This window comes from Bacillus sp. AR4-2, from assembly GCF_008274865.1.
Lineage (GTDB): Bacteria > Bacillota > Bacilli > Bacillales > Bacillaceae_G > Bacillus_A > Bacillus_A cereus.
In genome coordinates, this window is sequence record NZ_CP031062.1 from 727501 (window position 1) to 958186 (window position 230686).

Below are 230686 nucleotides of genomic sequence, written 5' to 3' on the forward strand. Positions count from 1 at the left end.
TATCGTGAAGGCTGAGCTGTGATGGGGAAGCTCCTTATGGAGCGAAGTCTTTGATTCCCCGCTGCCAAGAAAAGCTTCTAGCGAGATAAAAGGTGCCTGTACCGCAAACCGACACAGGTAGGCGAGGAGAGAATCCTAAGGTGTGCGAGAGAACTCTGGTTAAGGAACTCGGCAAAATGACCCCGTAACTTCGGGAGAAGGGGTGCTTTCTTAACGGAAAGCCGCAGTGAATAGGCCCAAGCGACTGTTTAGCAAAAACACAGCTCTCTGCGAAGCCGTAAGGCGAAGTATAGGGGGTGACACCTGCCCGGTGCTGGAAGGTTAAGGAGAGGGGTTAGCGTAAGCGAAGCTCTGAACTGAAGCCCCAGTAAACGGCGGCCGTAACTATAACGGTCCTAAGGTAGCGAAATTCCTTGTCGGGTAAGTTCCGACCCGCACGAAAGGTGTAACGATTTGGGCACTGTCTCAACCAGAGACTCGGTGAAATTATAGTACCTGTGAAGATGCAGGTTACCCGCGACAGGACGGAAAGACCCCGTGGAGCTTTACTGTAGCCTGATATTGAATTTTGGTACAGTTTGTACAGGATAGGCGGGAGCCATTGAAACCGGAGCGCTAGCTTCGGTGGAGGCGCTGGTGGGATACCGCCCTGACTGTATTGAAATTCTAACCTACGGGTCTTATCGACCCGGGAGACAGTGTCAGGTGGGCAGTTTGACTGGGGCGGTCGCCTCCTAAAGTGTAACGGAGGCGCCCAAAGGTTCCCTCAGAATGGTTGGAAATCATTCGTAGAGTGCAAAGGCATAAGGGAGCTTGACTGCGAGACCTACAAGTCGAGCAGGGACGAAAGTCGGGCTTAGTGATCCGGTGGTTCCGCATGGAAGGGCCATCGCTCAACGGATAAAAGCTACCCCGGGGATAACAGGCTTATCTCCCCCAAGAGTCCACATCGACGGGGAGGTTTGGCACCTCGATGTCGGCTCATCGCATCCTGGGGCTGTAGTCGGTCCCAAGGGTTGGGCTGTTCGCCCATTAAAGCGGTACGCGAGCTGGGTTCAGAACGTCGTGAGACAGTTCGGTCCCTATCCGTCGTGGGCGTAGGAAATTTGAGAGGAGCTGTCCTTAGTACGAGAGGACCGGGATGGACGCACCGCTGGTGTACCAGTTGTTCTGCCAAGGGCATAGCTGGGTAGCTATGTGCGGAAGGGATAAGTGCTGAAAGCATCTAAGCATGAAGCCCCCCTCAAGATGAGATTTCCCATAGCGTAAGCTAGTAAGATCCCTGAAAGATGATCAGGTTGATAGGTTCGAGGTGGAAGCATGGTGACATGTGGAGCTGACGAATACTAATAGATCGAGGACTTAACCATATAATATGTAGCAAATGTTATCTAGTTTTGAAAGAATATAAAAAACTTATTGACTTTCGAGGTCAAATGAGTTAAAATGATTCTTGTCTTAAATGAATATAGTCTGGTAATGATGGCAGAGAGGTCACACCCGTTCCCATACCGAACACGGAAGTTAAGCTCTCTAGCGCCGATGGTAGTTGGGACCTTGTCCCTGTGAGAGTAGGACGTTGCCAGGCAAAATGGAGGATTAGCTCAGCTGGGAGAGCACCTGCCTTACAAGCAGGGGGTCGGCGGTTCGATCCCGTCATCCTCCACCATATATGTCGGAGGGGTAGCGAAGTGGCTAAACGCGGCGGACTGTAAATCCGCTCCTTCGGGTTCGGCAGTTCGAATCTGCCCCCCTCCACCATTCTTAATTAATGGGCTATAGCCAAGCGGTAAGGCAACGGACTTTGACTCCGTCATGCGCTGGTTCGAATCCAGCTAGCCCAGCCATTAAGAGCCATTAGCTCAGTTGGTAGAGCATCTGACTTTTAATCAGAGGGTCGAAGGTTCGAGTCCTTCATGGCTCACCATTTTAATGAAATATGCGGGTGTGGCGGAATTGGCAGACGCACTAGACTTAGGATCTAGCGCCTTTGGCGTGGGGGTTCGACTCCCTTCACCCGCACTTTTAATAAAATAACTCATACATGTCTTGCGGAAGTAGTTCAGTGGTAGAATACAACCTTGCCAAGGTTGGGGTCGCGGGTTCGAATCCCGTCTTCCGCTCCAATTTTCAATATGACATGCCGGGGTGGCGGAACAGGCAGACGCACAGGACTTAAAATCCTGCGGTGGGTGACCACCGTGCGGGTTCGACCCCCGCCCTCGGCACCATATGCGCCCGTAGCTCAATTGGATAGAGCGTTTGACTACGGATCAAGAGGTTAGGGGTTCGACTCCTCTCGGGCGCGCTTTTATTAACGGGAAGTGGCTCAGCTTGGTAGAGCACCTGGTTTGGGACCAGGGGGTCGCAGGTTCAAATCCTGTCTTCCCGATATTCCCAAAAAACATGGGGCCTTAGCTCAGCTGGGAGAGCGCCTGCCTTGCACGCAGGAGGTCAGCGGTTCGATCCCGCTAGGCTCCACTTTATTTAATATATGTCTCGGAGGTATACCCAAGTTCGGCTGAAGGGATCGGTCTTGAAAACCGACAGGCGGTGAGAATCGCGCGGGGGTTCGAATCCCTCTACCTCCTCCATTTTTTCTTTAATGGTTTAGACATATAATAATAAAATATTTATTTTTTTCCTTCATGGAGGTATACCCAAGTTCGGCTGAAGGGATCGGTCTTGAAAACCGACAGGCGGCGAGAGTCGCGCGGGGGTTCGAATCCCTCTACCTCCTCCATTTTTTAAAACTTTATATTGTCGCGGGGTGGAGCAGCACGGTAGCTCGTCGGGCTCATAACCCGAAGGTCGCAGGTTCAAATCCTGTCCCCGCAACCAAATGGTCCCGTGGTGTAGTGGTTAACATGCCTGCCTGTCACGCAGGAGATCGCCGGTTCGACCCCGGTCGGGACCGCCATTTATGTTGGCTCGGTAGCTCAGTCGGTAGAGCAGAGGACTGAAAATCCTCGTGTCGGCGGTTCGATTCCGTCCCGAGCCACCATTTTTTTATGCCGGCTTAGCTCAATTGGTAGAGCAACTGACTTGTAATCAGTAGGTTGGGGGTTCAAGTCCTCTAGCCGGCATCATTTAGGGGCATAGTTTAAAGGTAGAACTGAGGTCTCCAAAACCTCCAGTGTGGGTTCGATTCCTACTGCCCCTGTAAAGTATATGGGCCTATAGCTCAGCTGGTTAGAGCGCACGCCTGATAAGCGTGAGGTCGATGGTTCGAGTCCATTTAGGCCCACCATATATTATTCCGCAGTAGCTCAGTGGTAGAGCTATCGGCTGTTAACCGATCGGTCGTAGGTTCGAGTCCTACCTGCGGAGCCATGGCCCGTTGGTCAAGTGGTTAAGACACCGCCCTTTCACGGCGGTAACACGGGTTCGAATCCCGTACGGGTCATACAAAAAGAGTCAGCATTATGCTGGCTCTTTTTTATTTTGTTAATCCTTTTTATTACGTTACTTTCCAGAAATAAATAAAGGAATTTTGGAAAAGCTATGGTATGTATAAAAAGGAGGAAATCATAATGACACGAGTGAGAGACTTAATGAGTACCCATATTGTACATTGTACACCGCTAGACAATGTATATGAGGCAGCTGTAAAAATGAAGGAAGAATCGGTTGGATTAATTCCTGTTGTTGAAAATGAGCAAGTTGTTGGGCTTGTTACTGATCGTGATTTAGTCGTTCGAGGGATTGCTGAAAAACATCCTGGATCTAATAAGATTACAAATGTAATGACAACAAATATTATCTCAGTTTCTCCAAATGATTCTATTGAAAAAGCTACAGAGCTAATGGCACAGCATCAAATTAGACGATTACCAGTAGTTGATAGTGGTCAACTTATTGGCATGTTAGCACTAGGAGATTTAGCTATAAGGGAATCAGCAGATGATCAAGCTGGATTTGCCTTGAGCGAAATCTCAGAGCGTACAGAGTAAATTGAAACTTTCATTAACCGAGAGTTTAATGGTCACTCATAAAGAGCTAAATTATATATAAATTTCAGATACATTATTCTAGTATATATGGATTAAACTAATATGTTAGCGTGATGTATCTGAGACATTATATAATAAGTATGTGGTTAATAATTTCGACATTTTTTTAAAATTTGTTATTCTTAATTTTTAATAAGAGAAAAGATGATATACTGATAGATATAAGTATTATGAGAGATTTTGAATATAACAATATTAATTTTTAGTGGTGCGATAATAAATTAATATTTCCTACATAGATGAAAAGGGAAGGGGAATTATATGAAGGCTGTACAGGGCGATCCAAATTGGAATTTGGTTACAGATACATATATAGAACCAAATAATTTCGCTGAATTATTTTCTTTGCTTGTACCTTGTCACCCAAAAGGTGAGGGGAAAGAACGAACTATATTAGTATGGAAAGAGAAAGAATTTTATAAAGAAGAAAATTTAGCGGCATTTATCGTATATGGCATGAATAAAGCAAAGAAATTACCGCAGTTTCATAAAGATGAAATTCCAACTTTAGTGCGTATTCTTCGCTTATGCCAAGAGATTGGTTGGTATGAAGAGGCAAATGATTTTATGATAGCGCAAGGATTAGCTGAGTTTGTTCATACTTCATTGGAATATGAAACATGGGATCTTTTGACGCAATCAGTTGCTTTAAATTATTTAATTATTAAATATCGTATAGGTGAATTGACAGATAGGGATATTGAAATTTGGGATAGAGTTAAATTTAATGAGAAGTGTATAACCGATTGTAAACATTTATTATCTCATAAAGAAGTATTGGAATTTACATTCTTTTATATGTGCAAGAGAGCGAAATCATTATCAAAAGAGCAATTAAATAGTGATATGATGAGTTTAGCAATGTATTGTAATACTTTTGTATATGATTTGTATACACATGATTTATTACGGAAATATCGTAAGTGTACAGATTTCCTATCATATTATGGACCTAGTCAGGCAGTTTTAGCATGTCAAAGAGCTGTATTATCTCAAATTTCCGATCGCTTAGACCCATTAAAGACAACGCATGTAGATGATTATTTATATGTGATGAAAGAAATGATGGAGCATATGACGATAGGAGTAATGGATCGATATGGTCATTTTATTGGAAAGCTACTATCTTATGTGCCATTTTTCGAAATGATACAAGTTCCACAGCATGCATATTATTGTGAAGAATTACTGTATATTTGTAAGGGCATTGAATATAAAGAAGAAACACTACGCAATTATATATTTATACAATTACATGATTGTTTACCATCATTCTTTAGGCTATTTCTTAAAAATAAGCGTTACGCAACGATTCATGATATTCTTTTCTATTGGTGCGATGACGAACAACGAATGAGCTTAGAGAAAAAATATAATTTGAGCTTTATTTATGAAAAATATGCTTGTGGATAAACAATATTTTCGATATGAAAAATTAATATAAATTAAAAAGGATCTCCAGTTTATGTGAGATCCTTTTTGTTAGTAAAACAAGGAGAAAGTGATTAAGACAAGAAACAACATTCCATATAGGAGAAGTTGTGCAGTATAACTTCCTTGTATACCAAAAAAAGTATTGGCTTTCTTATACAAATTCAATATGTATTTTATTGGAGTATCTTTGAAAGATTGGTACACAGTGTCTCCTCTTTCTAAGCTTCTTGTTTTTGTTTTTGGTTATAAGGGACATTAATATATCTAGCTACAAATAATAAAACAGCCATAAAGAATACTGGAAATACAGTAGATAAATAAAAGCCATTACTAATTATATTTGTTATGAGAGCACTCAAAAGAAAAATAGCATTATAAATATGGGCAATTTTTTGTTTTAGTTGCACTTGAAATGATTCCATCATAATTTCTAATGCAACAAAAGCAATAATAATAGATAAAAATACAATATTTGTATTGTAAATGATTAAACAACAGATTAAACCTAAAAAGGCTACGTATTCAATTATAAGAGGTATATTGCGTGGCATACAATTTACCTAACTAAATATGGCAGTGGATTTACTGCATTTGTTTTTTCAAAATTCCATTCTCCATTATGTAATTCAAAATGAAGATGTTGCCCGTATGAATGACCTGTGTTTCCCATATGACCTATTAATTGTCCAGTTTGTACTTGATCACCAGCTTGTACAGTGCGATCCTTCATATGAGCATAAACAGTTGTATATAATTTCCCATTGATTTGATGCGCAATGAAAACAACATTGCCATAGCTAGCTGAATAATAAGATTTCACAACTTTACCTGCAGCAGCAGCTTGGATAGAGACGTTTCCTGGAGCGGCAATATCTATACCATAATGCATTTGTTCCCAGCGTATATCAAAGGTTGAGCTAATTCTTCCTTGAGCGGGGAATTTGAAAGCAGCTGGAATTGATGAAGGCTGATCTGTTTTAGCTTGTGGTTGATTTTGTACTACATAGTGTTTTGCTACATATCCGTATCCTGTGCCAAAACGAATTTTATACCAAGTACCTACAGTTTCTACTACTTGTACTTGTGTACCGTTTTGTAATGAACCGAGTAGAGCGCTACTTGTACTAGCGGTGCTACGTACATTTAGATTAGGTGTTGCAACAGTATATTTTGTATTATTTTGAACGGTGATTCCTTTTACTAAGGGTTGTGAACCATTAGATATGAATGCTTTTTGTACGTAACCTGTTTGGCCATTATGTGATATTTTATACCATTCGCCTTGATCTTCTTGAACGGTAATAAACTTACCATTTGGTAATACATCTAAAATGGAAGATTCTAAATTAGGTTCAGAGCGAACGTTTAATGCATTAGCATTAACGATGTATTGATCATTAGATTGAAGTTTGTTTTTTAGTAAAATAGCATCTTTTTGTACATAACCTACTTTATTATGAACAGATACTTTATACCAACCATTAGTTGTTTCAAGGATGTTCACTTTTGTATTAAAGCGAATTGTATCAATTGATGTGCTTTTTACGTTATCTTCTGTATGTAATGCTACTTGATCGACTTTGACATACCCAGTTTTAATATTAGATAATTGTTCAGCGTTTGCTTTTTGTACATTTGTTTCACCCATAGAAGGAAGTAAAGAAGCAATCGCTACAGTAGTTGCTGTTAAAGCAGTAGCTTTCATATTCATGGAATAGAGACCTCCTCTAGTTGTATAGTTGTAATTTTATTATAGTATAAAGATATAATATAGTGGGGGTATTCACATAAATGTAATATGAAATCAATATAAAAATAAATTTTTTGAAGATAATGATTCCTTTTTATACAATTAATCAGGGTTTTATTTTCTAAAATAGAATGTATGTATTGTATAATTTTGATATTATGTTGATAATTAAGAAAATTAAAAAAGTTGATGATGTCTTATTAGGGTGTTATACTGACAGTGATAATTTTATAGTTTGCTAGGAGAGCTGGTGTTGCCAGCTGAGAGTAGGCCGTAAGCCTTTGATCCTTTTTATTACCTGATCTAGATTATGCTAGCGTAGGGAAGCAATTCGGACACTAACAATGAGTCCCCGTTTCTTTGCGTATAGAAACGGGGCTTTTTTATTTGAAAATTTCATATTGAAACCACTAGGGGTGCTTGACTTGCTGAGAGAGGAATAATCCTTAACCCTTACAACACCTGATCTAGGTAATACTAGCGAAGGGAAGTGGAACATCGAATAAATGTATAACTTTATTTGCTGTAACCACTTCTTATATATAGAAGTGGTTTTTTATTTAGATACATATATTGAAAGGGGATAGAGAAATGAAATTTTGCAATAGATTATTAGAAACTGTGCAACCGGTATGGGAGATGAGTCATAATCATCCGTTTGTAGTGGGTATGGGAGATGGCACGTTAGAAAAAGATAAATTCCAGTATTATATTATTCAAGATTATTTATATCTGCTAGATTATGCAAAGTTATATGCGATTGGTGTTGTAAAAGCAACGAATCCACAAGTAATGGGAAAGTTCGCTGAACAAATTGATGGAATATTAAATGGCGAAATGACAATCCATAAACAATATGCAAAAAGACTTGGAATTTCTATAGAGGAGATAGAGTCTGCGAAACCATCTGCTAAAAATTTAGCTTATACAAATTACATGATGTCTGTATCTCAAAATGGCACACTTGCGGAATTAATAGCAGCGCTTCTTCCATGTATGTGGAGCTATTGGGAAATTGGGAAGCGTTTAAATGATATTCCTGGAGCAAGAGATCATGAGTTTTTTGGTGAGTGGATTCAAGGATATAGTTCGGAAGAATACGGTAATCTTTGTATTTGGTTAATAGATTTATTAAATGAAATGGCAGTTGGAAAGTCTGAGAAAGAACTAGAAAGATTAGAGGAGATTTTCTTAAATTCCAGTCGATTTGAATATTTATTCTGGGATATGTCCTATCGTAAGGAGATGTGGGGATTTGAGGAGCAAGAACATACTACAGTTTCATAATGTTTCTTTTCATTACGATGAGAAACCAATCACCCATGAATTAAATGCTTCTATACATGAGAAAGAGTTTGTCAGTATTATCGGACCGAGTGGATGTGGGAAAAGTACTTTATTTCGCCTTATTACAGGTCTAGAAAAGGTAAGTACTGGACAGATAGAACTGACAGAAACAAAGCACCATCCTGTAGGATATATGCCGCAAAAAGATATGCTTTTGCCGTGGAGAACAATTATTGAGAATGCTGCCCTGCCGCTAGAGTGCCAAGGTGTACAGAAGAAAGAAGCAGAAGTAAAGGCAAAGGAACTGTTACATAAATTTGGTTTGCAAGGGTATGAGAAAAAATATCCGAAAGATTTATCTGGTGGTATGAGACAACGTGTATCTTTTATTCGAACTTTATTAACAGGCGGGGAGATATTGCTGTTAGATGAACCATTTAGTGCGTTGGATGCTTTAACGAAGACCTCTTTGCAAGAATGGTTGTTTGAACAATGGCAAGAGTGGGAAAAAACAATTTTATTCATTACTCATGATGTTGAAGAAGCGTTATTTCTTTCAAACCGAGTTTTAGTAGTGGAACAGCAGCCGATAACGACTTTGACTGAACGGACTGTACCGCTTGATCATAACAGAACACGAAAAGATTTATATAAACCGGAAGTATTAGCGCTGAAAGATGAGCTTCTTAGTATGTTACAAAGGCAGGTACTTGTGTGATGAACCGATTGAAAGAATTAGTTCCTGCTATTACACTTTCTAGTATTTTACTAGCTGTGTGGGAAATAGGAGCAAGAATTGTAGATGAGATGTACATTTTACCGTCACCTTCTGCGATTTTAATGAAGATATGGAAACTAAAAGACATATTATTTACAGTTCATTTACCTGCAACGTTATACGTCGTTTTAATAGGTGTTGTTATCTCTATCGTATTAGGTGTAGGGCTAGCGATGTTAATGAATGCGAGTACATGGATGGAGAGAGCATTTTATCCATTATTAGTTGCTTCACAAACGATTCCGATTACTGCGCTTGCTCCGCTATTTGTTTTATGGTTTGGATATACAATTTGGAGTAAGGTTGTTGTCACAGTTTTAATTACGTTTTTCCCAATTGCGGTCAATACGTATGATGGACTGCGTAGTACGAAAAAAGAATGGGAGGAGCTCTTAGTTACATATGGAGCAACAAAAAGAGATATTTTTCTTAAATTAAAGTTGCCGTCTGCTCTTCCTTATTTTTTCTCAGCTTTAAAAATTGCAGTTCCGCTTAGTGTTATCGGAGCAGCAATTGGAGAATGGCTCGGTGCACAAGCTGGGCTTGGATATTTCAGTAAGAGAATGATGACGCAGTTAGATGGAGCTGGCGTATTTGCACCTATTGTATTGTTATCATTATTAGCTATTTTCTTCGTCGTAATTATTTCCATATTAGAAAAGAAATTCATTAGTTGGAGGAAGCATTCATGAAATTTTTAAAGCGCATCTTTGTGTTTACATTATTAATTGCAATAATTGCAGGATGTTCGAGTAATTCAGCATCAGACAAAAGTAAAAAAGAGAAAGAAATAACAGTCATGTTAGATTGGTATCCAAATGCGGTACATAGCTTTATCTATGCAGCAATTGAAAAAGGATACTTTAAAGAAGAAGGTGTAAAGGTAAATATTAAATTCCCTTCTAATCCGACTGATCCATTAACGCTGGCAGCAGCAGGGAAGGTGACAGTGGGCTTGTATTATCAGCCAGATGTTGTTATGGCGAGAGCGAATGAGCAAATTCCAGTGAAATCAATTGGGGCTGTCGTACGTTCACCATTAAATCATGTTGTATCACTGAAATCAGCGGGCATTCAATCACCGAAAGATTTAGAAGGAAAAACAGTAGGATACTCTGGAACACCATTAAGTGAGATGTATTTAAAAACGATGGTAAAAGAAGCTGGTGGTAATCCTGATACAGTGAAAGTAGTAGATGTTGGCTTTGATTTAGTACCAGCATTAATTACGAAGAAAGTAGATGCGGTAACAGGGGCATACATTAACCATGAAGTACCTGTTATGCGTCATGAAGGCCATGAACCAGCGTACTTTAATCCAGCTGATTACGGAGTACCAAACTATCATGAGCTTGTGTTTGTAACAGGTGATAAAACGTTGAAAAAAGATAAAGAGGCGTTGCAAGCTTTCTTACGTGGTACGAAAAAAGGCTATGATTTCATGAAGAAAAACCCAGATGAAGCATTGAATATTTTATTAAATCATCAAGAAAAAGAAAACTTCCCACTTGTGCCAGAAGTTGAAAAGGAAAGTATGAAAATTTTATTAGAGAAGATGGAAACGAAAGATGAGCCATTCTTATCAGATTCAAAAGAATCTTGGGAGAAACAAAATAAGTGGCTGAAGGACAAAGGAATGACGAAAGAAACCGTCCCAGCCGATGAATTATTCGAAAATATTTTAAAGTAGGCGAATGAATATGAAAAATGAGCTCCACGTAATCTCAAATGGCCATATGCCATTCGAAGAGTTAGTGAATGTAGCGATGCAAATTGAGAGTGAGATTGATTATTTGCATATTCGTGAGCGTGAGAAGAGTACGAAGGAATTATATGAAGGTGTGGAAAGTCTATTAATGGAGGGCTTTCCGGCTTCTAAAATTGTCATAAACGATCGAATTGATATTGCAATTTTATTAAATATTCCTCGTGTTCAACTAGGATATCGAAGTACAGATGTAAAGTCAGTGAAAGAAAAGTTTTCGTATTTGCATGTCGGTTATTCTGTGCATTCGCTAGATGAAGCAATAGTAGCTTTTAAAAATGGAGCGGATTCACTCGTTTATGGCCATGTATTTCCGACAGATTGTAAAAAAGGTGTGCCAGCGAGAGGGCTTGAAGAAATTTCAGACATTGCAAGGTGTTTATCTATACCGATTACAGCAATTGGAGGAATTACCCCAGAAAACACAGTGGATGTTCTTACTAACGGTGTAAGCGGTATAGCAGTTATGTCTGGAATTGTAAGTAGTAGTAACCCGTATAGCAAAGCGAAATCTTATAAGGAATCAATAAGAAAGTGGGCGGAAAAACATGTGTGAGAAGTATGATGTAGCGATTATTGGTGGTGGTGTAATTGGTAGTTCAATTGCACATTTTCTAGCAGAAAGAGGACATAAAGTAGCGATTGTGGAGAAGCAAAGTATTGCATCGGAAGCTTCAAAAGCAGCTGCTGGTTTACTTGGTGTTCAGGCAGAATGGGATGCGTATGATCCGCTATTTGAACTTGCTAGAGAAAGCCGAGCTATATTTCCACAACTTGCAGCAGTTTTACGTGAAAAGACGGGTGTTGATATTGGATATGAAGAAAAAGGAATTTATCGTATTGCTCAAAATGAAGATGAGAAGGAAAGAATTCTTCACATTATGGATTGGCAGCAGAAAACAGGTGAAGATTCTTATTTTCTAACGGGAGACCATGTGCGGGAAAAAGAGCCATATCTATCCGAATCTATTATAGGAGCAGTATATTATCCGAAAGACGGTCATGTTATTGCACCAGAGCTTACGAAAGCATTCGCACATTCTGCAGCGATTTCCGGTGCTGATATATATGAACAGACAGAAGTATTTGATATCCGTATTGAAAATAATAAAGTGACTGGAGTTATTACAAGTGAAGGTATTGTCACATGTGAGAAAGTCGTTATTGCAGGAGGTTCATGGAGCACGAAGTTACTCAGTTATTTTCACCGCGATTGGGGTACATATCCAGTTAAAGGAGAAGTGGTTGCGGTAAGAAGTAGAAAACAACTTTTAAAAGCACCTATTTTTCAAGAAAGATTTTACATTACTCCAAAGCGCGGTGGACGTTACGTAATTGGGGCAACAATGAAGCCACATACGTTCAATAAAACTGTGCAGCCAGAAAGTATAACTTCTATATTAGAGCGTGCTTATACAATATTGCCAGCTTTAAAAGAAGCAGAATGGGAAAGCACGTGGGCAGGATTAAGACCACAATCGAATCATGAAGCTCCTTATATGGGAGAGCATGAAGAAATAAAAGGTTTATATGCTTGCACGGGCCATTATCGAAACGGTATTTTATTAAGTCCTATTTCTGGCCAATATATGGCTGATTTAATAGAAGGAAAGCAAGAGAATCATTTGCTAGATTCATTGCTTTCTAGAAGAGTTTAGAAAGGGGATGGAAGTTTGAATTTAAAAATTAATGGTAACCAAATTGAAGTGCCAGCGAGTGTAAAAACAGTAGCTGAGCTACTTACACATTTAGAGCTAGATAACAGAATTGTTGTAGTAGAGCGTAATAAAGATATTTTACAAAAAGATGATCATACAGATACATCTGTTTTTGATGGAGACCAAATTGAGATTGTAACTTTCGTAGGAGGCGGTTGATTATGTTAAACATTGGACCATTTTCATTTCATTCTAGACTTTTATTAGGAACAGGTAAATTCCCTGATTTTGACGTACAGCAAAAGGCAATTGACGTTTCTGAAGCTGAAATTTTAACGTTTGCAGTACGTCGTATGGATATCTTTGATGCAAAGCAACCTAATTTATTAGAGAAACTTGATGTGAAAAAATATACGTTATTACCAAATACAGCAGGAGCAAAAAACGCTGAAGAGGCTGTTCGTATTGCAAAATTAGCAAAAGCTTCTGGGCTTTGTGACATGATAAAGGTAGAAGTTATTGGTGATGATAGAACGTTATTACCTGATCCGGTAGAAACATTAAAGGCATCTGAAATGTTACTGGAAGAAGGATTTATCGTACTTCCGTATACATCTGATGATGTTGTATTAGCACGTAAATTACAAGAGCTTGGCGTGCATGCGATTATGCCAGGAGCATCTCCAATCGGATCAGGACTTGGTATTGTAAATCCATTAAATTTGAGCTTCATTATTGAACAAGCGACAGTACCAGTTATCGTTGATGCCGGTATTGGTAGCCCAGCTGATGCGGCATTTGCAATGGAATTAGGAGCAGATGGCGTGTTATTAAATACAGCTGTATCAGGAGCAAAAGATCCTATTAAAATGGCACAAGCAATGAAATTAAGTATTGAAGCAGGCCGTTTAGGATTTGAAGCAGGTCGCATTGCACGTAAGCGTTGTGCAACTGCAAGTAGTCCTTTAGAAGGAATGAGCGTAGTTGAATAATCGATATTCTCGCCAAGAACTATTTTCTCCAATTGGAGAAGAAGGACAGCAAAAGATAAGAGAAAAGCATGTGCTTATTATCGGTGCAGGTGCATTAGGTAGTGCAAATGCAGAGATGTTTGTAAGAGCAGGTGTTGGCAAGATAACAATTGTTGACCGTGATTATGTAGATTGGAGTAATTTACAAAGACAACAATTGTATGCAGAGAGCGACGTAAAGAATAATCTTCCAAAAGCTATAGCGGCTAAAAAACGTTTAGAAGAGATTAATAGTGATGTAACAATAGAAGCTCTCGTTCAAGATGTAACAGCTGAAGAGCTAGAAGAACTTGTTATAAATGTTGATGTAATTATTGATGCGACTGATAATTTCGAAACGCGCTTTATTGTAAATGATATATCACAAAAATATTCTATTCCATGGATTTACGGTGCATGTGTAGGTAGTTACGGTCTTTCTTACACAATCCTTCCTAGTAAAACACCATGTTTATCATGTTTATTACAGTCGATTCCGCTTGGCGGGGCAACATGTGATACAGCGGGTATTATATCACCTGCTGTATCTCTTGTCGTTTCTCATCAAGTAACAGAAGCTCTTAAACTGTTAGTAGAAGATTACGAATCACTTCGAGATGGGCTTGTATCGTTTGATATGTGGAAGAATGAGTATTCATGTATGAATGTGCAAAAACTTCGCCAGCATAATTGTCCTTCATGCGGAGAGAATGCATTATATCCGTATTTAAATAAAGAAAACACATCAAAAACAGCAGTTTTATGCGGGCGAAATACAGTTCAAATTAGACCACCTCATAAAGATGAAATGAATTTTGAACAATATAAAGAGTTGTTGGAAGGTCGTGTAAATGATTTAAATATAAATCCATATTTACTATCATTTTCTGTTGAAGACAAGAGGTTAGTAGCCTTTAAAGATGGCCGTGTGCTCGTACATGGAACGAAAGATATAAGCGAAGCAAAAACGATTTATCATCGCTATTTTGGATAGAAAAGGATGAGTGGGATGAAAGTGAATAAAGCTTTAACAATTGCAGGGTCTGATAGCGGCGGCGGTGCTGGAATTCAGGCAGATTTAAAAACATTCCAAGAGCTTGGTGTATACGGAATGACGGCTATTACGGCAATTACTGCTCAAAACACGCTTGGCGTTCAAGGGGTATATCCTGTTCCATTAGAAGGTATTACAGAACAGCTGAATTCAATTGGTACGGATGTAACACCAGATGCAGTGAAACTAGGAATGTTATTTAGTAGTGAAATAATTCAAATTGTTGCAGAACAAATTAAAAAGTTTGGCTGGAATAATATTGTGCTAGATCCCGTTATGATTGCAAAAGGCGGTGCATCATTATTACAGCAAGAAGCAGTTCAAGCATTAAAAGAATATTTATTACCAGTAGCAACTGTTATAACACCGAATGTCCCAGAAGCAGAAGTGTTAACTGGGATGGAGATTCATAATGTTGAAGATAGTAAGGAAGCTGCAAAAATATTGCATGAATTAGGTGCTAAATATGTGCTTATGAAGGGCGGACATGCAGAATATCAAGGGAATGAAGTAATTGATTTCCTCTTTGATGGAGAAAAATTTATTGAGTTTAGAAGCGAGCGAATTCCTTCAAAGCAAACGCATGGAAGTGGGTGTACATTTGCTTCAGCGGTTACAGCAGGACTTGCGAAAGGATACTCAATTGAAGATGCTGTTCAAGAAGCAAAACGATTTATTAGTATAGCAATTGAAGAGCCATTGAATATTGGTAGTGGTCATGGACCGACGAATCATTTTGCGTATAAAGTGAATAGAACGCGTGTATAGATAAGTGAAAAGCCAGTTTTATAACTGGCTTTTTTTCTGTTTACTTTTTCAAAATACAGGAGTAATATATCAGCCAGAATACATTTTTTTGTAAACGCTGAGTCCAATTATATGGAGCGGAGGAACCAATTTGTGCAGTGTCACTAGGGGTGAATCTTTCAAGTTTGAAAGTAGGGCTACTCTCAAAGTCCGAATCCGACAGCTAACTTCGTAAGCGTCTTGAGAGAGGACGGTGCCATGATGGATACATCACTTCATCGATCTGATTAGTATAGGGGAATATCAATCTATGTTTGATTTCTTTTATACTAAGGAGGATGAGGTACATGGAACTAACACTTATTTGTGTTGGAGAAGAAAGTAAGGTAAATAGTTTAAGAGATTTAGTATCATTTCAACATGAGTTAATTATTTTTACAGCAAATGAAGAGATAGCGGCTGAAGTTAGGAATTGTGGGTTTGATTGGACTTATAGCTGCAGTAAGGAGCAGGACTTTACTAGTATTTGTGAGTGTATTAAGAAGGTGATTTTACTAGGGGATGAGCTTCCAATCGTTAGTTTTTTCACAGAACACATTCGCTTTTCTTTTCAAGCACCTATTACTGTTGTTACAAGGAATAAACGATATCCAGCGAGGCTCTATGAAACAATTGGAGCTAAGTTTGTCGTGTTTACAAATTGTGATAATATTTCTTTTTTATTTTTTGAATAGGGCGGGGGAAGAAATGATGAAGGTACTATTACTTGGAGATATAGCAAATCGTTGGGCAGTATCGGTAGAGCGAGTTCAAGAATTGGTTCAGATCGATCCCCTTTTTCCAGGGCCGTATATTATATTACCATCAAAAGATGCTTTGTATTTAGAGGTAGATATTACCGAGTATGAGCAGCTACATGCAGAATTGACACAAGTTTATATTCGCGGGAGAAATTTACGTGCATTTTTACGAGGAGAATAAAGGTTGAATAAAAAAGAGCGAATGCTGAGTGCAACAAGCTATGCACTTCATGTCATTCGCTCTTTTTATTTCATATTTAAAAGGTCATTTTTAAGAAAAGAGAAGAGAAATAAAGAAAATAGATGAAATAATAGTAATAATCTTCAATGTAAGCGTTTAAATGAATGTAAATATTATTATTTTCAGTAATTTACTCCTTTACAAGTGAAATATAGAGGAGTATATTTACTCTCATAAATCATTCATAAAATTTCCAAAAAAACCTAAAATCGCTGAGTTCCAGAAATGGAGCGGGGGAACCAATTTTGTGCATCGTCACTTGGGGTGAATCTTTCAGTTTTGAAAGTAGGGCTACTCTTTAGGCCCGAATCCGACAGCTAACCTCGTAAGCGTTTAGAGAGGAGGTTTACTTTTTGTTGTTCATTTTTTGAACACTGAGTAGAGCTCAGTGTTCTTTTTTAATATTTAAATGGTAAATTTTAACAAAAATCAAAGCGAGGGATAGCTATGTTAGATGTTGTAATGGTCGGGATTTTTATTTTATTAGTTGCATCAATGGCAAGTCTTGCAAGTTGGTCAGATAAAGTTGTGAAAGAAGGAAAGCAATCATGATGATTGTCTTATCGGTTATTGTCGCAGCAATTACAGTGTATTTAGTGTATGCATTATTAAATCCAGAGAAGTTTTAATTAGGGGGAATCATTCATTATGATTTGGGTTGCAGTCATTATTACAATGCTCTTGTTTATTTTAGTAGCAAAGCCAACGGGGGTTTATTTAGAAAAAGCTTTTCAAGGTAGCAAAACGCTAGATAAAGTATTTGGGCCTTTTGAAAAACTTATTTTTAAAATTACGGGTGTAAAAGAATACAATCAAACGTGGAAACAGTACGCATTATCATTAGTTTTACTCAACGGATTTATGATTGTTGTTGTATATTTCATTTTCAGATTACAAGGTGTGCTGCCGTTAAATCCAGCGCATATTGAAGGGATGGAGCCTACGCTCGCTTTTAATACAGCGATTAGTTTTATGGCTGATACAAATTTACAGCATTATAGCGGTGAAAATGGTTTATCCTATTTATCACAATTAATCGGGATTACATTTTTAATGTTTGCGGCACCAGCAACGACATTAGCGCTCGTTATGGCTTTTATAAGAGGACTTGCTGGAAAAGAACTTGGTAACTTTTTCGTTGATTTTACGAGAGCGTTAACGAGAGTGTTTCTTCCTATTGCATTTATTGCGGCACTAGTTTTTGTCGCACTTGGCGTACCGCAAACGTTAGATGGGGCGGTTACAGCACAAACGATTGATGGGGCAAAGCAAAGTATATTACGTGGACCTGTTGCATCATTCGTTTCCATAAAGGAACTTGGAAATAACGGCGGTGGATTTTTCGGAGCGAACTCTACGCATCCTTTTGAAAATCCAGGACAAATGAGTAATATTTTGCAAATGATGCTTATGATGTTATTACCAACAGCACTTCCATTTACGTACGGACGAATGGTAGGAAATAAAAAACAAGGTCGCATCCTTTTCGTATCACTTTTTATGGTGTTTTTACTAGGATTTATAACGATTACGACATCTGAACTAAATGGGAATCCGGCATTAAATGGAATGGGTATCGAACATGTACAAGGAAGTACAGAAGGGAAAGAAGTACGATTTGGAACAGTATTTTCTTCACTATACGCAACGGTAACGACAGCTGCTGAAACAGGCGCTGTTAATACGATGCATGATACGTTAACACCAATTGGCGGTTTAGTTCCGCTTGTAAATATGATGTTAAATACTGTGTATGGCGGCGTTGGAGCAGGTTTTGTAAACATTATTATGTATGCAATTATCGCGGTGTTTATATCTGGGTTAATGGTTGGACGGACACCAGAGTTTTTAGGTAAAAAGATTGAAGGTAAGGAAATGAAATTAATCGCGGTCACGATTTTATTTCATCCATTGCTCATTTTAGGATTTTCGGCATTAGCTCTTTCAACAAATTTAGGGACGGATGCTATTTCTCATTCCGGTTTCCACGGTTTGACGCAAGTGGTATATGAATATACATCGTCAGCTGCGAATAACGGATCTGGATTTGAAGGATTAGGAGATAATACACCGTTTTGGAATATTACGACTGGTTTAGTTATGTTTTTAGGACGTTACTTCAGTTTAATTACGATGCTAGCTGTGGCAGCTTCATTGAAAGAAAAAACGGTAGTGCCAGAAACAGTCGGAACGTTCCGTACAGATAATAGTTTATTTGGTGGCATCTTCATCGGAACAATTGTAATTGTCGGTGCATTAACATTCTTCCCAATGTTAGTACTCGGTCCAATTGCAGAATTTCTTACATTGAAGTAATGGAGGGTAAATGATGAGACCGGTAGTAGTAAAAGAAAAACAATTAAATGAGTCCCAAATACATGCTGTAGAAGATGAAGTTAGACAAGCGAAAACGATGGATCGTGATATCGTAACACATGCGATGAAGCAATCCGTTGCGAAATTGAATCCGAAGGTCATGATAAAGAATCCGATTATGTTCGTTGTGGAAATTGGATTTATCATTACGTTCATTTTATCTTTTCTTCCAAGCAGTTCTAGTAGTATACCAGGATGGTTTAATATAACAGTTTCTCTCATTCTATTATTTACAGTTTTATTTGCGAATTTTGCAGAAGCATTAGCAGAAGGTCGTGGTAAAGCGCAAGCCGATTCTTTAAAGCAGTCGAAGAAAGATGTGTTTGCAAATGTAGTAAAAGAAAATGGAGACATTGTCCAAGTTTCAGCAACTGATCTTAGAAAAGGTGACGTTGTTATCGTAAAACAAGGAGAAATGATTCCAAGTGATGGCGAAGTAATCAAAGGATTAGCATCTGTAGATGAATCTGCAATTACAGGTGAATCAGCTCCTGTTATAAAAGAAGCAGGCGGTGATTTTTGTTCCGTAACAGGTGGAACGATGGTCGTAAGTGATGAAATTACAATTGTCATTACGAGTAATCCTGGTGAATCATTTATCGATAAAATGATTTCTTTAGTAGAAGGAGCTGCTCGTCAAAAAACGCCGAATGAGATTGCTTTAAATACAGTATTAACGAGCTTAACTCTTATTTTCTTGATCGTCGTTGTGACGTTGCCGATTTTTACAAATTATTTAGGTTTTCAAATTGATACTGCTGTACTTGTAGCGTTGTTAGTATGTTTAATTCCAACGACAATTGGTGGTTTGCTATCAGCGATTGGTATTGCTGGGATGGACCGGGTAACAAAATTTAACGTGTTAGCGATGTCAGGGAAAGCAGTAGAAGCTGCTGGCGATATTAATACAATTATTTTAGATAAAACAGGTACAATTACTTTTGGGAACCGAATGGCTCATACATTATTACCTGTAGGAAATGAAACGATTGAGCAAGTTGGAAAGTGGGCCGCTATTAGTTCTGTTTTAGATGAAACACCAGAAGGTCGATCTGTTATCGAGTATGTGCAGGGAAAATCTATATCATATAATAGAGAACTTGCAGAACAAGGTGAGTTTGTTCCGTTTAAAGCAGAAACGAGAATGAGTGGTGTTGATTTACAAGACGGAACGAAAGTGAGAAAAGGTGCTGTAGGTGCCGTTATTGAATGGGTTGAGTCACAAGGCGGAACAATTCCGAAAGATGTAAATCAAAAAGCAGACTTAATTTCAAAAGAGGGCGGAACACCACTTGTAGTTGCAGTAGATAATCGTATTTATGGCTTAATTTATTTAAAGGATACAGTAAAACCGGGTATGCGTGATCGTTTTGAACAGTTGCGCCAAATGGGGATTAAAACGGTTATGTGTACAGGTGATAATCCGTTAACAGCAGCAACGATTGCAAAAGAAGCTGGAGTAGATGAATTCGTTGCCGAGTGTAAACCGGAAGATAAAATTGCTGTTATTAAAGCAGAGCAAGATAAAGGGAAACTTGTAGCGATGACAGGTGATGGTACAAATGATGCTCCAGCATTAGCACAGGCGGACGTTGGATTAGCGATGAACAGTGGTACGACAGCAGCGAAAGAAGCGGCGAACATGATTGATCTAGACTCAAATCCAACGAAAATTATTGAGGTTGTAGGAATCGGTAAGCAATTGTTAATGACGCGAGGTGCTTTAACGACGTTTAGTATTGCGAATGATATAGCGAAATATTTTGCAATCATTCCAGCAATGTTTACACTTGCGATTCCGCAAATGGAAGCATTAAACATTATGAAACTAACATCACCACTGTCAGCAATTTTATCAGCATTAATATTTAACGCTGTTATTATTCCATTACTCATTCCGTTAGCGATGAAAGGTATTGCATATAAACCGATGAGTTCTAATGCATTGCTTAGCCGAAACTTACTTATTTATGGGCTTGGCGGAATTATCGTTCCGTTCATTGGAATTAAGGTAATTGATATGATTGTCGGCTTGTTTATATAAGGAAGAGGGGAAAAAGATGGAGAAGAAACAAAGTATACTATCACCAATTATCCGTATTACTTTTACATTTCTAGTGTTGTGTGGACTTGTATACCCACTTATTGTTACTGGTATTGCACAAGCAGTAATGAAGGATAACGCGGATGGAAGTCTAATATATAATGATAAAAATGAAGTGATTGGTTCTAAATTAATTGGTCAAAACTTCACGGATCCACGTTATTTTCAAGGGCGTGTTTCTAGTATTGAATATAAGGCTGAAGCATCTGGTTCAAATAACTATGCACCATCTAATCCAGATTTAGCAAAGCGAGTAGAGAAAAGTATTGCGGACTGGAAGGAAAAAAATCCAGCTGTTCCGGTTACAGAAATACCAATAGATTTAGTGACAAATTCAGGTTCAGGGCTTGATCCTGATATTAGTCCAAAGGCGGCCTCGGTGCAGGTGGATCGCATCTCGAAATTAACAAATATTCCGAAAGAAAAACTTAATCAATTGATTAAAGATCAAACAGAAGGTGCTGCGCTTGGTTTATTTGGAGAGACCCGCGTAAACGTCTTAAAGCTAAATTTGGCATTACAGAAATTAATGAAATAGTAACAGTGCTACCTCAATCTAATGGATTGAGGTAGCGTTGTTTCGAATGAAAGGTAGTGTTTATTTTGTATGCAGATGATTATGAACCGAAGTTTCAAAGGCGAACGCCAGAGGAATATTTAGAATATATTCGTCAGCAAAATCGCGGAAAGTTAAAGCTATATGTAGGAGCAGCTCCAGGCGTAGGAAAAAGTTATAAAATGCTCTTTGATGCAAGGGAAATGAAAAAAGATGGAATTGATATTGTAATTGGTTTAATTGAAACGCATGGAAGAAAAGAGACGGAAGAAGCAATTGCTGATTTAGAAAAAGTTCCTTTGAAAGAAATACAGTATAAAGGAAAGGTATTTTATGAGCTTGATGTGGAAGGAATAAAAAAACGCGCGCCGCAAGTAGTTGTAGTGGATGAACTTGCGCATAGTAATGTTCCTGGTTCTAAACATAAGAAACGTTATATGGATGTGCAGGAATTGTTAGAGGCTGGTATATCGGTATTATCAGCTTTTAATATTCAACATTTAGAAAGTGTTCATGATATTGTAGCTCAAATTACGAATGTAAAAGTAAGAGAACGAATTCCAGATTTTATTTTACAAAAAGCAAATGAAATTCAGCTCGTTGATGCAACGCCCGAGGTATTAAGGAAGAGACTAATAGACGGAAAGATATATAAAGAAGAAAAAATTCAGCAAAGCTTACAAAACTTCTTTACACTTAATAATTTAGGAGCACTTAGGGAATTATCACTTCGAGAAGTTGCGGATGATATGGACGAGAAAATTAGCCAAACAGTAATAGAACCGATTGGCGTAAAAGAAAAAATTCTCGTTTGTGTACAATACAGTTCAACAGCGGAGAAATTAATACGACGGGGATGGCGCATGGCTGATCGGTTAAATGCTGAATTGTACGTATTAAACGTTGAGAGGGAAAATATAGATTCTATTTCAGCTGGAAAAAAGCAGACGATCGAAGAGTGGAAGGCGCTCACGAATCAATTTGATGCAAGTTTTGTATTAGAAGAAGCAAAGGGAAGAAAGCCAGCGGATGTTATTATTGAAGTCGCGAAAAGATTGCAAGTAACACAAATTTTACTTGGACAATCGGCTAGAACAAGGTGGGAAGAAATACGAAAAGGCTCTATTGTAAATGAAATTATGAGACAAACAAAGTATATTGATATTCATATTGTTGCGGATCAAAGAGGATAAATAGAGCCGACCTTTTTGGGGGCTCTATTTTGCTTTTTGTACAGAATGAAAACTTAGCATTTTCATTGTATATAAGATTACAAGTAAAAACATAATTGCGCCTAGGAAGAAAATCCAAAAGTAATTTTGGTTAAATAAAAGAAATCCACCTATAAGTGGCCCTGTGCCCATACCAAGATAGCGGATGAAGTTGTACATACCAATAGCTGTTGCGCGTTCTTGTACGAATTCTTCTGTTAATAAAGTAGTGTGAGTTGGCATAGAAAGTCCCATACTAAAACCGTACAAAGATGTAACGATAATGATGAATGGGATATTGATGTTATATGTGAAAGAGAATAAAACGACACATATAATATTGAAGAAACTCGTAATAAATAAAGCTTGCTTTGTTGTGAGGCGTTTTTGCAAAAATTTGTAGCAAAAACTTCCTAGCATGATAGAAAGAGACATTGGTACAAACATAAGACCAATTTTATTTACAGTTAAATGAAATGAATTTGTTAAAATACTCGGTAAAAAAACGAGAAAGCAAAAGTAAATACAAAATTGAATGAAGCCAATAAGAGTAATAGAAAATCCAGTTTTATTTTTTAAGATAAGAGAGTAATTCTTTTGTGCTTTAGATTGTTTAATTATATTTGGCTTTGTTTCTGGGAGTAGTGAAATGTTTATAATTAATAAGATAATGCCAAGTGTAGATAAAAAGAGAAATACAGATAAGTGACCATTTATACTGCCAAGATAACCACCTATGAGAGGAGCCATTGCAGGTGCGAGGGCAAGTAACATTTGGTATAGGCTCATCGCTTCTCCGCGTTCTTTTCCTTCAAATAAATCGCCGATAATCGTTGCTGAAACTACAGGTATAGCCGCTATTCCTATAGCTTGAACAGCTCTAAAAAAGAGAAATAAATAAATGTTTGCCGAAAAGGCACATCCGATTGAACCAATTGTACTAATGACTAAACTAGGGATAAGGACAGATTTTCTCCCTTTTGTATCAATTAAAGGTCCATATACGAGCTGCATAATTGCAAGAACGAATGTGAAAAGTGAAACTGTTACATTTACAAGATAAAGAGAAGTGTGAAAAGAATTTTGAATCATCGGTAAGATAGGTGTGTAAATATTTTGAGTGAAGGAACCGAGTAAGGCACTAATACAGACAACATATAAAATAAAAGTTAGTTTAGAGTTTTTCATCATGTTAACCTCCTTGTGATTTAGTTTCCTCGGAAACTAAATTTATTTTAACATGATTTTCTTACTTGTAAAGATGAAAAAATGGTTTTAAAATGGTATATAGTTAAATTGTTTCTTTGGAAACTTAGGAGGCGAACGGATTGAAGCATGCAACGAAGCAAATGGAAATACTTTCGGACATTCGTACACTTTTGCATAAAAAAGAAGAACATTTAAAACGACAAAATGAGAAGTTTCTTCGTGAGACAGGCGTAAGTAGTATGTCTTTATCTGAGTTACATGTAATCGAATGTATCGGAAAAAATGGTTTGATGAATGTAACGGCAATTACGACAGAAATGGGCCTGACGAAGGGAGCAATCTCTAAAATTTGTACAAAGTTGTTTCAAAAGCAATTCGTTGAGAAGATGCAAATGTTAGATAATCAAAAAGAAATCTTCTTCAGCTTAACGGAGAGTGGGAATGAAATATATAAAGCTCATGAAAAATTGCATAAGCAAGCTGAAGAAAAGTGGTTGTTACTTTTAGATGGATATACGAAAGAAGAGCAAGACTTTATTCAAAGGTTTATAAAGGATGTCTCCGGTCATTTGGAAATATAATTGGAAGAAAAAACTCCTTTTTCTCAAGGCTTTTAAATATAATTTCTGAAAGAACTCATATATAATAGAAAAAGATACTTAACATGGTGAATAATTAAAGAGTCAATATATATAGAGGAGAGAGTAACATGCTTGAAAATACGGGGTTAGTATTAGAAGGCGGCGGTATGCGTGGTGTATACACGGGCGGGATATTAGAATACTTTATGGAACAAGATTTATATTTTCCATATGTAATCGGTGTATCAGCTGGTGCTTGTCATGCAGCGTCGTATCTTTCCAGACAAAGAAATAGAAATAAAACGGTCAATATTGATTATGCATCACATCCGAAATATTTATCGTATAAAAATTTATGGAGAAAACGTCAGCTATTTGATATGGATTTCATTTTTCATGAAATTCCAGAAAAGCATGTGCCGTTTGATTTTGAAACATACTTTAATAGTCCAGAACGTTTCCTTGTAGGAACGACGGATTGTGAAACAGGACAGTCTGTTTATTTTGAAAAAGAAGGAACGAATGATGATGCACTAAATTTATTACAAGCGTCTAGTTCATTGCCTTTCATTGCACCAGTCGTAAATTATCGTGGTAAGCAACTGTTAGATGGCGGGATTTCTGATCCAATTCCAGTTCGTAAAGCACAGGAAGATGGATTTAAAAAATCAGTCGTAATTTTAACGAGAAATCATGGTTACGCAAAGAAAAAATCAAGATTTGGGTGGATTGCTGCGAAAGCTTATAAAAAATATCCGAACCTTGTGAACACGATGCTAAATCGTTATGAAGTGTATAATGAAACACTTCACTATATTGAAAAAGAAGAACAAGCTGGGAATTTATTTGTTATTCGTCCAGAAGTACCGCTTCAAGTAGATCGTATGGAAAAAGATACAGCAAAACTACAAAATCTATACGAGCAAGGCTATGAAGATGCAAAGAGACAGTTTGCAGATTTGCAGGCGTTCTTGCAAAAATAAATATTAGGCTGCGGAGAAGAATTTCTCTGTAGCCTTTTTATATTGCTTTTAAAAAAGGAAAATAGAGCATCGAATTTCGATGCTCTACTTTTTATGTATAAAAAAATCCCTCTTTATGAGGGATTTTAATGTGGTAAGAATATCAATTGATAAGCAAACAAAATTCCAAATACATATACAAGTGGGTGAACAGCACGGAATTTACCTTTTGCCACTTTCATAAGTGGATATGAAATAAATCCAAGTGCGATACCTGTTGCGATACTTGATGTAAGTGGCATGCTTAAGATTACTAAAAATGCTGGGAATGCTTCATCAAATGCGTCCCAATCGATGTGGCGAACTGAACCCATCATAAGACTACCAACGATAATTAATGATGGAGCAGTAATAGCTGATACACCAGAAACAGCACTTACTAATGGTCCGAAGAATGCTGCTAATGCGAATAGAACAGCTACTGTAACAGTTGTTAAACCAGTACGACCACCAGCTGCAACACCAGCAGATGATTCAATGTAAGCTGTTGATGGTGTCGTTCCGAACATAGAACCAATAGTTGCTGAGAATGAGTCAGATAGAAGAGCTCGTCCTGCTTTTGGAAGCTTTCCGTCCTTCATAAATCCACCTTGTTGTGCAACGCCAAGTAATGTACCTGTTGTATCGAATAGTGTAACAAGGAAGAATGAGAATACAACGCCGTATAATCCGTAGTTAATTACGTCAGATACAGCAGTAATTGGATTTGAAACGATAATTCCTTCTGGTAATCCAGGCATTGATGTAACACCGTTTGAGAATGTTAATTGTCCTGTGAAGAAAGCGATAATACCAGTTAATAACATCCCGATAAATAGTGCGCCATTTACATTTAAAGACATAAGGACAATTGTAATTCCAAGTCCAGCTAATGCTAGTAGTACTGGAGCAGAGTGAAGATCACCAAGTCCAACTAAGTTTGCATCATTTTTTGTAACGATACCTGTTAAACGTAAACCGATAAAGGCGATAAATAGCCCGATACCAGCAGTAATTGCATGTTTTAAGTTTTCAGGAATTGCTTCCATTAATTTTGTACGGAAAGATGTAAATGATAGCAAAATTAAAATCATACCTGCTACGAATACAGCAGAGAATGCAATTGCGAAAGTCATGCCTTCATGCGCTTTTACAACAGAGTAAGAGAAGTAAGCATTTAATCCCATACCTGGCGCGATTGCGATTGGTAAGTTTGTAAAGATTGCCATAAATAATGTTCCGACAACAGCAGCAATAATTGTTGCTGTAAATGCTTGTTCAAATGGAACACCTGCATCTCCAAGGATAACAGGGTTTACGACAATGATATATGCCATTGTTAAGAAGGTAATAATACCTGCCATAATTTCAGTTTTAATAGAAGTTTTATGTTTTGAAAGGTTAAACATATAAACATCCTTTCTGTTTACGAATAATTTTCACAACAGTTATATATAATATTCGTTTTTTATCTATTTTGCAATAGTTTTGCATAAAAAGTTTATAACAATTCATATTTTGTGTCTTAAATTCGAATATTAATCGTAAAACGATGTGTGAATTTCAGCTTTTTATTGTGCACATGCTAAGGAAAAGGAGTTGAAAGAAGCTATGCCACAACAAAAAAACTTTATAACAATGCCTGCGCAACATCAAAATAAGCAGCCAGGTATTGAATCATTAATGAGCCCCCTTCCGCAGTTTGAAGATGCAAACTATAAAGGAAGTGAAAAGTTAAAAGGGAAGAATGTGTTAATTACGGGAGGGGATAGCGGAATTGGACGAGCAGTTTCCATCGCTTTTGCAAAAGAGGGAGCAAATGTTGCGATTGCTTATTTAGATGAGGAAGAAGATGCAAATGAGACGAAACAACGTGTTGAAAAAGAAGGTGTAAAGTGTGTATTGTTGCCGGGGGATTTGAGTAATGAACAGCATTGTAAAGATATTGTGGAAGAGACCGCCCGGCAGTTAGGTAGTTTAAATATTTTAGTTAATAACGTTGCACAGCAATATCCGCAGCAAGGGCTAGAGTATATTACAGCAGAACAGCTAGAAAAAACATTTCGTATTAATATTTTTTCTTATTTTCACGTTACGAAAGCAGCCCTTTCTCATTTGAAGAAAGGGGATGTCATTATAAATACGGCATCTATCGTTGCATATGAAGGAAATGAAACGTTAATTGATTATTCCGCAACGAAAGGAGCAATCGTAGCTTTTACAAGATCACTTTCTCAATCGTTAGTGCAAAAAGGGATTCGGGTAAATGGTGTTGCACCAGGCCCGATTTGGACACCGCTTATTCCATCGAGCTTTGATGAGAAGAAAGTCTCTCAGTTTGGGAGCAATGTTCCGATGCAAAGACCTGGTCAACCATATGAATTAGCGCCGGCATATGTATACTTGGCATCTGGTGATTCATCCTATGTTACTGGGCAAATGATACATGTAAATGGGGGCGTTATTGTAAATGGATAGTTTTCATTTATAAGAGCAAAGTAATGTTAATTCCACTTATTATAGGGAGCGCTAGGGGGGATATAGCTGAAAAAGTTATGTTTCATCATACTATTATTTTTCATCCTACCGGTTAGTGCTTTTGCTAATACAGATCATTTAATATTAGTAAATCTTACGACGAACCAGTTGTCTTTTTTTGAAAATGGAAATTACACAAAAACATTTCCAGTAACGACTGGAAGAGATCGTACACCTACGCCTGAAGGTAATTTTTGTATTATAACTAAATTTAAAAATAAAGAATACCATCGAAAAAAAATACCTGGGGGTGCACCGAATAACCCTCTTGGTACGAGGTGGCTTGGACTAGATAAGAATGAATATGCAATTCACGGGACGAACCGGGAATGGACGATTGGAAGTAGGGAATCAAATGGCTGCATTCGTATGCATGACAGGGATATACAATGGTTATATGACCGAGTACAATTACAAACAAAAGTAATCATTTCTCGTTTTCATACGAGCCCCGAATATGAAGCGAATAAGCTTGGTTATCGCGTTGTGAGCTGGAATGGTCGAAAAATAGAAGAAGAACAAATTGGAGTACTTACGCTAGTAGACCGCGCGGATATATATTGGCAAGAACCAAATGGACAGTTAACGAAAGTGAAAACGGTATTGCCAAATGAAAGATATCCAGTGTACTCAAAACGAAAAGATGGAATATATTATATAGGAAACAATTCGTATATTATAGATGAAACAGGAGAGAAAGTTCGTTACGAGCAAATTCCTTCTTCGATTTTAAGTAATATATATAAACGGAAATACAATGTTCCGTAATGGCTACCGTATTATAGACGGTAGCTTATTTATACTTGGAGTTTAACTGCAACTATTGTATTTTGCTGAATATAATACAGTACAGATAGGGGGCGGTTATATTATGAAAAGTGAATTTGCGTTTAAAGTTTTCTTAGTAACGACCTGTTTATTTATCGTGTATTTATATGCGTTTCTCGTCTTTTCTTTTTATGTTCCATATGTTGATTTAATATTGTTCTTCGGATTTATTTGGGCGTTTGTGAAAGCGAGGGAAGGAGAGAAGAGTATATATCGGCGCATTACCCTATGCGGGACGGCCGTTCTCGTTATTTTGTACTTTTTTATTATGCATGATTTTTGGAGAGGAATGTAAAAAAAGCATACGATTAATCGTATGCTTTTATATCTGTTAATGATGGAAGAGAGGCAATTGCACCGTAATTTGTACATGTGATAGCGCCTACTTTATTGGCAAAGGAGATAAATGCTGTTAAGTCTTTGAAATGATACGAAAGTGTATGTTCACTTTGGGCAATCTGATATAACATTGCTCCAACGAAAGCATCACCAGCACCAGTTGTATCGACTTGTTGAATGGAAATAGAAGAGACAATAGTTTGACCTTCATTTGTCGCAAGAAGGGTACCGTCTTTTCCAAGTGTAATAGCTACTACTTTTGCGCCATAATTTAATAATTTGAGTGCAGCTTGTTGTAAATCACTCTCTTTAGAGAGCATAGTAGCTTCCTCTTGACTTACTTTTACGAAGTGTGCATGTTTTATAAAGGTTAGACAATCTTGAGAGAATTGTTCTGTATTTGTAATGAGTGCACTTCGATAATTTGGATCAAAAGAAATAAAATGGCCTTTATCTTTCGCATATTGTAACAACTGAAAATACGTTTCTTTTAATGGGCTTGATAGTAAAGCTGTCGCTGAACCGAAATGTATTAAATCACTCGTTTGTATTTTTGATAAATCAATGCTATTGAATTGATATTCACCATCTGCACCACGCATAAAAGTAAAATCACGTTCGCCATCTTGATCGATGGATACGAATGCAAGTGTTGTTTGTTTATCTTTTATGAGCATGGATGTATCGACTTGCGCACGCTGTAAAGTTTGTTCAAGAAACTCACCAAATGGGTCGTTTCCTACTTGCCCCATAAATGTAGCGTGTCCACCTAATTTTGTAATCGCAGCAGCAACGTTAGCGGGTGCTCCACCAGCTTTTTTTTCGAAATCTGAACCGTTTACTAAAGAAACGTTAGTATTTCGGCACACAAAATCAATTAATAGTTCACCTATACAAAAGACATTTCTCATACAATCCCTCTTTTCAGCTTATATTGTGTGATGGTAAAGCTTAGTTTTGCATCTGAAAAGATTGCGATATGATGTTTCATGTCTTTTCGGGGAAAAACTCGGGACGTAAAGACTGTTGAACCATCGTATAAGAAAATTTCCACGATGCTTTTATCTACAAATATTTGTAGTTCTATCGTATCTTGAATATTGATTTTTTTACAGCGTTCAAATCCATATTCTCCGCCAAATTGATGGTAGAAGTTGCCCCTGTCTATAGAAATAGTACCTTGTTCCCGATTAAATGTAATGGGGAAACATTCCTCCTCATTGTGGAAGAGAGAAAGACCAAAACGCTTTGCATCTTCTGTTTTAAGTGTAACAATTAATTCATAGGAGTCTTCATCATCAAGCGTTGATAATACATTTAATCCAGCTGTTATATCTCCTGAAATGTCTTTTTTTGTTGTTCGTAGTTTTGTTAATTCTGAAACTGGTTTTTGTTTTAAGATGTTATCTTCTAATGTTAATTCACGTGGAAGTGTTAGGCAATGAGCCCACATATAATCATCAGAAGGATATGTGATTTCACTTGATCCTGCCCAAGCAAACAATAGGCGACGACTAGTAGAGTCTTCTAAAGTTTGAGGGGCATAAAAATCGAATCCTTTATCAGCTTCGTAATAGGAATCAACATGGAAATATAAATTTTTAATATCGAAATGGCCTATAGCATAAACGACATTGTATACATTGTGAAAGTTTTCTCCGTCTTTTTCAATTCCTTGCGGTGAAAAGAGAAGTACATCTTTCCCTGATAATTGGAAGTAATCGGGGCATTCCCACATAAATCCGAATTCTTTTAAGTTTGTTGTAATTTCGCCTTGGAAATGCCAATTGTATAGGTCTTGTGATTTGTATAGTAATAGAGTTCCTGTTTTATTTTCACGTTGGGCACCGAGTAACATATAGTACATATCATTATGTTTCCAGACTTTTGGATCACGTACATGTTTTGTATATCCGTCAGGAATTATATCAATAACAGGATTATTACTATATTTCGTCATCGTATATTGTGAATCCATTGTTGCCATACATTGTTTTGCATCACGGGAATCATCAGGCTTTTTTATATTCCCTGTATAAAGTAGATGAAGAAGGCCATCTTTTACGATAGCACTACCAGAATATGCACCGTGTGATTCATAGCTTTCAGTAGGGATGATGGCTACAGGCATACGCTCCCAGTTAATAAGGTCTTTTGACCTCACATGCCCCCAATGCTTCATTCCATGAATGGGACCAAATGGATACCACTGATAAAAAACGTGATATTCATCATTGTAGTATGATACACCGTTAGGATCATTCATTAATCCAAATGGTGGGTGGATATGATAAATTGGTTTCCATGAATCTTGGTTTGCAATTTCATATAAAGAATGTAATTCGTCTTTATTAGATTGCAGTATTGTTTTATATTTTGACATAGGTTTTCACCCCGTTATTATTTACTTTCTTTATATAAAATGAATGTGGCAACAAAAGCAGTGATAACTGCAATAGCGAAACCAATTATATAGTGAATCATGTTCATCATGCCAAGAGGTGCAACAATTGTAAGCATCGGAATACCTGTTAAACCGTATGCATTAGCCGCTACTTGCATCCAAACAACGTAAGCGCCTCCAATTGCGCCGCCAATAGCTGCTGCAATAAATGGTTTACCAAGTTTTAAATTGACACCAAAGATAGCTGGTTCTGTAATTCCTAAAAATGCTGAAGCTGCTGCTGGAATTGCAATTTCTTTCGTTTTTTTGTTTTTTGTTTTGAAATAGACAGCTAAAGTAGCACCGCCCTGTGCAACGTTCGCCATTGACCAAATAGGGAGTAAGAAATTGACACCGATATCTTTATTTGCGAGTAAGCCCGCTTCAATAGCGTGGAAGCTATGATGTAAGCCAGTAAGAACGATTGTTGAATACAATCCACCGAATATAAGTCCAGCTACTGGTCCTGCAAATTGATAAATTGTATTTAAAAGGTACGTAATGCCGTCACCGATTTTATATCCAATTGGTCCGATAATAATAAGTGATAAAAAGCCAGTTATAATAATTGTTAAGAATGGTGTAACTAATAAATCTAAAGAGTTCGGAACACGTTTTCGAAGTTCTTTTTCAATTGTACTCATAACATATACACATAATAAAATAGGTAAAACAGTACCTTGATAGCCAATCATATCAATATCCATACCAAGGAAATGTAAAACAGTGGGTTTTGCATTTGAAAGAGTCCAAGGATTTGTTAAGTTTGGGTGAGTTAATATACCACCAACAACTGCACCTAAGAAAATGTTTCCACCAAATTCTTTAGCGGCACTAACTCCAATTAAAATAGGTAAAATGATGAAAGCTGCACTTGAGAACATATCAAGTAATTGGATAAGTGAGTGATCTCCAGGAACTAATTTAAACGCTTTCAACATTCCGAGTAGACCCATAAGTAAACCGCTTGCGACGATAGCTGGAATAATTGGAACAAAAATATTAGATAGTGTCTTTGCTAGGCGGGCGATAGGATTCATTTTTTTCTTAGGTATATCGTTTGATGTTGTAGAATCTAGTTCGGCTATTCCAATTAGTTTTGAGAATTCACCATATACTTTGTTTACTATGCCAGTTCCAAAAATAATTTGATATTGCTCGGTCGTTGCAAAAGCACCTTTTACTCCATCGATGTTTTCGATTTCTGCAGCGTTTATTTTCGTATCATCCTTTAATATAAGACGAAGGCGAGTCGCGCAATGTGTGGCACGAACAATGTTTTCCTTTCCACCAATATTCTGTATTACTTGAGTTGCAATTTGTTTCATATCCATAAAAATTCCCCCTTACTATAAATTTCCTTTTGTGGAACCGGTTCCGCAAAAAGTTAAAATAAAAAACAGGGAAATGATGTTGAAAATCCTGTTTTTAAAATGTGGAACCGGTTTTAATTTTATTATAGAGCGCCTTTATATTTTGTCAACGCTTTCTTGGATTTTTAATGTATAACGAGAGTGTAATATTTTTGGTATAGTTTTGTTTTCAACAAGCTGTGAAAGAGAAGTGGCAGCAAGCTTTCCAGCATACTCATAGTCAAACGCAATTGTCGTTAAACTAGGGTGTACCATTTCTGAAATATCATATCCACCGAATCCTGTTACAGAAATATCACCTGGTACAGAAAGAGAGTGGGAGTGAATGACTTTCATTGCGCCAAGAGCGATGTTATCTGTAGCACATACGATAAGAGTTGGGCGATTATTATCTAAAATATGTTGTACTTGTTTCATGGCATCTTCTATGCGGAAAGTTGTTTCGTAATATGAAACGTTGCAAGTCGGTTCTAAATTTTCAATTGCTTTTTGAAAACCATTTTTTCGATTTATTCCAACAGAAATATCATCTTTTTCTATCCCTAAATAGGCAATATGTCGATGGCCTTGCGATAAAACGTATGCCCCTAACTCATAAGCTGCATCATAATCATCGTGAACGAGGCAATATTGATCTTTATATTCTTGCCCGACGAATAAAATAGGGATGTTTGAATTAGCCATAATTTTTTGATGTTCATTCGTTAATGTTTTTGTTAATAAAATAATGCCAGCTACCTTTTGTTTTATAAAGTTTTCAATTGCTTGTATTTCAGTTCCGGTTGTTTGATTTGCATTTGCTACAAGCATTTGATAGTTATTTTCCTGTAATGTTTTATCGATCCCGATAAGTGTTTTCATTGTAGCGAAGGAGTCTAATCGGGGGATGATGACACCAATTAAATTTGTTGTTTTTGCTTTTAAACTTTGAGCAAATGTATTGGGAGAGAAATTTGTTTCCTGAATAATACCTTCGATTTTAAGTTTTGTTTTATCACTTACATATCCGCCGTTTAAGTAACGAGAGACTGTGCTTTTTGCAACTCCAGCCAATTTGGCGATATCTGCAATTGTTTTAGCCATAGTATTCCACCTTCGTATTCATAAAAATGTTAACTTTATTATAGGGAGAATTAGAGATGACGTAAACCAGAAGAGAGAAAGAAAAAACCACCTCACGTATATGAGGTGGAATAATTGTTAATATCTAGGCTTAAATGTATGACAACAAGTCTCTACACTCGTTGCTACAGAACTTTCTAGCGTTTCGTTTGTTAAAACAGCAGCTGTATATGAATCATTTTCAGTTTGACCAGTTTCATCTGCATCAGGCTGAACGATGATCGCACTTGCTTGACAAAAGTTACCTTGTCCCCAAAAAGAACAGTTGGAAACAGAACATCTTACTTCTGGCATAAAACCCCCTCCTTATACATTAGTGTGGGATTTTACGCCCATTTCATGTGTAGAAGGAGTTTCCTTTTCTCGTTACTTTTTCGTTTGCTCAAGCCATTCTTTTAATTTGTCTTTCGGCTGTTCACCGCTAATACGGCTCACTTCTTTGCCATCTTTAAAATGAATGATTGTTGGTGTACCTTGAATTTTATATTCATCCCAAGGAGCATCTAATTTTTCAATATCCATAACTTTCATATCAACGTTTAAGTCTTTAGCCATTGGCACTAGGACAGGAGATAATTTTTGGCAATGAACGCAAGATGTTTGATAAAAGTATACTGTTTCTTCTTTTTTCTCTTTTAAGTTCTTTTGAAGATCTGAAAGAGAAATTTTATTTGTGTAGTAGTCAGGACCGTTTGTCTTACTTTCAGTAGGATTATCAATCTTTTGACTAGTAGCATTTTTTTCTTCCATTTGTGTTACAGCAAAAATTGCCACGAACAAGGCGATAATAATACCACCAAATATAAGCATTTTTTTCATTCTTTCATCTCCTTATTTGTTTTTGATGACAATAAAGCTACAAACAGCGATTGTAATAAAGCCGATAAGTGCTAAAAACGGGATTGTCACAAAGCCGAACCAGTTTATGTATTCTCCCGTACATGGTACACGTCCACAAGCTGCCCCAGCAGCTGAAAATGCTGCGACTTTTTGAATTGCATAGTGATATAAAGAAATACAAGCACCAATACTTGCAATTGGTAAAGAATAACTTGCAATGCGATAATCTTTCTTTGCTACAGCGATACCAAGCCATAAAACGAATGGATACATAAAAATACGTTGATACCAACAAAGAACACAAGGCTCAAATTTCATGATTTCGGAAAAGTACAGACTTCCTAGTGTAGCGATAAAAGAAGCTCCCCATGCGGTAAGTAAAGCATATTCTTGCTTTTTTTCTCGTCCCATATTTTATACCTCTCTTATAATAGTTACATACTAAATTATAGTATGAAGTGGTATGGAAAAGAAAGAAAAAATATGTTTATCAATAAAAGTTTTATAAGGAGAAACTTTTATTGATATAAACATTTTAAAAAAGCGCCATTCTCCGGAAGAGAATAGCGCTATATTTTACATTTGAATTTGTTCTACTTCTTCTACATGCGACTTTTGGGATGCATGGTCAATATATTGAAATAGGAGCTGCAATTGTTTATCAACTTCTGGTAGTTCCTTGCTGTATTGATAAGCGTGTAAAAAATGCTCAATACGCTTAGAAAATAATTGATCGTTCGTTTGAACCATGAGAACGAGTAATTTATCCCAATTACAGCAATACGTGTAATAGAGAGCTTTATCATAGTCGTTATATGTTTGCACTGTGTACCCTCCTTACCGAGAGTTATATATAGTGTGTGATAAGTAAGGAGAAATACACTTGAAAGAATTTGTTAAGAAAAAAAGTGAATGAAAAGAAAAAACGAGGAGTTTCCTCGTTTTTTAAGCTTTTGGCATTGGCGTAGGTGTTGGTTTGCCATAGCCTTCTTTATATTTATTATCGATATAGTTACGAATTTCTAGCGTTGATTTTCCTTTTTGTTTCATGGAAGTAGATTCAACTGCGATTTCTAGGCAATTGACGCAAGTCGTTGCGTGGGAATCCCAAACAACTTCACCATTCTTTTTAATTTCACGGATAAAGCAGTTTTTATTATTTTTATGTCCTACACTTTCGCCGCAACCACAATAGCATGGAATCCAATCTAATAGCTCTACATTTTGTCCAGCCACGGTGTAGATATCTTTCATTTGTGGATCAAGCTTATCTAGGAAGGTCGGAAGTGTGTCGACTCCTTTTGTTTTCTCTTGAATGTCAGCTTGCTGAGTGTGCGATGCGTGGTCATGTTCTTCTTTTTTTGATTCAGAAGATTTTTGGTCATTTGTACCAGTACTTCCGCATCCAGCAAGAATTAAGCTTAGTACTGCAAGTAAAGAAAATACATACTTTTTCATTCGCTTGTCCCCTTTACAAATGTATTAATCAAATTGTATCAGAGATTACGGTGTATCGGTTGAAGATTTTTTTGACTGATTTTTGAAGCGCCACCTTAGCGAATGAACTAGAAATAAAATTGGGATATAAGCGTATACAATATACAATCCCGCTTGAGATAGTACAGTATTTAATGCGTTGATACTTTCCCGATTTTTAAAAAATAAAGAAGCTGTAAAAACGATGAAAATAAAAAATGGTAGTGTAAATTTAAATGAAATATGAAAGGAACGCTTCATCGTTTGACATGATGACCAAATAGTTAAACAAAGATTCGGCAAAATTATTAAAAACCAAACAAAAATAATAATATATTCGAACCGTTGAATAAAAGGAACTTTAATTATTTTTAACATCGTTAAAGTAGGCCAAATAGTGTGATTCAATTGTCCTTCACTATAATACATAAATGATACAATAGCTAAAACTACATAAATTAGAGTGCTAAAAACAATCCCTGCGTGAGCCCATCTTTTTAAAGATTTTCCTTTTTCAATAAAGGGATAGAAGATAAGAATTGTTTCAAATCCGAGAAATTCTAATGCAGATTGTTTTGCTGACACAAGTATGTCGAAAGGGGAATGCGTAAAAATAGGTAAAATATTACGAAAATGTGCATACTTCATCGGATAGACTAAAAAGAATACAACGAACATAGGAAGAACAATACCCCAAAAACATATCCCTGTCACAGAACGGAAGCCACCTTTTATAATGTAGTAAGTGACTAATAAAAACATAAGCGTAAGTTTCCATAACTTAATGGTAGGAAAGATCCAAACTTGTATTACTTCCATATATGTACGAAGAACAGTAAGGCAAAATAATAAGCAATAGAGAGTGAAAATTACAGAAAATATAGAGCCAATCCATTTTCCAAAGGTTGTTGTATGAATGCTAATTAAATCTCCGTCTTTTTCAAGCATTTTTAACATACAAAACAGTACAATATGAGTTGCAATACCTGCAATAATAAGAGAAATCCAAGCATCATAACCTGCATTTTTCAAAATTACACGTTGATATCCGAGAATTCCTATTCCGATTTGGAGAGAATGCAATAAAATAAATGCAAAATATGGAGAGACAGTTTTTGTTTTATTCATTGTATTCATTGCTCATTTCACCTCACTATTCCCCGATTCCAGATTGTACAATATTAAGATCTAAATTTATATCCACCGCTACATTTTGATACATATTTCGAATTTGTTTTATATTCCATTTTCTCGTATGGCTTCTAATTTCATCTCGTATTCCTAAAGGATCAATTTTCTTTTCTTGAAATTGTTTTATTAAATCTTCACAGTCTTTTTCAACATTTCTTTCAATTTGTTTTTTTATATAGTTGATATTTGTTTTTTTTCTTAGATCAATCCAATTTGGAGAGTTTTTAATTAATCCATTTAATTTTAAATGGATTTTTACTTTTGGTATGTCGCCAGTTTGATCTATATCATACTTATTTTCCCCAGCTAAGTTTTGTATAACAACCATACCTTTATGTTTATCCTTTGTTATCGCTGCTTCGTAACGTCCATTTTTCGTAGGGTTAATAAGTAATTTTGCTAAAACAGAATGTCTTTTATCCGTATACATAACGACTTTATCGCCTTTTAAAAAAGCAAGTCCTTTGACAGCGACGGAATGATTATCGTCCATTTTAAGATAAGGGACATAGGCATCACATACAGAAGAGTAGTAATTATATAAAAAAATGTCTAATGCGGTTTGTGGAATGTTCTCATTTCGGATATTTTGTTCAAGTAAATCAGCAATGTATAAAGATCCATTTTTTTTTCCGTAATTTAAAAGTTCCTCAGCTGATCCATCTACAATTGCTAGTTGTACATCGCGCCCGATATTTGGGTCACGTTGTAAGTTAGTAATAATCTCTCCCATTCCGCGTTCTCCTAGAGCCTTTCCAAATAGGACGACACGCATTTGACCTACAACGACATTGTGAGGTGATTTTGCATTTAATCGTGAAGCGATTGTCTCAAGTGAACGGGCAGATGTTGATTGAGTTTCTGGTTTAGACTTTACACCATGTGTGTACTCTGGGAAGAGAATAGTTCCTTGGAATCTTTTGTTTTTAGTGATGTCAAATCCAGCGACATGAATAATACGCTGCGTATCCACTATATACGTTTGTGTACAGCCAGTTTGTAAAATGAAGAAGATAATGATAATAAGGTGCAATAAAATTTTCTTCATTCATTCTCACCATCACGTTTTTGCTTCGATTTGTTTGGATTGTAGCGCCATTTTGATTTTGGTCTAAGAAAAGAAGGTCTTTGTGCCGTTTGACTAAATGGTAATCGAAGAAAACCTTCTGCTGTACCTAAACCACGAAATGGATATAAAGGTAACAAATAAGGTGATCCAAGCGATTTTAATTTAATTAAATGAGCTAAAATAAATACAAATCCGACAGCGAGGCCTAATCCTCCGAATGCACCGGCTAAAAGAATAAGCGGAAAGCGTAACAACCGGATAGTAGAAGACATCTTTACTGTTGGTGTTGTGAAAGATGCAAGAGCGGATAAAGCAACTGCAATTAATAAAATTGTACTTGTCAAAGCTGCCTCCACGGATGCTTGGCCAATTACAATCCCCCCAACAATCCCGATCGTTTGTCCGACTTTTGTCGGTAAACGCGCTCCCGCTTCACGAAGCAATTCAATTGTAATTTCTAAAAAGAGTGCTTCTAGAATAGGAGGAAAAGGTACGTTAGCTCTCGAGAAAATAATAGGACCTAGTAAATCGGCAGGAATCATTTGATAATGATATGTTAAAGCCGCTGTATAAATAGCGGAGGAAAAAAGAGAAAATATAGCTCCGAAAAAACGAATAATACGAAAGAACGATCCAATCATCCACGGTAAATAATAATCTTCTGGTGAAATGAAAAAATCCAGTAACGTTGTTGGTCCTGATAAAGCATATGGAGAGCCATCTGTTAAAATTAAAACTTCCCCGTTAATTAATGCAAATACAGCTCGATCTAATCGTTCTGTAGGCAATAGAACAGGAAAAGGTGAATTGCTATTATCACTAATAAATTGCTCAATCATAGTTGAATCAAATGGGACATCAAAGTCAATGTCTTCTAGCCGTTGAATTGCGGTGTTGACAAATTGTTCATTTGTAATTCCTTCTATATAAGCAACTGCTACTTTCGTTTTTGATATAGATCCGACGGTAACTTCTTTAAAAATGAGTTGCTCCGTTACGATATTTCGGCGTAATAAGTGGATATTTGTATCAAGGTTTTCAACGAAACCGATTTTAGGCCCGATTACGCTATACTCATTTTCTGTATCGTTATATAATCGTTTTCCTAAAACAGTACTTTCGGCACGAATTAAAGCATATTGATCAGGATTCGAATTGTTTTTTAAGCGTATTAAAATATATCCACCTAATAATTTTTCACGAATATCATCAATAGAAGGGGAGGTAATGATGTCTTCAATAGAGATGATATTACATAAATCAGAGATGTTTTGAATTTGTTCCGATTCCTTTTTTATAGGAGTTAAAATGAATTGTTTAATAATAAGTGCTTCCACGACAGATTTATAATAAAACAAGCACAACGTTTCATCTTTAAGTATGTTATAAGAGACAAAATCGCTTGATTCTTTCATGGTTTGTATAAATTCTGGAATAGAACAAAGTGTTTTTGTACTAGTCTTTTTTGATTTCTTAGATGATAAACCGAACATTTTCTCACCCCTAACTTACATCATTTACTTGTGTTAGTTTTTGGGAAAGACGGGAATTTATACTTGAAAATTGAAAGTTCATAAAGAAAAGGAAGAGTATTGAAAATCTCTTCCTTTTTGGTATATTAATTTGTTTTCTTTTCTTTAATCGACTTCACTAATTTCATCATTTCCGCTCGTATATCTTCTCTTTTTACATTTAATTTTTCGGCAATTTGTTTAATGTCCATTCCATCTTTTTTCATCTTTAATACATCATCAAGAGGAGTATTGCTTTTTTGAGAGATGATTGTTAACACAGTAAGATGACGCAATTTGATGTTATATTCTTTCATTTTTTGCTTTAGCTGATCCGGTGTGGATTTTTGCATAGTTGCTAACTGTTGTAGCAGTGCTTGCTTTGTTTCTTTATTCATATGATGCTTTTTCAGCTTACTTGGATCTATACCGAAATGCTCGGCTGTTTTCTCCCAAGATTTATTTTGCTTATAGTAAGCTAAAACATCTTTTATTTCTTTATTACTAATTCTTGCAATATGAGCAGCTTTCCAAATTTCATGTTTGTTATAGCCGAGTTTTTCTAGCGATTGCATTTCTTCTTCTGAAATTGGGTTATGGTGATGCAGTGTTACTTCTTTTGGCGTGGCAGCGGATATAGGGAAGGTGGATATCCCGCATAATAATGCTGCCATAGTCATACAAACAGCGATTTTTTTGTACATGTAAACTCCTCCTAGATGGATAATGTAGAAAACTGTACACATATCATTTCCATAAAATGTGAAATACTTGTGAACAAGTTAAGTTTTTTTATTCACAGCATGGAATGACGTTTTTAGAAGTTTTCCAACATAAAACATTGATTAATAGTAAAAAACTAAGGTATAATCGAAATTGAAAATCAATATCAATACTAACGATAAACTTATACATATAGATAAAAATAAGGGAGAGATAAATATGACTACATATACTTCCATCGCAAATGTGATTAAAGAAAGACGTTCTGTACGTACATTTACAGATAAAGCAGTAGAAAAAGATTTATTAATTGAACTATTAAACGACGCAACATGGGCACCTAATCATAAGCACCGTGAACCATGGAATTGTAAACTATACATTGGAGAAGGCCGCAAGAAATTAGTAGACGCAGTATTAAACTCTTTCACAGAAGAAGAAAGAGCGAAACGCGGTAAAATTTTATCAGATCGTTTTTTAAGCACACCTGCACAAATCGTTGTATATATGAATGAAGATCCACGTCAAATTCAGCGTGACGAAGATTACGCTGCAACATGTGCATTTATGCAAAACTTCCAACTTCTTGCTTGGGAACGTGGATTAGGTTGTGTTTGGAAATCAGGCGGATTAAACTACAATCCATTATTTATAGAAGGAATCGGTTTAACAAGAGGCCAACGTATCGTTGGAATTCTTCATATCGGCTATTTCGATAAAGCACCAGAAGGAAAAGCTCGTACTCCGATTACGGAGAAGATGGAGATTATTGAAGGTTAATAGATGAGACATTCTCGTTTTTGCGGGGGTGTCTTTTTATTATGCAATCAATCCTCATGAAAGCTTGTTCTTCATCATACACTTTCTTAAGGGAAAGTGTAAGGAGGGAAAATAATGAGAGCAAGTGACGATAAAGCACTGCAATATGCGATTGCGGAAATTACGGAAATTGCGACTGGATTTGGGCTTGATTTTTATCCGATGCGTTATGAAATATGTCCAGCGGAAATTATTTATACATTTGGTGCATATGGGATGCCGACAAGGTTTTCACATTGGAGTTTTGGAAAACAATTTTTCAGAATGAAATTACAATACGATTTAGGACTTAGTAAAATATACGAACTCGTTATTAACTCTGATCCATGTTACGCCTTTTTATTAGATACGAACTCTTTAATTCAAAACAAATTAATTGTAGCGCACGTTTTAGCACACTGTGATTTCTTCAAAAATAATATTCGTTTTTCAAATACGAAGCGAGATATGGTAGAGAGTATGTCAGCGACAGCTGAACGGGTGAAAGCATATGAGCATAAGTACGGAAAAGAAGAAGTAGAAACATTTTTAGATGCCGTACTTGCCATTCAAGAGCACATTGACCCGTCGCTCATGCGTCCCAAACTTGCGTGGAGTATTGATGATTTAGAAGAAGTAGAAAAGAAAAAGGTATCACAATACGATGATCTATGGAATTTAGATGATCGAAACAAAAAGAGAGAACGATCCAATATACGCAAAAAGAAGAAGATCCCACCGCAACCAGAGAAAGACTTGCTCCTCTTTATTGAAGAATATAGCCGTGAGCTAGAAGATTGGCAGCGTGATATATTAACGATGATGCGTGAAGAAATGTTATATTTTTGGCCACAGCTTGAAACGAAAATCATGAACGAAGGCTGGGCATCCTACTGGCATCAACGCATACTTCGTGAAATGGACTTAACCTCTGATGAAGCTATTGAATTTGCGAAATTAAATGCAGGTGTTGTACAGCCATCAAAAACAAGTATTAATCCATACTACCTAGGTATTAAAATCTTTGAAGATATTGAAGAACGGTACAACAATCCAACAGAAGAAATGAAGCGACGAGGCGTAAAACCAGGATCTGGCCGTGACAAAATGTTTGAAGTACGCGAAATTGAATGGGACGTATCGTTCCTAAGAAACTACTTAAATAAAGATCTTGTTATGCGAGAAGATATGTACTTATTCCAGCGCCAAGGAAAAGAATATAAAGTAATAGATAAAGAATGGGAAAATGTGCGTGATCAACTCGTAAATATGCGGACAAATGGTGGGTTCCCGTACTTAGTAGTAGAAGATGGAGACTACTTAAAGAACGGAGAATTATACATTAAACATAGTTACGAAGGAATCGAGCTCGATTTAAAATACTTAGAAAAGGTATTACCATATCTTCATCAGCTATGGGGAAGAACGGTGCATATGGAGTCTATTGTGGAGAGTAAGGGCGTTGTGTTTTCTTATGATGGGAAGATGGTGCATCGGAAGTATGTGTGAGGGGAAGAACGGACATAGGATACTGTGTCCGTTCTTTTTATTTGGAACTAAGTTAAATATGTTATTCTTGAAAAAAGGGAGTTACATAGAGAAATGGAGAGGTTCAAATGGGCAAAGTAGGGGTAGGTAAGGTGGATATTACGCCGCCTATAGGTATTGATTTTGTCGGATACCATAGAGAGACAGGAATAAATAATATTGAAGAACGTATTTATGGAACGGTTTTTGTATTTGAAAAAGATGAAATGAAAACTGTGTTTATAAGCATTGATAATATTGGAATGTTAATAGAAGATACGAATATGATTCGTGAGCGAGTAGCAAGAGAACTTCATGTTCCATTTGAGCAAATAACAGTTGTTTATACACATACCCACTCTGGTCCAGAAACGGTCGGTGATAATCCGCTCGTACAGTCGTATAAAACGATTTTAGTAAATAATGTAGTACACGGTGCTGTTACTGCGAATAAAAACTTGAAGCGATGCGAAGTAGGCTGGGGTGTTACGACAGGTGATATTGGGGTCAACCGAAGAGAGCGAACATCTGATGGAAGAGCAAAGATGGGCACAAATATAGGTGGTGTTGTAGATAAACGAATTGGCATGTTAGCAATAAGAGATGCTGAAACGAAGGAGTTATCTGGGATTGTAGTATTTTGTACGGCGCATCCGAATGTTTTAAAAGGTGATAGTGATGTATTATCAGCAGACTATCCGGGGATGACAAGAGAGATTCTTGAGAAGACCGTAAATTGTCCTGTTATGATTGTTCAAGGTGCTGCTGGTAATGTGAATGCGAAGTATCGAGGTTCAAGGAAAGCATTAAAACAAATGGCTCACATACTTAGTGGACATATATTAACGATGCTTCCAACAGTTATTTATAGCCCGATTGTAAATGTAAGAACAGTTTCGAGTACGATGCAAATGAAGTTGAAGGATATTCCTGAAATTGATGAGATACGAAGCATGGCCCAGTTAGCTGAAGAGCAGTGGGGTGTGAATACGGATGAATGGCTTACTATCGTTTTAGAGAAATATAAGCAAGGTATTCGGCAGTTAAGTATCAATTTAGAAGTGCAACTGTTTCAAGTTAATGATGGTATGTTTTCAGGTGTACCGATGGAACCTTTTTCGGAAACGGCATTAGAAGTGAAAGAGAATCTTCAAAATGAATTAGCTTTCTTTGGTGGATATACGAATGGATATATTGGTTACTTACCAACGAAGGAAGAATTCTCATATGGTGGGTATGAAGTGGAATTAAACCCTGTTGTGTATGGACCGGTTACGAATTTATTGATGACACCGGAGGAGAATACTGCGGAGTTGGTTGTGGAGAAGGTTACGGGTTTATGTAATAAAGTGAACCTTTAATGAGACAGATTTTTGAACGCAGAGTAAAGAATATAATAATTGTGTGATTTTGTTAAGTCAATGTAATTAATAATGATTATCATTATTAATTACATTGACTTCTGAAAAAAGAAAACCTAGAATTTATAAAGGGATCTTCAATTGTTCGCTATCATTTGTATAGGAGGTAAGTTATGTTGGATAGCTTTATTTCTATAAGATGTAGGTTGGCTCTTTATAGTTTTGGTGTTCTTTTTATCTTTTTTTGTACAGTATTTTTGGTGAATCAGAAGGTGTATGCAGAAGATGTACCGTGGACATCAGTTTCAAATGAGGGAGAACGTGTACTTTTTCAAGAACAATCTTTGTATAGTAATAATCGAAGGGGAGAAGATCTTGTTTCACCTTCATTTGAAGGGCGTAAACATGGTGGGGAAGATTGGGGATACTTATTAAGAGACAGTAATTTTAATTATCCATCTAATATTCTTACACATTCTATAATAGGAAGAGATGATCGAATTAGAGTTACTGATACACCTTTGTATCCTTATAGGGCTATAGTACACTTAGTAATGCAATTTAATGGACAAGAAGTTTATGGATGTACAGGAGCGCTAATTAGTAAAGATACAGTATTTACAGCTGGGCACTGTGTTTATAATAAAAAGCTTGGTGGATGGGCAAAAAATGTTATTGTGACTCCTGGTAGAAATGGAAACCAAGCACCGTATTTGCCTTATAGTTGGACAAAGCTTTATTCAGTAAGTGGATGGACTGATGATGGAGATTCGGAATTTGATTATGGAGCCATTAAATTAAATGGATCTCCTGGAGATTATACAGGTTGGTTAGGATATAGAACTACTAACGTAGAGTCTCCAAAGGGGTTACTCGCAGTAGTTCCAGGGTATCCGTGTGATAAAGTAGGAAATGAAAAATATACTATGTGGACAGATTATGGACCAATTGAAGGCACTAGTCCTAGAATGTTAACATATAGGATGGACACTTATGGATGTCAAAGTGGAGCACCTGTATATCATGACTATTCTCGTACGGGTGTAACAATAATAGCTACCCATACAGTAGGAAGTAGTTCTTGGAATTCTGGAAACCGGGTGACAGACGATGTTTTTAATAATCTTAAAAAATGGTCTGAATAAATATAATAACCTTATATGGATTTTATGTTGTATATTGGTCATTATCATAATGTCTAGTTCTATAGCAAATAATGAAAAGAAGTTTAGTAAGGTTGTTAATTATGTAACTTTTCACGTGAAAAATAAAGAAAAACAGCCAATAAAAGGTTTTGAAATTATACTTATGAAAGACGAATCACCTGAGCCGAGTAAAGAAATTGGGATTTCAATAGGGAAAACGGATGAAGAAGGGAAAGTTATTTGGAAGAATGTGAGGAAGGGAAATTATATCATATTTTTACCAAATAGTGAGACGCAAATAGTTAGGGTTAATGATAGAGATGAAACGAGAGTAATAAATATATTATTGTAGAAAACGAATCCATTTTGAAAAAAAATAATCAAAATGGATTCGTTTTTATATGGAGTTTTTGTTTACCAGACAGGTCGTATATTTGATGATAATTTCTCTGTATTTTCTTTAGTAACGAATGTTGTTAAATCCTCTTTCAGTATTTGCATTCGTTCTATACCTATGTTTTCAATCCAGCGCTGTTCTATTTCAGCTACTATTTCTTCTTTTGCTTTCATTACTGACAAACCACGTTCGGTTAAAACGATGATTTTACCTCTTTTATCAGTAGGATGTGTTTTGCGTGTAACGTAGCCATTACTCTCAAGAGAATCCACCATTTTACTTATAGCTTGTTTGGAAATCCCTAAATACTCAGCTAGCTCTATACCAGTTGCCCCATTAGGAAGGATGCGTTTGAACATAAAACCATGTGCTGGCCTAATATCCTCAAATCCTAATTCACTTAATTTGTCATGTAGCTCAGTAATTAATGTGCTAAATGATAATGATAAAAGCGATGTAAGATCTAACTCGTTAAATGTTTGATCCATATATATAACCTCCGCACTTGTAGTCAATTAAGTTGACTATGTGTAATACCTATTGTACTATACATAATATAGTCAATCAAATTGACTATATTATGTCGGTAGAACAAATAATGATTTATATAATATAAAATCAATGGAGGTTTCACATGGTTAATATCGTGAAAATTAGAGGGAGTGTATTTGCACCGTATGCATCGCTGGAACCTATTAAGGACCCTGCAACAGGAAGAGTGTTTGAATATGCTGGAGATGCACGTGAGTTTACACCACAAGCTGTGAACACAAAGCGTTCAAGGTTAGAACAAGAAGTGAATATTGATTTTTATAAAAGAGAAATTTTCACATATGCAGATGCTTGTATCGTCACCGTGAAGATTACAAATTCAGATGGCTCAATTGAGTATCAAAAGGGAGAAACAAGTACAGAAAACATTGTATGTACAAATATTGTATGGAGTGAAGATGAAGTTTCATTTGAAATGAGAGCAAGTGCAAGTAATCCTTTAAACGCAGCAGCACCTGCAGCTGATTATTTTTTGACTATACGAGCTAATGAAAGTGGTACTGTGAATATTGAAGGTGTACATGATGGTTTCCCTTGCTATGAATTTTATAAACAAGTAGATTTTGGTTCGTTTGAATTGATATACACACATGATTTCAGAAAAACGGATGATACCCCAGCAGCACTAGCTGGAGAGATGGAATATAGCTTTAAAACGACAGTCTAAACATAAATATAGCGTTATTTTTTAGAAGGAAATAGAAAAGTAAAAGAGAAATCTAGTGGTTTTAGGATTGAAATTATGGTCTGTTTTATTTAATAAGCATTCAGCATCTAAAATAAAATTATAGAGGTGTTTCTTATGACTAATATCGTGAAAATTAGAGCCAGTGTATTTATTCCAATGTCTTGGACTGAGGCTAAGAAGAATATGGAAACAGGAAAAGTAATTCAATTCGAAGGTGATTCACGTGAATTCACACCGTATGCGGTAAATGCGATGCGCTCTAGAGTTGAGCAAGAGGTAGTAGTTGATTTCTATAAAGAAGAAGTGTTTTCATATGCGAACACGGGTATTACGACCGAGAAGATTACAAGTCCAGATGGTTCTGTGAGTAAAAGAACAGGGAAAGCAAGTACAGAAAATATTGTGTGCACTGATATCACATGGAATTCTGAAGGTGTGCAATTCAAAATGAGTGCGAGTGCAAGTAATCCATTAAATGTATATGCACCTCCTGTGGATTATGTATTAAATGTATGTGTGAAACAGGATGGTAGTATTGATATTCAAGGGGAGCATGATGGATTCCCTTGTTTTGAATTTTATAAGCAAGTAGATTTCGGTTCATTTGAAAAAATATATACACATGATTTTAGAGAAACTGGTGATACAGCGGCAGCCCTAGGCGGGAATATGGAGTATAGTTTTACAAAGAGATTATAGGAAGTATGACGATAGAACGATGGATTGCTTCATTCGTAAAGAACTTGGAAATATCTAAGTTCTTTTTTTGTTTCAAATTTGTGAAAGAAAGACATATTGATTGAAAATAAATTTTTTATACTCTATCATATACCCATACAGGTATATGTTTTTCTGTGTGATGCATGAGAAAATTAAATAATATGGAGGTTCGAAATATGTCTAGAAAAATTGTTGTAGTAGGCGGAGTTGCTGGCGGGGCATCAGTAGCTGCAAGGCTTCGTCGTTTAAGTGAGGAAGATGAAATTATTATGGTTGAACGCGGTGAATACATTTCGTTCGCAAACTGTGGATTGCCATATTATATTGGCGGTGTCATTACAGAAAGACAAAAGTTATTAGTACAAACTGTTGAAAGGATGTCAAAACGTTTTAATTTAGATATACGTGTATTGAGTGAAGTTGTAAAGATTAATAAAGAAGAGAAAACAATTACGATAAAGAATGTAACTACAGATGAAACATATAACGAGGAATATGATGTTTTGATTCTTTCACCAGGGGCGAAACCAATTGTTCCACCTATTCCGGGCATTGAAGAAGCGAAGGCGTTGTTTACGTTACGAAATGTACCTGATACAGATCGTATAAAAGCGTATATTGATGAGAAGAAACCACGTCATGCGACGGTTATTGGTGGAGGATTTATTGGAGTGGAAATGGTTGAGAATTTAAGAGAACGCGGGATTGAGGTTACTCTTGTAGAGATGGCAAATCAAGTGATGCCACCAATTGATTACGAAATGGCGGCATATGTACATGAGCATATGAAGGTGCACAATGTTGAGCTTGTTTTTGAAGATGGTGTAGATGCGTTAGAAGAGAATGGGACTGTTGTACGTTTAAAAAGTGGCTCAGTTATAAAAACAGATATGATTATTTTAGCAATTGGTGTACAACCAGAGAGTAGTTTAGCGAAAGATGCAGGATTATCATTAGGAGTTAAAGGAACGATAAAGGTAAATGAGAAATTTCAAACATCTGACCCATATGTATATGCAATTGGTGATGCGATTGAAGTGAAAGATTTTGTTACAGAAACAGAAACGATGATTCCTTTAGCGTGGCCCGCTAATCGTCAAGGTCGTATGTTAGCAGATATTATTCATGGCCATACGGAGTCTTTATATAAAGGTACGATGGGAACTTCTGTGGCTAAAGTTTTTGATTTAACAGTTGCTTCGACTGGAGTAAATGAGAAAATATTAAAACGATTAAATATACCCTATGAGGTAGTACATGTACAGGCAAATTCTCATGCAGGATACTATCCAAATGCTACGCCATTGCTAATAAAATTAATTTTTAATAAAGATAGCGGAAAAATTTACGGAGCACAGGCTTTAGGGCGTGATGGAGTAGATAAGCGTATCGATGTTATTGCAACGGCAATGAAGGCAAATTTAACTGTAATCGATTTACCAGATTTAGAATTATCATATGCCCCGCCGTATTCTTCTGCAAAAGATCCAGTAAACATGGTGGGGTATGTTGCAAGTAATATAGTAGATGGCTTTGTGGACACAGTGCAATGGCATGAAATAGATCACATTGTTGAAAATAGTGGGTACCTTATTGATGTTCGAGAGCCTAATGAACTAAAACAAGGAATGATTAAAGGCTCTATTAATATTCCGTTAGATGAATTACGTGATCGATTGGATGAAGTGCCAATGGACAAAGAAATATATATCACTTGTCAACTTGGTATGAGAGGGTATGTTGCAGCGCGTATGTTAATGGAAAAAGGATATAAGGTAAAGAATGTAGATGGTGGTTTTAAATTGTATGGGACAGTATTGCCAGAACGTGTTGTATATTGATATTTTTCATTTTCTATTTCAAAATTTAGTGGAAGATGAAAACTTATAGATTAAGGTTTTACTTTTTGTTTTGCGAACATATAAGGCGAAAAATAAAAATAGGGGTTTACAATATACCCTGCAGGGTATATTATGTTGTCATAGGTTATAAATAGTGACATAATGGTAATGAGGTGATTATAGGATGGAGTATAATCAAGATATGAAAAATAGATTGAAACGTATTGAAGGTCAAGTTCGTGGTGTGCTTCGTATGATGGAAGAAGGAAAGGATTGCCGAGAAGTTATTACACAGTTAACAGCATCTCGTTCTGCCCTTGATCGTACGATTGGACTCGTTGTTGGAACAAATTTAGAGCATTGTTTACGTGAACAGTTTGAAAGTGGCAATGGTTCAAATGAAGAGTTAATTAAAGAAGCTGTTCAATTACTTGTAAAAAGCCGATAATCTGTCAAACGTAAGTGTTGACAGATTTTCAAAAACATTTTAATATACCCCTACAGGTATATGTATATGAATTGTGGAGGAATCGATTATGAGTATAAAAGTGGATATGAGTTTAGATTGTAAAGGGTTGGCTTGTCCGATGCCGATTGTGAAAACGAAGAAGGCGATAGAAGGATTAGCACCAGGGCAAGTGATTGAAGTTAAGGCGACAGATAAAGGATCTACGGTAGATATAAAAAGTTGGGCGGGTAAAGTAGGACATCAATATATAGGGACGAAACACGAGGGTGATGTATTGGTGCATTATGTTAGGAAAGCAAACGAGCATGAAGTGAATGAAGTTGTGAAATATCCACATACAATTACGAATGCAGAATTACAGTCTATATTGTCTCATGGAGAAGAGAGCATTGTATTAGATGTTCGCGAAGCAGCGGAATTTGCTTTTGGTCATATTCCATCCGCCATTTCGGTACCATTAGGTGAATTAGACAGCGCAGTATTAGATAAGACGAAGCAAATTTATGTTATTTGCCGAACTGGTAATCGCAGTGATATAGCTTGCCAAATGTTGAAAGAAAAAGGTTATTCAAATGTGAAAAATGTCATTCCAGGTATGTTAGAGTGGCAAGGGAATATAGAGAAATAAATTTTTTTGAATAAAAATATACCTATGGGGGTAATAGAATGAGTGTTAAACCGTTACAAGCAAAAGATGTGGCAGAGAAAGTGTTATTCGGAGAGTTATTCATTTTAGATGTTCGTAATGAGGCGGATTATGAAGATTGGAAAATTGAAGGGAAACAAGTTTCTTCTATTAATAGACCTTACTTTGACTTGTTAGATGGTGTAGATCATATTGTAAGTGAATTACCTAAAGATAAAGATGTTTTAGTAGTATGTGCAAAAGAAGGGTCTTCTATATTTGTGGCAGAGCAATTAACAGAGGCTGGATTAGAAAATATTTATTATTTAGCTGGTGGCATGAAGGCTTGGAGTGAATATGTAAAGCCTATAAAAGTTGGAGATTTAAAAAATGGTGGAAGTATGTATCAGTTTAACCGCCTTGGAAAAGGCTGTTTATCTTATATGGTCGTTTCAAATGGTGAAGCAGCAGTTATTGATGCAGTAAGAACAGCCGAGGCATATGAAGAATTTGCGAAAGAGCATGGCGTTACGATTACGAATGTAATGGATACACATTTACATGCAGACCATATTTCCGGAGGACGTAAGTTAGCGGAAAAGGTAGGTGGTACGTATTGGTTACCACCAAAAGATGCAGAGGAAGTTGTTTTTTCATACGAACCGCTTGTTGAAGGATCTGTTATTACGGTGGGGGGGACTAAAATTGTAATTGACGCATTATACTCACCAGGACATACGATTGGAAGTACGTCATTCATTGTAGATGATTCTTATTTATTATCAGGCGATATTTTATTTGTAGATTCAATTGGGCGTCCTGATCTTGCTGGTAAGGCTGAAGATTGGGTGAGTGATTTACGTAATACTTTGTATAGCCGATATAAAGAGCTATCTCAAAATTTAGTTGTGTTACCGGCTCATTATTCAAAAATAAGTGAAATGAACGAAAGTGGTATTGTTAGCGCAAAATTAAAAGATTTGTTTGCGAATAATGCGGGGTTAAATATTGAGGATGAGGTAGAGTTCCGTAAAACTGTAACAGAAAACTTACCACCTCAGCCAAATGCATATGAAGAAATTCGTCAAACCAATATGGGTAAAATTCACCCAAGTGTGGATAAAGAGCGTGAAATGGAGATTGGTCCAAATCGTTGTGCAGTGCACGAATAATGAAATAAATAAAAAATGGAGGAATTGATGATGAATATAAAACAAGTGTTAGATGCGAAAGGTTTAGCATGTCCAATGCCGATTGTAAGAACAAAGAGAGCAATGGATGCTCTACAAACTGGAGAAGTGTTAGAAATACATGTAACGGATAAAGGGTCAGTTAAGGATATTCCAGCGTGGGCAAATAAATGTGGCCATGACATCGTAAAGCTTGAAGAAGAAGGCGATGTGCTGAAGTTTTGGATTAGGAAGGCGTAGTGAAGCAATAGTTTTGTAAATATAGAGAGGTTGGTTATATGAACACAATATTAAGTATGCTTTTTATTGTACTTGCTGCAGGGTTTGTTATTTCACGATTTTTACCAGTGAAAGGTGTGCAAAATATAAATGGCAAAGAATTGAAAAGTATAGTGGGGAAAAAGGGGAAGTATTTTATTGATGTCCGTACAGTAGGTGAGTATAGAGGGAATCATATGAAAGGCTTTCAAAATATCCCCCTAAATGATCTAGCAAGTAAGGCGAATCAATTAGATAAGAATAAGGAAGTAATCGTTATTTGCCAAAGTGGAATGAGAAGTAAGCAAGCAGCAAAGGTATTGAAAAAACTAGGGTTTCAGCAAGTAATAAACGTTTCAGGTGGTATGAATGGTTTGTGAGGAGGAAATTTAAAATGAAAGAAATGACTACAAAAGAATTAGAAGAAAAATTGTTGCGTAAAGAAGCGGTAAATATTGTGGATGTACGTGAAGTAGAAGAAGTAGCTGAAGGGAAAATTCCAGAAGCATGTAATATTCCACTAGGACTATTAGAGTTTCGTATGCATGAATTAAATAAAAATCAGGAATATATTATCGTTTGTCGTTCAGGCGGGAGAAGTGCAAGAGCTGTTCAATTTTTAGAAAGTTACGGTTTTCAAGTAATCAATGTGGTAGGTGGTATGTTAGCTTGGGAAGGAAAAGTAGAATAGGGAGAAACAATTTTTATAAATAAAAATACCCCTATAGGTAATTGGAGGGAGAACAATATGGAACAACAGAAGAAAACAACAATCGTTTTATTTAGCGGAGATTACGATAAAGCAATGGCTGCTTATATTATTGCAAATGGTGCAGCGGCGTATGATCAAGAGGTTACTATTTTTCATACTTTCTGGGGATTAAATGCTTTAAGGAAAGATGAACATGTGAATGTAAAGAAAACATTTATAGAAAAAGTATTTGGAAGAATGATGCCACGCGGTGCTGATAAGATGGGGTTATCCAAAATGAATTTTGCTGGTATGGGACCAAAGATGATTAAAGGCATTATGAAAAAACATAATGCAATGCCTTTGCCAGATTTAATTGATTTGGCAAAAGAACAGGGGATTAAACTTGTAGCTTGTCAAATGACAGTAGATTTATTAGGGTTAAAAGAGGAAGAGATTATGGAAGGCGTAGAGTTTGCAGGTGTAGGGGCATATTTAGCAGATGCTTCGGATGGGAATGTAAACTTATTCATTTAATCACCTTCTTTTTAGAAGGAGAGGGATGTAAGGTGAGTGGAGTATTATTACTTTTTATAATTGGGTTTATAGGATCGTTTATATCAGGAATGGTTGGAATTGGCGGTGCAATTATTAATTATCCGATGATCTTATATATTCCGGTATTGTTAGGATTTACTGGCTATACGTCACATGAAGTGAGCGGTATTACAGCAGTACAAGTATTCTTTGCAACTTTTGCAGGTGCCTGGGCATATCGGAAAAGTACTGATATGAATAAAATGTTAGTTGTGTATATGGGAGCTAGTATATTAATAGGAAGTTTTATAGGAAGTTTTAGTGCAAATCTATTAGATGAACACGCTGTAAATGTTGTTTATACAGTATTGGCGACCATTGCAGCTATGATGATGTTTGTACCGAAGAAAAATAATAGTGGAGCAGTTAAGTATAATAAATGGTTAGCAAGTGTGTTAGCGTTTATTGTAGGAGGTGTTTCGGGCATTATTGGAGCTGGAGGTGCGTTTCTTTTAGTTCCTATTATGCTAGTTATTTTAAAATTACCATTGCGCATGACGATAGCGACATCTATCGCTATTACGTTTATTTCCTCAGTAGGGATTACGACTGGAAAAGTGATTACTGGACAAGTAGTTATCATTCCAGCTCTAATTATTGCGGTTGCAAGTATATTTGCTGCGCCACTTGGAGCGCGAGTCGGGAAGAGGATCAATCAAAAAGTACTACAATATATGTTATCGATTTTAATTGTCGGCACTGCTGTTAAGATGTGGATTGATATGATATCGAAATAAAAGGATGGCGCTGCTTGCAGCCCATCCTTTTATTTATGCCCAAATAACTTTCATTAAGTTTTTATATTCGTCATTCGCTAATTTATATAGCATTCTCGTATGTTCAAAGACAAGTGCTGGATTAAAGTTTGGTTCTGAGAATGCAAGAGATGTTGAAATATCAATTGCATTTTGCTTATTTAATGTGAATTTTGCAAAGCGATAAGATGTATTTAATTCATTGATGACATGTAAAATATCATTTGTTGATGTTGCATCAGGTACGTGAGCAACATTGAAGCAGTATATATCCACCGTAGGATGTTCGTTTTGGAAAGCAGCGATAAGTTGAATCTTTGCGCCAGCTTCAGTCTCTAATCCTACTGAAAAATGAACAGAGCCATCATTTTCATCTATATTTTCTTCCATGTATATATCGTTGGATTTTAAGTAGTCTTTAAAATCTGAGATGTTATGTTTTACTGCAGCTTTCATATGTATGAGCCCCCTGATAATTGGAATAGATTGCTACTATTTATTATAATTTAAAAATATTAAAAAAGATAGTTAGAAAGTTCTGATTTTTAATCCTGAAGAAATAAAAAGAAGCCGTACTCTACCTCCATAGAGTGCGGCTTCTTTACTATTCATTGTCGTTAGACGATGTTTCTGTATCTTCACTGCTATTTTTTTTCTTATTTTTCACTTCATTGTTACTTGATTCGCGTTCACTTGAATTTTCAGACTTAGATTCTTTTGTCTTTTTCGAATCAGAGTCTGAGTCAAACTTTGTATATGCAGGTAGCCCAAGATGAGTACGAAGTTCATTTGTAACATTAGCTAATTCTTTTTTATCTGGATTGTAGTAGTAAGTTCGACCACCACCAGCAGATTTGCTACAAGTATCGTCACCTTTTGCCATATAGCAATCATCACCTTGGATTTGTAATTTCTCAATTTCCGAATCCGATCCATATTTATAGAATGAAAGCATATCATCAAATGTTAAGTTTGTAACGAATTGTCCGTTAATATCATCAATGATGTTGCCAACTTTTGTTACAGAACCAACACTTGTTAGCTTCTTTAAAATAGCCTCGATAACGAGTTGTTGACGTTGTCCACGCATTGCATCACTATCGATGTGTCTTGTTCTAGCAAGAGCAAGAGCTTCTTCGCCATTTAGCTTTTGAACACCTTTTTCTAGGTGAATAGCCTCAGCATTATCATTGCTATCTTGCTCAGTAAATTCAACTGGTACATCAACTTCAACACCGCCCAAGTCATCGACGATTTTTATAAATGATTTAAAGTTGAATTTTACAAAATAATCGACAGGAACATTCATTAATTTTTCAACTGCATCAATGCTTGCTTGTGGTCCACCATTTTTTCCGTTTTTAGCAGAACCGAATGCATGAGCGTGTGTAATTTTATCTTTTTTCTTTTCTATTGGAATATAAGTATATGTGTCACGTGGGATACTTAATAGTTTAACAGTTTTGCTATCTTTATTAAATGTTGCAAGTAAAAGCGCGTCTGTTCTTATAGCTTCACCATATTCTTTTCCACGGACATCGCTTTCATCAACACCCATTATTAAAACAGAGACATTGTTTGTAATAGGTTTTACAGCCTTATCACGTAAATCAGATTTATCACCGCGTGCTAAATCGTGTGCGGCATTTCGAACAGCAGAAGATGCTTTATTTACTAAAAACCAAGTATAACCGCCGCCTATTAATAAAACGAATAGTATAGCGCTTATAATAATTTTTATTTTTTTCTTATTTTTTTTCGGTTTATTGCGTGTATTTTCTTGCAAAGATGGGTTTTGCTCCATTTCCTGTACTCCTTCATTTGGATTGAAATACGACACTCATATCCACTTATTATAATGAAATTTAGCGAAAAAAAACATTACAAAACATTTACATTTCGTAAAAATTCAATATATTTATAAAAAGTCAGATTTTCTATATTATATTTTTGAGATGTAGAATAAGTATAAGTTGTTTTAGTAGAAATGAAAATATATATTGTGAGAAAGTGATAGAGAAGTAAGATTTGTTGAAATATAGCCAAGAAGAAACGAGTAGGTTTACTAAGTTTTTCTATATAATAAAGAAGAACTTTACGGATAAAGGAGAGAGCATAATGAATCATACATCATTCCGAGCAATCGTTGTGAACGAAAAGGAAAATCATCAGTTTGTAAGAAAAGTTGTTGAGAGAGAAGTAAGTAGTTTACCTGAAGGAGACGTGTTAATACAGGTTCATTATTCTTCATTAAATTATAAAGATGCTCTTTCAGCTACTGGTAATAAGGGTGTTACGAGAACATATCCTCATACGCCAGGAATTGATGCTGCAGGAGTGGTTGTGAGTAGTGAAGATGCTACCATTAAAGCAGGAGATCAAGTTATTGTAACGGGATATGACTTAGGTATGAATACCTCTGGTGGTTTCGGAGAATATATTCGCGTGCCATCATCTTGGGTCGTGCCTTTACCGGAAGGAATGTCATTAAAGGAAAGTATGATGTATGGGACAGCAGGTTTTACTGCGGCTTTGTCGGTATATAAGCTTATTGGAGCAGGAATCAAGCCTAGTATGGGAGATGTTTTAGTAACGGGTGCTACAGGCGGCGTAGGGAGTGTAGCTGTTAGTATATTAAGTAAGTTAGGGTTTAACGTAGTAGGAGCGACAGGAAAAATGGAAGAGGAAGATATGCTACTACGTCTAGGAGCGAAAAAAGTGATTCATCGCGCGGAATTGAATGATGAATCAGGAAGACCGATGTTAAAAGGGATATACGCGGGAGTTATCGATACTGTAGGTGGACATATGCTAGAAACAGCTTTAAAAACAGTAAAGTATGGTGGTTGTGTAACGACATGCGGTAATGTGGCAGGCCAGGAACTACAAACAACGGTATATCCGTTTATTTTACGAGGTATAAGCCTTTTAGGGATAGATTCCGTGCAATGCCCAGTAGATGTGAGAAGAGATGTTTGGACGCTTTTAGCGAAAGAATGGGGAAATAAAGAGTTACTATCTTATACAGAAGAATGTACATTAGAAGAATTAGAGAAGAAGTTTGCACTTATATTGCAAGGAAAGTTAAAAGGAAGAACAGTTGTTAAAATATAATGAAAAAAGAGACGCTTAAGTTAGCGTCTCTTTTTTATTATAATGATTGTTTTAGATTGATTTTTCCTTGTTCACCTAAAACACCGTCAGCGATATTTACAGCGTGATCGCCAATGCGCTCTAAGTTACTTACCATATCGACGAAGATGATACTTGCATCACCTGAACAGCTGCGTTCGTTTAGACGTAATACGTGACGTTTACGAAGAACACGTTCCATTTGGTCGATTTTGCGTTCTTTGGCAATAACAGTTTGAGCTAGTTCAGTATCGAAGTTTGTTAAAGCTTCAACTGAGTCTTGCAGTGTTGAAATTGTTAACTCAAGCATTTCGTTTAATTCAGCTAATGCTTCATCTGATAGTGAAACACGGTTTGAAATTTGGAAATCTACAAGTTCTACAAGGTTTTCTACATGGTCACCGACACGTTCAATATCTCCAACAACACCTGCTAAAACAGAATGTTTTTCAGAATCCGTAGGTGAAAGTGGCTTTTCTGATAGTAAAACTAAATACTCGGTAATTTTTTTATCTAAATTGTTAATAGCTCCTTCTAATTGAGTAGCCATGTTTGCGTGTTTTTTGTCTTGTGTATTTAAAAATTGATTTGCTTCTTTTAATCCATGTAATGAGAACTCAGCCATACGGATAATCTCTTTTTGAGCTTCAGTTAAAGCGATGGCTGGAGATTGTTCAATAAAGATTGGATTTAAATGTTGTGGTTTGAAGTCAATCGCTGCATCTTCACCACGAATAATTTTTGTTACGATCCATGCTAACACTGCAATGAACGGGAATTGAATGATTGTATTTGTTACGTTAAATGTTCCGTGTGCAAATGCAATAGTCATTTCTGGATTCAAGTTTAATGATGTTTGGAAATATTGAATTAAACTTGTAAATGGTATTAATAAAATTGTAAAGATAATTGTACCGATAATATTAAAGATAACGTGAACTAATGCTGCACGTCTTGCTGCAATTGAAGTACCGATTGCTGCTAATACAGCTGTAATTGTTGTACCGATGTTATCACCGAATAATACTGGAAGAGCTGCTTGTAAATCGATTGCCCCTTGACCGAATAGTTCTTGTAAAATACCGATAGTTGCACTTGAGCTTTGTACAATTAAAGTAAAGACTGTACCGACAACAATTCCTAAAATTGGATTATCACTCATGCTAACTGTTAATTCTTGGAATGATTCTAAAGAACGAAGAGGTTTCATACCTGCACTCATTAATTCTAAACCGAAGAATAACATACCAAAACCGAATACAACTTGACCTACAGAATGTACTTTTTTATTTTTAAAGAAGAATAGTAAGATTGCTCCAATTGCCATAACTGGGAGAGCATATTCTCCGATTTTAATTCCGATAATAAATGCAGTAACTGTCGTACCGATGTTTGCACCCATAATAACACCGATTGCTTGTCTTAATGTCATAAATCCGGCACTTACAAGTCCGACTGTTAAAGCGGTTGTTCCTGAACTGGATTGGATTAATACAGTAACTAACATACCTGCTAGTACACCCATAAGTGGGTTTGTTGTAAAACGATCTAGAATATCGCGAAGACGATCTCCAGCTGCTTGTTGCAGTCCATCGCCCATGTATTTAATCCCGAATAAGAAAATACCTAATCCACCAATGAACTGGAAGATCATATCTTGAACATTATATTCCACGCATTCCACTCCTTAAATTTCATGTACGATGTAATTATTAACTGAACCTTGAGTCACTGTAAACGGTTTGCTAGTAAAATTTACACTAAATTTACAAAGGAAAGAAAAGTTTACAATCCCTTAAAGAAACAACTGCATTTCATTGGTTTTTACCTTGTATAAATCTTAATCTTGTAAAGAAATCACACTTTTTAGAATAATATTGTTCAGTCGAATATCAAGGAAAGTATCTGCGAGTTCATCGTATATTTTTTGATGAAAGTTAAGAAAATATGTAGGGAAATGCATGTAGTTTTAGAACAGCAAAATGAGGAAAAACAATTCTTTTAACATGATAAAAAAGCCACTGAATTATCCAGCAGCTTTTTCCGTGTTTTTATCGCCATGCTTTTGTTTTCTTATGCTTGTAATGTAAATGAAGAGAAAAGCAATAAGTAATAGAGAGGAGTAACGATATACAGTTGCATAGTTTGTAAAGTGAGCAATAAATCCAAAGATAATCGCTCCAGCGCCGATTCCAAGGTCAAATGCGGAGAAGAATGTAGCAGTTGCTACGCCGCGTCGATGCGGTGCTACGCGGTCAATCATCCATGCTTGTAGTGCAGGTTGGATTGCTCCAAAACCACTTCCGTAACATGCTGCAGCAATAATTAAGCTCGGAATTGTCGTCGTATACGACAATAAAATAATACCTGTAAACGTTATAATAACTCCCGGAATGATGACGAATGTATGGCCTTTCGCATCATATAGCTTTCCAGAGAATGGACGAGTCACAGCGATTGCTAGTGCGTTACATAAAAAGAAGAGACTAATATCAGCTATGCCGACTTCTGTAGCAAATAGTGTGATAAAACTTCCGATTCCTCCGTACATTAATGTAATACATAATATTAATAATGAAGGAAGTAAAGCTTTACGCTCAATAAATCCATCGAGAAAAGTACTAGATGATTGTTGTGAAGGCTGTTTCGTTTTTTGGATTTGAAGTAGTTTCGTTAATATTAATGAAACAATTGTGCACGATAATGCACATAAAAAAAGAATTGTGAAGTTATATGTTTGCATAAGCCATAGTCCGATAAGTGGACCGAGGGCCATTGCAATTGTTCCAGAAAGGCCAAAATATCCCATGCCTTCTCCGCGGCGAGCTGAGGGAATTAAATCAGAAACGACAGTTCCATATGTAGTCGTTGTAATACCGAAACCAGCTCCGTGCAAAATACGAACAGCAAGCAAGAGAAAAATAGTTGAGGCGAAAAGGTAACTGCCCATAGCGAGTAAACAGATAGCAGTACCGATCATTAAAATGATTTTTTTATTGAATTTTTGCAAGGCGTTCCCAGTTAGCGGTCTAACAAAAAGTGCCGCAACGGTAAACATACCGACAACAAATCCGATATTTGAACTTGTGCCACCAATTTCTTTCACATAAACAGGTAAGGTTGGAATTAACATTTGAAACCCTAAAAACATACATAAGTTTGCAAAAATTAAAGCAACAAACTCTTTTGTCCATAACGGTTCTCGTTTTACGAGTATTGCTTCTCCCATATATTCATCCCCTATATAAAATTTTCTCTTTTCTTTCGAGTATATGTATTGGCCAATGCAACAGTCAAGGAAGGTGTCTTGAAAACGGATAACAATTTTTAAGGTGAAAAACTGACAAATTTGTGTAAAAGCTACACAACTATGAAAAAAAGATGTAAAGTATAGATGTATAGACTTGTAGGTGTTAAGAATGATAGAAATTGTTTTTTCTTTAAAGAAAGCGGATTCAAAAGAGTAGTGAACAAGAAGGGGGATATATACTTTTTCACTACATATATTTGAAAAGGTTTACAATATGATGAAGAAAGAGGCGTGTACATATGAGACGATTAGGTATTTCTATTTATCCAGAACATTCAACAGTAGAGAAAGATAAGGAGTATTTAACATTAGCAAGTAAATATGGATTTACACGTGTGTTCACATGTTTATTATCTGTGGATGGAGAAAAAGAGAAAATTATTGAAGAGTTTAAAGAAACGATTTCTCATGCGAATGCATTAGGGTTCCAAGTATTAGTGGATATTAGTCCATCTGTTTTTGAACAATTAGGTATTTCGTATAATGATTTATCATTTTTCCATGAATTAGGTGCGTACGGTATTCGTTTAGATGTTGGTTTCTCAGGATTAGAAGAATCAATTATGACTTATAATCCGTATGGTTTGAAAATTGAGATTAATATGAGCAATGGTACGAAGTATGTAGATAACATTATGAGTCATAGACCAAATCGTGAAAATTTAATTGGTTGTCATAATTTTTATCCGCATCGTTATTCAGGGTTATCATACGATCATTTCATTAAATGCTCGAAACAATTTAAAGATTACGGTATGAGAACGGCTGCTTTTATTTCATCATTTGATGCAACATACGGACCTTGGCCAGTAACAGAAGGGTTATGTACATTAGAGCAGCATCGTGAATTACCGATGACAACACAGGCGAAACATTTATTCGCGACGGAATTAATTGATGATGTTATTATTGCAAACGCATATGCGTCAGAAAAAGAATTACAAGCACTAGGTGCATTAAATAAAGAGAAACAAACATTTGATATAGAAATATATGATACAACGACAGAACTAGAAAGAATTATCGTATTAGACGAACCACATTTTTATCGCGGAGATGTATCTGAATATATGATTCGTTCTACACAAAGTCGTGTGAAATATAAAAAAGAAGAGTTTAAACCTCATAATACGCGTGAAATTAAGCGTGGAGATTTATTAATTGATAATGAACAATATGGTCAGTATAAAGGCGAATTACAAATTGCATTAAAAGATATGGTGAATACAGGAAAAACAAATGTAGTTGGTCGAATTGTAGAAGAAGAGATTTTCTTACTAGACTATTTACAAGCATGGGATAAATTCGGATTTACATTAAAGAAATAGAGAGAATATAAAGGGGAAAAACTACTGATTTCAGCAGCTTTTCCCCCTTTATATATAAAGAGCGAGAGGAAGAGCTATGACAAAGGTGCATCAGCGATTAATTTCTATTTTAGAGGAATTTTTAGAAGAGAAATCGATGTTAAATCGAGCTTTTTTAGCAGGCCGTTTACATGTATCAACGAAGACGATTCAAAAGGATATAAAATTATTAAATGATATATTGGAAGAAAACGGAGCGAAAATCGAATCGCAAAGAGGGAATGGGTACGAATTAGAAATTATAAAAAAGAAGAAATTTGAAGACTTTTGTGTGAGTCTATTTCAAAAACAGACGGAAAAGATCCCAACTTCTTATGAAGAAAGAATAGCGTACATTCTGCAGCGTGTTTTAATGACAGAGGGATATGTGAAGCTTTCAGAATTAGCGGAAGAGATGTATGTGAGCAAATCAACGGTCAATTTAATTATGAAAGATGTTACAGATATATGTGGTCGCTATGAATTACAAATTGAGAAGAGACCGTATTATGGTATACGTATTGTTGGAGAGGAATTTAATATTCGTTCTTGTTTATCACAATATGGTTTACCGCGTTATGATCATACTCCGTTTCATGAGCAATTTGAGCAGACGGAGACATATTTATCGCTACCGCATATATCACTCATTCGTTCAATTATATTAAAGTATATTGAAGGTGGAACAATATATTTATCTGATATAGAAATTGATAATTTAGTCATTCATATTGCAATCGCATTAAAGCGTTGTCAAAGTCAACATTATATGAAAGGACTGCATGTGGAGCAATCAGAACTTATAATAAAGAAAGAATATACAATTGCGAAGCAAATTTTAGGAGATTTAGAGAAAGAGTTAAAATTTTCATTTCCAGAAGAAGAAGTATTATATGTGACGATGCATTTATTAAGTACTGCTGTTACAACGAGAAATCGCTATGAAAATGTAGAAGAGCTATTAGGAAAAGATATATATGCATTTATGCAACATATTCTTTTTAAAGTAGCGGAAGAACGGAATCTTATTTTTTATTATGATGAGGAATTATTATTTGGATTTGGTATTCATTTAAAAACGTTATTAAATCGTTTGAAGTATAAGTTAAATACGAGAAATCCTCTTTTGGCAGAAGTGAAAAAGAATTATCCGTATGCTTTTGAAATTGCGGTTCTCGTTGGAGATATCATTGGTGAATATACGGGTGAATCGATCCCTGAAAGTGAAATTGGTTATATTGCAATTCACTTCGGCGGAGCTATGAGCCGTTTGCAGGAGCAAAATCAAAAGAAAAGATGCTTATTAGTTTGTGCGACTGGTCAAGGAAGTGCACAACTATTAAAATATAAAATTTTATCACAGTTCCGAGATAAATTAGAGATTGTAGGTATTACAGGCTATTATCAATTGAAAGTAGAAGATCTTTATAAAGAAAAAATAGATTGTATTATTAGTACGATTCATATACCGAGTGGCTTGCCTGTTCCAGTTATAAAAGTGAATTCAATATTTGATGATAAAGAGATTAAATCGATTGGTCAGCGGTTGTTTACGCATGTGAATACTAGTGTGCAGCCTTATATTAAGGAAGATTTAATCTTTTTAAATCATAGTGCTTCTACGAAAGAGGATGTTATTCAGTTTTTATGTGAGAAAGCTGCTGAGAAACGCTATGTACCAGAAAACTTTTATGCTTCTGTTATGGAAAGAGAAAATACGTCTCCGACAGCGGTTGGGAATTCAGTTGCAATCCCGCATCCGATGCAGTTATTAAGTGAGGAAACTTTTTTGATGTTTTGCACACTTGAAAAGGCTGTTGATTGGGGAGATAAAAAAGTACAAGTAATTATTTTATTTAGTGTAAAGCGCAATAATAATGAAGATTTGCAAAGGCTTTATGATTTTTTATATGATATTATGTCTAGTCAAACTACGATAGAGAAACTTACTCAGACCGAGGTAATTGAAGATTTTCAAGAGATTTTATTATCATTTTGAAAAAGTATATAAAAACTTCCGTTACATAACGGAAGTTTTTTATGTTTAATTGTATGCGTTTTCATAATAAGATGAAAATATAGAAAACATATAGCTTGGGGGAATTTAAAATGTCTGATATGCAAACTCCATTTGCGTTAATTTTACATGGTGGCAATGCGAGAAGTGCGGCGCTTGAAGCAATTGCTTTTGCAAGACAAGGAGATTTCGGGAATGCCGGTGAAAAGATGAAACTTGCTAGTGAGGAAATTTCAGCAGCGCATCGTATTCAAACGGATTTAATTCAAGAAGAGGCAAGAGGAAATCATGCAGAAATCAGTTTACTGTTAGTGCACGCACAAGATCATTTAATGAATGCAATTACAGTGAAAGAACTGGCTGAAGAATTTATTGCTCTTCATAAACGAGTAGAAGAGAAAGTGACCGTATAAGATGTACATTTTATTATGTTGTGCAGCAGGTATGTCAACGAGTATGGTCGTAAGAAAAATGCAAGAAGAGGCAAAAAAACAGGGGAAGAATTATAAAATTAAGGCGGTTGATTCAGAACTAGTGAAGCTTGAAATTAAGGAAGCCGATGTCGTTTTAATTGGCCCACAGGTGAAATACTTATTTCCAGCTGTAGAGTTTCTTGCAAATTCATACAATATACCAGTTGCGATTATAGACCAACGAGATTATGGCATGTGTGATGGTTTGAAGGTGCTTAAGCAAGCAGAACAATTAGTTTTAGCATAATTATATCTTTTTAAATATAAACATTATAATGTTATAAAGTTTATTTCATTCTTTTATAGTAGAGAGAAAGAGGAGGGCTATTGATGAATGGGTTTATGAGTTTTATGGAACAAAAGATTATGCCAACAACGCAAAAGATTGCAGGACAACGACATTTATTAGCAATTCGAAACGGGGTTATTTCTACATTGCCGTTAACGATCGTCGGATCATTTTTCGTTATCTTTTTAAATTTACCAATTGATGCATATATGGAATGGATTGCACCGTTTCGCCATATTTTAGATATTCCATTCCGATTTACAGTAGGACTAATGGCATTATACGCGGCGTTTGGTGTAGGGGCTTCGCTCGCGAACTTTTATCAGCTCAATCAGTTAAGTGCAGGGTTATTATCTGTACTCGCCTTTTTACTAGCATCAGTGGAACCAATTCAAATTACGAAAGCTGTACCAGGTGTTATTGATGCAGGTAGATATATTTCAGTAGGAACATTAAGTGCAACGTCTTTATTTGGCGCAATTGTTACAGCATTAATTGCAGTAGAAATTTATCATTTTATGATTAAGCATAATATCTCGATTAAATTACCAGATAGTGTACCACCCGCAGTTTCAAATTCGTTTGCAGCATTAATTCCAACGCTAGCAGTTATTCTTTTATTCTGGGGTATTCGCTACGGTTTGAAATTTGATGTGAATACAACGATCACATATTTAATCGCACCATTAAAATCAGTATTAGTAGGAAATAATTTATTCGGTGGTTTATTAACAGTATTCTTAATCGTGTTTTTCTGGTCATTCGGTATACATGGACCAGCGATTTTAGGACCAATTATTCGTCCGATGTGGGATTCAGCAATTCTTGAAAATATGGAAGTATTCACGGCTACAGGAAATGCACATCAGTTACCAAACTTATTTACAGAGCAATTCATTCAATGGTTCGTATGGATTGGCGGATCAGGTTCAACGTTAGCTTTAGTAATTATGTTTATGTTCTCTAAATCTAAGTTCCTAAAAGAGTTAGGTAGATTATCATTCGTACCAGGTTTATTCAATATTAACGAACCAATTATTTTCGGTGCACCAATTGTAATGAACCCAATCTTAATTATTCCGTTCGTTATTACACCGTTAGTGACAACGACAGTATCATATTTCGCAGTTGTTTCAGGTATGATTCCACTTATGATGGCGAAACTGCCATTTACGATGTTAGCACCAATTGCAGCGGTGATTAGTACGGACTGGACAATTATGGCTGGTGTACTTGTACTTGTTAACTTTGTTATCTCGTTCGTTATTTACTATCCATTCTTCAAAATGTATGAGAAACAACAATTAGCAGGAGAGGAGAAAACAGAATGCTCGGAGCAATTATCATCTTAATTACATTCGTGGTCGGACAGTGTATTGCCCATTATTCGAAATGGGTACAAAGTAAATCTTTATTAGTGTTACTACTAGTATCAGTTTTATTTATCGGTTGTTCAATGGGTGCATATGTAATGTTAGGATTGCAATCACCGTACGTAATTATTGTACCGACAATTTTATGTGCAACGTGTTTATCTGCAAAATATAGATTTACGAGCATGGCATTAATACAACGTGTGAAGGAGATGCAAAAGCATGGAGCGTAAATTAGGAATTTCACTTTATCCAGAACATTCAACGAAAGAAAAAGATATGGCTTATATTTCCGCAGCGGCACGACACGGTTTTTCAAGAATATTTACTTGTTTGTTATCTGTGAATCGTCCGAAAGAAGAAATTGTAGCTGAATTTAAAGAGATTATCAATCACGCAAAAGATAACAATATGGAAGTTATTTTAGATGTAGCTCCGGCTGTTTTTGATCAGCTTGGTATTAGTTATAGCGATTTATCATTCTTCGCGGAGTTAGGTGCAGACGGTATTCGTTTAGATGTAGGCTTCGACGGGTTAACTGAAGCGAAAATGACGAATAATCCGTACGGTTTAAAAATTGAGTTAAATGTAAGTAACGATATTGCGTACTTAGAAAATATTCTTTCGCATCAAGCGAATAAATCAGCTTTAATTGGTTGCCATAATTTTTATCCGCAAAAATTCACTGGTCTTCCGTACGATTATTTCATTCGCTGCAGTGAACGCTTTAAAAAGCATGGTATTCGCAGTGCAGCCTTTATTACATCACATGTCGCAAACATCGGTCCATGGGATATTAACGATGGATTATGTACATTAGAAGAGCATCGTAATTTACCAATTGAAGTACAAGCGAAGCATTTATGGGCAACAGGGTTAATTGATGATGTCATTATCGGAAATGCTTATGCGAGTGAGGAAGAGTTAGAGAAACTAGGAAACTTAAATCGCTACATGTTACAGCTAAAAGTGCACTTTGTAGACGAAGCGACTGAAGTAGAGAAGAGAGCTACGCTGCAAGAATTACACGTAAGGCGCGGCGACATAACAGAGTATATGGTACGTTCTACAGAAGTGCGTAAAAAATATAAAGATTATGACTTCCCAGTGCGTGAAAGCGTGCTACAGGAAAGAGGGCAAGTTGTAATTGGTAATAACTCATTCGGAAAGTATAAAGGTGAACTGCAAATCATCTTGAAAGAAATGCCGATAGATGAACGGAAAAATATCGTCGGTACAATTGCGGAAGAAGAGTTATTCTTACTAGATTATGTAGGAGCTTGGACGCAGTTTACTTGTGTGGAATAGGGAAGAGAAGGAGAGGATGCTGTGGCATCCTCTTTTTTCTGTTGAAATAGTAATCTATCGTATATAGAATGCAAAGAGATAGACTTAATTTGGACGGGAGAGAAGGAGATGGAAGAGTATATAGATGATTTATTAAGGCGGATGGATGATGAGGAAACAAAGATTTGGCATCGTGCGTATGATGAAGCAAAAGCGTTAAATGACTTATTAACTTTTCCTTATTTACAGCAGAAGGTAATCAAAGCAAAAAAGGTATCTATGAAGAAAGACATTTATTATTTAATGACGAAACTCGCTATTAATACGAAAGAGATCAGTATTGCTGATTATCTTATAGATTGTTTGGAATGTGAACAAAACCCGACTTTGTTAAGTGAACTGCTTAGTAATATTTATACATTGCCAGAAGTAAGTGATACAAATAAAATTATTCCGTATATTTACCATAAAAACGATAGTGTTCGTTTTTGGGCAGTTTCTTCCTTAAAGTTATGTAAATCATTAGAAGCGGAGAGTGCTTTACTAAAGTTGCTGGATACTCAAGAAAATAAAGATGAGATTACAAATATTTGTTATACATTGTTTGAGATTGGAACAAATCAATCGATTCTGCCGTTAACAAAGCTTTTATATAGTAATAGTGCCTATGTTCGTTCAACTGTTATTGAGGTGTTAGCAAAAATAGGGGGATCGGACTTACAAATAGTTTATATTGAAGCTTTACAGGATAGAAATGTGATGGTGAAATATGAAGCTGTTCGAGCTATTTATACGTATGGCGACGAAATGGCAATGAGAGCAATTTGCGAACGTGTGAATAAAATTGTTGCTAGAAGACGTAAAAATGAAGTAGAGCCTACGGATGAAGCAGAGATTATCATTGCTCTTCGTTTCTTACATAAGTTTGCTAATCATGAAGAAGTTTTAAAGATATTTGATAAAGTATATAAAAAACGAGGGAACTTATTTATATCGGAGAGGGAATGGCTTCGAGACAATATTGCTTACTTTCAAGAGAAAGAAAGAATGTAATAATTATAGAAAAGGAGTCAGTCTCAACGATAAGACTGACTCCTTTTTTTACTAACTAGTTTAATACTTTAACTGTAACTGTTTTACGTCCCCAGCTACTTGATGAACCTTTATCTGGCATTAAAACGTCGATTTTATTACCTTTAATAGCTCCACCAGTATCACCAGCGATTGCTACTCCGTAACCTTCAACCCATACTTTTGAACCTAATGGAATGACACTTGGATCAACTGCAATTAGTTTCATGTTTGGATTAGCTGTTAAGTTGTGGCCTAAAGCTGATTTTACTTGGTCGCCTGCTTTATAACCATTTTCAAGTGGATCTGCTGTGTAAGCTGTTGCTACAACACGTAACTCACGAGAAGATGATGGTGCACTTGTTTCAGTTTCTTTTGCAACAGGTTGTTGTGTAGCTGTTTTTTGAGCTTTAGCCGCTTCTTGAGCCTTAGCCGCTTCACGAGCTTCAGCTGCTTCTTGAGCCTTAGCTGCTTCACGAGCTTCAGCTGCCTCTTGAGCTTTAGCCGCTTCACGAGCTTTAGCTGCTTCTTGAGCCTTAGCCGCTGCTTGAGCTTCAGCATCTGCTTGAGCTTTAGCAGCTTCACGAGCTTTAGCAGCCTCTTGAGCTTTAACTTCTGCTTGAGCTTCAGCATCTGCCTGAGCTTTAGCCGCTTCTTGAGCCTTAGCCGCTTCACGAGCTTTAGCCGCTTCTTGAGCTTTAACTTCTGCTTGGGCTTCAGCTGCTTCGCGAGCTTTAGTTGCTTCCACTGCTTTAGCTTTTGCTTGAGTTTCAGCTACTTCCTGAGCTTTAGCAGCTTCACGAACTTTAGCTGTATCTTGAACTGTAGTCGTTTTTTCAACTTTAGCTACTGGTTGAACTTTAACTGGTGCTTTACCTGTTAAGTAAGGAACATGAACATAAGCTGTTTTTCCGTTATATTCAAATTGAATCCAATCATTTTGTACTTGGTGTGTTGTTTCAATTACATCATCTTTTTTCAACTTACCAAGAATCTCTGAGTCTGTGTTTGCCCCAGCACGTACGTTTAATACGTTTGCTGTTACGTAGTAAGTGTCTTTTGTGTAGTCAGCGCTTATGAAAGCTTCTTTACCGCTATTCAATTGAACTTTTGACCAACCATTTTCTGTATGTAAAACATTTACTTTATATCCATCTAATAATTTTCCTACAACTTTTGATTCAGTAGTTGGGTTTTCTCGTACGTTTAGTACGTCAGTCGTTACGATTGTTTCTGCTTTAGCAGATGTTGTGAAAATCCCAAGACCAAAAACCGCTGCTGTTGCTATACCCATAAATTTTTTCATAATAGCCTCCATTGCATTTGTTTTCGTTGACCTCATTATAGCAACCATTATTTTCTTATTTGCGAAAAACATAAAATTACAAAGCTTTCGTAACGGGGCATTAATATTCTGTAACAATTCCATAAATATCCTGATAGCGCTTCCTTGTTGTTTTTTGGCGTATTAGGGCATATGAAACACAAAATGAGTAGTATTTCAATTGCTGTAACGTTAATAATGTTACGGTAATATTTCTTGATGATATCTATAGTGTTACAAAAATAGCTTATTTTACTGTTTGAATGGGAATTTAGTTATGAAACGATAATCTTTTTAGGCGTGAAAATATATAAATGAGGTGAAATTTAATGGAATATCGATATAATTGTTACAAAATCAGTCGAAGTATGGAAAAAATTACGCCTTGATTTTCGTCTGTTACATAGTATTTTTGCAATAATAGAATTAGATAATAGCCTTAGTACCTATAAATAATGAAGAGTATTAGAATGATAGTTGTAACGTGAAACATATATAATAGAAGAAACTCAATTTAGTAGATAAATAAAAAACGCAGGAGTGTAAACTCCTACGTTTTTGTTTATTCATATCGTAAACATTCAATTGGATCCAGTTTGGCAGCTTTGTTAGCTGGCAGTAAACCGAATATAATACCGATTAACATTGAGATACCTACTGCAAGAAGTCCAAGTTCTTTTGAGACAACGAGTGGCCATCCAGCAAAGATTGAGACGATCCAAGCGAAGAAAATACCGAGCATGAATCCGATGAAACCACCAAGTCCTGTTAATATACAAGATTCGATTAAGAATTGTGTTAATACTTTACCACGTGTTGCACCAAGTGCTTTACGAATACCAATCTCACGTGTACGTTCTGTTACAGATACGAGCATGATGTTCATTACACCGATACCACCAACAAGTAAGGAGATAGCGGCAATACCACCGAATACCATTTTCATCATACCAATTGATTCGTCTAGTTGTTTCGTAAATTCACCTAAATCTTGTGCTTCGAATTTGTGCTCAAATTTAGGAGCTTTCATTTCGTTTAAGACAGAAACAGCTTGTTTTTCTACACTTTTACGTTCTGTCGGAGAGGTCATTGTTAATCTTACAGAGTCATACTCATTTACTCCTGAAATGACAGGCGCATTTTCAAGTGATGTATAACCTTCAGGCATAGGCATTCCAAAGTCATTTTTCGTTTCGTACACACCAACTATTTTATACGGCTTTCCTTTTATATCTGTGTATTGATTTGATTCCCAACCACTACTAAATAATTTGTTGAAAGCTTCTTCATTTAATATAACAGCAGGGATTGCTTGATTTAGTTCACTGTCATTTAATTCACGACCGTGAACTAATTTTATTTTCGAATCTGTCATAAAGGCGCCTGTTCCACCTTTTAAATCAAGATTTACATCTTTTGAACCAGCAGATGCTTTTACTTTCATACTTACGTCTGGATACACATCTTTAACGCCTGGTACAGTTTGCAGACGGTTTAGCATATCAGGTGTGATTTTGGCACTATCTGTTCCGTAATCAGGATTGTTGTAGTAAATCGTTACTTCGTTATCTTTTCCTTGGCCTAATTCTTTTTTAAACTTTGCGTTTGTACCATCACCCATTGAAATGATAGTAATAATGGCACTAATACCGATAATAATACCTAACATCGTTAAGATAGAACGCATTTTATGAGCAAAGATAGAGGAAAGGGCCATGCGTATATTTTCACTCGTATTCAAAATTAACCTCTCCAATCTTGGACGATATTTCCGTCACGAATTACAATTTGACGTGCTGCAGCTTCCCCGATTTCACGGTCATGGGTAATCATAATGATTGTTGAGCCTTGTTTATTTAATTCGTAAAAGAGGTCCATAATTTGTGTGCTTGTTTTCGTATCAAGTGCTCCCGTCGGTTCATCGGCTAAAATGAATTTTGGGTTATTTACGATTGCACGTGCAACGGCGACACGCTGCTTTTGTCCACCTGATAATTCGTTTGGTAAGTGAGTAGCGCGATCAGCTAAACCGACTTTTGTTAAAGCAGCTAATGAGCGCTCGCGTCTTTCTTTTTTATCGACTCCAGCGTAAATAAGAGGTAGTTCTACATTTTGAAGCGCTGTAAGTCTCGGTAATAACATGAAGTTTTGGAATACGAATCCAATCTCTTTATTACGTACGTGTGCAAGTTCTGTTTCAGACATGTTTGAAATATTTTGACCGGCTAGTTCGTACGTACCTGTCGTCGGTTTATCTAAGCAACCGATAATGTTCATTAATGTTGATTTACCAGAACCAGAAGGTCCCATAATTGAAGTGAATTCTCCTTGGTTCAATGTTACGTCAATTCCGTGTAATATTTGAACGGACTCTGCACCATTTTGGAAGGATTTCGTGATGCCTTTTAAGTTAATCACTGGGCGACAACCTCCATACCATCTTTTAAGTCTTTTTCAGGTTTAGAGATAATTTCCTCTCCTTTTTTCACTCCAGAAACTTTTGCTTCGCTATCAGTCTCGAATTCAACAGTAACTGCTTGTTCTTTCGCCTTACCGTCTTTTACAACGAAGACAACATTTTTGTCACCTTTTTTCACGATACTGCTTTTCGGAACAATTGTACCAGTTGCTTCGCCAGATTTACTTGTTACGTAAACGTGGAAGCCGTTTTGTAATTCGTCACTATTATCTAATGTGACAGTGAATTGATAGTTAGAAACAGTTTTATTTTCATCCATGCTCTTTAATGGTGTAGAACCGATTTCTGTTACTTTTCCTGTCCAAGTCTTACCAGCGACAGTTTTTGATGAAACAGTTACTTCTTGCCCAACTTTCATACTAGCAAGCTCATATTCAGAAAGTTGACCTTTTACCTTAAATTGACCAGCGTGACGAAGAGTAACGCCGCTCATACCTGTTTTTTCGTCAGCAGTTTTCACGATATCATCAATTACGCCATCAGCAGGACTTGTTACAGAAAGATTGTTTACTTTCTCTTTTGCTGTTTTAATCATTTCATCAAATTTTTCAACATCAAACTTTTTCATTTCAAGTTGTGATTCTAATTGCCCAACTTCAGCTTCTGATGCTTTTAATGCTTCAGCGGGAAGGCCTGCATTTTTATCTTTTTGTAACTTTTGTTTCGCTGCATCAAGTTGTTTTTGGAACAACGTTACTTCTTTTTGTGCGATTTTCTTTTGCATTTCTGCTTCTGTTACACCTTGTTTAGCAGTCGGGTCATTGTATTTAAATAGAAGCTGACCTTTTTTCACTTCATCGCCTTTTTTTACAGCTAATTCATATGTTCCTTTTGTTGGATCGAATGAAATAGTTTCAATTCCGTTTGGAATAACTTCGCCACCAAATTTTTGCGCGTTTTGGATTTGTTTTTCAGTTACTTTATATCCGCTATATGCCATTGCTACTTCTGAACCGCCTCCAGCAAATGCAAAGTATGATCCAGCTGCAATTCCGATTGCTACTACACTAGTAATTAACACTTTATTTTTCTTTTTCATCTATTTATCACCTTTTCGTTCGTTTTAGTATCTACATTAAGTATAGAAGAGGTGAAGAATCTGACAAATCGTTTTAGCTTACAATAACCTTACAGTTTTGTAAGGTATGAATATGTAAATGTAAGGTAGAGGTTGTCCTAGTGTAAGCAAATGAATTGACTCGTCGTTTCTTTCTTACAATAATATTGTATGGAGGAAAGGAGGAAGGAAGATGGAAGCTTATTTTAGCGCACACCCATTAAAACCATTTATTCCATACTCAAGGCAACATGCCCTTATATTATTTATTATGTTGGTGGGGATATTTTTTCTGTATCAATACCAAGATGTATTACGTCAAAATGAGTGGAATATAACGGTTCGATATGCAATTGCATTTTTATTTATAGGTAGTGAAATTGGGCTTCATATGTGGGAGTGGAAAGCGGGGATTTTTGAGCTAGCTACTTCATTACCGTTTGAATTATGTACGATTAGTTTATTATTAGCGTCGATTATGATCGTAACGAAAAGTTACCGCATATATGAGATTGTATTTTTCACGGGAATTATTGGTGCATCACAAGCTATTTTAACGCCAAACTTGCAGTATGCTTTTCCGCATTTTCGTTTCATTGAATATTTTATCGCGCATATATTGCTCATTTGGGCACCACTCTTTATGACTTGGGTGGAAGGCTATAGACCGACCTTGCAATCTATTAAGCGTACGATGATATTTTTAAACATATTGATTCCGCTTGTTTCGTTTGTGAATTATAAAACAGGCGGTAATTATATGTTTTTAGCTCATAAGCCAGAAACAGCTTCACTACTCGATATGTTAGGACCGCATCCTTACTATATTATTTCATTAGAACTCGCAGCACTTATTGGGTGTTTTATTTTGTATATGGCGTTTGCAAAAAGAGAAAGGCATGCGCATAAAGAATCACTAGGATCATAACCTAGTGATTTTTTATGTTTGAATATTTACAATTCAGAAAATTAAGAATAAAATTAGAGAGTAAAATATAAAGAGAGAGAAGGGAAAACGTGGTCAAAAAAGTTTTTCTGAATGGGATGGAAGTGACAATTCAATTTATTATTTCGATTTTGGGGATTATTATGTTAGGGGCTCTGCCGAAATTGTTCTATGGATTTAAGCTGGATGTATCAAAGTACATACAGAGTTTAAAAGAAGTGTTTGTGAACTTAATGGATATTTCCAATTTGCAATATGTAAAAGGTAAATTTTTATTTCCGCAGCTGTTCGTCCATTATAAAGAAACGATTATTATTTTTTTAGCTGCTTTTTTTATTTCATTATTTGTAGCATTTTGTATTGTTTATGTAATTATGAGTAGTTCACCGCGTATACAACATCGAATTAAATCATTTCTTATCTTCCTAGAATCTATTCCAGATATCCTTCTTATTTTAGTATCACAAATTTTAGTTATATGGTTTTTTAAACAAACAGGTTTTTTACCTTTTCAAATTGCTTCAATTGGAGGCGAGTCAATTAGAGGATTGCCGATACTTTGTTTGAGCATCCCGACTACGATTATGTTTGTAAAAATGGTCGTGCTTCGTTTTGAAAATGAACTAGAAAAAGATTATGTACTATTTGCTAAGGCGAAAGGGCTGGGGCGCTTTCATATTTTAAATCGTCATATTTTACGAAATGTGTTGCTTAGTACATTATTCTTTGCGAAAACGAATATCTTTTTTATGTTATCTAATTTATATATTATAGAATGGATTTTTAATACGGGTGGTATTTTTATGTTTTTGAAATCGTATTTTGGTATTAGAGTTGAGGTTTTCATCGTTAGTGTGCTTCTTATATATATTCCGATTTTTATTTTATTTAAATTATTTCATTATCTCATTCCGGCTGCGATGAAGGAGAGATTATAATATGTGGACGTATATAAAACGTGATAAAAGATTTTGGATAAGCATTGGGTTTCTTCTCCTATTAGTTCTTTTGAGCATCGGAAATACGTTATGGAATGATGGACATATTAGACAAGTTACATTGCAATATGATGCGGATGAAAATCCACAAGTGCCACCGTTTCCACCTTCATTACAATTTTTACTCGGGACAGACCGGAAAGGGTATGACCTGTTACATTTAGTCATTGAGGGCGCGAAGTGGACGATTGGTATATCTATTTTAATTGCGGCACTTAGAATGGTAATAGGTGTGTTTTTCGGTGTCGTACTCGGAACGTATATAAAAAGAGGATTTTCAAAAATTGAGGCTTTCTTTGATAGTTTTACAGTTATTCCGACAGTTATGATTGCGTATTTTTTTCTTCAATCTGCAAATGCATTTGGAAGCGGAGAGGAGACAACAACCTTTTTTGAAAGGGCTTCGTTTCAAGTTGTCTTACTTGTAATGCTTGTAATGCCAGTTATTGCACTGTATGTTGCGAAGGAAGTTCGTAAATTGCGAACGGAGGAATTTGTTGATGCCGCACGCATATTAGGTGGATCGAGAAGACATATTGTTATAAAGCATCTTTTCCCGCACCTTTATATGACGTTTATACTTGTATTTTTTCAGCAGTTTACGCAGACTCTTACTATTTTACTGCACTTAGGATTACTTGAAGTGTTCTTTGGTGGGACTGTAATGTTTGGTGGACCTATAAAAGAGGTGGAATCTTATACGCATGAATGGTCAGGTTTAATTGGAGTATACTTTAGGTCATTAACAGTGAATCCGTGGATCCCTCTCGTTCCGATTACATTTTTTGGACTTACTATTTTTTCAGGAAATATGATTGTAAAAAGTCTAGAAGAGGCGATGTTGAAAGTTCGATTAGGGGGAGAGATAAAGAAGGAAGTTGTAGAAGAGGAACAATCTGCTGTACAGTCAAAGGAAGAGTTGTTTACGTTTAAACATACGATGTGAAGAGAAAAAGAAGCAAGCATGGATTTCATGCTTGCTTCTTTTTACTTTGCAGAAACTTCACCTTCAGCTTCTGTTTGCGGAATAAAGTATCCGATTATACCACCAATTATTGCTGGAACGATCCAGCCGATTCCTAAGTTATAAAAAGGAATCGTGTGTACGATATTAGCGATAAAACTTGGTATCATTCCCACATTATCAAGTGCATGAATACAGCTAATAATGAATGCTGCGATCATTGCTCCGATGTAGACAGAAGGTTTACGTTTCGTATATTTATCGATAAATGATACGAAAATTAAAATGATTGTAATTGGGTACAAAATAATTAATACAGGTAGTGTGATTTTAATTAATAAGCTTAATCCTAAGTTTGAAATAACGAAACTAAAGATACAAACGTATAGTACGAGCTTTTTGTAAGAAACATTTGTTAATACTGTTGCGAAATAGTTGGCGAATGCACTTACAACACCAATTGCTGTTGTTAAACAAGCGAAGATAATGGCGATACTTAATAAAACATTACCGCTTGTCCCAAAGAATTGGTACATAACAGTTGCTAATAGTTGACCACCGTTCTCGAATTGTCCCAAGTTTCCGTTTGAAGCTCCGATATAACCGAGTAAGAAGTAAACAATTGTTAAGAATAGAGCAGCGATACTTCCGCAAATGATTGTATATTTCGCGATAGATTTCTTCTCTTGTATACCGTTTTGACGAATTGCATTTACAACAATTGTTGATAGTACGAGAGCGCCAATTGCATCTAACGTTAAAAATCCTTCAAGAAATCCTTTGAAAAACGGGATGTCTTTATAGTCACCGATAGGCTCTGCAAACGTTCCTGGTGAAAGAATCGCTTTTGTTGCCATAATTGCAATAATTACAAGTAAAATTGGCGTTAATATTTTACCGATATGATCTACTAGCTTGGATGGATTTAATGATAAGAAGTAAACGACTGTAAAGAAAATCGCACTAAAAACTAACATAGAATACCATTGATCTGGGAAAAGTGGTGCAATCCCAATTTCATAAGATACAGATCCAGTTCGTGGAATAACAAATAGTGGGCCGATTGAAAGATAAATAATGATAGCGAATACTGCTGCGAATTTTGGATGAACACGGCTCGCTAAAGTGTTAAAACTACCACCAGCAAGGGCAACAGCAACGATAGCAAGTAAAGATAAACCGACGTCTGTAATAATAAACCCTGTAATGGAAACCCACATATTTTCTCCGGAAGAAAGACCAAGAAGGGGCGGGAAAATCATATTACCAGCACCGAAGAAAACTGCGAATAGTAATAAACTAATCGAAAGTATTTGCGCTGGTTTCAAAGTTGTACGCATATAAAGAAAATCCTCCTAATGAGTATTTTTGTCGAAAATTCAAATAATTTGTCGAGTAACTGTTATTATTTTAAAGGTCTGATGACTAGAAAGCAATAGGGAATTTTGAAAAAATTAAAAAATAATGCATTAAATCGAATAAATATACTATTTGTATGTTTAATAGGGAAGATTTAACTTTTAACGCAAAAAAACACATATCGCTAGGATATGTGTATTAAAAATATATTTTTCTATCGCGTTCTTCTTTTAAAATTTCAACGGCTTCTCGGAAGCGTTGTGAATGGACAATTTCTCGTTCGCGTAAAAAGCGTAAGCTGTCATTTATGTCGGGATCGTCAGATTGGTTGATAAGCCATTGATATGTGGCACGCGCTTTTTCTTCAGCCGCAATATCTTCGTATAGGTCGGCAATTGGATCACCTTTAGCTTGTATATAGGTTGCAGTAAATGGAACACCAGCTGCGTTATGGTAATGAAGTGCGCTGTCATGATCGACGTAATGAGGGTCGAGACCAGCTGCCTTCATCTGTTCAGGAGTCGCATCTTTTGTCAGCTTATAAACCATCGTAGCAATCATTTCAAGATGCGCAAATTCTTCTGTACCAATATCGGTAAGGAGGCCAATGACTTTATCCGGGATTGTATAACGCTGATTTAAGTAACGTAGTGCAGCAGCTAATTCTCCATCTGCACCACCATATTGCTCAATTAATAATTTTGCAAGTGCTGGATTACAAGTTCCTACTTTAACAGGGTATTGTAATTTTTTTTCATAAATCCACATAGTTTCTCTCCTTTATATTTGCCATGGCCAAGGACCTTTACTCCATTCCCAAGGGGCATTAGAATAACTGTTCCCAAACTGTTGGAGTGGTCCGTATTTTTCTTCCATCTTTTGTTTTAATACTCTTCGTTTATAGGAGAAATCATTAAATTGATTAATAGCAGCGGTGTCATCTGGATGTGTATCTAAATAAAGAGTTAGTTCAACTAGTACAAAGTCTAGTTCTTGAAGCTCCAGTAACAGCTGATAATATTCTTCTGGTAGCGATTGAGTCACGTCAGTAGTCACCGCCCTTTTTTATAAGGATTTTCATAATAGTCATAAAAAACTGGCCATAAAGTCCCTTTTTGTAGCGCTTCTTTTGGTGTGAATTGTGGTAAGTTTGGCGGTTGAAAACCTAAAAATAAATTAGGAGGAGTAGAATAATATTTCTTTCCAATAGGAGGACAAGGATCGAGAGGACTATGATAGGGCACGAATGATCGCATATATTTATTCATGGATAAACCTCCTTAAATGTTCATTACTACGTATTGTATTCAGACATAATAGGCCTTTATGACACATATAAAAAAGTAATAGGTACGGGGGGAATGAATGTGGAGAATGTGAAACAATTCATTGTATTGGAAGTGAAAAACTTAAAGGAAACTTTGTATTTTTATGAAGGGATTTTAGGAATCAAGCCTAGTTTAGAAAGACCCCAATTAGATGTAACAGGGGTTTGGTATGATGCTGATTCAATGAGAGTTAGTTTTGTAATGAATCGTAGTTTGGGTGGGCGTGAGAAGAGTGTTACGGATTCGGTTGATGTACTAATGTTTTCAATTTCTAACATAGAGAACTTAAAGAAGAGGTTAGTGTTTTATAAAATTGCATATACAGAAAACAAAAGTGAGAAGAGTATTGTAGTACAAGACCCAGATGGATATAAAATTCAAGTGATAGAGAAGGACGAATAAACGGAGGGGATTTAGTGGAGAGGAATTATGAAGAAAGTGCATTGTTTGAGCATCAATTTTGGCTAAAGGTGCTTACTGATCATTCGCAATTTTTACTTGATGCATTAGCTCCAAAGGAAAAAGAGGATATAAAAAAGGCCACTTATTTTGTTGAAACATTTACGAATCTGTTAAATAAAGTTCGTAATGTGAATCTCATTGCGTTTTCAAAAGAGGCAGAACGAGCAGCAAAGGAAATACGAACGTTTAAATTAAGTATTATACAGAAACAACTCGAGGGAAAAATCACTATTCATTTTACACCAACTTTCATCAATCATATGGTAAACGAAGTAGAAGAGTATATAACAGTGTTAGAATTTTTAAAGAAAGGAGAAGTTCCGCCTGTTTTTCATGAATTACATTATCATCTCGTTTGGTTAACGGATGCGGCTGGCCATGCAGGGTCTATTTCTGGTGGATTAGATCTTGTTGAAAAAAGATTAAAAGAGAAAAGCGAAGAATTTACGAAGCACTTTGAACAATTTTACTTAAAGGCAGTTGAAATGACGGGGTATTTACGGACAGAGCTTCATCATTTTCCTGCATTAAAGAAGTTTACAAAAGATGTTTCACTTGAGTTAAACTTATTTTCGCATTTTCTCCATGAGGTTGAAGAGCTGGAGTTATCGAATGAAATATTAAGTGCATTATCTGCTAGAATGGCGGATCATATGGCAAGAGAAGAATGTTATTACTTATTAAAATTAGCACAATCGTCTGGACTTGAGATGCCAAAATGTAATCCGCTTTAAAGAAAAAAGAGGTCAATTTTATTTGGCCTCTTTTTCTGCTTTATTTTCTCTTTTTATTTTTGCTTGTTCAATACTTGCCTGTAATGTCTCCATAATATTGATGATGTTTGGAGTTGGAGAGATTGTTTCGGTTTTTTCCTGTTGTTCAATTTTGTTTTCGATTAGTTCGGTAAGGGCTTCTTTATACTCATCTGTATACATCTCTTGTTCAAAAGGATTTGTAAGATGGTGGATTAAATTGATTGCTGCTGTGAGTTCTTGTTTTTGAATCGGATAATTTTCGTTACTTGGTAAGTTAGGTGTATTTGTTATATCGCGAATTTCATTAGGGTAGTGAATAGTTTGTAATATAAGCCCATCTTTAAAGTTACGGATAATAGCTAAATGTTGTTTTTTTCTAATGGAAATATGGATAAGACCAAGTTTATTCGTACGTTCAAGTGCTTCTTTTAATAATAAATATGATTTTTCATGTCCTGAGGTAGGGCCTATAAAATAAGAACGATCGTAGAGAACAGAATCAATTTCGTTATTTTGGATAAAAGATATAATACGAATAGATCTTGGTTCGTGAGCTTTTTGCAACTCAGCTAATTCTTTTTCATCCATAATAATGTACTTATGAGGTGCGTATTCATAGGCTTTTACAATATCTTTATCATCAATTTCTTCATCCGTACAATCAGGAGCAAATTTTTTATATTTAATAGGTGTTAAGCATTCTTTATGAAGACTTAAAAATTTTATATCGTTTTCTTCTACGGCACTGTATAGTTTGATTCCTATATTTAATAGTCCAAGTGAAAGGGCACCTTTCCATACGGTATGCAAATGAAGCCTCTCCTTTCATTCAAAAATGATTATGTATATTATGAGATAGTAAGAAATTTCCTATACGTTTTTTGTTTTTACGGAATGTTAAGCAGGAGGATGTGGGATATAAAATATATTGACAAGCCCTCCAAAATATTTTAATGTGATTGTATAAAATTGTGTATATAAAGGGGAGTAACTTATTACAGTAAAGTCGTCATTACAGGGAGAAACCCTCGGCTTTATTGGCAACGTTTCGTTGTTAGTGAGACCTTTACCAGCAATGGTAAAGGCCCCTTATTGTCTTTTTTAGGACCCTTACCATGTTTGGTAGGGGCCTTTTTGTATACAAAGAGAGGAGATATAAAAATGAAAAAACTTATTAGTAGATTAAGAGTTGTATTTCATGTTCGCCGATTTGTTCCATTCCTATTTGACTTTTTCACTTCAAAAGAGGTTTCAATAAAGAAGAAAATTTTATCTATTGCGTTTTTAGTTGGTTATGTTGCGATGCCGCTCGATTTAATTCCAGACTTCTTACCGTTTATCGGTATTTTAGATGATATTGGAATTGTATTATTTATTTTGAACCGAATTGTAAAAATGGCGCCAGTTCAATTACAAGAAAAGCATAACGTAAACGTAGGATAGGAGTTGGGGTAGAAAATATGGAGCAAATTATTTTAGATATAATCGAGTTTTTAAAGCAATTTTCTTATTTTGGAGTTGTGTTAGCATTAACGTTTGAATTTATTCCAGCAGAAGTAGTTTTGCCCATGGTTGGTTATTGGGTGTACGAGGGAGATATGAATTTTTGGCTTGCTGTATTAGCCGGAACCCTCGGCGGAACGACAGGACCTTTAACGTTATATGCACTCGGTTATTACGGTGGTCGTCCTCTATTAATAAAATACGGGAAATACTTCTTCATTAAAGAAGAACAAATTCAAAAAGCAGATGATTTCTTTGAGAAATATGGACCGGTTGTAGCATTTGTTGGACGCTTTGTGCCAGGAGTTCGAACGCTTATTTCTGTTCCATGTGGTATGGCGAAAATGAACATATGGAAATTTAGCATATATACATTTGTAGCAATGTTCCCGTTAACGACTTTGTATGTTTATTTTGGAATGAAATTAGGTCCACATTGGGAAAAAGCAGCGGATATTGTTGGGCAATATATGCTACCAATATTAGGAGGCGTTATTCTTATCGTTGCTAGTATCTTTGTCTATAAATATATGAAGAAAAGAAATAAAACGGAATCTATTTAGTCATTTGAATATTTTTTGAAAATAGATGAATAGTACAGGCAAAAGACTCTAAAGGACATACACATATAGGGAATATAAAAGAGAGAGGGGAAACAACTATGTCTTGTGAGTGCTCAGGGTCAGCATTAACTTGTTGTCCAGATAAAAATTATGTGCAAGATAAAGTGTGTAGTCCGTGGTCTGCTACTGTAGTTGCAACAGCAATTGATAATGTTCTCTATACAAATAATATCAACCAAAACGTAGTTGGTACTGGTTTTGTTAAATATGATGTTGGACCGGGCCCAATTACTGTAGAAGCGCTTGATTCTGCTGGGGGTACAATTGATACACAAACATTAAACCCAGGAACGAGTATTGCTTTTACGTATCGTCGCTTTGATAGTATACAAGTTGTGTTACCTGCAACACCTGCTGGAACGTATCAGGGAGAATTTTGTATTACAACACGTTATCCACTTTCATAGCAGAATAGGAGAGGATCGAAATGGGAATGAGAAGTTCCAGTTTGTCTTGTTGTTCTAATAAAACACTTGTGCAAGACCAAGTATGTACAGACTGGTCTATTACAGGTGCTGGTACTCAAATTGTATATACAAATAATATCACGCAAGAAGTATATGGTTCAGGTTACGTGAAATATGATGTAGGTGCCAACCCGATTACAGTTGATTTTTTAGTAGGTGCAACAGTAGTTGATACAATTACTGTACAACCACAAAGTAGTGGTACTTTCACTGTCCGATATTTTACTACTGTCCGAATTACTACGACAGGAACGACTGTTAATCAAGGTGAGTTTTGTATTACAGTACGTTATCCAATCTCATAAAAAGCATACCGTAAACGGTATGCTTTTTATATTAAGGAAATAATGAAATTGGTATTCTATAAGCAACATGTAAATTCACAACAGTACTTGCCTTCTAAATATAGTGAAGGATTACTTGTTATATTGATAATATTGACCGACTGTAGGTCTTTTCCTGTGTACGATATTGTATTACCAGGAAACACAGTGAAAATATTGGTTACTGTTCCAACGATTTGAATTGTAATTGCTTCGGTGCTGCTAGTACTATTGTAAACCGAGACAGTACCTGATATAAGTAGTATCCCATCACTTTGCCATAGTATCATTGATTGTGATGCATCTTTGGCAGATGGGATGGTGTTATTAGTTATGAGGAAGTTCCCTGCAAATTCATTTGTTACTCGCTCGCAATTTGGATTTGGAGGAGGGGGCGGTGGACAAGGGTCTGGACAAATAATAGATAAAGGAGCGAAACAGCCGATATTTTTTTTATTCTTCAATATACCCCCTCCTTTTAAGTTGTCTTTTATTACTATTAAATGTAAAAGCATGGCCGATGTGTTAAAAAAAGAAGGAAATATTAAAAATTAAGATTGTCTAATAGGCTTAAACCTTAACTTATCATTAGTGTTATAGAAAAGATTATATGTGAATAGTCATAGGAAAAGAATGATCAGACTCTTTTAGAAAAAAGGTGGTTGTATACAATAGTACGAGGAATGTTGGACTTAATTTCTAATTAACTGTATATTTACAAAAATCTAATAAAGTTCATTTGTTATTTAAACGACATTAACATGTATTAGATAAAATAGCCCTTGTAATGAATCAATTATTATGAGGAGGATTCAAGTGGACAGAAATGCTTTAAGAAAAGTAAAAGGCCTTATTGGATTATTAATGGTTTTTGTATTAGCATTCGTATCATTTCCGTGGAGTACATCAGTCAAGGCGGAAGAGAAAAAGCAAGAAAGGGCATCAAGTGAGAAGAAGATAGTTTTTCCAGTTGTAAGTGATGTGCATATTAAAAACAGTGGAACAGATGATACATTTCGCTGGAAAAGAGCGATTGAACAATTTAATACACTAGCACCAAAGCAAGATGCATTTGTTATTGTAGGTGATTTCACGGATACAGGGTCAGTGCAGCAATATGATCGTTTCATGCAAGTGTATAATGAAAATGCAAATAAAGATGCCGTGAGAATGAATTCTCTTGGTAACCATGATTATTGGAACGGTTTATCTGTAGAGGGCGCACAGAAGCGTTTCTTAGAAAAAACAGGTATGGAATCAATTTATTATCATAAAGTGGTAAAAGGTTATCACTTCCTTGTTATGTCTCCCGAGAATGGAACAACTCATGGCTATTATTCGGACAAGCAAATTAATTGGTTAAAAGAAGAAATGGTAAAAGCACAAAAAGATGATCCAGAAAAACCGATTTTTGTATTTTTACATCAGCACATTAAAGATACAGTATACGGTAGCCAAGAATGGGGAACGCAAGATAGCGCAAAAATTAATGCAGTATTAAAAGAATATCCACAAGTTATTACGTTTTCAGGTCATTCACATTATCCGTTAGATGATCCGAGATCGATACATCAAAAAGACTTTACATCAGTTGGTACATCTTCAGTAAGTTATATGGAAGTTGAAGGTGGTAAAGTACAAGGGACGATCCCGCCAGGAGCTAGTACGTTAAGCCAAGGCTTATTAGTAGAAGTAGACGATAAAGAAGTAACGATCAATCGCCGTGATTTCCATACAAACTCTTGGACAGGCGAGCCTTGGAAAATTAAATTACCAGCAAAGAAAGACACATTTACACATGTAGAAGATCGTGATAAAGAAAAGCCATACTTTGCTAAGGATGCAAAGCTTGCTGTATCAAATGTAACAGAAAATGCAGCAACAGTAACATTCCCACAAGCGTTGGACAACCTTCTTGTTCATTCTTACCGTGTACAAGCTAGAGATAAGCAAACGGCAGAAATAAAGAATAAATTGTTAGCATTCTCAGAGTTTTATCGTGATCCAGTGCCGAAAGATCTTACGTTTACGCTTGCAGGGTTAGATGGCGGGAAAACATATACACTTGAAGTCGTTGCAATTGATTCGTTTGGTAATGAAAGTGCGCAACCGTTAACGGCAGAAATTACTACGAAAAAAGATGATATTGATCCGAATGTAAAAGTGCCAAAGGCTGATGTTTTTGATGTGAATTTTGCAGATGGTACATTTAAAGACAATTCACCATTTGGAACAAAAGGTGATGTGAAGGGCAATGTGACTATTGAATATGATAAAGCATTGAAAAAGAATGTTATGAAGTTAAACGGACAATCTAATACATTTGGATACCTTCCATTTTCAGCAGCACAAAAAGAGAAAGTAGCAAATACATTTACGTTAGAAACGGTATTTTCAATGAATCAAATCCGTGGACAAGGTATTTTGCAAAATACAGAGAGCGGTGGAATTGGATTTGAGTCTACAGGAAGCGGCTATGTTGAATTATGGGCTCACATTGGCGGCGGTTATAAACGTGTTGGAGTTCAATTAGAAGCAAACAAAACATATCACTTAACAGGAACGTATAACGGAAGTGAAGTAGCTATTTATGTCGATGGTAAAAAAGTAAATAGCCAACCAGCTACAGGAAAAGTGTATCATCCAAATGTACCATTTGCACTTGGAGCTGATCCTGGTAGTAACGGCAATGGTGGTATTCCGTTAAACGGTAAAATCGCGCTTGCGAAATTATATAGTAAAGCGTTAAGTTCTTCAGAAGTATTAGCAGCGTACAATGAGTTTTCTAACCGTACGAAGTTAGAGCAAGTAAATGCGTTATTTGAAGAACTTGGAAAAGTAAAAGAAGTGTTAGCTGGTACGTATGAATTTGGTGATAAGCCAGGTCAATATTCAAAGGAAGCATTTCAAGAACTAGAGAAAAGCTATAATAATGCAAAACAAGTGTTTGAAAATGTAGCAAGTAATGGAGAGCAAATTGTTCAAGCGTATAATGAATTAAAAACTGCAAATCAAACATTTATACAATCTAAAGTAGTAGAACAACCGAAAACATTGAAAGAAAAATTACAAATTCATATTGAATCTGCAAAAGTAGTAGTGAAAAAGGCGCAAGCTGCAAACGTAACGGACGGTTCAGTGAAAGCACTGAGTCAAAAAATTACAGTGGCAGAAGCTGTAGTGAAAGATGTAAAAGTAAAAGATACACAGGTAGAAACAATGAATCGTACAATGGAATATGCAATTTCACTCGTTGAAAAAAGCATAAACAAGTAAGAGAGAAGAAAAGAAGCTTATCATGATAGGCTTCTTTTTTGTTATACTAAAAACAGCATAGAAAAAAGGAGCGAATAATTTGGAACAGAAAAAGCTAAAAAGAATTCTTGAATATGTATGGATCGCGGTTGTGCTCCTTGTAGGATATTATCTCTTAAAAGAGAAAAGTATTTGGGTTTTATTTTTAATGACTTTCTTATTAGCAGGACTAGGAACGTTATTTATTAACTTTTTCTTTGATAGTTTGAATGCCTGGAAGAATAAAAAGAAGGGAACGAAGTAAAGGAGGGAATATATGCAAAAGTGGAAGCTCATATATCAGGTGATTATTTTTCTATTGCTTGTAGGTATTGGAATGGTTAAATACTCGACATCAATAGGAAATTGGGCATGGTTTACAGCTTGCATCGGCATATTTTTCATTTTACAATCGTTGACGAAAAAATATAATAGTACAGAAAGATAGCTCGCCGCTAAAATGGCGAGCTATTTTGTTATGCTTTTTTCTTTTCATCATTTGTTTTTTCAATAGCTAAATGACTATGTTTCCTAGAGTAGAAGAAATAGAAGCATAAGCCGACTATAAGCCAAACTGCAAAGCTAATCCATGTTGTTTTAGACAAATTGATCATTAAATATAAGCAGCAAAGAATCGCGACAACTGGTAGTACAGGTACGAAAGGTGTGCGGAATCCGCGTTTTAAGTTAGGGTGTGTTTTTCGTAAAATAAGTACTGCGCAGCAAACGAATGTAAAGGCTGTTAATGTACCGATGTTTACTAAATTCGCTAGCAAATGTAGATCTAAAAGTCCTGCTAATAAAGCAGCAACAACGCCAGTAATCCACGTATTTAATAAAGGGATTTTTACTCTTTTATTTACACGTGCTAACGCTTTTGGAAGTAGACCGTCACGGCTCATCGCATACGAAACGCGAACTTGTCCATACATAACGACTAAGAGAACGGTTGTCATTCCAGTCATCGCTCCGACAGCGAGTAGTCCTGCAATTGTATCCTCACCAACGAAATGCAATGCAAATGCAACTGGATCAGAGACGTCTAATTGCGTATAAGGAACCATACCTGTTAAAACGAAAGATACAATCATATATAAAACAGTACAAATAAGAAGAGAACCGATAATACCAATTGGTAAGTCACGCTGCGGTTTTTTCGTTTCTTCTGCAGCGGTTGCGATTGCATCAAAACCTAAAAAGGCGAAGAACACAGTGGCAGCCCCAGTAATAATACCGTCGTATCCGAATGGGATGAACGGTGTCCAATTTTCAGGTTTTACATATTTTGCACCTGCTACGATAAAGGCGATAATAACGGCTAACTTAATAAGAACCATAATATTATTAATGCGTGCGCTTTCGCGTATACCAAAACTTAAAAGGCCAGTAATAAGAAGTAAAATACAGACAGCAGGTAAATCGATGAGACCACCTTTTCCTACGCCGGGGGCCGAGGCGATTATGGCGGGCAGGTGTATATTGAACCCTTGTAGTAATGATTGCAAATAACCAGACCAACCGACAGCTACTGCTGCAACGGCAAGTAAATATTCGAGCATTAAACACCATCCGACGATGAAGGCGACGACTTCTCCGACTGTCATGTATGCGTAAGTATACACACTTCCTGAGACAGGAATAGAAGAAGCAAATTCAGCGTAACAAAAGGCTACACAAGCACAAGTAAATGCAGCAATAAGGAATGATAGCATAATACCAGGACCAGAATGTTTTGCTGCAACAATACCTGTTAATACAAAGATCCCTGTCCCAATTACGGCGCCGATTCCTAAAAATGTTAAATCGAGTGCGGTTAATGTTCTAGCTAGCTGCTTTGGTGATTCAGTACTAAGCGCTTTTTTTCGTAATAATGACTTCACTTTGGACTCTCCCCCCGTTTTTTCATTTCCATAACTGCGACTATAGTATGAGTCCATTAAAAAAGAGTAAGTAAGGAAGTGGAGGTGCAGTTATGGTATGGAGTTTTTTAAAATTGCTGGATTAATCTTAATATAATTCAGAATATTTTGTCAAATAAAAATATGACAAATAAAATGCGGATCAATAGGGGAAACTACTTGCAGAAATGGACGGGGGTTAACGACCCACTGATTAAAGTTAAAGTAGGAGCAGATGCTATGTTATTTTATTTTGAACTTGTCGTCATTTTACTTTGTACGAAATTAGCTGGTGACATTAGTGTAAGACTTGGTCAGCCTTCTGTACTTGGTAAGTTAATTGTCGGTATTATTATCGGTCCGGCTGTACTTGGTATTATTAATAGTTCTGAACTGATTGATGAATTGAGTGAGATTGGTGTTTTGTTACTTATGTTTATGGCGGGACTTGAAACAGATTTAGAAGAGTTAAATCGGAATTTGAAATCGTCGTTTGCAGTAGCGGCCGGTGGAATTATTTTTCCTTTCATCGGTGGTTATGTAACAGGATTGCTGTTTGGATTAATACAATCCCATGCCATTTTTTTAGGCTTATTACTTTGCGCAACATCGGTTAGTATTACGGTGCAGACGCTACGTGATCTAGGAAAAATGAATACGAGAGAAAGTACAACAATTTTAGGTGCTGCCGTATTTGATGATGTCATTGTCGTTATTTTATTAGCATTTGTAATGAGTTTTTTAGGAACACAAGATGTGAATATAACACTGGTCATTGTAAAGAAAATTATTTTCTTTGTAAGTATTGTTTTTATTGCTTGGAAAGTCGTTCCTTGGATTATGAAAATGCTTGTCCCGCTTCGTGTAACAGAAGCGTTAATTAGCGCGGCTCTTATTATTTGTTTCTCTTTTTCTTATTACAGTGAAATGATGGGAATTGCAGGCATTATTGGAGCATTTGCAGCAGGAATTGCTATTTCTCAAACAGAGTATAAGCATGAAGTGGAACATAAAATTGAACCGATTGCTTATGCAATATTTGTTCCAGTATTCTTCGTAAGTATCGGAATGGAAATTACATTTCAAGGCATTGGAAGTCAGCTTTGGTTCATTATTATTATGACTCTCGTTGCGATTTTCACAAAGTTAATCGGATCCGGCTTAGGCGCAAGACTGACAGGATTTAATCGCCAATCTTCTATCAGTATTGGTGCGGGGATGGTATCACGTGGTGAAGTAGCGCTTATCATCGCAGCAAATGGACTTACGGCGAATTTATTAGCGAAAGAAAATTTCACAGCGATTGTTATTGTTGTTATATTGACGACGATTATTACACCGCCACTTTTGAAGAAATATTTTGTATAAACAGGAAGGGCTTATCTGATGTAGGTAAGCTCTTTTTTTATTCCCAAAAGCAATGATCATATAGCATGAAGGGTTTGTAATTATGGTAAAATCTATGTATGTGATATGACAAGGAGAGGGAAGTGTGAAGATTACGAAGGACAAGGTTATCGGTGTAATCGTACTTATTGCAGTATGTATACCATTTACTGCATGGAAAGAATCTAAAGTGAAAGATTTTCCGGTTTCTATTTTTTCGGAAGAAGCAGATGGTGAGTACGGTCAGAAGCTGAAATATACTGCTTTTTTACCTGATGTTGCGATTTGGATGAACGGTTGGGAAAAGAAGTGGACAGAAGGGGAAAGAACTGTTTATCAAAAAGGGAATCGCATTGTAAATGTGTTTCATCCTCCTGGCGATGATGGTTATTACCTTCTTGAAGCAAGAGAAAATAAGTGAACGCAACCGTAAGAAGTGGAGGTTAAATAGTGAAAGCTTCAACATTACTATTTAAAATTGAAAGTAATATGGATCAATTTTCACCAGCTGAGAAGAAGGTTGCCATGTACATAATGGAGAATGCAGAGATTGTACCGAATTTAACGACGAAAGAAGTGTCAACGAATGCAGGCGCAAGTGAAGCGAGTGTCGTTCGCTTTTGTAAATCGATTGGAATCGGAAGTTTTAAAGCATTTAAGATAGCACTCGTTCGTGAATTAACGATTGCTGATTATAATATAAATGATTTTTCAGTGATGAATACGGAAGATGGACCGTATGATTTATTTAATAAAGTTACTTATGTGAATAAAGCTGCGATTGAGGCGAGTGTTACTGCGATAGATAAGAAGGAACTTGAGAAAGCTGCAGATCGTATTGTCAAAGCAGATAAAATTATATTTTACGGAGTAGGCGGATCAGCTACGCCAGCAATGGACGGGGCTTATAAATTTACGCGGCTTGGATTTACAGCGATGATGCTATCTGATTTTCATATGATGTTGCCGCTTGTGACAAATTTAAAAGAAGGCGATATATTTGTTGCGATTTCAACATCTGGTCGAACGAGAGATGTGCTTGAAATGGCGCAGTATGCAAAGAGACAAGGTGCAACTGTTATTGGAATTACGAAGCTAGATCAATCATCCCCCCTATATAAAGAAGCGGACATTCGTCTTTGTATGCCAGATGTAGAACAAGATCATCGTATTGCAAGTATTGCGTCGAGAATGACGCAACTGAATATGATTGATGCTTTATATGTGATTACTTTCAACCGAATTGGCAATAAAGTATTGGATCAATTTATGGAGACGCGAGAAGAAGCGTTGCGGTTACGGAAGTTAAAGTAGAAGAAAAGATGAGGAGACTCATCTTTTTTTTATCCCGTTAACGGGCAGTAAGCCCCCCACTTCAAAATTCAGCGGAAGCAAAGAAAGTTAGATGGGGGATCAACTGCCCGTAAAAGCCCGAGTGGTGCGGGCTAATAATCAGTGGGGATGAACAAAACCCCCACTGATTAAAGTTTCACTTTATTATCTTTGACAAAAATATGTCATGTCTTGAAATTTTATTTCATAAAATAAGAAAGAGTTATTGATTTTTAGTTTCTTAAAGTTATAATAAAAGTGTGAAATATAATTTCAAAGAGGGTGGCAATATGTTAGAAAATTTATCGACAGAACATCGTAATGAGAAAACAATGAATCTGGATGAAATGAGCATAAAAGAAGTGTTGCAAAGTATGAATGAAGAAGATCGAACTGTTGCGTTAGCAGTTGAAAAAGAGATAGAACAAATTGAAAAGGTTGTACAGACTGTTATTAAATCCTTTGAAGAAGAGGGACGCTTAATTTACATTGGTGCTGGTACGAGTGGTCGTTTAGGTATTCTAGATGCAGTGGAATGTCCGCCGACATTTGGCACGGATGATAAAATGGTGCAAGGGTTTATAGCAGGTGGATTGAAAGCGTTTACTAAAGCGGTGGAAGGTGCCGAAGATCGCGAAGAGTTAGCGGAAGAAGATTTAAAAAGTATTGGATTAAATGAGAAAGATACAGTGATTGGAATTGCTGCAAGTGGCAGAACTCCTTACGTAATCGGCGGCTTGAAATACGCACAGAGCGTAGGAGCGAGTACAGCGAGTATTTCTTGTAATAAAAATGCTGAAATAAGTAAATATGCAAAGTTAAATGTGGAAGTAGAGACAGGTGCAGAAATATTAACAGGATCAACGCGTTTAAAAGCTGGTACAGCACAAAAATTAGTGCTGAATATGATTTCAACAGCTTCGATGATTGGTGTAGGAAAAGTATATAAAAACTTAATGGTAGATGTTCAATCCACAAATGAAAAGTTAGTAGAACGGTCAAAACGAATTATTGTGGAAGCAACAGGCGCTAGTTATGAAGTAGCGACAGAGTATTATGAAAAGGCAGAACGTAACGTAAAAGCTGCAATTGTTATGGTGTTGTTGCAGTGTGAATATGGGGAAGCACTGGAGAAACTAAAATACGCTAAAGGGTTTGTGAAGAAAGCACTATAAAATAATAGGGAGGGGGATTCTATTATGAAGAAAGAAGAGAGAATGGCCAAGGAAATTTCGGAGCAACTTGGAGGAATAAAAAATATTCGTAGTATTGCTCATTGTATGACGAGACTGCGATTAACGCTTCATGATGAAAGTAAAGTAAACATGGACCTTTTGAAAAAAGTTGAAGGCGTTATGGGTGTTATAGAAGATGAGACGCTTCAAGTTGTCGTTGGTCCGGGAACAGTAAATAAAGTGGCAGCTGAAATGGAAGGTTTGACAGGACTACGAATTGGTGAGGTAGCAGATCATCACCTTGAAGATATTGGGCAAGAGATGAAGTCAGAGATTAAGAAGAAAAATAATACACCGGTGAAAAACTTTTTACGAAAAATAGGAAGTATTTTCATCCCATTAATTCCAGGTCTTGTTGCGTCAGGAATTATAAACGGGGTTGCTAACTTTGCGAAAAACGCTGGTGCTGATCCAAATGCAACGTGGTTACAAATGTTACTACTCATCGGCGGCGGTATCTTTACATTCTTAGGAATTTTAGTCGGCTGGAATACAGCGAAAGAGTTCGGCGGGACACCGGTTCTTGGGGCAATTGCTGGTATTCTAATTTTCAATCCGGCGATGGCAAACGTAAAATTGTTTGGTGAAGCATTAGTGCCTGGAAGAGGCGGATTGTTTGCAGTTATTTTTGCAGCATGGCTTATGGTTGTAGTGGAAAGACAAGTTCGAAAAGCAGTGCCGAATGCAGTTGATATAATCGTGACGCCACTCATTACTGTATTAGTTGTAAGTATCGTAACGATGTTAGCCATTCAGCCATTAGCAGGTTTCTTATCAGATGGTATTACGAGCGGAATTAATGCTATTTTAAATATTGGCGGAGCATTTGCTGGCGCAGTACTTGCGGGAACATTTTTACCTCTCGTTATGGTCGGATTGCATCACGGTTTAACACCAATTCATATGGAATTTATTAATCAAACACAGGTAACACCTTTATTACCAGTACTGGCAATGGCTGGTGCTGGCCAAGTGGGCGCAGCAATTGCGATTTATGTGAAAACAAAAAACAAGCGACTTCGAAATGTAATTAAAGGTGGATTGCCAGTTGGCTTTTTAGGAATTGGTGAGCCGTTATTATACGGGGTGACATTACCACTTGGGAAACCGTTTATTACTGCTTGTTTAGGAGCGGCTGTCGGTGGTGCATTCCAAGCAGTTATGCAAACAGCTTCTCTTGGAATTGGCGTATCAGGGCTATCTTTAATTCCATTAATTGCTGACAATAAATATTTACTATATTTCTTAGGTTTAGTAATTGCATATGCTTTCGGATTTATCTTTACGTACTTCTTCGGATTTAAAGAAGAAATGGCAGAAAACATATAGAGAAAGGGATTCCTTTCTCTTTTTCTATTAATAGAAAGGGAGATTTATATGATCGGAGTTTCCATTTATCTTTCAAAAGAACGAGTAGAGAAACAAGAAGAGTGGCTAAAAGTAGCGAAGGAAAATGGGTTTACATCTATTTTTACATCACTGCACATTCCAGAAGATGATCCAAATACGTATAAAGAGTTAATTCAAATATTGGGGAAACAAGCTCTTGCACATGAAATGGAGCTAATGGTTGATGTTTCTCCAAAATCGTTACACCATTTAGGGCTAACATATGAAAATGTGGAAGAGCTATTGGACTGGGGCATTACCGGTTTAAGAATGGATTACGGCATTGCGCCAAAAGAAATTGCAAGCGTATCTCATAAGATGAAAGTAGCTTTAAATGCGAGTACGATTACAAATTCATTTTGGAAAGAATTACTTGCAGAACATATAAGAGTAGAGAATGTAGAAGCATGGCATAATTTTTACCCACGTCCAGAGACAGGACTAGCAAAGTCCTTCTTACAAAAACAAAATCAATATTTACAGAAGTGCGGAATAAAGACGATGGCATTTATTCCAGGAGATGCGGAAAAACGAGGTCCGTTATATGAAGGGCTACCAACGTTAGAAAAACATCGCAATATGCGCCCGCTTGAAGCTTACTTAGAACTTGTTCAAGATTGTGGTGTTGATAAAGTATTGATTGGAGATATAAGCGCAAGTTTGGAAAGTATGCAAGAAGTAGCTAGTGCAAGTAGAGGGATTATTCCATTGCGTTACAAATCATTTATAACTGATAAAGAAGTATTAAAAGTGGTAGAGCAAGTGCATACAAATAGACTAGATCCAGCTCGTGATGTTATTCGATCTGTAGAATCAAGGGAAGGAAATAGAGTGGTGTTACAGCCGATGCATACAATTGTAAGAAAGAAAGGCAGTATTACAATTGATAATGAATTGTATGGTAGATATGCAGGGGGGATGCAAGTTGCTATAAATGATTTATCTGTAGATGAGAAAGTGAATGTTGTTGGAATGGTTGTGGAAGAGGACGTTTCTTTACTGCCTTATATTGGCGCTGGAAAAATGTTTCAACTTTTTCTATGCGATAGAATAAAAGCTTGAATTAGCGCTATTTTGTAAGAAAACATTATCCGTAAAACGGATAATGTTTTTTGTTTTCTTTAAAAAAGTATTTGACGAATGAAATAAAATACCGTATTGTTTTGACTTGTAAATAAAAGTTCACCATAACAAAACAAAAAGGAGAGTTCAAAATGAATCAATATATTGGGAATTTAATTATTCGTATCGTGTTAGGGGTTACGTTCTTTGCACACGGTTTAGCTAAGTTTCAATCAGGTATCGATAATGTAGCAGGATGGTTTACAAGCATCGGTTTACCAGGTGGTCTTGCATACGGCGTAGCAACAGTTGAATTAGTTGGTGGTATATTATTAATTATCGGTTTAGGTGTACGATATGTAGGATTGTTATTCGCTCTTATTTTAGCTGGAGCTATCGTAAAGGTAAATGGAGCAGCAGGTTTATTAGGAGATGGAAAGAATCCAGGATATGAATTAGATCTTGCATTATTATCAATGGGTGCGTATTTATTCGTAGTAAAAGCAGAAGGATATGTAGATCGTTTCTTAAAAGAGAAAGTAATGAAAACGAAGTAAATTTTATTTATAATTGTTGACTTGAAGAAGTATTGTAACTATAATGGTTACAACAAATAGATTAAGAGTAAAACAATTTAAATATTTTTTTACACAAGATGTAACTATGTCAGTTACGTCTTGTGTAAAAATAAATAAACGGGAGGAAGTAATATGCCTAAATCAAATTTAGAAATTATTCAAAGCACGTATGAAGGATCAGCGTCTTCGAATGCAAAGCATTTAGCAGAAGCCTTCTCTGAAAAAGTGGAATGGACAGAGGCAGAAGGTTTCCCGTACGGCGGAACATATAAAGGCGTAGAAGCTATAATGGAAAATGTATTTAGCCGTTTAGGATCAGACTGGGATGATTATAAAGCAAGTGTAAATACATATCATGAAGTAAACGGAAAAGATGTAATTATTGCTGAAGGTATGTATTCTGGAGTTTATAAAGAAACAGGAAAATCATTTGAAGCAGAATTTGTTCATGTATGGCAGCTTGAAAATGGAAAAATCGTGAAGTTTAAGCAATATGTAGATAGTCATATTGTTAGGGAAGCGATGAAGAGCTAATGCTTTTTAAATGGATTGTAGGTATATGTATTACCATTATGGTAATCATCTCTTCTATAGTTGGCGGAAAGAAATTGCTTGCATATGTGGAAAAAGAAAATAAAAATATTCAAACCGAGCGAGCGGCAAACGAAAAAGAGAAAAAAGCTGCAGAAGAAGCCCCGCAAATTAGTGAAGGTGAAATTATTTTTACTATGCATAAAATGGTGCACCAAAAGGTAAAATCCTCTGAAAAATGGGGATTTGTAGAAATGACAAAAAAGGAAATTTCTAATGTAAAAAGGGATATTGAAAATAGTACAGGTTTTCAATATAAAATGAAGTTACTTTCTATTATAAATAGATGGGAAAAAGGAGATTTTTCTCAAACTGTTGAGGAACATAACTTTTTATGGAGCCTTCAAGGTGGAGATACTGGTAAGGCGACGGAACGTTTATCGCCAGAAGAGGAAAAGCAGTATATAAAAGAAATGAAGAATAAATAAAAACATCGCCAACCCAGATGACGATGTTTTTTCATTAAGAATGTTTTCGTATTAAAGGTCTAGTTGGCTGAACGGCAACAGTTTTGAAATGAGAAAATAAATAACATCCTGTTACAACAACAATTGTCCCTAAAATTTGTATCCACGTTAATTCTTCTCCGAGAAATATGAATGCTAAAATGGCTGTGAAAATTGGATTGAAGTTTAGAAAAATACCTGATGTAGTTGCACCTAATTTTTGTACACCAATATTCCAAAATACCATACAAAGAACTGTCGAAATAAGCCCAGTATATAAAAGTGATGTGATGAAAGAAGTATTTATATTTGAAACAGTGAAGCTACCTATGTTAAACGGTAGTAATAAAATAACGCCGAAAATACCAGAGTACAACGTTGCCATAAGTGGTGTAGTTGTTTTTGTTGCCCATTTACTACAAACAGAATAGATTCCCCAAATACAGACTGCTGCAATCATCCATAAATCACCGCTATTAAAATGTAGTGAAAATAAAAGCGAGAAATCACCTTTTAATAGGACGAGGATAACCCCGAAGAATGAAAGAATCATGGATAGGATTTGAAGTGTATTTACTTTTTCTTTTAGAAATAATACTGAAAATAATGCGATTGAAATTGCATTCAAAGTAGAGATAAGACCTACATTCGTAGCGGATGTTTTTTCTAATGCTAAAAATTGAAAGATGTTAAAAAGAGCGACCCCTGAAATTCCCATCAATATTAAAGGAAGTATTGCGGTACGTGGTGGAAGGATTTTCTTTTCTTTAAACCATACCATCGGTAATAAACAAACAATCGCAATCATCCATCTTAAATTTGTCAGTGTCATCGGTGATGCATGATCGACGAGTGATTTTCCAACGACAAAATTTCCTCCCCATAATAAGCTCGTTAGTAATAGTAAAAAGACGTAAAAATAAGGCATGCTAAAATCCCCTTTTTTATAATTAATACGAATTGTAAATAATTTTAGCATTTTTCTTTATTGTGTAATATATTCTTTTGTATAATGGTAAAAACTCGATAAAATATTTATCTGTGAATGATATTTACAGAATGATATTCAGTTTTGGATAAATTATAAGGTGTTTTTTCGAATAATCATCGGTAAGAAAAAAGGGGGAATTGTAATGGAGTCGTCTGTTATTAAAGTGTTGGATGATTTGGATGTACAAATTTTAGATATATTGCAGAAGGAGTCACAAGTAAGTAATGCAGAGCTGGCACGTCGCGTTAATTTATCACCGGCTGCGATGCATGCAAGAATAAAAAGGTTAGATGGGGAAGGGTTCATCGATAAGCAAGTTGCGATTTTAAATCAAGAAAAGCTTGGGTTTGATTTATTATGCTTTATTTTTATGAGTACGAATATTCATCAATTTGACAAGTTGGAAGTGTTGGAGAAAGAATTAGAATCGATGCCGGAAGTGTTAGAATGTCACTGTTTAACAGGGGAGTACGATTATTTATTAAAGGTTGCAAATCGTGATCGTAAAGAACTAGAGCAGTTTATTAGAAAGCTGAATAAGCTTGGTATTACACGTATACAGACGAGTTTGGCACTTCGTGAAATTAAATATTCAACAGTATTGCCGATACGAGATGAGGAACCGAGCATCGATTAGATTGCTTGGTTTTTTGTTTGTATAAATTGATTGACGAGGAGAAAAGAGAGATGTATTATTATATAAAATTATGAATTAAAATTCATTTTAAGTTATAAATATTAATATTGAGGGGCAAGGGGATGTAATATGAAAATCTGTAATGCGGTGACGAGTGATGTGAAAGAAATTTATAGTCTTATTGAGGTTTATGCAAAAGAGGGAGTTGTTTTACCACGTTCTCTTTTGTCTCTTTATCAATATTTGCAATGTTTATATGTTATGAAAGAAGACGAGAGAATTGTTGGAGTTGCTGGATTGCATGTATTAGGAGAAGATCTTGCAGAAATACGATCGTTAGTAGTTTTGCATACATATGCAGGGAAAGGGATAGGGCGTATGCTCGTAAATCATGTAATGGAGGAAGCTACGAAAATAAATGTAAGAAGAGTAATTTCCTTAACATATGAAACAGTATTTTTTCAAAAGTGTGGATTTGATTTTATAAATAAAGAAGCGTTGCCAGAGAAAGTATGGATTGATTGTAGACATTGTCCAAAGGTGGATTATTGTGATGAAGTAGCGATGGTGCGGTATGTTGGATGAAAAATTTATAGAGAAAAAGTTCCCACTATTATTTACAGATATAGTGGGAACATGTATTTCCATAAGAAATGGAGATGTGATTAAGAATTTGAATTCGTTTGTCTTACGGCAAAATTATAAAGTGGATCTTTAAGTTCATAGTTATACGTTAAACCGTCAACAATTCCTACAACTTTATCATTATCATAAAGATCAAGCATAAATTGTGCCATTTGTTTTGCAGTGTGGAATTTTGGTACAACATTATCGTATTGGAATTCATCAATATCAAATGAACGCTTCGCAAATTCTGTTTCAGTTGCAGCAGGAGCTAAAACTTTTGCTTGCAGTTTTGCGCCTTGTTCTTTCAGTTCGTGAGACAGCCCTTCTGTAAATGCACTTACATAGAATTTCGTAGCGCAATACGTAACAGCATCAGCAACAATCGTGTATCCGCCGCCCGATGAAACGTTAATAAGCTGTGTTCCGTCAACCTTTGAATAATCTCGAACGAAAAGAGAAGAGAGTATTGTTAGTGCTTCTATATTGACATGCAACATCGTCTCGATTTTATTTAAATTTTGTTCAGCAATTGAGGCGAAATTACCAAAACCTGCGTTGTTAATCCACGTTTCAATTTGAAAAGATTGTAGGCTTTCATAAAGTTTATAAACATCTTCAGTAACAGATAAATCAGTTCTTCGAATGACAACATCCAATTCTGGATGCATTTCGTTAATTTTCAATTTTAATTCGTTTAATTCTTCTTGTCTTCGAGCTACAAGTACTAAATTTTTTCCGCGAGATGCAAATGCTAAAGCTGCTTCATAACCAATTCCGGAACTTGCGCCAGTAATAACAGTGTATTTCATATAAAATCCCCCTAAGTTCAAATGAATTTATTATGGTTAGATTGTATTTGTTAGAGTATACTCTAAGTCAAATGTTTTTTATAAATTTGATAAGGTCATAAAATATATGAGGGTAAGCATGTGGAGGGAGTTTTAGTATGTACACAATTAGCGAGGTAGCAAAATTATTAGGCGTGAGCACACATACACTACGTTATTATGAAAAGGAAAATATATTAATTGCAAATCGAGATACAAATGGAAATCGACTTTACGAAGAGTCACATATAAAGTGGTTGCAGTTTGTAATGAAATTAAAACAAACGCAAATGCCAATAGCGAAAATAAGAGAATACGCTAGATTATATACAGAAGGGGAGCATACAACAGAAGCTCGTTTACAGCTCCTAGAAGATCATAGGAAATCTATTCAGATTCAAAGAGAAAACTTAGAAGTTACAGAGAAGATGCTCGAGAATAAAATTCGTGCTTACAAAAGCTCATTGGAAAAATAAATAGAAAACAAAATTCGCTCCTTAGTTATAGGATAAACATGGATTTGATCTCATAGTGTGTTGGTAAATAAAGAAGAGCAGCTAGCAAAAGCTAACTGCTCCATTCAAGGGATCTCTCCAAGGGGGAGTGGAGAAAATATTATGTTACTAGCAGTATTGACAGATTATTGAGAAATATACAGTGGACGATAGAATTTTTTCTAACTACATGTGGAATCAGAAATAAATTGTCTGGTAGGACAGTTTATTCGACTATTTACAGACTGATTGAATCTTCATTTTATGTTTAATTTATCTGCTTATCGTTGATAATTAGCTATTTTTTTACTGAAAAATAATAGCTTTAACAATAAAGTTTATAAATAAAATAAACATAGTTATATATCGCATTATATTTATAATATAATGTTAATTATGAAGTAAATCTATTATGAATAATAACAAAGAATATGTAAGCAGACTAGGTTATTCTTATCCTGATATTACTTATAAATAAACTAACAATGATAGATGGTGATTTAACAATAGAACAGGGGATAAAAAATAAAAGATGCATTCAAGAATAAATTTGAAAATAAATAAGAGTTGAAAAAACTAATTATTATTTCATTCCACAATAACTAGTAGGGAGATTTCTAACTCAAAATTAGGCTGAAGCAAAGAAGTTAGTGGGCAGTCGTGCTGTCCGTTAATGTCCGATTGGTTCAATTAATAATCAGTGTATAATGAACAAAATTCCTACTGATTAAGTTTTACTTTATATATTATTTAAGGAGTTACGTTAAAATGGCGACATATTTTACAAGAACTTTTTCCGAGATGATTCAATTTAGTCCCCCGTATGTTTCACCTATTATTGGAACAATATTTTTAATAATAGCGATAATACTTATATGGAAATACAAAAAAAACGACCTCTCTTTAAAGTTTTTGATCTTACGATTATTGCTAGTAAGTGTATCTTTTATTTATACAATGGGAGTATTAATAATTACAAGAATCGAGGCGATACCGTGGTCTATTTATGAAAGAGTGCTTGAGAATAAATCTATTTTTAAATTTTCTACACCACAATTAATTCCTTTTGATTCTATAATTCACATATTAAATATATATGGAATCGGAACTATTATTTTAGGTAATATATTACTTTTATTACCACTAGGATTTTTTCTGCCGTTATGGTTTCGAAATCTATTCAATTCTTATGTAGTAATATTCTTAATCATATTAACGTCAACAACAATCGAATTTTTACAATATCTTTTTGGGGTGGGAATACCTAATGTTGATGATGTGTTATTAAATACGATAGGAGGAGGAATTGGATAGGGTTTACTAAAAGTAATCGTATGTTTTAAAAGTACATACAAATAAATAATCCACATGAATAATAAGGGGATGCTTGTATATCGATTCGTATCGTATTCCCTTATTCTATATTTCTGCGCATATTTATTATGAAAATCGATTCTTGACACAGTATGATTTATTCATATACAATGTGTATGAATGACATTCAGTCATTTTCTGTGGCAGGATGTAGTTAGTTTGAAAACGGAACAAATATAAATGGTAAATGAGGATGATAGTTGTTTATATATAGTAGTGATGAAAGAGCATATTTTTTTTAAAACAAAAATGACTGATAGTCAGTCATAAGAGGTGAGAGGTATGAAAAATAGAGCTTGGTTATATGTCATATTAACATGTATCTTTGAAATTTTTTGGGTGTTTGGTTTTAATACGGCTAATACTTGGTGGCATTGGATTATTATTTTAGGAGTTATCGCTGTTGATTTTCACTTCCTTTCTAAAGCGTGTGAACATCTTGCAACCGGGACTGTATATGCTGTTTTCGCCGGAGCTGGTACGGTAGGTACTTTCTTGATGGATGTATTTCTTTTCGGCGGAAGTTTCAGTGTAGGGAAGTTATTCTTTATCGTGATGGTTGTAGCTGGCGTTATCGGTTTAAAGCTAGCTGATAATAAAGAAGAAACTGTGGAAGGAGCTGCTTAAAGATGGGTTGGTTTTTCGTATTTTGTGCTGCAATTAGTGAAATAGTCGGTGTGATAGGACTTAAAATGTATAGTAAAGATAAAACATTAGCCAATGGTGCGATTTATATAGGCGGGTTTGCTACATCCTTCGCATTCTTGTATACATCTTTCTTATTTTTACAAGTCAGTGTCGCGTATGCGGTTTGGATCGGTATTGGAACAGCAGGTGCCGTTTTATTAAACATGTTCTTGTTTGGGGAGTCGAAAAGTAAAGCGCGTATTATTAGTGTGTTTCTTATTGTATGTGGAGTGACAGGATTAAAGGCACTTTCTTAAAGATATATTGTATTTCTATCTCCTAATTGTTTATTAGGAGATTTTATTATAAAAAAAATGATTTCCTCTTAGAGTTCACTATCATTGACAGTACAATCAATTATCTTATAAAATGAGTGACAGTCATTCAATATGCGTGTGAAAGGGTTTAGATGATGAATAAAAAAGAGAAAATTGTCTATGCAGCTATTGAAGTGTTTCAGGAAAAGGGCGTCGAAAAAACGAAGATTTCTGATATCGTGAAATTAGCTGGCATTGCGCAAGGAACTTTCTATTTATATTTTCCTTCTAAGCTATCTGTTATGCCTGCAATAGCAGAAGTGATGGTTGAAAAGATGATACTTGCAGTGAAAGAGAAAGTACAAAAAGATGTACCTTTTTCAAATAAAGTGGCACAAGTAATCGATGCGGTGTTTCAATTTATAGAGGAATATCGTGAAATACAAGCTTTAATGTATGCAGGTCTTGCATCTACAGAACATATAAAAGAGTGGGAAGCTGTGTATGAGCCTCTTTATATGTGGTTAAGCGAATTTTTAAGTGAGGCGAAAGAAGCTGGTGAAATTCGTGATTCGGTTCACGCAGAGCGAACAGCGAAGTTATTTATCGCTCTAGTTGAATCAGCAGCGGAACAAGTTTATTTATATGATCATAAAGATGATGAGCAAGTGGATTTGCAAAAGGCAGAAGTACTAGATTTTTTAACACATGCACTACATATAAAGAAGTAGTAAGATGAACCTGTCTGAAAAGGTAGGTTCATTTTTGAGGAAAACTGAATGATAGTCATTCACCTAATGCTTATGTATGTGTGGAAGGATAGAGTGAAATTCTAATGAGTGGAGGCATCCTCACTCATTACTAGCCCGCAAAGAGCAGGATAAAGAAAAAGCTTCTTGGGCATTATTTTTTGAGAGGAACTTACGGGAAGAGGTGTTAGAAAGTGAAGAAACCGATAAAAGAACAAAAGATGGTATTGGTCATTCTTTTGAGTAATATATTTATCGCTTTTTTAGGGATTGGATTAATCATTCCGGTTATGCCGTCCTTTATGAATGATATGCATTTAACAGGGAAGACGATGGGATATCTCGTTGCAGTGTTTGCAATGGCACAGCTCATTACTTCACCTATTACAGGCCGGTGGGTTGATCTTTACGGTAGAAAGAAAATGATAATCATTGGATTATTTATTTTTGGTGTTTCAGAGCTTCTTTTTGGATTAGGAAAAGATGTATGGATGCTTTATGTAGCAAGGGTATTAGGCGGAATTAGTGCTGCTTTTATTATGCCTGGTGTTACGGCATATGTTGCGGATATTACATCTATTCAGGAACGTCCAAAGGCGATGGGATACTTATCTGCGGCTATTAGTACTGGATTCATTATAGGGCCTGGAATCGGCGGATTTATTGCAGAATACGGTATACGTGTGCCATTTTTCGTTGCAGCAGCAATTGCTTTTATAGCATGTGTGATTTCAATCTTTATTTTAAAAGAACCGTTAACGAAAGAAGAACTTGCAGAGATTTCTTCTAATACGAAAGAATCAAGTTTTATTGGTGATTTAAAGAAATCATTACATCCAATGTATGCAATTGCATTTATTATCGTATTTGTACTCGCATTCGGATTATCGGCGTATGAAACTGTGTTTAGCTTATTCTCAGATCATAAATTTGGTTTCTCGCCGAAAGATATTGCAGCAATTATTACAATCAGTTCAATCTTTGGGGTAGTTGTGCAAGTATTTATGTTTGGCAAATTGGTAGACATGTTCGGTGAGAAAGTATTAATCCAAATATGTTTAATTGTAGGTGCAGTATTAGCATTCGTCTCAACTGTAGTCTTTAATTATTGGATTGTACTTCTCGTTACTTGCTTCATTTTCTTAGCATTTGATTTACTTCGTCCAGCTTTAACGACGTTTTTATCAAAAGCAGCTGGAAAAGAGCAAGGATTCGTTGCTGGGATGAACTCGACTTATACGAGTTTAGGAAATATCGCAGGACCAGCGATGGGCGGAATATTATTTGATATGAACATTCATTACCCATATGCATTTTCAGGAGTTGTTTTAATAGTTGGTCTCGCTATTACATTTATGTGGAGAGAGAAACAGTTGGTTGAAAGTTTTGCGAAGTAATGAAGCCCCTTACGACTGTAAGGGGTTTTTGTTTTATAAACTTAACCCAAACCGTTTTAATTCAATAAAAATCCCCTCTAATTGCTTTCCTTTATCCGTTAATGTGTACTCTACACGAGGCGGAACTTCTGGATATACTTTTCTCGTTATAATGCCTTGAGACTCTAATTCTTTTAGTCGAAGCGATAATGTTTTTGGACTAATCCCATTCATTGATTTTTGTAAATCACTAAAGCGTAATGTTCCTTCGATAAGAAGATCACGAATGATTAAAAACGTCCATTTTGTACTAATTACATCAAGCGTTTTAGCGATAGGACAAGGTATGCCAGGTAAACCTTTCGTTAATTCAACTGGATCTATATTGTTCATGGAACTAGCCTCCATAAAATTTTTTTTGATGAATTTGCTTTATAGTATCACAAAACTATACTTTTGGTAACTATATGAAAAAAATATCACTACTTCCATAAAGGAAGTTAGTGCATATACAATAGCAATACGGAACAAAAAGGATTTATATAAGGAGGTGGTGATTTCCATGGGGATAAAAAAGTTACTTGGATTTCTTAGTTTGTTTGTTATTTGTATTGTGCTTGTAGCATGCGGCGCGGAACAAAAAGGTGAAGTTCAGTTATTAAAAGAAATGCCAAGGCCAAAAGCAATGACAATTGATCCCTCACTAAGTAAAAAAGAAGCGACAGAAATGGTTCATGCGGCGCAGCGTTTTTATGCATTTTGGGATACAGGTAAGGAGGAACTTATTCCGCAGACTGTTACTGAAAATTTTTTCGATAATACATTGCCGAAAGGGCGACCACAAGGCATTGAAGGATTAAAGTTTGCAGCGCAAAATTTTCGTAAAGTTGTGCCTGATATACATTGTGAGATTGAAGACTTATTAGTTGTTGGTGATAAAGTAACAGCCCGTCTTTTTTTTACAGGAATGCATAATGGTAAGAAAATTAATTTTTTTGCAATTGATATTTTACATGTGAAAGACGGAAAGATAACGGAAGATTGGCATTTAGAAGATAATCTTACACTACAGCAGCAACTCGGCTTAATAGCCGAAGAGTAGATCATATAGGGGAGAGAAAAACGATGAAAAATATATTTATTATAAATGGACATGAAAAATACGGTACAAAGGAAGGACGATTAAATAGAACGTTAGTAGATTATATGGTTACTGTATTAGGCGAGAATCATCATGTGAAAACAACAACGATTCAAGATGGTTACAATATTAAAGAAGAACAAGATAAGTTTTTATGGGCCGATGTTGTTATTTATCAAACACCGATTTATTGGTTTAGTGTACCGGGCTTATTTAAAACGTATATGGATGAAGTATATGAATACGGTTTGTTCTTTAAAGGTGCAGATGAATATGGAACAGGTGGTTTATTAAAAGAGAAAGAGTATATGTTCTCTACAACTTGGAATGCACCTGAAAAAGCATTTGGAGATAAGACGAAGTTCTTTGAAGGAGAAAGTTTAGAATCAGCGCTTAGTCATTTACACCGCGTGCAAAAGTTTCTCGGTATGAGTCCGTTAAAGAGTTTTGCTTGTTATGATGTGGTGAAGAATCCGGATATAGAGAAGTTTTTAGTGAACTTGAAAGATCATTTAGATGGAGTAATTAAATAATAGTATGTGAAGAAGGTACTACTAAGGATGTAGTACCTTCTCCTTTTATAAAAACTCACACTTTAATACGTAGATGGCTGTATCCATAACTTCGCAAAATTTGCCCAACCAAATGAATCAATTGTTACGTTTTTTAAAGAAGAAGGGTATGTTTTTCTTTTTAAAACGTGATAGTTAAATAAAATGATGTGTTCTGCTTGTAAAAACTCTTCAATCTCATACATGAGTTCATAACGCTTTTCTTTATTTTCTTCTAGTAAAAATGTATCTAGTAAACAGTTAATTTGTTTTTCGTAGTGCGGGTCCATGAACCGATTTACGAAGCAACTTTTATTTTTAAATACATTTAAGAATGCAATTTCATGATTGGCAGCAAAGACTTCTCCCATGAAAATAATATCAGCATGTTTATCAATAGAGCGATCTATATAATCTGAAACGGGAAATGGGTGAAGCTCTACTTGTATACCTAAACTTTCACATCGTTCTTTTAAGAAATATGCATCATTTGCACTATCTTTAAATGCGAAGAAGTAAATATGTATCGTTTCTCCATTATATGTACTCTTTTTCAAATACTCTTTTGCTTTTTCTAAAGAGTAGGATCTTCTTATTGCAAGGCGGCTTCTATCAGGGAAGAAGCTTGATGCAGCAATTGTTCGTCTACCCTCTATGCTACGAAGTATCGTTTCAACATCATATAGTTCTCTCCAAGCCTTTCGAAAGTAAATATCGTGATGAGGACCAGGTTTTGTAAAGTTGAAGCTAGCATAAATACAACCTATTTCTTCTATTTGTATATCATGCCTTTCATTTTCCTCTTCGTTTGGTAGTTCATAATCAGCATCTATTTGCACATGGTCAGGAATACCCCAAAATTCAATACGGTCTAATAATGCGCGCTCTTTAAAATAATGAGTGAACGCTTCGAGTACGATATTATCTTCAGAGTAATGAGCAAGTTTGAAAGGTCCAGTACCTATATAATGATGATTTTGAATACTCGTATCACGCGGTAAAATTGCGAGCTGCATGGAACTTACATAGTGTAAGAAAAATAAATTTGGTTTTGCTAAATGAAATCGAATTTGCAGTGGTGATGGCGTTTCAATTTGAACAATTTCTTCTGTTAACCATTCGAAAGGAGAGTGAACCTCTTTTAGTCTTTCAAATGAAAATTGTACATCTTTAGAAGTTAAAACTGTTTCGTTATGAAAATATACATCCTTTCGTAAATAAAAAGTCCACGTAAGCCCATCTTCACTTAATTCCCACGTATGCGCAATGTGTGGTTCCATTTTTTCAGTAACATCGTTATAGACGACTAACGTATCAAAAATTTGACTCGTAAGATGGCTCTCTGTAGTTACAGCCACAAAAGCCGGATCTAATGGGAATATCTTTCTCGATATAGGAATCTTTAATATGTCGTACATACCATTTGAAGGTTCGTATCCAAAATGATGATGTAGTTTGTTTTCTATCTTTTTTTGAAGTGCAGGGGGGAGGGGTTCTTTTAAAAGAAGAAAAACATCCTTTAATTTTTCTTGCGCTAACAGGTCATCTGTATAGGACTCAATCGCTTCTACGAAATTATGTATAAATAGAATTTCCGTTTTATTTCCGCGGCCTCGCCCTGGAGTCCAGCTAATTAATTGCTCCTCGCTCATTTTCTTTAATAAAATCTTTACGTTTTTCGTACTGCAATATAAAACATCCGCTAATTCTTGTAAGCTATTTCGCATATGTTGTTGATCTTGTGCATGTAGTCTTAGTCTAATGTAATAGTCCATAATTTTCATATATACACTTCCTTCTATCATAAAAGGGGAAACTCTTTAGAATATTCTAACCTTTTTCTTCCTTTTTTTCAAAGTAAAATAAGTAAGCATAAGGAGGGGGAAACAATGGGATTTTGGAGTATGCATCGAAATATAAAAATTAGAATTATAACTTCGTTTTTAACACGTACTGTGTCCACGATGATTTTTCCATTTATGGCGATTTATTTTTCAATAAAGTTAGGTAGTGCGGTTGCTGGTGCGTTACTACTCATTAATGTCATAGCTTCATTAGTAATTGGTTTATACGGTGGATATGTTGGAGACCGGCTTGGGCGTAAAAAGGTTATGATTATCGGTCAAAGTATACAAGTCATTTCTATTGCTTGTATGGGAGTTGCGAATTCGGATTATGTAGATTCACCGTGGTTAACATTTATCTTTATGCTAGTGAATAGTTTAGGATCTGGACTTATGAATCCTGCGACAGAGGCGATGTTAATTGATGTGAGTACACCTGAAAATCGAAAAGTAATGTACAGCATTAATTATTGGGCTATTAATTTATCCATTGCGATTGGAGCAATATTTGGTGGGTTACTATTTGAAAACTATAGATTGCAATTGTTTATCGTATTAACGCTTGTTGCAATTATTACTTTATATGTGATGGCTGTGTATATGGAAGAAGTGTATGTAGCACGAAAAACGGTGGAGAAGAAAAATGTATTAAAAGATATGGCAGATAGTTATAAAGTCGTGATGAAAGATAAAGCATTTTTAATTTTTTGTGCAGCGAGTATATGTACATTGTCTTTAGAGTTTCAAATTAATAATTATTTAGGTGTTCGCTTGCAGAAGGAATTTGAAACGGTGCACTTTTTATTCGGGAATGGTGTTACGTTTGATTTAACAGGGATTCGCATGCTGAGCTGGATTTCTGCAGAGAATACAATTTTAGTTGTGTTATGTTCAGCACTTCTTATTAAAATGCTGAAAAGCTTCAACGATTTGAAAATCTTATATGTAGGTTTATTCATTTATACAATTGGATTTACAATACTCGGAACGAGCAATAGCTTATGGATTTTATTAATTGCAGGGCTTTTCCAAACGGTAGGTGAGATGATGTATGTGCCAGTGCGTCAATCTATTATGGCAGATATGGTGCCAAATGAGGCAAGAGGTTCTTATATGGCGATTAACGGAATGGTCTTTCAAGTGGCAAAAATGAACGGGGCATTAGGTGTTATGCTAGGTTCATTTATTGCATCTTGGGGCATGAGTGCTCTGTACTTTATCGTTGGTATGAGCAGTATTTTACTATTTATGAAAGCGATAGGGAAAGAGAAGTATGAGGATGAGAGAAATGTTTCTCAAATTGGATGAAACTATATAAAAGCGAACCAGTTATACTGGGATTCGCTTTTTATATAATTTTTAGAACGGATCAACTTCAGCTAAATTTGGAGTAGTACTAGGCTGTAGCAAAAGATTTTTTAATGTGCCTACTTCAGAAAGCGTTACTAATATGTAGCCACTAATCAGTACAATTAGCCCAATAACGCGTAACGTTTGTAAGCTCACTTCATTATTATTCGTTTCCGTTGGATTTGGGGGCGTTGAAGGTGGATTGTTATTCATAAATAAGGCTCCCATCTTTTGTATTTATATATGTGCGAAATCATTATTTAACTTATGGATAGGAATTATATAGTCATTTTCACTATATGAGAACTGCCTATGAAAAGTGATAAGGAATTTTTGGGCGAGAAAAGGGGGAATCCAAAAGATTATTAAAACTGAACTTTTGGATTCCCCTCTTTTTATTTATCTTGCTATTTGTGGTGGTCGGATTGCCTGTAAACGACCAGTTGGTGAGGGCTAATTAATCAGTAGGGGATGAATAAAACCCCAATGATTAACTATTTTCATGTAAATAAAAGGAGGGTAGTTATCCTAATATACGCAACGATTCTTCAATAAACGCTGGGATGTCCTCTGGCTGTCTACTTGTTACTAGCTGATTTTGACATACGACGACCTCTTTGTCATGAAAGTTCCCGCCGGCATTTTTCAAATCGACTTCAATAGATTTATATCCAGTGACATCACGTCCTTCAAGTGTTTGTGCAGTGATGAGTAGCTGAGGTCCGTGACAAATAGCGAAAACAGGTTTTTCCGCATCCATAAATGCTTTACTAAAGCGAACAAAACGTTCATCTGCACGAAGTATATCTGGAGAAAATCCACCCGGTATGAAGAGGGCATCAAAGTTCTCTGGAGAAACACCATCAATACTTTTATCAATCACGACTTCACTTTTTCCTTGCTTACCGTGTACTGTTTTCCCTTTTTCCATTTCAATAGTTGTTAATTCATATCCCTTTTGTTTAAAAGCTTCTACTGGCTCTGTGTATTCTGTATCCTCGAAATAATCCGTTATTACAATAGCAATTTTTTTACTCATTCTAATCCGCTCCTTATATTGTCGGTTCCAGAATCTTCCTTGGGCAATGCCTTCTATAAATGATTCAATTGAAGTGTTTGTTAAGTTATAAACTCCTGCTCCATCCAGTTTAATCTTACTATGGTCCAAAGCATGAGGATTACTAAGGACATGAGCTATCGGTTTAAAATGTTTAAAAGTAGTTTCTGCAAATTCTAAAACAGGGGGTTGAATGACAGACTCACTACTAAACACTAATACTGCATCAAAAAGGGAGGAGTCTGTTGTTGTATAAGTATCAGTTACTTTAATAGAATCATTGAACTGATAAATTTTATTATCTATGATGCTATAGTTAATTCGGTGTTGTACAAAAGCTTGAATCCATTCGGACAGAAGTGAGACGCTTGGGTCACCATTTAATAGAATTGCAACATTTTTGGAATCAGATTTAAAAATAGTATTGGACATACTTAGTGCAGGTGATTTTGCATCTGAATTTACTTCGTGATTTTCCTTAGGTAAAGGAGCTCCAATAATGTTAGCGACTTCTTGTGCTAATTGACGATCGACGTGGTTTAGGAGAGCAATTACATTTGCCTTCACCATGTCTGATTTACACTTCCCAACTTCAAAGCAAAAAGCTTCTTTTATGTGCTGCTTTTCAATAGGGCTCATACTATTGTAGAAAAGTTTAGCCTGAGAATAAAAGTTAAGAAAGCTTTTACTGCGACCTCTAATTTTATGCCCATCAATCTTTTCTTGATAATGTTCATATCCTCCTTGTTCGGCTTGGACGGTTGCAGGTTGATTGTTATTTAATCCATTAGGATGATAGCTTGTTTGACCGCGATGAATCTGCATTTGATGCATACCATCACGTTGATTATTATGAAAAGGACATACGGGCTGATTGATAGGGATTTGATGGAAATTAGGGCCCCCTAAACGAGATAATTGTGTATCTGTATAGGAGAATAATCTTCCTTGCAGAAGAGGGTCATTTGAAAAATCAATACCTGGTACGACATGACCAGGGTGAAAAGCTACCTGCTCTGTTTCAGCAAAGAAGTTATCAACATTTTTGTTCAATGTCATTTTACCAACTAATTTTACGGGAACTTCTTCTTCTGGCCATAATTTCGTTGGATCTAAAATATCAAAATCAAATTTATGTTCATCTTCTTCTGGAATTAATTGTAATCCAAGCTCCCATTCAGGATAATCCCCTTTTTCAATTGCTTCATATAAATCTTGACGATGAAAATCAGGATTTTTCCCAGCAATCCTTTGAGCTTCATCCCATACTAATGAATGAACCCCGAGGGTAGGTTTCCAGTGAAACTTTACGAAATGGGCTTTTCCTGCTGCGTTAATGAGTCGAAATGTGTGAACTCCAAAACCTTCCATCATTCGTAAACTACGCGGAATAGCTCGGTCGCTCATTTGCCACATGACCATATGAGTGGACTCAGGATTATGCGCAACAAAGTCCCAAAAGGTATCATGAGCGCTAGCTCCTTGAGGAATATCATTATGTGGTTCTGGTTTAACTGCATGGACAAAATCAGGAAATTTAATAGCATCTTGGATAAAGAATACTGGCATATTATTACCCACTAAATCATAGTTTCCTTCATCTGTATAAAATTTTGTGGCGAATCCGCGTACATCTCTTACTGTGTCGTTGGATCCTTTAGAACCTTGAACGGTTGAGAACCGTACAAATACAGGTGTTTTCTTTGAAGGATTAGTAAGAAAATCTGCTTTCGTATATGTTTCTAAAGATTTATAAAGCTGAAAATAACCATGAGCGCCAACCCCGCGTGCATGAACAATCCTTTCGGGAATTCGTTCGTGATCAAAATGGGTCATTTTCTCGCGAAAGTGGAAATCCTCCATTAAGGTTGGGCCTCTTAAGCCCATCTTTAAAGAAAATTCATCTTCAGCTATTTTTACCCCTTGATTTGTTGTTAAAGCATGTTTGCATTGATTGTCAGTAACGTGATGCTTCAATTGTTCCATTTTTTTATTCACAATATAGGCCCCTCCTTTACTCTGTTAATTTAATAGATACCCTTTTTATTAGTATGTAAACATGTATTATGATTTTTGTATGTAAAAATCATAATTAAACCCTAAAACATCAAGGGGAAGAAAGGGGGGTTGTATAGCACTCTATGCTTAAGAAAAACAGGAGTAACATACCTAAAGTTTTTAATTAAGTATGAACGATAGGTTTAACATTAAAAAATAAAAAAGCCAAGGAGAAAATTTATTTGCTCCTTGGCTTTTAAGATAATTCTTTTCGTTAAAATGCGGAAATTCTTTGCTTCGTTTTTGGTACAATAATAAATTTGATCCAGATTAATCCGATAATCATAATGATAAGACTATGTAAAAATTGTCCTGTAGCAATGAGTATAACAATTGAAAATACAATGAGTTGAATACTTAGCAATATAAAGATTAAGCTAAGAAATTGCTTCATCCTTTCTTCAGTATGGGTTGGATATAATGCTACAATAATATTTCCCGAAAAATATTTCCATAGTGAACGAAGCTGCATAGAGATCATATATAAAACGATGTAAGCGATAGCGCCTTTTACGTATATATTTGGTATGAAATATAAGGCGAAAGCACCGATCAATCCTAAGCGAATATATATACCGAAATAATCATTTCCACGTAAAAATGCTAGTGTATGTAAGTAGAAGAAAGTGGCTCGTTTTTTATGTAATAAAGGTTCAATCCAATTTGTAAGCCATTTTCTTTTATTTACTTGTTTATTCAGTTGCGGAACATCTGTGAAAATGCTAGCAAATTGATAAAAACGAACGTTCATTTTTTCTTCTTGCTCGATTATGTAATCCCACGGTATTCGTTTTGTAGGCTGTTTTTTCGTATATAGAAGTAGGAAAGCAAGTAGTAAGAGTAGTCCGCCCAATATGAGAACATTTGCGGAATAAAACAGCATGTAAATGATTAGGGCGTTACAAGTAATACAAATGATTAGCCATATATTTTTTTCGTGACTATCACGCCACATCCAATGTATGTACATGTTCCAGGCTTTCGTAATCATTAACACGATAAAGATTGTACATAAAAAAGGTACCGTTAATTGTAATGATTGCATAGCAAGTGGAACGAGAATAAGGAACGTAAATAACAATGGGAAAAGCTGAATGATGTAATTGTATAGAAGAGATTTTTTGAAATAAGATGTTAATTTCTCTTCTAGTGCTAGTAAATAGACAGCATCAGGTTTTTGAATAAATGTACGGATAGGGCATCTCGTTATAATGAATGTAAGTACAATCGTTATAATTATTAAAGATATTCCTTTAGAAGGAGATGCTTTTAGAAACTGAGCATAATAATATGCACCAACGCATGAAATAAAGATAAAGCTATATAGTAAACCGTTAATCATACGTGCAAAGTATGTAATGATATTTTGAATATGTTGTTGGAAGCGACTGCTCCATAGCGATTCGATTGACATGTTTTTCACCTCTTTGTTCTATTATATATGTTTTACAAAAGAAAAAACGAGCAAATTGCGTTATGCAACTTGCCCGTTTTTCTTTTCGTTATTTTTTTTCTGATCACGATTCATTAATGGATAGAAAGCAAATCCAATTACGAATAAACCAATTCCGAGAAGGAACGTTTTTATATCGGATGCGCCGGTTTTAATAACCCATAGTGCGTAGCAAAGTGCGATAACTGCGACTATGCCATCTGTAATTCTTGCCCGCATTTCATTTTTATATGTTTCACCAGTTGCGACTAGTTTTAACTGGAAGATTGGTGAAACGAGATATGGAATGAGGTAGGCCAGTGTTGATACGGTAATAACGAATGTATAAGCTTCCGCAATGGTTCCTGATAATGTTGAGAATAGGAATACTTGCGACATAATGTTTGTTAATCGTAATGAGTAAATTGGACTTCCTTTTTTATTTGTTTTCGTGAAGAAGGAAGGGAAGAAACCTTCTTTTGCTGCTTGGTATGGTACTTCTGAGCTTAATAAAATCCAGCCTAAGATGGAACCGAATAGGGAAGTAAGAGCAAGTAATGCCATTAGTTTCCCGCCGCCATGACCCATTGCAGCGTTTAGTGCATCTGCTAATGGACGTTCAGAAGCTTGTAATTTATCAACGTGAAGTACACCCATTGTTAAAATTGTAATTCCTAAGTAAATCGCAACTGTAATAAGTAATCCCGCAACTGTTGCACGTTTTACCGTTTTTGGAGAAACAGCACGGTTTGATAAAAGAACGGCTGATTCAATTCCGATAAACGCCCAAAGCGTTGTAAGAGCAGCTAAATTTACTTGTGAAAGAAGACCGTGTGATGCACCTGATTTATCAATCATCGGTGTGTACCATTGTCCAAACTTAGAAGCTTCGAATGCAAATAACGTAACGACGATGAATAAAAGGAATCCAGTTACTTTCGTTGTTGTTGCTAAGAAGTTTAGTTTTCCAGCTCCGCTTACACCGTTTGTTAATATAATATGAGTTCCCCAAAGTAAGATGGAACAAATCGTAAATGTAATTAGTTTTCCGACTTCTACGTTAAACGAGCCGATTGAAAATAGTAGTTGCGTATCTTTCATAATTGGGAAGAAGAGTGATAAATATCCCGCAAATGATGTAATGATGGCAACGTTACTTGCCCAGTTTGCAACCCAATATCCCCATACCATACTGAAGCCAGCCATTTTTTTCTTTTTTGGTGTTGAGAATAAAGCATATGCATGACTTTGTGGCCCTGTCGTTAAATCAGGACGACGAATTGCTAAATTACCGAAAACAAGAGCTAGCATTAAAACACCAAACCCTGTAGTTAACCAAGCTAAAGTGACACCGAGTGGGCTTGCTGTTTGTGCCAACGTACTTGGCACCATGAAAATACCAGCGCCAACCATGTTACCGACAACGAAAGCTGTTAGTACCCAAAAGCCCCATTTTTTTTGTTGCATAGAAAATACCTCCAAAGTTAGTATAACCAAGTCAAGCGAGGAGATATGTATGTCTTCCTGAGTCAGGAAGAGAAGTCCCAAACAAAACAAAAAAAGCACGTAATTTGCCGCTACATGCTTTCTATCTTATAAGAAACCCACGACATACCTCTCGATAGCTCTCCACAAACGAAACGTTTGTGACAGTTCTGCACTTATTAAATGCAGACCCAGCAAGCGTGCATGGTGGACACGACTTACTTCGGCAACCATTCCTTTCTCATTCCTTCATCAATGCCACTACATCTCCTGAAATGATACTCTTAATGATTGCAACCTCTACCTCACCGAGATACGAATGAGGATTTAAATATTAAATTAACGTCTTTAAGAGTAACAAATGAATTTTTATACGTCAATGGATATAGTAATAATCAGATTATAGAGAAGAGTTTGTGATTAAAAGTAAGAGGGATTGTTATGTGATATTTGAATTTTCGTAATATAATACATGTTATTAGCGCTAGATGATTGAAAAGGGGATGAAGTAAATGTCTGTATGTCATAAACATTCAGTAATAGGTGTGCTAGATTCGGGAGTTGGAGGATTAACAGTTGCGAGCGAAATTATAAGACAATTGCCTAAAGAAAGCATTTATTATATTGGTGATAATAAGCGTTGTCCGTATGGGCCAAGAAGTGTAGAGGAGGTGCAATCTTTCGTATTTGAAATGGTTGAGTTCCTCAAACAGTTTCCATTAAAAGCGCTAGTCGTAGCATGTAATACTGCTGCAGCTGCTGCATTGAATGCGCTGCAAGAAGCACTTTCCATTCCAGTTATTGGCGTTATACATCCAGGAGCAAGAGCGGCAATTAAAGTTACAAAGAAAGGGGAAATCGGGGTAATTGGAACTGTAGGTACGATAAAATCTAATATGTATGAAAAAGCATTACACGAGCTGGATACATATTTGGAAGTGCATAGCTATGCTTGCCCGACTTTAGCCACAGTTGTAGAAAATCAATTAGAAGATACAGCATATGTCACGCAGCAAGTGAAACAAGCTTTACTTCCATTAACGAAAGAAGATATAGATACGTTAATTCTTGGATGTACGCATTATCCACTTTTAGAGTCCTATATAAAAAAGGAACTAGGAGAAGACATAACGATTATTAGTTCTGCAGAAGAAACGGCGATAGCTAGGGTATCAAATTTCTGTAGAATGTGTACATTTACCCATGAAAAATGCGTGTATACATAATTAAGATTTAGTAAATTACTTTTTTAATAAATCAGGTTCGTTTCATAAGAAGGAAAGAATAAGCTTTTAATTGAAGTGTTTAAGGGCAGTTCAATTAAAGGGGAGATTGGATTATGGAATTATTAAGATCTCAATTATTTGCTTTAGAGTATATTTCAAAATATGCAGAGAACGAAAAACGTGAGGCTAAAGCAACGATTAATCATATACTTAAAATGTCTAATATTACAGATGAAATATTTGAAGAAGCTGTCGCTAATTTAAAATCTCATGCAAGGATTGCTTTACACTTTCATCCAGACAGACTTGATTCGAATATGAAAAGTGTTGCTGAAGCACTATTTGAGCAAGGAGTATATAAAAGTCAGTTTGAAACATTACTATCTAATGGAAGCGTATCTGCTTATCCTGGTGGTGAACGTGACCTTTGGGAAAAAAGAATATTTGGAGGGGCATATCAATTAGAAGGCGTAACGAATGAGCAACGGCCAAAATACGGAGCGCTAAATTTAATGTTACATCCAGATGGGCCGGCTCCGCGTTTTGGTTCCTGTTATTTTCTCTTATCTCCAAAAGTTTCTTCGCGCTCTACATATACGTATTTAGATTCGCATCAAGATCCGAAAGAAAAGGGGACTTATGAGGAGTTTGATATGATTTTAGCTGCTCTTTTGGAAGAGACATTCGTAAGAGATTTTGCAATTGGTGAAGGAAATTTGACGCCAACAATATTAATTAATCATTTACTGGCTAATCTGAAAAGGCCGTTTATAGATGTAGTAAGCAAAGAGCCAGCCCGTAATCTTAATCATTATATTGAAGCGCAGATTCATGGAGAGATTTCTCTAAAAGAAGACGTGGAAGCGCTTGTTGCAGATCCTTCATTTAAGGGTACGGATGTAGGAAACGTTTTAGAAGAAATTTGCCTGAAGTATGCTATTGATTTGTATTGGCACATCGGTTTTGTACTTGCGGTAGACGAAGTTCCGATGGATTTTAGAGGTTCAAAAATGCCATCTTTAGCAAGGCGTATTGCACGGAATCATTGTATTGATGCAAATATAATTGGCTCTGCTGTAGTGGATTTGAAGTGCAATCCATTATCTTGGAGTGATCGTGGAACTTATGAAGAAGTGCTTCAGGAATTAAAATTATTATGGCATGTTTTAGTTCGATTAGGAAAACCAAATCAGAAGTAGAATGAAATACTCCGTTTTTCGGAAGTATTTATATAGAAAAGAAGCTGATCTATAAATAGATCAGCTTCTTTTTATAAGATTAAACTAAGTTTAATACAGTTACTTTTTCACGTGTCATAGACTCAAGGCTCTTACGAATACCTTGTGCGCCCATACCTGAACCTTTTACACCGATGAATGGGAAGTGGTCAGGGCCGCGCTCTGTGCGTCCGTTAATTTGAACAGAACCAGTTTCGATTTTGTTAGCAATTGCAAATGCTTTGTTAATGTCTTTAGTGAAGACACTTGCTTGCAGACCGAATTCTGATTTGTTAGCAATTTCAATTGCTTGTTCATCTGAAGAAACACGGATGATTGGAAGGATTGGACCGAATGGCTCTTCCCAAGCAACTTTCATCTCTTCTGTTACGTGATCGATTAATGTTGGGTAAATTAAGTTACGCTCACGTTTGTTACCGATAACGATTGTAGCACCTTTTTCTACAGCGTCGTCAACTAAACCTTGAACGAAGTCAGCAGACTTGTCGTCGATTAATGGAACGATTGTGCTGTCTTGTTCTGGAGATCCAACTGATAGTTCAGCTACTTGTGCTTTTAATAAGCTAACAAGCTCGTCCGCTACGTTTTCGTGTACAAGTACACGTTTAATAGCTGTACAACGTTGACCAGAGTAAGAGAATGCACCGCTTACGATATGGTTTGCAGCATCTTGTAAGTCAGCATCTTCACGAACGATACCAGGATCTTTACCACCAAGTTCTAATACAAGTGGAATCATTGAAGCTTTTTTCGCTAAATGTTTACCTGTGTTTGTACCACCTGTGAACGATACCATATTGATGCCTTCGTGCTCTACTAAGTAGTCACCAATTACAGAACCGCGTCCTGTAGCTACGTTTACAAGACCTTTTGGAAGGCCAGCTTTATGAAGTGCTTCAACCATTTTAATACCACTAATTGCACCTTGAGTTGCTGGTTTGAAAATAACAGCGTTACCCATAATTAATGCTGGTGCAAGTTTTGCAGCAGATAAGTTTACTGGGTAGTTAAATGGTGCGATTGCTAATACAACACCAAGTGGTGCGCGTTGGATAATCGCAAGCTTAGATTTTGTACCGCCCGGGAAGCTATCGCCCATCATGCTTTCTCCGTGCATATGTAAAGCTTCTTCGATCGTGTAACGAATAAAGTCAGCTGTACGAACAACTTCTTTCTTCGCATCTTTATATCCTTTACCGACTTCTTTCATAATGATATCGGCAATTTCATCTTGCATATTTACGAGCTCATCAGCCCATTTATATAAGTATTTTGCGCGATCTTGTAGAGAAGCTTCTGCCCATGATTTTTGAGCTTCTTTTGCAGATGCAATTGCTTCATCTACTTCTCCGCGAGTAATTGCTTGTACTTGTCCAATTACTTCGTGTAAGTATGGAGATGGAATTTCGATTGTTTCTCCTGAAGAGCTTTCTCTCCATTCTCCGTTTAAATAAAATTTGTACGTATTGCTAGTTGTCATGATTAGTCCTCCTAAAATAGCAACTTGTAAGAGTGAGTATAAGGTGATTGTAGGGGGTTTGATAACATTTTTCAAATGAAATGTTTGTGAAAACGATTTCTTATTCTTTTTTTATTTTGTATGCCCTTTCTTATGGAATATTCCCTTATTTCAAAATGGTGTATCATATATTTTTATTTAAAGTGTGAAAAAATAATTGACAGAATACTCAATAAAGTTGTAAGATTATAAATGGAAAATAAATGAAAGGGGTGTGCGTAATGATTGTAATCGTAAATGTAATGGGCTTAGCTCTGTTAAATGGCAGAAAACATTCATATCATTACGCAACCCGTACGGATATATAGGGCATCTTTGTCTTATAAGAAGCGTACGTTGCGTATATCGTAACGTACGCTTTTTATGCATTCCTGTGCATATCGTCAAGCGGCGGTATGCTTTTTTTTGTTTATTTTCCCTTGTTTAGTTCCGAAAAAAAACTTTGGAAGGTGGAAAAATGTGATGAGATTGTATGGGTTACGAAATGTAAATGTGATAGGTCTGGATAGTGGATAAAGAAATGAGAGGTAAACGAGAACGAGAAGGGAGAGGTTACATTGTTATCAGTATTACTAAAGCTAAAATGGTTTTTTAGGGAGCACTGGAAGAGATATAGTATTGCCATTGGAGCTCTTTTAATTGTGAATATAGTTGAAGTGATTCCCCCGAAAGTGTTAGGGGTTACGATAGATAACATAAAAACAGGAACGTTATCGAACGAAGCTATTATACAGTCTATTCTTATTTTAATAGGGGTTACGATCGTTGGATATGGCCTCACTTTCGTATGGCAACATCAATTGTTTGGCGGTGCATTCGTGCTTGAGAAAACGATGCGCTCTAAATTTATGGGGCATTTACTTAAGATGACGCCGACTTTTTATCAAAAAAATCGTACTGGTGATTTAATGGCGAGAGCGACAAATGATTTGAAAGCAATCGCTATGACAGCTGGTTTTGGTATATTAACGCTTGTGGATTCTAGTTTATATATGCTTACGATTGTCTTTATGATGGGATTTACAATTAGTTGGGAGCTTACATTTGCAGCGCTTATTCCGCTTCCAATTATGGCGTATGCGATGAATATATATGGAAAGAAATTGCATGAAAGATTTACCGTTGCGCAAGATGCGTTTGGTGATATGAACGATAAAGTGCTTGAATCAATCGCTGGTGTGCGTGTTATTCGTGCATACGTACAAGAGAATGCAGACGAGGAAAGATTTCATCATTTAGGAGATGACGTCTACGAAAAAAATATGAAGGTAGCAAAGATTGATGCATTATTCCAACCAACTGTGAAAATGCTTGTCGGTCTTAGTTATTTAATCGGCTTAGTGTACGGTGCATACCTTGTGTTCCAGTCAAAGGTGACGCTTGGTGAACTCGTTTCTTTTAACGTGTATTTAGGGAGGATGATTTGGCCGATGTTTGCAATTGGTGAATTAATTAATGTTATGCAAAGAGGAAATGCTTCGCTTGACCGTGTGAATGAAACGTTAGCGTATGAGCCAGATGTAAAGAATCCGAAACATCCAAAGCTTGTGCAAGAGCCGGATTATATTCAGTTTGATGATGTGTCTTTCTCATATCCTTCATCAACTGAAGAAAATTTAAAAAAGGTTTCTTTCACATTAAAGCAAGGAGAAACGCTAGGGGTTGTCGGAAAAACAGGAAGCGGGAAAACGACGCTTGTACGTCAGCTTCTTCGCCAATATCCGCTTGGAGATGGAGATATTGCAGTTTCTGATGTGACATTAGATAAAATGACGAATGAAAATGTACTCGGCTGGATTGGTTATGTACCGCAGGAGCATATTTTGTTCTCAAAAACAGCGCGAGAAAATATTTTATTCGGAAATAGGGAAGCGACTGAAGAAGAATTAGAGAAAGCAATTGAAATTGCTGCGTTTAAAAAGGATTTAGAGTTTTTACCAGAAGGGTTAGAAACGCTCGTTGGAGAGAAAGGTGTTTCTTTATCAGGAGGGCAAAAACAAAGGATCTCGATTGCACGAGCTGTTATTCAAAATCCAGAAATTTTAATTTTGGATGATTCTTTATCAGCTGTAGATGCTCGTACGGAAGCAGCGATCATTGAAAATATAAGAACGGAAAGAAGTGGAAAGACGACGATTATTACGACGCATCGTTTATCTGCAGTGCAACATGCGGATTGGATTCTCGTTATGGATGAAGGCGCAGTTATAGAAGAAGGTACGCATGCTCAGCTTATCCAGAGCGGAGGCTGGTATGCTGAACAGTTTGAAAGACAACAAGGTGAAAGTGAAAGTGCGGATAGTGGGGTGAAAATATGAGCGTTTCAAAACGGTTGTTTCAATACGCGATGAAAGTGAAAGGGACGATTTTTGCTGCGATGTTAATGTTATTTATTTTCGTCATCGCAGAGCTTGCTGGTCCTTTCGTTGCTAAAACGATGATTGATGATCATATCGTCGGGATAGAGAAACCTTGGTATGAAACAGAAAAGAGTGAAGAAGCTGTTTCGTATAATGGCGCTTTTTATAAGCGAAGTGATCGCTTTGAACAAGGCGAGACAAAAGGTAAAGAAGTACGTGTGATGCAAGTCGGTTTTCAATATTATTTTGTACCGAATAAAGTAAATGCGGAAGGGGCACGGACTGTAAAAGGGGATATGATTACCGTTCAAAATGGTAAGGCGGTGCAAGTTTATAAAGCGAAAGCATTAACAAAGGAAGAAGTATTTGCATTTTATAAGCCAGAAATAAACCGTCTATTATTACTTGGTGGTGGCTATTTCGCTTTATTAGTAGTCGTGTCATTATTTGCATACGGAAAGCAGTTCTTCTTGCAGAAGGCAGCGAACAAAATTATTCAAATTATGAGGGAAGATGTTTTTTCTCATATTCAAACGTTGCCAATTCGGTACTTTGATCATTTACCGGCGGGGAAAATTGTTTCGCGTGTGACGAATGATACAGAGGCCATTCGTGATTTATATGTAACGGTGCTGGCAACATTCGTTTCTAGTATCATCTATATTATTGGGATATTCGCTGCGTTATTTTTATTAGATGTGAAGCTCGCTTCATTATGTTTATTAATTATCCCAATTTTAATTGTTTGGGCGATTCTTTATAGAAAATACGCGTCTGTATACAATCATAAAATGCGCTCTCGTTTATCTGATATTAACGGAACAGTGAATGAATCCATTCAAGGGATGCCAATTATTCAAGCGTTCCGTCAAGAGCGTGAAACGAAAAAAGAATTTGAAGAATTAAATGGCGATTATTTTAAGTATCAAAATAAAATTTTAAATTTAAATGCAGCAACTTCGCATAACTTAGTAGCCGTATTAAGAAATATCGCTTTCACAGGAGTAATTTGGTATTTCGGCGGTGCGTCATTAAGTGCTACAGGTATTATTTCACTTGGGGTACTGTATGCGTTCGTCGATTATTTAACACGATTATTCTCGCCAATTACGAATATGGTGAACCAGCTTGCAAACTTAGAGCAAGCGCGCGTTGCATCAGAACGTGTCTTTGAATTGTTAGAGGAAAAAGGGGAACCGGTAGAAGAAGAACGTATGCCTCGTTTAAAAGGAAATGTAAAATTTGATAATGTATCATTTTCTTATAATGGAAAAGATGAAGTGTTAAAAAATATTTCTTTTGAAGCGAAACAAGGCGAGACAGTGGCACTTGTCGGTCATACTGGATCAGGAAAAAGTTCTATCATGAATGTACTCTTTCAATTTTATGAGTTTGAAAAAGGAAAGCTTACGATTGATGGTCACGATGTAAAAGAGATGCCGAAACAAGCAACCCGTGAACATATGGGAATCGTACTGCAAGACCCGTTTCTTTTTAGTGGGACGGTCGCTTCCAATGTAAGCTTAGAAAATGAAAAAATTTCAAAAGAGCGCATTGTAAAGGCGTTACGTGATGTTGGTGCTGAAAGATTTGCGAACAATATAAATGAAGAAATTACAGAAAAGGGAAGTACGCTTTCCACTGGAGAACGTCAGCTTATTTCGTTTGCTAGGGCGCTCGCTTTTGATCCGGCTATTTTAATTTTAGATGAAGCAACGTCTAGTATTGATACAGAAACAGAGGCGATGATTCAACAAGCACTAGAAGTTGTAAAAAAAGGAAGAACGACATTTATTATCGCTCACCGCCTTTCAACGATTAAAAGCGCAGATCAAATTATTGTGCTCGATAGAGGAACCATTTTAGAAAAAGGCTCTCATGATGAACTCATGAAAAAGCGCGGGCGTTATTACGATATGTATAAAACGCAAATGGAAGGCAATCAGAGTGCTTAATATGCATGGAGGAGAACTTGTGATTTTCACAAGTTCTTTTTTATTGATGAACGTGTCGACTCTTTAGCGAATTACGACAGTTAAATAAGAAGTATTGTTTTACCTTTTTCTCCATAAATGCTATATTAAAAAATGTTACTTATTTTTTGTATGTAGCGTTATTTTTCCCTTTTGTTTGATTATGAAGAAAAAGGATAAACTAAATAAGAACATTTTCATTGAAAAATTGTTCAAGATTGCATACAATCAATATAGTTTTTAAATTCCTATCAGAATACTTGGAGGATTACTATCATGAAGAAATTATTTTCAGTGCTTGCAGTAACTACATTAGCGATCGGGATTGTAGCCGGCTGCGGTAAAGAAGAGAAAAAAGATACAGCTAGTCAAGACGCGTTACAAAAGATTAAACAAAGCGGTGAACTTGTAATTGGTACAGAAGGTACATATCCACCATTTACGTTCCACGATTCAAGCAATAAATTAACTGGATTCGATGTTGAATTAGCAGAAGAAGTTGCAAAACGTTTAGGTGTAAAACCTGTATTTAAAGAAACACAATGGGATAGCTTACTTGCTGGCCTAGATGCAAAACGTTTCGATATGGTTGCAAACGAAGTTGGTATTCGTGAAGATCGTCAAAAGAAATACGATTTCTCTAAACCATATATTTCATCTTCAGCGGCATTAGTTATCGCAAAAGATAAAGATAAGCCTGCTACATTTGCTGATGTAAAAGGGTTAAAAGGAGCACAATCTTTAACGAGTAACTATGCAGATATTGCTAAGAAAAACGGTGCGGAAATTATTGGTGTAGAAGGATTTAGCCAAGCGGCAGAATTATTAGCTTCAGGACGCGTTGATTTTACAATTAATGATAAGTTATCAGTATTAAATTATTTAGAAACGAAAAAAGATGCAAAAATTAAAATTGTAGATACAGAAAAAGAAGCTTCAGAAAGTGGATTCTTATTCCGTAAAGGTAGCGATAAGCTTGTACAAGAAGTAGATAAAGCGTTAGAAGATATGAAAAAAGACGGTACGTATGACAAAATAACGAAAAAATGGTTCGGTGAAAATGTATCTAAGTAGTGCATTAGTTTCAGATCGATTGTCTACTTGGATAGATATTATGCAGTCTTCCTTCATGCCTATGCTGAAGGAAGCTGTTTTTACAACAATTCCATTAACGCTTATTACATTTATTATCGGTCTTATACTTGCGACGTTAACAGCGCTCGCACGTATTTCAGGTAGTCGTATTTTACAATGGATTGCTCGTATCTATGTATCTATCATTCGCGGAACGCCACTTCTTGTACAGTTATTTATTATTTTCTATGGTCTTCCAACTCTTAATATTGAAGTTGAGCCATATACAGCAGCAGTTGTTGGATTTTCATTAAATGTCGGTGCATATGCATCTGAAATTATTCGTGCTTCTATCCTTTCCATTCCGAAAGGGCAGTGGGAAGCAGCTTATACAATTGGGATGACATATCCACAAGCATTAAAACGTGTTATTTTACCACAAGCAACGCGCGTATCAATCCCGCCGCTTTCGAATACATTTATTAGCTTAGTGAAGGATACTTCATTAGCATCGTTAATTTTAGTAACAGAAATGTTCCGAAAAGCGCAGGAAATTGCGGCGATGAACTACGAGTTTTTAATTGTTTATTTTGAAGCAGGTCTTATTTATTGGGTTATTTGTTTCTTGTTATCAATCGTACAACAGATGTTAGAAAAGCGTTCAGAACGCTACACATTAAAATAATCCTTTTACAAAAGGAGTTTTTGTTTTTATGATTTCAATTCAGCACTTACAAAAAAGTTTCGGAGATAATACCGTACTAAAGCATATAGATTTAACAGTTGAGAAGGGCGAGGTTGTTGTTATTATTGGGCCGTCTGGATCTGGTAAAACGACATTCTTACGTTGTCTCAATGTATTAGAAACGCCAAACGCTGGTAATATTCGTATCGGTAATAAAGAGCTTAACTTCTCTCAAAAAGTAACGAAGAAAGATATTGTTAATCTTCGTACGCAAACAGGTATGGTATTCCAGCACCATAATTTATTCCCGCATTTAACAGCACTTCAAAATGTAATGGAAGGGCTCGTTACAGTGAAAAAGATGGGGAAAGAAGAAGCGAAGAAAAAAGCAAACTATTTCCTTGAAAAAGTTGGTTTAGCAGATAAAGTGGATTTGTATCCGTTCCAATTATCAGGCGGACAACAACAGCGCGTTGGAATTGCGCGCGCGCTTGCGATGGAGCCGGAAGTGTTACTATTTGATGAGCCGACGTCAGCGCTTGATCCTGAACTCGTTCAAGAAGTTCTGAAAGTAATGAAAGAACTTGCTAAAGAGGGCATGACGATGGTTATTGTAACGCACGAAATGCGTTTTGCACATCAAATTGCGAACCGTGTTATTTTCATGGATGGTGGTGTCGTTGTCGAACAAGGTACACCAGAAGAAGTATTTACAAATCCAAAAGAAGAACGCACGAAGAAGTTTTTACAAATGTTGCAATAAATTAAGGAAGGTCTCAAGGCATATGCCTTGAGACCTTTTTGCCATATATATTTATTTGTGGAATCCGCCAAGGCTTTGCTCAGCCATTGCAACTAGACGTTTTGTGATTTCTCCACCAACTGAACCGTTAGCGCGAGCCGTAGAATCTGCTCCTAATTGTACACCAAATTCTTGAGCGATTTCGTACTTCATTTGATCGATTGCAGCTGTTGCACCTGGTACTACTAATTGATTTGAAGAATTTTGGTTTGCCATAGGAATATATCCTCCTTAGAGTTATAAAAGTTTTTTTGGTTGGACTAGCTGGAGTTGAACCAGATTATCGCCCCGGTTGGCGCTAATCCATCGGTAATTAAGTTTGTACTCATAGTATGGATGTTACCTAGAAAGATATACAAAATAATAATTTGTAAATTTTGTAAAAAAGTATTGATTTCGTAAATTATGAAATAAGAGTAATCGTTGTATTTTTAAGAAAACAGGCCAAACTAAGGAGGATATTAAATATAATTTTTTCATTGTGGCCTGCTACTTGTAGGCTAATTATTAGCTTCTTATTTATGATTTATTGAAATAAAAATGAAGTCGGTAGCAACTTCATAGTTCTATTTTTAAGTAGGGATGGAGTGGGCGCTCCTATGTCTGGATAGGTTGCTCTCTTCACTCTAAAAAAGAGAGGCTTTAAACGATAACGTATGGAGGAATCATGATGGGGATTTGCCCGCTTTGCAACGCATTAGAATCACAAACATATTCTTGTCAAAATTGCCAAAGTATACTCCAAGATTATGGGAAGTCTGTAGATTATATAGACGATTATAGTGCCTATATGGATCAAGAATTATTAAGTGCAGTAGATGGTTTAACGCATAATAATTCAAATGAATATTGCAATCATATTTTTTATTGCAGAGTATGTAACGTGGAAACTGAGGTTGTAGTAAAACTTGTGTAAATAGAAAACTTCCACCTTATTATCTAGGTGGAAGTTTTTGTTTTTGTATTTGTGAGTGAATCATAGGAGAAGGGATATGTTCGGTGTTTGATGAAGCCCCTGATTTTATTTGAGACATTTTTTCTTTTGTATCACGTAAAGAATGTTCAGTTAAGTAGACGGCATATTCGTAAAATAACTGGCGCGTCAGTTCACTTTGCTCTTTTAATTTTTTATCTTGGAATACAGTTCGCCCAGGTTTAGAGTTGGCTTCAAAGAGCCACGGATTTTCCTTTGTGTCTAAACCGATATCAAAACCAATTTCTCCAATATTTCCAGTTACTTGTTCATCGAGCGCGTAACTTATTTGTAAGGCAGTATGTTTTAATTTATTTTCAATTTGAACTTGTTTCGTTGAATCTGGAAAAAGCTCTTGTAATAATTTTGTATCACCGCCACTATTTACGTGCGTTGTTAAACTGCCTTTGCCGGCGATTTTGGCGACGATTGCACTAACTATCCAATTACCGAAATGGTTTTTATTTGTATGAATGCGGAAATCAACAGGTTGCCCATCGAAGCGAAGTAACGAAATACCTTGCTGTACGATAAACTTTTTTAAATCATGTCCTTTTAATACATGGTTTAGAAGCGTTTCTAATGATTGATACTTTCTCAGTTTATTTTCTTCATTTTCGCGATAACGACAGTAGTAGCAATTCTCTGTTTGAGAATAAAATATTTGATGAATATTTCTACCAAAGCTCCCGTGTATTGGTTTCATGTACACTGATTTATACGTGCCAAGAAACCGTTCTACTTGTTCAAAATGCTGAAATGCTTCTGTATTTGGTAATAAGGGTTTAATTGATTCGTCTTTCGTAAGAAGTTGATGAACTTCCCATTTATTGAAAAAACCTGGGTTAAACCATGGAATGCAGTAGTCTTGTTCTAATTTTCTTTTTGCCCTGACAATTGGTTTATAATTTTCCGCTTGCCGATTCGGTAAGCGATCGTAAATGACATTTGGTAAAGGGACTTTTTTCTTTATCCATTGTTTCTCTTGAAAGAAATATCCTTCAATCGTTTCTTCTTCCCAGTGTATATGTTGAACGCCAAAGACGAATACGAACGGTCGTAATGAGAATGGTGGTGTTAACAACTCACTCAGAGCAATTGAACGATTTCCTAAAGGGTTAGAAGAATCATCATTAAAGCCAGTTGTAAAAATGCCGATTAATGGTCCGAAAATAATTGTTTGGTTTTGTGTAAATGCATGAATAGTAGTTGATTGAGGCAGTAAAAGTTTTTCGGCAATATGCTTTCCGATAATAATTTCGCGAGTAAAGGAATAATGAATTTTCACCTCTTCACTTGCAATATGACGTATGCCGAAGGAGAGAGATGTAATAGGCGGTGTAATAGAAAAAACGTAAGGTAAAGTAATGCTATTTGGATGGTCATCTGAAATATTTAATGTATATATATGCTCTTTCAAAATAGGTTTACCTCCTTTCATTATGGTGTAAAGCGACTGAATTTAAGTGGTCCGTGAAATATCTTTTCAGCTAATGAATCACTATGACGAATGTATTGTTCGTAAGGAGGAATCGTGTTGACATACATAAGCCAAATCGCGCCTTTTTGATCCATAATTGTGGAAAGTTCTAGTTCGAATAATGAAGAATAAGACTGATCTAGTGTTTGGAATACTTCATTTATAATGTCGTGTAAAGCGTCTTGCAATAGTTGCACACCTGTACTAGATAGTACGTATTTAATTTTTGAAAATGAATGCAATGAATCATCGTCTGTTGCTGAAGGTAAAAGTTGATTAGGAAATGAACTTTTTTGTATAAATTGACCGATAATATTCCAAGTTTGTTCTTTGTTTTTTTGCAAAATGGTTCGAATGTGGAGTGGGTATGTTAATTGATTTGGTGGTTGTAGCATGGTATGCACTATGTAGCGTGATGAACGTATGTTAGATTTACACCAAGATATAAATTCATCTGTTCGCTTGATTGGAAGAGAAGTATGGTATTTTTCATTTACTGTATCGATATGAAACGTTTTATTTTTGTAAGCGACTCGATATAAGTTATCTTTAGAATGTATATTAGTGGGGCGTATAATAATATCTTTAGTTTTTAACAACAGTTTGAAAATGTTTTGTATCGTTGCCACTTCAAATTTGGGTATATAAGGAGACAGTTTTTTATTAGTGAGAAATAAATCATGTAGTTCACTTAAGTTAATAAGTGTGTTATTTAAAAAGGTAGTGGAAGGACGGTTGTGCAAAGAGTGAATAATTGATTTTGCTTTTTCAAAGTCTGTTTCCTCGTGAAAAGAATAACGATCATATATATAAGAAGGAATAGGGAATGTTTGCTCTTTCCATTTTCCTGTATCTGTATCGTAAATAAGACCAGAAACAAGGTCTGTTTTAGAATCAATACAAAATGGCGTAAACTGGGCAACGACATTATGATAAAGCCGAGCTCGTTTAGCGATTTCGGTGTAATACGTTTGCTCATAATGAAGTTTAGAAGTTAAAAGGCCGAGAACCAACGAAATCACTCCTTTACTACTATTTGCATAATAGGCGAAGCTATATATTGCAAATACGTTTTTATACCATTATACTTTTGTCCGTATGATGATATGCTATAGTTTTGGAGAAGTGAAAGGTTGATTGTAATGAATATATGGTTAAATATGTTAACGACGACAGGACTCGGAGCAATTATTGGGGGATACACGAATCATTTAGCGATAAAAATGTTATTTCGTCCTCATCGTCCTATTTATATCGGAAAGTTTCAAGTTCCATTTACACCAGGGTTAATTCCGAAGCGTCGTGATGAACTTGCTGTTCAATTAGGAAAAATGGTTGTAGAACATTTGTTAACACCAGAAGGAATCGGAAAAAAGCTAACAAATGAAGAGTTTCAAAAAGGTTTAATCCACTGGGCGCAAGTGGAAGTGGATAAAGTAATTACGAATGAACAATCACTGCGACATATGTTAGAAAAATGGAATGTAGCGCATGTAGAAGAAGCGACTCGAAAAATCGAACATGTGATTACAGAAAAAATTCATGCATTTTTAGCAGAGTATTATACATATACATGGGAACAGGCTTTACCTCATTCTGTACATGAAAAGATAGAGAATGCGATTCCGAATGCCTCGGCGTTTATTTTAGAGCGAGGAATTAGCTTTTTTGAAAGTGAAGAAGGGAAAGCGCGTCTTTCAAAAATGATTGATGATTTCTTTGCTTCTCGTGGAACGCTACTTAACTTAGTTGGGATGTTTTTAGGAAATGTAAGTGTTGTGGATCGTGTGCAGCCAGAAGTTATTAAGTTTTTAGGGCAAGATGCTACAAAGCAGCTTTTAACTGACGTACTACAAAAAGAGTGGGAAAAGTTAAAAGGAAGAGATGTAAAAGAATTAGAAGCATTTGTGGAGAAAGAAATGATTGTAAGCTCCGTGCTGTCAGCAGTTAAAGTAGAGGAAACAGTGAGTAAGTTTTTAAATCAATCTGTTCAGCAAGTATGTGAACCAGTTCGAGAAACAATTATTGAAAAAGTGGTTCCAAGTGCAGTAGCGAAAGGCTTAAAGTGGGGAACAGAAAATGTGGAGAGTATACTAAATAATCTACACCTTGCGGAAATTGTCCAGCAAGAAGTGTCTACATTCTCAACAGAAAGATTAGAAGACTTAGTTCTGTCTATTACGAAAAACGAATTGAAAATGATTACGTATTTAGGAGCGTTATTAGGCGGAATGATCGGGCTCGTACAAGGATTGTTACTATTGTTTCTTAGATAATAAGGTGAGTACATAGAAATAAAAGTGAAATTTCTTCACATCTCTTGCATAGTTTGATATGGTAAGAAGAGGTGCGTATGTAAATGCACGTAAAAGGCAGTGCGAGTGAAAAGCGCTAGCCTTCTAAAGGAGGAAAAATAAAATGACAAAGAACATTCATGATGTTGCATATGAATTACAAAAAGCAATCGCTGAAAACGAAGACTTCAAAACTTTAAAAGAGAGCTACGCAGCAGTTCAAGCTGACACAGCTTCAAAGAACTTATTCGATGAGTTCCGTACAATGCAACTTAGCCTACAACAGAAAATGATGCAAGGCCAAGAAATCACTGAAGAAGACAACCAACAAGCACAAGAAGTTGTAGCTCGCATTCAACAAGATGCTAAAATTACAAAACTAATGGAAACTGAGCAACGCCTAAACGTTGTAATCGGTGACGTTAACAAAATTATCATGAAGCCACTTGAAGAATTATATAGCGCGCAACAACAAGCGTAATAGTGGAAGACGCTCCTAGTTTAGGAGTGTCTTTTTTGTTTAGGGAATTTAATAGTTATACCACAAAAACTCCCTTTCAAAATAGCCATTTCTTATTGGTTATTTTGAAAGGGATATGTAACACATCTGTTAATTTTTTTTATTGCTGTTAATTGAAGTTTTAATATTTTTTTCGTTCAAAAACGTTTCAATCTCTTTTTGTTTCCTCCCATTTATTTTCTCAAGGCGTTTTGTAAAAGAAAAATCGGTTTTAAATAAGTTACCATCTTGGGCGAGTTTGTCTAATTCTTGATCTAGTTCTACGAAAATAGCCGTAGATGATGACATAAATTCATAGATTTCTTTTGAAGGTTTTTTATAATCATTAGGTAAATTATTATTACTAATAAACTCATGGAAATTCATATCGTTTTGTTTCGCTAAATCAATTAGTTTTTGTAAATTTTCTTGGTCAGATTCTGTGAAATTCTTATCAGAATTTGTTGAAGCGAGAGGGATAATATTTTCAGATAACTCCCAACTATAATCTATATAATTTTTTATATTTTGTTTCATTTCGTTTTCACTAATATTTTCGTTTTTCTTTGAGGAACTAAATATATTTTCTGGAACTTTAATAGCAACATCTTTAATAGATTGTACATCGTTTTCTTCCTTAGGTTGTGCACTGTTTGAACAAGCTGATAGAAATAAAATTGTAAGTAACGTGAGTAGGTATAAAATATACTTTTTCATATTAATCTCCTTTTACATTGATTAGTATCTTTGTAAAATAGCTAAATTCCATTTTAAATACTTAACTAAAAGTGAGTATATATGTTTTATCATTTGATAAGATATGACGGATATTAGTAAGCCGATGCAAAAAGCTATAAATACATTATAAACATCGGAATAACTGATTTGATGAAACCCTTTAAAGAATCCTAATCCTATTAATAAGATAGGTGAAATAATTAATAATGGTGTAGCAATTATAAGTGCTAGAAGAAGTGGTAATAGAAAGAGTAATACGAAAAAGGCGATAATGATACATATAAAGTTTAAAACACTTAAGCTCATAACAGAAAACAGTGCTGTCATAATATTTTTTAGGCTGCGCCTATTGTCAGCGTTACTTATTACATATGAAATATTAAGTTCTTTAGCGATAGTTTTAGGGTTTCCTAGCTTTTTAGAAATTTCCTCTTCAGATATTCCATCTTGTTTACCACTAATAAAATGAGTTTCGTACTCCGAGATAATATCCTCCTTTTCTAAATTAGGCATATTCCGTAGGGAAGAACTAAGTTGCTTTAAAAATTCACTTTTGTTCATAACAATCACTTTCCTTTATAAAATGATGAATTATGGCTGAAAATCCTATCTTTTTTCTAAACAGCACACACAATCTATATCTACTTTTTGAAAGGAGATATACTAATCGTGAATAACATTCCAAATAATGGGTATTTCATTGTTTACAAATATATCAATTACTATTGTTCTTTGCAAGGTACTATAAATTTGTTAATAATGTGAATAGGTGGAAGTATTTTTGTACATTTTTAGAAGAGATATAAAAATGTTATTTTAAGATAAACAAAAGGTTGTAAGCGCATTCTTTAAATATTGTCAAAATAATGTCGAATTCATATTGTTGGAAAAATAATGCATTTGTAATATAATGATAAATGATACTTCACCACATTAATTAACTAGGTGAAATTAAAATCTTTATTACACACATTATGAAATAAAGGGATGATTAGTTTTGAGTACAGGTGTAAAAGCAAACGACGTGAAGACAAAAACAAAGGGAGCAGATCTTGTTGTTGATTGTTTAATTAAACAAGGTGTTACACATGTTTTCGGTATTCCAGGAGCAAAGATTGACTCTGTATTTGATGTATTGCAAGAAAGAGGACCAGAGTTAATTGTTTGTCGTCATGAACAAAATGCAGCATTTATGGCAGCTGCTATTGGTAGATTAACAGGGAAACCGGGCGTATGTCTTGTAACTTCAGGACCAGGGACATCAAATTTAGCGACAGGTCTTGTTACTGCGAATGCGGAGAGTGATCCCGTTGTTGCTTTAGCTGGTGCAGTACCGCGTACGGATCGATTAAAACGTACGCATCAATCTATGGATAATGCTGCACTATTCGAACCAATCACAAAATATAGCGTAGAAGTAGAGCATCCTGATAATGTGCCAGAAGCATTATCAAATGCATTCCGAAGTGCGACTTCTACAAATCCAGGAGCAACTTTAGTAAGTTTGCCGCAAGACGTTATGACTGCGGAAACGACTGTAGAGTCTATCGGTGCGCTTTCTAAGCCACAGCTTGGAATCGCTCCCACACATGATATTACATACGTAGTAGAAAAAATAAAAGCAGCGAAATTACCAGTTATTTTACTCGGTATGAGAGCAAGTACAAATGAAGTGACGAAAGCTGTTCGTGCATTAATTGCGGATACAGAGCTTCCTGTTGTTGAAACATATCAAGCAGCTGGTGCGATTTCACGTGAGTTAGAAGATCATTTCTTCGGCCGCGTTGGATTATTCCGTAATCAACCAGGTGATATTTTACTAGAAGAAGCAGACCTTGTTATTTCTATCGGTTATGATCCAATTGAGTATGATCCAAAGTTCTGGAATAAACTTGGCGACAGAACGATTATTCATCTTGATGACCATCAAGCAGATATCGACCATGATTACCAACCAGAGCGTGAATTAATTGGTGATATCGCTTTAACGGTAAATAGCATCGCAGAGAAATTACCGAAACTTGTATTAAGTACGAAATCAGAAGCAGTGTTAGAACGATTACGCGCGAAATTATCAGAACAAGCAGAAGTTCCAAATCGTCCTTCAGAAGGTGTTACGCATCCACTTCAAGTGATTCGTACACTTCGTTCTTTAATTAGTGACGATACAACTGTTACATGTGACATCGGTTCCCATTCTATTTGGATGGCGAGATGTTTCCGTTCTTATGAACCACGTAGATTATTATTTAGTAACGGCATGCAAACGTTAGGTGTTGCACTTCCTTGGGCAATCGCAGCTACTTTAGTAGAACCAGGTAAAAAAGTAGTTTCCGTATCAGGTGACGGTGGTTTCTTATTCTCAGCGATGGAGTTAGAAACGGCGGTACGTTTAAATTCTCCAATCGTCCATCTTGTTTGGAGAGACGGCACATATGATATGGTTGCATTCCAACAAATGATGAAATACGGCAGAACATCAGCTACAGAATTTGGCGATGTTGATCTTGTGAAATATGCGGAAAGTTTCGGGGCGTTAGGTCTTCGTGTTAACACGCCTGATGAATTAGAAGGGGTATTAAAAGAAGCATTAGCAGCAGACGGCCCTGTCATTATTGATATTCCAATTGACTATCGTGACAACATTAAATTAAGCGAAAAATTATTACCAAACCAATTAAACTAATGGAGGCAGATTTGAGATGACTGTTGCGCAATTAATTGATATTGATGCGAAAAAAACGAAAACGAGTAATGAAGTATATCAAACATCTACAATGCTTGCGCTATTAGATGGTATATATGATGGTGTAATTAGCTTTGAAGATTTGAAAAAACATGGTGATTTCGGCATCGGCACATTTGATCAATTAGATGGTGAAATGATTGCATTTGATAATGAATTTTATCATTTACGTTCAGACGGTTCAGCAGAAAAAGTAGAGCCAGAAGAAACAACGCCATTTGCGACTGTAACGTTTTTTGAAAAAGAAATGAGTTATACGGTAGAGCGTCCGATGAATCGTGAAGAAGTTGAAGCGTTATTACATGAATTAATGCCAAGTAAAAACTTGTTTTACGGTATTCGAATGGACGGTACGTTCCGTGAAGTAAGGACGAGAACTGTTCCAAGACAAGAAAAACCGTATACACCGCTCGTTGAAGTGACGAAATCACAACCAATCTTTTCATTTGAAAATACAGAAGGTACGCTTGCTGGATTTTGGACACCAGATTACGCACAAGGTATTGGGGTAGCTGGATTCCACTTACATTACATTGATGATGAAAGAAGCGGGGGCGGACATGTTTTCGACTATGTTATAGAAAACTGTACGATCCAAATTTGTCAAAAAGCTCATATGCATTTAGCACTTCCAGAAACAGCTGATTTTATGGCGGCTGAATTATCAAGAGAAAATTTAGAGGATAATATTGCAACTGCGGAAGGTGCAGAGTAAGAGGGAAAGACTGTTCCATTTTGGAACAGTCTTCTTTTATTCGTAATGTTATTATTTGTCGATAAATCGATATTTCTTGTCGAACCGTTGATATATTGTAAGTTACGATAGATATATTCGAAAAATCGTTGATATATTGTAAGTTACGATAGATATATTCGAAAAATCGTTGATATATTGTAAGTTACGATAGATATATTTGAAAAATCGTTGATATCGCTTATTTCTTTGAAACAAACGGATGCCCCTCATAATAAAAACGCCACGGATAATGTACAGCTTCTTCTGCATAGTCGATATTAATACGAGGTCCTGCTGTTATTTTATATTGTGATGATATGTGTTCTTCTTTTGGAACTAATTCAATATGTAACGTATCATTTTGTAACGATACGCCGCGTTCTTTTAAAGTAATTCCGAGTGCACGGCATAGTTTGCCAGGACCGTTTGTTAAGTTTTTATATTGCGCTTTTGTAATTTCGGTCTTATTGTAGCGCGCTAGTTTTATTTCTGCTATTCCATCTACTGGCTCAAGGGCTCGAATGAGAACACCTTGCGGGGTGCCCACTGGCGCTGTAATAACGTTAAAGCAATGATACATACCGTAAATTAAATATACGTAAGCATGCCCTGGTGCACCAAACATAACTTCTGTGCGATCTGTCCGTCTGCCTCCGTAACTATGTGCGGCCTTATCATCTGGGCCTTTATATGCTTCTACTTCTACAATGATTCCGCTTCGCTTTATTCCGTCTACAATATGAACAAGTTTTTGCCCGAGTAATTTTTTTGCGACTTCTAACGTATCGCCTTCATAAAAAGAAGGAGGTGCCTGCATTGTACTATCTCCTTTGCTAAGTGTATATGTATATAGTAAACCAAATTTTCAGTAGTAATTCTAACTCGTTCTATTTGCTACATTTATTTCATAAATTATGGATAGAGTACAACAGCGAAGAGGGGGAGTGCGACATGATTTATCGCTTACTAGCTCTTAATATAGATGGGACACTACTATACAACAATGGAAAAATTGCAAAAGGATTAAGAGAAACAATTGAATTTGTGAAAAGAAAAGATGTATACGTTACGTTATTTACGAGTCGTAATTTTCAATCCGCTCATAAAGTAGCAAAGGCGTTAAAATTAGATTCTATATTAGTGACACATGGTGGTGCTTTCGTTTCAGCAACGTTAGATAAGCCGTACGTTCAAAGAAGATTATCTGAAGAGAAGACTTTTAACATTGTGCAAGTGTTAGAGCACTTTGATTGTAACGTACGCATTTCTCATGAACGGTTTTCGATAGGAAATCGTGAGAGAAATACACCAAACTTAATTGCGCGCACTGTATTATCAAGCGCAGATCCGTTATTTTATCCAGTTCAATTTGTAGATTCGTTAGGTGACGCGCTTCGTGACCATCCGGTAGCAGCGCCAAAAATTGATGTTATTTTCCAAAGTAAAGGTGAAAAAGAAAGAGGACTGAACACATTAAGAAAAGCGTTCCAAGATGTAGAGTATGTTGAATGTGATTCAAAACGAATAGAAATTTTACCGCAAAATGTATCAAAATTACGTGGACTACAATTGCTTGGAGAGCATTTAAATATTTCGCTAAATGAAATGGTTGCGATTGGAGATAGTATGGAAGATTTAGAGGTTATTGAAAACGTGGGACTTGGGGTAGCGATGGGGAACTCGCCTGTAGAATTAAAGCAAGCAGCAGATTGGATTACACGTTCAAATAGCGAAAACGGTGTAGAGTATATGATTAAAGAGCATTTCCGTAAGCAATTCCCGCTTCCGTTTTTGAAGAATCATAAAAATACACCGAAACGATGAAAGAAAAACGTAGCTTTTTGGCTACGTTTTTTTGTTGAGCTTATTAAAAGGAATGGAAACGTTTTAAATTGTGAATTGTGTATGGGATTCATACAATTCACTTGAATCCTTCAGAAAACTAATGTAAAGTGGATGATGTTGTCAAAATAGTTACACCACATGAAATATTCTTCAGATTAATTTTATTGGGCTCCCATACGTAAAAGTATTTCCGCATGACAGTTTAGTTCACGTATTATTTCAAAAATGAATTGTAGTAATTTTATTAAGTAGTTGTAGCGTTCCTTTGTTGTATTTAAATGGATTATTTTAAGTTAATGTGAGTAAGACCTGGTACATATGAAATGTACTTCTTTTTGTGGTTTTAGGAAGTTTAAAAGGGGGAATGAATTTCTTGAGGAAATCATTTAATCAAAAAATTAAAAAGTTAAGTAGTAGTTTAATAGTTGTATTACTAATATGTATGAATTTTTTAATCCATTTACCATTTAAAGCAGAGGCAGCTACAACAGAATTAAAAGGTTTAGGTGATGTATCTTATTACAACGCCATCATTTTTGGAGATCATAGTGCAACGAGTGCGGATATTGAAGGTGCGATGGCTGTTCAGAAAAATATGAACGCATCAAGTTATACAGTCGTAGCGGCTGCAACTGGAGCAAATAACTTAGCTGGAGCAACTTGGGTAGATGAAGGATATCCATCATTATTACTAGGCGGTCAATTTACGAAAGCTGGAGCAGGACAGGTAATTATTCAAGATGGAACAGTGGCGATGACAAAAGACGGTGACCCAGATGGCGCAATGAAAACATCGTATGACCGTATCTCTTATAAAGAGCAAGCGGAGATTGATGCTAAGTTTAAAGAATTTAGAAAAGACGTTGATGGTGTAATTGGGGATGCAAGTAAACTACACACTGATAAGCCAAAACCTAATATGAGCTTTGGAATCGGTGAAGATGCAAACAACCCTAATATTTATGTCTCTTCAGGTCAGACGGGAAAGAAAGCATTCGATGTAAAAGACGTTTTTCTTCCGAATGTAGAGAATAAAGATTTTATTGTTATTTATTCAGATGCAGAAGAAGTGAGTTTTGGTGGCGGTGCAATTTTGTATGATACAAGAAATACTGGGATGGCGACGGATTTAATTAATACATCTCAAGCATATGACCCTAATTCATCTTTTACTGAGTTAGCTAGTAAGGTAATTTGGGTATTTCCTAATGCTACAAAGATAACAACTAAAGGTTATGGTGTAGTAGGTAGTGTGTTTGCACCTAATGCAGTTGTAGAAACAAAAGGTGGTTCTATTAATGGACAAGCCTATGTTGGAGGATTACACCAAAGAGATGGTTTTGAGGTTCATAACTTTAAATTTAACTGGCCAAAATGGAATAAACCAGCAGCTGAAAAAGGACATTTACAAATTAAAAAAGTTGATGAAAACGATGAAAACATTGTTTTAAAAGACGCAAAATTTGATGTTATAGACAAAGATAATAACGTTGTGGCTACTGTTACAACAAACGAAAAGGGTATTGCGGAAGTTAATAAAGATTTACCACTTGGTGACTATTTTGTAAAAGAAATAAATGCACCAGAAGGATATATAAAAGTTGATACACCAGTCAAAGTAACAATTGATAATACAAACGTAATTGAACTTGTTATGAAGAATACGAAAAGAGTAGAGAATGGCCAATTTAAATTATTGAAAAAAGATAGTGAATCTGGTCAACTTCTGTCAGGTGCAAAATTTGATGTTATCGATAAAGATGGTAATGTTGTGGAAACAATTGTTACAGGTGATAAAGGCGAAGCCTTATCGAAACAACTTCCAGTTGGAAGCTATACATTAAAAGAAGTAGAAGCACCGAAAGGATATGAATTATCATCTAGTTCAGTTTCTGTTGATGTAAAGGCTAATAAAGTAGTGACTGTAGATGTGGTGAATAAAAAGATCCCCGAAAAAGTAACAGGTCAATTCGAAATTGTGAAAGTAGATGCGGAAGATAAAACGAAAGTATTATCAGACGCAGAATTCGAAGTGTATAAAGACAGCAAGAAAGTAGATACGTTACGAACAGATAAAACTGGTAAAGTAATTTCTCAGAAATTAGAACCAGGAACATACACATTAAAAGAAACGAAAGCACCACAAGGATATAAATTGCTAAAAGAAGAAATTGAAGTCGTTGTGGAAGCAAACAAAGTAGTAGAAGTACAAGTAGAAAACGCAAAAGAACTAGGAAGCCTACAAGTAATCAAAAAGGATTCGGAGAGTGGAAAAGTTCTAGCAGGTGCAGATTTTAAACTGAAAAATGAAGCTGGTCAAGTAGTTGGAGAAGCGAAAACAACAAATAAAGACGGTGTTGTGAAATTCGAAAGCTTAGTGCCAGGAAAGTACACGTTAGAGGAAACGAAAGCGCCGGAAGGTTATAAAGCGCTAGAAGTGACAGTAGAAGTGAACGTTGTAGCGAACGAAGTAGTAAAACAAGAAGTCATGAATGAAAAAGTAATGGGTCAATTCGAAATCGTGAAAGTAGATGCGAATGATAAAACGAAATTGTTATCAGGTGCAGAATTCGAAGTGTATAAAGATGGTAAAAAGGTAGCGGAACTGAAAACAGATGAGAGTGGAAAAGTGATGTCACCGAAATTACCGCTAGGTGAATACACAGTGAAAGAAACGAAAGCACCAGCGGGCTACAAACTTTCAAATAAAGAATGGAAAGTAACAATTCAAAATGAGAAAGAAGTAGTAAAAGTAGAGGCAGAAAACGAAAAAATCTTAGGTTCTCTACAAATTATTAAAATGGATGATAAAGATCAAACGAAACGCTTAGTAGGCGCAGAATTTACATTGAAAGATGCGAAAGGAAATGTTGTAAAAGAAGGAATTACAACAGATAAGTCTGGAACGGTTAAAGTAGACGGACTTGTGCCAGGTGAATATACGTTAGAAGAAACAAAAGCACCAGAAGGTTATGAGTTAACAAAACAAATAATTCATGTAACAGTTGACGGTGAAAAAGTTATTGATGTAAAAGTAACGAACGGTAAGAGCCTTGGTCAATTCGAAATTGTAAAAGTAGATGCGAATGATAAAACGAAATTGTTATCAGGTGCAGAATTCGAAGTGTATAAAGATGGTAAGAAAGTAGATACATTACGAACAGATAAAACTGGTAAAGTAATTTCTCAGAAATTAGAACCAGGAAAGTACACATTAAAAGAAATGAAAGCACCACAAGGATATAAACTACTAAAAGAAGAAATTGAAGTCGTTGTGGAAGCAAATAAAGTAGTAGAAGTACAAATAGAAAACGCAAAAGAACTAGGAAGCTTACAAGTAATCAAAAAGGATGCAGAGAGTGGAAAAGTTCTAGAAGGTGCGGAATTTAAATTAAAGAACGAAGCTGGTCAAGTAGTTGGAGAAGCGAAAACAACGAGTAAAGACGGTGTTGTGAAATTCGAAAGCTTAGTGCCAGGAAAGTATACGTTAGAAGAAACGAAAGCACCAGAAGGTTATAGAGCGTTAGAAGTAACAGTAGAAGTAAATGTTGTAGCAAATGAAGTAGTAAAACAAGAAGTTATGAATGAAAAAGTGAAAGAAGAAATTACAGGTCAATTAGAAATTACAAAGGTAGACGCTAATAATACAAATAAAATATTAGCAGGCGCAGTGTTTGAAATTTGGAAAGACGAAACAAAAATTGACACATTAACAACAAATAAGAGCGGTAAAGCAATTTCTCAGAAGTTAGAACCAGGAGATTATATTTTAAAAGAAATCCAAGCGCCAGAAGGATATACTTTATCCGATAAGGAAATGAAATTTACGATTTCTAATGAAAAAATTGAATTTGTAAAACTTCAAATTACAAATAAAAAAGATACAGAAAAAGGTCCGGAAAAACCAGGTGAAGGAACAGAAAAACCAGGTGAAGGAACAGAGAAGCCAGGTGAAGGAACAGAAAAACCAGGTGAAGGAACAGAAAAGCCAGGTGAGGGAGTAGAAAAACCTAATTTACCAGAAAAAGGACAAGGTTCTTCTAATAATCAACAACTTCCAGCTACAGGACACAATACGAATTACGTTTCATTCATCGGTTTTATGCTTCTGTTACTAGGAATACGTTTAAGATTCATGGCTAAAAATAGTTAACGGATGTATAAAAGGCATCAGAGATATATAATCTCTGATGCCTTTTAAGTGAATACAGATAAAATGAAAATATCTATATGGAATGATAAATATGTTAAGCTTCAATTACGCTAAGCATTCTGTTTATAAATGCAGCTGCGTGAGCACGTTGTGATGGTCCTTTTGGTACGAATTGATTAAATTCATTACCTTTTACAATTCCATATCCATACACTCTTTGTACTTCTTCTTTAGCGTAAATTAAGTTTTGGTCTACGAATGGTAGTTCAACTTGTTTTGCAAAAATACCAGCGTGTTTTAGAGAACGATCGATCATAATAACAGCTTCTTCGCGTGTAATTGTAGTATTTGGATCAAATGTATTATCACCACGTCCGCGGATTATGCCTGCGCTTGCTGCACGATTAATACCGTCTCTTAAAGATGGGTGTACTTGTTCTAAGTCTGTGAAATTAGCATTTCCACTTGGTAATTGTAAAGCACGAGTAATTAATGTAGCAAATTCAGCACGCGTTACAAGACGTTCTGGGAAGTACTTGCCGTTCCCTTCTCCTTGCATAATGCCTCTAGCTGCTAATTGACGAATGTCTTGTTCATACCATCCACCTGTAATGTCATCAGTTACGGGATTTTTTTGGTTTTCCTTATAGTATGTTTCAGTTCCTTTTAAGAAAGCATCCCATTGTCCGCGTTGAATCATAAACGCAGGGCAGTTTTTTCCTGACCAAAATTGGTGTTTTTGGACCTTATCTAGAGAAATATTTAAGTCGTTCATTAAATAAGCTGCCAATTTACGTGCATTTTCTACCGCTTTTTCATAGTTTCCATCTTGATTAACGGCAATTTCAATTCCGATAGATTCATAGTTTCCAGTTTTATTTCCAGCATGCCATCCAACTTCATTTACTGGAAGATGTTGATAAATTTCTTTATCATCTACTGTGAAATGCCAAGATGCAGCGCGATCAGCTGTTCCGCGTGCTTGATTATCTAAGAATTTTGCATGATTCAGAGCATTAGCACCTTTCGCTGTATTAGCCGTTTCGTGAATCGTAATATATTTAGGCACCATCGGGTAGCCAGGGCGAATATCGTCATTTCCTTTTGGGACAATCATTTCTTTAAATGTAACGCCATAAATATTGTTTGTTTGTAGAGCTTCTGGCGATCTCAATAAACTATTTTTAGCAGTACGACTGTTTTTTAATAATGAAGCTTTTGTACCTTCAAATGTAGCAGAAGGTGCATAAATCCATTTTGCTGTTTCATTTATTTGGACTTTAAACCAATTTCCAGCTTGTTCAGTAGGAGTTATGACTTGTGGCTCTAGTTTTCCTTCTTCTTTAAACGATTGGAACGGAAGTGCATGTATGGAAGCTTCTTCTTTTACGATTAATTTTTGGTTAGATAGTTTATGAATCTCTTGAACTTCTAAGCTATTATCATTGTTATCTATCCATCCAGCGCCAGTTGACGTCGTTATGTAATAAGCATTTCCTTTTTTCTTTGTCGCCGTTACGACTTGTTCTGTAATCTCGATATTCGATTTGTTTTTTAAATCATTCGCGGTATATAATGAATGTTTTTTTGAAGTGTATAGTAGGAATTGGCCAGTAACCTCGATATCTTCTTCATGAGTACTATGCTCATTAACATGTTCTTTAATACTTTTAAAAACTTGATCCTCCGTATATACTTCGGCGGATTTTTCAGCACTCTCTGCAAATGAATAAGTAGGTGCAAGAACAGTTTGTAATGCAAGAGAGAGAGTTAAAACACTATAAAATTTCTTTTTCATATTTGTTTTTAACACATTAGATTGTGGAATCTAGTGTTAACAGTCCTCCTTTTTATATTGTATTTTCACTATGTATCGATTTTAACACTAATAAATTTTAACAAGAGAAAATCATGATGTCTATATACATGAGCAATATTCATAAAAAGAATTATTTGAAAAAATGTAAGAGAAACAGGTAAAACCTTCTGTATTGACCTGTAAACGCCCTTCAAGTAAACTAAAGAGAGTTTGCAAATGAAAAGGTGATAATGTTGTTAATTTCAATTAAAACGTTACAAGATGATCGTTTTTTACGTCCGCTACAAAATATTGGCGGCTTATTTTTTGAAGATAGTACGATTGGATTTGAACAAGAGGAAGCAAATCTGATCGTTGATATACACATTGAGGATAATGTGAAAGCATCCGCTCAATTAACGGATGTTAGCACAGGAAATGTGTATGAAGAAACATTCTCGAAAGATTTATCTGCTTTCACAGATGAAAAAGAGCGTATGAAGCAAGTGAAACACGTTGTTTCTTATGTATATCTTTCTGTTCTTCAGCAGTTAACTGGTATTGAACAAAGCTGGGGTATTTTAACGGGAGTACGTCCGACGAAACTTCTTCACAAAATGCTTCAAAATGGTATGTCAAAAGAAGAAGCGCATCAAGAACTTCGTGAAAGTTATTTAATTCATGAAGAGAAAATTGAACTTCTTCAGCGCATTGTTGATTGCCAATTAGCAGTTGTTCCGGATTTATACCGTTTGAAAGAAGAAGTAAGTATTTATATCGGTATTCCGTTCTGTCCAACGAAATGTGCATACTGTACATTCCCGGCTTATGCGATTAATGGACGCCAAGGGTCTGTTGATTCGTTCTTAGGTGGTTTACATTATGAAGTTCGTGAAATTGGTAAGTTTTTAAAAGAAAAAGGTGTAAAAGTTACGACGATTTATTACGGCGGCGGTACACCTACAAGTATTACAGCAGAAGAGATGGATATGCTGTATGAAGAAATGTATGAAGCGTTCCCAGATGTGAAAAATGTGCGTGAAGTAACAGTTGAGGCAGGTCGCCCAGATACGATTACTCCAGCAAAGCTAGAAGTGTTAAATAAATGGAACATTGACCGTATTAGTATTAATCCACAGTCATACCATCAAGAGACACTAAAAGCAATTGGACGTCATCATACTGTAGAAGAAACAATTGAGAAATACCATTTAGCTCGTGAAATGGGAATGAACAATATTAATATGGACTTAATTATTGGTCTTCCTGGTGAAGGGTTAGATATCTTCAAGCATACGTTAGATGAAACAGAAAAGTTAATGCCAGAATCATTAACAGTTCATACGTTATCATTTAAACGTGCTTCTGAAATGACGCAAAACAAACGTAAATATAAAGTAGCAGGTCGCGAAGAAATTACAGCGATGATGCACGAAGCAGAAGAGTGGACGCAAAAGCATAATTACGTACCATATTACCTATATCGTCAAAAGAATATTTTAGGTAACTTAGAGAACGTTGGTTATGCAATGCCGACGCAAGAAAGTATTTACAACATTGTCATTATGGAAGAAGTACAATCAATTATCGGACTTGGTTGTGGTGCATCAAGTAAATTTGTTCATCCGAAGACGGGAGCAATTACTCACTTCGCAAATCCGAAAGATCCAAAATCATATAACGATGGCTTTGTGAAATATACAGAAGATAAACTGAAAATTTTAGAAGAGCTATTTGCATAAGAAGAAAGAGGTTGTTCCGAGTCGGAACAACCTCTTTTTTATCCTGCAGTAACGGGCGGTCCGATTATATCTTGTCAGTTTTTGTCGGTAAGTCGATATATTCGAAAAATCGCTGATATATTTTGAAAATCGCCGATATAATTTCATTTACCGTCTAACGGTACCGTATGTAAAACTATGTCGATAATAATCAGAAAAATTAGTCAAATCATTAGAGGACAATGTCTACTTATGGACGAAATGATAGATTTATGAAAGAGAAAAGGGGGAAATTGTTGGCATGTATATGACGATAGGGAGAATTTTTGATTTATCAGTTGGTAAGTATCCAAATAAAGAGGCGTTAGTGGAACCTGAAAAAAATATTCGCTGGACGTATAAACAGTGGGATGAACAAATAAATAAAACAGCGCACGCTCTATTAGAAGAAGGGGTAAGAAAGGGAGATACGGTATCTGTTTACTTATATAATTGCCATGAATTTGTAAACGTTTACTTAGCCTGTGCGAAAATTGGAGCGATCTTTAACCCGATTAATTTCCGCTTAAAAGCGAAAGAAGTATCTTATATTCTTCAGGACGCATCCTCGAAAGTCGTTGTCTTTGAAAAAGCAGTTGAGTCAACTGTTGCTATAATTGAAAGAGATTTTCCAAATACATCTTTTTGGTCTATAGAAAACGATAAACCTTCCTATGCAAGTTCCTACCATGAAAAAGTGAATGAAGCATCTTCTGAGAAAGTAAATATCGAAATTGATGAAATGGATTATTGTTCAATGCTTTATACGAGCGGTACGACTGGGCATCCGAAAGGCGTGTTACATCGCCATCGTGAAATGGCTGAGCATAGTATGATTTGTACGTATTTCCTTAAATATAATAGAGATAGTGTAGGGCTTGTTGTGGCGCCTTTATATCACTGTGGTGAATTAAACGCTGGAATCATACCACGCATTCAAGTTGGTGGAAAGAATGTTATTTTGCATCATTTTGATACAGAAACAGTATTACATACGATTCAAGAAGAAAAGATTACGACGTTCTTTGCAGCGCCGACGATGTGGAATATGTTGTTGCAAAAAGATTTAGCTCAGTATGATTTAACGTCAATGAAAATCGGTATATATGGCGGAGCAGCAATGGCACCGGCGTTAGTGAAGGAATGTAAAGAACGTCTTTATATTGATCTTGTTCAAATATACGGAATGACAGAAATGGGGCCAGTTGTTGCGTTTCTCGTAGAGGAGGATCAAATTACGAAAGCTGGTTCAGCAGGCACGCCATGTTTTAGCCATGAAGTTCGTATTGTGAAACCGAACGAGGATGCACCGGCAGAACCAGATGATGTATTACCTCCTTATGAAGTGGGAGAAATTATTTTACGCGGCCCAACTATGATGGCTGGCTATCATAATCGTGAAGAAGCGAATAAAAAATCGATGTATAAAGGATGGTATCATTCTGGTGATCTAGGCTATTTTGATAAAGACGGTTATTTATTCGTTGCTGATCGCGTTGATGATATGGTAATTAGCGGTGGCGTAAATATTTATCCTCGTGAAATTGAAGATTTCCTTCATAGTCATCCAGGTATATTAGATGTGGCGGTACTTGGTGAGCCAGATGAATTATGGGGAGAGCGTGTTGTGGCAGTTATTGTGAAGAAAGATGAAACAATAACAGAAGCTGATTTAGAAACGTATTGCAAAGAAAGTGATGAACTAGCAGATTATAAACGTCCGCGTCATTATTTATTTGTAGATGAACTCCCTCGTAATGCGAGCGGGAAGTTGCAGAAGTTTGTACTGAGGGAGTCGTTGAAAGGTGCGAAAAAATAGAAAATGCAGGATGCCCCATATCTATGGGGTATCCTGCATTTTTCTGTATTAAACAGAACAAACAATATCTTTGTTAATTCTCATTTTTTCTTGGTGAAGGTTAATTAGCGCATTTGAAATAAGGTGGAAACACAAAGTGGATGTAATACAAAAAGAAAAGACACCCTAAGGTGCCTTTCTCCGACTTGAACCATTTCATTTCATACGAATCGGAATCTATCCGTATTACCATTACCCCTTTGTTATGAGTGTAAACACACACTATAAAGCAGAATCGTCTATATACACTAGATTGTTAGTTCACAAAAGACAAGAGATTTGAGATCAATATCGAAGTGACGCCACATCCCCTATAATAATTGATATGTTACGCCTTTTAAAAGAATCTGCTTTATAGAACGTGCCCACAAGTTATATTTTACTATATGTAATATTCATTTAGTGTATTTTTTAATGAATATGTATAATTACATAAACTGTATGAAAAAAAGAGAGTATACTCTAATATTGTGTAATAAAGATGAAGCCCGCCTACGGAATAGGGGGCTTTTCTTACTTTTTATAAATATTTATTCCAATTATATTATCAGATGAGTCTAAACGAATATAAACGTCAGCTGATAAAAGGTGTGCATTATATATTCGTTGTTTATATGTTGATATCTCGAAGCGTTTTCCATTCAATTCACATTCTAGAATAATCATATCGCCATGTTCTTTCCAAGTTATTAATTTAGCAGTTGTATTCATATAAACCTCCTCTGAATCATTTTATGAAAATTAATAGAGATAGTGTGAGAAAGGAGTTTATATAACAAAAAAAGACACCTTAAGTGTCTTCTTTGATTACTATAAAAGTCGTTGAATGAAATAGGTTTCTATTTTTATTTGCGTGAAAAGCCTTCTTCATCAAGGTATTCCGCAGCTTCTGGATAAGAGTTGAATGTACCGTCTAAGTTTACACCAGCGTACACGTTCCACATGTCATCCTCTGAAATAAGAGTAAGAATATGACCATCTTCGTTCTGCCATTCTTCTTCTTTCGCAGGTTCTACAGGTGCTACTACTTCTTCTTGTGATAGAAGGTCAATTGATTTCTCAATTACTGAACGTAACTCCTCTGCTGAAAACTCACGGATGTTAACCATGCCTTTATCATCTGTTTTATAACCTTTAATACCGCTTGCATATACAAATCCATTTCCATTTGGGTGTAAATGAAATACAACGTTCTTTTTATCTAAACGACTTTCTTCAAAGTGGAAGTTTACACGTTTTAATGATACGTTCTTTCTTTCTAGTTCTGGGAAAGATTCAATAATCGATAATTTTTCTTCAAAAGTTAGCATAGTGCCTCCAAGTATATAGTAAAAGATTTAATTTGTTCATTATAGCATAGTTGCAATTGTTTCCAAAGATAAGGGGAAAACTTTTCGTTGAATACGTTTACGTCACGAGAATGTAAAAAGTGAGCTAACGAATGTATCTTTTTAGGTGTACAATGGAACATGGACTTTATACAAAGGTGGTTTTTTTATGTTTCAAAAAATAGCAAAGGAATGTTTAGCAGGATTTACTGTTGCGATTGTTGCGTTACCACTTGCGATTGCATTTGGTATTGCCGCGACAGGAACGTCTGAGGGAGCGCTTGTTGGATTGTATGGTGCGATTTTTGCAGGTTTATTCGCAGCGTTATTTGGCGGGACACCTGGGCAAGTAACAGGGCCAACTGGACCAATTACCGTTATTGCAACAGGAGTTATTGCGACGCACGGGTTAGAGGCAAGTTTTATTGCCTTTATGATGGCAGGGTTATTTCAAATTTTATTCGGTGTATGTAAGCTCGGTTCTTACGTTCGATATATTCCGTATCCTGTCGTTTCGGGATTTATGAATGGTATTGCATTAATCATTATTTTAGGCGAAATAAAGCACGTACAAAATAGTTTTTTACTTGTTGTGTTAACGATTATTGTAATGATTGTTTCTGGTAAATGGATTAAGGCGATTCCGTCTAGTTTAGTAGCACTAGTCGGTGTGACAGCTTTGCTTCCTTTATTTTCTTCCTTATTCGAAGGACTTACAGTAAAGTTACCGATTATCGGAAATCTTTCACTAAATAAAGTAATTGAAAAGATTGGAACCATTCCAGAAGCGATGCCTACGCTTCATATTCCATCTTTAAGTGGAACAGGAATAGCAGCACTTATTTTGCCAGCGCTTAGTATTGCTTTATTAGGATCGATTGACTCGTTGTTAACATCGGTCGTAATGGATAATGTGACAGGTACACGTCATAAAAGTAATAAAGAACTGGTCGGACAAGGTATCGGTAATATGATGAGCGGATTGTTTGGCGGATTAGCAGGTGCAGGTGCGACTGTAAGGTCTATCGTGAATATAAGAAGTGGCGGTAAAACGGCACTTTCGGCATGTATGCATAGTGTTATCTTATTTATTTTTATTATGGGTCTTGGTTCGGTCGTACAATATATTCCACTTGCTGTATTATCAGGTATTTTAATTTTAACTGGTATTGGAATGTTCGATTGGGGAAGCATGAAAAAGATGCATGTCGCTCCTAAAGGTGATGTCGTTGTTATGCTCGTAACGATGATTGTAACGGTGAAGTTCGATTTAATGATTGCTGTTGCATTCGGTATTATTCTTTCGTTCATCATATATATGGTGAAATGTAAAGAACGCAAAACTTCTATCGTAAAAGAAAAAGAAGAAACGTACACAATTCAAGGACCGCTCTCTTTCCTATCAGTAGATCGTATTTTCTCTACTTTACAAGATGTGAAGTCACCGGTTGTTTTACGTATGAAAGATGTGCGTTATATGGATGTATCAGGAGCTATGGCATTATTAAATTTTGTTGAGCAATCAAATAAAGTAGGAGCAAGTGTAAAGCTTGAGCAAGTACATCCGAGTATTGAAAAAACAATCGCAGTAATGGCAAGCGATGAACAGAAAGAGCAATTGAAAATTTTAAGTGTTTAGATGGTAATTAGAATATCTCACAATCTTACATAAATTATAATGTAGAGTTGTGGGATATTTTTATAATGTTTTTAGTAATATGTATCGCAGTGATAAAGAGGAAGGGCTCTTTTTGCGTAACAGAAACGGTTATAGTGTGTACACATATAATGGAAGGAATTAGAAAAAATATTGTGAAGAGACAGGCTTAAATGGGTTCTCTTTTCTATTTTGAAAAAAAAACCAAGTATTCAACCTATAATAAATTTGTTATGATAACCAATGGGATAAAGTGAATTCCTATCGTTTAAAACAATATGTTTGAGAGTATATGTATAAAAGAAAAGAGAAAAAATATGAATAAAACATTTGTAAAAGGAGCAGCAATTTTAACCATTACAACTTTTTTGTCGAAATTGCTGGGTAGTTTTTTTCAAATTCCATTACAAAATATTGCAGGAGATGAAGTGCTCGGTATTTTCCGCCTTGTTTTTCCTGTATATATGATTGCTCTTACATTATCGGTAGCCGGAGTTCCACTTGCAATTTCGAAACTAATTGCAGAGTTGAACGAAAAAAATAAGCAAAAGGAAATTGCGAAATTATTTAAATCAGCGTCAATTATTGGGATAGCATTTGGCGTTTTCGGCTGTTTAGTCATTGTATTATTTTCTATTGAAATTGCAAATATGCTTGGTGGACAAGAAACTAGAATGCCGTTGCTTATTACTTCATTAGCGTTACTCATTGCGCCATACATGGCGGTGTATAGAGGGTATTTTCAAGGTTTCGGTGATATGAAACCAACAGGGGTATCACAGGTCATTGAGCAATTTGTACGTGTGTTTTTTATGTTAATAATTGCTTACATACTAGTATCATGGGATAAGAGTAATACTATTATTACTAGTGGTGCGATGGTTGGCTCTTTTCTTGGAGTCATTAGTTCGCTTATATATTTGCGTATAAAATATAATAGAAGTCCATACTACAATAAAAGCAATTCCTATTCGCTCCGAGATTTAAGAGAAAACGGCAAAAAGATATTGCGGGTATCGATCCCAATCGCTATTGGAGCTTTATCAATGCCACTTTTAAATTTAGTAGACTCGCTTACAATACCGCATGTATTACAAGGATCATCAACAGAAATTCAAGAACAATTTGGAATATACAGTCGCGGTTTTGCATTCACGCAAATAATTGTTATTTTTGCAAGCGCAATTGTATTTCCGTTAATACCACTCTTAACTTCCGCATTGGCTAAAAGAGATATAAATTTGGCGAAAATAACAATTCAAAATACAAATCGACTAGCGCATGTTTTGACAGCACCGTTAACAATATGGTTGATGGCATTAACAGTACCGTTAAATGTCGGATTGTTCACAGATGTAAAAGGCAGTAGTATGTTAACAGTTATGATTGGCAGTTCGTATTTTACTGCGGTTATGGTATTATCAATAGGTGTTTTACAGGGCATTAACCGTTCTGCACAAGCTGCATGGATTGTTATTGGTGCGAGTTGTGTGAAAGTCGTGTTAAACATAATGTTCGTGCAGAAGTTTGGCATAGATGGAGCGGCGTTTAGTACATTAATTACTTACGTATTGATTTGTATTGTAAATCATTTGTATATTCGAAGCTATATTGCCTATTCTATTCATTTAAAAAGCTTTTTTGGTGTGCTAGCAATAGCATGTATTTTGGGACTAGGATTGTATGAATTATGTAATGTGATAAATATTACATCTTCAAGAATTATGACGTTATTATTCAGTGGTATAGCATTAAGTATTACAACCATTTTGTATGGTGTATGTGCTTTGAAATTAAAATGGATATCAATAAACAAAATACCATTTTTAAAAAGATAAATATAGAAATTTAATTTTTTATTATAATTCATATGAACTGATAAAGAGGAAACTATGTAGGGTATCAAGTGTTTAGGTAAGGAATGGGTACTAGTTTATGTTAGATGAAATAAACGGTTACCTAGTTTTGGAGGAGATTTAGGGTGCGTTTAGTCTTATCAGGATATTATGGTTTTTATAATGTTGGAGACGAGGCGATTCTACAATCAATTATTGAATCGTTAAGTAAAGAGAACCCGGATATAGAACTAGTAGTACTATCAAATGATTCTAAATATACAAAGGAAATGTATGGTGTAGAATCGGTAGATCGCTGGGATATAAAAGCTGTTTATCATGCAATCAAAAACAGTGATGGAGTTATTAGCGGTGGCGGGAGCCTTCTTCAAGATCAGACAAGTACGAAGAGTATTCTATATTATACGGGTATTATGGGACTCGCTCGATTATTAAAAAAGCCGTATTATATTTATTCACAAGGAATAGGTCCAATTACAAAAGGATATAATCGTCTATTAGTAAAATGGAACTTGGCAAAAGCTTCCTATGTATCAGTTCGAGATGAGGATTCGTTTTTATATTTAAAAGAACTTGGCATAAAAAACGATATTGAAATTGTTCCAGACCCTGTTTTAACATGGAAACGGACAAAACAATCGGATTGGTTGCAAAAGCATTCGATACATGGAAAAGTAATTGCGGTTAGTGTGCGTTATTGGAATGCAAAAGAAGATTATATAAAAAAATTAGCTGCGGCATTAAAAAAATTAAAGCAAGAAGGATACCAAATTCTATTTGTTCCAATGCATGAGCCATTTGATCAAAAAGCTTCGCGTGAAGTAGTAGACTTAATGGGAGAAGAGACGTATATGCTTCCATATAAAATGGATATCGACGAGAAAATATTCATTTTATCACAATGTTCATTACTAATTGGTATGCGTCTTCATGCACTAGTTTTTTCTGCTGTAGCCAAAACTCCAATGGTCGGGATTTCATACGATCCGAAAATTGATTCGTTTTTAAGTCAAGTGAATCAGCCAGTTATAGGAAGTGTGGATGGCGAATGGAGTGCTGAATATTTATATGAAATTGCGAAAAAGCAATTAATGCAACAAGGAACTGTGCAGCAAGAGTTACAATTGACAATAGATGAGCTTCGGTTGCAAGGCAAACAGGCAACAAAGAAACTCATTGATCATATGGAAAAAGGCACTTTATTAAAAAAGTAAAGTGTCTTTTCTTTTGTTTTGAATGTAATGAAAATTCAAATTAAAAAACGTTTTATTTTAATTCCTATTTATTATGCTAAAATGATTGTGATTATTATATAATCAAATTTGTGATAATAAATTCGTAGATTACGAGGAGGATAACCTTGAAGACTTTTTCAAAAGGTATAACAGCAGTGGCATTAACGGGATCATTACTTTTAACTCCTATTTCAAGTTATGCGGCAAATGATGATATTACAGGACATATGTTTGAGACGAATATGCGCTCACTTATTACTAAAGGAGTTTTAATGGGATATGGAGACAATGTATATGCGCCTGATAAATTAGTAACAAGAGCAGAGTTTGCTACATTCATAGCAAGGGCTTTAAATTTACCGAAAGCTGATTCGAATTTCGAGGATGTGCCGAAGACTTACGGTTTATATGATGGTGTAAGTAGAGCATATGGAGCGAAAATTATTAATGGTCGTACGAACGAGACATTCTCACCAAATGATGTGATTACACGTGAAGAAATGTCGATAATGGTAAAGCGAGCGTTAGACTATAAAAATATTAAAGTAGCTGTAAGTCCGCTTACCTTTACTGATAAAGATAGTATTAACTATAAAGAGCATGTACAAGTTATGGTGGCTACTCAAATTATTAAAGGGTATCCAGAAGATAATACATTTAGACCACATTTATCAGCTACAAGAGGGATGGCTTCAGCTATGTTGGATCGCATGCTTCAGACGATTGAAAAAAACGGAAATAGCAATCCTGTAGAAACTAAGAAATATGTTGTGACAAATGTAAGAGAAAACGGAACAGAGCAAGAAGTAGAGCGCTATAATACGTATAAAGAAGCGGTTACGGCTGCTCAAAATAAAGGTATGAATGCGGTAAAATATGAGAACGAATTTTTATGGATTAAAGATGGTTTTGCAAGTGCGAAAAGAATAACTGGGCAAAACATCATTAATATTTATGATGAGAATTTGTCAACAGTATATACGTATATTCAGTATGGAACAGAATTGAAAGTGTTAGAAGTTGGCGAAGATCGTGTGAAAGTTCAACTTTCTGGTTTGACAGGTTATGTGAAGAAGAATGAAATCACTTTAATCCCTACAAATGAAATGAAACAGTCGTCTTATTATGTGAAATCAGATGGATATTTATACCATAAATATTATACATATAATACAAGTTCACCTGGATATACAGAATTTAGATATGGTGTGGCACCTTCTTTCATGAAGCAAGGACAGCAAATGTATAGTGTAGATGGAAAGACATTTGGAGACGAAACTTTCTATCAATATTTCAATTATTTATCATTACGTTCGAAAACAGATTATACAGCTGAACAACTAGATAGTTATGTGAAATCGATTAAGCCAGACTCTCCATTAATTGGTTTAGGAAAGAAATTTAAAGAAGTAGAAAGCAAGTATAATGTAAATGCATTATTCTTATATTCATTAGCAATTCATGAAAGTTATTATGGAACAAGCGCTCTTGCAAAAGACAAAAATAATTTATTTGGTTTAAAAGCAACAGACGATAGTCCATATGGTAACGGAGAAGCATTCAATTCAAAAGAAGATTGTATTGAACATGCAGCAAAATTATACATGAATGAAGGATATTTAAATCCAGGACATTGGCGTTATACAGCAACATATACAGGTGATAAAGCTGCTGGTTTAAATGCGAAATATGCATCTGATGCGAACTGGGGTAAAAAAGTAGCGGGGCATATGAACCGTTTTGATTCTTATTTAGGTAAAAAAGAATACAACAAGTACAAACTTGCACGTGTGATGAATAACGTGGAAGTGAAAAAGAATCCTAGTATATCAAATGAGCGACTGTATCGTTTAAATACAAATGTAGTTGTCACAGTTACTGGTGAAGAGATAATAAATGGAAAAGCGTGGGTTAAAGTTATTTCAGATAATCCTACTGTAACAGAAGCGTATATTGCAAAAGAAAGCTTAGAATACGTAAAACATTAATTAAATAAAAAAGAAGGTGCTACTAATATTTCGTAGCACCTTCTTTTTATTCAATTTCAAAATCAACAATGATATAAGCGAGTATAACAACGAAGAAAATACTAACGGCTGGTGCTGTTAATACGTGGCCAGACATAAAGCCAATGCCAAGTGATAGAACGAGTGTGCTCGCTAATAGCATATACTTTACTTTCATGATTTTCTTAAAGTTTGTGATCATGCGGATAAATAATTTAATACCAAAGTATAGAAGAGGTATTAAGTAAATAAGGAAACCGACAATTCCAAAGGCGAAAAATAGGTCATGGAAGTCCATTTCAATTAATTTAATTTTATCTGTGTAGTTACCAGCGTAACCCATTCCGAATAGTTTTTGTGAAAGCGGTGCGTCTTTATAGTATTGCTTGTATGTTTTTAAGAATTTGTCGCGATCACTGTAAATTAAACTTTTTACTTCAGAATCTGTAAGTTCACCTTTTGCATGTTTTTTTGCATCTTCTGGATCTGCTTTAATTACTTTTCCTTCTTTTCGATCTTTCTCTTCTTGTACTGATTTTTTGTATTCGTATATTTGCATGTGAATGCCCATATTTTTTGCGATAGGAGTATGCGGTGTAAGAGCAATTAAACCTCCTAGTATAACTGCGACAACAACGGTATTTACAATATGTGTGAATCCTTTTTCTTCTTTTTTACGATTTATCATATATTCAATGAATGAGAAGAAAAGTGCTACGCCTAATGTAATAACAATTGCGCCATATCCGACTTTCGTTCCCACCATAATACTTGCATACATCGCAAGTATTGTTGGAATCCAGTAATATATTTTCGAGAAAGAAGTTGTTTTATGAATCGAATATAAGACAATGATTGGGAACATAATGGCGAAAAGAGAACTTAAATCATTTCCAGCGAAGAACCAACCTCTTGAACCGATTTTTGAGTGAGGATAGCTTGGAAAATCCGTTCCAGTTTGCATTGCGACAATCATTGTAATGCTTAAAATTAAAGTTGCATATAAGAAATATGTAATGATTTTATGGAATACATACTCTTTATTTTTTAGTTCTTTAAAGGCGATAATATATCCAAACAGTAGCACAATTGGATATACGCTCTTTAAGATGAATTTAACTTCTTCTCCAAATGAAACTGGAGATTTAACCATCATATTATTTACAAGACCGATTGCGAGTGCGATCCCGAGTAAGCACAAATAGAGGATGTACTTTTTCGCATCTTGTTGTTTGTGATGAAGAAGTAGGTACCCTAATGCAAGAAGCATAAAGGCGAAACGGACTACAACTCCAACTGTTGCGCTCATGTGTAGTATATAGATTGAAAAAGATGTTAATAAATCTAAAATTGGTTGAAACACAATGAATAGCAATAGGAAATGTGGGAAGTAGTTATCCGTTTGTTTCAACTTATTAACCATATGTTCCTCCAGTTCTTCATTCCTTTATTACAACACCCAAAAGATGGGTATAAAGCCTTTTTTACATAGTAAGGCGAATGAATTTCAATATTTGTTTTTTTATCCTGCTATTTGCCGGGCAGTAAGACCCCGCCTCAAAATACAATACAGCGGAAGCAAAGAAGTTAGGTGGGGGCGGGCTGCCCGTAAAAGCCCGATTGGTGAGGACTAATAATCAGTGGGGGATGAACACCCCCCATTGATTAAAGTCTCACTTTATCAAACTTAAGAATACACCATTTCATTGTAATGGTAAATAGATGAAAAGCATGGATAAACCGACTTTAATTTCTATATTTTTCAACGGAATTGTATGTTTTATACGGTATATGTACAAATTGTGAGATTGTTAGACAGAAAATTGAGAAAAAGAAGGATTTTTCAGTGGTTTTCTATAATTATATAAGTATAATCTTTATGGAGAAAAGAGGGGTATATATAATGGAAATAACAAGTAAAACAGAATCTGTCGTTGTGAAATATGAAGGGCACGTTGCAACGGTTATGGTCAACCGCCCAGAGGTGTTAAATGCGTTAGATGAGCCGACCTTAAAAGAGTTATTACAAAAGTTGAAAGAAGTAGCGGAAAGTTCTGCGCATATCGTTGTGTTATGCGGGAACGGTCGTGGTTTTTCTGCGGGTGGGGATATTAAATCGATGCTTTCAAGTAATGATGAAAGTAAGTTTGATGGTATTATGAATACCATTTCTGAAGTTGTCGTGACATTATATACGATGCCAAAGCTTGTTATTAGTGCAATTCATGGACCAACTGCAGGTCTTGGATTAAGTATTGCGTTAACAGCTGATTATGTAATGGCGGATATATCATCTGTTATTGCAATGAACTTTATTGGAATCGCTTTAATTCCAGATGGAGGCGGTCATTTCTTCCTTCAAAAGCGCGTCGGTGAAAATATGACGAAGCAAATTATTTGGGAAGGCAAGAAATTATCAGCGACAGAAGCGCTTGATATCGGCTTAATTGATGAAGTAATCGGCGAAGATTTCCAAACGGCTGTGAAGCAGAAGATTAATGAATGGTCACAAAAACCGATTAAAGCAATGATTCAAACGAAGCAAATTTTGTGTGAAGTAAATCGCTCTAATTTAGAGCAAACATTGCAATTAGAAAAGCGTGGTCAATATGCAATGAGACAAACAGCGGATCATAAAGAAGGTATTGCTGCGTTTTTAGAGAAACGTTTACCAGCATTTAAAGGGGAATAAAGTTTGTCCATTCCTCACTGATTATTAGCTCGTTAATTCGGGATAAAGGGGAGAAAGTGCTAACACATTTTAGTATAATTGTGTTAGCACTTTTTTTTAGGAGTAATACATGAAGAGAATGATTGGTGTTATCACTATTATTTTGCTTACATATTCTGCTTTGCATAGTACACCATCTTTGGCAGTTCGGACTGCGTTATTTTTTGAGGGACATCCAAGTGTTGCATTTTCTGACGGGGTGACGAAAGAAAAAGATGTGAAAAAAGAAGCGATTCCAGATGAGTATCAAACTCTATATGGTAAGGACGAAGACTTAGAGCACTATTTCTTTCCACATGTAAGAGCACATGGATCAGGAATTGATATGTTAAGTGCATGCGTGAAGAAAAAATGGTTTTTCTATAAAGCAGAGCTCGGATGTTATTAAATATAGGAGGATGAATGATGTCAGCATATAACAAGTTAGTCAGAGATCGTGTTCCAGAGAAGATTTTAATGTCTGGAAAAACATATACAGCACAAAAATTAACAGGTCAAGCCTACATACAAGCTTTAGCGAAAATTGGAACGGAAGAAATTCGTGAATTTGCTTCTATGAAAGAACGCGAACATGCACTAGATTCTCTTGCAGATGCGCTAGAGGTTATCATTTCATTAGCACGTGCAGAAGGTGCATCGATTGAAGATGTGGAACGCCTTCGTAAGCAAAAAGAGATAGAGCGCGGTGGATTTGAAAGAGGTATTTATTTATTAGATGTTTCAGAAGAATAGTTTTATAGGAAAAGCATAGCGTTACTGAGTAACGCTATGCTTTCTTGTTGTAATGAAGCTAATAATGAAGAAGATAGCTGTTAATATCCAGCCGATTGTAATAGAAGTAGTAGTATGAATGGCATAAGAGATTTGTAAACAAAATAATGATGCTAAAAACCAAATGAGTGCAATGTGTATATATTTTTTTGATATATTCATATTTCAGGACTCCTTTTGTATACTAAAAAGAATTTTACTACAATTTAGAAAATTTAGTTATATAAGTAGAGGTTTTCTGGCGAATTTTGTATACTGAATAGTAGAGAAAATGAGGAGGAAACGACAATGGCACACCATACGAAAGAAACGATGGAACTGATTAAGGAGCTTGTCTCTATTCCGAGTCCATCTGGAAATACAGCAAAAATTATTAATTTCATTGAAAACTATGTCAGTGAGTGGAACGTAGAAACGAAACGTAATAATAAGGGAGCTCTTATTTTAACGGTAAAAGGGAAGAATGATGCGCAGCACCGCTTATTAACGGCACACGTTGATACGTTAGGTGCGATGGTGAAAGAAATTAAGCCTGATGGTCGCCTGAGTCTTTCTATGATTGGTGGATTTCGCTGGAACTCTGTAGAAGGGGAATATTGCGAAATTGAAACATCAAGTGGCAAGACGTATACAGGAACGATTTTAATGCATCAAACATCTGTACATGTATATAAAGATGCAGGTGAAGCAAAACGCGATGAGAAAAATATTGAAGTTCGTATTGATGAGCGCGTATTTTCAGCTGATGAAGTACGCGAATTAGGAATTGAAGTAGGAGACTTCGTTTCATTTGATCCGCGCGTTCAAATTACAGAGAGTGGATACATAAAATCACGTCATTTAGATGACAAAGTAAGTGTTGCAATTTTATTAAAATTAATTAAAAGATTACAAGATGAAAACATAACATTACCATATACGACGCATTTCTTAATTTCTAATAATGAAGAGATTGGATACGGTGGTAACTCTAACATTCCAGAAGAAACTGTTGAATACTTAGCAGTTGATATGGGAGCGTTAGGTGATGGACAAGCATCTGATGAATATACAGTATCTATTTGTGCAAAAGACTCTAGCGGCCCGTATCATTATGCACTGCGCAAACATTTAGTAGAGCTTGCGAAAACGAATCATATTGAATATAAAGTAGATATTTATCCGTACTACGGATCTGATGCATCAGCTGCGATTCGCGCGGGATTTGATGTGAAACATGCGTTAATTGGAGCGGGTATTGATTCTTCCCACGCATTTGAACGTACGCATGAAAGTTCTATTGCGCATACAGAAGCATTAGTGTATGCATATGTAATGTCTAATTTAATTGAAGAATAATTTCATAGATAATAGAGAGCTGATTAAAGATATTATTCTTAATCAGCTTTTTATTTGGCAAAGCGATTGGGAGACATGTCCTAATCGCTTTTTTATCCCGCTATTTGCCGGGCAGTAAGACTCCTACCTCAAAATTCAGCGAAAGCAAAAAAGTTAGATTGGTGAGGGCTGATTAAAGTTTTTTATATACATTCATTATAAGTTATATATATGCGATTTTTGTTATACGGCCGGAAACGTATTTACTATAGATATATAATGTTATACACTATGAAAGGAATTAATTAATAGTTAATATTTTTTAGTTAGCTTGATTAAAAAAATGAATGAATATGAAGTTTTGAGAGGAGATTTATTTTTCATGAAGTACAAAGCAATAGCCGCAGGTTTATTAGCAGCAAATTTACTAGCACATCCAATTAGTAGTTTAGCAGAAACGAAGAAATTTCCTGATGTTTCAGATAGTGCGTGGTCAAAAGACGCAATTTATTATTTAGTAGAGAGAAATGTAATTAACGGTATGCCAGATGGTAACTTTATGCCATACGGAAATTTAACACGTGCTCAGGCAGCAAAGATTATCGCAACAGCAATTGGTGCTAAAGTAGATCCAAATGCAAAGCCGTCTTATAATGATGCAAAAAATAGTTGGGCAGCTTCATTTATTGCAGCCATGGAAAAAGAGAATATTATTAAAGGGCGAGAACCAGGAGTATTTGATCCTGAAGGAAAAGTAACTCGTGCTGAAATGGCAGCTATGCTTGTAAGAGCATATAATCTGAAAAGCAAAGTAACAGGACCAGTTCCTACAAAATTTGCTGATTTAGAGAATCATTGGGGTAAAGAAGAAGTTAATATTTTAGTAGAATTAAAACTTTCGTTAGGTACAGAGGATGGCTGGAAACCGAATGATTCTATTACGCGTGAACAAGCAGCTCAACTTACTGCGCAAACAGATAAATTTAGCAAGAATAGTGATCGTCCAGTAGAAACAAAGAAAATGTACATAGATAGAAAATTCATTACATATCACGCACCATCATTAAGTTCTGGGATTAGTGCAAATCAGCATAATCCACAAATGGTTGAAATTAAAGAAGAACGAGATGGATGGATCAAAATTGCAACAAGTAACGGTGATAAATGGACACCTTTAGTAGAGAAAACAGAAGTTATTAATGAAGGATTCACTACTTATGCAGAAGCTTCTTCTTCTTCAAAAGTAATGGGAACACATAACGCACAACAAGTAACTGTTATTGAAGAGAACGGCAGCTGGATTCGTATCCGCATGGGCGCTGGTTTCCAATGGGTTAATAAAAATCAATTAAATCCAGTGAAGCAAGGTAACTTCTTAGAAGGAAAAGCGATTATCATTGATCCAGGTCATGGTGGAGCGGATTCAGGTAATCCAGGTTATTATGAGAAAGAAAGTGAAACTGTATTAGATGTATCACTACGATTACAGAAAATATTTGAGAAAAAGACACCATTTACTGTGTTATTCACTCGTACAGATGATACACGTCCAGGAACAAGTGCTTCTGATTCTTTAAAGAAACGTGTAGAATTTGCTCAAAAAAATAATGGGGATATTTTTGTAAGTATTCATGGTAATGGCACGGAAGAGAAAAATGGACAAGGTACAGAAACGTTCTACTATGAATCAGCGACAGCAAGAGGAACAAATCCTAACGTATCAGAAAGTCGTTTACTAGCAGAAAAAATTCAAGAGCGTCTTGTAGATGCACTGGGAACAAAAGATCGTGGTGTGAAAAAAGGCGATTTATACGTAATTAGAGAAAATACAATGCCAGCTGTATTAGCAGAATTAGCATTTGTAGATAATAAAAGTGATGCAGATAAAATAGCTACACCAGCGCAGAGACAAAGTGCAGCGGAAGCTATTTATCAAGGTATTTTAGATTACTATGAAGAAATGGGTAACAACGTGTCTTCTTTCCGTTAATAAATAATAAGAGATTGCCATTGGCAGTCTCTTTTATTTATTAACGTTTCTCTTTATTTCCGGCATATGATATCATTTAATTTTATATACAAAAGAAAAGTATTTGAGTAATTGTAATCATAACAATTTTAAACGATAGAGGATGATAATAGATTGAATAATCATAGTAAAACACCTGCCTGTATATATACGTATGCATTTCGTGAGGAGGAGCGTGCTTTATGTTACTTGGAAATGCGCTCGTTCTTTGGAATGGAGTCCCACGTTAATATTTTAAAAAGTGATGTCAAAATTGACCCGAGTAGAAGTGCGTTTATTAAAGAGCGAATTGAAGTTATGTATGAAGGGGACGACTTAGAAAGCATTTTAAAACAAGTGGAACAAATTGATTTGGCGGGAGCGACGTTCAAAGTCATCTTCGTTAAAATTAATGACCTCGTTGGAGAGAATAAAATTGAATATGGAGAAAGACGTCTTATTGAAAGAGACCTCGGCATGCATATTGAAGGAGAAGCGGATGTTCGTAATCCAGAGCGTGTATTCGGGATTGTTCCTCTTGGAGGACGCTGGTACTTCGGGCACTATGTAGAAAGCGAACCAGTTTGGTATCATCACATAAAAAAACCGCATAGCTATTCGACATCACTTAGCACACGTGTTGCGAGATCAGTTGCAAATATCGCTGTACCAAATCCAGAGGGAGTACGAGCAATTGACCCGTGCTGCGGTATTGGAACAGTAGTAGTAGAAGCACTTTCTATGGGGATTAACATCGTTGGTAGAGATATAAATCCACTTGTAGTTCTTGGAACGAGAAAAAACATCGCACATTTCGGATTTGAAGGAACAGTAACAAAAGGACCAATCGAGGAAATTACTGAGAACTACGACGTTGCCATTATCGATATGCCGTACGACCTATTTACGCATGCCACACCAGAAGACCAGCTCTCCATTCTTTCAAGTGCGCGCCGCATCGCTAAAAAGGTAGTCGTTGTAACGATGGAGACAATGGACGACATGATCCATGAAGCAGGATTTGAAATTACAGATCGCTGTATTACAAGAAAAGGATCATTTACTAGACAAATTCTTGTTTGTGAATAGAAAGAGAAAGGTCACCCGTTTGGGTGACCTTTTTAGTGTAGTTTGATGTGTGATTGGTTGGCAGTTTGTAGGCGGCGATAAGTTGATATTGTGATAGGAGAATCTATTACTGTTCTTTTAATTTCTCTTGTTGTGCGATTAATAAATTGCGCAAGATGTGCCCGCGGTAACTTTCTAGTTTTCGTCCTTCATGATAGCGTACGCCTAATTTTTTTAGTTCAGCTACGTACCAGCCCTTTGTTCCATAATACATGGGATCACTTCCTTTTTGCTTTTGAACAGTATATGTTGGGGGGCGAAGTAACTTTACATTGAAAATAATAAGACTGGTTGTATCAAGGGGGCCCCATAACATAGCCTCTGGACAGTGTATAAAAAAATAGACAGTAATGTATGCTTTTTTAAACAATGTATACAAATTTATACCCTATGCGTTGGCATGATATTTGCAATGAAAAGAGTATCAACGTATAGGGGAGAGATCGAAATGAAGGTTAGTAAAATATATACAACGATTGATGCACACGTAGCTGGGGAACCACTTCGAATTATTACGGGCGGAGTGCCAGAAATAAAAGGGGAAACGCAGCTGGAAAGACGCGCGTACTGTATGGAACATTTGGACCATCTTCGTGAAGTTCTGATGTATGAACCGAGAGGGCATCACGGAATGTACGGTTGTATCATTACACCGCCAGCAAGTGCTCACGCTGATTTTGGCGTATTATTTATGCACAATGAAGGCTGGAGTACGATGTGTGGTCACGGTATTATCGCTGTTATTACAGTTGGAATTGAAACAGGCATGTTTGAAGTAAAGGGGGAAAAACAAAAGTTCATTATTGATAGCCCAGCTGGGGAAGTCATTGCGTATGCAACATATAACGGGAGTGAAGTAGAATCTGTATCATTTGAAAATGTTCCTTCATTTGTATACAAAAAAGACGTTCCTATTAAAATAGATAACTATGAATTTCAAGTAGATATCGCGTTTGGAGGAGCATTTTACGCTGTTGTAGACTGTAAAGAATTTGGTTTGAAAGTTGATTTTAAAGACTTGCCCGCTATTCAAACGTGGGGCGGTAAAATTAAACATTATATAGAGAGCAAAATGGAAGTGAAGCATCCACTTGAAAAAGGATTAAAAGGGATATACGGCGTTATTTTCTCAGATGAACCGAAAGGAGAAGACGCAACTTTACGAAATGTAACAATCTTTGCTGATGGGCAAGTAGATCGTTCTCCTTGCGGTACAGGAACTTCCGCAAGAATCGCAACTCTTTTTGGAAAAGATGCTTTACAAAAGGGAGAAATTTTCGTCCATGAATGCATTACTGACGGGAAATTCGAGGGGGAAGTATTGTCGGTAACCGCAGTAGATACATATGAAGCTGTCGTTCCGAAAGTAACGGGGCATGCATTTATTACAGGGTTTCATCAGTTCGTTGTAGATCCGAGAGATGATTTGAAACGGGGATTTTTGTTAGGATAGAAGGAGGAGGTGGAAAGATATGCTAGTTATAAGCGCGAACGAACAAAGAAACTTAGTAAATATGAATGAAGTTATTGAATACGCGGCGCTTGCTTTAAAAGAATTTTCCGCAGAAAGAACGATTACACCAATAAGGGGCTCATTACCATTTGCGAACGAGCAAAATACGGCATTAATTATGCCTTCAGTAGCGGAAGGACTTGAAGCACTTGGAGTAAAAATAGTAACGGTAGTCCCGCAAAATAAACAGGTAGGAAAGAAAACGATAAACGGGATTGTGATGCTATCAGACTTTCAAACGGGAGAACCGCTCGCACTTTTAGAAGGATCGTACTTAACGATGATCCGAACAGGCGCCTTATCAGGAGTAGCGACAAAATATTTAGCTCGTCATAACGCAAAAACTTTATGCATAATCGGGACAGGAGAACAGGCGAAGGGGATTGCTGAAGCTGTATTTGCGGTAAGAGCTATTGAAAAAGTCATTTTATACAATCGAACAGAAGAAAAAGCGTATGCATTTGCGCAATATATACAAGAGAAATTAGGCAAACCAGCTTACGTTTACAAGGATCCAAATGAAGCGATATGTGAAGCAGACATCATCGTCACAACTACGAATGCATCCACACCAGTCTTCTCAGAAAAACTACAAAAAGGCGTCCACATAAACGCCGTCGGCTCATTCAGACCGAGCATGCAAGAACTACCCTCACACGCCATCACAAGCGCAAACAAAGTAGTAGTCGAATCAAAAGAAGCAGCACTAGACGAAACAGGAGACCTTCAAGTTCCGATAAAAGAAGGTCTATTCAAAGCAAACGCCATTCACGCTGAACTTGGTCAAATTATAAGCGGAGAAAAAGCTGGTCGCGAAAATGATGAAGAGATTACTATTTTCAAATCAGTTGGTTTAGCGGTAGTAGATATTATCGTTGCGAAGTATTTGTATGAGAGAGCGGTGGAGCAAGGAGTAGGGAATAAGATTGAGTTTTGAGACTGCCTTTTGGTGGTCTTTTTTTCAATTCATCAAATGTCATGATAACCTCCTAAATGTGTTTTTTGTCTTTAATCCCATTCTACATTTTCGATCATATAAAACAATCATTTTAGAGGGATTTTCTGTAAGCTGCTAGTTTTTTAACTCATTTTATGAGGCTACTTATTCGTGGTCTTTTTATTTTCTCCTCCGCATAAATATAGTTTATCGCAAGAATGCATTAATAGATTACAAACTTTCTACCTTTGCGAAAAAGTTTGACAATACATACCGGTAGTGGTAATTTAAAACCTATAAGAAAACTCGGTATTAATTCCGAGTTTTCTTATAGGTGTAAATAGTCGAGAGGGGTCGAAATATGAAGAAGAAGTTGTTTGTATTACCATTTGTCCTACTATTATTTATTGCATTAGCTGCTTGTTCAGGGGAAAAAGATTCGAAGCAAGCGGGCACTAGTAAATCAGGGACTCCGAAAGATGGAGGGGCGTTAACGATTGGTGTTAGCGATAATCCAGATACGATGAATCCGCTTTATGCGAATGATCGTGTGTCATTAACTGTGCAGCAAGCTTTATATGCGCCGCTATATCATATGGAAGACGGTAAGAAAAAGTTTGTTCTTGCTGAGAGCTTTACGCCTTCAGAAGATCAATTAACGTGGACATTGAAACTAAAAGATAATTTGAAATGGCATGATGGTAAGAAAATTACATCAGACGATATTGCATTTACATTCCAATCTATTTTAGATGAGAAGCAAAATAGTTCAAGCCGTGAAAACTTTATTTTTAAAGGAAAGCCGCTTGAGGTGAAAAAGGTAGATGAGTTAACTACTCAATTCGTTTTACCACAAGTAAGCGCATCTTTCGAAGGTGTGATGAATGATTTCTTCCCAATTCCGAAACATGTATTTGAAGGGGAAGCAGATTTAGCGAAGAGTAAGAAAAACTTACAGCCTGTAGGTTCAGGACCGTTTAAGTTTAAAGAGTATAAATCAGATGAGTACGTTGCATTAGATCGATTTGATGATTATGTAGGTGGGAAAGCTAAATTAGACTCTATCGTATACCGCGTTGTAAAAGACCGTAATACAGCAAATGTTTCACTGCAAAATGGTCAAATCAACATGAAGATGATTGAGCCGCAAGACTTTAAGAAACTAGATAGTACTGGGAACTTCTCAATGGTGACATTCCCTGAAGGTAGATTATTCTACTTATCTTATAACATGAATACAGATTTGATGAAGAAAAAAGAAGTGCGCCAAGCAATTGCGCATGCGTTAGATAAAAAAGAAATGATTAACTCAGCATTCGTTTCAGGTGAATTTGCAGAACCAGCAAATTCAATCTTAACGCCAGACGCTATGTATTATGCGAAAGATATTAAAGACTATAAGTATGATAAAAAAGAAGCGAAAGATTTATTAGCAAAAGCTGGCGTGAAAGATAACGAAAAAGTACGTGTGATGTATGTAACGAATAATAAAATCATGGAAAGCTTAGCGTTATATACACAACAAAAATTAAAAGAAGTTGGCTTAGAAGTTGAACTAAATGCATTAGATGCTAGTGCGGCAAGTGAAAAAGGCTTAGATAAAGAAAATAAAGAATATGACATTACATTTGGTGGTTACATAATGGGACCTGAGCCAGATTCATATAAGAGCTTATTCTTAAGTAATGCTGAATACAATTATGCCCGATATAAAAACGCTGATTTCGATAAGTTATGGGAAGAAGCTGCAGTTGAAACAGATAAAACAAAACGTGCAGAGCTATACCATAAAATTCAAGAGACAGCTAGAGAAGACGTACCTTATCTACCAATTGCGTATCCGAAAGCAGTTATTGCAGTAGATAAAAAGTTTGATGGATTAAAAGAAGCGAAAGCAATTCCTGTCACAATGTTTGAAGATCTATCTAAGATTTATGAAGTGAAATAAGAAACAATAAAGAAGCTGGTGGAAATCAGCTTCTTTAGCTTGAGGGGGGAAGTTTGTGTATAAAGTAATTGCGAAGAGGCTTTTAAATGCAATTCCGCTTTTATTTGTTATTTCTATTATTTCTTTTTTATTAATAAAGCTAGCGCCGGGGGATCCCGTTCGAAACTTTGTAACGCCAAACATGAGTCCAATTGATGTGGAGCGTATTCGCAAAAGTTTAGGACTAGATCAACCAATTTACGTGCAGTATTTTTTATGGTTAAAAAACATTTTAACAGGAAACTTTGGATACTCACTTCAAAATCATCGTCCTGTTTTAGATCTTATCACAGAAAGATTACCTGCAACAATTGGGTTAATGGGATCATCTTTACTCGTCTCATTCGTAATTGCAATACCACTTGGACTATTTACAGGTGTGAAAAAGAATTCATTCTTTGACCGCATTGTAAACTTTATTTCATACGTTGGTATTTCTATGCCGGTTTTCTGGTTTGCACTACTATTAGTCTACTTATTCTCTTTAAAATTGAACCTACTTCCGAGTATGGGTATGCGCACCGTAGGTAAAGATTCTGTCTGGGATATTGTGCAACACGGCATTTTACCTTGTATGGTGTTAGCATTCCAAAACGTATCTGTTTATATGAGATATATTCGTTCAAGTACGATTCAGCAATTAGAAGAAGAATATGTACAAATTCAATATGCGTACGGCGCTTCAAAGAAAACGGTGTTATTTAATCACGTACTTCGAAATGTATTAATACCGATCATTACAATTTTCGGATTATCGATTCCAAGTTTAGTAGGCGGAGCGTTCATTACGGAAACAGTATTCTCATGGCCGGGGCTTGGTTCACTTGGGGTAAATGCTATTTTTAGATTTGATTATCCGATTATCATGGCAATTACATTACTATCATCATTCATGTTAATTCTCGGTAACTTAATTGCTGATATTTTATATGGCGTAGTAGATCCGCGCATTCGAATGAGGGGGTGATTTGGAATGAATAATAGGAGATTTCAAACGATAAAACATAGCTTTACAAAAAATAAGTTTGTTGCAATGGGAGTTATTATACTTGCGATTTTAACGGTCGCATCAATTTTCGCATTCGTGTCGCCGTACGATCCTAGCAAAATGTCGATTCCAGATCGCTTACAAGAACCGAGTATGAGTCATCCTTTCGGAACGGATGATTACGGAAGGGATTACTTAACGAGAGCGTTATATGGCGGACGAGTTTCACTTGCGGTCGGTTTCCTTGCGATGGTTGTTTCTATTACAATCGGTACTGCAGTTGGAACAATTAGCGGGTATTTTGGCGGAAAGTTAGACAACTTTTTAATGAGGGTTGTTGAAGTACTTATGTCAATTCCATCATTCTTTTTAATGCTACTATTAAATGCGTATTTAAAACCAGGAATTACGACGTTAGTTCTTATTATCGGATTACTAACATGGATGGACACCGCCCGTATTGTAAGGGCAGAAACGTTATCTGTAAAAGAGCGTGAGTACGTTTTATACGCAAAAGTATCAGGACAAAAATCACTTATGATTATTGTAAGACATATCATTCCTAACATTTTATCAACCATTATTATCGCCGCGACATTAACGATTGCGACATCGATTTTAATGGAATCATCACTTAGTTTCCTAGGTTTAGGTATTAGAGAACCAGATTCTTCTTGGGGCAGCATGCTAAACAATGCGCAAGGATATATTGGTGAAGCTTGGTATTTAACACTCTTCCCAGGATTCCTTATCCTTTTAACGGTACTGAGTTTTAACGTAATTGGTGAAGCATTGAAGAAAGCTTTCGCACCAAAAGGAGCCGGACATGAAAACTAAAGTGTTAAGTGAAGGGAGTGAGAAGTGTGTCTGAAAAACTACTAGAAGTGAAAAATTTAAAGACTTCTTTTTTCATAGAAAGTGGCGAAGTTGAAGCGGTTCGCGGCGTTACATTTCGCTTAAATAAAGGAGAAGTAGTCGGTATCGTTGGGGAATCTGGAAGCGGAAAGAGTGTAATGGCGAAGTCCGTTATGTCTCTCGTTACGTCACCAGGAAAAGTGAAAGAAGGAGAAATCCTTTTTCATAATGAAAACATACTTTCTAAATCTGAAAAAGAATTGCGTTCTATTAGAGGAAATCAAATTTCACTTATCTCTCAAGACCCAATGTCAGCGCTAAATCCAGTCGTGAAAATTGGGAAACAAATGACGGAAGTAATTATACGTCATCAAAAAGTGAAAAAGAAAGAAGCAGAGCAGATCGCGATTAACTTGTTAAAACAAGTCGGCCTTTCGTCACCAGAAGAAAGGGTAAAACAATATCCGCATGAACTAAGCGGTGGTATGAAGCAGCGGGTTATGATCGCAATGGCGATGTCTTGTAACCCAGACCTTCTTATTGCGGACGAACCGACGACTGCACTTGATGTAACGATACAGGCGCAAATACTAGATTTAATGAAAAACTTAAAGAACGAAACGAATATGGCGTTACTTCTTATTACGCACGACTTAGGAATCGTCGCGCAAAACTGTACGCGCGTTATCGTTATGTACGGCGGGCTTATTATGGAAGAAGGACCTGTACTTGATATTTTCCAATCGCCGAATCATCCATATACGAAAGGGCTATTAAACTCTCTGCCAAAAATAGCGAACGGCGTAAAAGAAAGGCTCGCTCCTATTCAAGGTGTAACGCCAAACTTATTAAACCCGCCACAAGGTTGCCCATTCGCAGAGCGTTGCCCGCATGCGATGGACATTTGTGAAAAAGAACGTCCGCCATATTTTGAAATCGGAAACGAAAGACGTTCCATGTGCTGGTTAAACGATAAGACAGTAGGTGATTCACATGCATGAAGAAAACTTAATTGAAGTTCGGAACTTAAAAAAGTATTTTCCTATTAAAAAAGGACTATTTGGCAGGAAAACAGAGCAATTAAAAGCAGTCGATGACTTAAGCTTTACAATTAAAAAAGGTGAAACATTCGGGTTAGTAGGAGAATCTGGCTGCGGAAAATCAACGACAGGAAGAAGCATCATTCGTTTACACGACGTCACTTCAGGTAACGTTTTATTCGACGGAAAAGATATCGCAAGTTTAAAGGAAAGTGAACTAAAAGAATATCGAAAAAGAATGCAAATCATTTTCCAAGATCCATACGCATCATTAAACCCGGCAATGAACGTATTCCAAATTATTAGTGAGCCAATGAACATTCATGGATCTTATGAAAAAGAAGAACAAAAAGAAATCATATTAGACCTGCTTAAAAAGGTAGGCTTAAAAGAAGAACATTTATATCGCTACCCGCACGAATTTAGCGGGGGCCAGCGCCAGCGCATTAGTATCGCGCGCGCACTATCTGTAAAACCAGACTTTATCCTATGTGACGAACCAATCTCAGCACTAGATGTCTCAGTCCAAGCGCAAGTCGTAAACATGCTGCAAGACATCCAAGAAGAAACAGGCGTCACATACTTATTCATCGCACATGACCTATCCATGGTAAGACACATATCAGACCGAATCGGAGTCATGTACTTAGGAAACATAGTAGAAATTGCCGATAGTGAAGACCTATACGCAAAACCGGCACATCCATACACACAAGCACTACTCTCATCCATGCCAGAACCAGATCCAACAAACACAGGCAAAGAACGGATCATCCTAGAGGGGGAAGTTCCAAGCCCACTCAACTCACCATCCGGCTGCAAATTCAGAACGCGCTGCAAATTCGCCACTGAAAAATGCGCACAGGAAGTACCGAAGATGGTTGAGATTGCGAAGGGGCATGAAGTGGCTTGTCATTTGTTTTAGGGGGAGAGCACTAGGGGGGACCTGGTGCTTTTTTGTTTTGTGTTGGGGTGTGGGATTGGTTGTTAGTTTAGGAGATAACGCGCTCGAAATTTGTCGGTAAATCGATATGTTGTGTCGAAACGTTGATATATTCGGAGTTACGATCGATATAATTGAATAATCGTTGATATATTTTTGTAAAGAGTGGGATTAGTTGTAGATTAATGTAGAAATTTAATGTTTTCGAAAAAAAGAATTGACTTCTATATTAGTTGTAACTAAAATAGTTACATAAAGGTGTAATCAATTTAGTTACAACTAATATCTGCTAAAAATATGATTTATATATTTAATTAAGGATGGTGGTCCATACGTTGCCACCCGGTGTAGAAAGTTACTAACACATTCAAATCAATGCATATTCCAAGCTTTAGTATTTTCTGTTACGGGGCAATAAGGTGCAATGTTATCTTTTGTTAAAAACCTTGGTGGATCTTTCTTTGGAAATATTAGTTTTGGGGAAATATAGTAAGGTATCTAAAAAAGAACAAGGTATAAAAATATGTACTTATATAAACCAAAAATTTAGTTGAGCTGGATAATAAAAAAAAGGTAGGAGATTTAAATGGAGACGAAACAGGATAACCTTATTTACGTATGGGATGCATATTGTGGATGGTGCTATGGTTTTTCAGAAAGTATTAAAGGATTTTACAAAAACCACACTGAAGTACCATTAACGGTTTTATGTGGAGGGCTATTTTTAGATAATTTACCAATGAAAAACTTCTCATATATAGAAGAAGGAAATAAAAGAATTAATCAACTTACAGGTGCTGAATTTGGTCCTTCCTATCAAAAATTGGTGGAGGAAGGGACTTTTAAAATGAATTCGAAAGATGCTGCAATTGGCTTTTCAGCTTTACGCTCATTAGCGCCAGACCGTTTATTAGAATTCACTTCGGCTATGCAAAAAGCGTTTTATTATGAGGGACAAAGTCTGAGTGATCCTGAAACATATCGCAAGATTGCAATCGAGCATGGTTTGGACCCTGAACAAGTATTAGAACGTTTAAACGCTCAAGAAACAATAATAGATGTCCAAAATGATTTTAATAAAGTTCGACAGCTTGGTGTTAATAGCTATCCTTCCTTACTTTTACAAAAGGATAATCAAATTATTCCTATTGGTGGTGGCGTAATGACGCCGGATAAAATTGAAGCACGTTTTAAAAATTTATATTAAGAAAATTTAGGATATAGTAGCAAACATGTTATCTTAGGCCACCTGACATTCATCTCCGGAATATTCGCCAGTACTATTACACTTTCAGATAAATGGGAGTGGGAGATTTTATCCCGCTTTAACGGGCAGTAAGACCCCCACCTCAAAATTCAGTGGAAGCAAAGAAGTTAGGTGGGGGATCAACTGTCCGTAAAAGTCCGATTGGTTCAACTAATAATCAGTGGGGGATGAACAAAACCCCCACTGATTAAAGTTTCACTTTATCGGAACAAGATAAAAATATGATAATTAGTTAATAACTTTAACAAAAGGAGAATAACATACTATGTTTAAAACAATCGATACAAATCAAAAAGATGTGAAATTAACGGTGTTTAGTTCGGACGAAAAAAGCTTTATGGTCACAGCAACATTAGTTGAGAAAGCAGGACATGCATTTTTAATAAACTCAAAATTTACTCAATCTGATTCGAAAGAAATTGTGGAGTATCTGAAAAAAAATAACTTATCTTTAGATAAAATCTTTATTATTCATGGGGATCCAGACTACTACTTTGGATTAGAGAGCATTAAAGCCGTTTACCCAGAAGCTATAGCGTATGCAACAGAGTCTACTGTTGAACATATCGTTCATTCTGTTTTAGGGAAATTAAAAGTTTGGAAAGACGCCCTTGGAGAAAATGCACCAAGTAACGTGGTATTACCTCAAGTGTTTAAAGAAAAAGCGATTGATTTTCAAGGGTTAACATTTGAACTAGTAGGCTTAGATCATTACAGAACTAGCCTATTTAATAAAGAACTAAAAGTATTAATTGGTGGTATTGATGTTTTTAACGAAATACATGTATTCTTAGCGGATACTAGCTCAAAAGCGGCTATGGAGGCGTGGATTGAGAACTTGAAAGTATTACAAGCATTACATGCTGACATAATTGTACCTAGCCATGGATCAATCGAAAAATCCCTAAATAATCAAGCACTTACTGCGACAATGGATTATCTAAGAACTGCGGTTCAAGCTTCTGAGGAAAGTGGAACTTCAAAAGATTTTGTGGCAAAACTTGAAGCAGCATATCCAGGCTATGCAAATAAAGGTGTATTAGAATTAAGTGCAAAAGTTGTAACAAAAGAAATGCCTTGGGGTTAATGATATGAATAAATATCAAAAGCTATTACATGAAACGTATGTGTTAACTGGCGAAGGGAAATTGGATGCGTTCAAAACGTATTTAAGTGAAAATGTATCTTGGACAGAAGCTGCTGGTTTTCCATATGCAGGTACTTATATAGGTCCAGATGAAGTAGTGAAAAACGTACATGAACGTCTTGGCACAGAATGGGATGACTATAGCGCTAAAGATGAAATCTATGCTTTTAATAACAATACTGTTATCGTGTATGGAAAATATAGTGGGACATATAAAGCTACAGGGAAATCGTTCATAGCAGATTTTTGTCACCTTTATAAGTTTGATGAGAACGATAAGGTTAAGAAGTTTATTCAAATTGTGGACAGTGCAACTGTTAATGAGGTATTAAGTTAGAATGGATCGTTTCTAATATGCCTTGTATAGGGGGAGGTTAGGATAAATGAAATTCCTAACATTACCCCTGACATTACATTTTGGGGAAGGTTTCTCCTTCTTCAAGCTTTTTATAGAAGAAAACTTATTTAAGTAGAAGAGGTAGGTATATATGAAATTAGAGAAAAGTTTAATCATAACAATTATTTCTGTATTTATTTTAGGAGTAGTTTCGACTTTGGTATATCAAGCTTTCACCGGTAATAACAAAGGGAACGCAATAAAGAGCGAGAATGTCGCTTCTGTATCAAAAGAAGTAAAAGAAAATGAAAAGAATAAAAAGATGGTAGTTGATTTCTATAATGAAGTTTTTAACAAACATAATATCGATATTATCCCTAAATATGTTAGCGAAGATTATAAGCAACATAATCCTTTTGTTGCTGATGGACGAAAAGCCTTCATGGATTTCTTTAAGGAGGATTTTGTTAAAAATCCTAATTCCTCTGCAGAGATTAAACGTGTAGTAGCTGAAGGGGATACAGTTGCTCTTCATGTACATTCTCGTACTAATTCTCAAGATAAGGGAGTTGCTATAGTGGATATATTTCGTATCAAGGATGGAAAGATTGTCGAACACTGGGATGTAATTCAAGAGATTCCAAGTGAAGCAGCTAATGATAATACGATGTTTTAGATAGAAGATATATTTAATAATTGTTTAAATGATAGTGCTGTATAGAGTTTAGAAATTTAGATAATTAGTCATCAAATCTGGAAATCATTTAAAAATAGCATATTAAATGATGGCACAAATCAATACGAAATAGCTCTTTAATAAAAAATCCTACTCATTTTTTAATGAGTAGGATTTTTTATTAAAGAATAGTGCTAATTTTGTGGTTCGGCACCATCTAAATTTGGAAACCATGAAAGTATAGGTACTCTATATCCACGTAAAGTAAAATCGTAATTTTTTCCTTCTTTTATGTTTGCTTGCAGATTCACTGAATGAAACTTCATCATAAGAAGGCTATCCTCATTAGAAATAACTTTTTCGGTTCCATTTTTTTGCTCAACCTAGTACAATCTTACCAATTTAAAAAAGACCACCATTACTGGCAGTCCTTTTTTGGTAGTTTTAGAAATTAAATTATAACATATTAATATACAAATTATAAATATACTTTTACAAAAGATACTATAAGTTTTTTATAATTCTTGATTTCTCAATTTCCATTGCATACTGAATTTTCCTGTAAGTATTAATAACTACCATTAAAATTATCAATCCACTAGATTATTAGAAAAAACTGGTTATCTATATAATCATTTGGTAAAATATAGATATAATTTAAGAGGGTAAAGTTAATATAGATCAACTAAGTAATGCTAAGAAAATATTTTATTGCATAAAAAAAAGGCTCCATTGCTGGAGCACTCAAAATAAACAAACGAATTAAAACAAGAAACAGACAATTTAACTATATAGATAAAACATAAATAAATCTATATATATGTAAAAATGCATATAAAAACTCTATTTATTGATGCTATAATAGGTTTACTCGATGATTGTTATATTTTTTTATGGTTTTTAAGCAATAAATACCTTCTTAACACCAAGTGTACAAGAAAAGAAGACATCTTAAGCGATGTCTTCTTTTCTTATATAATAACAACACAATAAAATTAAGATGGTTCAAGTCGGAGGAAGGCACCTTTGGGTGTCTTTTCTTTGTCGAATTTGCCTAATAGGGGCAGCACCACATTGCCATCAAGTTAAAAATTTTTTTCACCCAAAACAAAAAAACGAGCTGAATTTACATAAATAACTGTAGAGAGCTAACAATTTTATTTTGGGAGTACTTTAAAATATTAGCTTGATGGTGATGGGAGAGTACCCCTAAAATGTGAATTTACTATATTAATTTGTTTCTAGTCTTAAAAATGAATAAATTTAACATCAATAGGGATTTTGAGATAAGTCATACGAGATACTTGTAAGCCTTAGCTGAAGTGTAAAATTAATTAAATATCTATCAATAGAATAAATCATATTGATAGATATTTAATATTGTAAATCTGCAAGTTCTTGATGTTATTTTAGTTTTTTATTAATTTCAATATATTTTAGGTTCATGAGTACTTACTGGGGATATTATTAGAAATATGTATTGAATTAAATACAAAGTGTATCTAGTATATTGTCTTTTTCTACCTTGTTGATACCAATATATTTCAGTGTAATTTGTAGGGTGCTCTAATTGAGTATTTCTTGCAACATCGCCATATCTTTTGTTTATAGAACCAATATCCAAAGGTTTTTAAATTATATATGAATAAATTATGCCTTCTTAGATAAAGCAAATCGAGTTCAGATAAACGAAGATTATAGAATACATAATTTTAACTAGACTTATTATTAACTAATTTATCCCCACCACCAAGCTCCGCCTCAATCTGCGAAGTTTTCGATGACTCATCCATACGCCAATACGTAATAAAGCTGATCGCGATACATCCAGCTACGTAGAAGTAGAAGAGTGATTCCATTCCGAGACTTTTTAGCCATAATGCGATGAACTCAGCTGTTCCGCCGAATATCGCGACTGTTAGTGCATATGGTAAACCTACGCCGAGTGCGCGAATTTCAGTTGGGAAGAGTTCTGCTTTTACAATTGCATTAATTGATGTGTAACCAGTAACGATAATGAGACCGACCATCATGAGTAAAAATGCTACGATTGGTTCTGTCGTTTTTTCCATGAAGAAGAAGATCGGTGCTGTTAGTAACGTTCCGAGAATACCGAATGCCATTAATAATGGGCGGCGTCCAATTTTATCGGATAGTAGCCCCGCAATTGGTTGAAGAACTACAAATATAAGTAGTGCGACAAAGTTAATCCAGCTGACAACTTCTTTCGGAAGGCCGACTGTGTTTACCATGAACTTTTGTAAATATGTTGTGTACGTATAAAATGCAACAGTGCCTCCTAGTGTTAGGCCGACTACTGTTAATACTGCTTTTGGGTGTTTCATAAGAGCGCGAACGGTTCCTGCGCTTTCGCGTTTTTGTGATTTTATGTTTGAGAACTGCTCCGATTCATCCATCGTGCGGCGAAGCCATAATACAGCTACTGCGCCCATCGCTCCAATAATGAATGGAATACGCCATCCCCAAGCTTTCATATCTGGTTCGCTTAGTAATTGCTGAAGAACAATTTGAACGCCTAACGCAACCATCTGTCCCGCAACGAGCGTTACATATTGGAAGCTTGAATAAAAACCACGGCGACCACTACTAGCCATTTCAGATAAATACGTTGCGGAAGTTCCATACTCTCCGCCGAGTGATAATCCTTGCAGTAAACGAGCAAGAACTAAAATAATTGGTGCCATAATACCGATGCTTTCGTAACTCGGTGTACAGGCGATAATTAAAGAACCACCGGCCATAACCGTAATGGAAAGGGTTAATGCCGCCCGGCGTCCGTGCCGATCTGCATAGCGTCCCATTAATAAACTTCCGATAGGGCGCATTAAAAATCCAACTGCGAAAATAGCTGCTGTGTTCAGTAACTGACTCGTTGGATCGCCTTTAGGAAAGAACTCTGCTGAAAAATAAACAGCGAAAGCAGAGTAAACGTACCAGTCGTACCATTCAATTAAATTACCGACAGAACCTTTGAAAATATTGCCGGCGACTCGATTAGATTTTACTTGAGCCATACTAATTCCTCCTCTTGCTTATAAATAAAATGATAATTATGAAAGCGTGTTCATTGTAGTTGAATTGTACTGTCCTTTAAATGAAATCTCAATATTATGACAATTTTATTCTTTTTGTACTTTATGAACATGGAGAGTTTTTATAGTTGCTTCATTTTCAGTTTTGTCATAATAATAGAAAAAGGAGATTGATAGTTTTGAATATTTTATCAAAGGGTATGAAGCATGAAGAAATCACACAAAGTGTCATTGCAAACGAAAATAGTAAGCTTAATTATCGCGTTAATTTTATTTGTCGTTCTCCTATTAGCGGGAATATTTGTTTACATTCAGTCCGTTGATACGAAGCGCCAAGTGGAGCAGCTAGCACTGCAAACGGCTAAATCTCTTTCTTTCATGCCAGCTATAAAAGATGCTTTTCAATATAACGAGCATAAAAGTACCATTCAATCTATTGCAGAACAAGTTCGTGAGCAAGCTGGTGCAGATTATGTAATTGTAGAAGATCGCTATGGGGTTATGTATTCACATTCTAATTCTGAGTTGATTGGAACAAAGAGTAACAACCCGTATAACTATGAGGCACTCACTTTTGGAGGGTACTATACGCTTGAAGGAAATGGTACAAGTGGCCCGGCTTTAATGGCGAAGGCACCTATTATTGTTCATAACGGAGATTACGATCAAGTCGTAGGCGTTGTGACAGTAGAGTTTTTAATAAAAGGTATTCAATCTAACATATTGAGCAGAACGAAAGAAATTATACTCTTTTCTTTAGCTGTATTATTAGTCGGTATTGTTGGTGGAATTCTTTTAGCACGTAGCATTCGTAAAGATACACTCGGTTTAGAGCCGAATGAAATCGCAGCACTATACCGAGAACGAAGCGCGATACTACTATCTATAAAAGAAGGAATCATTGCCATTGATCAAAACGGTTTTATTACGATGATGAACACCTCAGCAGAAGAAATGCTTTATGTAAATGATGATTATATGCAGCAGCACATTTCAAAAGTTTTACCGGAATTTAATATGGAAAGAGTGCTAGAAACCGATCAAGAAATCGCGTTTCAAGATAAAGTGTTTATTTTAAACATGACGCCGATACTCGAAAATAACAGTACGGTAGGTGTTGTATGTAGTTTTAGAGATAAAACAGAACTGCAACACCTTGTTAATACGATATCTGAGGTAAGAAAGTATTCCGAGGACTTACGTGCTCAAACACATGAATTTACAAATAAGCTGTTCGTCTTATCGGGATTACTTCAGTTAGGACATTACAAAGAAGCGATTGAATTTATTCAGCAAGAATCTAATATTCATCAAAGTCAAAATCATATTTTATTCCATCAAATTCATGATGCAAAAGTACAAGCAATTTTATTAGGAAAAATCGGAACAGCATCTGAGAAGAAAATCGATTTTCATATTGAAGGAGATAGTGCGCTTCATCCGTTACCAGACCATATAAAAGTTTCGCACCTTATTACGATTCTTGGAAACATAATCGACAATGCATTTGATGCGGTGAGTGAACGAGAGGAGAAGAGAGTTTCTTTCTTCGTTACGGATATTGGACACGATATTGTATTTGAAGTGATAGATAGCGGGATAGGGATACCGGCAGAAAAAATAACGACCATTTTTCAAAAAGGATTTTCAACGAAAGGAACTGATCGTGGTTACGGGCTAGCAAACGTGAAAGAAATGGTAGATCTACTAGAGGGAACAATTGAAATTCAAAACGAGAAAAATGGGGGAGCTATTTTTACAATTTACCTTCCAAAAACATTGAAAGAAAGTACATGACAAACAGGGGGATGGACATATGTTGAAGGTTGCAATTGCAGAAGATGATTTCCGCGTCGCGCAAATTCAAGAGGAGTTTTTATTAAAAATAAAGGATGTAAAAGTAATCGGAAAATCATTGAACGCGAAAGAAACGATAGAACTACTACAAAAGGAAGAAATCGATTTACTTTTATTAGATAATTACTTACCAGATGGAATTGGTACAGATTTATTACCACAAATCCATGCTGACTTTCCAAATGTTGATGTCATTATGGTAACAGCGGCGAATGAAAACTATATGTTAGAAAAAGCAATTCGAAACGGCGTAAGTAACTACCTTATAAAACCGGTTACGTTAGAAAAATTTGTTCGCACAATTGAAGATTATAAAAGAAAGAAGCAACTATTACATAGTAACAATGAAATAAATCAAGCACTCATCGATAACTTCTTCGGTACTTCACAAACACAAGACATAAAAAACTTACCGACAGGTGTTGATCCGTTAACACTGCAAAAAGTGAAAGGCATTATAAAAGGATTCGAAGAGGGCATTACAATAGAAGAAATGGGAGAACAAATGGGGGCCTCCAGAACAACCGCAAGAAGATATTTAGAATACTTAGTAGCGACCGGCGAATGCACAGTAGAGTACACATACGGCATTATCGGACGACCAGAACGAAAATACCGAAGAGGGCGAGGACTATGAAAAAACGATTATTACTATGTATATGGATCATGACAGTAGTAATAGCTGGTTGTTCCTCGGAAAAATCCCATACGAATAAAGTGAACATCGACAAAGTAGAAATCGTTGCGCCGAACGTTCAAGGAGCAGGCTGGGACTTAACAGCGCGGGCGATGCAAAAAACGCTAATAGAAGAAAAAATCTTCACAAAACCAATCAAAGTCACAAACAAAGTAGGCGGCAGCGGTGACGTCGGATGGAAATATACGAAACAAAAAGGCGGTCACGTACTGGCGATTAACTCAAGCTTACTCATAACGAACAACCTACTAGGCCACAGTAAACTAACATATAAAGACTTCACACCGCTCGCAACACTTGCATCAGATTGGGAAGTTGTTGTCGTATCAAAAGACTCAAACATAGAAAACGCAAAACAACTCATGGAACAACTAAAACAAAACAAGAAAAACTTCAAACTAGGCGTTGCCCCAGGCCTAGGAAACGACGATCACCTATCATTCGTACAAGTAAGCAAAGCCTTCGGCATAAACCCAGCCGAACTACAATTCTTCGTCTACGAAAACAAAGAAAAAATCATAAACGCCCTAACGAACAAACAAATTAACGCCGCAACAATGACCCTATCCGAAGCCGAAAAACAATACAAAGCCGGCAAAATAAAAATACTAGCCGTATCCGCACCAAAACGCTTAGACCGACTATCCGAAATCCCAACATGGAAAGAACAAGGAATCAACGTCATCTTCCAGCACTGGAAAGGAATTATGGGCCCAAAAGATATGACGGAGGAAGAGGTTGCTTATTGGGATGGTGTTATTAAGCGGATGGTGGAGAGTAATAGTTGGAATGGGGTTTTGAGGGAGCGGGGTTGGGAGAGTTTTTATAAGGGGAGTGGGGAGACGAGGGGGTTTTTGGAGGAGAGTAGTGGGTGGTATGGGGGGATGGTTGGTGGAGTTAGAGCTGATAAGTAATTTTAGCCACCTGTACTCATGAAATATTGATATCATTCTTAGTATATTTATTTAGAATTTTAAATAGAGATTAGGTGATTCAATAAGTTTTTATATAGATTTTTCCTTTTATAATGATAATTCGTTATTATGGTTTCATATTTAAGATAGAAAGGGAAATCTAAAGAGGAGTATAATTGGACTGAATGATAAAACATTAAAGGTATAGGACGGGGGAATTATGATGATACATACTTTAGTAAGGGGACAAAAGATAGACGTCACTAATAATCATCCGGAGATTAGAGGATTACTGGTAGATTTAACTTGGGATGCCCCGATGAATATGGATGTAGATGCATCAGCTTTTTTAGTAGGGTTTAATGGGAAAATTACTAAAGAAGAGGATTTCGTTTTCTATGGACAACCTTATTCTAGTTGTCGATCTGTTCAATTGAATCAGAATGAAACAAATGGAAGTAAACAAAGATTTTCGATAGATTTTACTCATATAAAAGATGAGGTACAAAAGATTGTATTTTCGATTACAATTCATAATGCGGAAGAGAAGAAACAGGCGCTACGAGATGTTTCCCATATTCAATTGAAAATAAGCAACGCACAATCAGGATTAGAAATTATTCAGTTTCCTATTACACATCCATTTACAGATGAAAGTGCCATTATTGTTGGAGAGCTATATCGACATGGAGGAGGATGGAAGTTCAATCCTATTGGAGCTGGTTATTTTGGTGGATTAGCTGCATTGTGTACAAATTTTGGAATAGAAATCGCAGAGGATGAAAAACAAATTGCTCCTCCTGTAGAGAAGAAAATAGCTCCTACTCCGCCTCCAGTACAAAAAACTATTAATGTAGCGAAGGTTGAATTGAAGAAAAAACAATCTATAAATATACAAAAATCTAAAATGGTAACAGCTACTTTAGAGTGGGAAACAAATAAAGATTTAGACTTATATTGTTTTTACGTAACAACTAATGGAGAGATAGGAAAGGTTTATTATAAAAATCTAGGTTCGTCTAAAGTATCGCCGTATATTGTGCTGGACGGTGATTCGCAAGAACCAGGAAAAGAAACAATTCGTATTTATCGACCAGAAGCATTAAAATATGTTTTATTTGCTGCGTATAGTGCAGTTGGAAATGGAATAGGTAGTTTCTACTCTATGAGGGCTAAAGCTGTTGTTGATAATCATATGGGAAGCGTTGTAACAGCACCGTTATTAGAAATAAATGACCATGCTTATTGGGTGTGTATTGCTCATATTGATTTCACCAATTCAGATGAAATGAAAATTTCACACGTAGAAAGTTACTCGAAAGATCACTCAGAAGCTTCGCCACTATTGTACGAGAACGGGAAGTTTCGAATGGATGTTGGGCCAATCGAATTTAAAAATGAAGAGGATTACCAGAAGTATTTTAAATAATAAAGTAGAAAATCATACATCATATTGTATGATTTTTCTTTTATACATAGTTTGGTAAAATAGTAGTAATTGTAATTTATTGTAACGGTGGGGATGAAAATGTTAGAGCAACTCATAATTGAATTGGCTAAATCAATGAAGCAGGTTGAAGATATAAATGGTGATAAAACTTATTTAATTATAAATAAGGATGATGAAGGATTAGACGTTGAAATGAAAATTTCACGTGGACAATATGAAGAAGAAGCGTCTTATTTTAAAGTGAGCTTTGAACTTCTTAAAAACACTTTGGAAAAGTTTATGGCTATGCGTACGGTAAAAAGTGAGAATTTCGGACAAGCAGGTGAATGTAATGCTTTCTTGTTGGCCTTCTTTTCACAGCTGCCATTTGTGAATGTAATGGAATCAGGAGCTATTGCATTTAAAGAATTCCAAACTGATAACCTACCAAGTGAAAAATATGATAAAGTCATACTCTTTTTAGAAGAGATAATGAATGGTACATATAATCCAAGTACGTTACGTCAACAAACGGATGAGATTTTATATAGAGTAAAATCGAATGCGCGCCAAGATTTGAGATTGTTGGGCTTTTTGAATGAATCTCATGAAATGAATCAGCTTCTATTAAATGAATATGTTCAATCAGAAGATAAAAATATCTACATTGCCCAGTTAGTTTTAAAGCAGGAATACTTCCGGCATGCTTTATTTGTTCTTGGATTATTAGAGAAGTATTCAAAGGATGAAAAGAAAAAAGCTCTAGTCGACTTAGGGATGACGATTGTCCGAAATTCAGTAGGGAATAATTTAATGCTTGAATCGGTGGCGAGGAAGCGTACGAATAACTTACTGGATTGGTTTGAACGAGTAGGACTAATTAATGATGAATGGGTTCCTTTTGAACAATATATAAAAGATGATGGGGAAAAGGGCGGTAGTATGAACAGTAATTTACGTGAAAAGTTTTTAACGGTTATGAATGAGTATTTACAGGCGAGAACAGAAAGATTTGCAGGTCATAAAATGGGAGCGGTTGTTAGGCATGAAATGACAACGGAAATAACGAGGTTACCATTTATTAATCATAATCAATATGTTGTTACAGGTTCAATTGGACAAGGGAATTGGGCTGCTGTTCCGTGGCTTGCGATTATGAATAAAGAAATTACAACATCTACGCAGAGAGGTTATTATATCGTTTATTTATTTAGTGAAGATATGGAGCGATTATATTTAACGTTGGCGCAAGGTGTAACGGAAACGGCTAAAGAAGATATGCAAAAAATTAAAGAAGAGATTCGAGAGCAAATACATATGTCTCAGAAGGTGAAAAAAGATGATGAGATTTTCCTAGGGACAAGCCTAAAAGCGAAGGGATATGCGAATTCGACAGCGGCTTATATTGCGTATGATGCTAATAAAATGCCAAGTGAAAAAGAGTTAGTAGAGGATCTAGAAGAAATGCTTCGCTATTATGAGGGATTTATTGCTTATAAAGAGGAAGGAATAAAATATGAAGTGATTTATGGGAGGAAAGAAGTTCATTTAGATCAGCAATCAATTATTGATCATGTGTCTTCTTATATTCAAAGTAAAGGTTTCTATTATGAGAAAAAGGATATTATGAATTTCTTCCTTTCATTAAAGACGAAGCCATTTGTGATTTTATCGGGTATTTCGGGCACAGGAAAAACGAAAATTGTTCAGTGGTTTGCGGAGAGTTTAGGAGCAACGGAAGAGAATGGACAATTTACGCTTATTCCAGTTCGACCTGATTGGAGTGACAGTTCTGATTTGCTTGGGTATGTGAACCTCCAAGGGGAGTTTCAAGAAAGACCGTTAATTAAAGTTCTTGAAAATGCAGATGCAAACCCAAATAGACCGTATTTTGTAGTATTGGATGAGATGAATTTAGCTCGAGTGGAATACTATTTTAGTGATTTTTTAAGTGTAATTGAGAGCCGTAAATGGAAAGATGGAAAAATTGTTACGTCACTAGTACTTCCAGAATCAATTACGAATAAGCGCATTACGATCCCATCAAATGTATATATTATCGGAACGGTAAACATGGACGAAACGACATATCCGTTAAGTAAGAAAGTATTGGATCGTGCGAATACAATTGAATTTAATACCGTTAACTTAGATTATTTTAATTTCTTAATGGATGTAGAAGAGAAGGAAGCTGAAATTGCTTCAAATCGCTCTTTAGAAACTGAGTATCTTCATCTAAAAGAATGTTTTAAAGAAAACGAAGATCTTGTGAGAAATATATCGAACATTTTAATAGAAATAAATAAAACACTTGAATCAGTTGGAGCTCAAGTTGGATATCGTATACGAGATGAAATTTGTTTCTATATGGCATACAACGAACAAGGAAAGCTATTATCGTTTGAAGAAGCGCTTGATTATCAAATATATCAAAAGATTTTACCGCGTCTTGCAGGGAGCGATGGAAGAACAGAAGAGGTATTAAAGCAATTGTATGTATTATGTGCAAATGAAGAATATGATAGCGGCAATAATGATGCTTCATATGCTAAATATCCTCGTTCAGCTAACAAGCTGTCTCATATGTTAAGGAGGTTCGAGTATGATGGCTTCACCTCTTTCTGGATCTAATAATGAGATAGAGCTAGTTAAGATTGAAACAGAGGAGCTATCATTGACGATTAAGGGAAATCCTTATCATGAAAAATACGAGAGTTTAAAAGAATATCACGCTATGAACGCAGATGAAATGATGTATTTTCATGTGGATGGGAAGGTGGAATCCGTTTCTATATTTGATGCGAGATTGAAGAGACTGGATGAATGGAACGAACATCCACCAATCTTTTTTGAAAATAGAAGTTATCAGCTTGTTGTTGTTCCGAAAAATAACAAGCAGCTTTCCTTTTATCATGAACATCCGGGTTTTCGAAGACAAGTTAGCTCTATTCAAATGGGTTCACTTCATGTGTTAATGGGGAATCTTTCGTTTCCAAATGAAGTAGGAAATACAACGTTTGAAATTAAAAATGATCAAGATACTTTATTAACTGTTACATTTGAAGTTTTCCCGGCAAAACTTGATTATAAGGATGATTACAGAGCCTTATTAGATGAAGTAAATGATGAAATTTATAATTTAGCATTTCATTTATTAAAGAGAACTTATTTAGGAGCATCTGCAATTTATGCTACAAATCCATCGAAGAGTGAATTTTATCGTATTTTAAATGATTCCTTTGAGCGGTTTATGAAGTCGATCTCTCATATTAAAAGACAACCACATCATACGCTTATGACTAGACATCAACTTGTACGAGGAGAAAAAATTCGTAAATTGGATTCTGTCGGAATGAATTATTTGCGAAAGCGACCACACTTGCTGCAAGGAGAAAATAATATACCGACTAAAGGCATTACAGCTTATAAGGAAGTTTCATATGATACGCTGGAAAATCGATTTGTTAAATGGATGATTCAAAGAGTTGTACATAAAATAGATGATTTACTTAAGGCGTTAGAGCCAAATTCTAGATATACACGTGGTGTAACTGATGAAGATTTGCTGGAACGTGTAAAAAATATGAAGTATCGAATGAAAAATGAATTGAACGATCCATTTTGGAGAGGAGTAGGAAAATTAGATCGCTCCGTTTTCTCACTCGTTATCCAAATGGCTGCAGGCTATAGAGATGCGTATCAAATTTTTTTAATGCTATCGCGAGGTTTAACGTTACGAGGACAAATTTTCAAAATGTCGGTTAAAGATGTCGCAAGGTTATACGAATACTGGACGTATTTAAAACTTGGACAAATTCTATCTAAAAAATATATACCGCTCCATCAAGATGTTATTCAAGTTAAACAAGATGGTTTATACGTAACGCTTGATGAAAGTAAAACTGCAAAAAGAACGTTCAAGCATCCAGTCACTGATGAAGTAATAGAGCTTTATTTCCAGAAAAGAAACGGTAGACTACCAACAGTTACACAAAAACCAGATACGATGCTCGCTATTGAGAAAAAGGGAAAGAACTATCAATATCAATACATTTTTGATGCGAAATATCGAATTGATTTTGCTGAAAAAGCTCATTACAAAAGGAAGTATGGCACTCCTGGTCCAATGGAAGAAGACATTAATACAATGCATCGTTACAGAGACGCACTAGTAGTAGAACAAGAAGGACCATTTGAACGAACAGCTTACGGAGCGTACGTACTATTCCCGTGGAACCAAGAGGAGGCATACGAGAACCATCCATTTTATAAAAGTATCGAAAAAGTAAATATTGGTGGCTTTCCATTCTTACCTAACGCAACAAGACTAGTCGAACAATTTCTAGATCATCTCATTGAAAAAAGTCCGGAAGAAATTATAAAAGAAGGCATCCTTCCAAGAGGGACAAAAGAAGAATGGCACTCTTCACTAGAAGAAAAAGTATTAGTAGGCAGTGTAAAAACTGAAGGTGGCTATGAAACGTATAGAAAGAATGGCGTATATCAATTACCAATCAAACAGCTAAAATCAGGATGGCAAGAAGCAAAGTACATAGCATTATATACACCGAAAAAATGGCACGGAGAAAAAGGTGGAATTCAATACGTAGCCAAAATCAAACACATTCAAATGCAACAAACCGATGAGTATGTAAATTTCGAACTAGAGCCATGGAAAAAACTAGACCACCTCATCCGCCCAGTAGGATATGGCATTCAAACATACACAATAACAACTATGTCATTATTAAAAGAAGTACAAGAACTTCCAGAACTCTTCATGAAATCAAAAGAAGAACGAATTCTTTGGAAAACGCTGCGTCGCTTTACGAAACAAGTTAAGGTTGAGCTGGATCATAACAACTTAGATGAGGCTTCTTCTATTAAGAGTTATTATGTGCAGGATGTTCAGATTTGGGTTGATTATGAGAATGGGGTTGTTATGGTTGGGAGAGATGGGTTAGTTAAGAAGGTTCCTTTGGAGTTGGTTGTTGGGAGAGGTTCGGTGTTGTTTAGGGGAGTTTTAGAAGTGTTAAATGTTAGGGAATAGAGTTTAGATACAAAGGGGATTAAATAATGGATAAGAGACCGAATTTATTTTCATATGGAACAAGTGAGTTGTCGCAAGATGCTTTTATTTGTTGGCTAGCAGAGTGGGCGAACCCAATCTATAAAGAAACCGATGAATGCTTACATGCAGCTGGTATAGATTTTATTAGAAAAATATATGAATTACATAAAAAGAACTTCCCAGCCGCTATTAAAGAAATTAAGATTACGAAACAATTTAAAGGTTTAGATATACTTATTGAAATTAACGGTAATCAGGCTATTTTAATTGAAGATAAAACGTATACAAAAGAACATTCTAATCAATTGAAACGCTATTATGAAGATGTAATGAAATTTAAAAAATATGAAAAACATGACCTGTTGCCTATCTATTATAAAATAGGTAATCAAAGTGATTATTCAGCAGTTATTGATGCGAAGTATATGTTGTTTACAAGAAAACAAATGCTTGAATTTTTACAAGAAAATATAGATAGAGGAGTTCAAGATCAAATATTTTTAGATTACTATTTTTATTTAAGAGAAATAGATCAAAAATATAATTCATATAAGACACTTCCGCTAAGCGAGTGGAAAGATGAAGCTTGGGAAGGATTTTATGAGGAGCTAAAGCAACGTGGGATCAAAGGTCAATATGGGTATGTAGCTAATCCGAATGGTGGGTTCTATGCCTTATGGTGGAATGAAAAAGAAGGTAATAATTGTAAGCAGTATTTGCAGTTAGAAGAAGGACGTTTATGTTTTAAAATACATGTTGCCGATAAGGATAGAAGAAAAGAACTTAGGGATAAGTGGAGTAAAGCGCTAATCGAACGAAGTCATAATTATTCTTTCAATGTAGAGAAACCTAGATTTGGTAATGGACGATATATGACGGTTGCTGTGGTGAGGGATTATAGAGTGGGAGATGGAAAAGGGAGGATTGATATTCCTGGAACGATGAGAGTTTTAGGTGAAGTGGAGAAATTTTTAAAAATGATAAATGTAATTGTGAAATAGATTAGATAAATATTAGTCGGATAAATTGTATTATTAGCTATGGGAAGAAGAGCATATGAGATATATGCTCTTCTTTCTATTTGTAAATAACATGGATGTGAAATTTTAAATGATGACCTCCACCCTGTCAAGGTAAAGATCTTATTTTACCTGTATTGATGATATCAATTTTCTATATACATTCCCCTTGAACCTCCCCCAACGTCACCCCCTAATCTAAAGAAGACAAAATAAAAAAGGGGGGACCAAACCACTCATGAAAACCACCACAAAAGAAAAAAGAAACACCATCATTATGCTACTACTTTCAGCCGCAATTGGAATCTTTTCACCAATACTCATGTACATCACACTGGCACGTAAAAATGAAGTGTACAAATATCATTACCGAAAGGCGTTCAACTTTCACTTGTTAATTTTTCTTTTATTTAATATTAGTTCGCGTATTAGTGATGTTTTGTTTTGGATTGTATTTATCTTTGAGGTAATTCAAGTGCTCATTGTTGCGTGGAAAGTAATACGCGATGAACCATATTATTATTTCATTCGAATTCCGTTATTTAAAGAAGATAAGTATGTAGTGGAAGGAGAATAGGTGATGAAAAAAGAAGTGGAGATAAAGGAAAAGCAATTTTTTGTTATGGTTGCAGTGTTGTTTATTGCAATTTATATTGTTTTACGAAAAAGAATGTATGAGTACTTTTATAATGGTATTAGTGAGTATGAAAATCGTTATAGAAGGAATATTCCTTTTTTATTGCTTGTTATAGGTTTATTTCAATATTGTCGGCAGAATGAGATGAGTTCTTCTCATTTGCTTCAGTATGTGAAAGAGAAGTTAGTGGAGTAGGTGATGATATGGCGTGGATGATTAGTGAGTTTGCAAGTGTTGGAGATGTTACGGTGCGGACGCTTCGTTATTATGACAAGATTAATTTATTAAAGCCAAGCGATTATACTGAGGGCGGGCATCGGTTATATACGAAAGATGATTTGTATGTGCTGCAACAAATTCAATCGTTTAAGCATCTTGGTTTTTCGCTTGGAGAAATTCAAAATATTATATTGCAGCGTGATATAGAGACAGAAGTCTTTTTAAGACAGATGCATTTTCAAAGAGAAGTGCTTCTGGCAGAGCAAGAAAGAATTGCGAAGGTGCTTTCGCATATGGATGAGATGACGAAGAAGTTTCAAAAGGAAGAACGAGTGGATGTCGCTTTGTTTTCTTCGTTTTTGCAAACCTTCATATGGGAGAAAGAAAATAAAGAATGGTTAGAGGAACACTTTTCAACGGAGAGTATTCAAGCGTTTTATAATAATAAGGAATTAAAAGAAAAGTGTGATCGGCGTTTTATGGATGTGATAGGGAAGTTGAAAAAGTATAAGGAAGAAGAGAAGGATCCGAGTCATCATGACGTTCAAGTTACTTTGAAGGGATTTTTCAATTTAATAGAAGGAGTAACGAACTATCTTGATATACCTCAAAGTGATATAGGGGATATAATCCAAAAATCAGACCTTCCACTATCCGAATTCCCGGCTCTCTTCACAACCAAAGAAGAAAACTATATAAAAGAAGCAATCCAGCAGTTTAACAACTAGTTAAACTGCTTTTCCATTATAATAGAAGAAAAACCAAACGGAGGGAAAATCCCATGCCAACCTACAACAAACTAATCCGAAACAAAATCCCGCAAATAATAAAAACCAACGGAAAAACACCTACAACAAGAATCCTACCCGAAGAAGAATACATAAAAGAACTCTGCAAAAAACCAGAAGAAGAACTAACCGAATATCTAGAAGCAACAACAAAAGAACATAAACTCGAAGAACTATCCGACCTACTAGAACTAATAAACGCCTTAGCCGAACACGAAGGCTCAACACTAGAAGAAATCAACAACATCCGTAAAAAGAAAGCAGAAGAACGAGGCGGTTTCTCAGATCGAGTCTTCCTAATCGAAGTAACCGATAACTAGCCCCTCCTAAGCCCCTTACAAGCCCCTACCAAGTAATAAATCACTAAGAAAAAGCACAACAAAACAAAAACACCAACAAACACCGTAGTAGGAGTCGAAAAAAATTTTGAAATAACACGCCAAAAACCCAGCCCTCCTTCCTATATATAGTACAAAGAGGGAATTTTCATTTTTGAATTAGGACGGGAGGAATTAGGATGGCGGTGTATCGTACTGTGCAGGTGAATTTTTGGCAGGATGATTTTGTTTCGGATTTGACGCCGGAGGAGCGGTATTTTTATGTGTATTTGTTGACTTGTTCGAAGACGACGCAGTGTGGGATTTTTCCTTTTCCGAAGCGGTTAGCTGAGATGGAGACGGGTTATAATCGGGAGACTGTTGATAAGCTTGTGCAGCGCTTTATTGATTATGGGAAGATTCTTTATGATGCGGATACGCGGGAGTTATTCGTTTTGAATTGGCTTCGTTATAATCCTGTGACGAATACGAATGTGGAGAAGTGTGTGCTTCGTGAGCTGAAGGGTGTGAAGAATAAGGAGTTTGTACATATGTTTCTTCAGAAGTGCGTAGAGGAGGAGCTGAATGTTCCGATGCTTTTAGCGCATTTCGGTATGCCGAGTGATTTGGCTGTGGATGATGTTGAGCCAGTTTGTGAGGAGACAGAGGCAGAAGAAGAGGTTATAGAGGAAGAAACGGGGAGTCGTGTGTTTTCTTTTTATGAGCAACATTTCGGTAGTTTGTCTCCTTTTGCGGTGGAGGAACTGAGTGCATGGATGGATGATTTGTCGGAGGAGCTTGTGCTGAAGGCTCTTCAAATTGCGTTTGAGAATAATAAGCGGACGATTGCTTATGTGAAGGGGATTTTGCGTGGGTGGCACGGGAAAGGGTTTACGAAAGTATGTGAGGTTGAGGCGGATACGGCTAAGTTTCGGAAGAAGGAGTCGTCTGTTAGTACGGGGGAGACGGAGGAGTTTTTGGCGAGGTGTGAGGAGTGGGAGAAGAATGCGCCGTCTGAGGAAGAGTTGCAGCGCTTTTTAGCGGAGCGCGGGTGGCGGCCATGAGTATTCAAAATGTGGAGGCGGAGAAGACGGTGTTAGGTTCTCTATTAATTGATGGAGAGCTTATTAAGGAGTGCCGTTTGACGGAGCAGTATTTTTCTATACCAGTACATAAGTCTATATTTCAGTTAATGCGAAAAATGGAAGGAGAGGGGCAACCGATTGATCTTGTGACGTTCATTTCTCGGGTAGATCCGAAGTTTTTAGAGGGGATCGGGGGAATGGAGTATTTTATAGGGTTAATGGATGGTGTGCCTACTACTAGCAATTTTTCTTATTATGAGGGGCTTGTTCGAGGTGCGTGGAAAATGTATCAGGCTGGTGTTCTCGGGCACAAGATGGGAGAGCGTCTTATTGCGGAGAAGAGTGAGAAAGTTATCGGTGAGACGATTACGGCACTTTGTGAGTTAGAGGAGAAAGACTCTGTATGTGAGTTTGATTTGAAGGATGCGTTAGTTGATTTGTATGAGGAGCTTCATCAAGATGTGAAGGAGATTACTGGTATTGAGACTGGTTATACATCGTTAAATAAAATGACGTGCGGATTGCAGGAAGGTGATTTTGTCGTTCTTGGTGCGCGTCCTTCTATGGGGAAGACTGCGTTTGCGCTTAATGTTGGACTGCATGCGGCGAAGTCTGGAGCGGCGGTTGGATTGTTTTCGTTAGAGATGAGTAGTAAGCAATTGTTAAAAAGGATGGCTTCTTGTGTAGGTGAAGTGTCAGGAGGCAGGCTGAAAAATCCGAAGCATCGTTTTGCGATGGAAGATTGGGAGAAGGTAAGTAAGGCGTTTGCGGAGATTGGTGAGTTGCCATTTGAGATTTACGACAATGCAGGTGTTATGGTGCAAGATATTTGGATGCAAACTCGTAAGTTAAAGAGGAAGCACGGTGATAAAAAGATTTTAATTATTGTAGATTACTTGCAGCTTATTACGGGCGATCCGAAGCATAAGGGCAATCGATTTCAAGAGATTAGTGAGATTTCTCGTAAGCTTAAGTTATTAGCGCGTGAATTAAATGTTTGTGTAGTAGCACTGTCACAGTTATCTCGTTCTGTAGAGTCACGGCAAGATAAGCGTCCGCTTTTATCTGATTTAAGAGAAACAGGACAAATTGAGCAAGATGCGGATGTCATTATGCTTATGTATCGCGAAGATTATTACGATAAGGAAACGAAGCAGAAAGAGATGACGGAGATTCATGTAGCGAAGCATCGGAATGGACCTGTAGGTAGTTTTAAGCTGAGATTTTCGAAGGAGTTTGGACGGTTTGTGGAGGGAAAATAGTGAAAAGACTGGAGTATCACTTTGCAAATAAAATAAAGCATAAGTGTTCTATTTCATTCACTTATGCTTTATTTTTTGATTCTTTCAATATGCTACTTATTTCCCCATAAAGAAAGACTTTCTCTCTGCAGTAATCCACTGCTGCAAATCATCTTGGTTACGTCGGACAAGTCGATTTACTAACACATCATGCCATACATAATCCTCTAATAAGTATATATGGACGGGGTCATCTGTATAAAAAGCAATATTACGCTCTTCAAGTGATGGTCCATAAATCATTTCTTTAGAATCTATCGATACAATAAACCAATGTTCTGTAGACAAGGTTTCTGTATAAGGTGTTATGCGATGGGCTTCTAGATTTTTAATGGGATTTTCAACATGTAGGGTGATACCTTGTATTGTAACTTTATCAGCTACTTCAGATAGATCTTCTTTTAACGCTTCATACATCTCATCCCACATTGAAATGACAATACGTCGTTCTGCTTTTTTTATTAATGTCTGACAGTAGCTAATGATTGTTTGATTGTCTTTTAAAGTAATTACTCGATTATCCGTTTTTTCCTCGGAAGTTTCTAGTTTTTTTAATGAATCACTTATTCCTTCGTAAGTAGATTGCCATTCTGTTTGCGCTTTCTGTAAAAAGATTTCAACAGGTAGAGGTGAATAGCGGGTGGTGTCATTTATTTCTTCTTTCATGACAATTCCTTTTTCTACAAGGTTACCTAAAATCTCATAAATGCGCGCTCTTGGGACACCCGAATCTTTACTCACTTGGTAGGCTGTGACAGGCCCTTGTTTAACAAGAGATACATAAGATTTAGCTTCATATTCATTGAAACCAATTTTTTTAAGCTGTTGCACTATGTAGTCCACTTTTTTCGTCCTCCGATGTTTGCTTTTATCCCGCTTTAACGGGCAGTAAGACCCCCACCTCAAAATTCAGCGGAAGCAAAGAAGTTAGGTGGGGTCGGGCTGCCCGTAAAAGCCCGATTGGTGAAGGCTAATAATTAGTGGGGGTGAACAAACCCCCCATTGATTAAAGTTTCACTTTATATTTCAACGTTACAATAACTATTTACATTTAGCAAATTATTAGTTACTATTCGAATAGTGACTAAAGGGGAGGTTAATAGTATGGATTTTTATTTAGACCCATCTGTATTAATGATTTTGATCGCTTTTGGATTTTTAGCTGCATTTATTGATTCAGTTGTAGGTGGTGGTGGACTCATTGCTTTACCAGCTTTATTATTTACAGGACTGAATCCAGCAAGTGCAGTAGCTACGAATAAACTAGCATCGACAATGGGAAGTGCAACTAGTAATATTGTGTTTTATCGTTCTGGTAATCTTGATTTGAAATCGGCGTTTAAATTAGTTCCGCTCACTTTCATAGGTTCCATAATAGGGGCATGGACCGTTCATTTAATGAATCCAGAAGTACTGAAGCCATTGATGTTGATTATGCTTGGTGCGGTCGCTATTTATACGATATTCAAAAAGGATTGGGGTAGTATTTCCACTCATAAGAAATTGTCTGGTCGACACGTCATTATTTTTACTTTCTTTGTTTTTGCTATTGGTTTTTATGATGGATTTCTAGGTCCTGGAACAGGTTCATTTTTAATGTTTTCTCTTTTATTTATTGGGTATGATTTTTTAAAAGCAGCAGGTAATGCGAAGCTTCTTAATTTAGGAAGTAATGTTGGTGCATTGTTGATGTTTATGTATGTAGGGCAAGTCAACTATGCATATGGTTTTATAATGGGGATTGCTCAAATTGCTGGAGGGATTGTTGGCTCCAAATTTGCTATAAAAAAAGGGAGCGGGTATGTTCGTGCTCTTTTCATTACAGTAACTTGTTTATTGTTAGCGAAAAATCTGTATGACTATATTCAGTAAGTAATTCAAGAACGTAGAAAAGGTCAAAGATGCCTACATAGAATATAAGAAGATACCAGGAGAAAATTCCTTTTAACATTTTTTAGATGCTACCTTATTTGAAGATAGCATCTAAAAAGAAAATCTAAGTGAAGAGAATGAAAATAATATAAACTCATATTTTTCTGGGGTATGTTTATTGATCATAGTGAAATGTTTATTCTATATTCTTCTTATAATTAGGCCTCAACAAACTCTTAAAATCTAACTCAGCAATTAGCACACTCAGCAATATAAGCGTAGCCCCTAAGTATCCTTTTCCTGTTAGCGTTTCACCTGTGAAGACGAAAGCAAAGCCTGCGGAAAAGACAGGTTCTAATGAAAAAATAAGACCTGTATGGGTAGGTGTAGTGTATTGCTGGGCAATTACTTGCACGATGAATGCGACTGCGGTGCAAAATATGCTTAAAGCTAATATGATGAGCCATGAGTTGATTGTGCTAGGAAGCTTTGGCGTTTCTATCATGAATGAAAAAATAAGACTAAATAGACCGACGAAACCTAGTTGCACTACTCCAAGTGCAATGGAATTCACATGTTTCGTTACGCTTCCAGTAATGATGACGTGGATCGCATAAAATAGGGCAGACAGTATGCAAAATATATCGCCGTTACCGATTTTGAATTCGCTCGTTAATGTTAATAAGCCGATTCCTATTATCGTTAAAATGATTCCTACTATAACTTTCTTTTCCGGAATGTGTTTTAAAAATATAGCTGATAATATTGGAATGAAAATGACTGTGAGACATAGTAAGAAACCAGCATTAGAAACACTCGTATACTTTGTACCGAAAGTCGCGAAAATATAAACGATAAATAAGACAGAAGCAAGTATAAATGCATATTTTACAGTTTTAAAATCAACTTTGAATAAATGTTTGTAAAATATTAAACCTGATAAAAGAAAAGCGATAATAAATCGTAATGCAATTAAATTATATTCTTCTATGCCATCAAGTCCAAGCTTTGTAAGTAGGATGGATGCACCCCAAAAAAATGTAACTAGTAGTAACATTAAATCCGCTTTTAATTGTAGTTTCATTTCTATTCCCTCGTTATGTATAAATTTTATAAGCCCATACCCCTATCCCCATTTTCAATTTTAATATTAATTCTGAATATTTGTAACTTAAATTTATCGACGGTTTTTTCAGAACAATTGGGAAGTAATAGTATGTATAAAAAAAAGCCCAGTTTGGAGGGGATTTTTTCTATGTAAAATTTCATTTGTTTTGTTTACATAATATCTTTACAATCATTTGATAAAATAAAATCAACTGCATATTGTGAGGGTGGATGGTTATCCCTTCTTTCTATTCGGAAGGAAAGGAGGTGATAATATGGAGTTTTGTTTGACCTTGTAAAAGAGTTTGTCAAAGCGACTGTGCGCGAAGTTTCAGCGTATTTTTTGCGGAAGCAACTTCTGGGTAAGGACAACAAAAAAACCACTCCGCGCCGTAGGAAGCAAAAGGGTGGGTTTCGTAAAAAATAATAACGTATAATAACCACCACCCTATACGGTAGCAGTTAAGGAAGAGATGTTAGCGCATCTCTTCTTTTTATTATATGCCAATTTATTCGCTGTTACACTTATATAGTATTCTACGGAAAATATATCATATTCCTATTTTGTGGTCAATTTGATCCCGCTTTAACGGGCAGTAAGACCCCCCACCTCAAAATTCAGTGGAAGCCAAGAAGTTAGGTGGGGGATCAACTGTCCGTAAAAGTCCGATTGGTGAGGGCTGATAATCAGTGGGGGATGAACAAACCCCCCCACTGATTAAAGTTTCACTTTATTGCATGATTGAAAAGATGTAGTCTTATTCCTCTTCAAACTGAAAAATATCCCGATTAATGAGTTGGTGGAGGTACCTATCCATTTCAGCAGCAGAAACGCTTTTTTTATTTTTAAACCACCATGTGCTTAATGAGGTGATTGCCCCTGAATAAAACTCAATGATTAAATCATTTGGTATCGTATGGTTTTTGCAAAGTTGATTTAATGCTTCTATTTCTTGTTTTCTTGTTTCGTGACTTAAATAATGTGTACGGGTAATAAATTGTTCATCAGACATTTGCGTTTCTAATATTTTACCGAGTTCTTCATGATGTAGGAATTGTTCCATTACTTGAAATGGTTTACTTAATCGATCTGAAACCGGTATTTCAGCAATCATCTTGCCGTATCGTTTAAATCCAAATGTTAATAAAGCATCTTTATCTTCAAAGTGTTTATAAAAGGTTGTTCGGTGTACCATAGCGCGGTCACATATTTGGTTAATCGTAATCGTACTATATTTCTGTTTTGATTGCGTCATTAATTCAAATAAGGAATCCCACAGTAATTTATGTGTACGTCTAATACGTAAATCAAGTTGTTTTTCGTTATCATTCATCTACAATTCTCCTTTTTTGTAGATTAAATATACAGTGGTTGAAAATTGATTCTCCCTTTTTAATCTACATATGTATATTATATTACATGTGTTTAGGTATATTTAAAGTTTTTTAAGTAAGAAACAGGAGGAGAATCTGTAAATGAATATGACAACTAAGAGCCCTGCAAGTGGCAAAGTTGATACTTCTAATTTGAAACATACCCCCATTTTAATTGCGTTACTTTTAGGAGCAATGGTTGCATTATTAAATGAAACATTACTTGGTAATGCGTTAACAGTATTAATGAAAGAATTTGACGTAACAGCTTCAACGATTCAATGGCTTTCTACAGCTTACATGTTAGTAGTTGGGGTTTTAGTCCCAATTACAGCGTTGCTTCAGCAATGGCTCACAACGAGACAAATGTTTTTGATCGCTATGGTAACGTTTTTAGCTGGTACATTAATTGCGGGATTTGCACCAACATTTTCTGTTTTATTAATCGGCCGTATCGTCCAAGCTATAGCGACAGGGTTAATTTCACCGTTATTAATGAATACGATTTTAATTATTTGTCCGCCTGAAAAACGTGGTGCGACAATGGGATTAATCGCACTTGTGATGATGGCAGCTCCGGCAATTGGTCCTACATTATCTGGAGTAATTGTGGATTCATTAAATTGGCGCTGGTTATTCTATATTGTTATTCCTATCGTGATTATTTCCATTATGATTGGGATGAAGTACATTCAAAATGTTTCAGAGTTAACAAGGCCAAAAGTAGATTACCCATCAATCCTTTTATCGACATTAGGATTTGGCGGATTTGTGTATAGCTTTAGTGCATCAGGTGATTTAGGATGGTCCGATGCGAAAGTATATGGTGCTTTAATTGTTGGGCTTATCTCATTATGTATTTTTGTCGTTCGACAATTAAAAATTGAGAATCCAATTTTAGAATTACGCGCATTTAAAGTTCCGATGTTTACATTATCAGTTGGATTAATTGTCATTGTGATGATGTCGTTATTTTCAACGATGACTTTATTACCGATGTTCCTGCAAACCGTTTTACTCGTTACAGCTTTTAAATCAGGAATTATCATGCTTACGGGAAGTGTTATTAGCGCCATAATGGGACCAATCGCAGGTAAACTATTTGATAAATTTAGTCCGAAAGTTATTATCGTTCCCGGCATTGTCTTAGTAGGAATTGCAATGTTCTTATTTAAAGGCATTACTCCTGATATATCAATGGTACAAATTATTGTCATGCATAGCGTATTAATGGTTGGACTCATGTTTGTCATGACAGCACAAACATACGGTTTAAATCAATTAACACCAGATTTATATCCGCACGGAACAGCACTATTTAGTACGTTGCAACAAGTAGCTGGTGCAATTGGTACAGCTATCTTTATTTCGAAAATGTCTTCAGGAACAACTAAGTATATGGAAAGCTCCGCAAATCCACTGGATCCAGTAGAGAAGTTAAACGGTTTAACGTCAGGGTTCCAAGGTGCATTTGCACTTGGGTTAATCTTTATTATTGTTGCATTTATCGTATCGTTATTCTTAAAAGAAGAGAAAGAAGGAGTAAAGGCAGCGAGGGTTTTACAGAACGAACATTAAGGTTTATATAAAAAAGACATCTTTCCCTAGAAAAGATGTCTTTTTTATATTTTTTTCGTAACACTTGTTTTGGGTGTCTTCATACATAAGAATTGGTATGTACAATAATTATCCTTTTTGAGAATAAGGATGCAAAGCCGTACTAATAACTAATAGTTCACCAGATGATTTAGTGACATCGTATATAGATCCTGTTATGAGAATAGGCATAGTCATGATTGTAAAGTTGTTATATTTATATTAATAGATTTATATGTTTTTTATAGTGAAAATTAGAGACACTTCAATAAAAAGGAATTAAATATGGTACTCTTTAGTTAAGATATTTAAATGAAGACAGGGGAAATGAAGATGGACAAGAAGCTAACGTATTGGCTAGCATCTATTATAGGGGGAGTAGTACTTGCAACTGGTATGACTTATGGAATGTTACAGTTTGCTGAAGTCCCGCTTGAGAGTGAGGACCATGTTTTTGCAGAGGTTAATAAAGAAGACACACTATCGAATGAAGCAGAAGTGAAAGGCTCAAATGCACAACTTCACATTACAGTAACTGCTACTGAAGAAGAAGTGATTTCAGCTATGCATAGCATGACTCATCAAAAAGTAAAAGTGCGTGAAGGAAAGGGAGCAACCCCTATGTCCAAAAAGAATGCAGAGAAAGTAAGAAACATTCTAAACGGAAACAATTTCAAGAATAAAGAAGAGCTATTAGCAATTACTGAAAGATGGGCAAATAGAGATTTTAGTAAAATTTTAGAAGAACATAACTATTTTATTAAACTTCAAGGTGGCAAGATAGGTGAAGCTACAGTAATGGATAAGATAGACGAGAAAGTATTCTGTTTCAATACTTTCGGTGATGATGTAACGGCCGCATTAGTTAAATCAGGAGATCTTTAGCCACGTTAAAGTGTCTTTCTCAATTATAAGAAAAGCCTCAAGTATTCATATACTTGAGGCTTTTCCAATGGAAAGATAGGAATGATTCGAATTCCTTACATTAAGAACAAAGTGGAATTACTCCTAAACCAATTAATAAAGCTGCAGCAACTGCTGGAATTGGTACAGGAATTTGAATACCTTCTACAAACAAGAAATACTGACCACTTACTATTTTAAAACAAACTAATTGCATGGCTATTCCTCCCTTCTTTTAGAATTAATACATTATATTAATTTATCTATTTATTGTTATAGTTGAATTATTCATTTTAAAAAATATAGTTAATATGTGAATAGTTTTCGAAAGGACCTGCTCAATCAATACGAAAAAACATAAGATAAAACGAATCCATTAAAATACATGAGTGAACCTTAGTTTTCCCCTCTTATCTAAAGGAGGAACTATTATGGGTTATGGTGGTAGTTGTGGCGGTTGTGGCTTCTCGGGAGGCTTTGCTTTATTAGTTGTGTTATTCATTTTATTAATCATCGTTGGAGCTTCTTGCTTCTGCTAAAAACTATTGGAAAAGATACTCATATGGAGTGTCTTTTCTTTCGTGCAAAATGATTCCTGATAATATCCAACTGTATATAGTATACGGTATATTTTTTCCTCATTAGACATATAAAAATGTTGGAGGGATGTTATGAAACTAGTAGGGAAGCACATTTATATTCGGCTTTATAAAACTGCTGATGCTAACGAGTTAGCTAACTTACATATTAGAAATCGCGAATTTTTTCAACGAGTTTGCCCGTTGCTCCCAGAAGTTTTTTATACAGAAGAACATCAAAAAATACGTCTTGAACAAGCTCTAAAAAAGACAGCTGAAGGGCAAGTATACCCTTTCGGAATCTTTTTAAGAGAAAATGATAAACTGATTGGAGACATTTCATTAACTCAAATTGTTAGGGGAGACCTCCAAAGCTGTTATACGGGTTTTACTTTGGATAAGGAGCATAATACAAAGGGCTATACAACAGAGGCTCTTCAACTTGTTGTAGATTTTGCTTTTAGGGAATTAAAGCTACATAGAATTGAAGCAGGAGCGATGCTTGATAATATAGCATCTATTCGTGTATTAGAAAAAGTGGGATTTAAAAAAGAAGGTATAGCGAAAGAAAATATAAGGATTAATGGCAAATGGACAGATCATCAAATATTAGCTATTATCAACAGTTTGGATGTGTAAGCTTATTTTGATTCCAATAAAGATAATCATGTAACTCTTCAAACTCTACCAACAGTTTTATAGAGACCTTTACAATTTTCGGATCAGAAACTAACCTTACAAGTCTTGAAATTCCACCTAACTCTACAATTACTCTATTTGAAAATTTTACAACTAACCACACTAAGACTCTTATTCGTTTTAGTTTTAGCTTTGTATTTGCTGCGTTCGTCACATTGACTAGTAGAACATTTAAATCCACAACTCCACAAACAATTAGATTAACACGAGGGAGATACAAGGACTTTCTTATTTGAGGATGTTAAATGCCACTTTAGTTAACGCCTCATCAAGGCCATTATTTATCCAGCAAACAACATATATTTTTTGTGATAAATCAAATTCATATTACTGTGAGAATAGTGATTATGGTTATTAGTAGTTATTAAAGAGGGTCTTGGCTCTTTTTTTATTTCCTTTCTACATAATATTACAATATATGAATTGATAGTTTGGTATTATTATCTAGAAATCTTACATTTATCTACAAATTATTATTGTATTTTTAATTTTTTAAATGTAAAATATTTCAATGTAAATACATACCATTTAGGGGGATAAAGAAATTTATGAAAAAATTATTAGCTTCAGCAACAGCGGTAACACTATTAACAGTGGGGTACAGTTCTTCTGCATTTGCAGCTAAGAGTCCTAATGATACAAAAAACTGTGGCCATTTTAAAAGTCAACAAGATGCTCAAGCATTCTGGGATCAAAATGGATATGGTGTTGGAAATGATCCGCACCGTTTAGATAATGATAAAGACGGCATTCCATGTGAAGATTATAAATATCCAAAGAGCACAAATACTACAACAGAAAATAAAGAAACTACTAAACCTCAAGAACAACCTAAACAAGAAAATACTAAACAGGAAAACACTAAACAAGAACCTGTTAAACAAGAAAACACTAAGCAAGAGAATTCAAAACAAAACAACCAAACAACAAATAATAAACAAGAACAAACTAAGCCTCAAACAACTGCAAAAGAAACAAAGAAAAATACTAATACAGTTGTGAAAAAAGAAACGAAAAAACAAGGTGAAAAATTACCTAATACAGCATCAAACGGTGTTACAATGATGTTAGCAAGCTTAGGATTAGCATTAGCTGGATCTGTATTAATGTTCCGTCGTAAAAAGACAAACGCATAAAATAGTTCCTTAAAACGGCAGGAGAAATCCTGTCGTTTTCAAATGGAGTGATAAAAGTGAATAAAAAACAATGGATAGGCTTATGTTTAACTGTTATTGGACTTACTATCTTTTCCTATTATTTTCTAGAATGGTATAGTGCTAGACAATCAGCAGAGTCGTTGACAACTAACGAGGCTAAACAATATGAGACCTCCACACCTTCTAAAGAAAATGAAAAGCAAAACATCAATCAAACAGAGAGAGAGACAGAGATAAAGACTGACACTTCATTGCAAGAAGAACCTGTACAAATTCCCGCTTCAAAGGTAAACCATCAGTTAGGAGATAAAGTAGCATATTTAATTATCCCTAAAATACAAAAGAAATACTCTATATATTGGGGAGCCGATGATACAGTACTAAAAAAGGGTGTAGGTATGTTTGTTAGTGACTTAACTACTACACCATCTGGAAATGGCCATACAGTTTTAAGTGGACATAGAGATACTGTTTTTACCGAGCTTGGTCAATTAAAGGAAAATGACCAACTTATCGTGGAATATGAAAATAAAACATATACATATGAAATTAACAAGCATTGGATAACAGATTCAGAAGATCGAACAGTTATTGTAGAAAAAAGTGAGCCAACATTAACATTAACAACTTGTTATCCTTTTGACTATATAGGAGACGCTCCAGATCGGTACATAATTGAATCATCTCTACTTTCCATTCGTTGAGGATGGAAGTCCAATACACATTAGTAAAATTAAAGTGGTTATCCAGTCGGAGAAAGGCACCTTAGGGTGTCTTTTTTTATGTAATTTAGTTGCCCATATGGAAAGTTTGTTATAGTTTTTTGTTTAGCGTGATTTTTTTCGAAATGCTGGCGGCACCCCATCGCTATCAAGCTAACAGAATAGGTTGCTCCCAGAAGTTTTTATACAAAATAACATCAAAAAATACGTCTTGAACAAGCATTAAAAAAGAGAGCTAAAGGGCAAGTATATCCTTTTGGAATCTTTTTAAGAGAAAATGATACAATGAAGATAATATTAGGAAATTGTGGGGATGATTACGTTGCTTACTTTAATAAAATTTGTAGTTAGTTATGCTGCAAGTCTATTTGCTTTTATTTTTGGATGGTTCTTAATTTCATATATTTTTAATCCTAGCTTTATTCACCCGGACGTTTTACAGGGATTCATAAAAACTATCGTCACTTATGGTAGTATACCAGCTCTTATAGCTTGTCTACTTGGGGAAGTTTTATATAGGAAAATTAAACGATGTCGAGAGTTTCAATTTGGAATTCCTTTATTTATAGGACTAGCAGTTATCTATACACTTATACCATTTCTTTTTCTTTTTAATTTTTCTTTTTCACATTTCTTTGACTTCGTTGCACCTGTTATTATGGGTTCCTTAGCATTTTATTTAGTACGTAGAAAAATATAATTTTCGTTTTGATGCATTATAATAGCTATCTCTAAATCACTAGTTTCAAAAAGCCTTCACGCAATGATGATTGCATGAAGGCTTTTGATGTTTTCTTATTTTTTTGTCTCGTTAACCCATGTAATAATGTCCTGGATGACGTATTCGGGAACGTTAGCAGGGATTTCGTATTCACTAGGAAGACTTAATTCCCCGTCACCCTCCGTGAAGAAATGATTCAATTTCGGATATTTTTTGAACTGAACATTCCCGCGGTTTGAAAGTCCTTTCTGCCATTTTGTATATTCGTTTTTTACTGTTACTTGATAATCGCGTGCTCCTTGCAGAATGAGTAAAGGCTCTTTTCGTGATTTTGCCTCTTCAACTGGACGCCACCTAGAAACATCATACATAAAATGAGGTGACCCAAAATTGTAGCCAGCTGGAGGATGGTCAGGATTGAAAGTAGGATCCTGAATAAAAGCAGCTTGTCTTTTTAGTTCATCGATTTCTTCCTTTGACGCCCCAAGGTATTCATACTGATCAATGGCAATTTCAGTCAAAGGGCGTGCAGGTGGTGCGAGTAAGATGCTTCCTCGGACAAGTGAGGAAGGCGCTTTGCTCAGTATACGCGGCATTGTGCCAGCTCCTAGGCTATGTCCAAGAATGAAAATATTATTTGGATCAATGCCTTCCTGCTGCGCTGCTGATTTTGCTGCATATATGGCATCATCTGTAGTATCACGGTCTAACGTAATGGGTTCTGCACTCATCTTTAATGCATGTTCTAAGGTGCGTTTTTCATAGCGCAACACTGCAATTCCGTTGGATGAAAGGCCCACCGCAATGTCTCGTAAGATTTTTGTTCTCATATATGTGCTATCGCGATCATGGATGCCAGCACCATGAACAAGAACAACTACGGGCAGCTTTTCACCACGCTTATGTTTCGGAACTGTTAATGTTGCTGGTAACGGATAGGTAGAATTTCCAATGACGATTTCACGTTCTTGATAGGAGTTAGGTTGATCATAGCTAGGATGGGGGATGGTAAAAGATTCCTCGGGTGGCCTTTCTCCAATTTCATCTACTTTCCCGCCAGGTGTGAATTTAAGGAGTAGTGGTATGGTAGTTCCTTCGGTAGCTGCTGGAATTTCTACCGTCTGATGGACCAAGTTTCGTTCTTTTATCACGGGGGTTCCCATGCTTTTAATCCCGCTCCAGCCACTTTGTGTCCACCAGTTTTGTAATGTGGTTGCTGTAAACTTGGATTGAAAAGCAGTAGACGTCAACTGTAGTGCCTCTGCATATTTACCTTGCTGGAGATATTCAAAAAATAATGATGTAAGCTTCGTTAAAGAGACTAGTTTCTTTTCAGCAGATTGTTCTTCGTGTGTATCTGCGTGAATAGTTGTGGTAAGCGGGAAAGATGAAACGCCTAAAGAAAAGAGTAGGGGAAAGGTAAGTATTGATCTTTGTATTTTCTTTTTTTTATTCATGTTTTAACCCCCAATATGTGATGGTAAAAAACAGGTATGGTAATTAGAATTCTGGTGCGAAAACTTCAAAATATTTGCAAGCAATCTCCAAAACTTGGACATACTCATATTATTATTCTAAAAAAACGTAGCTTTCTTCTCTTGTCACATGCATATTAATCCCAGAAATAATCTTTCTTCCTTCACTTTATATTTTGATTATACGAAGCAAAGCTCTCGTTTTTCTTACTTGATACTTACAAATTCCTTAAGTAGGGGATATTTTAAAAATGGATTTGTGGCGGTACTCCTATGTTAAGAGATAGCTTAAGGACCGAGGATTATATTGTTTTTATAAAGAGTTGATGTTATGTTTGTTTTGTAACATATGGTGTTTTATGCATGTAGGAGGATTTATTGAAGAAATTATTAATATTGTTTTTATTAGCTACATTTTGTCTACAGATTACAGGATGTTCTAATAATATGGGTACACTAAGGGAGAAGTCTAAAACTTCAACAACTGTGAAGTCTAAACGCATCAATAAAGGGTGGTACAAACATATGTAATAGTTTGTATCACCCTTTGTTGATGTTAGAAGTCATAAAGAAAAGGTTGATAGTTAGATATTTTTCATAAAGAAAAGACACCCTAAGGTGCCTTCCTTCGACTTGAACCATCTTAATTTTAATAATATATTGGACTCCCATCCAACTATTATTTTACCATGTTAAGTTGTTTTATTCATTGAGAAATATAGTGTTAACCTATATTTAAAAGAATTATATCGATTTGAACCAACTATTAATTAGGGGGATGCTGACATGCTCAGTCAATATTATACTATCCCCAGAACGGAAATTATGAGCAATATGTATATGAGTCACATATCAAAAAAAAGACACTCTCAAGAGTGCCTCTCCTTAGCAGCCGAATCCGCCGCCCCAACAGCTAGCGCCAACGATGATTAATAAGATGAAGAGCACAACAAGTAAGGCAAATCCGCCGCCGAAACCACAGCCTCCACCACAACTACCTCCATAGCCCATATTAACTCCTCCTTCCATAAAGACCATTTATTAATGGATTTAATTTAATTTATGTTTTTAAGAGTGAATGGAGCAGGTCCTTAAAAAAATAAAAGGATTTTGGAAGTTAAAAAGAGTTGACAATCTTATTTTTGTCACCGGAATTTTGTCTTCTACATATTGTATTTTATTCTGTGTATTGGGGGAAGGAGGATCTTATGGCTAATTCTGAGATGATTTTACGTTTACTTACGGATTTAAAGATTGAACAACAATTGTTGAAAGAACAGTTAGAGAAAATGCAAACAACTGTGACTATTCTTGAAGAAAAATCAGTGACGCTTAAAGAAAAACCAGCGACTCTTAAAGAAAAAACAATGACTCCTGAAGAAAAAACATCTGTTACAAAGCAAAGAGCTTTTTCTGGACGCCCAACATCTTTTCGTGATTGGAGAGCAGCTAGTCAAAAAAATTAGGGAATGTTATGTGAAATGAAATGATAAAAAAAGTACAGTCTGCTGTAGAAAAGACTGTACTTTTTTATGTTAGTAGAGAATGTTAAGGGAGACGTATTTATTTTGCTTATTCCAATTCCACTTTTAATTGGAGATCTTTATCTAACTTATCATTATTAAATTTTAAAGTTAATCCTCGCGTGTTTTTCGGTACATCGAATACAATGTTTCCGTCCGAATGTTCATTAGGGTTAACAATACCAAATTTAAATGTAGAGGTATTTGCAGCTTTAAGTACGGATTGATGTTCATTGGAAATGTGATATTCTCTTCCAAATCCATCAATTAATTTAAAGTTGTTAATATCTAGTGTAATGGGTTCTTCTTTACGATTATAAACTGCGATGTCTAATACTTTAAAGACACCTTGTGCTTTAACTTCTCCAGTCCCTAGAACATCTAGTGACTCGGCAGATCCCATTGACATGTATACATCAGAGGAATCTACATTGGTAGGAAGTTCTTTTTGCGAATCCTTGTTGCTAAGTTTGTCATTCTCTGTTTTTTTAGAAGTCGCCTGCTCATTTTTCGCAGGCGCATCATGTGAACTGCACGCTGATACTCCAAACAAGAATGTGCTACATAATAATGATGCTAATAACTTTTTGTTCATCGTTTGTTTCTTCCTTCCAAAATAGAAGCACTTTTAATGAGTGCTATATATATTTGTATATGTATTACATTTTATATCTTATTATATTAATTTTGGAAGGAAAAGGGGAAAAATGCGCATTTCTCTGAGTCGAATTATTTATCTGTCTAAAATTTGAAATTAAAATGAGCCCCATAAATGATAAACCATTCCACTGACAAAAAATGCCAGTCCTACAAATAAAACAATTAAAGCAAGTATTCCATTTTTATTATGTTCCATAAAATTAGCTCCTTTTTCATTTACTTACATACAAAAAGCCTTTAGTCGTAATTATGGCTAAAGGCTTTGATCTTCATACTTTTTAGTTTATAAAAAAGTTGCACTGCTGTATTAATTTGGAATATGATTATTTAAAGAGAAGGTGATGAGTACATGCAGGACAAAAAACAATTCCCGCTTATATCTGGAAATCTCTCATTAGATTTAGTAAATACAGAGCTAGTTAGGCGTGGACAACGTTATGATTTATTAATAACAGATGAAGATGTATTAGAATGGTTACATGTAATAAAGGTTAATCTTCCTTTTTGGAATGAAAAAACACTTATAGGAATTCAGAAGCGAATGAATCAAGTTACATCTAGTATATTAGAAATAAGAGAAGTACTAAGAAAACAGTTTGAGGCAATTGCTGATCAGCAAAAAATTTCTAATGATTTTATTACGTATTTAGAAAAACAAATTGAGAAGGCACCATTTACATATAAAATCATTGAACAACAGCTAGTATCTATCCCGGTTGGAGAAATCGAGGATGTACTCGCATCGTTAATTGCATTTGATGCTTTAACCTTAATAGCAGAAAATAAGCTGATTTTCCTTAAAAGGTGTTCAAATCCTGAATGTGTTTTATTATTTATAGATAAGAGTGGGAAACGAAAATGGTGTTCTATGAAAATATGTGGGAACCGGAAAAAGGTAGCAAAATTTCAGGATCGAAAATTTGAGGAAGTTTAGAGAATCAACTTATAATAGTTGATTCTTTTTTTGTATTCTATAACTAACCTCTAAAATTAATATTTACAGGTTAGTTATTGCCGAGTTATAATGGTTGGTAAATAAAGGAGGAGAACGATGAATAATATAACAGCAACTAAGCAAAAAGACCCTCAACCAATAAGTGTACGATATTTTACAAAAATGAAAGGGAAAGGAAGAAGTCCATTACAAGTAAATGTAAAGGACTCTTTAACGGGACTACTAGGGGGATTTTTAACAATTCTTACCTTAACATATTTAACGAGCATAACCTCTACAGAATTATTAATGGCTCCATTTGGTGCGAGTTGTGTATTAGCGTTTGGAGTTTGGAATGCGCCATTATCTCAGCCGCGTAATATTATTGGAGGACATTTGATTTCAACTTTCATTGGTCTATCAATATATCATTTGTTTGGGAATGAATATTGGACAATTGCTTTAGCGGTGGGGATGGCAATAGCCGTTATGATGTTAACGAGAACGACGCACCCTCCGGCAGGCGCCGATCCGATTATCGTTATTTTAGGGGCAAATAGTTGGAGTTATTTAGTAACACCAGTTTTAATTGGCTCCGTTGTTATTGTAGTTATTGCTTTATTCATTAATAATATGAGTAGTAAAAGAAGTTATCCAACTTTTTGGATGTAGTTTGTGAAGTGAAAAATAATTTAAGTGAGTATTCTATTCTTACTATGTTTTATTTTTTATATAGTAAAAGCCTTAGTCGTAATTGCAGCTAATGGCTTGGGGCCTCATACTTTGTAGTTCATAAAGAAAAGACACTTTAAAGTGTCTTCTACAGATTTGAATTATTTAATTCATGTAATTAATATTCGTTAGCATAAAACTCTTTTATTAATTTTATTTCATTTGTATCTGGATTAAACTTAAATATTTTAATTTGATTCGATTCATCTTTGTATGCAAATGTATTCTCACCAACTTGGGTCATATTGCTGGTGTTTAAGATAGGATCGCTACCGTGATCAGTAATTTCCACAGTTTTCTCACGATCCCAGAATGCAATGACAATAATCAAAATGATAAGACATACCCGTATAAAACGTAATTCTCTTGCAACAGGATGTTCCATCTGTTAGTCTCCTTTACTGTTTGATAGAGTTTGTTTATAAAAGAGATAATTGCAATGAATATAAATAAAAAAGACACCGTAAAGTGTCTTTTTTATTTTAGTTATGCGCATTACTTAATAAGACGCTAGTTCCTCAGTCTGGCTATGAGTAACTATGTAGGGTGATTCCATTATAACATTTTAACCAGTAATGGGTCTATATGGAATTTAATTGATTTTCTTTTTGATTATTCAGAACGATTAATTGGGTATTTGGATGAAGGAAGCAGTGAGGAAGAAGGGACTTAACTTGTTTTAGAAGAGTGTCTTCTTTTTTGTATCACTGTGAGTAAAGTGTAGCGTTATATTTCCCTTTACACGAACATAACGGTATACTATAGTTAAGTTAAGTAAACTTAACTATTAAATGAAACGAAATAAAAGCATGGAGGAATAACGCTATGACTAGAACGTATAAAGAAGTAATTAATGAAATGAACCGAGCTTATAATGAATTCTACATTTTACTATTCCAGGAGTTAAAAGATGAGTTCGGTCTTACAGGACAGCAAGAGAGCATGCTATTTCATATTAATTTAAATGAAAACACGACAGCAAATCACATTGCGACTACCTTTAATGTATCCAAAAGTGCCGTTAGCCAAGTTTTATCTAAATTGGAGAAACAGAAGATGATTTCAAAACAAGTAAACCCTAATAATAAACGGGAGTATTTTCTTACACTTGGTCCAAACGGTAGTAAGTATATAGAGCGGTTGTCTGAGTTAGATGATGTATTAATTGAGAAATATTTTTCTAAAATCGATATAAATGCCCTTGAGCAAATGACCGAGACGTTAACGAAAATAAATAAAGTGATATTGGAAGAAAAACAGAAGGATCTTAATTGTAATGAGTAAGAACGTAGATGAAGCAATTAGTAGAAAGGAGGAGAAGCGTGTTATGAGTTACATACCAAATATGATTACGATAGCAAATTTTGTATGTGGACTTTTAGCTATTTACGCTGTTTTCGTTCACGATATTTATTTGGGAGCAGTTTTTATTATTACGGGTATGTTGTTTGACTTTTTAGATGGTATGGTCGCTCGGAAACTTGATTCTGTTTCGGAAATTGGTGGAGAGTTGGACTCATTTGCGGATTTAGTTACTTTTGGTGTGGCACCGTCTATTCTTGCATATAGTGTCGCGTTAAAAGATTTGCAGTCTATCGGGATGATATGTGCGCTTGCTTACAGTATTTGCGGAATGCTTCGGCTTGCGAGATTTAACACGCAGCAAAGCAAACTCCCGACATTTATCGGGATGCCGATTCCATTCGCGGCAATGTGTCTCCTCATTTTATGTTTTTTAAAGAATCCAGTTTCCGTGGCGTTTGGTACATGCGTACTCGCTTATTTAATGGTGAGCAAAATCAAATTCCCTCATTTTAAAAAAGATATAGCTGAAAGCTTGAAGCCTGGGAGATTGGATTGATGATACGGAATTACAATGAGAAAGATAAAGGAGAATAACATGATTCGTATGGCATTAAGATCGTTCAACATACAAATGTATTGTTTGCTAGGCGTAATGTTATTGGGATGGTTGCTGACACCTTTTTCAGCCCAGTTTGTAGGGATAAGCATTGGCCTTTTAGTAAGTATGTACTGCGCCTGGATTTTAGGAAGACGTATTGAAAAGTTCGGAGATAGCATTGTAAAAAAAGAAAAAGCACCGATGCTCGGAATGATGAACCGGTTCGCAGCCGCAATTCTCGGCGCAATTATTATGTATGAAATTGAACACCATGAATTCATGTGGACATTTGCTGCTGGAATTATGAGTGGGTATTTCTTGGTTATTATTAATTTGGGGTATTACAGTATGAGGGATGAGAAGGAGTAAAGTGAAAACTAAGTTTAAGCATACTGTTGCCTAACAACGAATAGCGGATTAGTAATTAGAGTAATAATAAAAACTAACATAAAATTTAAGAAAAATTTTATATTTACCCCACTTTTTATTTTAAAAGTTTTTCCTATCCTATAAACAAGTTACATCAAGGAGGAGACTGAAAATGAAGAAGTGGGGATTTTTTATTTTTAATATATTCCCTATATTCGAAGACAAAGTAGAAGATTAAATATATGAACAAAGTACCGATTCTTAAACTATGTTCTAAATAATAGATGAAAATGTAAAGTTAGGGGATTCCACATGCATACAGGAGTTTTGATTAGTTATTTGTATACGTATTTTTTTACGATTATTTTTTGTATTGTGTTTCAAATTGGGTTTTATTTTAAAGCGAAAAGAAATATATCTATTCGACATTTTCTATGGGTATATGTTTTTCTATTCTACCTTTCGCTAGTGTATAAGGTGACGCAAATCGCGACTGTATGGGATATAAGTAGATATGAAACGTGGATTCGTGTAAGTCAAATCAATTTGACTCTATTTGATACTGCAGGTAGTACTACGTATCTTTTGAACATTGTACTGTTTATGCCGTTAGGTTTTTTATTACCGATGATTTGGCCGCACTTTAGAAAAATGAAAAACACCGTATGTGCAGGATTTCTTTTTTCATTGGCAATTGAGTTAAATCAATTACTAAATAATAGAATTACAGATATTGATGATTTATTTACGAATACCCTCGGGGCGATTATTGGGTATTTATTATATAGAGCTTTTAAAATGATATTAAGAAGAGAGGGGAAAAAGCTTGATACCAACTCTTCTCTAGTTATAAAATACGAGGCTGTTTTTTGTTTAGTGTGTTCATTTGTAGGGGCGATGTTAATTTATCATCCAGCTTTATTTGGAAGACCTGTCATCATTCAGTGAGGTGATTACGAATTTCTTTTGAACGCTCGTGCGATAGTTCAATTTGTAAAAAGCCTTTAACTTGTTATAGTTAAAGGCTTTTATCATCATGATTTTTACTTACCAATTACCCACTCTAACATCCGCTTTCAACCACTTCACCCAATCCAAATCCTCTACCTTAAGCAAACTGAGCGAAACACCCTTCATATCTAAAGAAGTTAACAGCGTACCAACCTTTACGAATGTAACTTGTAAGCTTTCCAATTCACATAAACGGCGAATGTCATTTGCAAAAATGTATTGTTCCATTAATGGAGTTGCGCCGAGTCCATTAATGAGGATAGCGAAGTTATCTCCTTTTCTCCAGCGATAAATGCTTTTTAGTTTGTTCATCAGTTCAATCGCTAATATTTCAGAAGAGGATAGTGCTTCTTTACGGTAACCTTTTTCTCCGTGAATGCCGACGCCATAAAACACTTCATCATCGTTTAATGTGAATGAAGCTTTTCCTTTTACTGGATCGTTGGCAGGGGAAAGGGCAACTCCTAATGTGTGTAAGTTTTTGATGACAGCTTGCCCGATTGTTGTTAGTTCTTCTAAAGAATGTCCACTCTCAGCGGCCGCACCTAATATTTTTTGGACGAAAACAGTGCCAGCTACGCCGCGTCTTCTTTTATTAAAGGAAGCATCATCTTCAATTGAAACATCGTCATTTACGATGATATGGTCAACTTTTCTTCCTTCTTCTTGAGCAATTTGCTTTGCTGCTAGAAAGTTTTCTACGTCATCTTTAAAGTTTTTGATGATGAATAGTATACTTTTATTTTTTGGTATGAGGCGAGTTGCCGCCGCAATTTGTTCCACTGTAGGCGGAGTGAAAATACTGCCGTTTACTGCCGCTGTAAGCATACCTTTTCCTACATAACCAATATCAGCAGGTTCATGTCCGCTACCACCGCCGCTTACAATAGCGACGTCTTGCTTCATTTTTTCGATATCTTTTACATAAATGATGTTATTTGTTTCATCGTAATTTACTTTGTCGTTATGTTCAAAATAAAAGCCATGCAGCATATCTTGAACGATATTTTGTACATCATTCATAATCTTTTTCATTGCTTTTGCCACCCTTTAATTACTTTGCTGATTGCTCAAGTAATAGTAGTAATTGATTGTTTATCATATTTTTCATAAGAGAAGACATAACGGATGGATCTACTTCGCACTTGCTTTCAATCCAATCTTTTATCGTTCCAACGAAGCCGTGACTATAAAAGGAGGCAATCGTATTTTTGGTCTCATCAGAAAGGCTGAATCCACAGCTCACAGATAATTCATCAATAATCTTCATATATAAGTTTTTCGTATGCTCAAATAAATAGTGATTAAACGAGTTTTGCTCAATGACTTTAAAAGCATTTCGGTAAAATTTTTGATTTTCATAAAAGTAATCAAATAATAAATCGAAAATGTTTTCCCATTTTTCATAATCGAGAAAGTCTATAATATTTTCTTTCGTTTCTTCTCTATAAATCCAGCTTAATAGTTCAAATTTATCTTTAAAATGATAATAAAAAGTTTGCCTACGCATTTGACAGTGTAACATAATATCGCTCACTGATATTTTATGAAACGACTCTGTTTCCATTAAATACTTCAATGAGTTCGCGATTATCTTTTTAGAAATTATAGAAGAGGTCATCTAAATCATCCCTAGAATGTTATTAATATAAAAATCCTACCCATAAATGAGAGCGGTGTCTTTAGACAGATTGTCCATTTTGTCCGTTTACTATAAAACGCTTTCATTTTAACATGAGTAGTAAGAAGAAGATTTCAAATATATCACAATATATTAAAGGAATTGAGGGAGAACTACAATGAAAAAGATTATAAACAAACCAGAAACATTAGTAATGGAAATGTGTAACGGAATGGTTATGGCTCACCCAGAGCTTGAGCTTTTGAAAAAATATAAAGTAATTAAGAAGAAAGAAATGAACGAAAATAAAGTAACGTTAATTAGTGGAGGCGGTAGTGGTCACGAGCCGGCACATGCAGGATTAGTCGGAAAAGGAATGTTAGATGCGGCAGTGTGCGGAGATGTGTTTGCTTCTCCTTCGCAAATTCAAGTTTACCAAGCGATTAAAGAGACAGCTAGTAAAAAAGGTACGTTATTAATTATTAAAAATTATAGCGGCGATATTATGAATTTCAAAAACGGTGCGCATTTAGCGACGGAAGATGGAATTGAAGTCGACTACGTAAAAGTGGACGATGATATTGCGGTAGAAGATAGCCTATATACAGTAGGACGCCGCGGCGTTGCGGGAGTTATTTTAGTTCATAAAATTGCCGGCGCAGCAGCGGAAGCAGGTATGGATTTAGGAGCGGTGAAAGCTGTAGCAGAAAAAGCAGCGGCTAACGTGCGCACAATCGGTTTAGCGTTAACGTCTTGTACAGTTCCAGCGAGCGGATCACCTACTTTCACACTTGCGGAAGATGAAATGGAATACGGCGTAGGTATTCACGGCGAACCAGGAATTAAGCGTGAAAAAATGCTGTCGGCGGATGAATTAGCTAACCGTATGACAAATGATTTAATGAAAGATTTAGGAGTAAAAGATGGCGAGGAAATCGCACTTCTAGTTAACGGTTTTGGCGGAACACCACTGCAAGAACTTTACTTATTTAATAACGCCGTTACGAGAGAACTAGCTGCAAGAAACATTAAAATTAATAGAGTATTTGTCGGTAACTATATGACGAGTATTGATATGGCTGGTATGTCTTTAACGGTAATGAAGTTAGATGAAGAGCTAAAAACATTACTATCAAAAGAATGTAATACACCAGCGTTTAAAGTAGACGGTCCAGTTGAAAGTGTAGAGTACGTAAATGTACTTGAAGAAACAGGCGAGAAGGAAGTTTCATTTGAACTAGAAACGGCGGAAGAACACGCTGTGATAAAAAATAATGTTATCACATTAAACAACATGATTTATCTCGTTGATAAAATGAGCGATATTATTATTAAAAATGAAGTACCGTTCTGTGAGCTAGATACGCATGCTGGTGACGGCGACTTCGGAATGAGTGTAGCAAAAGGATTTAAGCAATTAAAACGTGAGTGGCATTCGATTGTAGATCAAGAGAACGTAACGATCGGATCATTCCTTGACGGTTGTTCTATGATTATTATGGAACATTGCGGCGGCGCTTCTGGTCCAATTTGGGGCGGAGCATTCCGCGCAGCTAGTAAAGCAGCAGGCGAGAAGCGTGAGTTAACAGTGAAAGAATTCGCTGAAATGCTGCAAGCAGCATTGCAAGGCATCCAATCGATCGGTGAAAGATCATTCGGCAGAGGAGCAGTAGTTGGTGACAAAACACTTGTTGACGCACTTGCTCCATGTGTAGATTCTTGGTTAGATAGCGCCTCAAACGAAGTAGACGTAAAAACTGCCTTTGAAAAAGGAGCAGAAGCAGCGGTCAAAGGAGCAGAGTACACGAAAGAAATCGTAGCTCGCATGGGCCGCGCTGGTACAGTTGGTGAAAGAAGCTTAGGATATCCAGATGCAGGTGCACATGCGCTTGGAGTTATCTTTACGGAGATTGCGGGTAGTTTGAAATAGGAATTGGAAAGTCCCTCTGCCTTAAGGTGGAGGGATTTTTATATAGTTGATATGTAGAAGACTTCTTTCGGTTCTTTCTCAGTAAAATATGAGTTTGTTACTATTTTTGATAAAATCTTATTTCAAAAATACAACTAATATTTCTCAACATTAATATATTGAAAATAGTTAGAATATTTAAGATAATCATTTGTGAAGAAGTAAATTATAAAAAAAGGGGGAATTTATTTTGTTACGTCGTTTATCTATTTGTACAGTACTAACAGCTTTTATATTTACTTTATTTACATTTAACGGCTCTGCTTTCGCGGCTACGAATGCTACTGAAAATCAAAATGTAGTAGCAGCTTGTGCAAAGGGAGGTACGGTAGGTGTATATGGTGCAAAGATGCGCAGTGGTTATACTGTCGATTCACCTGTCTTACATACATTTAATGATGGTACGAAAATTACTGGAACATGGGTAACTGGTGAATATGTTCAAGGTCATTACAGTAATTCTAAACAGTGGTTAAAAGTTACATATAAAGGGATGACAGGTTATGTATCCCATACAACATTATATAACGTTTGCTCATAAAACTATGTACCATAATAGCTTTGGATATATTGAGCTAATCTCTTCTCGAGATTAGTTCTTTTTTATCTCTTAGTTTTTAATGGGGCATTTTTTGAAAAAGACCAACGATTCATTAAATCGATGGTCTTACGTTTATATAGTATTCATTTGTATCTATATTAAATTTTTCATTGTTTTTTGCTTATTTTAGACTTAGTTTGTTTGTGATTGCAGCTTATCAATTTTCCAGTATGTTTGTAGAGGGTCTAAAGAGCTTTCAATATAAAACATATATTCATCTGCGGTACGTGGTACTTCAAAAGCTATTTTCAATTCTACCGTTTCATTTGGTTTAACTTGTATATCAGAAGGGTTTTGATCAAGCACCTTTCCTTTATAGATCTTTCCGTCTTTTTCATCTTTTAAGTTATATTTTAATTCTGATAGTCCAATCGTTTGACCTCGTACATTTTTTACAGAGACATTAACAACTACGGAATCGTTGCTAGCATTTAAATAGGCACTTTGAACAGCGGTCAAGTAATAGCCTCCCTTAACACTCTCACCAACTAATAAAATACCTTGTTCCAAGCGGCTCATATCTTCTTTTTCTTCAAAATTTATTAATTCTTCATTTTCATTTTTTGCGGTTGGTTCTTCTATTGAACCATTTTCAACGGCACTATCTGTTTTATCTTGTGTGCAAGCAGCCGTAACACTGACTAATACTAGAATGAAAGTAAGTAATATAGATAATTTTCTCATAAAATTTATCTGTCTCCTTAAGTTTCTCAATTTTGTGCAACTATACATATAAGATTAACATAATGTCTCATTATTGGCTCAAAATAGGGGGTCTTTTAGACAACTTATTCTTTTTACTTTTAATATACATTCGATTGGTTCTCGCGATATTTGTTAATCTTTTAAAACATTGGCTTAGTAATACCGAGGGTTATTATAGATATATTAATCATGTAATTTGTCCATATCAAAATGAACGTTTTTTGCATTTAATATATTGTAAATATATTTTATTTTGGAAGGATGTGATTATATGGCTCATAAATCTACTGGAGTGTTTCGAGTTCCAGTTTCTGAAAATGGGATTATTCCAACTGCTCTCAACATTATGTTAAACAATGATTCACGCTGTCATACTAGTAATGTAACGGTAACTGTTAAGAGAAGTCGAAACACCTTTTTCCCAACTCAAAATGAATTAGTTGAAATCTCTCGTACTTTTGTTTCTTTAGAACCAAACAGAACAACTAAGATTGTGTTGTTTACTCCAGAATTCCAAGTAGAAGATTTCCTTGATGTCATCATTAGTGGAAATAGAGAGGATGTTAAGGATGTTCTTGTATATTCTTTCTTAGCAGATTCAGTAGGTCATAATCTGCCATCTACTGTTTTCAGAAATGCAGAATACACTTTTGCTTGCTGACACAGTGATGATGTATTCTTTACTGTCGTATATCTGAATTGAAATGTTGCAAACAGCACTTCAAGGCATATAATCTATCGTTGAAAGATCATTCGGCAGAGGAGCGGTAGTTGGTGAAAGAAGTTTAGGATATTCAGATGCAGGTGCACATGCGCTTGGGGTACCTTTACGGAGATTTCGGGTAGTTTGAAATAGAAATTAGAAGATCCCTTCTACCTTAAGGTGAAGGGTTTTTTTAATATGTTTTTTGATATATATTGCTAAATATGTTCCCATAATTCATTCTATTGTATTGAGAATAATGTCATCTACATCAAAAAACAGTTTATAAAAGGAACTAGTATTTGAAGAAGTTCCACCTCAAACATACTCCTATGCATATAAGTATGTTTGAGGTGGATTTATTAAAGAATTTTATATATAGCATGAATGAAAATGGGATAAATAAAACAATGCTTCTCAGTATGTTTTTAAGAATTAATTGAGCAGGTCCTTGTAAAAATAAAGAAAAGACACCAAAAGGTGCCTTCTGCCGACTTAAATTATTTTAATATTATCGTTCTAAGTTTAAAAGCTATAGGGATTTTTTCTGTGGGATTTGTAAGTAGTTTTTACGAAATTATGAGTGTTTTTTATTTTGTAATTCAATAAGTTCATCTGGTAGCATTTTTGTATAATATTCTTTTTCTGTTAGTTCAAATATAAATAATGCTTTTTTCCAGTTATAAATAACATCTTCTACATTATGTTGTTTCATTTTTAATAAACACTGACCTTTTAAATAGAATAGTTCACCTAGTAAGTATAAAGTATTTAGATTAATTGCTAATTTGATACCCTTATCAATATACTTTATTGCCTCTTCATGTTGATATGTGAAGTCGAAACATTTTGCTAAATTTAACATGAGTTTTAATTTAATTTCTTTATCTCTAGGAAAATCTAATTTATTAAAATTAGTTAAACATCTTTTGAATATATTAATACTTTTTTCATATTCTTTATTTTCTGCATAAAATATAGCCATTGTTTGCATAATATCTATTTCTCTTTCTGATAAAAAATCAGAATTAGTTAAAGTCAGTTTTAATGCATGATTTAAAAAATCTAAAGCAGTTTTTATTGATTTATCCACCATAAATATAGCAATTGCTTCATGCCACATTAGAAATTGTTTCTCATCTTTTGTTTGAAAATTATTTAAGTTTTTCTCTTTTTTTACTATTTCATAAAGTTCTTTATATTGTTTTTGCTTTAAGCAATCTTTTATTACGTATTTTACGTTTTCTACATATTTTAATCTTTTGTTTTGAGTTAGTGCAAATATGTTATTCGGATCAATACCAAGTCTTTCTGATAATTGATATAACAATATACTAGATGGATAAATCATACCTTTTTCAATCTTGCTAATTTGACTTTGTGAACATATTCCATGACATAATTCGGATTGTGATATATTTTTTTTAATTCTAAGTTCTTTAATGGTAATACCCAAATCGTTAAATTCCATTTTGCCACCTACTATTTAGCACTTTATTAATATAAGAACATTCTCTAACCTTAATGTAATGTAAAATTAATATAGTTGCAATTATTGTTTTAAAGAGTTTATCGTTTCTATAAGATGGTGAGATTTTTTTATGTATAAAAAAGACACCCTAAGGTGCCTTCCGCCGACTTGAACCATGTTCATTTAATATAAACCTATCTGTATTTTCACACGCTTCTCTAATCCCTCTATTTTCCATTTGATAAAATAAAATCCTAATATCACCAATAATTAAATAAATATTTCTACATATTCAAGATATTTACATAAATTACAAAAGTGATACATTTAATTTGTAATCTATAAAAACTATTAAAGGGGGATTTATTATGTTCAAGAAATTAGTAGTAGGAGCGTTAGCAACAGGTATTGCATTAACAGGAGGAATTGGTGCAGCTTCAGCTGATACACAAAAAGCTGTGAGCTCTCCGAAGCAAGCCACATGCTCCATTCCTTATGAGTATTCTAATGGTAAATTCAAAAGAACTCTTTATTACTCAAATGGAGTATATGCTAATAGTTTTAATGAAAATGTTTGTGGCGGGACGATTACGTGGTATTTAAAACATGTTCAACATGGAGTTGCTTTTTACGAAGGTAATTTAAAATAGTAGATTTTTTGAACCTCATTTATTGAGGTTCTTTTATTTTTAGTTTTTAAACTGATTCTCTATAAAAAAGACACCCTAAGGTGCCTTCTTGCGATTTGCTCCATTGTAATATGGTATTGGATGCCAGTCCAATTATTATTTTACCACGTTAAATAGTTTCGGTTATTGAGAAAAAAGACAACTCATTATTTGAATGCAAAAAGTCCTAGGGGGACTAGGACTTTTTGCTAGAATGAATATGATTTAAAAAAGGACTTATATAACGTAACATATGAATGTTTCGTAAATGTATCGAAAAAGTGAACAAAATAGTTATTTTAAATAAAAAAAGCTCCGCGATAAAAGCTGCGGAGCTTCATAAGGTCGAGTTATGTCGTACTCACAAGGGATTTTAACATGAATGTTGTGGTAAAAATACCGGTAAATTTATCCTATAAATCCCCCGCTGATTAGAGTTTCACTTCATTCGAAGGAATTTATGTTTTATAAATTAGATTATGATAGTTGATATTCTCCATATTGACCAGAAAAGAACTAAAAATTCTAGTGAAATTCCAAGTGTTCGTTTCCTAGTTTTTTGAAATTCTTTTATTAAATAGCCAACAGCACTAATTGCTATAAGAATGAAAAGAATAAGTTCGAGTGTAACTGGCATTTTATCTACTCCTAATACATTAATTTGTTATATAGAGATTATAAGATATTTTTGTGATTAGTAGTGAAAAATTCAATAGAATTATCTCTAAATGGAGTAAATGTTTCAACGGACCAATCAAAGGTCAATACAACAAGTGTTATACAATATACGCATGGAGAGCCGTGGGGCTGAAGAAATATTGAAGTATAAAGAGTTGTTAGATCGAAGGATGATTACCGAAGAAGAGTTCTAAGTGAAGAAAAAGTAACTAATAAGTATATAGATGAAACGCTCAGATGAGCGTTTTTTTATTTATATATTCGCAAGTGAAATAACATAATATCACTATGAATCCTTATAACAATATGAATTTTTGCATATTTTAAAATTCAATATATCCCTTAAAAACTTTTAATTGTATAATATATTTTGTCATATTTTTAGATTTTTCGACATAAACCAACAAAAATAGAGAACGTATTGGGAGAAGACATTATGTATACAAAACTATTAAAATCAATTACATCATTATCACTGATTGGTGGTGCGTTGTTATATACAAATGGCAGTGGTGTGAAGGCTGCTGAAGTGGGTGTTTTTTCTGATGTGCCGACATCACATTGGTCATATCCTGCGATTAAAGATTTAGCGAGTAAAAATATTATTTCCGGTTATGGGAATGGGATATTTGGTTTTGGAGATGTTGCGACAAGGGAGCAAGTTGCGGCTTTAATTTATCGAGTGTTAGTACCGAATAAACAAGGCGGTTCGTTTAGTAATGATGGAACTCGTTACGTATTAAAGGATGGGTCTACGTTTAAAAATCCTTACGGTGATATTAATCAAAGTTCTACAATGTTTCCAGAAGAGGTATTAACTTTAACGAATTTAGGAGTTTTTAAAGGTGATGAAAATGGCCAATTTAGACCGAAAGCTTCTGTGAGTCGTGCGGAAATGGCACAAATTCTTACAAATGCTTTCCATCTTGCGGCAAAACAAAAACATACCTTTAAGGATGTTCCAAATCCATTTTGGGCAGAAAACGCAATTAGTGCAGTGCAGTCAAATGGAATCGCAGATGGCACAGGGAACGGGAATTTTGAACCGTATGGCACAGTAACACGTGAACAGTATGCGCAGTTTTTATATAAAACTTTAAAATATAAAAATGCCGATGTGAAAGATACAGGAGATGCTGCATTATTAACAGCGTTTAAAGAGGAAGTACAAAAGCGTATTAATACATACGAGACAAATATTACACTTCCATATAAAACGAAAAACAATAATACAAACGAAGTGATGAATACACTTTTTAACGCATATAAAGAAGTTGCAAGTAAAAATGAGTATACAAATAATAATAGATCGAATGTTTCATATGGACTTTCTGGATCACCTGGAAATTATACGTTTACGCTTAAGATTACATATCGTGAAACGAAAGAACAGACGGAATATGTCATGAAACAAGCGAAAGCAATCGTTTCTTCTATTACTCAAGTTGGAATGGATGATCACGAAAAAGTGAAGGCGATTCATGATTACGTAGTAAAGCATGTTTCTTATGATACGTCTTATAAAGCTTACACAGCATATGAAGCACTTGTAAATCGTTCTGCGGTTTGCCAAGGTTACGCACTATTAACTTATCAATTATTAAAAGAAGCAGGAATTGAAAATCATTTTGTGACAGGAACTGGGGACGGACAACCTCATGCTTGGAATTTAGTGAAAATCGAAAACAAATGGTATCACCTTGATACAACATTCGATGATCCAGTGCCAGATGAGCAGGGCCGCGTCACGTATTCGTATTTCAATTTATCAGATGAACAAATCGCAAGAAATCATGAGTGGAACCGCGGAGACTACCCGCAAGCTACAACGAATTATTATAGTACACTGACAAACAAAATTGCAGCAGGTAGTACGAAAACGCCTGCATATCAACAAATATTAAAAGATACAAAGTTAAACTATTTAGGAAATGAATATATCGCAAATAACTATACCGAATTAAAAAATAAAATGCAGCAACGCTATAGTGCAAAACCAGAGAAAATTGAAGTGCTATACAAGCAATCAATGAATGATGCACTGCAAGATGTGAAAAAGGCAATTGGTGAAATCGATTATCCGCAAGGGGCAAATCGAGTTTCTTATAAAGCGGAGCCTTACAATGCGAAAGAAGGGTATTCTTTAGTGACGATTACGTTTACGTATTAAAAGCAACCTAGATCCTATGGGATCTAGGTTGTTTTTTTATTATTCTTCGACAAAACATGACAATATATAGATACATTCTTTGCTACTATGAGATGAGAAATCTTACATTAAAAAACTGTTTAAAATAACTAATGCAGATAGGCGGAAAAAAATGAACCGAAAGTTACTAATGGCTTTAACATGCGGTACATTGCTTATGGGAATGGCTGCTTGTAGCTCAAATGAGAAGACTACAACTGAATCAAAACCTAAACAAGAAGAAAAGGTTCAGGAAAAACCGAAAGTTCAAACCATTCAAAAGCAGCAAAAAGATAGTTATGTAGTAAGTGAAGATGAACTCTCTAAAGCGGCACAGTCGATTGGTGAAATCCAAAACGAGCAAACTATAAATGATATGATGATACATATGTCTTTACAAAAACTCACATTCAATGGGAATAATCTTCATGTTTCCGGTACCCGTGATGTAGGGCGATTTCAAATGACGAAAGAAAACATTCAATACTTAAAAAACAACTTAAATGTTATTAATAATGATGAAAGACCAAAATATGAATCTATTCTGAACAAATGGTATGATGGAGAGTTCGAATCTGTAGTTAAAGACTTTGAAGAAATTCATTATTTAAGTTCAGGAAAAAAGCAAAGTATGGAGGGATCTAAACTAGCTAAAAAAATTGATAGTGATGAAAAAGAATTTATTCTCCATTTCTTTGGTCAAGAAGGATTAGATATCCATAATAAAGAGTGGAAACAGGGCGAGTTATAGAAGTAAAACTGAATTTCTCTTCACTAGGAAGTACAATGTTTTATGGAACAAAAAAATAATGAAATTTCCTTAAATATAGTCCCATCGGGAGGTTGTCTATACTGAGATTCAATAGATACACAGTAATGCTTATTTTTCTAGCCATTGGCACAAATGCTGCATTATCTATGTGGATTAAGCAGGGACTTTTAGGTGTCATCAATGCTATTATTTTCTTGTTAACCGCTGCACGGACTACAAAATGAACTAATACAGAAGATTAGCATAAATAAAACATTGTATTTCTCAATAAACAAAACAACTTAACGTGGTAAAATAATAGTTGGACGGGAGTCCAATACATATTATTAAAATTAAGATGGTTCAAGTCGGAGGAAGGCACCTTAGGGTGTCTATTCTTTTTTATAAAAAGAAATTTGTACGTTTAGACGCATTTTAAATACAAAATAACCGATTCCTTATACGTTAAGAAACCGGTTATTTATTTTCCTACTTTTTTAGAGGGCTTTTTCTTATAATGGTCTTAAATCATAAATAAAAGATAGAGTAAAAACTATATACGAAATAAATGTAACGAAAACAAGAAAACATATAAACTGAGAATTAGATACATATTGTTCTATTCTTTTTTTCATGTTAATTCGTATTATTTTTCAAATGTGAAGTATCAATTGGAATTTGAGCTTTCCAAGATCCAATTACTTTTCCAATTCTAGTTATATTTACATCTAAAGTAAGGGGCTGTTTAAAATCGTCTTTTCCTCCAGGAACTATAACAAATGTAGCGACACCTTCGGGTTTATCATTATCACGAATGCCCACTTCATTTAATTTTTTACCTGCTGCCATAAGTTCAAAAGGAAGACGATCATCTGAATCATGGATAAATGATAGTCTCCCATCATGTTTAATCTCAGGGTTTTCCTCTTGTTGTCCATTAATTATACCATCACTTTGGAGATCTAATCCTGATGTATCAAATTCAAATGGTACTAAACTTCCGTCAGCTTTTTCCATTCTATAATGAACTGATATACGTGAATCTGCGATAAATAATTCTTTGAGATGTACAGTAATACCTTGATCTGTAATTTTTTCATCAATAGGAATATATTTACCATTCTTCATCATATCTTGTGTGATACCATTTTCATCTTTTATTCCTTCATTTACAACTTTATCATTTGTAATTGCATCAGAAAAATATGAAGCGACATTTGTAGCCGCCACTTGTACTTGTGGAATCATTGCTGTTGTGAAAAGTGCAGCTGCAGCTACTGCTGTATAAATGAAACATTTTGATTTTTTACTCATGTTTGTAAAGATGCCTTTCTTTTGTTGTTTTTTGTAATTTATATTAGAAACGTTGTCTAACTTGGAACGACTTTCAAATGTTTTCCATGCTTGTTCTATATCAATTTTGATTTCTTGTGGTGAATTTGCAGATTCTTCATCTAGCATTACGTTTTCCCATTGATTTAATTTACTAATTTCTACTAATAAATCTTGGCATGCTTCACATGTATCTAGGTGCTTTGTAAATTCCTTTCTTATATCATGAGAAAGTTCTCCATCAATATATGTTTGAATAAACCCGATATCATAACATTTCATTTGTTATGCCTCCTCTATTTGTTTATAAATCTTGCGGAATTTCATTTTGGCTCGGACTAATAATGTTCCTATAGAAGATATTTCAATTTGAAGTACTTCTGCAATTTCTTCTTTTCTTATCCAATCATCGTCTAATGATGATACATTTTGTACTTCATGGTATTGTATTTCCTTATCAATCTTCGCTTGCTGCCTTTTTTCAAATCGAAAATGGTTATAAGCTACATAAGTAGAAGATTTAATCAACCATCCAGGTATATTTTTAATTCCTTTCCAATCGCTACGATATAATTGTAAAAATACTTCTTGTGCTAACTCTTCAGCGATAGATTGATCTTTAACAATCCATATAATCTGTTTCATAGCATAAGCATAGTACTGCTTAAATAAATCTTCAAAGGTCATATTAGAAGCATGACTTTCTTCATTTTCTATGGTTAACATGTTCGTTTAAACCTCACTTTCAATTTGATACCTGTATTATAGAGAAACCAGAAAAACGGATTTTGTGACAGTTTTTCTGGATATTTTTTTATATTTTTTATCTCGCATTAACGGGTAGTAAGACCCCCACCTCAAAATTCAGCGGAAGCAAAGAAGTTAGGTGGGGGGCGGGCTGACCGTAAAAGCCCGATTGGTGTGAGCTAATAATCAGTGGTCGATGAACCCCCCACTGATTAAAGTTTCACTTTATTATGTACCAAAAAAGCATTCATCTGATTAAAAAGATAAATGAAAACATAAAAACTATAATTCTTGCAGTAGTTGTCTATTAATGTAAAAAAAACAGTTAGTTTGTTGCCAAATTGTATCTAAACGTACGATTTTCTTTTTTCTAAATGAGAGTCTTGCCTTAAAGAAGATAAAAATTCAATGGATAATTACCATGAATATATAGATAAAGTTCATCCATATATTTGTAGAAAGGAGGCATTCAAATGAAGAGACATGATAATAAGGTTGGTCACTTTACATCTGAAAAAGGAAAGGAAGACTTTCAAATTGCCTACGATGAATCAATGGCACTCCTTCCAAAACCTAACGATACGAAAAATATAAAAACGAAATATGGCACAATTCGTGCTTATTATTTTACTAAAGAGGAAAACAAACATAAGGAACCAATACTCTTACTCCCTGGACGTGGTGCATCTACTCCAATGTGGGTACCTAATTTAGAAGGTCTAAGAGAAAAAAGGCCTGTTTATACGATAGATTTACTAGGTGAACCTGGGATGAGTGTGCAAACGAAGGTGATTGAAAACCAAAAACAACAAGCAGAATGGTTAAATGAAGTAATTGAAGGATTAGGTTTAGAAAGAGTGCATATCGTAGGTGTCTCCATTGGAGGGTGGACAACAATGAACTTGGCCAGATATAATCCTGAGCATATTGCTACGGCTAGTTTATTAGATCCAGTCTTTGTATTTGCGCAAATATCCATAAAAATGATTCTGGCATCTATTCCAGCTTCCGTTCCTATTGTCCCTAAGTTTTTAAGAGAAAAGATGTTAAGCTATGTTTCTGGAGGAGCAGAAGCAAGTGACGATGAGCCTATCGCTAAGTTAATCGAGTCGGGTATGCGTAACTATAAACTGAAAACGCCAGCGCCTGATTTATTTAGTAAAGAAGACTTAAAAAATATTGATATTCCAGTGCTTGCACTTATAGCTGAAAAAAGTACAATGCACAATTCGGTAAAAGCAGTTGAAACTGGAAAAAAATACGTTAAAGATATTGATATAGTTAATTGGAAAAATGCATCTCACGCAATCAATGGTGAGTTCTCTAACGAAGTTAATGCTAGGATCCTTGATTTTGTAGAAAAACATTCTAATGATAACTAAGTTGAAAGTGGAAAATATGTTGTCATAACAACTTCATCTCTATATAGCTATTTAGGGGATTTAGCTCATTTTTTATTTTGGCATATTTTAATTCTGCTATTTTCATGAATATGTATAATTACATGAAATTTCAGTGGAAAAGAGAGTATACTTTCGTATTGTGTAATAAAGATAAAGCCCGCCTACGGAAATAGGCGGGCTTTTTTTACTTATAAAGAAAAGACAACCTTTAAGGTGTCTTCCTTCGATTTGAAACATTTTACTAGGTTAAGTTTTTGTGATAATAAACTTTTTTAATTGGAATGAACCTACGCAGTACATCACTTTATTCTTAAGCATCATTCTCAACAAAAGTGAAGATTTTCATTATCTTTTTAACTACAAAGGGTAATAATTTAGAAGCTAAAAATGCAAGTACGAAAGCAATTCCCCATGTTTTCATCCATGATTTGAGAAATAAAGCTGTATATCCAACATTCATTGAAACCATGACGAAAGAGATAATGCTAGATATGCCTAAAATCATAAAGATATTAAAAATTAATGGTTCAAATTTTTTATTGATTTTCAACATTAACACCTATTTTCTATATATGCTTTGCTGCCCGATTTCACCAACATCTAATCTTACAGTTTGAAATCTAGGTTGTCCAGTTTGTTTTACTTTGGTGCAATAGCAATTATTGAGATGTTTATTAGTTTGTCTGGAATAGGATCTCCTGTTATTGCTATCCAGCTAAGATTTTAAGTCCGTACCTAAATGAACACTTTATATTTTTTATAGTATCGAAGTTCATTTTGGGGGCGAATGTAATACTACATCATTAAAGTATTAGTTACAATTGAATCTCTGCGCACATAACCATCAAATTAAGCTTAAAAATAAAATAAACTTGCATTTACATAAACGAAGAAATTCTTAAAATATGTGTTTTCATTAAAAATAAGCATACGAAATAGACCCTAGCGGGTTTCATTTTTTTACTTATGCAGCTTTCTTTTGCTTTCTCAATCCACTATTTTCATAGATAACACCCATGATATCAAAGACAGTCTTCTTCTCATATCGATGAGATTTCCGCCCGTTGTTCTGTAGAAGGTATAACAAGCGAATCAGCAGATTTGTAATCTCTAGGAGTCCTTTTTGTATGACTTGATATAAGAGAAATGGATGATCTTGTATCATACCTATCGCTTTATATTCAATTAGTTTTTTTTTAGAATTTGGCGCATTTTAAACATTGTAGAGGAACATAGGTAAATAGTGATTATATTTCTATATAGTTGGCACTCTAATCGCTCCTGTTTTACATTACGATAATGGTCTGTTTCGAATTTGTAGTTTTCTGTTATTTTTTGGGAGACTGTATTGGATATATATGCTAATATAAGTTGGTGATTATACAGAAAACTGAAAAAATGGAGGTAATTATGAAAACTTTCATATATATGGTGAGACACGGGGATTCACCAAAGTTTGGAAAAGAAAAAACAAGAGGATTAACTGAAAAAGGAAAATTAGATGTTCAACGAATAACGGATGCATTACAAGGTGAGGGAATCGACGTTGTTATCTCAAGTCCATACAATCGTTCAATTCTAACTGTTCAGCAGTTAGCAAAGCAAATAGGACAAGAAGTTTTAGTATTTGAGGACTTAAAAGAGAGGATTTTTATTGCTGAAGAGGAACGAATTTCGGATAAAGAATTATTCCCTTTGATAAAAAAGTCATTCTTAGACCCCGACTTTGCTTTAATGGGGGGGAGAGTCTAATGTCGACTGTCAGAAACGTGCTATAAAAGTCTTAAAAGAATTATTAAACACCTATCGAGGACAGAAAGTAGTATTAGGCACTCATGGAGCTATAATGACTTTGATGATGGGGTATTATGACAGTAAGTATGACTTGAATTTTTTACTACAGACATCAAAACCAGATATATATAGGATGGAATTCAATGGACAGGAATTGGTGGAGGTTAAAAGATTGTGGGAAATTTCATAGATTGAATTTATTCATCCATTGCTTCTCCCAATGACGTGTATTATAAAAAATAGGGTTACTGCGGTAACTCTTTTTCTTATGGAACTAATGGGGGATTGAGTTCAACAATCTAAAAATTTCGGTTCCTTAGCGCACAAAATTCACGTTTTGTTCTTGCTATCCCGAGATGAAATGGGAGGGAATGTTTTTTGGGCAAGATACTTTTAAAGTTATTTTTTAAATCAATCCTATTTTTTTTCTTATGCAGTATTGTTGTTTATTCTATATTTCAGATTATTTTTGTCTTGAGTGTTTCGACAGGATTAGGGAGGGATGATATAGTCGGATTTTCTGATAATAAGTATGTAATTGGCCGTCCACCTGTTAGCTATAATTTATATAAAAAAGATAGTGGAAAAACTATATTAGATAATGTTATTGGTTATAAAAAGGGAAAACCAAAAGCTATGTTCGGAATGAAGTTGAATTTGTAGTGATAGATGAGATAAAGGGTAGCTATGAACTGTATAAAATACAAAATGCTTCAGAAAAGGATATAGAACGGCTGAAGGAAATGAAGAAATTAGAATAATAGAGACTATCTGAAAGGTAAAGAAGCACACTTGTTATTGTTAGATCTAAAAAATGGTTTAGACTGATAACTGAGTTTTGTTTCATGAAAAGAGTCATTATTAAAATAAAGTATTAGGGGTTCAGTCCCATTGTCATCAAGCTAAAATTTTATCGTACCTCCAGAACGAAATTTTGTGCTAACTTATAACAAAAAAGCTCATTTTCTCGTTTTGGGGTAATTCTGAATTCTTAAGTTGATAAGCATGGCCTCTGCACATTGCATGGGGCTTTTTCATGAAGAAAGGACACTCACGTGAGTGTCCTTTCGATAGTTTTTAGCAGAAGCAAGCAGCTCCAACGATGATTAATAAAATAAACAATACAACTAATAAAGCAAATCCTCCAGCAAAGCCACAGCCGCCACAACTAC

The 230686-nt window shown here is 35.6% G+C and carries 227 protein-coding genes, 20 tRNA genes, 2 rRNA genes, 7 pseudogenes and 5 riboswitches (2 of these 261 running past the window's edge); of the genes and pseudogenes, 182 read left to right on the forward strand and 74 right to left on the reverse strand.

All coding sequences use genetic code 11. From position 1 onward, the window contains the following. From DN399_RS03685 to DN399_RS03800, 24 genes are all read left to right on the forward strand, one after another. Nucleotides 1-1370 (forward strand): 23S ribosomal RNA (locus DN399_RS03685); it begins 1552 nt to the left of the window's first position. A gap of 102 nt (nucleotides 1371-1472) precedes the next feature. Next, a 5S ribosomal RNA gene (gene rrf, locus DN399_RS03690) occupies nucleotides 1473-1588 on the forward strand. Between the two features lie 5 nt (nucleotides 1589-1593). Beyond that, nucleotides 1594-1669 (forward strand) — tRNA-Val (locus tag DN399_RS03695). A gap of 8 nt (nucleotides 1670-1677) precedes the next feature. Continuing rightward, nucleotides 1678-1761 (forward strand) — tRNA-Tyr (locus tag DN399_RS03700). Nucleotides 1762-1772: 11 nt separating this feature from the next. Continuing rightward, nucleotides 1773-1847 (forward strand) — tRNA-Gln (locus tag DN399_RS03705). A gap of 4 nt (nucleotides 1848-1851) precedes the next feature. After that, a tRNA-Lys gene (locus DN399_RS03710) sits at nucleotides 1852-1927 on the forward strand. A gap of 14 nt (nucleotides 1928-1941) precedes the next feature. Further along, nucleotides 1942-2022: transfer RNA gene (locus tag DN399_RS03715), tRNA-Leu, on the forward strand. A 29-nt stretch (nucleotides 2023-2051) separates the two neighbouring features. Continuing rightward, nucleotides 2052-2126: transfer RNA gene (locus DN399_RS03720), tRNA-Gly, on the forward strand. Nucleotides 2127-2142: 16 nt separating this feature from the next. Next, a tRNA-Leu gene (locus DN399_RS03725) sits at nucleotides 2143-2231 on the forward strand. Between the two features lie 3 nt (nucleotides 2232-2234). Next, nucleotides 2235-2308 (forward strand) — tRNA-Arg (locus DN399_RS03730). Between the two features lie 10 nt (nucleotides 2309-2318). Further along, nucleotides 2319-2392 (forward strand) — tRNA-Pro (locus tag DN399_RS03735). A 16-nt stretch (nucleotides 2393-2408) separates the two neighbouring features. After that, nucleotides 2409-2481, forward strand: a tRNA-Ala gene (locus tag DN399_RS03740). A gap of 20 nt (nucleotides 2482-2501) precedes the next feature. Beyond that, nucleotides 2502-2594: transfer RNA gene (locus tag DN399_RS03745), tRNA-Ser, on the forward strand. 56 nt (nucleotides 2595-2650) lie between these two features. Then, nucleotides 2651-2743, forward strand: a tRNA-Ser gene (locus DN399_RS03750). 21 nt (nucleotides 2744-2764) lie between these two features. Continuing rightward, nucleotides 2765-2841, forward strand: a tRNA-Met gene (locus DN399_RS03755). A gap of 3 nt (nucleotides 2842-2844) precedes the next feature. After that, a tRNA-Asp gene (locus DN399_RS03760) sits at nucleotides 2845-2920 on the forward strand. Nucleotides 2921-2928: 8 nt separating this feature from the next. Further along, nucleotides 2929-3004: transfer RNA gene (locus DN399_RS03765), tRNA-Phe, on the forward strand. 9 nt (nucleotides 3005-3013) lie between these two features. After that, a tRNA-Thr gene (locus DN399_RS03770) sits at nucleotides 3014-3086 on the forward strand. Nucleotides 3087-3092: 6 nt separating this feature from the next. Beyond that, nucleotides 3093-3163 (forward strand) — tRNA-Trp (locus tag DN399_RS03775). 10 nt (nucleotides 3164-3173) lie between these two features. Continuing rightward, nucleotides 3174-3250: transfer RNA gene (locus DN399_RS03780), tRNA-Ile, on the forward strand. An 8-nt stretch (nucleotides 3251-3258) separates the two neighbouring features. After that, nucleotides 3259-3333: transfer RNA gene (locus DN399_RS03785), tRNA-Asn, on the forward strand. Nucleotide 3334: 1 nt separating this feature from the next. Next, a tRNA-Glu gene (locus DN399_RS03790) sits at nucleotides 3335-3406 on the forward strand. A gap of 127 nt (nucleotides 3407-3533) precedes the next feature. Next, entirely contained in the window at nucleotides 3534-3953 is a 420-nt protein-coding gene (locus tag DN399_RS03795) for a CBS domain-containing protein (RefSeq protein WP_000199011.1), read from the forward strand. A 321-nt stretch (nucleotides 3954-4274) separates the two neighbouring features. Beyond that, nucleotides 4275-5426 carry a DUF3965 domain-containing protein gene (locus tag DN399_RS03800; RefSeq protein WP_000648912.1) on the forward strand — a complete coding sequence of 384 codons (1152 nt, stop codon included), beginning with the start codon at nucleotides 4275-4277 and terminating at the stop codon, nucleotides 5424-5426. A gap of 239 nt (nucleotides 5427-5665) precedes the next feature. On the opposite strand, the gene DN399_RS03805 is transcribed toward DN399_RS03800, so the two are convergent. Further along, nucleotides 5666-5998 (reverse strand): hypothetical protein, encoded by a 333-nt coding sequence (locus DN399_RS03805; RefSeq protein ID WP_001137823.1) that lies wholly within the window; start codon nucleotides 5996-5998, stop codon nucleotides 5666-5668. A gap of 5 nt (nucleotides 5999-6003) precedes the next feature. Further along, complete coding sequence (locus DN399_RS03810) at nucleotides 6004-7158, reverse strand: SH3 domain-containing protein (protein WP_001056037.1); 1155 nt, start codon at nucleotides 7156-7158, stop codon at nucleotides 6004-6006. A gap of 269 nt (nucleotides 7159-7427) precedes the next feature. Beyond that, nucleotides 7428-7539: riboswitch (TPP riboswitch) on the forward strand. 60 nt (nucleotides 7540-7599) lie between these two features. Further along, a riboswitch (TPP riboswitch) is annotated at nucleotides 7600-7703 on the forward strand. Nucleotides 7704-7788: 85 nt separating this feature from the next. On the opposite strand from DN399_RS03810, the gene tenA reads away from it, so the two are divergent. The 19 genes from tenA to kdpDN all read left to right on the forward strand — a co-directional run bounded on the left by tenA (nucleotide 7789) and on the right by kdpDN (nucleotide 22766). Further along, on the forward strand, nucleotides 7789-8484 hold the full coding sequence (gene tenA / locus DN399_RS03815; RefSeq protein WP_044306892.1) for a thiaminase II: 696 nt from the start codon (nucleotides 7789-7791) through the stop codon (nucleotides 8482-8484). Continuing rightward, on the forward strand, nucleotides 8453-9202 hold the full coding sequence (locus DN399_RS03820; RefSeq protein WP_001256824.1) for an ABC transporter ATP-binding protein: 750 nt from the start codon (nucleotides 8453-8455) through the stop codon (nucleotides 9200-9202). The genes tenA and DN399_RS03820 overlap by 32 nt, the downstream gene beginning before the upstream one ends. Then, complete coding sequence (locus DN399_RS03825; protein ID WP_001080853.1) at nucleotides 9202-9954, forward strand: ABC transporter permease; 753 nt, start codon at nucleotides 9202-9204, stop codon at nucleotides 9952-9954. Before DN399_RS03820 ends, DN399_RS03825 begins: the two co-directional genes overlap by 1 nt. Beyond that, the gene (locus DN399_RS03830) at nucleotides 9951-10952 is read left to right on the forward strand and encodes an ABC transporter substrate-binding protein (protein ID WP_000670416.1); all 1002 of its coding nucleotides are present in this window, start codon (nucleotides 9951-9953) and stop codon (nucleotides 10950-10952) included. Before DN399_RS03825 ends, DN399_RS03830 begins: the two co-directional genes overlap by 4 nt. A 10-nt stretch (nucleotides 10953-10962) precedes the next feature. Then, the gene (tenI, locus tag DN399_RS03835; protein ID WP_000787170.1) at nucleotides 10963-11583 is read left to right on the forward strand and encodes a thiazole tautomerase TenI; all 621 of its coding nucleotides are present in this window, start codon (nucleotides 10963-10965) and stop codon (nucleotides 11581-11583) included. Continuing rightward, nucleotides 11576-12685: a glycine oxidase ThiO gene (thiO, locus tag DN399_RS03840; RefSeq protein ID WP_000333287.1), complete on the forward strand. Its 1110-nt coding sequence runs from the start codon at nucleotides 11576-11578 to the stop codon at nucleotides 12683-12685. Before tenI ends, thiO begins: the two co-directional genes overlap by 8 nt. A 15-nt stretch (nucleotides 12686-12700) precedes the next feature. Continuing rightward, entirely contained in the window at nucleotides 12701-12904 is a 204-nt protein-coding gene (gene thiS, locus DN399_RS03845) for a sulfur carrier protein ThiS (RefSeq protein WP_001049502.1), read from the forward strand. Between the two features lie 2 nt (nucleotides 12905-12906). Then, nucleotides 12907-13677, forward strand: coding sequence for a thiazole synthase (thiG, locus tag DN399_RS03850; RefSeq protein WP_000931981.1), 771 nt, complete (start codon nucleotides 12907-12909; stop codon nucleotides 13675-13677). Continuing rightward, on the forward strand, nucleotides 13670-14689 hold the full coding sequence (gene thiF, locus DN399_RS03855; RefSeq protein WP_001065417.1) for a thiazole biosynthesis adenylyltransferase ThiF: 1020 nt from the start codon (nucleotides 13670-13672) through the stop codon (nucleotides 14687-14689). Before thiG ends, thiF begins: the two co-directional genes overlap by 8 nt. Nucleotides 14690-14704: 15 nt before the next feature. Next, the gene (thiD, locus tag DN399_RS03860; RefSeq protein ID WP_000867387.1) at nucleotides 14705-15517 is read left to right on the forward strand and encodes a bifunctional hydroxymethylpyrimidine kinase/phosphomethylpyrimidine kinase; all 813 of its coding nucleotides are present in this window, start codon (nucleotides 14705-14707) and stop codon (nucleotides 15515-15517) included. 85 nt (nucleotides 15518-15602) lie between these two features. After that, a riboswitch (cyclic di-AMP (ydaO/yuaA leader) is annotated at nucleotides 15603-15750 on the forward strand. 93 nt (nucleotides 15751-15843) lie between these two features. Continuing rightward, entirely contained in the window at nucleotides 15844-16230 is a 387-nt protein-coding gene (locus tag DN399_RS03865) for a hypothetical protein (RefSeq protein ID WP_000424090.1), read from the forward strand. A gap of 13 nt (nucleotides 16231-16243) precedes the next feature. After that, complete coding sequence (locus DN399_RS03870; RefSeq protein WP_001985933.1) at nucleotides 16244-16477, forward strand: hypothetical protein; 234 nt, start codon at nucleotides 16244-16246, stop codon at nucleotides 16475-16477. Nucleotides 16478-16480: 3 nt separating this feature from the next. Beyond that, the gene (locus DN399_RS28295) at nucleotides 16481-16603 is read left to right on the forward strand and encodes a hypothetical protein (RefSeq protein WP_001034421.1); all 123 of its coding nucleotides are present in this window, start codon (nucleotides 16481-16483) and stop codon (nucleotides 16601-16603) included. Between the two features lie 134 nt (nucleotides 16604-16737). Further along, a riboswitch (cyclic di-AMP (ydaO/yuaA leader) is annotated at nucleotides 16738-16883 on the forward strand. Nucleotides 16884-16984: 101 nt separating this feature from the next. After that, on the forward strand, nucleotides 16985-17089 hold the full coding sequence (locus DN399_RS03875; protein WP_000887894.1) for a SipW-dependent-type signal peptide-containing protein: 105 nt from the start codon (nucleotides 16985-16987) through the stop codon (nucleotides 17087-17089). Continuing rightward, the gene (kdpF, locus tag DN399_RS03880) at nucleotides 17089-17166 is read left to right on the forward strand and encodes a K(+)-transporting ATPase subunit F (RefSeq protein ID WP_223153441.1); all 78 of its coding nucleotides are present in this window, start codon (nucleotides 17089-17091) and stop codon (nucleotides 17164-17166) included. The genes DN399_RS03875 and kdpF overlap by 1 nt, the downstream gene beginning before the upstream one ends. Nucleotides 17167-17185: 19 nt before the next feature. Next, nucleotides 17186-18853 (forward strand): potassium-transporting ATPase subunit KdpA, encoded by a 1668-nt coding sequence (gene kdpA, locus DN399_RS03885; protein ID WP_006914749.1) that lies wholly within the window; start codon nucleotides 17186-17188, stop codon nucleotides 18851-18853. A gap of 13 nt (nucleotides 18854-18866) precedes the next feature. After that, nucleotides 18867-20957 (forward strand): potassium-transporting ATPase subunit KdpB, encoded by a 2091-nt coding sequence (gene kdpB, locus DN399_RS03890; protein WP_016121921.1) that lies wholly within the window; start codon nucleotides 18867-18869, stop codon nucleotides 20955-20957. A gap of 16 nt (nucleotides 20958-20973) precedes the next feature. Beyond that, on the forward strand, nucleotides 20974-21555 hold the full coding sequence (kdpC, locus tag DN399_RS03895; protein ID WP_000412594.1) for a K(+)-transporting ATPase subunit C: 582 nt from the start codon (nucleotides 20974-20976) through the stop codon (nucleotides 21553-21555). A 56-nt stretch (nucleotides 21556-21611) separates the two neighbouring features. Next, nucleotides 21612-22766 carry a KdpD-like non-kinase potassium sensor gene (gene kdpDN, locus DN399_RS03900; RefSeq protein WP_074619043.1) on the forward strand — a complete coding sequence of 385 codons (1155 nt, stop codon included), beginning with the start codon at nucleotides 21612-21614 and terminating at the stop codon, nucleotides 22764-22766. 24 nt (nucleotides 22767-22790) lie between these two features. Here the strand turns inward: kdpDN and DN399_RS03905 are convergent, their stop codons facing one another. Next, nucleotides 22791-23972: an MFS transporter gene (locus DN399_RS03905; protein WP_149149326.1), complete on the reverse strand. Its 1182-nt coding sequence runs from the start codon at nucleotides 23970-23972 to the stop codon at nucleotides 22791-22793. A 140-nt stretch (nucleotides 23973-24112) separates the two neighbouring features. On the opposite strand from DN399_RS03905, the gene DN399_RS03910 reads away from it, so the two are divergent. Together DN399_RS03910 and DN399_RS03915 are read left to right on the forward strand one after the other, a co-directional pair. Further along, the gene (locus tag DN399_RS03910; RefSeq protein WP_016121923.1) at nucleotides 24113-24574 is read left to right on the forward strand and encodes a MarR family transcriptional regulator; all 462 of its coding nucleotides are present in this window, start codon (nucleotides 24113-24115) and stop codon (nucleotides 24572-24574) included. 128 nt (nucleotides 24575-24702) lie between these two features. Beyond that, nucleotides 24703-25557, forward strand: coding sequence for a patatin-like phospholipase family protein (locus DN399_RS03915; RefSeq protein ID WP_000892679.1), 855 nt, complete (start codon nucleotides 24703-24705; stop codon nucleotides 25555-25557). A 125-nt stretch (nucleotides 25558-25682) separates the two neighbouring features. Here DN399_RS03915 and DN399_RS03920 read toward each other — a convergent pair whose 3' ends face one another. After that, nucleotides 25683-26984, reverse strand: a complete 1302-nt coding sequence (locus DN399_RS03920) for an NCS2 family permease (RefSeq protein ID WP_000482715.1) — start codon at nucleotides 26982-26984, stop codon at nucleotides 25683-25685. A gap of 202 nt (nucleotides 26985-27186) precedes the next feature. On the opposite strand from DN399_RS03920, the gene DN399_RS03925 reads away from it, so the two are divergent. From DN399_RS03925 to DN399_RS03935, 3 genes are all read left to right on the forward strand, one after another. Next, nucleotides 27187-28053 (forward strand): SDR family oxidoreductase, encoded by an 867-nt coding sequence (locus DN399_RS03925; RefSeq protein WP_001136261.1) that lies wholly within the window; start codon nucleotides 27187-27189, stop codon nucleotides 28051-28053. Nucleotides 28054-28119: 66 nt separating this feature from the next. Further along, nucleotides 28120-28881: a L,D-transpeptidase gene (locus tag DN399_RS03930; RefSeq protein WP_025709928.1), complete on the forward strand. Its 762-nt coding sequence runs from the start codon at nucleotides 28120-28122 to the stop codon at nucleotides 28879-28881. A gap of 103 nt (nucleotides 28882-28984) precedes the next feature. Further along, the gene (locus tag DN399_RS03935; protein WP_000834195.1) at nucleotides 28985-29236 is read left to right on the forward strand and encodes a hypothetical protein; all 252 of its coding nucleotides are present in this window, start codon (nucleotides 28985-28987) and stop codon (nucleotides 29234-29236) included. Between the two features lie 13 nt (nucleotides 29237-29249). Here the strand turns inward: DN399_RS03935 and DN399_RS03940 are convergent, their stop codons facing one another. The 13 genes from DN399_RS03940 to DN399_RS04000 all read right to left on the reverse strand — a co-directional run bounded on the left by DN399_RS03940 (nucleotide 29250) and on the right by DN399_RS04000 (nucleotide 41009). Continuing rightward, complete coding sequence (locus DN399_RS03940) at nucleotides 29250-30191, reverse strand: carbohydrate kinase family protein (RefSeq protein WP_149149327.1); 942 nt, start codon at nucleotides 30189-30191, stop codon at nucleotides 29250-29252. Then, nucleotides 30188-31663: a beta-fructofuranosidase gene (scrB, locus tag DN399_RS03945; protein ID WP_000049751.1), complete on the reverse strand. Its 1476-nt coding sequence runs from the start codon at nucleotides 31661-31663 to the stop codon at nucleotides 30188-30190. The genes DN399_RS03940 and scrB overlap by 4 nt, the downstream gene beginning before the upstream one ends. Before the next feature lie 17 nt (nucleotides 31664-31680). Next, complete coding sequence (locus DN399_RS03950) at nucleotides 31681-33057, reverse strand: sucrose-specific PTS transporter subunit IIBC (RefSeq protein ID WP_016121925.1); 1377 nt, start codon at nucleotides 33055-33057, stop codon at nucleotides 31681-31683. Nucleotides 33058-33192: 135 nt separating this feature from the next. Then, nucleotides 33193-34179, reverse strand: coding sequence for a LacI family DNA-binding transcriptional regulator (locus DN399_RS03955; protein ID WP_001140402.1), 987 nt, complete (start codon nucleotides 34177-34179; stop codon nucleotides 33193-33195). A gap of 117 nt (nucleotides 34180-34296) precedes the next feature. Next, the gene (locus DN399_RS03960) at nucleotides 34297-34512 is read right to left on the reverse strand and encodes a DUF1540 domain-containing protein (RefSeq protein WP_001115482.1); all 216 of its coding nucleotides are present in this window, start codon (nucleotides 34510-34512) and stop codon (nucleotides 34297-34299) included. A 72-nt stretch (nucleotides 34513-34584) separates the two neighbouring features. Then, nucleotides 34585-35037: a thioredoxin family protein gene (locus tag DN399_RS03965; protein WP_000738450.1), complete on the reverse strand. Its 453-nt coding sequence runs from the start codon at nucleotides 35035-35037 to the stop codon at nucleotides 34585-34587. Nucleotides 35038-35049: 12 nt separating this feature from the next. Continuing rightward, complete coding sequence (locus tag DN399_RS03970) at nucleotides 35050-35469, reverse strand: disulfide formation protein C (protein WP_000532263.1); 420 nt, start codon at nucleotides 35467-35469, stop codon at nucleotides 35050-35052. A 165-nt stretch (nucleotides 35470-35634) separates the two neighbouring features. Then, complete coding sequence (locus DN399_RS03975) at nucleotides 35635-35883, reverse strand: YhdB family protein (RefSeq protein ID WP_001195459.1); 249 nt, start codon at nucleotides 35881-35883, stop codon at nucleotides 35635-35637. Nucleotides 35884-36003: 120 nt separating this feature from the next. Continuing rightward, nucleotides 36004-36516: a PCYCGC domain-containing protein gene (locus tag DN399_RS03980; RefSeq protein WP_149149328.1), complete on the reverse strand. Its 513-nt coding sequence runs from the start codon at nucleotides 36514-36516 to the stop codon at nucleotides 36004-36006. 45 nt (nucleotides 36517-36561) lie between these two features. After that, the gene (locus DN399_RS03985; RefSeq protein ID WP_001095034.1) at nucleotides 36562-37671 is read right to left on the reverse strand and encodes a GerAB/ArcD/ProY family transporter; all 1110 of its coding nucleotides are present in this window, start codon (nucleotides 37669-37671) and stop codon (nucleotides 36562-36564) included. Nucleotides 37672-37687: 16 nt separating this feature from the next. Further along, nucleotides 37688-38773 carry a Ger(x)C family spore germination protein gene (locus DN399_RS03990; protein ID WP_000722252.1) on the reverse strand — a complete coding sequence of 362 codons (1086 nt, stop codon included), beginning with the start codon at nucleotides 38771-38773 and terminating at the stop codon, nucleotides 37688-37690. Continuing rightward, nucleotides 38770-40287, reverse strand: a complete 1518-nt coding sequence (locus DN399_RS03995) for a spore germination protein (protein WP_069604140.1) — start codon at nucleotides 40285-40287, stop codon at nucleotides 38770-38772. Before DN399_RS03995 ends, DN399_RS03990 begins: the two co-directional genes overlap by 4 nt. Nucleotides 40288-40412: 125 nt before the next feature. Next, nucleotides 40413-41009, reverse strand: coding sequence for a hypothetical protein (locus tag DN399_RS04000; RefSeq protein ID WP_069604139.1), 597 nt, complete (start codon nucleotides 41007-41009; stop codon nucleotides 40413-40415). 238 nt (nucleotides 41010-41247) lie between these two features. Here DN399_RS04000 and DN399_RS04005 point away from each other — a divergent pair, with 238 nt between their 5' ends. The 5 genes from DN399_RS04005 to DN399_RS04025 all read left to right on the forward strand — a co-directional run bounded on the left by DN399_RS04005 (nucleotide 41248) and on the right by DN399_RS04025 (nucleotide 46211). Further along, on the forward strand, nucleotides 41248-41808 hold the full coding sequence (locus DN399_RS04005) for a nitroreductase family protein (protein WP_000214821.1): 561 nt from the start codon (nucleotides 41248-41250) through the stop codon (nucleotides 41806-41808). A gap of 114 nt (nucleotides 41809-41922) precedes the next feature. Beyond that, nucleotides 41923-43335 carry a stage V sporulation protein SpoVR gene (gene spoVR, locus DN399_RS04010; protein WP_149149329.1) on the forward strand — a complete coding sequence of 471 codons (1413 nt, stop codon included), beginning with the start codon at nucleotides 41923-41925 and terminating at the stop codon, nucleotides 43333-43335. A gap of 107 nt (nucleotides 43336-43442) precedes the next feature. Then, nucleotides 43443-44714 (forward strand): neutral/alkaline non-lysosomal ceramidase N-terminal domain-containing protein, encoded by a 1272-nt coding sequence (locus DN399_RS04015; protein WP_149149330.1) that lies wholly within the window; start codon nucleotides 43443-43445, stop codon nucleotides 44712-44714. Between the two features lie 173 nt (nucleotides 44715-44887). After that, nucleotides 44888-45859, forward strand: coding sequence for a trypsin-like serine peptidase (locus DN399_RS04020; RefSeq protein WP_149149331.1), 972 nt, complete (start codon nucleotides 44888-44890; stop codon nucleotides 45857-45859). Continuing rightward, a complete protein-coding gene (locus tag DN399_RS04025) occupies nucleotides 45825-46211 on the forward strand; it encodes a DUF2606 family protein (RefSeq protein ID WP_000478589.1) in 387 nt (128 codons plus the stop codon). The genes DN399_RS04020 and DN399_RS04025 overlap by 35 nt, the downstream gene beginning before the upstream one ends. Before the next feature lie 62 nt (nucleotides 46212-46273). On the opposite strand, the gene DN399_RS04030 is transcribed toward DN399_RS04025, so the two are convergent. Continuing rightward, entirely contained in the window at nucleotides 46274-46744 is a 471-nt protein-coding gene (locus DN399_RS04030) for a MarR family winged helix-turn-helix transcriptional regulator (protein ID WP_149149332.1), read from the reverse strand. A 146-nt stretch (nucleotides 46745-46890) separates the two neighbouring features. On the opposite strand from DN399_RS04030, the gene DN399_RS04035 reads away from it, so the two are divergent. From DN399_RS04035 to DN399_RS04085, 11 genes are all read left to right on the forward strand, one after another. Beyond that, entirely contained in the window at nucleotides 46891-47475 is a 585-nt protein-coding gene (locus DN399_RS04035) for a DUF3238 domain-containing protein (protein ID WP_000247265.1), read from the forward strand. A gap of 135 nt (nucleotides 47476-47610) precedes the next feature. Continuing rightward, entirely contained in the window at nucleotides 47611-48195 is a 585-nt protein-coding gene (locus DN399_RS04040) for a DUF3238 domain-containing protein (RefSeq protein ID WP_000182103.1), read from the forward strand. Between the two features lie 197 nt (nucleotides 48196-48392). Then, entirely contained in the window at nucleotides 48393-50057 is a 1665-nt protein-coding gene (cdr, locus tag DN399_RS04045) for a CoA-disulfide reductase (protein WP_016121933.1), read from the forward strand. Between the two features lie 184 nt (nucleotides 50058-50241). Next, entirely contained in the window at nucleotides 50242-50505 is a 264-nt protein-coding gene (locus DN399_RS04050) for a metal-sensitive transcriptional regulator (protein ID WP_000456202.1), read from the forward strand. A gap of 88 nt (nucleotides 50506-50593) precedes the next feature. Beyond that, a complete protein-coding gene (locus DN399_RS04055; protein WP_000023948.1) occupies nucleotides 50594-51154 on the forward strand; it encodes a sulfurtransferase TusA family protein in 561 nt (186 codons plus the stop codon). 38 nt (nucleotides 51155-51192) lie between these two features. Beyond that, nucleotides 51193-52323, forward strand: a complete 1131-nt coding sequence (locus DN399_RS04060) for an MBL fold metallo-hydrolase (protein WP_149149333.1) — start codon at nucleotides 51193-51195, stop codon at nucleotides 52321-52323. 27 nt (nucleotides 52324-52350) lie between these two features. Continuing rightward, complete coding sequence (locus tag DN399_RS04065; protein ID WP_002093886.1) at nucleotides 52351-52581, forward strand: sulfurtransferase TusA family protein; 231 nt, start codon at nucleotides 52351-52353, stop codon at nucleotides 52579-52581. A 38-nt stretch (nucleotides 52582-52619) separates the two neighbouring features. Beyond that, nucleotides 52620-52979, forward strand: coding sequence for a rhodanese-like domain-containing protein (locus DN399_RS04070; RefSeq protein ID WP_079245093.1), 360 nt, complete (start codon nucleotides 52620-52622; stop codon nucleotides 52977-52979). Nucleotides 52980-52993: 14 nt separating this feature from the next. Beyond that, nucleotides 52994-53290: a rhodanese-like domain-containing protein gene (locus DN399_RS04075; protein ID WP_000661810.1), complete on the forward strand. Its 297-nt coding sequence runs from the start codon at nucleotides 52994-52996 to the stop codon at nucleotides 53288-53290. Between the two features lie 57 nt (nucleotides 53291-53347). Continuing rightward, the gene (locus tag DN399_RS04080; RefSeq protein ID WP_000437742.1) at nucleotides 53348-53827 is read left to right on the forward strand and encodes a DsrE/DsrF/DrsH-like family protein; all 480 of its coding nucleotides are present in this window, start codon (nucleotides 53348-53350) and stop codon (nucleotides 53825-53827) included. Nucleotides 53828-53859: 32 nt separating this feature from the next. Continuing rightward, nucleotides 53860-54624 (forward strand): sulfite exporter TauE/SafE family protein, encoded by a 765-nt coding sequence (locus tag DN399_RS04085; RefSeq protein ID WP_000017251.1) that lies wholly within the window; start codon nucleotides 53860-53862, stop codon nucleotides 54622-54624. 33 nt (nucleotides 54625-54657) lie between these two features. On the opposite strand, the gene DN399_RS04090 is transcribed toward DN399_RS04085, so the two are convergent. Then, on the reverse strand, nucleotides 54658-55098 hold the full coding sequence (locus DN399_RS04090; RefSeq protein WP_000642362.1) for a hypothetical protein: 441 nt from the start codon (nucleotides 55096-55098) through the stop codon (nucleotides 54658-54660). A gap of 148 nt (nucleotides 55099-55246) precedes the next feature. Beyond that, nucleotides 55247-56446, reverse strand: a complete 1200-nt coding sequence (locus tag DN399_RS04095; RefSeq protein ID WP_149149334.1) for an LCP family protein — start codon at nucleotides 56444-56446, stop codon at nucleotides 55247-55249. A 314-nt stretch (nucleotides 56447-56760) separates the two neighbouring features. On the opposite strand from DN399_RS04095, the gene DN399_RS04100 reads away from it, so the two are divergent. Then, a complete protein-coding gene (locus tag DN399_RS04100) occupies nucleotides 56761-57756 on the forward strand; it encodes a YhdH/YhfP family quinone oxidoreductase (RefSeq protein ID WP_088345644.1) in 996 nt (331 codons plus the stop codon). 37 nt (nucleotides 57757-57793) lie between these two features. Here the strand turns inward: DN399_RS04100 and DN399_RS04105 are convergent, their stop codons facing one another. Beyond that, the gene (locus tag DN399_RS04105; RefSeq protein ID WP_000456269.1) at nucleotides 57794-59449 is read right to left on the reverse strand and encodes a Na/Pi cotransporter family protein; all 1656 of its coding nucleotides are present in this window, start codon (nucleotides 59447-59449) and stop codon (nucleotides 57794-57796) included. A 351-nt stretch (nucleotides 59450-59800) separates the two neighbouring features. Beyond that, nucleotides 59801-61003: an MFS transporter gene (locus tag DN399_RS04110; RefSeq protein ID WP_149150105.1), complete on the reverse strand. Its 1203-nt coding sequence runs from the start codon at nucleotides 61001-61003 to the stop codon at nucleotides 59801-59803. A gap of 320 nt (nucleotides 61004-61323) precedes the next feature. Between DN399_RS04110 and DN399_RS04120 the strand changes: the two genes are divergently transcribed. The 8 genes from DN399_RS04120 to DN399_RS04155 all read left to right on the forward strand — a co-directional run bounded on the left by DN399_RS04120 (nucleotide 61324) and on the right by DN399_RS04155 (nucleotide 68922). Beyond that, the gene (locus DN399_RS04120; RefSeq protein ID WP_049108233.1) at nucleotides 61324-62412 is read left to right on the forward strand and encodes a DUF871 domain-containing protein; all 1089 of its coding nucleotides are present in this window, start codon (nucleotides 61324-61326) and stop codon (nucleotides 62410-62412) included. Between the two features lie 76 nt (nucleotides 62413-62488). Next, a complete protein-coding gene (locus tag DN399_RS04125) occupies nucleotides 62489-64429 on the forward strand; it encodes a BglG family transcription antiterminator (protein WP_086411490.1) in 1941 nt (646 codons plus the stop codon). Between the two features lie 110 nt (nucleotides 64430-64539). Further along, nucleotides 64540-64860, forward strand: a complete 321-nt coding sequence (locus DN399_RS04130; protein WP_001282173.1) for a PTS lactose/cellobiose transporter subunit IIA — start codon at nucleotides 64540-64542, stop codon at nucleotides 64858-64860. A gap of 1 nt (nucleotide 64861) precedes the next feature. Then, the gene (locus tag DN399_RS04135; protein WP_000275642.1) at nucleotides 64862-65167 is read left to right on the forward strand and encodes a PTS sugar transporter subunit IIB; all 306 of its coding nucleotides are present in this window, start codon (nucleotides 64862-64864) and stop codon (nucleotides 65165-65167) included. An 83-nt stretch (nucleotides 65168-65250) separates the two neighbouring features. Beyond that, nucleotides 65251-66561: a PTS sugar transporter subunit IIC gene (locus DN399_RS04140; RefSeq protein WP_001013053.1), complete on the forward strand. Its 1311-nt coding sequence runs from the start codon at nucleotides 65251-65253 to the stop codon at nucleotides 66559-66561. Then, a complete protein-coding gene (locus DN399_RS04145; RefSeq protein ID WP_000900048.1) occupies nucleotides 66537-66815 on the forward strand; it encodes a hypothetical protein in 279 nt (92 codons plus the stop codon). The genes DN399_RS04140 and DN399_RS04145 overlap by 25 nt, the downstream gene beginning before the upstream one ends. Next, nucleotides 66805-67890, forward strand: coding sequence for a DUF871 domain-containing protein (locus DN399_RS04150; protein ID WP_000440054.1), 1086 nt, complete (start codon nucleotides 66805-66807; stop codon nucleotides 67888-67890). The genes DN399_RS04145 and DN399_RS04150 overlap by 11 nt, the downstream gene beginning before the upstream one ends. 108 nt (nucleotides 67891-67998) lie before the next feature. Then, nucleotides 67999-68922, forward strand: a complete 924-nt coding sequence (locus DN399_RS04155; RefSeq protein WP_006924074.1) for a HEAT repeat domain-containing protein — start codon at nucleotides 67999-68001, stop codon at nucleotides 68920-68922. A 55-nt stretch (nucleotides 68923-68977) separates the two neighbouring features. Here the strand turns inward: DN399_RS04155 and entC are convergent, their stop codons facing one another. The 4 genes from entC to DN399_RS04175 form a co-directional block, all read right to left on the reverse strand. Next, nucleotides 68978-70369 (reverse strand): cell wall-binding protein EntC, encoded by a 1392-nt coding sequence (entC, locus tag DN399_RS04160; RefSeq protein WP_140159225.1) that lies wholly within the window; start codon nucleotides 70367-70369, stop codon nucleotides 68978-68980. Between the two features lie 457 nt (nucleotides 70370-70826). Continuing rightward, the gene (locus DN399_RS04165) at nucleotides 70827-71981 is read right to left on the reverse strand and encodes an ABC transporter permease (protein WP_001986269.1); all 1155 of its coding nucleotides are present in this window, start codon (nucleotides 71979-71981) and stop codon (nucleotides 70827-70829) included. Nucleotides 71982-72007: 26 nt separating this feature from the next. Next, the gene (locus tag DN399_RS04170) at nucleotides 72008-72682 is read right to left on the reverse strand and encodes an ABC transporter ATP-binding protein (RefSeq protein WP_000609100.1); all 675 of its coding nucleotides are present in this window, start codon (nucleotides 72680-72682) and stop codon (nucleotides 72008-72010) included. Beyond that, nucleotides 72679-73782 (reverse strand): efflux RND transporter periplasmic adaptor subunit, encoded by a 1104-nt coding sequence (locus DN399_RS04175; protein WP_000728834.1) that lies wholly within the window; start codon nucleotides 73780-73782, stop codon nucleotides 72679-72681. Before DN399_RS04175 ends, DN399_RS04170 begins: the two co-directional genes overlap by 4 nt. 211 nt (nucleotides 73783-73993) lie before the next feature. Between DN399_RS04175 and DN399_RS04180 the strand changes: the two genes are divergently transcribed. The 3 genes from DN399_RS04180 to DN399_RS04190 all read left to right on the forward strand — a co-directional run bounded on the left by DN399_RS04180 (nucleotide 73994) and on the right by DN399_RS04190 (nucleotide 76690). After that, the gene (locus tag DN399_RS04180; protein WP_049108244.1) at nucleotides 73994-74728 is read left to right on the forward strand and encodes a YwaF family protein; all 735 of its coding nucleotides are present in this window, start codon (nucleotides 73994-73996) and stop codon (nucleotides 74726-74728) included. An 89-nt stretch (nucleotides 74729-74817) separates the two neighbouring features. Further along, a complete protein-coding gene (locus DN399_RS04185) occupies nucleotides 74818-75684 on the forward strand; it encodes an ABC transporter permease subunit (protein WP_000239670.1) in 867 nt (288 codons plus the stop codon). A 1-nt stretch (nucleotide 75685) separates the two neighbouring features. Beyond that, nucleotides 75686-76690 (forward strand): ABC transporter permease, encoded by a 1005-nt coding sequence (locus DN399_RS04190; protein WP_000269955.1) that lies wholly within the window; start codon nucleotides 75686-75688, stop codon nucleotides 76688-76690. A gap of 41 nt (nucleotides 76691-76731) precedes the next feature. Here the strand turns inward: DN399_RS04190 and brnQ2 are convergent, their stop codons facing one another. From brnQ2 to DN399_RS04210, 4 genes are all read right to left on the reverse strand, one after another. Further along, on the reverse strand, nucleotides 76732-78048 hold the full coding sequence (brnQ2, locus tag DN399_RS04195; protein ID WP_001260934.1) for a branched-chain amino acid transport system II carrier protein BrnQ2: 1317 nt from the start codon (nucleotides 78046-78048) through the stop codon (nucleotides 76732-76734). A gap of 217 nt (nucleotides 78049-78265) precedes the next feature. After that, complete coding sequence (gene cotJC, locus DN399_RS04200; protein ID WP_000265278.1) at nucleotides 78266-78835, reverse strand: spore coat protein CotJC; 570 nt, start codon at nucleotides 78833-78835, stop codon at nucleotides 78266-78268. Nucleotides 78836-78847: 12 nt separating this feature from the next. Further along, nucleotides 78848-79111 carry a spore coat protein CotJB gene (locus DN399_RS04205; protein ID WP_000194492.1) on the reverse strand — a complete coding sequence of 88 codons (264 nt, stop codon included), beginning with the start codon at nucleotides 79109-79111 and terminating at the stop codon, nucleotides 78848-78850. 8 nt (nucleotides 79112-79119) lie between these two features. After that, entirely contained in the window at nucleotides 79120-79335 is a 216-nt protein-coding gene (locus tag DN399_RS04210) for a spore coat associated protein CotJA (protein ID WP_001046257.1), read from the reverse strand. Nucleotides 79336-79368: 33 nt separating this feature from the next. Here DN399_RS04210 and DN399_RS04215 point away from each other — a divergent pair, with 33 nt between their 5' ends. Then, a complete protein-coding gene (locus tag DN399_RS04215; RefSeq protein WP_162837398.1) occupies nucleotides 79369-79797 on the forward strand; it encodes a VOC family protein in 429 nt (142 codons plus the stop codon). A 14-nt stretch (nucleotides 79798-79811) separates the two neighbouring features. Further along, complete coding sequence (locus DN399_RS04220; protein WP_000440986.1) at nucleotides 79812-80591, forward strand: DUF2935 domain-containing protein; 780 nt, start codon at nucleotides 79812-79814, stop codon at nucleotides 80589-80591. Between the two features lie 18 nt (nucleotides 80592-80609). Here the strand turns inward: DN399_RS04220 and ku are convergent, their stop codons facing one another. Then, nucleotides 80610-81422, reverse strand: coding sequence for a non-homologous end joining protein Ku (gene ku, locus DN399_RS04225; protein ID WP_149149335.1), 813 nt, complete (start codon nucleotides 81420-81422; stop codon nucleotides 80610-80612). Nucleotides 81423-81773: 351 nt separating this feature from the next. Here ku and DN399_RS04230 point away from each other — a divergent pair, with 351 nt between their 5' ends. From DN399_RS04230 to DN399_RS04245, 4 genes are all read left to right on the forward strand, one after another. Beyond that, nucleotides 81774-82055, forward strand: a complete 282-nt coding sequence (locus DN399_RS04230; protein WP_000733844.1) for a YkvA family protein — start codon at nucleotides 81774-81776, stop codon at nucleotides 82053-82055. A 17-nt stretch (nucleotides 82056-82072) separates the two neighbouring features. Then, nucleotides 82073-82678: a DedA family protein gene (locus DN399_RS04235; protein WP_000435015.1), complete on the forward strand. Its 606-nt coding sequence runs from the start codon at nucleotides 82073-82075 to the stop codon at nucleotides 82676-82678. Nucleotides 82679-82776: 98 nt separating this feature from the next. Next, the gene (locus DN399_RS04240) at nucleotides 82777-83145 is read left to right on the forward strand and encodes a DUF3992 domain-containing protein (protein ID WP_001277540.1); all 369 of its coding nucleotides are present in this window, start codon (nucleotides 82777-82779) and stop codon (nucleotides 83143-83145) included. Nucleotides 83146-83165: 20 nt separating this feature from the next. Further along, a complete protein-coding gene (locus DN399_RS04245) occupies nucleotides 83166-83510 on the forward strand; it encodes a DUF3992 domain-containing protein (RefSeq protein WP_000525819.1) in 345 nt (114 codons plus the stop codon). A gap of 56 nt (nucleotides 83511-83566) precedes the next feature. Here the strand turns inward: DN399_RS04245 and DN399_RS04250 are convergent, their stop codons facing one another. After that, nucleotides 83567-83950 carry an S-Ena type endospore appendage gene (locus DN399_RS04250; RefSeq protein WP_231009435.1) on the reverse strand — a complete coding sequence of 128 codons (384 nt, stop codon included), beginning with the start codon at nucleotides 83948-83950 and terminating at the stop codon, nucleotides 83567-83569. Between DN399_RS04250 and DN399_RS28580 the strand changes: the two genes are divergently transcribed. The 4 genes from DN399_RS28580 to DN399_RS27970 all read left to right on the forward strand — a co-directional run bounded on the left by DN399_RS28580 (nucleotide 83835) and on the right by DN399_RS27970 (nucleotide 87270). Then, nucleotides 83835-84083 carry a hypothetical protein gene (locus tag DN399_RS28580; protein ID WP_002023335.1) on the forward strand — a complete coding sequence of 83 codons (249 nt, stop codon included), beginning with the start codon at nucleotides 83835-83837 and terminating at the stop codon, nucleotides 84081-84083. The two genes, DN399_RS04250 and DN399_RS28580, sit on opposite strands and share 116 nt — an antisense overlap. A 261-nt stretch (nucleotides 84084-84344) precedes the next feature. Next, nucleotides 84345-86804: a LamG-like jellyroll fold domain-containing protein gene (locus DN399_RS04255; RefSeq protein ID WP_149149336.1), complete on the forward strand. Its 2460-nt coding sequence runs from the start codon at nucleotides 84345-84347 to the stop codon at nucleotides 86802-86804. Nucleotides 86805-86883: 79 nt separating this feature from the next. Then, nucleotides 86884-87087, forward strand: a complete 204-nt coding sequence (locus DN399_RS04260) for a hypothetical protein (RefSeq protein WP_000435803.1) — start codon at nucleotides 86884-86886, stop codon at nucleotides 87085-87087. A 12-nt stretch (nucleotides 87088-87099) separates the two neighbouring features. Continuing rightward, entirely contained in the window at nucleotides 87100-87270 is a 171-nt protein-coding gene (locus DN399_RS27970) for a hypothetical protein (RefSeq protein WP_001174840.1), read from the forward strand. A 28-nt stretch (nucleotides 87271-87298) separates the two neighbouring features. Here the strand turns inward: DN399_RS27970 and bcaP are convergent, their stop codons facing one another. Continuing rightward, nucleotides 87299-88702: a branched-chain amino acid transporter BcaP gene (gene bcaP, locus DN399_RS04265; protein WP_016121946.1), complete on the reverse strand. Its 1404-nt coding sequence runs from the start codon at nucleotides 88700-88702 to the stop codon at nucleotides 87299-87301. 162 nt (nucleotides 88703-88864) lie between these two features. Between bcaP and DN399_RS04270 the strand changes: the two genes are divergently transcribed. The 9 genes from DN399_RS04270 to DN399_RS04310 all read left to right on the forward strand — a co-directional run bounded on the left by DN399_RS04270 (nucleotide 88865) and on the right by DN399_RS04310 (nucleotide 96721). Beyond that, nucleotides 88865-90088, forward strand: a complete 1224-nt coding sequence (locus DN399_RS04270; protein WP_060852387.1) for a cation:proton antiporter — start codon at nucleotides 88865-88867, stop codon at nucleotides 90086-90088. Nucleotides 90089-90212: 124 nt separating this feature from the next. Further along, nucleotides 90213-90527, forward strand: a complete 315-nt coding sequence (locus DN399_RS04275; protein ID WP_149149337.1) for an outer surface protein — start codon at nucleotides 90213-90215, stop codon at nucleotides 90525-90527. Nucleotides 90528-90556: 29 nt separating this feature from the next. Further along, nucleotides 90557-91420 (forward strand): MurR/RpiR family transcriptional regulator, encoded by an 864-nt coding sequence (locus DN399_RS04280; protein ID WP_000648159.1) that lies wholly within the window; start codon nucleotides 90557-90559, stop codon nucleotides 91418-91420. 308 nt (nucleotides 91421-91728) lie between these two features. Next, the gene (gene murQ, locus DN399_RS04285; RefSeq protein WP_000892348.1) at nucleotides 91729-92613 is read left to right on the forward strand and encodes an N-acetylmuramic acid 6-phosphate etherase; all 885 of its coding nucleotides are present in this window, start codon (nucleotides 91729-91731) and stop codon (nucleotides 92611-92613) included. Nucleotides 92614-92637: 24 nt separating this feature from the next. Then, nucleotides 92638-94002 (forward strand): PTS transporter subunit EIIC, encoded by a 1365-nt coding sequence (locus tag DN399_RS04290; RefSeq protein ID WP_000711297.1) that lies wholly within the window; start codon nucleotides 92638-92640, stop codon nucleotides 94000-94002. A 48-nt stretch (nucleotides 94003-94050) separates the two neighbouring features. Beyond that, on the forward strand, nucleotides 94051-95124 hold the full coding sequence (locus DN399_RS04295) for a DUF871 domain-containing protein (protein ID WP_149149338.1): 1074 nt from the start codon (nucleotides 94051-94053) through the stop codon (nucleotides 95122-95124). 152 nt (nucleotides 95125-95276) lie between these two features. After that, nucleotides 95277-95681, forward strand: a complete 405-nt coding sequence (locus DN399_RS04300) for a DoxX family protein (protein ID WP_001077751.1) — start codon at nucleotides 95277-95279, stop codon at nucleotides 95679-95681. A 153-nt stretch (nucleotides 95682-95834) separates the two neighbouring features. Further along, nucleotides 95835-96236, forward strand: a complete 402-nt coding sequence (locus tag DN399_RS04305; protein ID WP_001126697.1) for a nuclear transport factor 2 family protein — start codon at nucleotides 95835-95837, stop codon at nucleotides 96234-96236. After that, complete coding sequence (locus DN399_RS04310) at nucleotides 96236-96721, forward strand: PRK06770 family protein (protein ID WP_000897989.1); 486 nt, start codon at nucleotides 96236-96238, stop codon at nucleotides 96719-96721. Before DN399_RS04305 ends, DN399_RS04310 begins: the two co-directional genes overlap by 1 nt. Before the next feature lie 34 nt (nucleotides 96722-96755). On the opposite strand, the gene DN399_RS04315 is transcribed toward DN399_RS04310, so the two are convergent. Then, nucleotides 96756-97667, reverse strand: a complete 912-nt coding sequence (locus DN399_RS04315) for a DMT family transporter (protein WP_001146239.1) — start codon at nucleotides 97665-97667, stop codon at nucleotides 96756-96758. Between the two features lie 205 nt (nucleotides 97668-97872). Between DN399_RS04315 and DN399_RS04320 the strand changes: the two genes are divergently transcribed. Both DN399_RS04320 and DN399_RS04325 read left to right on the forward strand, forming a co-directional pair. Further along, nucleotides 97873-98367 carry an Lrp/AsnC family transcriptional regulator gene (locus DN399_RS04320; protein ID WP_000446095.1) on the forward strand — a complete coding sequence of 165 codons (495 nt, stop codon included), beginning with the start codon at nucleotides 97873-97875 and terminating at the stop codon, nucleotides 98365-98367. A gap of 129 nt (nucleotides 98368-98496) precedes the next feature. After that, complete coding sequence (locus tag DN399_RS04325; RefSeq protein ID WP_086388815.1) at nucleotides 98497-98952, forward strand: N-acetyltransferase; 456 nt, start codon at nucleotides 98497-98499, stop codon at nucleotides 98950-98952. A gap of 80 nt (nucleotides 98953-99032) precedes the next feature. Here the strand turns inward: DN399_RS04325 and DN399_RS04330 are convergent, their stop codons facing one another. Further along, entirely contained in the window at nucleotides 99033-99803 is a 771-nt protein-coding gene (locus DN399_RS04330; RefSeq protein ID WP_149149339.1) for an SDR family NAD(P)-dependent oxidoreductase, read from the reverse strand. A gap of 137 nt (nucleotides 99804-99940) precedes the next feature. Here DN399_RS04330 and DN399_RS04335 point away from each other — a divergent pair, with 137 nt between their 5' ends. From DN399_RS04335 to DN399_RS04360, 6 genes are all read left to right on the forward strand, one after another. Beyond that, nucleotides 99941-100297 carry a MerR family transcriptional regulator gene (locus DN399_RS04335; RefSeq protein WP_006921034.1) on the forward strand — a complete coding sequence of 119 codons (357 nt, stop codon included), beginning with the start codon at nucleotides 99941-99943 and terminating at the stop codon, nucleotides 100295-100297. A gap of 786 nt (nucleotides 100298-101083) precedes the next feature. Next, nucleotides 101084-101629: a VanZ family protein gene (locus DN399_RS04340; protein WP_149149340.1), complete on the forward strand. Its 546-nt coding sequence runs from the start codon at nucleotides 101084-101086 to the stop codon at nucleotides 101627-101629. 342 nt (nucleotides 101630-101971) lie between these two features. Next, a complete protein-coding gene (locus DN399_RS04345; RefSeq protein ID WP_000796022.1) occupies nucleotides 101972-102316 on the forward strand; it encodes a DMT family transporter in 345 nt (114 codons plus the stop codon). Nucleotides 102317-102318: 2 nt separating this feature from the next. Next, nucleotides 102319-102633 (forward strand): DMT family transporter, encoded by a 315-nt coding sequence (locus tag DN399_RS04350; protein ID WP_000539671.1) that lies wholly within the window; start codon nucleotides 102319-102321, stop codon nucleotides 102631-102633. A 152-nt stretch (nucleotides 102634-102785) separates the two neighbouring features. Beyond that, complete coding sequence (locus DN399_RS04355) at nucleotides 102786-103364, forward strand: TetR/AcrR family transcriptional regulator (RefSeq protein WP_002023345.1); 579 nt, start codon at nucleotides 102786-102788, stop codon at nucleotides 103362-103364. Between the two features lie 212 nt (nucleotides 103365-103576). After that, nucleotides 103577-104779 carry an MFS transporter gene (locus DN399_RS04360; RefSeq protein ID WP_149149341.1) on the forward strand — a complete coding sequence of 401 codons (1203 nt, stop codon included), beginning with the start codon at nucleotides 103577-103579 and terminating at the stop codon, nucleotides 104777-104779. Between the two features lie 33 nt (nucleotides 104780-104812). On the opposite strand, the gene DN399_RS04365 is transcribed toward DN399_RS04360, so the two are convergent. Further along, nucleotides 104813-105151: a winged helix-turn-helix transcriptional regulator gene (locus DN399_RS04365; protein ID WP_001059472.1), complete on the reverse strand. Its 339-nt coding sequence runs from the start codon at nucleotides 105149-105151 to the stop codon at nucleotides 104813-104815. Between the two features lie 169 nt (nucleotides 105152-105320). On the opposite strand from DN399_RS04365, the gene DN399_RS04370 reads away from it, so the two are divergent. Continuing rightward, nucleotides 105321-105860 (forward strand): ester cyclase, encoded by a 540-nt coding sequence (locus tag DN399_RS04370; RefSeq protein ID WP_000511570.1) that lies wholly within the window; start codon nucleotides 105321-105323, stop codon nucleotides 105858-105860. Nucleotides 105861-105883: 23 nt separating this feature from the next. Continuing rightward, on the forward strand, nucleotides 105884-106432 hold the full coding sequence (locus tag DN399_RS04375) for an NAD(P)H-dependent oxidoreductase (protein WP_000789190.1): 549 nt from the start codon (nucleotides 105884-105886) through the stop codon (nucleotides 106430-106432). Nucleotides 106433-106494: 62 nt separating this feature from the next. Here the strand turns inward: DN399_RS04375 and DN399_RS04380 are convergent, their stop codons facing one another. Beyond that, nucleotides 106495-108255 carry an SgrR family transcriptional regulator gene (locus DN399_RS04380; RefSeq protein WP_149149342.1) on the reverse strand — a complete coding sequence of 587 codons (1761 nt, stop codon included), beginning with the start codon at nucleotides 108253-108255 and terminating at the stop codon, nucleotides 106495-106497. 84 nt (nucleotides 108256-108339) lie between these two features. On the opposite strand from DN399_RS04380, the gene DN399_RS04385 reads away from it, so the two are divergent. After that, nucleotides 108340-109602: an MDR family MFS transporter gene (locus tag DN399_RS04385; protein ID WP_000508230.1), complete on the forward strand. Its 1263-nt coding sequence runs from the start codon at nucleotides 108340-108342 to the stop codon at nucleotides 109600-109602. Nucleotides 109603-109653: 51 nt separating this feature from the next. Here the strand turns inward: DN399_RS04385 and DN399_RS04390 are convergent, their stop codons facing one another. The 4 genes from DN399_RS04390 to DN399_RS04410 form a co-directional block, all read right to left on the reverse strand. Further along, on the reverse strand, nucleotides 109654-109857 hold the full coding sequence (locus DN399_RS04390; protein WP_001063866.1) for a hypothetical protein: 204 nt from the start codon (nucleotides 109855-109857) through the stop codon (nucleotides 109654-109656). 310 nt (nucleotides 109858-110167) lie between these two features. Further along, complete coding sequence (locus DN399_RS04400) at nucleotides 110168-112699, reverse strand: DJ-1/PfpI/YhbO family deglycase/protease (RefSeq protein ID WP_349237034.1); 2532 nt, start codon at nucleotides 112697-112699, stop codon at nucleotides 110168-110170. Between the two features lie 274 nt (nucleotides 112700-112973). After that, a complete protein-coding gene (locus DN399_RS04405) occupies nucleotides 112974-114173 on the reverse strand; it encodes an ABC transporter permease (protein ID WP_149149343.1) in 1200 nt (399 codons plus the stop codon). Between the two features lie 60 nt (nucleotides 114174-114233). Next, on the reverse strand, nucleotides 114234-115658 hold the full coding sequence (locus DN399_RS04410) for an amino acid permease (protein ID WP_098300002.1): 1425 nt from the start codon (nucleotides 115656-115658) through the stop codon (nucleotides 114234-114236). A gap of 147 nt (nucleotides 115659-115805) precedes the next feature. Beyond that, a riboswitch (Lysine riboswitch) is annotated at nucleotides 115806-115987 on the reverse strand. Nucleotides 115988-116188: 201 nt separating this feature from the next. Between DN399_RS04410 and murI the strand changes: the two are divergent. Beyond that, nucleotides 116189-116906, forward strand: a pseudogene (gene murI, locus DN399_RS04415) (glutamate racemase). Between the two features lie 109 nt (nucleotides 116907-117015). After that, complete coding sequence (locus tag DN399_RS04420; RefSeq protein ID WP_149149344.1) at nucleotides 117016-118101, forward strand: DUF3626 domain-containing protein; 1086 nt, start codon at nucleotides 117016-117018, stop codon at nucleotides 118099-118101. Nucleotides 118102-118180: 79 nt separating this feature from the next. Here DN399_RS04420 and gapN read toward each other — a convergent pair whose 3' ends face one another. Further along, nucleotides 118181-119620 carry an NADP-dependent glyceraldehyde-3-phosphate dehydrogenase gene (gene gapN / locus DN399_RS04425; protein ID WP_000213634.1) on the reverse strand — a complete coding sequence of 480 codons (1440 nt, stop codon included), beginning with the start codon at nucleotides 119618-119620 and terminating at the stop codon, nucleotides 118181-118183. A 596-nt stretch (nucleotides 119621-120216) separates the two neighbouring features. Between gapN and DN399_RS04440 the strand changes: the two genes are divergently transcribed. The 5 genes from DN399_RS04440 (at nucleotide 120217) to DN399_RS04465 (ending at nucleotide 126514) form a co-directional block, all read left to right on the forward strand. Then, entirely contained in the window at nucleotides 120217-121977 is a 1761-nt protein-coding gene (locus DN399_RS04440; RefSeq protein WP_149149345.1) for an ABC transporter ATP-binding protein, read from the forward strand. Further along, the gene (locus DN399_RS04445) at nucleotides 121974-123974 is read left to right on the forward strand and encodes an ABC transporter ATP-binding protein (protein ID WP_149149346.1); all 2001 of its coding nucleotides are present in this window, start codon (nucleotides 121974-121976) and stop codon (nucleotides 123972-123974) included. Before DN399_RS04440 ends, DN399_RS04445 begins: the two co-directional genes overlap by 4 nt. A gap of 294 nt (nucleotides 123975-124268) precedes the next feature. Then, nucleotides 124269-125066, forward strand: a complete 798-nt coding sequence (locus DN399_RS04455; RefSeq protein WP_025687295.1) for an amino acid ABC transporter substrate-binding protein — start codon at nucleotides 124269-124271, stop codon at nucleotides 125064-125066. After that, nucleotides 125053-125751: an amino acid ABC transporter permease gene (locus DN399_RS04460; RefSeq protein WP_000281497.1), complete on the forward strand. Its 699-nt coding sequence runs from the start codon at nucleotides 125053-125055 to the stop codon at nucleotides 125749-125751. The genes DN399_RS04455 and DN399_RS04460 overlap by 14 nt, the downstream gene beginning before the upstream one ends. A 28-nt stretch (nucleotides 125752-125779) precedes the next feature. Then, entirely contained in the window at nucleotides 125780-126514 is a 735-nt protein-coding gene (locus tag DN399_RS04465; protein ID WP_000623610.1) for an amino acid ABC transporter ATP-binding protein, read from the forward strand. A gap of 51 nt (nucleotides 126515-126565) precedes the next feature. Here DN399_RS04465 and sasP read toward each other — a convergent pair whose 3' ends face one another. After that, nucleotides 126566-126769, reverse strand: a complete 204-nt coding sequence (sasP, locus tag DN399_RS04470) for a small acid-soluble spore protein, SasP family (protein ID WP_000013338.1) — start codon at nucleotides 126767-126769, stop codon at nucleotides 126566-126568. 454 nt (nucleotides 126770-127223) lie between these two features. On the opposite strand from sasP, the gene DN399_RS04475 reads away from it, so the two are divergent. Further along, nucleotides 127224-127469 carry a hypothetical protein gene (locus DN399_RS04475; RefSeq protein ID WP_000510476.1) on the forward strand — a complete coding sequence of 82 codons (246 nt, stop codon included), beginning with the start codon at nucleotides 127224-127226 and terminating at the stop codon, nucleotides 127467-127469. Nucleotides 127470-127488: 19 nt separating this feature from the next. Here the strand turns inward: DN399_RS04475 and DN399_RS04480 are convergent, their stop codons facing one another. Both DN399_RS04480 and DN399_RS04485 read right to left on the reverse strand, forming a co-directional pair. Next, entirely contained in the window at nucleotides 127489-128946 is a 1458-nt protein-coding gene (locus DN399_RS04480; protein ID WP_000658062.1) for a YheC/YheD family endospore coat-associated protein, read from the reverse strand. A gap of 20 nt (nucleotides 128947-128966) precedes the next feature. Further along, entirely contained in the window at nucleotides 128967-130019 is a 1053-nt protein-coding gene (locus DN399_RS04485; RefSeq protein WP_000242827.1) for a YheC/YheD family endospore coat-associated protein, read from the reverse strand. 129 nt (nucleotides 130020-130148) lie between these two features. On the opposite strand from DN399_RS04485, the gene DN399_RS04490 reads away from it, so the two are divergent. Together DN399_RS04490 and DN399_RS04495 are read left to right on the forward strand one after the other, a co-directional pair. Next, a complete protein-coding gene (locus DN399_RS04490) occupies nucleotides 130149-131282 on the forward strand; it encodes a DUF445 domain-containing protein (protein WP_149149347.1) in 1134 nt (377 codons plus the stop codon). Between the two features lie 142 nt (nucleotides 131283-131424). Beyond that, nucleotides 131425-131781 (forward strand): YlbF/YmcA family competence regulator, encoded by a 357-nt coding sequence (locus DN399_RS04495; protein WP_000164614.1) that lies wholly within the window; start codon nucleotides 131425-131427, stop codon nucleotides 131779-131781. 129 nt (nucleotides 131782-131910) lie between these two features. Here DN399_RS04495 and DN399_RS04500 read toward each other — a convergent pair whose 3' ends face one another. Both DN399_RS04500 and DN399_RS04505 read right to left on the reverse strand, forming a co-directional pair. After that, nucleotides 131911-132516 (reverse strand): NDxxF motif lipoprotein, encoded by a 606-nt coding sequence (locus DN399_RS04500; RefSeq protein WP_149149348.1) that lies wholly within the window; start codon nucleotides 132514-132516, stop codon nucleotides 131911-131913. A 21-nt stretch (nucleotides 132517-132537) separates the two neighbouring features. Then, entirely contained in the window at nucleotides 132538-133098 is a 561-nt protein-coding gene (locus tag DN399_RS04505; protein ID WP_149149349.1) for an HAAS signaling domain-containing protein, read from the reverse strand. Between the two features lie 436 nt (nucleotides 133099-133534). Here DN399_RS04505 and alsS point away from each other — a divergent pair, with 436 nt between their 5' ends. After that, complete coding sequence (alsS, locus tag DN399_RS04510; protein ID WP_144597055.1) at nucleotides 133535-135223, forward strand: acetolactate synthase AlsS; 1689 nt, start codon at nucleotides 133535-133537, stop codon at nucleotides 135221-135223. 16 nt (nucleotides 135224-135239) lie between these two features. Next, nucleotides 135240-135998 carry an alpha-acetolactate decarboxylase gene (gene alsD / locus DN399_RS04515; protein ID WP_000215024.1) on the forward strand — a complete coding sequence of 253 codons (759 nt, stop codon included), beginning with the start codon at nucleotides 135240-135242 and terminating at the stop codon, nucleotides 135996-135998. Between the two features lie 220 nt (nucleotides 135999-136218). Here the strand turns inward: alsD and DN399_RS04525 are convergent, their stop codons facing one another. Beyond that, on the reverse strand, nucleotides 136219-136836 hold the full coding sequence (locus DN399_RS04525) for a DNA-3-methyladenine glycosylase (protein ID WP_001148783.1): 618 nt from the start codon (nucleotides 136834-136836) through the stop codon (nucleotides 136219-136221). A gap of 134 nt (nucleotides 136837-136970) precedes the next feature. On the opposite strand from DN399_RS04525, the gene DN399_RS04530 reads away from it, so the two are divergent. Beyond that, nucleotides 136971-137843: a Cof-type HAD-IIB family hydrolase gene (locus DN399_RS04530; protein WP_000640415.1), complete on the forward strand. Its 873-nt coding sequence runs from the start codon at nucleotides 136971-136973 to the stop codon at nucleotides 137841-137843. Nucleotides 137844-138237: 394 nt separating this feature from the next. Further along, nucleotides 138238-142017, forward strand: coding sequence for a SpaA isopeptide-forming pilin-related protein (locus DN399_RS04535; protein WP_149149350.1), 3780 nt, complete (start codon nucleotides 138238-138240; stop codon nucleotides 142015-142017). Nucleotides 142018-142111: 94 nt separating this feature from the next. Here DN399_RS04535 and DN399_RS04540 read toward each other — a convergent pair whose 3' ends face one another. Then, nucleotides 142112-143815, reverse strand: a complete 1704-nt coding sequence (locus DN399_RS04540; protein ID WP_044307491.1) for an S-layer homology domain-containing protein — start codon at nucleotides 143813-143815, stop codon at nucleotides 142112-142114. Between the two features lie 251 nt (nucleotides 143816-144066). On the opposite strand from DN399_RS04540, the gene DN399_RS04545 reads away from it, so the two are divergent. Both DN399_RS04545 and DN399_RS04550 read left to right on the forward strand, forming a co-directional pair. Then, nucleotides 144067-145557 carry a coproporphyrinogen III oxidase gene (locus DN399_RS04545; RefSeq protein WP_002164625.1) on the forward strand — a complete coding sequence of 497 codons (1491 nt, stop codon included), beginning with the start codon at nucleotides 144067-144069 and terminating at the stop codon, nucleotides 145555-145557. A gap of 280 nt (nucleotides 145558-145837) precedes the next feature. Then, nucleotides 145838-147394 (forward strand): fatty acid--CoA ligase, encoded by a 1557-nt coding sequence (locus DN399_RS04550; protein WP_000281991.1) that lies wholly within the window; start codon nucleotides 145838-145840, stop codon nucleotides 147392-147394. A gap of 552 nt (nucleotides 147395-147946) precedes the next feature. Here the strand turns inward: DN399_RS04550 and DN399_RS04555 are convergent. Next, entirely contained in the window at nucleotides 147947-148144 is a 198-nt protein-coding gene (locus DN399_RS04555; RefSeq protein ID WP_001098262.1) for a hypothetical protein, read from the reverse strand. Between the two features lie 134 nt (nucleotides 148145-148278). Further along, a complete protein-coding gene (locus tag DN399_RS04560; protein ID WP_000954998.1) occupies nucleotides 148279-148743 on the reverse strand; it encodes a hypothetical protein in 465 nt (154 codons plus the stop codon). Nucleotides 148744-148930: 187 nt separating this feature from the next. On the opposite strand from DN399_RS04560, the gene DN399_RS04565 reads away from it, so the two are divergent. The 4 genes from DN399_RS04565 to DN399_RS04580 all read left to right on the forward strand — a co-directional run bounded on the left by DN399_RS04565 (nucleotide 148931) and on the right by DN399_RS04580 (nucleotide 155497). Next, nucleotides 148931-150400 carry a SulP family inorganic anion transporter gene (locus tag DN399_RS04565; protein ID WP_098291323.1) on the forward strand — a complete coding sequence of 490 codons (1470 nt, stop codon included), beginning with the start codon at nucleotides 148931-148933 and terminating at the stop codon, nucleotides 150398-150400. 335 nt (nucleotides 150401-150735) lie between these two features. Then, nucleotides 150736-152256 carry a putative polysaccharide biosynthesis protein gene (locus DN399_RS04570; protein ID WP_149149351.1) on the forward strand — a complete coding sequence of 507 codons (1521 nt, stop codon included), beginning with the start codon at nucleotides 150736-150738 and terminating at the stop codon, nucleotides 152254-152256. Nucleotides 152257-152399: 143 nt separating this feature from the next. Beyond that, nucleotides 152400-153488 (forward strand): polysaccharide pyruvyl transferase CsaB, encoded by a 1089-nt coding sequence (gene csaB, locus DN399_RS04575; RefSeq protein ID WP_016121968.1) that lies wholly within the window; start codon nucleotides 152400-152402, stop codon nucleotides 153486-153488. Nucleotides 153489-153634: 146 nt separating this feature from the next. Then, entirely contained in the window at nucleotides 153635-155497 is a 1863-nt protein-coding gene (locus DN399_RS04580; RefSeq protein WP_000847506.1) for an S-layer homology domain-containing protein, read from the forward strand. Nucleotides 155498-155543: 46 nt separating this feature from the next. Here the strand turns inward: DN399_RS04580 and DN399_RS04585 are convergent, their stop codons facing one another. Continuing rightward, nucleotides 155544-156938 carry an O-antigen ligase family protein gene (locus tag DN399_RS04585; RefSeq protein ID WP_084065404.1) on the reverse strand — a complete coding sequence of 465 codons (1395 nt, stop codon included), beginning with the start codon at nucleotides 156936-156938 and terminating at the stop codon, nucleotides 155544-155546. Between the two features lie 456 nt (nucleotides 156939-157394). Between DN399_RS04585 and DN399_RS04595 the strand changes: the two genes are divergently transcribed. The 3 genes from DN399_RS04595 to DN399_RS04605 all read left to right on the forward strand — a co-directional run bounded on the left by DN399_RS04595 (nucleotide 157395) and on the right by DN399_RS04605 (nucleotide 158978). Then, a complete protein-coding gene (locus tag DN399_RS04595) occupies nucleotides 157395-158207 on the forward strand; it encodes an enoyl-CoA hydratase (protein ID WP_001999174.1) in 813 nt (270 codons plus the stop codon). Between the two features lie 109 nt (nucleotides 158208-158316). After that, nucleotides 158317-158634, forward strand: coding sequence for a hypothetical protein (locus DN399_RS04600; protein WP_000827122.1), 318 nt, complete (start codon nucleotides 158317-158319; stop codon nucleotides 158632-158634). A 17-nt stretch (nucleotides 158635-158651) separates the two neighbouring features. Next, nucleotides 158652-158978, forward strand: a complete 327-nt coding sequence (locus DN399_RS04605; RefSeq protein WP_001277350.1) for a nucleoside triphosphate pyrophosphohydrolase — start codon at nucleotides 158652-158654, stop codon at nucleotides 158976-158978. A gap of 21 nt (nucleotides 158979-158999) precedes the next feature. Here the strand turns inward: DN399_RS04605 and DN399_RS04610 are convergent, their stop codons facing one another. Continuing rightward, on the reverse strand, nucleotides 159000-159179 hold the full coding sequence (locus DN399_RS04610) for a hypothetical protein (protein WP_149149352.1): 180 nt from the start codon (nucleotides 159177-159179) through the stop codon (nucleotides 159000-159002). Between the two features lie 126 nt (nucleotides 159180-159305). Here DN399_RS04610 and DN399_RS04615 point away from each other — a divergent pair, with 126 nt between their 5' ends. From DN399_RS04615 to DN399_RS04625, 3 genes are all read left to right on the forward strand, one after another. Beyond that, nucleotides 159306-160355: a M42 family metallopeptidase gene (locus DN399_RS04615; protein WP_000930084.1), complete on the forward strand. Its 1050-nt coding sequence runs from the start codon at nucleotides 159306-159308 to the stop codon at nucleotides 160353-160355. A gap of 361 nt (nucleotides 160356-160716) precedes the next feature. Continuing rightward, nucleotides 160717-162324, forward strand: a complete 1608-nt coding sequence (locus DN399_RS04620; protein ID WP_086388826.1) for an N-acetylmuramoyl-L-alanine amidase — start codon at nucleotides 160717-160719, stop codon at nucleotides 162322-162324. A 153-nt stretch (nucleotides 162325-162477) separates the two neighbouring features. Continuing rightward, entirely contained in the window at nucleotides 162478-163431 is a 954-nt protein-coding gene (locus tag DN399_RS04625; RefSeq protein WP_001059308.1) for a TRM11 family SAM-dependent methyltransferase, read from the forward strand. Nucleotides 163432-163537: 106 nt separating this feature from the next. On the opposite strand, the gene DN399_RS04630 is transcribed toward DN399_RS04625, so the two are convergent. Then, the gene (locus DN399_RS04630) at nucleotides 163538-163786 is read right to left on the reverse strand and encodes a YflJ family protein (protein WP_139849251.1); all 249 of its coding nucleotides are present in this window, start codon (nucleotides 163784-163786) and stop codon (nucleotides 163538-163540) included. Between the two features lie 84 nt (nucleotides 163787-163870). Here DN399_RS04630 and DN399_RS04635 point away from each other — a divergent pair, with 84 nt between their 5' ends. From DN399_RS04635 to DN399_RS04685, 11 genes are all read left to right on the forward strand, one after another. Continuing rightward, nucleotides 163871-164923, forward strand: a complete 1053-nt coding sequence (locus DN399_RS04635; RefSeq protein WP_139849219.1) for a proline racemase family protein — start codon at nucleotides 163871-163873, stop codon at nucleotides 164921-164923. Between the two features lie 19 nt (nucleotides 164924-164942). Then, nucleotides 164943-165920 carry an ornithine cyclodeaminase family protein gene (locus DN399_RS04640; protein WP_086388828.1) on the forward strand — a complete coding sequence of 326 codons (978 nt, stop codon included), beginning with the start codon at nucleotides 164943-164945 and terminating at the stop codon, nucleotides 165918-165920. A 361-nt stretch (nucleotides 165921-166281) separates the two neighbouring features. Next, nucleotides 166282-167868, forward strand: a complete 1587-nt coding sequence (locus tag DN399_RS04645) for an ABC transporter substrate-binding protein (protein ID WP_016121974.1) — start codon at nucleotides 166282-166284, stop codon at nucleotides 167866-167868. A 55-nt stretch (nucleotides 167869-167923) separates the two neighbouring features. Further along, on the forward strand, nucleotides 167924-168874 hold the full coding sequence (locus DN399_RS04650) for an ABC transporter permease (RefSeq protein WP_086388829.1): 951 nt from the start codon (nucleotides 167924-167926) through the stop codon (nucleotides 168872-168874). Nucleotides 168875-168880: 6 nt separating this feature from the next. After that, nucleotides 168881-169732 carry an ABC transporter permease gene (locus DN399_RS04655; RefSeq protein ID WP_001065278.1) on the forward strand — a complete coding sequence of 284 codons (852 nt, stop codon included), beginning with the start codon at nucleotides 168881-168883 and terminating at the stop codon, nucleotides 169730-169732. 26 nt (nucleotides 169733-169758) lie between these two features. Then, on the forward strand, nucleotides 169759-170751 hold the full coding sequence (locus DN399_RS04660; RefSeq protein WP_016121976.1) for an ABC transporter ATP-binding protein: 993 nt from the start codon (nucleotides 169759-169761) through the stop codon (nucleotides 170749-170751). Next, nucleotides 170744-171715, forward strand: coding sequence for an ABC transporter ATP-binding protein (locus DN399_RS04665; protein ID WP_006919776.1), 972 nt, complete (start codon nucleotides 170744-170746; stop codon nucleotides 171713-171715). Before DN399_RS04660 ends, DN399_RS04665 begins: the two co-directional genes overlap by 8 nt. Nucleotides 171716-172319: 604 nt before the next feature. Then, nucleotides 172320-172940 (forward strand): DsbA family protein, encoded by a 621-nt coding sequence (locus DN399_RS04670; RefSeq protein ID WP_000448622.1) that lies wholly within the window; start codon nucleotides 172320-172322, stop codon nucleotides 172938-172940. A 325-nt stretch (nucleotides 172941-173265) separates the two neighbouring features. Next, nucleotides 173266-174087, forward strand: coding sequence for an MBL fold metallo-hydrolase (locus DN399_RS04675; protein WP_000477273.1), 822 nt, complete (start codon nucleotides 173266-173268; stop codon nucleotides 174085-174087). Between the two features lie 4 nt (nucleotides 174088-174091). Further along, entirely contained in the window at nucleotides 174092-174484 is a 393-nt protein-coding gene (locus DN399_RS04680) for a nuclear transport factor 2 family protein (protein ID WP_001046359.1), read from the forward strand. A 151-nt stretch (nucleotides 174485-174635) separates the two neighbouring features. Next, the gene (locus tag DN399_RS04685; RefSeq protein ID WP_120460736.1) at nucleotides 174636-175160 is read left to right on the forward strand and encodes a nuclear transport factor 2 family protein; all 525 of its coding nucleotides are present in this window, start codon (nucleotides 174636-174638) and stop codon (nucleotides 175158-175160) included. Between the two features lie 194 nt (nucleotides 175161-175354). On the opposite strand, the gene DN399_RS28300 is transcribed toward DN399_RS04685, so the two are convergent. The 3 genes and pseudogenes from DN399_RS28300 to DN399_RS04695 form a co-directional block, all read right to left on the reverse strand. Continuing rightward, nucleotides 175355-175489 carry a hypothetical protein gene (locus DN399_RS28300; protein ID WP_000975275.1) on the reverse strand — a complete coding sequence of 45 codons (135 nt, stop codon included), beginning with the start codon at nucleotides 175487-175489 and terminating at the stop codon, nucleotides 175355-175357. A gap of 1156 nt (nucleotides 175490-176645) precedes the next feature. Then, nucleotides 176646-176788: pseudogene (locus DN399_RS04690) on the reverse strand (tyrosine-type recombinase/integrase); the annotation flags it as partial. A gap of 84 nt (nucleotides 176789-176872) precedes the next feature. Continuing rightward, the gene (locus tag DN399_RS04695) at nucleotides 176873-178195 is read right to left on the reverse strand and encodes an MFS transporter (RefSeq protein ID WP_149149353.1); all 1323 of its coding nucleotides are present in this window, start codon (nucleotides 178193-178195) and stop codon (nucleotides 176873-176875) included. 225 nt (nucleotides 178196-178420) lie between these two features. On the opposite strand from DN399_RS04695, the gene DN399_RS04700 reads away from it, so the two are divergent. From DN399_RS04700 to dnaB, 13 genes are all read left to right on the forward strand, one after another. Then, entirely contained in the window at nucleotides 178421-180010 is a 1590-nt protein-coding gene (locus tag DN399_RS04700; protein WP_149149354.1) for an ATP-binding protein, read from the forward strand. A gap of 19 nt (nucleotides 180011-180029) precedes the next feature. Next, nucleotides 180030-180707: a response regulator gene (locus DN399_RS04705; RefSeq protein WP_149149355.1), complete on the forward strand. Its 678-nt coding sequence runs from the start codon at nucleotides 180030-180032 to the stop codon at nucleotides 180705-180707. Continuing rightward, entirely contained in the window at nucleotides 180704-181681 is a 978-nt protein-coding gene (locus DN399_RS04710; protein WP_149149356.1) for a tripartite tricarboxylate transporter substrate binding protein, read from the forward strand. The genes DN399_RS04705 and DN399_RS04710 overlap by 4 nt, the downstream gene beginning before the upstream one ends. A gap of 223 nt (nucleotides 181682-181904) precedes the next feature. Further along, nucleotides 181905-183110, forward strand: a complete 1206-nt coding sequence (locus DN399_RS04715; RefSeq protein WP_149149357.1) for a TerD family protein — start codon at nucleotides 181905-181907, stop codon at nucleotides 183108-183110. A gap of 99 nt (nucleotides 183111-183209) precedes the next feature. Continuing rightward, complete coding sequence (locus DN399_RS04720) at nucleotides 183210-185741, forward strand: MrcB family domain-containing protein (protein ID WP_149149358.1); 2532 nt, start codon at nucleotides 183210-183212, stop codon at nucleotides 185739-185741. Further along, nucleotides 185716-188160: a restriction endonuclease-like protein gene (locus DN399_RS04725; protein WP_149150107.1), complete on the forward strand. Its 2445-nt coding sequence runs from the start codon at nucleotides 185716-185718 to the stop codon at nucleotides 188158-188160. Before DN399_RS04720 ends, DN399_RS04725 begins: the two co-directional genes overlap by 26 nt. Nucleotides 188161-188186: 26 nt before the next feature. Next, complete coding sequence (locus DN399_RS04730; protein WP_149149359.1) at nucleotides 188187-189182, forward strand: PD-(D/E)XK nuclease family protein; 996 nt, start codon at nucleotides 188187-188189, stop codon at nucleotides 189180-189182. 256 nt (nucleotides 189183-189438) lie between these two features. After that, complete coding sequence (locus tag DN399_RS04735) at nucleotides 189439-189777, forward strand: magnetosome magnetite crystal formation protein family (RefSeq protein WP_149149360.1); 339 nt, start codon at nucleotides 189439-189441, stop codon at nucleotides 189775-189777. A gap of 3 nt (nucleotides 189778-189780) precedes the next feature. Continuing rightward, entirely contained in the window at nucleotides 189781-190032 is a 252-nt protein-coding gene (locus DN399_RS04740; protein ID WP_149149361.1) for a hypothetical protein, read from the forward strand. Between the two features lie 8 nt (nucleotides 190033-190040). Further along, entirely contained in the window at nucleotides 190041-190784 is a 744-nt protein-coding gene (locus tag DN399_RS04745) for a MerR family transcriptional regulator (RefSeq protein WP_149149362.1), read from the forward strand. A gap of 53 nt (nucleotides 190785-190837) precedes the next feature. Continuing rightward, on the forward strand, nucleotides 190838-191164 hold the full coding sequence (locus tag DN399_RS04750; RefSeq protein WP_149149363.1) for a nucleoside triphosphate pyrophosphohydrolase: 327 nt from the start codon (nucleotides 190838-190840) through the stop codon (nucleotides 191162-191164). Nucleotides 191165-191361: 197 nt separating this feature from the next. Continuing rightward, on the forward strand, nucleotides 191362-192225 hold the full coding sequence (locus tag DN399_RS04755; protein ID WP_149149364.1) for a DnaD domain-containing protein: 864 nt from the start codon (nucleotides 191362-191364) through the stop codon (nucleotides 192223-192225). Then, nucleotides 192222-193508 (forward strand): replicative DNA helicase, encoded by a 1287-nt coding sequence (gene dnaB, locus DN399_RS04760; protein WP_149149365.1) that lies wholly within the window; start codon nucleotides 192222-192224, stop codon nucleotides 193506-193508. Before DN399_RS04755 ends, dnaB begins: the two co-directional genes overlap by 4 nt. A gap of 96 nt (nucleotides 193509-193604) precedes the next feature. Here the strand turns inward: dnaB and DN399_RS04765 are convergent, their stop codons facing one another. Further along, a complete protein-coding gene (locus DN399_RS04765; protein WP_025710329.1) occupies nucleotides 193605-194390 on the reverse strand; it encodes a TrmB family transcriptional regulator in 786 nt (261 codons plus the stop codon). A 261-nt stretch (nucleotides 194391-194651) separates the two neighbouring features. On the opposite strand from DN399_RS04765, the gene DN399_RS04770 reads away from it, so the two are divergent. Then, nucleotides 194652-195419 carry a TSUP family transporter gene (locus DN399_RS04770; RefSeq protein ID WP_000348425.1) on the forward strand — a complete coding sequence of 256 codons (768 nt, stop codon included), beginning with the start codon at nucleotides 194652-194654 and terminating at the stop codon, nucleotides 195417-195419. 196 nt (nucleotides 195420-195615) lie between these two features. Here DN399_RS04770 and DN399_RS04775 read toward each other — a convergent pair whose 3' ends face one another. Both DN399_RS04775 and DN399_RS04780 read right to left on the reverse strand, forming a co-directional pair. After that, entirely contained in the window at nucleotides 195616-196503 is an 888-nt protein-coding gene (locus tag DN399_RS04775; RefSeq protein WP_043938291.1) for a DMT family transporter, read from the reverse strand. A 781-nt stretch (nucleotides 196504-197284) separates the two neighbouring features. After that, nucleotides 197285-197860 (reverse strand): TetR/AcrR family transcriptional regulator, encoded by a 576-nt coding sequence (locus tag DN399_RS04780; RefSeq protein WP_000999318.1) that lies wholly within the window; start codon nucleotides 197858-197860, stop codon nucleotides 197285-197287. Between the two features lie 142 nt (nucleotides 197861-198002). Here DN399_RS04780 and DN399_RS04785 point away from each other — a divergent pair, with 142 nt between their 5' ends. Further along, nucleotides 198003-199478, forward strand: a complete 1476-nt coding sequence (locus DN399_RS04785) for an MDR family MFS transporter (protein WP_149149366.1) — start codon at nucleotides 198003-198005, stop codon at nucleotides 199476-199478. Nucleotides 199479-199829: 351 nt separating this feature from the next. Next, a complete protein-coding gene (locus DN399_RS04790; RefSeq protein ID WP_149149367.1) occupies nucleotides 199830-200381 on the forward strand; it encodes a PRK06770 family protein in 552 nt (183 codons plus the stop codon). A 100-nt stretch (nucleotides 200382-200481) separates the two neighbouring features. Here DN399_RS04790 and DN399_RS28305 read toward each other — a convergent pair whose 3' ends face one another. Beyond that, complete coding sequence (locus tag DN399_RS28305; RefSeq protein WP_001177693.1) at nucleotides 200482-200616, reverse strand: hypothetical protein; 135 nt, start codon at nucleotides 200614-200616, stop codon at nucleotides 200482-200484. A 214-nt stretch (nucleotides 200617-200830) separates the two neighbouring features. Here DN399_RS28305 and DN399_RS04795 point away from each other — a divergent pair, with 214 nt between their 5' ends. The 6 genes and pseudogenes from DN399_RS04795 (at nucleotide 200831) to DN399_RS04820 (ending at nucleotide 204255) form a co-directional block, all read left to right on the forward strand. Further along, nucleotides 200831-200938: a YjcZ family sporulation protein gene (locus DN399_RS04795; RefSeq protein WP_000540375.1), complete on the forward strand. Its 108-nt coding sequence runs from the start codon at nucleotides 200831-200833 to the stop codon at nucleotides 200936-200938. A 132-nt stretch (nucleotides 200939-201070) separates the two neighbouring features. Next, nucleotides 201071-201616 (forward strand): GNAT family N-acetyltransferase, encoded by a 546-nt coding sequence (locus DN399_RS04800; protein WP_088053980.1) that lies wholly within the window; start codon nucleotides 201071-201073, stop codon nucleotides 201614-201616. 608 nt (nucleotides 201617-202224) lie between these two features. Further along, the gene (locus tag DN399_RS04810) at nucleotides 202225-202812 is read left to right on the forward strand and encodes an excalibur calcium-binding domain-containing protein (protein ID WP_000734536.1); all 588 of its coding nucleotides are present in this window, start codon (nucleotides 202225-202227) and stop codon (nucleotides 202810-202812) included. A 56-nt stretch (nucleotides 202813-202868) separates the two neighbouring features. Further along, on the forward strand, nucleotides 202869-203537 hold the full coding sequence (locus DN399_RS04815) for a class D sortase (protein WP_149149368.1): 669 nt from the start codon (nucleotides 202869-202871) through the stop codon (nucleotides 203535-203537). 184 nt (nucleotides 203538-203721) lie between these two features. Next, nucleotides 203722-203843 (forward strand): annotated as a pseudogene (locus DN399_RS28255) (GNAT family N-acetyltransferase); the annotation flags it as partial. A 25-nt stretch (nucleotides 203844-203868) separates the two neighbouring features. Continuing rightward, nucleotides 203869-204255 carry a hypothetical protein gene (locus DN399_RS04820; protein WP_149149369.1) on the forward strand — a complete coding sequence of 129 codons (387 nt, stop codon included), beginning with the start codon at nucleotides 203869-203871 and terminating at the stop codon, nucleotides 204253-204255. Between the two features lie 95 nt (nucleotides 204256-204350). Here DN399_RS04820 and DN399_RS04825 read toward each other — a convergent pair whose 3' ends face one another. Beyond that, nucleotides 204351-205733 carry an alpha/beta hydrolase gene (locus DN399_RS04825; protein WP_149149370.1) on the reverse strand — a complete coding sequence of 461 codons (1383 nt, stop codon included), beginning with the start codon at nucleotides 205731-205733 and terminating at the stop codon, nucleotides 204351-204353. Nucleotides 205734-206636: 903 nt separating this feature from the next. Beyond that, complete coding sequence (locus DN399_RS04830; protein WP_000540377.1) at nucleotides 206637-206762, reverse strand: YjcZ family sporulation protein; 126 nt, start codon at nucleotides 206760-206762, stop codon at nucleotides 206637-206639. A 197-nt stretch (nucleotides 206763-206959) separates the two neighbouring features. Between DN399_RS04830 and DN399_RS04835 the strand changes: the two genes are divergently transcribed. Then, the gene (locus DN399_RS04835) at nucleotides 206960-207217 is read left to right on the forward strand and encodes a hypothetical protein (protein WP_149149371.1); all 258 of its coding nucleotides are present in this window, start codon (nucleotides 206960-206962) and stop codon (nucleotides 207215-207217) included. A gap of 106 nt (nucleotides 207218-207323) precedes the next feature. Here the strand turns inward: DN399_RS04835 and DN399_RS04840 are convergent, their stop codons facing one another. Further along, the gene (locus tag DN399_RS04840) at nucleotides 207324-207869 is read right to left on the reverse strand and encodes a DUF4352 domain-containing protein (protein WP_086404425.1); all 546 of its coding nucleotides are present in this window, start codon (nucleotides 207867-207869) and stop codon (nucleotides 207324-207326) included. A 414-nt stretch (nucleotides 207870-208283) separates the two neighbouring features. Between DN399_RS04840 and DN399_RS04845 the strand changes: the two genes are divergently transcribed. Together DN399_RS04845 and DN399_RS04850 are read left to right on the forward strand one after the other, a co-directional pair. After that, nucleotides 208284-208868 carry a CGNR zinc finger domain-containing protein gene (locus DN399_RS04845; protein WP_071732643.1) on the forward strand — a complete coding sequence of 195 codons (585 nt, stop codon included), beginning with the start codon at nucleotides 208284-208286 and terminating at the stop codon, nucleotides 208866-208868. Nucleotides 208869-208985: 117 nt separating this feature from the next. Further along, nucleotides 208986-209540 (forward strand): HPP family protein, encoded by a 555-nt coding sequence (locus DN399_RS04850; protein WP_001059994.1) that lies wholly within the window; start codon nucleotides 208986-208988, stop codon nucleotides 209538-209540. A gap of 178 nt (nucleotides 209541-209718) precedes the next feature. On the opposite strand, the gene DN399_RS04855 is transcribed toward DN399_RS04850, so the two are convergent. After that, nucleotides 209719-209985, reverse strand: a complete 267-nt coding sequence (locus tag DN399_RS04855; RefSeq protein ID WP_000400965.1) for a YmzC family protein — start codon at nucleotides 209983-209985, stop codon at nucleotides 209719-209721. Nucleotides 209986-210425: 440 nt separating this feature from the next. Between DN399_RS04855 and DN399_RS04860 the strand changes: the two genes are divergently transcribed. The 4 genes from DN399_RS04860 (at nucleotide 210426) to DN399_RS04880 (ending at nucleotide 212820) form a co-directional block, all read left to right on the forward strand. Then, nucleotides 210426-210884: a MarR family winged helix-turn-helix transcriptional regulator gene (locus tag DN399_RS04860; RefSeq protein ID WP_000198944.1), complete on the forward strand. Its 459-nt coding sequence runs from the start codon at nucleotides 210426-210428 to the stop codon at nucleotides 210882-210884. Next, entirely contained in the window at nucleotides 210877-211461 is a 585-nt protein-coding gene (gene pssA / locus DN399_RS04865; RefSeq protein ID WP_000042263.1) for a CDP-diacylglycerol--serine O-phosphatidyltransferase, read from the forward strand. Before DN399_RS04860 ends, pssA begins: the two co-directional genes overlap by 8 nt. Before the next feature lie 39 nt (nucleotides 211462-211500). Next, nucleotides 211501-211872, forward strand: a complete 372-nt coding sequence (locus DN399_RS04870; RefSeq protein WP_149149372.1) for an ATP synthase subunit I — start codon at nucleotides 211501-211503, stop codon at nucleotides 211870-211872. A gap of 312 nt (nucleotides 211873-212184) precedes the next feature. Continuing rightward, on the forward strand, nucleotides 212185-212820 hold the full coding sequence (locus DN399_RS04880; RefSeq protein ID WP_149149373.1) for a VanZ family protein: 636 nt from the start codon (nucleotides 212185-212187) through the stop codon (nucleotides 212818-212820). A gap of 99 nt (nucleotides 212821-212919) precedes the next feature. Here DN399_RS04880 and dhaQ read toward each other — a convergent pair whose 3' ends face one another. Together dhaQ and dhaS are read right to left on the reverse strand one after the other, a co-directional pair. Further along, a complete protein-coding gene (gene dhaQ / locus DN399_RS04885) occupies nucleotides 212920-213918 on the reverse strand; it encodes a DhaKLM operon coactivator DhaQ (protein ID WP_149149374.1) in 999 nt (332 codons plus the stop codon). 19 nt (nucleotides 213919-213937) lie between these two features. Next, on the reverse strand, nucleotides 213938-214504 hold the full coding sequence (gene dhaS / locus DN399_RS04890) for a dihydroxyacetone kinase transcriptional activator DhaS (RefSeq protein WP_000204213.1): 567 nt from the start codon (nucleotides 214502-214504) through the stop codon (nucleotides 213938-213940). 178 nt (nucleotides 214505-214682) lie between these two features. Here dhaS and dhaK point away from each other — a divergent pair, with 178 nt between their 5' ends. After that, complete coding sequence (gene dhaK, locus DN399_RS04900; protein WP_149149375.1) at nucleotides 214683-216434, forward strand: dihydroxyacetone kinase subunit DhaK; 1752 nt, start codon at nucleotides 214683-214685, stop codon at nucleotides 216432-216434. Between the two features lie 229 nt (nucleotides 216435-216663). After that, nucleotides 216664-217014, forward strand: a complete 351-nt coding sequence (locus DN399_RS04905) for an SH3 domain-containing protein (protein ID WP_000946193.1) — start codon at nucleotides 216664-216666, stop codon at nucleotides 217012-217014. A 192-nt stretch (nucleotides 217015-217206) separates the two neighbouring features. Here the strand turns inward: DN399_RS04905 and DN399_RS04910 are convergent, their stop codons facing one another. Next, nucleotides 217207-217758 (reverse strand): DUF4352 domain-containing protein, encoded by a 552-nt coding sequence (locus DN399_RS04910; protein ID WP_001228904.1) that lies wholly within the window; start codon nucleotides 217756-217758, stop codon nucleotides 217207-217209. Between the two features lie 292 nt (nucleotides 217759-218050). Here DN399_RS04910 and DN399_RS04915 point away from each other — a divergent pair, with 292 nt between their 5' ends. Together DN399_RS04915 and DN399_RS28695 are read left to right on the forward strand one after the other, a co-directional pair. Next, on the forward strand, nucleotides 218051-218440 hold the full coding sequence (locus DN399_RS04915) for a hypothetical protein (RefSeq protein WP_000940664.1): 390 nt from the start codon (nucleotides 218051-218053) through the stop codon (nucleotides 218438-218440). A gap of 94 nt (nucleotides 218441-218534) precedes the next feature. Further along, nucleotides 218535-218635 (forward strand): annotated as a pseudogene (locus tag DN399_RS28695) (DAK2 domain-containing protein); the annotation flags it as partial. Between the two features lie 424 nt (nucleotides 218636-219059). On the opposite strand, the gene DN399_RS04930 reads toward DN399_RS28695, so the two are convergent. Continuing rightward, the gene (locus tag DN399_RS04930) at nucleotides 219060-219953 is read right to left on the reverse strand and encodes a helix-turn-helix domain-containing protein (RefSeq protein WP_149149376.1); all 894 of its coding nucleotides are present in this window, start codon (nucleotides 219951-219953) and stop codon (nucleotides 219060-219062) included. Nucleotides 219954-220321: 368 nt separating this feature from the next. Here DN399_RS04930 and DN399_RS04935 point away from each other — a divergent pair, with 368 nt between their 5' ends. The 3 genes from DN399_RS04935 (at nucleotide 220322) to DN399_RS04945 (ending at nucleotide 224238) form a co-directional block, all read left to right on the forward strand. After that, nucleotides 220322-220603: a hypothetical protein gene (locus tag DN399_RS04935; protein ID WP_135811475.1), complete on the forward strand. Its 282-nt coding sequence runs from the start codon at nucleotides 220322-220324 to the stop codon at nucleotides 220601-220603. A 1132-nt stretch (nucleotides 220604-221735) separates the two neighbouring features. After that, nucleotides 221736-223469 (forward strand): S-layer homology domain-containing protein, encoded by a 1734-nt coding sequence (locus tag DN399_RS04940; protein WP_149149377.1) that lies wholly within the window; start codon nucleotides 221736-221738, stop codon nucleotides 223467-223469. Nucleotides 223470-223620: 151 nt separating this feature from the next. Continuing rightward, entirely contained in the window at nucleotides 223621-224238 is a 618-nt protein-coding gene (locus tag DN399_RS04945; RefSeq protein ID WP_001080424.1) for a DUF6241 domain-containing protein, read from the forward strand. 636 nt (nucleotides 224239-224874) lie between these two features. On the opposite strand, the gene DN399_RS04950 is transcribed toward DN399_RS04945, so the two are convergent. Both DN399_RS04950 and DN399_RS04955 read right to left on the reverse strand, forming a co-directional pair. Continuing rightward, nucleotides 224875-225852: a DUF4179 domain-containing protein gene (locus tag DN399_RS04950; RefSeq protein ID WP_149149378.1), complete on the reverse strand. Its 978-nt coding sequence runs from the start codon at nucleotides 225850-225852 to the stop codon at nucleotides 224875-224877. A gap of 3 nt (nucleotides 225853-225855) precedes the next feature. Beyond that, the gene (locus DN399_RS04955; RefSeq protein WP_149149379.1) at nucleotides 225856-226296 is read right to left on the reverse strand and encodes an RNA polymerase sigma factor SigX; all 441 of its coding nucleotides are present in this window, start codon (nucleotides 226294-226296) and stop codon (nucleotides 225856-225858) included. Between the two features lie 494 nt (nucleotides 226297-226790). Between DN399_RS04955 and DN399_RS04960 the strand changes: the two genes are divergently transcribed. Next, nucleotides 226791-227699, forward strand: a complete 909-nt coding sequence (locus DN399_RS04960) for an alpha/beta fold hydrolase (protein WP_000820345.1) — start codon at nucleotides 226791-226793, stop codon at nucleotides 227697-227699. Nucleotides 227700-228030: 331 nt separating this feature from the next. On the opposite strand, the gene DN399_RS04965 is transcribed toward DN399_RS04960, so the two are convergent. Both DN399_RS04965 and DN399_RS04970 read right to left on the reverse strand, forming a co-directional pair. Further along, nucleotides 228031-228270 carry a DUF2798 domain-containing protein gene (locus DN399_RS04965; RefSeq protein ID WP_000700224.1) on the reverse strand — a complete coding sequence of 80 codons (240 nt, stop codon included), beginning with the start codon at nucleotides 228268-228270 and terminating at the stop codon, nucleotides 228031-228033. A gap of 414 nt (nucleotides 228271-228684) precedes the next feature. Then, nucleotides 228685-229034, reverse strand: a pseudogene (locus DN399_RS04970) (IS4 family transposase); the annotation flags it as partial. Nucleotides 229035-229130: 96 nt separating this feature from the next. Between DN399_RS04970 and DN399_RS04975 the strand changes: the two are divergent. Next, nucleotides 229131-229704 (forward strand): annotated as a pseudogene (locus tag DN399_RS04975) (histidine phosphatase family protein). Between the two features lie 188 nt (nucleotides 229705-229892). After that, nucleotides 229893-230275 (forward strand): annotated as a pseudogene (locus DN399_RS04980) (hypothetical protein). 316 nt (nucleotides 230276-230591) lie between these two features. Here DN399_RS04980 and DN399_RS04985 read toward each other — a convergent pair. Continuing rightward, nucleotides 230592-230686, reverse strand: the 3' portion of a protein-coding gene (locus tag DN399_RS04985) for a YjcZ family sporulation protein (RefSeq protein WP_000505670.1). Its footprint extends 13 nt past the window's final position; only the last 95 of its 108 coding nucleotides appear in the window; the start codon falls outside the window, past its right edge — the gene reads right to left on this strand; the stop codon is at nucleotides 230592-230594.

Bases quoted from the DNA above. Each gene is read 5' to 3' on its own strand.
- DN399_RS03795 (WP_000199011.1), top strand. From the start codon at position 3,534: ATGACACGAGTGAGAGACTTAATGAGTACCCATATTGTACATTGTACA.
- DN399_RS03800 (WP_000648912.1), top strand. From the start codon at position 4,275: ATGAAGGCTGTACAGGGCGATCCAAATTGGAATTTGGTTACAGATACA.
- DN399_RS03805 (WP_001137823.1), bottom strand. From the start codon at position 5,998: ATGCCACGCAATATACCTCTTATAATTGAATACGTAGCCTTTTTAGGT.
- DN399_RS03810 (WP_001056037.1), bottom strand. From the start codon at position 7,158: ATGAATATGAAAGCTACTGCTTTAACAGCAACTACTGTAGCGATTGCT.
- tenA (WP_044306892.1), top strand. From the start codon at position 7,789: ATGAAATTTTGCAATAGATTATTAGAAACTGTGCAACCGGTATGGGAG.
- DN399_RS03825 (WP_001080853.1), top strand. From the start codon at position 9,202: ATGAACCGATTGAAAGAATTAGTTCCTGCTATTACACTTTCTAGTATT.
- DN399_RS03830 (WP_000670416.1), top strand. From the start codon at position 9,951: ATGAAATTTTTAAAGCGCATCTTTGTGTTTACATTATTAATTGCAATA.
- tenI (WP_000787170.1), top strand. From the start codon at position 10,963: ATGAAAAATGAGCTCCACGTAATCTCAAATGGCCATATGCCATTCGAA.
- thiO (WP_000333287.1), top strand. From the start codon at position 11,576: ATGTGTGAGAAGTATGATGTAGCGATTATTGGTGGTGGTGTAATTGGT.
- thiG (WP_000931981.1), top strand. From the start codon at position 12,907: ATGTTAAACATTGGACCATTTTCATTTCATTCTAGACTTTTATTAGGA.
- thiD (WP_000867387.1), top strand. From the start codon at position 14,705: ATGAAAGTGAATAAAGCTTTAACAATTGCAGGGTCTGATAGCGGCGGC.
- DN399_RS03865 (WP_000424090.1), top strand. From the start codon at position 15,844: ATGGAACTAACACTTATTTGTGTTGGAGAAGAAAGTAAGGTAAATAGT.
- DN399_RS03870 (WP_001985933.1), top strand. From the start codon at position 16,244: ATGATGAAGGTACTATTACTTGGAGATATAGCAAATCGTTGGGCAGTA.
- DN399_RS03875 (WP_000887894.1), top strand. From the start codon at position 16,985: ATGTTAGATGTTGTAATGGTCGGGATTTTTATTTTATTAGTTGCATCA.
- kdpF (WP_223153441.1), top strand. From the start codon at position 17,089: ATGATTGTCTTATCGGTTATTGTCGCAGCAATTACAGTGTATTTAGTG.
- kdpA (WP_006914749.1), top strand. From the start codon at position 17,186: ATGATTTGGGTTGCAGTCATTATTACAATGCTCTTGTTTATTTTAGTA.
- kdpB (WP_016121921.1), top strand. From the start codon at position 18,867: ATGAGACCGGTAGTAGTAAAAGAAAAACAATTAAATGAGTCCCAAATA.
- kdpC (WP_000412594.1), top strand. From the start codon at position 20,974: ATGGAGAAGAAACAAAGTATACTATCACCAATTATCCGTATTACTTTT.
- DN399_RS03905 (WP_149149326.1), bottom strand. From the start codon at position 23,972: ATGAAAAACTCTAAACTAACTTTTATTTTATATGTTGTCTGTATTAGT.
- DN399_RS03915 (WP_000892679.1), top strand. From the start codon at position 24,703: ATGCTTGAAAATACGGGGTTAGTATTAGAAGGCGGCGGTATGCGTGGT.
- DN399_RS03920 (WP_000482715.1), bottom strand. From the start codon at position 26,984: ATGTTTAACCTTTCAAAACATAAAACTTCTATTAAAACTGAAATTATG.
- DN399_RS03925 (WP_001136261.1), top strand. From the start codon at position 27,187: ATGCCACAACAAAAAAACTTTATAACAATGCCTGCGCAACATCAAAAT.
- DN399_RS03935 (WP_000834195.1), top strand. From the start codon at position 28,985: ATGAAAAGTGAATTTGCGTTTAAAGTTTTCTTAGTAACGACCTGTTTA.
- DN399_RS03940 (WP_149149327.1), bottom strand. From the start codon at position 30,191: ATGAGAAATGTCTTTTGTATAGGTGAACTATTAATTGATTTTGTGTGC.
- scrB (WP_000049751.1), bottom strand. From the start codon at position 31,663: ATGTCAAAATATAAAACAATACTGCAATCTAATAAAGACGAATTACAT.
- DN399_RS03950 (WP_016121925.1), bottom strand. From the start codon at position 33,057: ATGGATATGAAACAAATTGCAACTCAAGTAATACAGAATATTGGTGGA.
- DN399_RS03955 (WP_001140402.1), bottom strand. From the start codon at position 34,179: ATGGCTAAAACAATTGCAGATATCGCCAAATTGGCTGGAGTTGCAAAA.
- DN399_RS03960 (WP_001115482.1), bottom strand. From the start codon at position 34,512: ATGCCAGAAGTAAGATGTTCTGTTTCCAACTGTTCTTTTTGGGGACAA.
- DN399_RS03965 (WP_000738450.1), bottom strand. From the start codon at position 35,037: ATGAAAAAAATGCTTATATTTGGTGGTATTATTATCGCCTTGTTCGTG.
- DN399_RS03970 (WP_000532263.1), bottom strand. From the start codon at position 35,469: ATGGGACGAGAAAAAAAGCAAGAATATGCTTTACTTACCGCATGGGGA.
- DN399_RS03980 (WP_149149328.1), bottom strand. From the start codon at position 36,516: ATGAAAAAGTATGTATTTTCTTTACTTGCAGTACTAAGCTTAATTCTT.
- DN399_RS03985 (WP_001095034.1), bottom strand. From the start codon at position 37,671: ATGAATACAATGAATAAAACAAAAACTGTCTCTCCATATTTTGCATTT.
- DN399_RS03990 (WP_000722252.1), bottom strand. From the start codon at position 38,773: ATGAAGAAAATTTTATTGCACCTTATTATCATTATCTTCTTCATTTTA.
- DN399_RS03995 (WP_069604140.1), bottom strand. From the start codon at position 40,287: ATGTTCGGTTTATCATCTAAGAAATCAAAAAAGACTAGTACAAAAACA.
- DN399_RS04000 (WP_069604139.1), bottom strand. From the start codon at position 41,009: ATGTACAAAAAAATCGCTGTTTGTATGACTATGGCAGCATTATTATGC.
- DN399_RS04005 (WP_000214821.1), top strand. From the start codon at position 41,248: ATGACTACATATACTTCCATCGCAAATGTGATTAAAGAAAGACGTTCT.
- spoVR (WP_149149329.1), top strand. From the start codon at position 41,923: ATGAGAGCAAGTGACGATAAAGCACTGCAATATGCGATTGCGGAAATT.
- DN399_RS04015 (WP_149149330.1), top strand. From the start codon at position 43,443: ATGGGCAAAGTAGGGGTAGGTAAGGTGGATATTACGCCGCCTATAGGT.
- DN399_RS04020 (WP_149149331.1), top strand. From the start codon at position 44,888: ATGTTGGATAGCTTTATTTCTATAAGATGTAGGTTGGCTCTTTATAGT.
- DN399_RS04025 (WP_000478589.1), top strand. From the start codon at position 45,825: ATGTTTTTAATAATCTTAAAAAATGGTCTGAATAAATATAATAACCTT.
- DN399_RS04030 (WP_149149332.1), bottom strand. From the start codon at position 46,744: ATGGATCAAACATTTAACGAGTTAGATCTTACATCGCTTTTATCATTA.
- DN399_RS04035 (WP_000247265.1), top strand. From the start codon at position 46,891: ATGGTTAATATCGTGAAAATTAGAGGGAGTGTATTTGCACCGTATGCA.
- DN399_RS04040 (WP_000182103.1), top strand. From the start codon at position 47,611: ATGACTAATATCGTGAAAATTAGAGCCAGTGTATTTATTCCAATGTCT.
- cdr (WP_016121933.1), top strand. From the start codon at position 48,393: ATGTCTAGAAAAATTGTTGTAGTAGGCGGAGTTGCTGGCGGGGCATCA.
- DN399_RS04050 (WP_000456202.1), top strand. From the start codon at position 50,242: ATGGAGTATAATCAAGATATGAAAAATAGATTGAAACGTATTGAAGGT.
- DN399_RS04055 (WP_000023948.1), top strand. From the start codon at position 50,594: ATGAGTATAAAAGTGGATATGAGTTTAGATTGTAAAGGGTTGGCTTGT.
- DN399_RS04060 (WP_149149333.1), top strand. From the start codon at position 51,193: ATGAGTGTTAAACCGTTACAAGCAAAAGATGTGGCAGAGAAAGTGTTA.
- DN399_RS04065 (WP_002093886.1), top strand. From the start codon at position 52,351: ATGATGAATATAAAACAAGTGTTAGATGCGAAAGGTTTAGCATGTCCA.
- DN399_RS04070 (WP_079245093.1), top strand. From the start codon at position 52,620: ATGAACACAATATTAAGTATGCTTTTTATTGTACTTGCTGCAGGGTTT.
- DN399_RS04075 (WP_000661810.1), top strand. From the start codon at position 52,994: ATGAAAGAAATGACTACAAAAGAATTAGAAGAAAAATTGTTGCGTAAA.
- DN399_RS04080 (WP_000437742.1), top strand. From the start codon at position 53,348: ATGGAACAACAGAAGAAAACAACAATCGTTTTATTTAGCGGAGATTAC.
- DN399_RS04090 (WP_000642362.1), bottom strand. From the start codon at position 55,098: ATGAAAGCTGCAGTAAAACATAACATCTCAGATTTTAAAGACTACTTA.
- DN399_RS04095 (WP_149149334.1), bottom strand. From the start codon at position 56,446: ATGGAGCAAAACCCATCTTTGCAAGAAAATACACGCAATAAACCGAAA.
- DN399_RS04100 (WP_088345644.1), top strand. From the start codon at position 56,761: ATGAATCATACATCATTCCGAGCAATCGTTGTGAACGAAAAGGAAAAT.
- DN399_RS04110 (WP_149150105.1), bottom strand. From the start codon at position 61,003: ATGGGAGAAGCAATACTCGTAAAACGAGAACCGTTATGGACAAAAGAG.
- DN399_RS04120 (WP_049108233.1), top strand. From the start codon at position 61,324: ATGAGACGATTAGGTATTTCTATTTATCCAGAACATTCAACAGTAGAG.
- DN399_RS04125 (WP_086411490.1), top strand. From the start codon at position 62,489: ATGACAAAGGTGCATCAGCGATTAATTTCTATTTTAGAGGAATTTTTA.
- DN399_RS04130 (WP_001282173.1), top strand. From the start codon at position 64,540: ATGTCTGATATGCAAACTCCATTTGCGTTAATTTTACATGGTGGCAAT.
- DN399_RS04135 (WP_000275642.1), top strand. From the start codon at position 64,862: ATGTACATTTTATTATGTTGTGCAGCAGGTATGTCAACGAGTATGGTC.
- DN399_RS04140 (WP_001013053.1), top strand. From the start codon at position 65,251: ATGAATGGGTTTATGAGTTTTATGGAACAAAAGATTATGCCAACAACG.
- DN399_RS04145 (WP_000900048.1), top strand. From the start codon at position 66,537: ATGCTCGGAGCAATTATCATCTTAATTACATTCGTGGTCGGACAGTGT.
- DN399_RS04150 (WP_000440054.1), top strand. From the start codon at position 66,805: ATGGAGCGTAAATTAGGAATTTCACTTTATCCAGAACATTCAACGAAA.
- DN399_RS04155 (WP_006924074.1), top strand. From the start codon at position 67,999: ATGGAAGAGTATATAGATGATTTATTAAGGCGGATGGATGATGAGGAA.
- entC (WP_140159225.1), bottom strand. From the start codon at position 70,369: ATGGAATTGTTACAGAATATTAATGCCCCGTTACGAAAGCTTTGTAAT.
- DN399_RS04165 (WP_001986269.1), bottom strand. From the start codon at position 71,981: ATGGCCCTTTCCTCTATCTTTGCTCATAAAATGCGTTCTATCTTAACG.
- DN399_RS04175 (WP_000728834.1), bottom strand. From the start codon at position 73,782: ATGAAAAAGAAAAATAAAGTGTTAATTACTAGTGTAGTAGCAATCGGA.
- DN399_RS04180 (WP_049108244.1), top strand. From the start codon at position 73,994: ATGGAAGCTTATTTTAGCGCACACCCATTAAAACCATTTATTCCATAC.
- DN399_RS04190 (WP_000269955.1), top strand. From the start codon at position 75,686: ATGTGGACGTATATAAAACGTGATAAAAGATTTTGGATAAGCATTGGG.
- brnQ2 (WP_001260934.1), bottom strand. From the start codon at position 78,048: ATGCGTACAACTTTGAAACCAGCGCAAATACTTTCGATTAGTTTATTA.
- cotJC (WP_000265278.1), bottom strand. From the start codon at position 78,835: ATGTGGATTTATGAAAAAAAATTACAATACCCTGTTAAAGTAGGAACT.
- DN399_RS04210 (WP_001046257.1), bottom strand. From the start codon at position 79,335: ATGAATAAATATATGCGATCATTCGTGCCCTATCATAGTCCTCTCGAT.
- DN399_RS04230 (WP_000733844.1), top strand. From the start codon at position 81,774: ATGAAAAAACTTATTAGTAGATTAAGAGTTGTATTTCATGTTCGCCGA.
- DN399_RS04235 (WP_000435015.1), top strand. From the start codon at position 82,073: ATGGAGCAAATTATTTTAGATATAATCGAGTTTTTAAAGCAATTTTCT.
- DN399_RS04240 (WP_001277540.1), top strand. From the start codon at position 82,777: ATGTCTTGTGAGTGCTCAGGGTCAGCATTAACTTGTTGTCCAGATAAA.
- DN399_RS04245 (WP_000525819.1), top strand. From the start codon at position 83,166: ATGGGAATGAGAAGTTCCAGTTTGTCTTGTTGTTCTAATAAAACACTT.
- DN399_RS27970 (WP_001174840.1), top strand. From the start codon at position 87,100: ATGCAAAAGTGGAAGCTCATATATCAGGTGATTATTTTTCTATTGCTT.
- DN399_RS04270 (WP_060852387.1), top strand. From the start codon at position 88,865: ATGACAAATAAAATGCGGATCAATAGGGGAAACTACTTGCAGAAATGG.
- murQ (WP_000892348.1), top strand. From the start codon at position 91,729: ATGTTAGAAAATTTATCGACAGAACATCGTAATGAGAAAACAATGAAT.
- DN399_RS04290 (WP_000711297.1), top strand. From the start codon at position 92,638: ATGAAGAAAGAAGAGAGAATGGCCAAGGAAATTTCGGAGCAACTTGGA.
- DN399_RS04295 (WP_149149338.1), top strand. From the start codon at position 94,051: ATGATCGGAGTTTCCATTTATCTTTCAAAAGAACGAGTAGAGAAACAA.
- DN399_RS04300 (WP_001077751.1), top strand. From the start codon at position 95,277: ATGAATCAATATATTGGGAATTTAATTATTCGTATCGTGTTAGGGGTT.
- DN399_RS04305 (WP_001126697.1), top strand. From the start codon at position 95,835: ATGCCTAAATCAAATTTAGAAATTATTCAAAGCACGTATGAAGGATCA.
- DN399_RS04310 (WP_000897989.1), top strand. From the start codon at position 96,236: ATGCTTTTTAAATGGATTGTAGGTATATGTATTACCATTATGGTAATC.
- DN399_RS04315 (WP_001146239.1), bottom strand. From the start codon at position 97,667: ATGCCTTATTTTTACGTCTTTTTACTATTACTAACGAGCTTATTATGG.
- DN399_RS04320 (WP_000446095.1), top strand. From the start codon at position 97,873: ATGGAGTCGTCTGTTATTAAAGTGTTGGATGATTTGGATGTACAAATT.
- DN399_RS04325 (WP_086388815.1), top strand. From the start codon at position 98,497: ATGAAAATCTGTAATGCGGTGACGAGTGATGTGAAAGAAATTTATAGT.
- DN399_RS04330 (WP_149149339.1), bottom strand. From the start codon at position 99,803: ATGAAATACACTGTTATTACTGGCGCAAGTTCCGGAATTGGTTATGAA.
- DN399_RS04335 (WP_006921034.1), top strand. From the start codon at position 99,941: ATGTACACAATTAGCGAGGTAGCAAAATTATTAGGCGTGAGCACACAT.
- DN399_RS04340 (WP_149149340.1), top strand. From the start codon at position 101,084: ATGGCGACATATTTTACAAGAACTTTTTCCGAGATGATTCAATTTAGT.
- DN399_RS04345 (WP_000796022.1), top strand. From the start codon at position 101,972: ATGAAAAATAGAGCTTGGTTATATGTCATATTAACATGTATCTTTGAA.
- DN399_RS04350 (WP_000539671.1), top strand. From the start codon at position 102,319: ATGGGTTGGTTTTTCGTATTTTGTGCTGCAATTAGTGAAATAGTCGGT.
- DN399_RS04355 (WP_002023345.1), top strand. From the start codon at position 102,786: ATGATGAATAAAAAAGAGAAAATTGTCTATGCAGCTATTGAAGTGTTT.
- DN399_RS04365 (WP_001059472.1), bottom strand. From the start codon at position 105,151: ATGAACAATATAGATCCAGTTGAATTAACGAAAGGTTTACCTGGCATA.
- DN399_RS04370 (WP_000511570.1), top strand. From the start codon at position 105,321: ATGGGGATAAAAAAGTTACTTGGATTTCTTAGTTTGTTTGTTATTTGT.
- DN399_RS04375 (WP_000789190.1), top strand. From the start codon at position 105,884: ATGAAAAATATATTTATTATAAATGGACATGAAAAATACGGTACAAAG.
- DN399_RS04380 (WP_149149342.1), bottom strand. From the start codon at position 108,255: ATGATAGAAGGAAGTGTATATATGAAAATTATGGACTATTACATTAGA.
- DN399_RS04385 (WP_000508230.1), top strand. From the start codon at position 108,340: ATGGGATTTTGGAGTATGCATCGAAATATAAAAATTAGAATTATAACT.
- DN399_RS04390 (WP_001063866.1), bottom strand. From the start codon at position 109,857: ATGAATAACAATCCACCTTCAACGCCCCCAAATCCAACGGAAACGAAT.
- DN399_RS04405 (WP_149149343.1), bottom strand. From the start codon at position 114,173: ATGTCAATCGAATCGCTATGGAGCAGTCGCTTCCAACAACATATTCAA.
- DN399_RS04410 (WP_098300002.1), bottom strand. From the start codon at position 115,658: ATGCAACAAAAAAAATGGGGCTTTTGGGTACTAACAGCTTTCGTTGTC.
- DN399_RS04420 (WP_149149344.1), top strand. From the start codon at position 117,016: ATGGAATTATTAAGATCTCAATTATTTGCTTTAGAGTATATTTCAAAA.
- gapN (WP_000213634.1), bottom strand. From the start codon at position 119,620: ATGACAACTAGCAATACGTACAAATTTTATTTAAACGGAGAATGGAGA.
- DN399_RS04445 (WP_149149346.1), top strand. From the start codon at position 121,974: ATGAGCGTTTCAAAACGGTTGTTTCAATACGCGATGAAAGTGAAAGGG.
- DN399_RS04455 (WP_025687295.1), top strand. From the start codon at position 124,269: ATGAAGAAATTATTTTCAGTGCTTGCAGTAACTACATTAGCGATCGGG.
- DN399_RS04460 (WP_000281497.1), top strand. From the start codon at position 125,053: ATGTATCTAAGTAGTGCATTAGTTTCAGATCGATTGTCTACTTGGATA.
- DN399_RS04465 (WP_000623610.1), top strand. From the start codon at position 125,780: ATGATTTCAATTCAGCACTTACAAAAAAGTTTCGGAGATAATACCGTA.
- sasP (WP_000013338.1), bottom strand. From the start codon at position 126,769: ATGGCAAACCAAAATTCTTCAAATCAATTAGTAGTACCAGGTGCAACA.
- DN399_RS04475 (WP_000510476.1), top strand. From the start codon at position 127,224: ATGGGGATTTGCCCGCTTTGCAACGCATTAGAATCACAAACATATTCT.
- DN399_RS04490 (WP_149149347.1), top strand. From the start codon at position 130,149: ATGAATATATGGTTAAATATGTTAACGACGACAGGACTCGGAGCAATT.
- DN399_RS04495 (WP_000164614.1), top strand. From the start codon at position 131,425: ATGACAAAGAACATTCATGATGTTGCATATGAATTACAAAAAGCAATC.
- DN399_RS04500 (WP_149149348.1), bottom strand. From the start codon at position 132,516: ATGAAAAAGTATATTTTATACCTACTCACGTTACTTACAATTTTATTT.
- DN399_RS04505 (WP_149149349.1), bottom strand. From the start codon at position 133,098: ATGAACAAAAGTGAATTTTTAAAGCAACTTAGTTCTTCCCTACGGAAT.
- alsD (WP_000215024.1), top strand. From the start codon at position 135,240: ATGACTGTTGCGCAATTAATTGATATTGATGCGAAAAAAACGAAAACG.
- DN399_RS04525 (WP_001148783.1), bottom strand. From the start codon at position 136,836: ATGCAGGCACCTCCTTCTTTTTATGAAGGCGATACGTTAGAAGTCGCA.
- DN399_RS04530 (WP_000640415.1), top strand. From the start codon at position 136,971: ATGATTTATCGCTTACTAGCTCTTAATATAGATGGGACACTACTATAC.
- DN399_RS04540 (WP_044307491.1), bottom strand. From the start codon at position 143,815: ATGAAAAAGAAATTTTATAGTGTTTTAACTCTCTCTCTTGCATTACAA.
- DN399_RS04545 (WP_002164625.1), top strand. From the start codon at position 144,067: ATGTTGTTAATTTCAATTAAAACGTTACAAGATGATCGTTTTTTACGT.
- DN399_RS04550 (WP_000281991.1), top strand. From the start codon at position 145,838: ATGTATATGACGATAGGGAGAATTTTTGATTTATCAGTTGGTAAGTAT.
- DN399_RS04555 (WP_001098262.1), bottom strand. From the start codon at position 148,144: ATGAATACAACTGCTAAATTAATAACTTGGAAAGAACATGGCGATATG.
- DN399_RS04560 (WP_000954998.1), bottom strand. From the start codon at position 148,743: ATGCTAACTTTTGAAGAAAAATTATCGATTATTGAATCTTTCCCAGAA.
- DN399_RS04565 (WP_098291323.1), top strand. From the start codon at position 148,931: ATGTTTCAAAAAATAGCAAAGGAATGTTTAGCAGGATTTACTGTTGCG.
- DN399_RS04570 (WP_149149351.1), top strand. From the start codon at position 150,736: ATGAATAAAACATTTGTAAAAGGAGCAGCAATTTTAACCATTACAACT.
- DN399_RS04585 (WP_084065404.1), bottom strand. From the start codon at position 156,938: ATGGTTAATAAGTTGAAACAAACGGATAACTACTTCCCACATTTCCTA.
- DN399_RS04595 (WP_001999174.1), top strand. From the start codon at position 157,395: ATGGAGAAAAGAGGGGTATATATAATGGAAATAACAAGTAAAACAGAA.
- DN399_RS04600 (WP_000827122.1), top strand. From the start codon at position 158,317: ATGAAGAGAATGATTGGTGTTATCACTATTATTTTGCTTACATATTCT.
- DN399_RS04605 (WP_001277350.1), top strand. From the start codon at position 158,652: ATGTCAGCATATAACAAGTTAGTCAGAGATCGTGTTCCAGAGAAGATT.
- DN399_RS04610 (WP_149149352.1), bottom strand. From the start codon at position 159,179: ATGAATATATCAAAAAAATATATACACATTGCACTCATTTGGTTTTTA.
- DN399_RS04615 (WP_000930084.1), top strand. From the start codon at position 159,306: ATGGCACACCATACGAAAGAAACGATGGAACTGATTAAGGAGCTTGTC.
- DN399_RS04620 (WP_086388826.1), top strand. From the start codon at position 160,717: ATGAAGTACAAAGCAATAGCCGCAGGTTTATTAGCAGCAAATTTACTA.
- DN399_RS04630 (WP_139849251.1), bottom strand. From the start codon at position 163,786: ATGTTATGGGGCCCCCTTGATACAACCAGTCTTATTATTTTCAATGTA.
- DN399_RS04635 (WP_139849219.1), top strand. From the start codon at position 163,871: ATGATATTTGCAATGAAAAGAGTATCAACGTATAGGGGAGAGATCGAA.
- DN399_RS04640 (WP_086388828.1), top strand. From the start codon at position 164,943: ATGCTAGTTATAAGCGCGAACGAACAAAGAAACTTAGTAAATATGAAT.
- DN399_RS04645 (WP_016121974.1), top strand. From the start codon at position 166,282: ATGAAGAAGAAGTTGTTTGTATTACCATTTGTCCTACTATTATTTATT.
- DN399_RS04655 (WP_001065278.1), top strand. From the start codon at position 168,881: ATGAATAATAGGAGATTTCAAACGATAAAACATAGCTTTACAAAAAAT.
- DN399_RS04665 (WP_006919776.1), top strand. From the start codon at position 170,744: ATGCATGAAGAAAACTTAATTGAAGTTCGGAACTTAAAAAAGTATTTT.
- DN399_RS04670 (WP_000448622.1), top strand. From the start codon at position 172,320: ATGGAGACGAAACAGGATAACCTTATTTACGTATGGGATGCATATTGT.
- DN399_RS04675 (WP_000477273.1), top strand. From the start codon at position 173,266: ATGTTTAAAACAATCGATACAAATCAAAAAGATGTGAAATTAACGGTG.
- DN399_RS04680 (WP_001046359.1), top strand. From the start codon at position 174,092: ATGAATAAATATCAAAAGCTATTACATGAAACGTATGTGTTAACTGGC.
- DN399_RS04685 (WP_120460736.1), top strand. From the start codon at position 174,636: ATGAAATTAGAGAAAAGTTTAATCATAACAATTATTTCTGTATTTATT.
- DN399_RS28300 (WP_000975275.1), bottom strand. From the start codon at position 175,489: ATGATGAAGTTTCATTCAGTGAATCTGCAAGCAAACATAAAAGAAGGA.
- DN399_RS04695 (WP_149149353.1), bottom strand. From the start codon at position 178,195: ATGGCTCAAGTAAAATCTAATCGAGTCGCCGGCAATATTTTCAAAGGT.
- DN399_RS04700 (WP_149149354.1), top strand. From the start codon at position 178,421: ATGAAGAAATCACACAAAGTGTCATTGCAAACGAAAATAGTAAGCTTA.
- DN399_RS04705 (WP_149149355.1), top strand. From the start codon at position 180,030: ATGTTGAAGGTTGCAATTGCAGAAGATGATTTCCGCGTCGCGCAAATT.
- DN399_RS04710 (WP_149149356.1), top strand. From the start codon at position 180,704: ATGAAAAAACGATTATTACTATGTATATGGATCATGACAGTAGTAATA.
- DN399_RS04715 (WP_149149357.1), top strand. From the start codon at position 181,905: ATGATACATACTTTAGTAAGGGGACAAAAGATAGACGTCACTAATAAT.
- DN399_RS04720 (WP_149149358.1), top strand. From the start codon at position 183,210: ATGTTAGAGCAACTCATAATTGAATTGGCTAAATCAATGAAGCAGGTT.
- DN399_RS04725 (WP_149150107.1), top strand. From the start codon at position 185,716: ATGGCTTCACCTCTTTCTGGATCTAATAATGAGATAGAGCTAGTTAAG.
- DN399_RS04730 (WP_149149359.1), top strand. From the start codon at position 188,187: ATGGATAAGAGACCGAATTTATTTTCATATGGAACAAGTGAGTTGTCG.
- DN399_RS04735 (WP_149149360.1), top strand. From the start codon at position 189,439: ATGAAAACCACCACAAAAGAAAAAAGAAACACCATCATTATGCTACTA.
- DN399_RS04740 (WP_149149361.1), top strand. From the start codon at position 189,781: ATGAAAAAAGAAGTGGAGATAAAGGAAAAGCAATTTTTTGTTATGGTT.
- DN399_RS04745 (WP_149149362.1), top strand. From the start codon at position 190,041: ATGGCGTGGATGATTAGTGAGTTTGCAAGTGTTGGAGATGTTACGGTG.
- DN399_RS04750 (WP_149149363.1), top strand. From the start codon at position 190,838: ATGCCAACCTACAACAAACTAATCCGAAACAAAATCCCGCAAATAATA.
- DN399_RS04755 (WP_149149364.1), top strand. From the start codon at position 191,362: ATGGCGGTGTATCGTACTGTGCAGGTGAATTTTTGGCAGGATGATTTT.
- dnaB (WP_149149365.1), top strand. From the start codon at position 192,222: ATGAGTATTCAAAATGTGGAGGCGGAGAAGACGGTGTTAGGTTCTCTA.
- DN399_RS04770 (WP_000348425.1), top strand. From the start codon at position 194,652: ATGGATTTTTATTTAGACCCATCTGTATTAATGATTTTGATCGCTTTT.
- DN399_RS04775 (WP_043938291.1), bottom strand. From the start codon at position 196,503: ATGAAACTACAATTAAAAGCGGATTTAATGTTACTACTAGTTACATTT.
- DN399_RS04780 (WP_000999318.1), bottom strand. From the start codon at position 197,860: ATGAATGATAACGAAAAACAACTTGATTTACGTATTAGACGTACACAT.
- DN399_RS04785 (WP_149149366.1), top strand. From the start codon at position 198,003: ATGAATATGACAACTAAGAGCCCTGCAAGTGGCAAAGTTGATACTTCT.
- DN399_RS04790 (WP_149149367.1), top strand. From the start codon at position 199,830: ATGGACAAGAAGCTAACGTATTGGCTAGCATCTATTATAGGGGGAGTA.
- DN399_RS28305 (WP_001177693.1), bottom strand. From the start codon at position 200,616: ATGCAATTAGTTTGTTTTAAAATAGTAAGTGGTCAGTATTTCTTGTTT.
- DN399_RS04795 (WP_000540375.1), top strand. From the start codon at position 200,831: ATGGGTTATGGTGGTAGTTGTGGCGGTTGTGGCTTCTCGGGAGGCTTT.
- DN399_RS04800 (WP_088053980.1), top strand. From the start codon at position 201,071: ATGAAACTAGTAGGGAAGCACATTTATATTCGGCTTTATAAAACTGCT.
- DN399_RS04810 (WP_000734536.1), top strand. From the start codon at position 202,225: ATGAAAAAATTATTAGCTTCAGCAACAGCGGTAACACTATTAACAGTG.
- DN399_RS04820 (WP_149149369.1), top strand. From the start codon at position 203,869: ATGATTACGTTGCTTACTTTAATAAAATTTGTAGTTAGTTATGCTGCA.
- DN399_RS04825 (WP_149149370.1), bottom strand. From the start codon at position 205,733: ATGAATAAAAAAAAGAAAATACAAAGATCAATACTTACCTTTCCCCTA.
- DN399_RS04830 (WP_000540377.1), bottom strand. From the start codon at position 206,762: ATGGGCTATGGAGGTAGTTGTGGTGGAGGCTGTGGTTTCGGCGGCGGA.
- DN399_RS04835 (WP_149149371.1), top strand. From the start codon at position 206,960: ATGGCTAATTCTGAGATGATTTTACGTTTACTTACGGATTTAAAGATT.
- DN399_RS04840 (WP_086404425.1), bottom strand. From the start codon at position 207,869: ATGAACAAAAAGTTATTAGCATCATTATTATGTAGCACATTCTTGTTT.
- DN399_RS04845 (WP_071732643.1), top strand. From the start codon at position 208,284: ATGCAGGACAAAAAACAATTCCCGCTTATATCTGGAAATCTCTCATTA.
- DN399_RS04850 (WP_001059994.1), top strand. From the start codon at position 208,986: ATGAATAATATAACAGCAACTAAGCAAAAAGACCCTCAACCAATAAGT.
- DN399_RS04855 (WP_000400965.1), bottom strand. From the start codon at position 209,985: ATGGAACATCCTGTTGCAAGAGAATTACGTTTTATACGGGTATGTCTT.
- DN399_RS04860 (WP_000198944.1), top strand. From the start codon at position 210,426: ATGACTAGAACGTATAAAGAAGTAATTAATGAAATGAACCGAGCTTAT.
- pssA (WP_000042263.1), top strand. From the start codon at position 210,877: ATGAGTAAGAACGTAGATGAAGCAATTAGTAGAAAGGAGGAGAAGCGT.
- DN399_RS04870 (WP_149149372.1), top strand. From the start codon at position 211,501: ATGATTCGTATGGCATTAAGATCGTTCAACATACAAATGTATTGTTTG.
- DN399_RS04880 (WP_149149373.1), top strand. From the start codon at position 212,185: ATGCATACAGGAGTTTTGATTAGTTATTTGTATACGTATTTTTTTACG.
- dhaQ (WP_149149374.1), bottom strand. From the start codon at position 213,918: ATGAAAAAGATTATGAATGATGTACAAAATATCGTTCAAGATATGCTG.
- dhaS (WP_000204213.1), bottom strand. From the start codon at position 214,504: ATGACCTCTTCTATAATTTCTAAAAAGATAATCGCGAACTCATTGAAG.
- dhaK (WP_149149375.1), top strand. From the start codon at position 214,683: ATGAAAAAGATTATAAACAAACCAGAAACATTAGTAATGGAAATGTGT.
- DN399_RS04910 (WP_001228904.1), bottom strand. From the start codon at position 217,758: ATGAGAAAATTATCTATATTACTTACTTTCATTCTAGTATTAGTCAGT.
- DN399_RS04915 (WP_000940664.1), top strand. From the start codon at position 218,051: ATGGCTCATAAATCTACTGGAGTGTTTCGAGTTCCAGTTTCTGAAAAT.
- DN399_RS04930 (WP_149149376.1), bottom strand. From the start codon at position 219,953: ATGGAATTTAACGATTTGGGTATTACCATTAAAGAACTTAGAATTAAA.
- DN399_RS04935 (WP_135811475.1), top strand. From the start codon at position 220,322: ATGTTCAAGAAATTAGTAGTAGGAGCGTTAGCAACAGGTATTGCATTA.
- DN399_RS04940 (WP_149149377.1), top strand. From the start codon at position 221,736: ATGTATACAAAACTATTAAAATCAATTACATCATTATCACTGATTGGT.
- DN399_RS04945 (WP_001080424.1), top strand. From the start codon at position 223,621: ATGAACCGAAAGTTACTAATGGCTTTAACATGCGGTACATTGCTTATG.
- DN399_RS04950 (WP_149149378.1), bottom strand. From the start codon at position 225,852: ATGAAATGTTATGATATCGGGTTTATTCAAACATATATTGATGGAGAA.
- DN399_RS04955 (WP_149149379.1), bottom strand. From the start codon at position 226,296: ATGTTAACCATAGAAAATGAAGAAAGTCATGCTTCTAATATGACCTTT.
- DN399_RS04960 (WP_000820345.1), top strand. From the start codon at position 226,791: ATGAAGAGACATGATAATAAGGTTGGTCACTTTACATCTGAAAAAGGA.